The 227,646-nt window shown below is 62.9% G+C and carries 222 protein-coding genes, 1 tRNA gene and 1 pseudogene (2 of these 224 running past the window's edge); 110 read left to right on the forward strand and 114 right to left on the reverse strand.

Annotated elements, in window-relative coordinates; translation table 11 throughout:
• The 9 genes from ruvA to HELO_RS08590 form a co-directional block, all read left to right on the forward strand.
• Positions 1 to 437 carry the 3' portion of a Holliday junction branch migration protein RuvA gene (gene ruvA / locus HELO_RS08550; protein WP_013332317.1) on the forward strand. The gene continues 175 nt to the left of window position 1, outside the view, so the window shows 437 of its 612 coding nt (coding positions 176–612); its start codon lies beyond the left edge, outside the window; it ends in the stop codon at positions 435 to 437.
• A gap of 76 nt (positions 438 to 513) precedes the next feature.
• A complete protein-coding gene (gene ruvB, locus HELO_RS08555; RefSeq protein WP_013332318.1) occupies positions 514 to 1,536 on the forward strand; it encodes a Holliday junction branch migration DNA helicase RuvB in 1,023 nt (340 codons plus the stop codon).
• 25 nt (positions 1,537 to 1,561) lie between these two features.
• Positions 1,562 to 2,251 (forward strand): protein TolQ, encoded by a 690-nt coding sequence (gene tolQ, locus HELO_RS08560; RefSeq protein WP_041602021.1) that lies wholly within the window; start codon positions 1,562 to 1,564, stop codon positions 2,249 to 2,251.
• A 12-nt stretch (positions 2,252 to 2,263) separates the two neighbouring features.
• Entirely contained in the window at positions 2,264 to 2,704 is a 441-nt protein-coding gene (tolR, locus tag HELO_RS08565; protein ID WP_013332320.1) for a protein TolR, read from the forward strand.
• A 9-nt stretch (positions 2,705 to 2,713) separates the two neighbouring features.
• A complete protein-coding gene (gene tolA, locus HELO_RS08570; RefSeq protein ID WP_013332321.1) occupies positions 2,714 to 3,862 on the forward strand; it encodes a cell envelope integrity protein TolA in 1,149 nt (382 codons plus the stop codon).
• The gene (tolB, locus tag HELO_RS08575) at positions 3,862 to 5,151 is read left to right on the forward strand and encodes a Tol-Pal system beta propeller repeat protein TolB (RefSeq protein ID WP_013332322.1); all 1,290 of its coding nucleotides are present in this window, start codon (positions 3,862 to 3,864) and stop codon (positions 5,149 to 5,151) included. The genes tolA and tolB overlap by 1 nt, the downstream gene beginning before the upstream one ends.
• A 28-nt stretch (positions 5,152 to 5,179) precedes the next feature.
• Positions 5,180 to 5,719 (forward strand): peptidoglycan-associated lipoprotein Pal, encoded by a 540-nt coding sequence (gene pal, locus HELO_RS08580; RefSeq protein WP_041602490.1) that lies wholly within the window; start codon positions 5,180 to 5,182, stop codon positions 5,717 to 5,719.
• Positions 5,720 to 5,811: 92 nt separating this feature from the next.
• Positions 5,812 to 6,618, forward strand: coding sequence for a tol-pal system protein YbgF (gene ybgF, locus HELO_RS08585; protein WP_013332324.1), 807 nt, complete (start codon positions 5,812 to 5,814; stop codon positions 6,616 to 6,618).
• Between the two features lie 20 nt (positions 6,619 to 6,638).
• A complete protein-coding gene (locus HELO_RS08590; RefSeq protein ID WP_013332325.1) occupies positions 6,639 to 7,400 on the forward strand; it encodes a YciK family oxidoreductase in 762 nt (253 codons plus the stop codon).
• Between the two features lie 61 nt (positions 7,401 to 7,461).
• On the opposite strand, the gene HELO_RS08595 is transcribed toward HELO_RS08590, so the two are convergent.
• A complete protein-coding gene (locus HELO_RS08595; protein WP_013332326.1) occupies positions 7,462 to 8,133 on the reverse strand; it encodes an HAD-IA family hydrolase in 672 nt (223 codons plus the stop codon).
• The gene (gene ubiG / locus HELO_RS08600; protein ID WP_013332327.1) at positions 8,130 to 8,855 is read right to left on the reverse strand and encodes a bifunctional 2-polyprenyl-6-hydroxyphenol methylase/3-demethylubiquinol 3-O-methyltransferase UbiG; all 726 of its coding nucleotides are present in this window, start codon (positions 8,853 to 8,855) and stop codon (positions 8,130 to 8,132) included. The genes HELO_RS08595 and ubiG overlap by 4 nt, the downstream gene beginning before the upstream one ends.
• A 147-nt stretch (positions 8,856 to 9,002) precedes the next feature.
• On the opposite strand from ubiG, the gene galU reads away from it, so the two are divergent.
• Positions 9,003 to 9,896: a UTP--glucose-1-phosphate uridylyltransferase GalU gene (gene galU / locus HELO_RS08605; protein ID WP_013332328.1), complete on the forward strand. Its 894-nt coding sequence runs from the start codon at positions 9,003 to 9,005 to the stop codon at positions 9,894 to 9,896.
• Between the two features lie 3 nt (positions 9,897 to 9,899).
• Positions 9,900 to 11,195: a nucleotide sugar dehydrogenase gene (locus HELO_RS08610; protein WP_013332329.1), complete on the forward strand. Its 1,296-nt coding sequence runs from the start codon at positions 9,900 to 9,902 to the stop codon at positions 11,193 to 11,195.
• 117 nt (positions 11,196 to 11,312) lie between these two features.
• On the opposite strand, the gene HELO_RS08615 is transcribed toward HELO_RS08610, so the two are convergent.
• A complete protein-coding gene (locus HELO_RS08615) occupies positions 11,313 to 11,891 on the reverse strand; it encodes a superoxide dismutase (protein ID WP_013332330.1) in 579 nt (192 codons plus the stop codon).
• Positions 11,892 to 12,164: 273 nt separating this feature from the next.
• Here HELO_RS08615 and HELO_RS08620 point away from each other — a divergent pair, with 273 nt between their 5' ends.
• From HELO_RS08620 to msrA, 4 genes are read left to right on the forward strand one after another with little or no spacing between them, the layout of a single operon-like run.
• Positions 12,165 to 12,974 (forward strand): hypothetical protein, encoded by an 810-nt coding sequence (locus HELO_RS08620; protein ID WP_013332331.1) that lies wholly within the window; start codon positions 12,165 to 12,167, stop codon positions 12,972 to 12,974.
• Between the two features lie 29 nt (positions 12,975 to 13,003).
• Positions 13,004 to 14,860, forward strand: coding sequence for an autotransporter assembly complex protein TamA (gene tamA / locus HELO_RS08625; protein ID WP_013332332.1), 1,857 nt, complete (start codon positions 13,004 to 13,006; stop codon positions 14,858 to 14,860).
• Positions 14,861 to 14,871: 11 nt separating this feature from the next.
• Positions 14,872 to 18,888: an autotransporter assembly complex protein TamB gene (tamB, locus tag HELO_RS08630; RefSeq protein WP_013332333.1), complete on the forward strand. Its 4,017-nt coding sequence runs from the start codon at positions 14,872 to 14,874 to the stop codon at positions 18,886 to 18,888.
• Between the two features lie 28 nt (positions 18,889 to 18,916).
• Positions 18,917 to 19,531 carry a peptide-methionine (S)-S-oxide reductase MsrA gene (gene msrA, locus HELO_RS08635; RefSeq protein ID WP_013332334.1) on the forward strand — a complete coding sequence of 205 codons (615 nt, stop codon included), beginning with the start codon at positions 18,917 to 18,919 and terminating at the stop codon, positions 19,529 to 19,531.
• On the opposite strand, the gene HELO_RS08640 is transcribed toward msrA, so the two are convergent.
• From HELO_RS08640 to can, 8 genes are all read right to left on the reverse strand, one after another.
• A complete protein-coding gene (locus HELO_RS08640) occupies positions 19,512 to 20,531 on the reverse strand; it encodes a hydrolase (RefSeq protein ID WP_013332335.1) in 1,020 nt (339 codons plus the stop codon). The genes msrA and HELO_RS08640 overlap by 20 nt on opposite strands.
• Positions 20,528 to 21,457: a LysR family transcriptional regulator gene (locus HELO_RS08645; protein ID WP_013332336.1), complete on the reverse strand. Its 930-nt coding sequence runs from the start codon at positions 21,455 to 21,457 to the stop codon at positions 20,528 to 20,530. Before HELO_RS08645 ends, HELO_RS08640 begins: the two co-directional genes overlap by 4 nt.
• A gap of 186 nt (positions 21,458 to 21,643) precedes the next feature.
• Positions 21,644 to 22,687: an ABC transporter ATP-binding protein gene (locus HELO_RS08650; protein ID WP_013332337.1), complete on the reverse strand. Its 1,044-nt coding sequence runs from the start codon at positions 22,685 to 22,687 to the stop codon at positions 21,644 to 21,646.
• Positions 22,687 to 23,706 (reverse strand): ABC transporter ATP-binding protein, encoded by a 1,020-nt coding sequence (locus HELO_RS08655; protein WP_013332338.1) that lies wholly within the window; start codon positions 23,704 to 23,706, stop codon positions 22,687 to 22,689. Before HELO_RS08655 ends, HELO_RS08650 begins: the two co-directional genes overlap by 1 nt.
• Before the next feature lie 5 nt (positions 23,707 to 23,711).
• Positions 23,712 to 24,653, reverse strand: coding sequence for an ABC transporter permease (locus tag HELO_RS08660; protein WP_013332339.1), 942 nt, complete (start codon positions 24,651 to 24,653; stop codon positions 23,712 to 23,714).
• Complete coding sequence (locus HELO_RS08665) at positions 24,650 to 25,696, reverse strand: ABC transporter permease (RefSeq protein WP_013332340.1); 1,047 nt, start codon at positions 25,694 to 25,696, stop codon at positions 24,650 to 24,652. Before HELO_RS08665 ends, HELO_RS08660 begins: the two co-directional genes overlap by 4 nt.
• 147 nt (positions 25,697 to 25,843) lie before the next feature.
• Positions 25,844 to 27,421, reverse strand: coding sequence for an ABC transporter substrate-binding protein (locus HELO_RS08670; protein WP_013332341.1), 1,578 nt, complete (start codon positions 27,419 to 27,421; stop codon positions 25,844 to 25,846).
• A gap of 177 nt (positions 27,422 to 27,598) precedes the next feature.
• On the reverse strand, positions 27,599 to 28,252 hold the full coding sequence (gene can, locus HELO_RS08675) for a carbonate dehydratase (RefSeq protein ID WP_013332342.1): 654 nt from the start codon (positions 28,250 to 28,252) through the stop codon (positions 27,599 to 27,601).
• Between the two features lie 157 nt (positions 28,253 to 28,409).
• On the opposite strand from can, the gene gorA reads away from it, so the two are divergent.
• The 15 genes from gorA to yidD all read left to right on the forward strand — a co-directional run bounded on the left by gorA (position 28,410) and on the right by yidD (position 42,546).
• The gene (gene gorA / locus HELO_RS08680) at positions 28,410 to 29,771 is read left to right on the forward strand and encodes a glutathione-disulfide reductase (RefSeq protein WP_013332343.1); all 1,362 of its coding nucleotides are present in this window, start codon (positions 28,410 to 28,412) and stop codon (positions 29,769 to 29,771) included.
• A 342-nt stretch (positions 29,772 to 30,113) separates the two neighbouring features.
• The gene (gene ectA, locus HELO_RS08685; RefSeq protein WP_013332344.1) at positions 30,114 to 30,692 is read left to right on the forward strand and encodes a diaminobutyrate acetyltransferase; all 579 of its coding nucleotides are present in this window, start codon (positions 30,114 to 30,116) and stop codon (positions 30,690 to 30,692) included.
• 82 nt (positions 30,693 to 30,774) lie between these two features.
• Positions 30,775 to 32,040 (forward strand): diaminobutyrate--2-oxoglutarate transaminase, encoded by a 1,266-nt coding sequence (gene ectB / locus HELO_RS08690; protein WP_013332345.1) that lies wholly within the window; start codon positions 30,775 to 30,777, stop codon positions 32,038 to 32,040.
• Between the two features lie 92 nt (positions 32,041 to 32,132).
• Positions 32,133 to 32,546, forward strand: coding sequence for an ectoine synthase (locus tag HELO_RS08695; protein WP_013332346.1), 414 nt, complete (start codon positions 32,133 to 32,135; stop codon positions 32,544 to 32,546).
• A gap of 175 nt (positions 32,547 to 32,721) precedes the next feature.
• Positions 32,722 to 33,684, forward strand: coding sequence for an AraC family transcriptional regulator (locus HELO_RS08700; protein ID WP_041602022.1), 963 nt, complete (start codon positions 32,722 to 32,724; stop codon positions 33,682 to 33,684).
• 84 nt (positions 33,685 to 33,768) lie between these two features.
• Positions 33,769 to 34,407, forward strand: coding sequence for a YdcF family protein (locus HELO_RS08705; protein WP_041602023.1), 639 nt, complete (start codon positions 33,769 to 33,771; stop codon positions 34,405 to 34,407).
• A 60-nt stretch (positions 34,408 to 34,467) separates the two neighbouring features.
• Complete coding sequence (locus HELO_RS08710) at positions 34,468 to 35,679, forward strand: DNA glycosylase AlkZ-like family protein (RefSeq protein WP_013332349.1); 1,212 nt, start codon at positions 34,468 to 34,470, stop codon at positions 35,677 to 35,679.
• A 48-nt stretch (positions 35,680 to 35,727) separates the two neighbouring features.
• The gene (locus tag HELO_RS08715; RefSeq protein ID WP_013332350.1) at positions 35,728 to 36,147 is read left to right on the forward strand and encodes a DUF1090 domain-containing protein; all 420 of its coding nucleotides are present in this window, start codon (positions 35,728 to 35,730) and stop codon (positions 36,145 to 36,147) included.
• A gap of 274 nt (positions 36,148 to 36,421) precedes the next feature.
• On the forward strand, positions 36,422 to 37,600 hold the full coding sequence (locus HELO_RS08720; protein WP_013332351.1) for an MFS transporter: 1,179 nt from the start codon (positions 36,422 to 36,424) through the stop codon (positions 37,598 to 37,600).
• 248 nt (positions 37,601 to 37,848) lie between these two features.
• Positions 37,849 to 38,688 carry an ATP-dependent zinc protease family protein gene (locus HELO_RS08725; RefSeq protein WP_013332352.1) on the forward strand — a complete coding sequence of 280 codons (840 nt, stop codon included), beginning with the start codon at positions 37,849 to 37,851 and terminating at the stop codon, positions 38,686 to 38,688.
• 41 nt (positions 38,689 to 38,729) lie between these two features.
• Positions 38,730 to 40,241: an inactive transglutaminase family protein gene (locus tag HELO_RS08730; RefSeq protein WP_013332353.1), complete on the forward strand. Its 1,512-nt coding sequence runs from the start codon at positions 38,730 to 38,732 to the stop codon at positions 40,239 to 40,241.
• 4 nt (positions 40,242 to 40,245) lie between these two features.
• Positions 40,246 to 41,238: an alpha-L-glutamate ligase-like protein gene (locus tag HELO_RS08735; RefSeq protein ID WP_013332354.1), complete on the forward strand. Its 993-nt coding sequence runs from the start codon at positions 40,246 to 40,248 to the stop codon at positions 41,236 to 41,238.
• A 79-nt stretch (positions 41,239 to 41,317) separates the two neighbouring features.
• Positions 41,318 to 41,770 carry a transcriptional repressor gene (locus HELO_RS08740; RefSeq protein WP_041602493.1) on the forward strand — a complete coding sequence of 151 codons (453 nt, stop codon included), beginning with the start codon at positions 41,318 to 41,320 and terminating at the stop codon, positions 41,768 to 41,770.
• Positions 41,771 to 41,786: 16 nt separating this feature from the next.
• Entirely contained in the window at positions 41,787 to 42,236 is a 450-nt protein-coding gene (hisI, locus tag HELO_RS08745; protein ID WP_013332355.1) for a phosphoribosyl-AMP cyclohydrolase, read from the forward strand.
• The gene (gene yidD / locus HELO_RS08750; protein WP_013332356.1) at positions 42,214 to 42,546 is read left to right on the forward strand and encodes a membrane protein insertion efficiency factor YidD; all 333 of its coding nucleotides are present in this window, start codon (positions 42,214 to 42,216) and stop codon (positions 42,544 to 42,546) included. Before hisI ends, yidD begins: the two co-directional genes overlap by 23 nt.
• Positions 42,547 to 42,640: 94 nt before the next feature.
• On the opposite strand, the gene HELO_RS08755 is transcribed toward yidD, so the two are convergent.
• Entirely contained in the window at positions 42,641 to 43,066 is a 426-nt protein-coding gene (locus HELO_RS08755; protein ID WP_013332357.1) for a SufE family protein, read from the reverse strand.
• Between the two features lie 27 nt (positions 43,067 to 43,093).
• The gene (locus tag HELO_RS08760) at positions 43,094 to 44,308 is read right to left on the reverse strand and encodes a tyrosine-type recombinase/integrase (protein ID WP_013332358.1); all 1,215 of its coding nucleotides are present in this window, start codon (positions 44,306 to 44,308) and stop codon (positions 43,094 to 43,096) included.
• A gap of 237 nt (positions 44,309 to 44,545) precedes the next feature.
• Here HELO_RS08760 and HELO_RS08765 point away from each other — a divergent pair, with 237 nt between their 5' ends.
• Positions 44,546 to 45,589: a DNA-binding protein gene (locus HELO_RS08765; protein ID WP_041602025.1), complete on the forward strand. Its 1,044-nt coding sequence runs from the start codon at positions 44,546 to 44,548 to the stop codon at positions 45,587 to 45,589.
• A gap of 115 nt (positions 45,590 to 45,704) precedes the next feature.
• On the opposite strand, the gene nfuA is transcribed toward HELO_RS08765, so the two are convergent.
• On the reverse strand, positions 45,705 to 46,295 hold the full coding sequence (nfuA, locus tag HELO_RS08770) for a Fe-S biogenesis protein NfuA (RefSeq protein WP_041602026.1): 591 nt from the start codon (positions 46,293 to 46,295) through the stop codon (positions 45,705 to 45,707).
• Between the two features lie 274 nt (positions 46,296 to 46,569).
• Here nfuA and metH point away from each other — a divergent pair, with 274 nt between their 5' ends.
• The 4 genes from metH (at position 46,570) to HELO_RS08790 (ending at position 53,975) form a co-directional block, all read left to right on the forward strand.
• Entirely contained in the window at positions 46,570 to 50,280 is a 3,711-nt protein-coding gene (gene metH / locus HELO_RS08775; RefSeq protein WP_013332361.1) for a methionine synthase, read from the forward strand.
• Position 50,281: 1 nt separating this feature from the next.
• Positions 50,282 to 51,664, forward strand: coding sequence for an MATE family efflux transporter (locus HELO_RS08780; RefSeq protein WP_013332362.1), 1,383 nt, complete (start codon positions 50,282 to 50,284; stop codon positions 51,662 to 51,664).
• Between the two features lie 150 nt (positions 51,665 to 51,814).
• Positions 51,815 to 53,467 carry a nitrite/sulfite reductase gene (locus tag HELO_RS08785; protein ID WP_013332363.1) on the forward strand — a complete coding sequence of 551 codons (1,653 nt, stop codon included), beginning with the start codon at positions 51,815 to 51,817 and terminating at the stop codon, positions 53,465 to 53,467.
• On the forward strand, positions 53,460 to 53,975 hold the full coding sequence (locus tag HELO_RS08790) for a DUF934 domain-containing protein (RefSeq protein ID WP_013332364.1): 516 nt from the start codon (positions 53,460 to 53,462) through the stop codon (positions 53,973 to 53,975). Before HELO_RS08785 ends, HELO_RS08790 begins: the two co-directional genes overlap by 8 nt.
• Positions 53,976 to 54,056: 81 nt before the next feature.
• Here the strand turns inward: HELO_RS08790 and smrA are convergent, their stop codons facing one another.
• Entirely contained in the window at positions 54,057 to 54,650 is a 594-nt protein-coding gene (gene smrA, locus HELO_RS08795; RefSeq protein ID WP_013332365.1) for a DNA endonuclease SmrA, read from the reverse strand.
• Positions 54,651 to 54,866: 216 nt separating this feature from the next.
• On the opposite strand from smrA, the gene HELO_RS08805 reads away from it, so the two are divergent.
• The 6 genes from HELO_RS08805 to pdxH all read left to right on the forward strand — a co-directional run bounded on the left by HELO_RS08805 (position 54,867) and on the right by pdxH (position 58,097).
• Positions 54,867 to 55,289: a gamma-glutamylcyclotransferase family protein gene (locus tag HELO_RS08805; RefSeq protein ID WP_109637414.1), complete on the forward strand. Its 423-nt coding sequence runs from the start codon at positions 54,867 to 54,869 to the stop codon at positions 55,287 to 55,289.
• A gap of 142 nt (positions 55,290 to 55,431) precedes the next feature.
• Entirely contained in the window at positions 55,432 to 55,893 is a 462-nt protein-coding gene (locus HELO_RS08810; protein WP_013332367.1) for an MgtC/SapB family protein, read from the forward strand.
• An 85-nt stretch (positions 55,894 to 55,978) separates the two neighbouring features.
• Positions 55,979 to 56,320: an arsenate reductase family protein gene (locus HELO_RS08815; RefSeq protein WP_013332368.1), complete on the forward strand. Its 342-nt coding sequence runs from the start codon at positions 55,979 to 55,981 to the stop codon at positions 56,318 to 56,320.
• Between the two features lie 32 nt (positions 56,321 to 56,352).
• On the forward strand, positions 56,353 to 56,970 hold the full coding sequence (gene wrbA, locus HELO_RS08820) for an NAD(P)H:quinone oxidoreductase (RefSeq protein WP_013332369.1): 618 nt from the start codon (positions 56,353 to 56,355) through the stop codon (positions 56,968 to 56,970).
• Positions 56,967 to 57,362 (forward strand): DUF2069 domain-containing protein, encoded by a 396-nt coding sequence (locus HELO_RS08825; protein ID WP_013332370.1) that lies wholly within the window; start codon positions 56,967 to 56,969, stop codon positions 57,360 to 57,362. The genes wrbA and HELO_RS08825 overlap by 4 nt, the downstream gene beginning before the upstream one ends.
• A gap of 93 nt (positions 57,363 to 57,455) precedes the next feature.
• The gene (gene pdxH / locus HELO_RS08830; protein WP_013332371.1) at positions 57,456 to 58,097 is read left to right on the forward strand and encodes a pyridoxamine 5'-phosphate oxidase; all 642 of its coding nucleotides are present in this window, start codon (positions 57,456 to 57,458) and stop codon (positions 58,095 to 58,097) included.
• Positions 58,098 to 58,112: 15 nt separating this feature from the next.
• On the opposite strand, the gene HELO_RS08835 is transcribed toward pdxH, so the two are convergent.
• Positions 58,113 to 60,863: a bifunctional acetate--CoA ligase family protein/GNAT family N-acetyltransferase gene (locus tag HELO_RS08835; protein ID WP_013332372.1), complete on the reverse strand. Its 2,751-nt coding sequence runs from the start codon at positions 60,861 to 60,863 to the stop codon at positions 58,113 to 58,115.
• Positions 60,864 to 60,975: 112 nt separating this feature from the next.
• Here HELO_RS08835 and HELO_RS08840 point away from each other — a divergent pair, with 112 nt between their 5' ends.
• From HELO_RS08840 to HELO_RS08860, 5 genes are all read left to right on the forward strand, one after another.
• The gene (locus HELO_RS08840; RefSeq protein WP_013332373.1) at positions 60,976 to 61,908 is read left to right on the forward strand and encodes a histone deacetylase family protein; all 933 of its coding nucleotides are present in this window, start codon (positions 60,976 to 60,978) and stop codon (positions 61,906 to 61,908) included.
• A 154-nt stretch (positions 61,909 to 62,062) separates the two neighbouring features.
• The gene (locus HELO_RS08845; protein WP_013332374.1) at positions 62,063 to 62,695 is read left to right on the forward strand and encodes a helix-turn-helix domain-containing protein; all 633 of its coding nucleotides are present in this window, start codon (positions 62,063 to 62,065) and stop codon (positions 62,693 to 62,695) included.
• 56 nt (positions 62,696 to 62,751) lie between these two features.
• Positions 62,752 to 63,078, forward strand: coding sequence for a DUF1244 domain-containing protein (locus HELO_RS08850; protein WP_013332375.1), 327 nt, complete (start codon positions 62,752 to 62,754; stop codon positions 63,076 to 63,078).
• On the forward strand, positions 63,075 to 63,596 hold the full coding sequence (moaB, locus tag HELO_RS08855) for a molybdenum cofactor biosynthesis protein B (protein WP_013332376.1): 522 nt from the start codon (positions 63,075 to 63,077) through the stop codon (positions 63,594 to 63,596). The genes HELO_RS08850 and moaB overlap by 4 nt, the downstream gene beginning before the upstream one ends.
• Positions 63,589 to 64,806, forward strand: coding sequence for a molybdopterin molybdotransferase MoeA (locus HELO_RS08860; protein ID WP_109637416.1), 1,218 nt, complete (start codon positions 63,589 to 63,591; stop codon positions 64,804 to 64,806). The genes moaB and HELO_RS08860 overlap by 8 nt, the downstream gene beginning before the upstream one ends.
• A gap of 3 nt (positions 64,807 to 64,809) precedes the next feature.
• Here the strand turns inward: HELO_RS08860 and HELO_RS08865 are convergent, their stop codons facing one another.
• The 6 genes from HELO_RS08865 to HELO_RS08890 form a co-directional block, all read right to left on the reverse strand.
• Positions 64,810 to 65,373, reverse strand: coding sequence for an acyl carrier protein phosphodiesterase (locus HELO_RS08865; protein WP_013332378.1), 564 nt, complete (start codon positions 65,371 to 65,373; stop codon positions 64,810 to 64,812).
• 1 nt (position 65,374) lies between these two features.
• Complete coding sequence (locus HELO_RS08870; protein WP_013332379.1) at positions 65,375 to 65,731, reverse strand: TusE/DsrC/DsvC family sulfur relay protein; 357 nt, start codon at positions 65,729 to 65,731, stop codon at positions 65,375 to 65,377.
• Positions 65,731 to 66,021: a sulfurtransferase complex subunit TusB gene (gene tusB / locus HELO_RS08875; protein ID WP_013332380.1), complete on the reverse strand. Its 291-nt coding sequence runs from the start codon at positions 66,019 to 66,021 to the stop codon at positions 65,731 to 65,733. Before tusB ends, HELO_RS08870 begins: the two co-directional genes overlap by 1 nt.
• Positions 66,022 to 66,048: 27 nt before the next feature.
• On the reverse strand, positions 66,049 to 66,426 hold the full coding sequence (tusC, locus tag HELO_RS08880; RefSeq protein ID WP_013332381.1) for a sulfurtransferase complex subunit TusC: 378 nt from the start codon (positions 66,424 to 66,426) through the stop codon (positions 66,049 to 66,051).
• Between the two features lie 24 nt (positions 66,427 to 66,450).
• Positions 66,451 to 66,843 carry a sulfurtransferase complex subunit TusD gene (tusD, locus tag HELO_RS08885; RefSeq protein ID WP_013332382.1) on the reverse strand — a complete coding sequence of 131 codons (393 nt, stop codon included), beginning with the start codon at positions 66,841 to 66,843 and terminating at the stop codon, positions 66,451 to 66,453.
• A gap of 69 nt (positions 66,844 to 66,912) precedes the next feature.
• The gene (locus HELO_RS08890) at positions 66,913 to 67,581 is read right to left on the reverse strand and encodes a Bax inhibitor-1/YccA family protein (protein WP_013332383.1); all 669 of its coding nucleotides are present in this window, start codon (positions 67,579 to 67,581) and stop codon (positions 66,913 to 66,915) included.
• A 256-nt stretch (positions 67,582 to 67,837) separates the two neighbouring features.
• Between HELO_RS08890 and HELO_RS08895 the strand changes: the two genes are divergently transcribed.
• Positions 67,838 to 67,927, forward strand: a tRNA-Ser gene (locus HELO_RS08895).
• 689 nt (positions 67,928 to 68,616) lie between these two features.
• Entirely contained in the window at positions 68,617 to 69,669 is a 1,053-nt protein-coding gene (locus HELO_RS08900) for a linear amide C-N hydrolase (RefSeq protein ID WP_013332384.1), read from the forward strand.
• Positions 69,670 to 70,191: 522 nt separating this feature from the next.
• On the opposite strand, the gene HELO_RS19145 is transcribed toward HELO_RS08900, so the two are convergent.
• The 42 genes from HELO_RS19145 to HELO_RS19465 all read right to left on the reverse strand — a co-directional run bounded on the left by HELO_RS19145 (position 70,192) and on the right by HELO_RS19465 (position 112,762).
• Positions 70,192 to 79,266, reverse strand: a complete 9,075-nt coding sequence (locus HELO_RS19145; RefSeq protein WP_013332385.1) for an LPD38 domain-containing protein — start codon at positions 79,264 to 79,266, stop codon at positions 70,192 to 70,194.
• Positions 79,267 to 79,284: 18 nt separating this feature from the next.
• The gene (locus HELO_RS08950) at positions 79,285 to 80,598 is read right to left on the reverse strand and encodes a hypothetical protein (RefSeq protein ID WP_013332386.1); all 1,314 of its coding nucleotides are present in this window, start codon (positions 80,596 to 80,598) and stop codon (positions 79,285 to 79,287) included.
• Between the two features lie 9 nt (positions 80,599 to 80,607).
• Complete coding sequence (locus tag HELO_RS08955; RefSeq protein WP_041602035.1) at positions 80,608 to 80,874, reverse strand: hypothetical protein; 267 nt, start codon at positions 80,872 to 80,874, stop codon at positions 80,608 to 80,610.
• 25 nt (positions 80,875 to 80,899) lie between these two features.
• Positions 80,900 to 81,388, reverse strand: coding sequence for a hypothetical protein (locus HELO_RS08960; protein ID WP_013332387.1), 489 nt, complete (start codon positions 81,386 to 81,388; stop codon positions 80,900 to 80,902).
• An 11-nt stretch (positions 81,389 to 81,399) separates the two neighbouring features.
• The gene (locus HELO_RS08965; protein WP_013332388.1) at positions 81,400 to 82,053 is read right to left on the reverse strand and encodes a hypothetical protein; all 654 of its coding nucleotides are present in this window, start codon (positions 82,051 to 82,053) and stop codon (positions 81,400 to 81,402) included.
• A complete protein-coding gene (locus HELO_RS08970) occupies positions 82,050 to 82,592 on the reverse strand; it encodes a hypothetical protein (protein WP_041602036.1) in 543 nt (180 codons plus the stop codon). Before HELO_RS08970 ends, HELO_RS08965 begins: the two co-directional genes overlap by 4 nt.
• Positions 82,593 to 82,625: 33 nt before the next feature.
• Positions 82,626 to 83,003, reverse strand: coding sequence for a hypothetical protein (locus HELO_RS08975; RefSeq protein WP_041602037.1), 378 nt, complete (start codon positions 83,001 to 83,003; stop codon positions 82,626 to 82,628).
• Positions 82,996 to 83,364 (reverse strand): hypothetical protein, encoded by a 369-nt coding sequence (locus HELO_RS08980; RefSeq protein WP_041602038.1) that lies wholly within the window; start codon positions 83,362 to 83,364, stop codon positions 82,996 to 82,998. The genes HELO_RS08975 and HELO_RS08980 overlap by 8 nt, the downstream gene beginning before the upstream one ends.
• Positions 83,361 to 88,319: a phage tail tip fiber protein gene (locus HELO_RS08985; protein WP_013332389.1), complete on the reverse strand. Its 4,959-nt coding sequence runs from the start codon at positions 88,317 to 88,319 to the stop codon at positions 83,361 to 83,363. Before HELO_RS08985 ends, HELO_RS08980 begins: the two co-directional genes overlap by 4 nt.
• Positions 88,320 to 88,352: 33 nt before the next feature.
• Positions 88,353 to 89,996: a hypothetical protein gene (locus tag HELO_RS08990; RefSeq protein ID WP_013332390.1), complete on the reverse strand. Its 1,644-nt coding sequence runs from the start codon at positions 89,994 to 89,996 to the stop codon at positions 88,353 to 88,355.
• On the reverse strand, positions 89,993 to 90,547 hold the full coding sequence (locus HELO_RS08995) for a DUF4376 domain-containing protein (RefSeq protein WP_013332391.1): 555 nt from the start codon (positions 90,545 to 90,547) through the stop codon (positions 89,993 to 89,995). The genes HELO_RS08990 and HELO_RS08995 overlap by 4 nt, the downstream gene beginning before the upstream one ends.
• A complete protein-coding gene (locus tag HELO_RS09000) occupies positions 90,544 to 91,980 on the reverse strand; it encodes a WD40 repeat domain-containing protein (protein ID WP_013332392.1) in 1,437 nt (478 codons plus the stop codon). The genes HELO_RS08995 and HELO_RS09000 overlap by 4 nt, the downstream gene beginning before the upstream one ends.
• Before the next feature lie 3 nt (positions 91,981 to 91,983).
• On the reverse strand, positions 91,984 to 92,250 hold the full coding sequence (locus tag HELO_RS09005; protein WP_013332393.1) for a phage fiber-tail adaptor protein: 267 nt from the start codon (positions 92,248 to 92,250) through the stop codon (positions 91,984 to 91,986).
• On the reverse strand, positions 92,247 to 94,571 hold the full coding sequence (locus HELO_RS09010; protein ID WP_013332394.1) for a hypothetical protein: 2,325 nt from the start codon (positions 94,569 to 94,571) through the stop codon (positions 92,247 to 92,249). The genes HELO_RS09005 and HELO_RS09010 overlap by 4 nt, the downstream gene beginning before the upstream one ends.
• Positions 94,572 to 94,583: 12 nt before the next feature.
• Complete coding sequence (locus tag HELO_RS09015) at positions 94,584 to 95,006, reverse strand: phage tail fiber protein (RefSeq protein ID WP_013332395.1); 423 nt, start codon at positions 95,004 to 95,006, stop codon at positions 94,584 to 94,586.
• A gap of 35 nt (positions 95,007 to 95,041) precedes the next feature.
• Positions 95,042 to 95,599, reverse strand: coding sequence for a hypothetical protein (locus HELO_RS09020; protein WP_013332396.1), 558 nt, complete (start codon positions 95,597 to 95,599; stop codon positions 95,042 to 95,044).
• Between the two features lie 3 nt (positions 95,600 to 95,602).
• Positions 95,603 to 96,316, reverse strand: a complete 714-nt coding sequence (locus tag HELO_RS09025) for a phage adaptor protein (protein ID WP_013332397.1) — start codon at positions 96,314 to 96,316, stop codon at positions 95,603 to 95,605.
• A gap of 3 nt (positions 96,317 to 96,319) precedes the next feature.
• Positions 96,320 to 96,715 (reverse strand): hypothetical protein, encoded by a 396-nt coding sequence (locus HELO_RS09030; RefSeq protein WP_013332398.1) that lies wholly within the window; start codon positions 96,713 to 96,715, stop codon positions 96,320 to 96,322.
• Positions 96,716 to 96,793: 78 nt separating this feature from the next.
• Complete coding sequence (locus tag HELO_RS09035; RefSeq protein WP_013332399.1) at positions 96,794 to 97,561, reverse strand: phage major capsid protein; 768 nt, start codon at positions 97,559 to 97,561, stop codon at positions 96,794 to 96,796.
• A gap of 106 nt (positions 97,562 to 97,667) precedes the next feature.
• A complete protein-coding gene (locus tag HELO_RS09040) occupies positions 97,668 to 98,255 on the reverse strand; it encodes an HNH endonuclease signature motif containing protein (protein ID WP_049786209.1) in 588 nt (195 codons plus the stop codon).
• Positions 98,256 to 98,515: 260 nt separating this feature from the next.
• Positions 98,516 to 98,668: a hypothetical protein gene (locus HELO_RS19150; RefSeq protein WP_157953411.1), complete on the reverse strand. Its 153-nt coding sequence runs from the start codon at positions 98,666 to 98,668 to the stop codon at positions 98,516 to 98,518.
• Positions 98,669 to 98,727: 59 nt separating this feature from the next.
• Complete coding sequence (locus HELO_RS09045) at positions 98,728 to 99,702, reverse strand: hypothetical protein (RefSeq protein WP_013332400.1); 975 nt, start codon at positions 99,700 to 99,702, stop codon at positions 98,728 to 98,730.
• Between the two features lie 261 nt (positions 99,703 to 99,963).
• Complete coding sequence (locus tag HELO_RS09050; RefSeq protein WP_157953412.1) at positions 99,964 to 102,171, reverse strand: portal protein; 2,208 nt, start codon at positions 102,169 to 102,171, stop codon at positions 99,964 to 99,966.
• Between the two features lie 38 nt (positions 102,172 to 102,209).
• Complete coding sequence (locus tag HELO_RS09055) at positions 102,210 to 102,656, reverse strand: hypothetical protein (protein WP_041602039.1); 447 nt, start codon at positions 102,654 to 102,656, stop codon at positions 102,210 to 102,212.
• Between the two features lie 25 nt (positions 102,657 to 102,681).
• The gene (locus tag HELO_RS09060; protein ID WP_013332402.1) at positions 102,682 to 104,286 is read right to left on the reverse strand and encodes a hypothetical protein; all 1,605 of its coding nucleotides are present in this window, start codon (positions 104,284 to 104,286) and stop codon (positions 102,682 to 102,684) included.
• On the reverse strand, positions 104,273 to 104,830 hold the full coding sequence (locus tag HELO_RS09065) for a hypothetical protein (protein ID WP_013332403.1): 558 nt from the start codon (positions 104,828 to 104,830) through the stop codon (positions 104,273 to 104,275). Before HELO_RS09065 ends, HELO_RS09060 begins: the two co-directional genes overlap by 14 nt.
• A gap of 197 nt (positions 104,831 to 105,027) precedes the next feature.
• Positions 105,028 to 105,579 carry a hypothetical protein gene (locus HELO_RS09070; RefSeq protein WP_013332404.1) on the reverse strand — a complete coding sequence of 184 codons (552 nt, stop codon included), beginning with the start codon at positions 105,577 to 105,579 and terminating at the stop codon, positions 105,028 to 105,030.
• A complete protein-coding gene (locus HELO_RS09075) occupies positions 105,576 to 105,923 on the reverse strand; it encodes a hypothetical protein (RefSeq protein WP_013332405.1) in 348 nt (115 codons plus the stop codon). The genes HELO_RS09070 and HELO_RS09075 overlap by 4 nt, the downstream gene beginning before the upstream one ends.
• Complete coding sequence (locus HELO_RS09080; protein WP_013332406.1) at positions 105,920 to 106,474, reverse strand: glycoside hydrolase family 24 protein; 555 nt, start codon at positions 106,472 to 106,474, stop codon at positions 105,920 to 105,922. Before HELO_RS09080 ends, HELO_RS09075 begins: the two co-directional genes overlap by 4 nt.
• A gap of 109 nt (positions 106,475 to 106,583) precedes the next feature.
• Positions 106,584 to 107,162, reverse strand: a complete 579-nt coding sequence (locus HELO_RS09085; protein WP_041602040.1) for a hypothetical protein — start codon at positions 107,160 to 107,162, stop codon at positions 106,584 to 106,586.
• 376 nt (positions 107,163 to 107,538) lie between these two features.
• On the reverse strand, positions 107,539 to 108,153 hold the full coding sequence (locus tag HELO_RS09090) for a hypothetical protein (RefSeq protein WP_013332407.1): 615 nt from the start codon (positions 108,151 to 108,153) through the stop codon (positions 107,539 to 107,541).
• Positions 108,153 to 108,371 carry a hypothetical protein gene (locus HELO_RS09095; RefSeq protein ID WP_041602041.1) on the reverse strand — a complete coding sequence of 73 codons (219 nt, stop codon included), beginning with the start codon at positions 108,369 to 108,371 and terminating at the stop codon, positions 108,153 to 108,155. Before HELO_RS09095 ends, HELO_RS09090 begins: the two co-directional genes overlap by 1 nt.
• On the reverse strand, positions 108,368 to 108,730 hold the full coding sequence (locus HELO_RS09100) for a hypothetical protein (protein WP_049786210.1): 363 nt from the start codon (positions 108,728 to 108,730) through the stop codon (positions 108,368 to 108,370). The genes HELO_RS09095 and HELO_RS09100 overlap by 4 nt, the downstream gene beginning before the upstream one ends.
• On the reverse strand, positions 108,727 to 108,855 hold the full coding sequence (locus HELO_RS19395) for a hypothetical protein (RefSeq protein WP_269777401.1): 129 nt from the start codon (positions 108,853 to 108,855) through the stop codon (positions 108,727 to 108,729). The genes HELO_RS09100 and HELO_RS19395 overlap by 4 nt, the downstream gene beginning before the upstream one ends.
• A complete protein-coding gene (locus HELO_RS09105; protein ID WP_013332408.1) occupies positions 108,852 to 109,145 on the reverse strand; it encodes a hypothetical protein in 294 nt (97 codons plus the stop codon). The genes HELO_RS19395 and HELO_RS09105 overlap by 4 nt, the downstream gene beginning before the upstream one ends.
• Positions 109,145 to 109,648 (reverse strand): hypothetical protein, encoded by a 504-nt coding sequence (locus HELO_RS09110; RefSeq protein WP_013332409.1) that lies wholly within the window; start codon positions 109,646 to 109,648, stop codon positions 109,145 to 109,147. Before HELO_RS09110 ends, HELO_RS09105 begins: the two co-directional genes overlap by 1 nt.
• The gene (locus HELO_RS09115; protein ID WP_013332410.1) at positions 109,648 to 109,956 is read right to left on the reverse strand and encodes a hypothetical protein; all 309 of its coding nucleotides are present in this window, start codon (positions 109,954 to 109,956) and stop codon (positions 109,648 to 109,650) included. The genes HELO_RS09110 and HELO_RS09115 overlap by 1 nt, the downstream gene beginning before the upstream one ends.
• Positions 109,957 to 109,978: 22 nt before the next feature.
• Entirely contained in the window at positions 109,979 to 110,806 is an 828-nt protein-coding gene (locus tag HELO_RS09120; protein ID WP_013332411.1) for an ATP-binding protein, read from the reverse strand.
• A 2-nt stretch (positions 110,807 to 110,808) separates the two neighbouring features.
• Positions 110,809 to 111,714 (reverse strand): hypothetical protein, encoded by a 906-nt coding sequence (locus HELO_RS09125; protein ID WP_049786211.1) that lies wholly within the window; start codon positions 111,712 to 111,714, stop codon positions 110,809 to 110,811.
• 179 nt (positions 111,715 to 111,893) lie between these two features.
• Positions 111,894 to 112,097, reverse strand: coding sequence for a hypothetical protein (locus HELO_RS09130; protein WP_041602042.1), 204 nt, complete (start codon positions 112,095 to 112,097; stop codon positions 111,894 to 111,896).
• Positions 112,098 to 112,117: 20 nt separating this feature from the next.
• A complete protein-coding gene (locus tag HELO_RS09135) occupies positions 112,118 to 112,447 on the reverse strand; it encodes a hypothetical protein (protein ID WP_041602043.1) in 330 nt (109 codons plus the stop codon).
• A gap of 48 nt (positions 112,448 to 112,495) precedes the next feature.
• Complete coding sequence (locus tag HELO_RS19465) at positions 112,496 to 112,762, reverse strand: transcriptional regulator (RefSeq protein ID WP_109637423.1); 267 nt, start codon at positions 112,760 to 112,762, stop codon at positions 112,496 to 112,498.
• A gap of 74 nt (positions 112,763 to 112,836) precedes the next feature.
• On the opposite strand from HELO_RS19465, the gene HELO_RS09145 reads away from it, so the two are divergent.
• The 8 genes from HELO_RS09145 (at position 112,837) to HELO_RS09175 (ending at position 118,244) form a co-directional block, all read left to right on the forward strand.
• Complete coding sequence (locus HELO_RS09145; RefSeq protein WP_405514859.1) at positions 112,837 to 113,493, forward strand: LexA family protein; 657 nt, start codon at positions 112,837 to 112,839, stop codon at positions 113,491 to 113,493.
• 2 nt (positions 113,494 to 113,495) lie between these two features.
• Positions 113,496 to 113,816 (forward strand): hypothetical protein, encoded by a 321-nt coding sequence (locus HELO_RS09150; protein WP_041602045.1) that lies wholly within the window; start codon positions 113,496 to 113,498, stop codon positions 113,814 to 113,816.
• A gap of 510 nt (positions 113,817 to 114,326) precedes the next feature.
• Complete coding sequence (locus HELO_RS19155; protein ID WP_157953414.1) at positions 114,327 to 114,470, forward strand: hypothetical protein; 144 nt, start codon at positions 114,327 to 114,329, stop codon at positions 114,468 to 114,470.
• A 153-nt stretch (positions 114,471 to 114,623) separates the two neighbouring features.
• Positions 114,624 to 114,872, forward strand: a complete 249-nt coding sequence (locus tag HELO_RS09155) for a hypothetical protein (RefSeq protein ID WP_041602046.1) — start codon at positions 114,624 to 114,626, stop codon at positions 114,870 to 114,872.
• 83 nt (positions 114,873 to 114,955) lie between these two features.
• The gene (locus tag HELO_RS09160; RefSeq protein ID WP_013332413.1) at positions 114,956 to 116,056 is read left to right on the forward strand and encodes a YqaJ viral recombinase family nuclease; all 1,101 of its coding nucleotides are present in this window, start codon (positions 114,956 to 114,958) and stop codon (positions 116,054 to 116,056) included.
• Positions 116,053 to 117,033 (forward strand): hypothetical protein, encoded by a 981-nt coding sequence (locus HELO_RS09165; RefSeq protein WP_013332414.1) that lies wholly within the window; start codon positions 116,053 to 116,055, stop codon positions 117,031 to 117,033. The genes HELO_RS09160 and HELO_RS09165 overlap by 4 nt, the downstream gene beginning before the upstream one ends.
• A gap of 51 nt (positions 117,034 to 117,084) precedes the next feature.
• Positions 117,085 to 117,450: a hypothetical protein gene (locus tag HELO_RS09170; RefSeq protein WP_013332415.1), complete on the forward strand. Its 366-nt coding sequence runs from the start codon at positions 117,085 to 117,087 to the stop codon at positions 117,448 to 117,450.
• Entirely contained in the window at positions 117,447 to 118,244 is a 798-nt protein-coding gene (locus tag HELO_RS09175; protein ID WP_013332416.1) for a YfdQ family protein, read from the forward strand. Before HELO_RS09170 ends, HELO_RS09175 begins: the two co-directional genes overlap by 4 nt.
• 236 nt (positions 118,245 to 118,480) lie before the next feature.
• Here HELO_RS09175 and HELO_RS19160 read toward each other — a convergent pair whose 3' ends face one another.
• A complete protein-coding gene (locus HELO_RS19160; RefSeq protein WP_157953415.1) occupies positions 118,481 to 119,107 on the reverse strand; it encodes a hypothetical protein in 627 nt (208 codons plus the stop codon).
• 59 nt (positions 119,108 to 119,166) lie between these two features.
• On the opposite strand from HELO_RS19160, the gene HELO_RS09180 reads away from it, so the two are divergent.
• The 8 genes from HELO_RS09180 to HELO_RS09215 all read left to right on the forward strand — a co-directional run bounded on the left by HELO_RS09180 (position 119,167) and on the right by HELO_RS09215 (position 126,591).
• Positions 119,167 to 120,972 carry a DNA cytosine methyltransferase gene (locus HELO_RS09180; RefSeq protein ID WP_013332417.1) on the forward strand — a complete coding sequence of 602 codons (1,806 nt, stop codon included), beginning with the start codon at positions 119,167 to 119,169 and terminating at the stop codon, positions 120,970 to 120,972.
• A 29-nt stretch (positions 120,973 to 121,001) separates the two neighbouring features.
• On the forward strand, positions 121,002 to 121,859 hold the full coding sequence (locus tag HELO_RS09185) for a DNA adenine methylase (RefSeq protein ID WP_013332418.1): 858 nt from the start codon (positions 121,002 to 121,004) through the stop codon (positions 121,857 to 121,859).
• A gap of 16 nt (positions 121,860 to 121,875) precedes the next feature.
• Entirely contained in the window at positions 121,876 to 122,457 is a 582-nt protein-coding gene (locus HELO_RS09190; RefSeq protein ID WP_013332419.1) for a hypothetical protein, read from the forward strand.
• Positions 122,454 to 122,816, forward strand: a complete 363-nt coding sequence (locus tag HELO_RS09195; RefSeq protein ID WP_013332420.1) for a hypothetical protein — start codon at positions 122,454 to 122,456, stop codon at positions 122,814 to 122,816. The genes HELO_RS09190 and HELO_RS09195 overlap by 4 nt, the downstream gene beginning before the upstream one ends.
• Positions 122,813 to 123,115 carry a hypothetical protein gene (locus HELO_RS09200; protein WP_041602047.1) on the forward strand — a complete coding sequence of 101 codons (303 nt, stop codon included), beginning with the start codon at positions 122,813 to 122,815 and terminating at the stop codon, positions 123,113 to 123,115. Before HELO_RS09195 ends, HELO_RS09200 begins: the two co-directional genes overlap by 4 nt.
• A 116-nt stretch (positions 123,116 to 123,231) precedes the next feature.
• Positions 123,232 to 123,453 (forward strand): DUF4224 domain-containing protein, encoded by a 222-nt coding sequence (locus HELO_RS09205; protein WP_198410729.1) that lies wholly within the window; start codon positions 123,232 to 123,234, stop codon positions 123,451 to 123,453.
• Positions 123,450 to 124,478 carry a tyrosine-type recombinase/integrase gene (locus HELO_RS09210; RefSeq protein ID WP_013332421.1) on the forward strand — a complete coding sequence of 343 codons (1,029 nt, stop codon included), beginning with the start codon at positions 123,450 to 123,452 and terminating at the stop codon, positions 124,476 to 124,478. The genes HELO_RS09205 and HELO_RS09210 overlap by 4 nt, the downstream gene beginning before the upstream one ends.
• 1,222 nt (positions 124,479 to 125,700) lie before the next feature.
• Entirely contained in the window at positions 125,701 to 126,591 is an 891-nt protein-coding gene (locus HELO_RS09215; RefSeq protein WP_232519630.1) for a Hint domain-containing protein, read from the forward strand.
• Between the two features lie 412 nt (positions 126,592 to 127,003).
• Here the strand turns inward: HELO_RS09215 and HELO_RS09220 are convergent, their stop codons facing one another.
• The 11 genes from HELO_RS09220 to arcD all read right to left on the reverse strand — a co-directional run bounded on the left by HELO_RS09220 (position 127,004) and on the right by arcD (position 139,305).
• On the reverse strand, positions 127,004 to 128,872 hold the full coding sequence (locus HELO_RS09220) for a V-type ATP synthase subunit A (RefSeq protein ID WP_225884610.1): 1,869 nt from the start codon (positions 128,870 to 128,872) through the stop codon (positions 127,004 to 127,006).
• Entirely contained in the window at positions 128,869 to 129,570 is a 702-nt protein-coding gene (locus HELO_RS09225) for a hypothetical protein (RefSeq protein WP_146747522.1), read from the reverse strand. Before HELO_RS09225 ends, HELO_RS09220 begins: the two co-directional genes overlap by 4 nt.
• Entirely contained in the window at positions 129,567 to 130,241 is a 675-nt protein-coding gene (locus HELO_RS09230; RefSeq protein ID WP_013332425.1) for a hypothetical protein, read from the reverse strand. The genes HELO_RS09225 and HELO_RS09230 overlap by 4 nt, the downstream gene beginning before the upstream one ends.
• A gap of 25 nt (positions 130,242 to 130,266) precedes the next feature.
• Positions 130,267 to 130,713, reverse strand: a complete 447-nt coding sequence (locus HELO_RS09235; RefSeq protein ID WP_013332426.1) for an ATP synthase subunit C — start codon at positions 130,711 to 130,713, stop codon at positions 130,267 to 130,269.
• A complete protein-coding gene (locus tag HELO_RS09240; protein ID WP_013332427.1) occupies positions 130,701 to 132,506 on the reverse strand; it encodes a V-type ATP synthase subunit I in 1,806 nt (601 codons plus the stop codon). Before HELO_RS09240 ends, HELO_RS09235 begins: the two co-directional genes overlap by 13 nt.
• A complete protein-coding gene (locus HELO_RS09245) occupies positions 132,503 to 133,132 on the reverse strand; it encodes a V-type ATP synthase subunit D (RefSeq protein ID WP_013332428.1) in 630 nt (209 codons plus the stop codon). The genes HELO_RS09240 and HELO_RS09245 overlap by 4 nt, the downstream gene beginning before the upstream one ends.
• The gene (locus HELO_RS09250) at positions 133,083 to 134,465 is read right to left on the reverse strand and encodes a V-type ATP synthase subunit B (protein WP_013332429.1); all 1,383 of its coding nucleotides are present in this window, start codon (positions 134,463 to 134,465) and stop codon (positions 133,083 to 133,085) included. Before HELO_RS09250 ends, HELO_RS09245 begins: the two co-directional genes overlap by 50 nt.
• Positions 134,466 to 134,500: 35 nt before the next feature.
• Positions 134,501 to 135,442 (reverse strand): carbamate kinase, encoded by a 942-nt coding sequence (arcC, locus tag HELO_RS09255; RefSeq protein ID WP_013332430.1) that lies wholly within the window; start codon positions 135,440 to 135,442, stop codon positions 134,501 to 134,503.
• A gap of 102 nt (positions 135,443 to 135,544) precedes the next feature.
• A complete protein-coding gene (locus HELO_RS09260; RefSeq protein ID WP_013332431.1) occupies positions 135,545 to 136,549 on the reverse strand; it encodes an ornithine carbamoyltransferase in 1,005 nt (334 codons plus the stop codon).
• A gap of 16 nt (positions 136,550 to 136,565) precedes the next feature.
• Positions 136,566 to 137,822: an arginine deiminase gene (gene arcA, locus HELO_RS09265; protein WP_013332432.1), complete on the reverse strand. Its 1,257-nt coding sequence runs from the start codon at positions 137,820 to 137,822 to the stop codon at positions 136,566 to 136,568.
• 67 nt (positions 137,823 to 137,889) lie between these two features.
• Positions 137,890 to 139,305 (reverse strand): arginine-ornithine antiporter, encoded by a 1,416-nt coding sequence (arcD, locus tag HELO_RS09270; RefSeq protein ID WP_013332433.1) that lies wholly within the window; start codon positions 139,303 to 139,305, stop codon positions 137,890 to 137,892.
• Between the two features lie 154 nt (positions 139,306 to 139,459).
• Here arcD and HELO_RS19165 point away from each other — a divergent pair, with 154 nt between their 5' ends.
• The 3 genes from HELO_RS19165 (at position 139,460) to HELO_RS09280 (ending at position 140,769) form a co-directional block, all read left to right on the forward strand.
• On the forward strand, positions 139,460 to 139,777 hold the full coding sequence (locus tag HELO_RS19165; protein ID WP_157953416.1) for a hypothetical protein: 318 nt from the start codon (positions 139,460 to 139,462) through the stop codon (positions 139,775 to 139,777).
• A gap of 25 nt (positions 139,778 to 139,802) precedes the next feature.
• Positions 139,803 to 140,429: a hypothetical protein gene (locus HELO_RS09275; protein ID WP_013332434.1), complete on the forward strand. Its 627-nt coding sequence runs from the start codon at positions 139,803 to 139,805 to the stop codon at positions 140,427 to 140,429.
• Between the two features lie 181 nt (positions 140,430 to 140,610).
• A complete protein-coding gene (locus HELO_RS09280; protein ID WP_013332435.1) occupies positions 140,611 to 140,769 on the forward strand; it encodes a YqaE/Pmp3 family membrane protein in 159 nt (52 codons plus the stop codon).
• Positions 140,770 to 140,813: 44 nt separating this feature from the next.
• Here HELO_RS09280 and HELO_RS09285 read toward each other — a convergent pair whose 3' ends face one another.
• Positions 140,814 to 141,860 (reverse strand): CNNM domain-containing protein, encoded by a 1,047-nt coding sequence (locus HELO_RS09285; protein ID WP_013332436.1) that lies wholly within the window; start codon positions 141,858 to 141,860, stop codon positions 140,814 to 140,816.
• Positions 141,861 to 142,078: 218 nt separating this feature from the next.
• Here HELO_RS09285 and HELO_RS09290 point away from each other — a divergent pair, with 218 nt between their 5' ends.
• Positions 142,079 to 142,327 carry a GlsB/YeaQ/YmgE family stress response membrane protein gene (locus HELO_RS09290; RefSeq protein ID WP_013332437.1) on the forward strand — a complete coding sequence of 83 codons (249 nt, stop codon included), beginning with the start codon at positions 142,079 to 142,081 and terminating at the stop codon, positions 142,325 to 142,327.
• Between the two features lie 56 nt (positions 142,328 to 142,383).
• Here the strand turns inward: HELO_RS09290 and HELO_RS09295 are convergent, their stop codons facing one another.
• Positions 142,384 to 144,090, reverse strand: a complete 1,707-nt coding sequence (locus HELO_RS09295) for a potassium/proton antiporter (protein WP_013332438.1) — start codon at positions 144,088 to 144,090, stop codon at positions 142,384 to 142,386.
• Between the two features lie 239 nt (positions 144,091 to 144,329).
• Here HELO_RS09295 and HELO_RS09300 point away from each other — a divergent pair, with 239 nt between their 5' ends.
• Positions 144,330 to 145,502, forward strand: coding sequence for an ABC transporter substrate-binding protein (locus tag HELO_RS09300; protein ID WP_013332439.1), 1,173 nt, complete (start codon positions 144,330 to 144,332; stop codon positions 145,500 to 145,502).
• Here HELO_RS09300 and HELO_RS09305 read toward each other — a convergent pair whose 3' ends face one another.
• From HELO_RS09305 to HELO_RS09315, 3 genes and pseudogenes are all read right to left on the reverse strand, one after another.
• Positions 145,503 to 146,279 (reverse strand): alpha/beta fold hydrolase, encoded by a 777-nt coding sequence (locus HELO_RS09305; RefSeq protein WP_013332440.1) that lies wholly within the window; start codon positions 146,277 to 146,279, stop codon positions 145,503 to 145,505.
• A gap of 32 nt (positions 146,280 to 146,311) precedes the next feature.
• Positions 146,312 to 146,995: a 7-cyano-7-deazaguanine/7-aminomethyl-7-deazaguanine transporter gene (locus tag HELO_RS09310; RefSeq protein ID WP_013332441.1), complete on the reverse strand. Its 684-nt coding sequence runs from the start codon at positions 146,993 to 146,995 to the stop codon at positions 146,312 to 146,314.
• 136 nt (positions 146,996 to 147,131) lie between these two features.
• Positions 147,132 to 149,063 (reverse strand): annotated as a pseudogene (locus HELO_RS09315) (propionyl-CoA synthetase); the annotation flags it as partial.
• Between the two features lie 351 nt (positions 149,064 to 149,414).
• Between HELO_RS09315 and HELO_RS09320 the strand changes: the two are divergent.
• Positions 149,415 to 149,732: an ArsR/SmtB family transcription factor gene (locus HELO_RS09320; protein ID WP_013332443.1), complete on the forward strand. Its 318-nt coding sequence runs from the start codon at positions 149,415 to 149,417 to the stop codon at positions 149,730 to 149,732.
• Positions 149,733 to 149,747: 15 nt separating this feature from the next.
• On the opposite strand, the gene sohB is transcribed toward HELO_RS09320, so the two are convergent.
• Positions 149,748 to 150,779: a protease SohB gene (gene sohB / locus HELO_RS09325; RefSeq protein ID WP_013332444.1), complete on the reverse strand. Its 1,032-nt coding sequence runs from the start codon at positions 150,777 to 150,779 to the stop codon at positions 149,748 to 149,750.
• Between the two features lie 113 nt (positions 150,780 to 150,892).
• On the opposite strand from sohB, the gene HELO_RS09330 reads away from it, so the two are divergent.
• Positions 150,893 to 151,219 (forward strand): SCP2 sterol-binding domain-containing protein, encoded by a 327-nt coding sequence (locus tag HELO_RS09330; protein WP_041602050.1) that lies wholly within the window; start codon positions 150,893 to 150,895, stop codon positions 151,217 to 151,219.
• A 3-nt stretch (positions 151,220 to 151,222) separates the two neighbouring features.
• On the opposite strand, the gene nudC is transcribed toward HELO_RS09330, so the two are convergent.
• Genes nudC through HELO_RS09350 form a run of 4 tightly spaced genes read right to left on the reverse strand, consistent with a single transcriptional unit; the run spans position 151,223 to position 154,074 of the window.
• Entirely contained in the window at positions 151,223 to 152,023 is an 801-nt protein-coding gene (gene nudC / locus HELO_RS09335; RefSeq protein WP_013332446.1) for an NAD(+) diphosphatase, read from the reverse strand.
• Positions 152,023 to 152,790 carry a DNA polymerase III subunit epsilon gene (gene dnaQ, locus HELO_RS09340; RefSeq protein ID WP_013332447.1) on the reverse strand — a complete coding sequence of 256 codons (768 nt, stop codon included), beginning with the start codon at positions 152,788 to 152,790 and terminating at the stop codon, positions 152,023 to 152,025. Before dnaQ ends, nudC begins: the two co-directional genes overlap by 1 nt.
• A 44-nt stretch (positions 152,791 to 152,834) precedes the next feature.
• Positions 152,835 to 153,305 (reverse strand): ribonuclease HI, encoded by a 471-nt coding sequence (gene rnhA / locus HELO_RS09345; RefSeq protein WP_013332448.1) that lies wholly within the window; start codon positions 153,303 to 153,305, stop codon positions 152,835 to 152,837.
• On the reverse strand, positions 153,298 to 154,074 hold the full coding sequence (locus HELO_RS09350; protein WP_013332449.1) for a class I SAM-dependent methyltransferase: 777 nt from the start codon (positions 154,072 to 154,074) through the stop codon (positions 153,298 to 153,300). The genes rnhA and HELO_RS09350 overlap by 8 nt, the downstream gene beginning before the upstream one ends.
• 99 nt (positions 154,075 to 154,173) lie before the next feature.
• On the opposite strand from HELO_RS09350, the gene gloB reads away from it, so the two are divergent.
• From gloB to HELO_RS09380, 6 genes are all read left to right on the forward strand, one after another.
• Positions 154,174 to 154,941: a hydroxyacylglutathione hydrolase gene (gene gloB / locus HELO_RS09355; protein WP_013332450.1), complete on the forward strand. Its 768-nt coding sequence runs from the start codon at positions 154,174 to 154,176 to the stop codon at positions 154,939 to 154,941.
• A 79-nt stretch (positions 154,942 to 155,020) separates the two neighbouring features.
• Positions 155,021 to 156,235, forward strand: a complete 1,215-nt coding sequence (locus HELO_RS09360) for a transglycosylase SLT domain-containing protein (RefSeq protein WP_013332451.1) — start codon at positions 155,021 to 155,023, stop codon at positions 156,233 to 156,235.
• A gap of 55 nt (positions 156,236 to 156,290) precedes the next feature.
• Positions 156,291 to 158,108: an extracellular solute-binding protein gene (locus tag HELO_RS09365; protein ID WP_013332452.1), complete on the forward strand. Its 1,818-nt coding sequence runs from the start codon at positions 156,291 to 156,293 to the stop codon at positions 158,106 to 158,108.
• A 41-nt stretch (positions 158,109 to 158,149) separates the two neighbouring features.
• A complete protein-coding gene (locus tag HELO_RS09370; protein ID WP_013332453.1) occupies positions 158,150 to 159,223 on the forward strand; it encodes a microcin C ABC transporter permease YejB in 1,074 nt (357 codons plus the stop codon).
• A 2-nt stretch (positions 159,224 to 159,225) separates the two neighbouring features.
• Positions 159,226 to 160,302: an ABC transporter permease gene (locus HELO_RS09375; protein ID WP_013332454.1), complete on the forward strand. Its 1,077-nt coding sequence runs from the start codon at positions 159,226 to 159,228 to the stop codon at positions 160,300 to 160,302.
• On the forward strand, positions 160,295 to 161,884 hold the full coding sequence (locus HELO_RS09380) for an ABC transporter ATP-binding protein (protein WP_013332455.1): 1,590 nt from the start codon (positions 160,295 to 160,297) through the stop codon (positions 161,882 to 161,884). Before HELO_RS09375 ends, HELO_RS09380 begins: the two co-directional genes overlap by 8 nt.
• 9 nt (positions 161,885 to 161,893) lie before the next feature.
• On the opposite strand, the gene HELO_RS09385 is transcribed toward HELO_RS09380, so the two are convergent.
• On the reverse strand, positions 161,894 to 162,895 hold the full coding sequence (locus tag HELO_RS09385; protein WP_013332456.1) for a lipid A deacylase LpxR family protein: 1,002 nt from the start codon (positions 162,893 to 162,895) through the stop codon (positions 161,894 to 161,896).
• A gap of 248 nt (positions 162,896 to 163,143) precedes the next feature.
• On the opposite strand from HELO_RS09385, the gene HELO_RS09390 reads away from it, so the two are divergent.
• Positions 163,144 to 164,895 carry a GGDEF domain-containing protein gene (locus tag HELO_RS09390; protein WP_041602051.1) on the forward strand — a complete coding sequence of 584 codons (1,752 nt, stop codon included), beginning with the start codon at positions 163,144 to 163,146 and terminating at the stop codon, positions 164,893 to 164,895.
• A 55-nt stretch (positions 164,896 to 164,950) separates the two neighbouring features.
• Here HELO_RS09390 and HELO_RS09395 read toward each other — a convergent pair whose 3' ends face one another.
• On the reverse strand, positions 164,951 to 165,652 hold the full coding sequence (locus tag HELO_RS09395; RefSeq protein WP_013332458.1) for a pseudouridine synthase: 702 nt from the start codon (positions 165,650 to 165,652) through the stop codon (positions 164,951 to 164,953).
• The gene (locus tag HELO_RS09400) at positions 165,652 to 166,467 is read right to left on the reverse strand and encodes an amidohydrolase (RefSeq protein WP_013332459.1); all 816 of its coding nucleotides are present in this window, start codon (positions 166,465 to 166,467) and stop codon (positions 165,652 to 165,654) included. Before HELO_RS09400 ends, HELO_RS09395 begins: the two co-directional genes overlap by 1 nt.
• A gap of 122 nt (positions 166,468 to 166,589) precedes the next feature.
• Between HELO_RS09400 and rarD the strand changes: the two genes are divergently transcribed.
• From rarD to HELO_RS09420, 4 genes are all read left to right on the forward strand, one after another.
• Complete coding sequence (gene rarD, locus HELO_RS09405) at positions 166,590 to 167,498, forward strand: EamA family transporter RarD (protein ID WP_013332460.1); 909 nt, start codon at positions 166,590 to 166,592, stop codon at positions 167,496 to 167,498.
• Between the two features lie 121 nt (positions 167,499 to 167,619).
• A complete protein-coding gene (locus tag HELO_RS09410) occupies positions 167,620 to 169,332 on the forward strand; it encodes a SulP family inorganic anion transporter (RefSeq protein ID WP_013332461.1) in 1,713 nt (570 codons plus the stop codon).
• 121 nt (positions 169,333 to 169,453) lie between these two features.
• Positions 169,454 to 170,725: an ATP-binding protein gene (locus tag HELO_RS09415; RefSeq protein ID WP_013332462.1), complete on the forward strand. Its 1,272-nt coding sequence runs from the start codon at positions 169,454 to 169,456 to the stop codon at positions 170,723 to 170,725.
• Between the two features lie 24 nt (positions 170,726 to 170,749).
• On the forward strand, positions 170,750 to 171,289 hold the full coding sequence (locus HELO_RS09420) for a response regulator transcription factor (protein ID WP_013332463.1): 540 nt from the start codon (positions 170,750 to 170,752) through the stop codon (positions 171,287 to 171,289).
• A gap of 51 nt (positions 171,290 to 171,340) precedes the next feature.
• Here HELO_RS09420 and HELO_RS09425 read toward each other — a convergent pair whose 3' ends face one another.
• A complete protein-coding gene (locus HELO_RS09425) occupies positions 171,341 to 171,919 on the reverse strand; it encodes a hypoxanthine-guanine phosphoribosyltransferase (RefSeq protein WP_013332464.1) in 579 nt (192 codons plus the stop codon).
• Positions 171,920 to 171,951: 32 nt separating this feature from the next.
• Complete coding sequence (nagZ, locus tag HELO_RS09430) at positions 171,952 to 172,965, reverse strand: beta-N-acetylhexosaminidase (RefSeq protein WP_013332465.1); 1,014 nt, start codon at positions 172,963 to 172,965, stop codon at positions 171,952 to 171,954.
• A 146-nt stretch (positions 172,966 to 173,111) separates the two neighbouring features.
• On the opposite strand from nagZ, the gene HELO_RS09435 reads away from it, so the two are divergent.
• From HELO_RS09435 to HELO_RS09450, 4 genes are read left to right on the forward strand one after another with little or no spacing between them, the layout of a single operon-like run.
• A complete protein-coding gene (locus tag HELO_RS09435; RefSeq protein ID WP_013332466.1) occupies positions 173,112 to 173,963 on the forward strand; it encodes a prepilin peptidase in 852 nt (283 codons plus the stop codon).
• 1 nt (position 173,964) lies between these two features.
• Positions 173,965 to 174,597, forward strand: a complete 633-nt coding sequence (coaE, locus tag HELO_RS09440; RefSeq protein ID WP_013332467.1) for a dephospho-CoA kinase — start codon at positions 173,965 to 173,967, stop codon at positions 174,595 to 174,597.
• Between the two features lie 51 nt (positions 174,598 to 174,648).
• Complete coding sequence (yacG, locus tag HELO_RS09445; RefSeq protein ID WP_013332468.1) at positions 174,649 to 174,882, forward strand: DNA gyrase inhibitor YacG; 234 nt, start codon at positions 174,649 to 174,651, stop codon at positions 174,880 to 174,882.
• Between the two features lie 5 nt (positions 174,883 to 174,887).
• A complete protein-coding gene (locus HELO_RS09450; RefSeq protein ID WP_013332469.1) occupies positions 174,888 to 175,760 on the forward strand; it encodes a hypothetical protein in 873 nt (290 codons plus the stop codon).
• 2 nt (positions 175,761 to 175,762) lie between these two features.
• Here the strand turns inward: HELO_RS09450 and HELO_RS09455 are convergent, their stop codons facing one another.
• The 9 genes from HELO_RS09455 to HELO_RS09495 form a co-directional block, all read right to left on the reverse strand.
• Entirely contained in the window at positions 175,763 to 176,035 is a 273-nt protein-coding gene (locus tag HELO_RS09455; RefSeq protein WP_109637429.1) for a hypothetical protein, read from the reverse strand.
• 572 nt (positions 176,036 to 176,607) lie between these two features.
• Positions 176,608 to 176,991, reverse strand: a complete 384-nt coding sequence (locus tag HELO_RS09460) for a histone-like nucleoid-structuring protein, MvaT/MvaU family (protein ID WP_013332471.1) — start codon at positions 176,989 to 176,991, stop codon at positions 176,608 to 176,610.
• A gap of 316 nt (positions 176,992 to 177,307) precedes the next feature.
• Complete coding sequence (rpsA, locus tag HELO_RS09465; RefSeq protein ID WP_013332472.1) at positions 177,308 to 178,987, reverse strand: 30S ribosomal protein S1; 1,680 nt, start codon at positions 178,985 to 178,987, stop codon at positions 177,308 to 177,310.
• Between the two features lie 179 nt (positions 178,988 to 179,166).
• Complete coding sequence (cmk, locus tag HELO_RS09470) at positions 179,167 to 179,856, reverse strand: (d)CMP kinase (RefSeq protein ID WP_013332473.1); 690 nt, start codon at positions 179,854 to 179,856, stop codon at positions 179,167 to 179,169.
• Positions 179,853 to 182,123 carry a bifunctional prephenate dehydrogenase/3-phosphoshikimate 1-carboxyvinyltransferase gene (locus tag HELO_RS09475; RefSeq protein ID WP_013332474.1) on the reverse strand — a complete coding sequence of 757 codons (2,271 nt, stop codon included), beginning with the start codon at positions 182,121 to 182,123 and terminating at the stop codon, positions 179,853 to 179,855. The genes cmk and HELO_RS09475 overlap by 4 nt, the downstream gene beginning before the upstream one ends.
• A 2-nt stretch (positions 182,124 to 182,125) precedes the next feature.
• Positions 182,126 to 183,217 (reverse strand): prephenate dehydratase, encoded by a 1,092-nt coding sequence (gene pheA, locus HELO_RS09480; RefSeq protein WP_013332475.1) that lies wholly within the window; start codon positions 183,215 to 183,217, stop codon positions 182,126 to 182,128.
• A gap of 220 nt (positions 183,218 to 183,437) precedes the next feature.
• Positions 183,438 to 184,553 carry a 3-phosphoserine/phosphohydroxythreonine transaminase gene (gene serC, locus HELO_RS09485; protein WP_013332476.1) on the reverse strand — a complete coding sequence of 372 codons (1,116 nt, stop codon included), beginning with the start codon at positions 184,551 to 184,553 and terminating at the stop codon, positions 183,438 to 183,440.
• 17 nt (positions 184,554 to 184,570) lie between these two features.
• Entirely contained in the window at positions 184,571 to 187,270 is a 2,700-nt protein-coding gene (gyrA, locus tag HELO_RS09490) for a DNA gyrase subunit A (RefSeq protein WP_013332477.1), read from the reverse strand.
• Positions 187,271 to 187,486: 216 nt separating this feature from the next.
• Positions 187,487 to 187,909 (reverse strand): acyl-CoA thioesterase, encoded by a 423-nt coding sequence (locus HELO_RS09495; protein WP_013332478.1) that lies wholly within the window; start codon positions 187,907 to 187,909, stop codon positions 187,487 to 187,489.
• Positions 187,910 to 188,061: 152 nt separating this feature from the next.
• On the opposite strand from HELO_RS09495, the gene HELO_RS09500 reads away from it, so the two are divergent.
• The 8 genes from HELO_RS09500 to nth all read left to right on the forward strand — a co-directional run bounded on the left by HELO_RS09500 (position 188,062) and on the right by nth (position 197,213).
• Positions 188,062 to 188,994 (forward strand): recombination-associated protein RdgC, encoded by a 933-nt coding sequence (locus HELO_RS09500; RefSeq protein WP_013332479.1) that lies wholly within the window; start codon positions 188,062 to 188,064, stop codon positions 188,992 to 188,994.
• Between the two features lie 25 nt (positions 188,995 to 189,019).
• Positions 189,020 to 190,183: a 1-acyl-sn-glycerol-3-phosphate acyltransferase gene (locus HELO_RS09505; RefSeq protein WP_013332480.1), complete on the forward strand. Its 1,164-nt coding sequence runs from the start codon at positions 189,020 to 189,022 to the stop codon at positions 190,181 to 190,183.
• A gap of 7 nt (positions 190,184 to 190,190) precedes the next feature.
• Positions 190,191 to 191,354: a cation diffusion facilitator family transporter gene (locus HELO_RS09510; RefSeq protein ID WP_013332481.1), complete on the forward strand. Its 1,164-nt coding sequence runs from the start codon at positions 190,191 to 190,193 to the stop codon at positions 191,352 to 191,354.
• Between the two features lie 136 nt (positions 191,355 to 191,490).
• Positions 191,491 to 191,772, forward strand: a complete 282-nt coding sequence (locus HELO_RS09515; RefSeq protein ID WP_041602052.1) for a hypothetical protein — start codon at positions 191,491 to 191,493, stop codon at positions 191,770 to 191,772.
• A gap of 153 nt (positions 191,773 to 191,925) precedes the next feature.
• Positions 191,926 to 193,404: a tRNA uracil 4-sulfurtransferase ThiI gene (gene thiI, locus HELO_RS09520; protein WP_013332483.1), complete on the forward strand. Its 1,479-nt coding sequence runs from the start codon at positions 191,926 to 191,928 to the stop codon at positions 193,402 to 193,404.
• A gap of 128 nt (positions 193,405 to 193,532) precedes the next feature.
• Complete coding sequence (gene metG, locus HELO_RS09525) at positions 193,533 to 195,569, forward strand: methionine--tRNA ligase (RefSeq protein WP_013332484.1); 2,037 nt, start codon at positions 193,533 to 193,535, stop codon at positions 195,567 to 195,569.
• Between the two features lie 9 nt (positions 195,570 to 195,578).
• Positions 195,579 to 196,556 (forward strand): RnfABCDGE type electron transport complex subunit B, encoded by a 978-nt coding sequence (locus HELO_RS09530; protein ID WP_013332485.1) that lies wholly within the window; start codon positions 195,579 to 195,581, stop codon positions 196,554 to 196,556.
• Positions 196,557 to 196,577: 21 nt separating this feature from the next.
• Positions 196,578 to 197,213 (forward strand): endonuclease III, encoded by a 636-nt coding sequence (gene nth / locus HELO_RS09535; RefSeq protein WP_013332486.1) that lies wholly within the window; start codon positions 196,578 to 196,580, stop codon positions 197,211 to 197,213.
• A 34-nt stretch (positions 197,214 to 197,247) separates the two neighbouring features.
• Here the strand turns inward: nth and HELO_RS09540 are convergent, their stop codons facing one another.
• From HELO_RS09540 to HELO_RS09570, 7 genes are all read right to left on the reverse strand, one after another.
• Positions 197,248 to 197,442 (reverse strand): hypothetical protein, encoded by a 195-nt coding sequence (locus HELO_RS09540; RefSeq protein WP_013332487.1) that lies wholly within the window; start codon positions 197,440 to 197,442, stop codon positions 197,248 to 197,250.
• Between the two features lie 18 nt (positions 197,443 to 197,460).
• Positions 197,461 to 198,669, reverse strand: a complete 1,209-nt coding sequence (locus HELO_RS09545) for a YeeE/YedE family protein (RefSeq protein WP_013332488.1) — start codon at positions 198,667 to 198,669, stop codon at positions 197,461 to 197,463.
• Positions 198,670 to 198,740: 71 nt separating this feature from the next.
• The gene (locus tag HELO_RS09550) at positions 198,741 to 199,694 is read right to left on the reverse strand and encodes a sulfurtransferase (RefSeq protein WP_198410730.1); all 954 of its coding nucleotides are present in this window, start codon (positions 199,692 to 199,694) and stop codon (positions 198,741 to 198,743) included.
• Positions 199,695 to 199,845: 151 nt separating this feature from the next.
• Entirely contained in the window at positions 199,846 to 200,853 is a 1,008-nt protein-coding gene (locus HELO_RS09555) for an ArsA family ATPase (RefSeq protein ID WP_041602053.1), read from the reverse strand.
• Positions 200,854 to 200,877: 24 nt separating this feature from the next.
• On the reverse strand, positions 200,878 to 201,171 hold the full coding sequence (locus tag HELO_RS09560) for a cory-CC-star protein (protein WP_013332491.1): 294 nt from the start codon (positions 201,169 to 201,171) through the stop codon (positions 200,878 to 200,880).
• Between the two features lie 14 nt (positions 201,172 to 201,185).
• Positions 201,186 to 202,856, reverse strand: a complete 1,671-nt coding sequence (locus HELO_RS09565; RefSeq protein WP_109637431.1) for a carbon starvation CstA family protein — start codon at positions 202,854 to 202,856, stop codon at positions 201,186 to 201,188.
• A gap of 174 nt (positions 202,857 to 203,030) precedes the next feature.
• Positions 203,031 to 203,708: a glutathione S-transferase family protein gene (locus HELO_RS09570; RefSeq protein ID WP_013332494.1), complete on the reverse strand. Its 678-nt coding sequence runs from the start codon at positions 203,706 to 203,708 to the stop codon at positions 203,031 to 203,033.
• Between the two features lie 161 nt (positions 203,709 to 203,869).
• On the opposite strand from HELO_RS09570, the gene HELO_RS09575 reads away from it, so the two are divergent.
• From HELO_RS09575 to HELO_RS09590, 4 genes are read left to right on the forward strand one after another with little or no spacing between them, the layout of a single operon-like run.
• Positions 203,870 to 204,241 (forward strand): response regulator transcription factor, encoded by a 372-nt coding sequence (locus HELO_RS09575; protein ID WP_013332495.1) that lies wholly within the window; start codon positions 203,870 to 203,872, stop codon positions 204,239 to 204,241.
• Complete coding sequence (locus tag HELO_RS09580; RefSeq protein WP_013332496.1) at positions 204,241 to 206,289, forward strand: exonuclease domain-containing protein; 2,049 nt, start codon at positions 204,241 to 204,243, stop codon at positions 206,287 to 206,289. Before HELO_RS09575 ends, HELO_RS09580 begins: the two co-directional genes overlap by 1 nt.
• Positions 206,286 to 206,471 (forward strand): hypothetical protein, encoded by a 186-nt coding sequence (locus HELO_RS09585; RefSeq protein WP_041602054.1) that lies wholly within the window; start codon positions 206,286 to 206,288, stop codon positions 206,469 to 206,471. The genes HELO_RS09580 and HELO_RS09585 overlap by 4 nt, the downstream gene beginning before the upstream one ends.
• A 6-nt stretch (positions 206,472 to 206,477) precedes the next feature.
• Entirely contained in the window at positions 206,478 to 209,231 is a 2,754-nt protein-coding gene (locus HELO_RS09590; RefSeq protein ID WP_013332497.1) for a sensor histidine kinase, read from the forward strand.
• A gap of 102 nt (positions 209,232 to 209,333) precedes the next feature.
• Here HELO_RS09590 and HELO_RS09595 read toward each other — a convergent pair whose 3' ends face one another.
• On the reverse strand, positions 209,334 to 209,648 hold the full coding sequence (locus HELO_RS09595) for an HlyU family transcriptional regulator (RefSeq protein ID WP_013332498.1): 315 nt from the start codon (positions 209,646 to 209,648) through the stop codon (positions 209,334 to 209,336).
• Between the two features lie 105 nt (positions 209,649 to 209,753).
• Complete coding sequence (locus HELO_RS09600) at positions 209,754 to 210,974, reverse strand: argininosuccinate synthase (RefSeq protein ID WP_013332499.1); 1,221 nt, start codon at positions 210,972 to 210,974, stop codon at positions 209,754 to 209,756.
• 168 nt (positions 210,975 to 211,142) lie between these two features.
• Between HELO_RS09600 and rnt the strand changes: the two genes are divergently transcribed.
• Entirely contained in the window at positions 211,143 to 211,808 is a 666-nt protein-coding gene (rnt, locus tag HELO_RS09605) for a ribonuclease T (RefSeq protein ID WP_013332500.1), read from the forward strand.
• 166 nt (positions 211,809 to 211,974) lie between these two features.
• Here the strand turns inward: rnt and HELO_RS09610 are convergent, their stop codons facing one another.
• Positions 211,975 to 212,322 (reverse strand): Grx4 family monothiol glutaredoxin, encoded by a 348-nt coding sequence (locus HELO_RS09610; protein WP_013332501.1) that lies wholly within the window; start codon positions 212,320 to 212,322, stop codon positions 211,975 to 211,977.
• A gap of 158 nt (positions 212,323 to 212,480) precedes the next feature.
• Between HELO_RS09610 and argF the strand changes: the two genes are divergently transcribed.
• From argF to HELO_RS09640, 6 genes are all read left to right on the forward strand, one after another.
• Positions 212,481 to 213,401 (forward strand): ornithine carbamoyltransferase, encoded by a 921-nt coding sequence (argF, locus tag HELO_RS09615; protein WP_013332502.1) that lies wholly within the window; start codon positions 212,481 to 212,483, stop codon positions 213,399 to 213,401.
• A 192-nt stretch (positions 213,402 to 213,593) separates the two neighbouring features.
• On the forward strand, positions 213,594 to 214,502 hold the full coding sequence (locus tag HELO_RS09620; protein WP_013332503.1) for a BKACE family enzyme: 909 nt from the start codon (positions 213,594 to 213,596) through the stop codon (positions 214,500 to 214,502).
• The gene (locus HELO_RS09625) at positions 214,499 to 215,455 is read left to right on the forward strand and encodes an L-carnitine dehydrogenase (RefSeq protein ID WP_013332504.1); all 957 of its coding nucleotides are present in this window, start codon (positions 214,499 to 214,501) and stop codon (positions 215,453 to 215,455) included. The genes HELO_RS09620 and HELO_RS09625 overlap by 4 nt, the downstream gene beginning before the upstream one ends.
• Entirely contained in the window at positions 215,455 to 215,919 is a 465-nt protein-coding gene (locus tag HELO_RS09630) for a thioesterase family protein (protein WP_013332505.1), read from the forward strand. Before HELO_RS09625 ends, HELO_RS09630 begins: the two co-directional genes overlap by 1 nt.
• A 150-nt stretch (positions 215,920 to 216,069) precedes the next feature.
• On the forward strand, positions 216,070 to 217,689 hold the full coding sequence (locus HELO_RS09635) for a BCCT family transporter (RefSeq protein ID WP_013332506.1): 1,620 nt from the start codon (positions 216,070 to 216,072) through the stop codon (positions 217,687 to 217,689).
• Positions 217,689 to 218,507 (forward strand): alpha/beta hydrolase fold domain-containing protein, encoded by an 819-nt coding sequence (locus HELO_RS09640; RefSeq protein WP_013332507.1) that lies wholly within the window; start codon positions 217,689 to 217,691, stop codon positions 218,505 to 218,507. Before HELO_RS09635 ends, HELO_RS09640 begins: the two co-directional genes overlap by 1 nt.
• A gap of 62 nt (positions 218,508 to 218,569) precedes the next feature.
• On the opposite strand, the gene HELO_RS09645 is transcribed toward HELO_RS09640, so the two are convergent.
• Positions 218,570 to 219,664, reverse strand: coding sequence for a hypothetical protein (locus HELO_RS09645; RefSeq protein WP_013332508.1), 1,095 nt, complete (start codon positions 219,662 to 219,664; stop codon positions 218,570 to 218,572).
• A 151-nt stretch (positions 219,665 to 219,815) separates the two neighbouring features.
• On the opposite strand from HELO_RS09645, the gene HELO_RS09650 reads away from it, so the two are divergent.
• Complete coding sequence (locus HELO_RS09650) at positions 219,816 to 220,490, forward strand: Fe2+-dependent dioxygenase (protein ID WP_013332509.1); 675 nt, start codon at positions 219,816 to 219,818, stop codon at positions 220,488 to 220,490.
• A gap of 18 nt (positions 220,491 to 220,508) precedes the next feature.
• Here HELO_RS09650 and HELO_RS09655 read toward each other — a convergent pair whose 3' ends face one another.
• Positions 220,509 to 221,471 carry a GlxA family transcriptional regulator gene (locus HELO_RS09655; RefSeq protein ID WP_013332510.1) on the reverse strand — a complete coding sequence of 321 codons (963 nt, stop codon included), beginning with the start codon at positions 221,469 to 221,471 and terminating at the stop codon, positions 220,509 to 220,511.
• Between the two features lie 71 nt (positions 221,472 to 221,542).
• On the reverse strand, positions 221,543 to 222,481 hold the full coding sequence (locus tag HELO_RS09660) for an ABC transporter substrate-binding protein (protein ID WP_013332511.1): 939 nt from the start codon (positions 222,479 to 222,481) through the stop codon (positions 221,543 to 221,545).
• A 185-nt stretch (positions 222,482 to 222,666) separates the two neighbouring features.
• Between HELO_RS09660 and HELO_RS09665 the strand changes: the two genes are divergently transcribed.
• Positions 222,667 to 223,626, forward strand: a complete 960-nt coding sequence (locus HELO_RS09665) for a GlxA family transcriptional regulator (protein ID WP_013332512.1) — start codon at positions 222,667 to 222,669, stop codon at positions 223,624 to 223,626.
• A 112-nt stretch (positions 223,627 to 223,738) separates the two neighbouring features.
• A complete protein-coding gene (locus HELO_RS09670) occupies positions 223,739 to 224,971 on the forward strand; it encodes a TauD/TfdA family dioxygenase (protein WP_041602057.1) in 1,233 nt (410 codons plus the stop codon).
• A gap of 50 nt (positions 224,972 to 225,021) precedes the next feature.
• Here HELO_RS09670 and HELO_RS09675 read toward each other — a convergent pair whose 3' ends face one another.
• A complete protein-coding gene (locus HELO_RS09675) occupies positions 225,022 to 226,020 on the reverse strand; it encodes a GlxA family transcriptional regulator (protein ID WP_013332514.1) in 999 nt (332 codons plus the stop codon).
• 138 nt (positions 226,021 to 226,158) lie between these two features.
• Between HELO_RS09675 and tmpA the strand changes: the two genes are divergently transcribed.
• Together tmpA and HELO_RS09685 are read left to right on the forward strand one after the other, a co-directional pair.
• Positions 226,159 to 227,298 carry a 2-trimethylaminoethylphosphonate dioxygenase gene (tmpA, locus tag HELO_RS09680; protein ID WP_013332515.1) on the forward strand — a complete coding sequence of 380 codons (1,140 nt, stop codon included), beginning with the start codon at positions 226,159 to 226,161 and terminating at the stop codon, positions 227,296 to 227,298.
• A protein-coding gene (locus HELO_RS09685) for an HD domain-containing protein (protein ID WP_013332516.1) crosses the window boundary here: on the forward strand, positions 227,295 to 227,646 show its 5' portion. Its footprint extends 236 nt past the window's final position; the window shows 352 of its 588 coding nt (coding positions 1–352); the start codon lies at positions 227,295 to 227,297; its stop codon lies off the right edge, out of view. The genes tmpA and HELO_RS09685 overlap by 4 nt, the downstream gene beginning before the upstream one ends.

A 227,646-nucleotide genomic window follows, 5' to 3' on the forward strand; every position in this document is an offset into this window, starting at 1 on the left:
TATTGTACGGTTTCGCCCGTGAGCAGGAACGTTCCCTGTTCCGCGCCCTGATCAAGGTCAACGGCATCGGGCCCAAGCTGGCCCTGGCGATTCTGTCCGGCATGGATGAGGACGCTTTCATCCGCTGCGTGATGGATGACGATATCAAGGCCCTGACCCGCTTGCCGGGCGTCGGCAAGAAGACCGCCGAGCGGCTGGTCATCGAAATGCGGGATCGTTTCCCGCATTGGCAGGACAGTACGCAAGTGTCCGCCGGCGATGCCGGGATGGGAGCCACGACGCCGTCCCCCAAGGATCCGCTGGCCGATGCCGAGGCCGCGCTGGTCAGCCTTGGCTACAAGCCGTCGGAGGCCACGCGCATGCTGTCCGGCCTCGAGGATGAGGGCAGCACGGAGGCCATGATCAAGGCGGCGCTCGCGCGTCGCATGGCGGGCTGACCATGAGGGTTGCCGCTCGCCGGGGCCATGACGCCATATCGGCGCTCACGCCGTGTTCGCCCAAGGGAGGATTCGCATGCTGGAAACCGACCGACTGATCGGCGCCGAGACCCGGGACGGCGAAGGGCGGCTCGATCACGCCATCCGTCCTCGGCATCTGAGCGATTACATCGGTCAGACGCGGGTCCGCGAACAGCTCGATATCTTCATCAGCGCCGCCCGGGGGCGGGGCGAGAGCCTGGACCACACCCTGGTGTTCGGCCCGCCCGGGCTCGGCAAGACGACGCTTGCCAACATCATCGCCACCGAGATGGACGTGGGCCTCAAGGCCACCTCGGGACCGGTGCTGGAAAAGGCCGGCGACCTGGCGGCGATGCTCACCAACCTGCAGCCCGGCGACGTGCTGTTCATCGACGAGATTCATCGGCTCTCCGCGGTGGTGGAAGAGGTCCTGTATCCCGCCATGGAGGACTTCCAGCTCGACATCGTCATCGGTGAGGGACCGGCGGCCCGCTCGATCAAGCTTGATCTGCCGCCCTTCACCCTGGTCGGCGCCACGACCCGGGCAGGGCTTCTGACTTCACCGCTGCGCGATCGCTTCGGCATCGTCCAGCGCCTTGAGTTCTATTCCGTCGAGGAACTCACCGAGATCGTCACCCGTTCGGCGGGCCTGCTGGGCGTGGACAGCGATGCCGGCGGTGCCACCGAAGTGGCGAGGCGCGCACGTGGCACGCCGCGCATCGCCAACCGCTTGCTGCGGCGGGTGCGTGACTTCGCCGAGGTACGCGGCAGCGGACACATCGATGCCGAGATCGCCGACCAGGCATTGAACATGCTGCATGTGGACCATCATGGTCTGGACCACATGGATCGGCGCCTGCTGCTGGCGATGATCGAGAAGTTCGATGGCGGGCCGGTGGGCGTCGACTCGCTGGCCGCGGCCATCGGCGAGGAACGCGACACCATCGAAGACGTCATTGAACCTTACCTGATCCAACAGGGACTGATGATGCGTACCGCGCGTGGACGTGTGGTGACCCGGCAGGCCTGGCAGCACTTCGGCCTGGCTCCGGACGACCAGGCGCCGCGCCACGACTGATCAGCCAAGACCGACGAGGATTCCCGTGAACGACGCCATGTCCATTCCCCACCTGATCATGAACGCCAGCGGCGTGGTCCAGGCCGTGATGCTGTTGCTGCTGATCGGCTCTCTGCTGTCCTGGGTGGTGATCTTCCAGCGTACCTTCGTGATGCGCCGTGCACGCAAGGCGCATCGTGAATTCGAGGACCGCTTCTGGTCCGGGGTCGATCTCAACGAACTGTACCGGGAAACGCCGGCGGAGCAGGATACCCTGGGCACCGAGCACATCTTCCGGGCCGGTTTCCGCGAGTTCAATCGCCTGCTGCCCAAGACCCGCAGCCCCCAGGCGATTCTCGATGGTGTACAGCGCAGCATGCGCGTGGCCTGGTCGCGGGAGGAGGACCGCCTCAACCTGCACCTGGTGTTCCTGGCCACCGTGGCTTCGTCGAGCCCCTACATCGGCCTGTTCGGCACCGTCTGGGGCATCATGGGCTCCTTCCAGTCACTGTCCATGGCCCAGCAGGCCACCCTGGCCACGGTTGCGCCCTGGATCGCCGAGGCGCTGATCGCCACGGCCATGGGGCTGTTCGCGGCCATTCCTGCGGTGATCTTCTACAACCGCCTGTCCGCCGAGTCGTCCCGCCTGCTGGGCAAGTACGAGGATTTCGCCGAGGAATTCCATTCCATCCTGCACCGCAACCTGCAGGGTCGCGGCGAAACGACCGAAGGCTGAGGGAGAGACGTCATGCACGGACCCTTCAACCGCATGGGTCGGCGCAAGCCGATGAACGAGATCAACGTGGTGCCGTTCATCGACGTCATGCTGGTGCTGCTGGTGATCTTCATGATCACCGCGCCGATGCTGACCCAGGGCGTCGAGGTGGACTTGCCGCAGACCGCGTCGCAGCCCATCGAGGACGACGAGGACCGCGATCCGATCATCGTCTCGGTGGACCGCGAGGGGGAATACTTCGTCAGCCTGGGTGGCGACGAGACCCAAGTGAGCCTCGATGAACTCAGTGAAAGGGTGATCATCCTGCTGGAGCGTCATCCCACCACCCGAGTCCTGGTGCGCGGTGACCGAAATGTGTCCTACGGCCAGGTGGTGACCCTGATGAGCACCCTGCAGACCGCCGGCGTGTCCAATGTCGGGTTGATCTCCGAGCCACCCCCCGGGGAATCCTGAGGAACGATCATGGCCAGACAGCATCGACGCGTGGGCTATGGCCTGCCGACCCTGCTTGCCGTCGCCTTGCACCTCGGCATCCTGGTGATCAGCGTGATTCGCTTCCCGACGGCCGAGAGTGAACCGCCGAGCCAATCCATCGTGCAGGCCACTCTCGTCAGTACCGAGACGACCACGAATCAGGCTCAGCGAGCCACCGAGCCCCAGGCGTCGGCAGAGGCCGACGAGACCTCGGAAGACGAGGCGACTCGTCAGGCCGAGGAAGAAGAGGCGCGTCGCCAGCGCGAGGCCGAAGAACAGCGTCAACGTGAAGCGGAAGCCGAGCAGGAACGGGCCGAGGCACTCGAGGCTGCCCAGGCTGCTGCGGCGGAAGCCGAGCGTCGAGCCGAGGAAGCCAAGGCCGAGGCAGAACGTCGCGAACAACAGGAAGCCGAACGCCAGCGCCAGGCCGAGGAAGAGGCCAAGCGCAAGGCTGAGGAAGAAGCCAAACGCAAGGCCGAGGAAGAAGCCAAGCGCAAGGCTGAGGAAGAAGCCAAACGCAAGGCCGAGGAAGAAGCCAAACGCAAGGCCGAGGAAGAGGCCAAGCGCAAGGCTGAGGAAGAGGCCAAACGCAAGGCCGAGGAAGAAGCCAAGCGCAAGGCTGAGGAAGAGGCCAAACGCAAGGCCGAGGAAGAGGCCAAACGCAAGGCTGAGGAAGAGGCCAAACGCAAGGCTGAGGAAGAGGCCAAACGCAAGGCCGAGGAAGAAGCCAGGCGCAAGGCCGAGGAAGAGGCCAGGCGCAAGGCTGAAGCAGCCGCCCAGAACAGTCTCGATCGTGCCATCGCCGGCGAGGCGGAGGCGGCGGCCAACGCCGAGCAAGCCCAGCAAGCGGCCAACGGTTTCATTAACCTCGTGCGGCAGGCCGTCGAGCAGGCCTGGGTGATCCCGCCCAATGTGGGAAATAACGCCAATGCGCTGGTGGCGATTCGGCTGGGGCCTTCCGGGGAAGTCTTCTCCGCCAGCATTGCGCGCAGCAGTGGCAACAGTGCTTTTGATCGCGCGGCGATCCAGGCGGTGGAGTCCGCCGCACCATTTTCCGAGTTGCGTGAATTGCCCGCATCGGTTCAGCGGGACTATCGTGAGTTCAACCTCAACTTCCGTCCGGGGGACATTCGCTGATGAGAGCCTTGATGACCACCTGGCTGGCGGCCTTGCTGCTATTTTGCACGCCGCTTGCCCAGGCCGAACTGACCATCGACATCACCCGTGGCAACGAGCAGGCCACGCCCATCGCAGTGGTGCCGTTCGCCGACGAAGGGGCCAGCCTGCCCGTAGATCTGGCCCAGATCGTCGCCGACGACCTGGAACGCAGTGGCTATTTCGCGCCTCTCGAGCGTGGAGCGATGTTCGAGAAGCCCTCCAGCAGCGACGAGGTGCGTTTCGGCGATTGGAAGGCCCTGGATACACGCTACATGGTGGTGGGTCGCGTCTCCCGTGAAGGCGAGGGTGTACGCGTGCGCTACGAGCTGATGGATGTCAGTGGTGAGTCGCGCATGCTGGGCGAGACCGTCACGGCGAGTTCCGGCCAGCTGCGTGCCGCCGCGCACCGCATCAGCGACCAGGTCTTCGAGGCGATTACCGGCATTCGCGGCGCCTTTTCCACGCGTATCGCCTATGTCACTTCCGAAGGCGTCGGCGACAACATGTCGTTCAGGCTTTTCGTCGCCGATGCCGACGGCCACAACAGCCAGCAGGCGCTGAGCTCGGACGAGCCGATCATGTCGCCGTCCTGGTCACCGGACGGTCGCAAGCTGGCCTATGTCTCGTTCGAGGGCGAGCGCCCGGCCATCTATGTGCAGGAGGTCAGCAGCGGCCGGCGTGTGAAGCTGACTTCCTTCGAGGGCCTGAACAGCGCACCGAGCTGGTCGCCGGATGGCCGCAAGCTGGCCGTGGCGCTGTCCCGTGACGGACAGCCGGAAATCTACACCATCGATATCGGCTCGCGGGACCTGCAACGGATCACCAACAGCCCGAGCATCGAGACCGAGCCGGCCTGGTCGCCGGATGGCCGCAGCCTGATCTATACCTCGGATCGTAGCGGCGGGCCGCAGATCTATCGCCAGGCGCTGGGCGGCGGCGAGCCGGAGCGTCTGACCTACACCGGCAACTACAATGCCCGGGCGCGTTTCGCACCGGACGGCGAGGCGATATTCCTGATCCACAAGGGTAACAATGGCTATCAGGTTGCCCGGCAGGATCTGGACAACGGGCGACTGGTCGAGATCAGCGACGCTCAGCAGGCTGAGTCGCCCAGTGTCGCGCCGAATGGCACCATGGTAATCTTCGCCACCCAGCAGGGAAGTCGTGGTGTGCTGGGGGCCGTATCCGCGGACGGACGTGCCTCGTTCCGACTGCCCGCGGCCCAGGGTGACGTACGCGAACCGGCGTGGTCACCGTTTCTGAACTGATCGATCCAGTAGTGCAAGGAGTCCTATGATGCAATTCAAGCCCTATGCCCGGTCCCTGGCCGTTGCCTTCTCTCTGGCCCTGGTGGCCGGTTGCTCGAGCACCGGTGGCACCCAGGACGGCTCCATGTCCGGAAGTGGTACGACCAGCGGCTCCGGGGCGGGTGCCAGCGGCGCCGGAACCGGCCAGGTCAGCGGTAGTGGCCTGGGCGATGGTTCCGGCCAGATGGCCGATTCCCGCATTCCCGAGGTTCGCACCATCTATTTCGCCTTCGACAGCGATGCGATTCGTCCCGAGTTCCAGTCGGTGCTGAATGCGCATGCCCGCTTCCTGCGCAACAATCCCAATGCCAATGTGGTTCTGCAGGGGCATACCGACGAGCGTGGCACCCGTGAATACAACCTCGCCCTCGGCGAGCGTCGTGCCGGTGCCGTCGAGGAATTCCTGAGCGTGCAAGGGGTTTCCCCGTCGCAGGTGGAAGTCGTGAGCTACGGTGAAGAGCGTCCTGCCGCCCGTGGCAGCAACGAGGAAGCCTACGCCCAGAACCGTCGGGTCGTCTTCGCCTACTGAGTCGATTCTGAAAAAGCGCGGTGAGAAGCGCGCAAGCGCTTCCCCGCGTGGGCGCCGAGTCGGCGTCGACATCCGCGACGAGGGAATACGCGATGAGACAGGGTCTCAAACGACTGTGCACGCTGGGTCTCCTCGGATTGCCGCTGGCCGTGACATTGCCGGCCGTGGCCCAGCAACCGGTGGTCAGGGACCTGTCCGCCGGTGACAGTACTTTCTACGATCAGGCCGCCACGCGTGAGGAAGCGGGCGGCAGTCTGGTGCTCTTCAACCGCGTGCAGCGCAATCAGGAGGAGCTGCGCCGCCTGCGTGGCCAGGTCGAGGAATTGCGTTATCAGCTGGAGCAGCTGCGCAAGCAGACGCGTCAGCAGTACATGGACATCGAGGATCGCCTGTCTACGGCCGGGGGGAGCGCATCGGCTCCCTCCAGCCAGGCGCCGTCGTCGTCCAGTGCATCAAGCGAGGGAGATTCGGCAGCGTCCGGCCCCTCATCTGCACCAGACCAGGGTGCCTCGGGCGGAGACTCCGCGGGACGCGAGGCATATCAGGCAGCCTTCGCCAAGGTGCAGGCCCGGGATTTCGGAGCCGCCAAGCAAGCCTTCCAGTCCTTCATCGACGACTATCCGCAGAGCGGCCTGACCGCCAATGCCTATTATTGGCTCGGCGAGCTGCACTCCGCGGAGTCCGAACTGGATGCAGCAGCGGACGCCTTCAATCGGGTCATCGAGTCCTATCCTGATAGCAACAAGGTACCGGACGCCCTCTACAAGCTGGGACTGCTCAAGGCGCGTCAGGGTGATCCCGAGGCCAGTCGCGAGCTGCTCGAGCGGGTGCAGAATGACTACCCCGACAGCAGTGCCGCCAATCTCGCCGATGACTTCCTGAGGCAATCGGGCAACTGACCCGAGCGAGGTGAGCCATGATGCCCTGCAAGATCGACTATGAACCTGCTGATGACCTGCTCGCCGATCGCATCATTCTCGTGACCGGTGCCGGCGACGGAATCGGTCGTGCCGCTGCCCTGAGCTATGCCCGCCATGGCGCCACCGTGATCCTGCTCGGCCGGACCATCGCCAAGCTGGAGAAGGTCTACGACGAGATCGAGGCGGCGGGGTGTCCTCAGCCGGCGATCTTCCCGCTCAACTTCGAGGGGGCGACGCTCAAGGACTTCCATGACATGGCCGAGACGCTCGACGGGGAGTTCGGTCGCCTGGATGGCATCCTGCATAATGCGGGGCTGCTGGGTCGCATCACGCCCTTCGAGCAGTACGATCCCGCCCTGTGGGAGCAGGTCATGCAGGTCAATGTCAATGGCCCGCTATGGATGACCCAGGCGCTGCTGCCGCTGTTGCGGGCTTCGCAGGATGCCTCGGTGATCTTCACCTCATCGAGCGTGGGGCGGAAGGGCCGTGCCTATTGGGGAGCCTACTCGGTGTCGAAGTTTGCCACCGAAGGATTCGTGGAAGTGCTGGCCGAAGAGGTCGAGCATCTCGGCAGCCTGCGCATCAACAGCCTCAATCCGGGCGCGACCCGCACCGCCATGCGCAAGGCCGCCTATCCGGGGGAAGATCCCATGACCCTGAGGTCGCCCGAGGACATCATGCCCACCTATCTGTGGCTGATGGGGCCGGACAGTCGGGGCCACAACGGCGAAAAGTTCGACGCCCAGCCACCTCGCGCCTGATGGACCCGGGGACATGCCGCCATCGGGCAGGCCGCAGCATGGCGGCTGCCCGTGGTGGAGATCAGTCGCCGGAGAGCAGGGCCTGCGTCAGTTCCTCGGCGGTGTCGACGCATAGATCCGCCGACCAGTCGCGGTGATCGTTTTCCACTTCCATGTAGCCGTATCCCACCGCCACGGCGGTCATGCCGGCGGCGTGCGCGGCCTCGATGTCACGCCGATGGTCGCCGACATACCAGCAATGCTCGGGGGCGACGCCGAGGCGCCGCGCCGCTTCGAGCAGGGGGGTCGGATCCGGCTTCTTGACCGGCAGATCGTCGGCACACAGCAGGACATCGGGGCGCAGGCCGAGTTCGGCCACCAGGGGGGCTGCATAGGCCCTGGGCTTGTTGGTGACAATCCCCCAGGGACGCCTCGCTTCCTGCCAGCTTTCCAGCAGTCGATCCAGAGGCGGGAAGACGACACTCTCGACGGCCACCGCCTCGCCATAGCGGGCCAGCAGGAAGTCTCTGGCCGCCGCGTGGTCGGGATGGTCCTTGTCGAGGCCAAGCGCCAGAGCCACCAGGGCACTGCCGCCATTGGACACCTGGGTACGGATCGTCGGATAGGGCAGGGCCGGCATCCCGTGATGCGCCCGTAGGGCATTGGTGGCACGCGCCAGGTCCGGCGCGGTATCCACCAGGGTGCCGTCCAGGTCGAAGAGCAGTGCCTCGAGCGTCGGCAGGCTGGAAGTCAAGGCGCCTCCCGTCGGCAGTGCATGAGATAGTTGACCGAGACATCGTTGGCCGACAAGCGATAGCGGCGCGTCAGTGGCTGGTAGGTGAGCCCACTCTGCTCGCGGACCTCGAGTCCGGCATCCCGTGCCCAGGTGGCAAGTTCCGAAGGACGGATGAACCTGGCGTAGTCGTGGGTACCTCGCGGCAGCATGCGCAACAGGTACTCGGCGCCGATGACCGCCAGTGCATAGGCCTTGGGGTGACGGTTGAGTGTCGAGAAGACGAGATGACCGCCGGGCTTGGCCAGCCGGGCGCAAGCCCGTACGACGGACGCCGGGTCGGGAACGTGCTCGAGCATTTCCAGGCAGGTAACAACGTCGAATTCCCCGGGGTGCTGCTCGGCCATTTCCTCGACGCTGATGCAGCGATAATCGATATCGAGCCCGGACTGTTCGGCATGACGCCTGGCCACGGCCAGCGGCGCCTCGCCCAGATCAATACCGGTGACGATGCCGCCCCGATGGGCCATGGACTCGGAAAGGATGCCGCCGCCACAGCCCACGTCGATCACTCGTCGCTCGGCCAGTCCCGCCCGGGCATCGATGAAATCCAGGCGCAGCGGATTGATGTCATGCAGGGGCTTGAATTCGCCGCTGGGGTCCCACCAGCGGTCTGCCAGGGCCTCGAACTTGGCGATCTCCGCCGCGTCGACGTTGCCCATCTGGGACTGGCTTGCCGTCATCGTCCTCTCCGTTTGGGGTGTCGCCGGCTCGCCACGGTGGCGAACGCGGTCTCATTCGGTATCATGGTGCATGATACCCGTTCCGGGGAGCGCATTCCCATGCCGCTTCCCGATTTCATTCGCCCGTGACATGACAGGGACCGATTCATGATCCGCAAGGCTGTTCTACCCGTTGCCGGTTTTGGCACCCGCTGCCTGCCCGCCTCCAAGGCGATTCCCAAGGAAATGATCACCATCGTCGATCGCCCAGTGATCCAGTACGTGGTCCAGGAAGCAGTGGACGCGGGTATTCGCGACATCGTGCTGGTAACGCATGGCAGCAAGAGTGCCATCGAGAACCACTTCGACAAGCACTTCGAACTCGAGGCGAGCCTCGAGGCCAAGGGCAAATGGGAGCTGCTGGAAGAGCTGCGTGCCATCGTGCCTTCCGATGTCAACATCATCAGCGTACGCCAGTCCGAACCGCTGGGACTCGGCCATGCGGTGCTCTGTGCCCGTCCGGTGATCGGCGACGATGAGCCCTTTGCCGTGCTGCTGCCGGATGTTCTGGTCGATGACAGCGATTTGAACGGCAACAATGATCTGGCCGGGATGGTGGCATCCTTCGAGAGTCGTGGTCGTAGCCAGCTGATGGTCGAGGAAGTACCCCACGACATGGTGCACAAGTATGGCATCGTGGCGCCCGAGGGCGAAGCACCGGCGGCCGGAGAGGCCTGTTCTCTGGCCGGAGTTGTCGAGAAGCCGACACAGGACGAAGCACCTTCAGATCTGGCCGTGATCGGTCGTTATGTCCTGCCGGGGCGGATCTTTCCGCTGCTGGCCGAGACGCCGCCCGGCGCCGGCGACGAGATCCAGCTTACCGATGCCATCGAGACGCTGCGCCGCGAGGAGGGAGTGGATGCCTGGCGGATGCGCGGGCGTACCTATGACTGCGGCCACCAGCTCGGCTACCTGGAGGCCATCCTGGCCTACGGGCGTCGTCATCCCAGTTACGGTGAAGGCTTCCGTGACCTGCTCACTCGTTACACTGGCGAGGAGTAAGGGATGCGCGTCGTCGTCATCGGCAGTGAGCTGGCCGCCGCCACGGCGGCGGCCGCTCTTTCCTGGGTGGGGCATGACGTGGTGTGGCGCCCTCACTCTTCCTCGGATTGGAATGCGCTCGCGGCCAGTGCCTGGCTGGCCAGCGAGCCGGAACTGCGAGCCAGTCTCGAGGAAGGGCTCCGACACGGCAAGCTTCATATCCTTCAGCCCGAGGAGGCGATTCCGAACACGGAGCCGCGCGATGTGCTGTGGCTGGCCCTTTCTCCCGAGCAGCGTGGCGATGCCGGCGATCTGGTTGGTGCCGTCGCTCCCTGCCTGTCGGAATCGGCAGTACTGATCAACAACTCCACCTTCCCGGTGGGCGAAACCGAAGCGCTGGAAGACCGGCTCGGCGATGCACGACGCTCTGCCGTGGCCTTGGCTGACCTGCTCGAGGAAGGCCGTGCCTGGGAGGCGTTCACGCGACCTTCGCGTTGGTTGCTGGGCTGCGATGACGATCGCGCCGAGCATCAGGTGCGCGAGCTGTTGCGCGCCTTCAATCGGCGGCGCGATGTCTTCCAGCGCATGCCCCGGCGGGCCGCCGAACTGAGCAAGCTGGCCATCAACGGGATGCTTGCCACACGCATCAGCTACATGAACGAGATCGCCGGTCTGGCCGACAGCCTGGGTGTCGACGTCGAGTATGTACGGCAAGGCATGGGCGCCGATACGCGCATCGGTTATGAATATCTCTATCCGGGCTGCGGTTTCGGAGGCCCCAGCTTCTCCCGCGACCTGATGCGCCTTGCCGATGTGCAGTCGGCCAGTGGCCGCCACTCGCTATTGCTGGATCAAGTGCTCGACATCAATGAGCACAAGAAGGAGACGTTGTTCCGCAAACTGTGGGCTCACTACCATGGTTGCCTGGAAGGCAGGACCGTGGCCATCTGGGGGGCGGCCTTCAAGCCGGGCACGGCGCGTATCGACCATGCGCCGGTGCTGACGCTGTTGCGCGCACTCTGGGCGCAGGGCGTGCACGTTCGCCTGCACGATCCGGCGGCCATCGCGGCACTGCGCGACAAGGTCGGCGAACATCCGCTGTTGAGTTGCTTCGACGGGGATCCCGATGAGGCCACCGAAGGGGCCGATGCCTTGATGCTGGTCACCGAATGGAAGGCGTACTGGAACCCGGACTGGCAGCAACTGGCCTCCCAGCTTGCCGGACGTCTGTTGCTGGATGGCCGCAATATCTATGATCCCCGCTATGTGGCCTCCATGGGACTGCATTATCGGGGAATCGGGAGAAGCGCCGATCCATGAGTCAGCACGATTTGCTGCTGCGCTCGCGACGTAAATCGAAGCCGACTTTCTAGATGAAAGCCCCAAAACGGCCCCGCCATATGGCGGGGCCGTTGTCGTTCGCGAGGCCGCGTCGGATCAGGCGAAGTTCTGGGCCACGAACTCCCAGTTCAACACCTTCCAGATGTTTTCCAGGTACTTGCGACGCGCGTTGCGGTAGTCGATGTAGTAGGCATGTTCCCAGACATCGATGGTCAGCAGGGGAGTACGACCGTGGGCGATGGGGCAGTCGGCATCGTCGCTGTTGATGATCTCCACGCCGCCGTCATCGGTCTTGACCAGCCAGGTCCAGCCGGAGCCGAAGTTGTCCATGGCCTTGTCGTTGAAGGCTTCCTTGAACCTCTCGAAGGAACCGTATCCGGCCTCGATGGCCTTTCCCAGTGCGCCGCCGGGGGCGCCGCCACCTTTGGGAGACAGGCAGTGCCAGTAGAAGGTATGGTTCCAGACTTGGGCCGCCTGGTTGAACAAAGGGCCGGAGGATGAGGCGATGATCTCTTCCAGAGACTTGTCGGCGTCCGCCGTGCCTTCGATCATCTGGTTGAGCCTGGTGACGTAGGCCTGATGGTGCTTGCCGTAGTGGTATTCGAGGGTCTCGGCGGAGAGCTGCGGTTCCAGCGCATTCTTCTCGTAGGGCAGTGCCGGCAGTTCGAAGGCCATGGTCGGATGTCTCCTCGTCGTCGCGGTGATCGGGGCCGGGTCTCGGGAGCGGGGCGATGCCACCGGGAACGAGGTCATATCATCGTTTGTTGATGTTTTCCCGTTCGCTCCGCCGACAAAAAACTTTACACTATTCAGCGTGCTGTGCCTGTCCGTCCGGCGGCATCATATCACCCGCCTCCGAGCGGCCCAATTCCGGTGGCGGGGAACACAGGCCCCGGGTTCGTACCGGCACAGCCGCACTCATCCGTCTTACCGCCCAAGGAGATCGTCATGGCAGAGCGCCCGGAAGATAGCCGGTTCAACCGACCGATCGTTCCGGACCCGGATGCCAGCCTGGCCGGCCATCGTGCGCATTCCTACCGCAGGGTTCGCCTATGGCCGCTGTGGTGCCTGATCCTGCTGTTGGTGCTGATGCTGGCTGGCCTGGCCGCTGCCGGCTGGCTGTTTCATCAGGATGTCCAGCAGCGACTGACCCGCCTTGGCGGTGAGCTGTCCAATGTGCATGCGCGCTTCGATGCCGAGCAGGGGCGGGGTGAGGCGCTGGCCTCGCTCGAGGAACGCCTGGAGACGCTCGAGACGCGCCAGGCCTCGGTCGAGTCCAGTATCGAGGAACGGCTGACCCGTTGGGAGGACGAGATGCTGGCTCCCATCGACACCCGCCTGGAAGAACTTTCGGGGCACGTGGCGACCCTGTCGGAAGAGGCCGAAGTGCGCGACAAGACGCTGTCGGCGGTGCGCAACTCGCTCGATGCCCTCGAGCGTGCCGGTGAAGAGGGGCGCGGCACCCTGCAGGAGCATCTCGCCACGCTGGAGGACGCTCTCGAAGCCAACGAATCGCGCCTCACCGAGCAGGTCCAGCGTTCCGACGAACGCTTTTCGAGCCTGAATGCCGACCTGCAGGCATTGGACGAACGGCTGTCTGGCCTGGAAGGCGACATTGAAGCCTTGTCCGGTTCGCGAGAAGATGCGCGTAGCCAGGTGGCGACGCTATCGTCACGTCTGGAGGAAATGCAGACGGAGCTGCGTGATCTGCGTCAGACGCAACTGGCGTTGAGTGCCCAGCTGGAAGCCCTGCGGTAGTCACGAGACGTCAGGAAGACTTCGCTATCATGGATAATCGCGTGTTCATACGCCTCGGGGCCGGGGTCCTGAGCCTTGTCGTGGCAATGCCGGCCCTGGCGCTGGATGCCTCGATCAAAGGCGTCAAGGGAAAGCTGGCCGACAACATCGAAATCTATCTCGATGGTCTGGACGAGACCCAGTACCAGGCCGAACGCCTCGAGGCCGAGGTCCGTCGCCTCGTCTCCGAGGCGTTGCGCCCCTTCGGCTACTACGACCCCAGTCTGACCGTGCGTTTCGACGATCCCGAGTCGCCTTCCCATGTCGACCTGGAAATCGACAGGGGCGAGCCGGTGCGCATCGAACAACTGAATTTCGCGGTGGAAGGCGCGGCCGCCGAGGACCCTCCCTTTGCCAAGGCCATCGAGGCCTATCCGCAGAAGGAAGGGGACGTGCTGCGTCACGCGCCCTACGATGCCCTGCGCAGCGAACTCTCCGGACTGGCCCTGCAACGCGGTTATTTCGACTGGCGTTTCACCCAGCGGCGCCTGGAGGTGCGGCCCTGGGATCACAGCGCCCGCTTGTCATTGGGACTCGATAGCGGCCAGCGCTATCATTTCGGCAAGGTCTATTTCCGCGGGCAGCATATAGAACCCGAGCGGTTGCAGAACCTGGTGCCCTTCGAAGAGGGAGCCCCTTATCTCGCCGGACGGGTGGCGCGTCTCAACCAGAATCTTGGCCAGACGGCATGGTTCGGCTCGGTCAGTGTGCGGCCGCGGCTCGACCAGGGGCCGGAGGCACTGGCCCTACCACCTCATGAGGCCGGCTGGTGGCACTCGCTGGATGTGGCGGACATCCCTCCGGCGCCGCCGGCTCCGCCGCGTATCAGCCCGCAGGCTCTGGGCGCCGCCGCCGAGTTGCAGGCACCCGAGACGCCTCGAGTGCCCATCGATGTGCTGGTCACGCCGGCCGATCGCCACCAGTTCGAGACCGGTATCGGCTATGCCACCGACGTCGGCCCCCGGGCCCGGCTCACCTGGAACCAGCCCTGGGTCAATCGTTATGGCCACAGCTGGAATCACGACCTTTACGTCTCCGGCCCCGAGCAGAAATTCAGCGGCAGCTATACCATGCCGCTCGAGGATCCGCTGCGCGACAGCTACGAACTGCAGTACGGGATTCGCAACAAGGACAGCGATGATACCGAGTCCCTGGAAGCCAGCGTCGAGTTCGGGCGCCGCTGGAAGTTCGACAACGGCTGGGAACAGTACCTCTACGTGCGCAGTACCTATGAAGACTTCACCCAGGCGGGCGAGTCCAACCAGGTCCTGCTGCTGTATCCCGGGGTACGCTGGTCGCGGACGCGAACCCACAATCCGACCTTCCCGACCTGGGGCGATCGCCAGCAGCTCACCGTCCAGTACTCCAACGAAGCCTGGGGCTCGGATGCCGAGTTCCTGAGGATCAACGGCGACACCCAATGGATCCGCATGCTCGGCGATGCCAACCGCTTCGTCGGCCGCCTCGGCGCCGGCAGCATAAGCACCAGCGATTTCGCCGATGTGCCGCCGTCGCTGCGCTTCTTCACCGGTGGTGACAACAGCGTGCGTGGCTATTCCTACGAAAGCCTGTCCCCGGAAGACGACGAGGGGCGCCTGATCGGTGGCAAGCAGCGCTTCGTGGCCAGCGTCGAAGCGCAGCGCCGCATCGCCGACAAATGGTGGCTGGCTTCCTTCGTGGATACTGGTGATGCCTTCACCGACTGGTGGCCGGAGCAGCTCAAGACCGGGGCCGGACTGGGGGTTCGATGGATCTCGCCGGTGGGGCCGATTCGCTTCGATGTCGCCCATCCCTTCGATGACGATGATGCCTATCGCATCCACTTTTCCATCGGACCGGAATTCTGAGAGGCCCTCACGTGAGAGTACGTCGTCTGACCTGGGCTCTGGCCCGTCTAGTGATCCTGATACCGCTCTGGCTCATCGGCCTGTTGTCGCTGTTGCTGGGTCTGGCCCTTTCCCCCTGGGGCACCGGGTTGTTGCTCGAGCAGGGCAAGCGCATGGGCTTCTACGAATTTTCCCGTGCCGAAGGGGCCCCGCTGGATACCTTCATTCTCGAGGATCTGAGTCTCGACGCCGGTCCAGCCAGCGTGGCGATACAACGGCTGGAACTGGCCTGGGCCGATGATTGCCTGCTCGATGGTCGCCTGTGCCTGGATCGTTTCGTTGTCGAGGGGGCTCGCGTGCGGCTCGCCTCGAGCGAAGAACCGTCCCCGGCAGCGGACGAAGCGAGCGAGGGCGGTGGCCTGCCCGATCCGATCGAATTGCCGTTCCCCATCGAGCTGCGTGAGCTGGCCCTGAACGATGTGGAGGTGCGCCTGGCCGACGGCACCCAGTTGCGCTGGGACGAGTTCGAGACTGGCGCGACGGCCGAATCCGACACCCTGCGGTTGCTGCCGACCCGGCTGGAAGGCGCGCGCCTGACCCTGCCGCTTTCGGCGGGTAATCAACTGGCATTGAGCGAAAGCGAGCATGACGGGCCGATCCTGACGGCAGCGGCCATCGATGCCTCGATTGCCACCCATTCCCCCTTGCCTGCCAGTGCCGCCCCGGAGGCCGCCGGCATGGCCAGCCAGTCGCTGGAAGACAAACCGCGCATCGAGCTGCCGGAGATTCATCTGCCACTGGCCGTCGAGGTGCCGGAACTGACGATCACGGATGCCGCGGTAGAAGGCGCCTTTGCCTATCAGCTCGAAGAACTGGCGCTGAGCGTCACGGCACGCGACCAGGAGATCAGCATCGAGCCGTTGTCGGTGGCCAGCCCGGAAGCCGATGCCAGCCTCAAGGCCCGGATGACCCTGAGTGGCAACTATCCCCTTGAAGCGCAGTTGAACGCCGATCTCTATCTCCCCGAACGCATGCCGGCCCTGGAAGGCGAACGCATCGAGCTCGGTTTGAATGGCGATCTTGCCGACCTGCAGGTGGATCTGACCACCACGGGGCCGGTCGAGACGCGTCTTTCCGCCAGGCTCGACGCCCTGGCGCCGACATTGCCCTTTACCGCCAGCTTCCAGAGCCCCGCCCTGCAATGGCCGCTGCCGGGCGCCGAGAGCGCCAGCCAGCCAGCCACGCCAGAGGAGGGCCAGGATGCCGGAGAGGGTGATGGCGAACCGCCGGCTCCCTGGCGGGCCGAGGATCTGTCGCTCGAAGCCGAGGGCAAGCTGACCGATTACCGCGTCCAGCTTTCCCTGGCCGCCCAGGGGCCGCAGCTACCGCGTACCCAGCTCGATCTCAGCGGGCGCGGGGACCTGGCCCACTTCATCTGGGAGCCCCTGGCTCTCGAGATGGACGAGGCCAGCGTGACCACCCAGGGGCGGGTCGACTGGGCCGATGGCCTGGCCGTCGCGGCCAGCCTGGCCCTGCAAAACGTGAATCCCGAGCCCTTCGTCGAGGGGCTGGCGGGCCAGCTCGACGGCGATGCGGAAGTCTCCTTCACCCAGGATGCCGATGGCTGGCGGGTCGAGGTGCCGTCGTTGAGCGTGAATGGCACCCTGGCCGATTATCCGCTGAGGCTCGATGCACAACTGGCCGGCGACAGCCGCATGAACTGGGACATCCGGACCCTCGAATTCCGCCAGGGCGACAATCAGCTCAGCGCCAGCGGTCAGGTGTCCCCCGAGCAACTCGATGTGAGCGCGGATCTGGACATGCCGGCGCTGAAAAGCCTGTATCCGGCACTCGCCGGGGCTCTCTCGGGGAGCATCGATGCCTCGGGCAGCCTCGAGGCTCCGCAACTGGACCTGGACCTGAACGGCAATGGCCTGGCCTTCGCCGAGAATCGCGTGAACTCCCTGAACCTGACGGGCGAGGTCGCCGGCCTCGAGGATCCGAGTCTCGACCTCGCGCTGAATGCCAAGGGCGTCGAGGCCGGTGGTCAGGCCTTCGATGACATCGACCTGAACCTCGATGGGCGCCTCTCGGAGCACCGCTTGACGCTTGACGTTGCCGGGCCGGCGGATGGTCTGCTGTCGTCGTTGAGCCTGGCCCTGGATGGCGCCATGGATCGCGAGCGCCAACACTACAGCGGTCGCCTGACGCCGCTCGAGGCCGAGACCGAGTACGGTCGTCTGGCCCTCGACGACGCCCTGGTCTTCGATGCCGATCTCGCCTCGAGCGCGGTGGACGTGCAGCCGTTCTGCCTGCGACGCGAGGAGGGTGGCGGCCTGTGTCTCGAGGAAGCACTGTCGGCATCGCCCGATGCCGGCCGGGCGGTACTGGCCATCCGCGAACTGCCCATGGACCTGATCAACGATGCCATGCCGCCCGGTTGGCGCATCGACGGCAGTACCGAAGGCGGTCTGGTCGCCGAGTGGTCACGCGGTGGCGCGGCCTGGAAGGCCGATGCGCAACTCGCCAGCGAGGTCGAGATCGCCGGACAGGACGCCTACGGCAACCCCTGGACGGTCCCCGGTACGGGCCTCAATCTCGACCTGCAGGCCAACCAGGCGCGTGCCGATGTCAATCTGGCATTGACCCTGGGCGACAGCGGGGCGGTACGGCTGGACCTGGGCGTCGACGATCCGATGGGCGTCGGCCGCCTGGATGGCAGCCTGCGCGTCGATGACCTGCGCCTGAGTCCCTATCGTCCGCTGGTGACCGACGTGAAGAAACTGGAAGGCGGTTTCGGGGGCAATGTCGAGATCTCCGGCACTCGCGAACAGCCGCGCCTCGACGGGACTCTCGAGCTGGCCGGCCTGCAGGCGGCGGGGCTGGGACTGCCGCTGACGGTGCAGGATGGGCGCCTGACAGTGAACCTGCAAGGCGACAGGGCCGATCTCGATGGTTTCCTGGCGAGCGAACGCGGACGCCTGGAGATCGATGGCGATGCCAGTTGGCCCTCGACGAGTGACTGGCAGGTCGCCCTCAACCTGCAGGGGCAGGACGAACCCCTGCAGGCGTCCCTGTCGGGCTTCGGGCGTTTGCGTCTGGCGCCGGACCTGAACATCCGGGCCACCCCCGATCGGCTGCGAGTGCGTGGCGAGGTTCGCATCCCCTGGGCGCGGCTGGAAGTCGGCCAGGTACCGGCGTCCGCGCAGTCGGTGAGCCCGGATGAGGTGATCGTCACTCGCGAGGAAGCCGAGGCCCAGGAAGCCGCCCAGGCTGCGGGCGAATCCACCGCCGAGGCCATGGCCGAGGCCGGCATGGCCATGGACGTACGCGTCACCCTGGCGCTCGGCCCCGACATGCGGCTTTCGGCCTACGGCCTGGAGACCGGGCTGGCCGGCAACCTGGAGGTGCGCCAGGATGGCGGCCCCGTGCAGATCTTCGGGGACGTCAATCTCGAGGATGGACGCTTCCGCGCCTTCGCCCAGGACCTGGTCATCCGCGAAGGGATCCTGTATTTCAGCGGCCCGCCCGGCGAGCCTCTGCTGGACTTCGAAGCCATCCGCAATCCCGACAGTACCGAAGACGATGTCATTGCCGGCATCCAGGTCTCCGGACCGGCCTCGAGCCCGAGCCTGAAGATCTTCTCCGAGCCGGCCATGGACGAGTCCCGGGCGCTGTCCTACGTGCTGCGCGGCCGCGCACCGGATGCCAGCGGCGGCGCCGATGGCGCCCTGACCTCGGCGCTGATCGGCCTGAGCCTGGGGCAGGCCGGCGGTACCGTGGGGGCGCTGGGCGAGGCCTTCGGCATTCAGGACCTGCGGCTGGATTCCGCCGGCAGTGGCGAGGACAGCCAGGTGGTGGTGACCGGCAACCTGACCGACCGTTTGAGTGTCGGATATGGTGTCGGGGTCTTCTCGCCCATCGCCGAACTGACCCTGCGCTACAAGCTGTGGCGCAACCTCTACCTGGAAGCCGTCTCCGGCGCTTCCCAGGCAGTGGATCTGATCTATACCTTCAGCCTGCCGGGTGACCCACCGTCGCTCGAGTGACGACCCGGCAACCGATGAGGAATGCAATATGAGCGCACCAACCGCGGACGCACCAGTGGGACGCGACGCCCCGATGGAAATTACCGCCGTGCATACGGTCAACGGGCAGCGCATGACGCCGCCCTGGCCCGAGGGCATGCAGGAAATCGTGCTGGGTCTGGGTTGTTTCTGGGGCGCCGAACGGCTGTTCTGGCAATTGCCCGGCGTGCATGTCACCGCCGTGGGCTACGCTGGCGGTGTCACGCCCAACCCGACCTATAAGGAAACCTGTACCGGTCGCACCGGCCATGCCGAGGTGGTTCGGGTCGTCTTCGACCCGGCCGTGATCGAACTCGACAGCCTGTTGCGTCACTTCTGGGAAGCCCACGACCCCACCCAGGGGAATCGTCAGGGCAACGACATCGGCCCCCAGTACCGCTCGATCATCCTGACCGTCGACGATGAGCAGCGTGCGACGGCCGAGCGTAGCCGCGACGCCTACGGCAAGGCCCTGGAGGCACAGGGCAAGGGGCCGATCACCACCGAGATCATGCCGCTCGAGGCGTTCTACTACGCCGAGGAATATCACCAGCAGTATCTCGACAAGAATCCCGGCGGCTACTGTGGCCTCAAGGGCACCGGCGTCAGTTGCCCGATCGGCTGACGCCGGATGTCGATGCCCGGGAATGCCAGGCATCGAGCTGTCGACCGACCCGCCGGGCGAGCCAGCTGGCGGGTCGGCCTTCCTGCCATTCGACGTAGCCGACATGGCCACCATGGCGTGCGGTCTCCAGGCGAATGCCGGGACCGAGCGTCAGGCCGTCATACAGCCCCGGCGGCATGAAGGGATCGTCGTCGGCATGCAGGATCAGAGTCGGCAGGGCGATGGCCTCCAGCAGCGGACCGGCGGCGGCGCGGCGATAGTAGTCGGCCGCATCCCTGAAGCCGTGCAGCGGAGCGGTAATGGCATCGTCGTAGGCACGCAGCGTGGTAAAACGCGCCAGTTCATCGCGGCTCAGCGTCAATGGCAACTCCCGGCGCGCCAGGCGAGGCGCTACCTTGGCCTTGAGGGCACCGAGCAGGTGACGTTGATAGAGTCGCGCCATGCCTCGCTCCAGGGTGTCGGCACAGGCCGCCAGATCCACCGGGGGCGCCACGGCAATGGCACCGGTCAGTCCCAGCGCATTGCCGGTATCCTCGGCGACCAGCTTGAGCAGCATGTTGGCCCCCAGTGAAACGCCAAGGGCAACCCGCGGTGCCGCCGGATAGCGCCGGGCCAGGGTCTCCAGGCACCAGCGGGCATCGGCGGTGTCGCCGCTGTGATAGGCGCGAGGCAGGCGATTGGGAAGAGTGCCGCAACCGCGGAAGTGCATCAGTACCGCCCGCCATCCCCGATGCTCGGCGGCATCCAGCAGATGACGCGCATAGGGCGAATCCACCGATCCTTCCAGACCATGGAACAGCACCAGCAGGGGCGCCTCGTCGGCAAGGGCAGGGGCATCGACCCAGGCCAGCTCGACGAAATCGCCATCGGGCAACTCGAGCCGTTCCTCGATGAGTTGTGGAGCGGGTCGGGGCAGGGCCCGTGGCAGCAGGGTCTGCAGGTGGCGATTGGCAAGCCCGGGCGGCGGCTGGAAGTCGGCCGGGTGGCGTCCGCTGATCATGCTTTGTCTTCCGTGGCAACGGAATCACCGTCCAGCGCCTGCCAGAGCGCGTCCACGGCCTGGTGCTCGACATGGCGATGGCGGAACAGGCGAATCTCCAGTGGTACTTCCCAGCGCTCGCCACCCGCAGGCACCAATTGTCCGGCGGCCAGGGCCGTTGCCACGCTGCGCTGCGGCAGCCAGCCGAGTCCATAGCCGAGGCCGACCAGTTCGCGGATGTTGCCGCTCTGGATGCTCTCGTTGAGCACGCTGAAGGTCGGCGCATCGGACAAGGCTTCGAGGTGGTGGCGGATGGTTGTGTCGATCAAGCCCCGGGGATGGTAGGCGATCAGGGGCAACGAACGCCGGCCGGGACTTTCCAGATCGAAGCGGGGCCGTCCATCGGCCTCCGGCAGCGAGACGGGAATGAGGCGTTCCTGGCCGAGCCATCGATACTCGAAGGCCTCGGTCTCGCATTCCAGGGCACAGTCATTGGCCGGCCAGTAGCACAGCACCAGGTCGCATTCGTCACGCCCCAGCGCCTGGAAGTAGTCGTTCACCAGCCAGGCGGTGGCACGCAGGTAGGGCTTGACCGGCGGTGGCGTCGACCAGCTGGCGAGCCACTCCGGCAGGAAATTGGCCAGCAGGCTCTGCGGTGCGGCCAGGCGGATCTTGCCGGCCTGGCTTTCGGCGAGATGTCCCAGGCGCTGCCGGGTGTTGGCCACGCGCCGCGTTACATCCTGGCACAGTGTCAGAAACTCCTCGCCTTCGGGTGTCAACGACAATGGCAGTGTCTGCCGGTTGATCAGGGTTGCCCCCATTTCCTCCTCGAGCAGCTTGATGCGCCGCGAAAAGGTCGGCTGGGTGACATTCTGCTCGTCGGCCGCCCGAGAGAAATGTCGGGTACGCGCCAGGGCGATGAAATCTTCCAACCAGCGTATTTCCATATCAGCCCTCAAGCCGTCGACCGGTCGGCGGGATTGCCATCGACCGGTCACGGCGTTTAGGGAAATACTATGTAGTCAGTATTTCCTTAGACGTTTCAAATGCGTCTCGTAAAGCCGGGAGCGCCCGGATCATCGGGCCCTCGCCGGGATTCGAACGCTCGTATTATGCCAGAAACGCCAAGGACATCAGATACGCCCCTCTTCCACGGCATGACACGCCACCTGACCGCCATCGTCGGTGACGATCAGAGCAGGCACTTCCTCGCGGCAGCGGGTGTCGGCGTGGGGACAACGGCCATGGAAGACACATCCCGAGGGCAGATGGACCGGTGTCGGCACTTCGCCTTCCAGACGAATGTGCTGCGGACGATCGTCCTCGAGCCGCGGAATGGCCGACATCAGGGCCTGGGTGTAGGGATGGCGGGGACGGGCGAAGAGCGTGGCGGTGGGCGCCACTTCACAGACCCGGCCGAGATACATCACTGCCACGCGGGTACCGAAGTGCTCGACCACGGCGAGATCGTGGGTGATGAACAGGTAGGTGAGGTTGTGGCGCTGCTGGGCTTCCATCAGCAGGTTGAGCACCTGGGCCTGAATGGACACATCCAGCGCCGAGATCGGCTCGTCGGCGACGATGAATTCGGGGTCGACCGCCAGGGCACGGGCAATGGCGATGCGCTGGCGTTGGCCACCCGAGAATTCATGGCCGTAACGCGGGCCCCAGTCCGGATCGATGCCGACCGACTGCATGACCTCGTTGACCTTGTCCTTGACCCGTTGGGCCGTCCAGTCGGGGTGATGCAGGCGGATCGGCTCCTCCAGGGTCTGCTGAATCGTCATGCGCGGATTCAGCGACGCATACGGATTCTGGAAGATCATCTGCATGCGTCGACGATAGGGCAGCAACTGCTTGGTAGAGAGATCGTCGATACGCTGGCCGGCGTAGTGGACCTCGCCGGCAGACGGCGTGATCAGGCCCATCACGGTGCGTGCCACGGTGGACTTGCCGCAGCCCGACTCGCCGACCACGCACAGCGCCTCGCCGCGCTGGATTTCCAGGTCGACGCCGTTGATGGCGTGCACGTGTTCCTGATGGCGGACCAGCTTGCCGCCCTTGAATTTAAGTTGCTCGAGAAAGTCGCCGGACAGCGAGAAACGCTTTTCCAGGCCGCGTAGCGCCAGCAGGGGCTGCGTCGCTTCCGGAACGGGGGATGTGGCGGTCGAATTCATCAATCTTGCTCCTCGGCCGGAATGCGTTCGCTTGCGATCATTTCGGCGACCATGTGACAGGCAGCCTGGCAATTGCCGGACGTCACGAACTCGGGCACCTGATCATGGCAGGCCTGGCGACGGCTGCCGTCGGCGCGCTCGACGAAGCTGCAGCGCGGATGGAAGGCACAGCCGCTCGGCAGGTTGGACAGCGATGGCATGCTGCCGGGGATCTGATTGAGCCGCGAACCGGGCGTGGCCATCTGCGGCAGGGCATTGATCAGCCCCTGGGTGTAGGGATGCTGCGGATCATTGATGATCTCCCGGGTCGGGCCCTGTTCGATGACGCGACCGGCGTACATGACGAGCATGCGCTGGGTGACCTGACTGACCACGCCGAGATCGTGGGTGATCAGGATCAGGCCGACATTGTGCTTCTCGCACAGCTCGAGCAGCAGCGCCATGATCTCGGCCTGGATGGTCACATCGAGTGCCGTGGTGGGCTCGTCGGCGATGATGATGTCGGGGTCGAGCAGCAGGGCAATGGCGATGATCACGCGCTGCCGCATGCCGCCCGAGAGCTCGTGGGGATACTGATCGAGCCTGGCCTCGGGCGAGGGAATCTGCACCTGCTGCAACTTGTTCAGCGAGATGCCGCGCGCTTCCCGCGTGCTGATCCGGCGGTGGGCCTTGAGGCATTCGACCATCTGCTCGCCGATGGTCAGCACCGGATTGAGCGTCATCATCGGATCCTGGAAGATCATCGACATGCGATGGCCGCGCACCTTGCGCAGCGCCCGGTCGCTCAGGGTCGTGAGTTCCTGTCCGTCGAAACGGATACTGCCGCCGGCGATGTAGCCCGGTTTGGCGATCAGATTGAGCAGACTGAAGGCGGCCACCGACTTGCCGGCGCCGGATTCGCCCACGATACCCAGGCGCTCGCCGCGATCCAGGCTGAAGCAGACGTCGCGCAGAGCCCGGACATCGCCGCCACGCAGCGCAAAGCGCACGTCGAGGTGGTTAACGTCGAGTAGAGACATGAGATTCAGCCCTTGTAGAGTCGCGGGTTCAGCACGTCGCGCAGCCAGTCGCCGAGCAGGTTGATCACCAGCACCAGCACTACCAGCACCAGGCCGGGAATCAGGGTGATCCACCAGGAGCCGGACTGCAGGTAATCGAAGCCGGATTTGATCAGTGAGCCCAGCGAGGGCTGGGTCTCGGGCATGCCGAGGCCGAGGAAGGACAGTGCCGCCTCCGAGATGATGGCGTTGGCCACCTGAACGGTGGAAATGACGAAGATCGGCGACAGGGTGTTGGGCAGGATATGCCGGAACATGATGCGACGGCTGGGAAGACCCATCACCCGCGCGGCATCGACGTATTCCTTGCCTTTCTCGGCAAGCACCGAGGCGCGCACGGTTCGTGCATATTGCGGCCATTCGGCCAGGCCGATGATCAGCACCAGCAGCAGGACCGCATAGTCGCTGAAGGTGCTGCCGCCGAAGATGGCCTTGAACAGGGCACCGACCACGATGGCCACCATCAGGGTCGAGAAGGAGAGCTGGATATCGGCCAGGCGCATCAGGAAAGCATCGACGCGTCCCCCCAGATAGCCGGCCAGCAGGCCGAAGCACACCCCCAGGGTTGCCTGCATGGCCACGGCGCCGAAGCCGATGATCAGCGATACACGCGCACCATAGAGGATGGTCGAGAGCAGATCGCGCCCCTGGGCGTCGGTACCCATGAGGTAGGCTGGATCGCTGCCATCCACCCAGAAGGGCGGCAACTCGGAAGCCAGGATATCGATCTGCGCCAGATCGTAGGGATTCATCGGTGCCAGCCAGGGAGCCAGGACGGCGGCGGCGACCAGGGCGATGAATACCAGCAGGCTGATCTGGGCAATCAGATCGCGTTTGAAACTGTAGAGCAGGAAGGAATCGCGGAAGCGTTCCCAACGGCTCGTGGGTCGGGTCGTCAGCGTGGTCATGCGGGTTTCCCTGTCAGCTTGACGGTGGGATTGATCAGGCCATAGATCAGATCGACCAGGGTGTTGGTGATCACGAAGATCAGCCCCACGATCATCAGGTAGGTGACGATCAAGGGTATGTCGGAGCGCTCGATGGCATCGAGGAACATCAGTCCCATGCCGGGCCACTGGAACACTGTCTCGGTGAGGATGGTGTAGGCCACCAGGGTGCCGATCTGCACGCCGCCCACGGTGATCACCGGCAGCATGGTGTTCTTCAACGCATGCAGGAAGTAGATGCGACGCGGCGAGATGCCCTTGGCGCGGGCGAACTTCACGTAGTCGGACTGCAGCACCTCGAGCATTTCGGCGCGGATCAGGCGGATGAACAGCGGCAGCATGATCGAGGCCAGCGAAACGGCCGGCAGGACCAGATAGGTCAGCCCCTTGAGTGAGGCGAAGTTGGTCTCCCAGGTGCCGAAGACGGGCACCGGATCACCGCGTCCATAGGCCGGCATGCCACCCTCGGTGCTGACCAGGTCGTTGAGCCAGGCACCCCAGCCGGTGTCGGAAGGGAAGGGCGACCAACTGACGCCGATGGCGAACAACTGGATCAGTACGATGGCGGTGAGGAACACCGGAATCGAGATGCCGACGATCGACACCCCCATGAAGAAGCGCGACAGCCAGGCGCGAGGCTTGATGGCGCTATAGACGCCGATGGGCACCGACAGCGCGATGATCAGGAAAGTGGAGGCGGCCACCAGCTCCAGGGTCGCCGGCAGATGGCGCAGCACGACTTCAGTGGTCGGCTGGTTGAAGACGTAGGAATAGCCGAAGTCGAAATGCGCGGCGTTGACGGCGAAGCGCAGGTACTGCACCAGGAAGGGATCGTTGAGGCCGAGCTCCTCGCGCAGGGCCTCGCGCTCGCTTTCCGGCACCGACTGACCGACCATCTGCTGGATGGGGTCGCCCAGGTTATCTTGTATGGCGAAGGCGATCACGCTGATGACGAACATCACCAGCAGCGCATGAAAGAGGCGCTTGATCAGAAAAGCGATCATGAGTGGCGTTCCATTATCGAAAAGGCTCGGTCCGGCCGGGAGCCGAGCACGCCGTGACGCGTCCCCTCGGCGGGGGCGCGTCACGGCATCGGAGTGTCGAACCGCCGGCCCTGGCTCAATGCTGCCCAGGTACCGGCTGGAAGGTGGTTAGTCTTCTTCCTCGACGACGAGATCCCCGAGGTAGGGGAAGTTCATCACGTTGACGATCGGCTCGAGGTCGACGTTGGTATCGGCAGCCCAGGCCAGATCCTGCCAGTGCAACGGGATGAAGGCGGCCTCGTCATACAGCGTCTGTTCCATCTGCTGCAGCATCTCGGCCCGCTTCTGCTGATCGAGTTCGAGGTTGGCCTCGGAGACCAGCTTGTCGACCTCGGGATTGCAGTAGTTGCCGGCGTTGTACTGACCAGCACCGGAATCGAGATCCGGGCAGGCGGTAAGATACTCGTGGAAATTGGCCGAGTCCTCGGTGTCGGCATGCCAACCGATCATCATCATGTCGGCGACACGGTCATCGTACTCGCCCCAGTACTGGGCCTTGGGCAGGGTCTTGAGATCCACCTTGACGTTGATACGCGCCAGCATGGCGGCAACCGCCTGGGCAATCTTGGCATCGTTCACGTAGCGGTTGTTGGGCGCCATCATGGTGATCTCGAAGCCATCCTCATAACCGGCCTCGGCCATCAGTTGCTTGGCCTTCTCCAGGTCGTAGCGAGGCTCCAGACCATCATTGTGTCCTGCATAGCCCTCGGGCGAGAGCTGGGCCGCCGGGGTGGCGAAGCCCTTCATCAGGCGGTCGGCGATGCCTTCCTGGTTGATGGCATAGGCGAAGGCCTGACGAACGCGGGGATCCTGGAAAGCCTCGACACGTTCCTGGTTCATGTGGAAGAGGATGATCCGCGTACCGGACATGGTGACCAGCTTGGCATTGTCGTCCTCGCGGACGCGTTCCAGGTCGTTGGGCGGCACCGGCGCGATGAAGTCGACATCGCCGGAGAGCAGGGCGGCCACACGGGTGGCGTTCTCGCTGATCGGCTTCAGCACGATCTTGTCGACGTTACCCGGGGACTGCTCGTCCCAGTAGTCGTCGTTGCGCTCGAAAGCGACGCGCACGCCTTGCTGCCTGTCGGTGACCTCATACGGGCCGGTACCGGAAAGGTGACGTGAGGCGTAGGAGTTGCCGTTCTTGACGATCTCGTCCTTGGGATCCCCGTCGCTGTCCTCACCGGAGTAGAACTGGCTATCCATCGGGAAGATGTAGGTCGCCAGGTTGAGCAGCAGCGGGTAGGGCTTCTTGGTCTTGATCTCGACGGTATGCTCGTCGACCGCCGAGGCGCCTTCGATGGGCTCGAAGATAGCCTTGAAGTCGGGGCTGCGCTTGAGACGCTCGATGGTCCAGACCACGTCTTCGGCGGTGAAGGCATTGCCGCTGTGGAATTCGACGCCCTCGCGCAGGTTCATGCGCAGTGTGGTGTCGTCGACCCTTTCCCAGTCGGTCGCCAGGCGCGGCTCGATCTCGAGATCCTTGGTCCAGCGCACCAGCGGGTCGAAGGTCATGTGCGACAGTTGCAGGATGCCGCCGGAGAGTTGCTCGTGGATGTCCAGCGATACCGGGTCGGCGTCGTAGGCCATGCGCAGGGTGGTTTCGGCCTGGGCGGCCGGGGCTAGTGCAGCGGAAGTCATGGCGGCGCCGATGACGCTAGCCAGCAGAGTCTTCTTGATTGTCATGTGTCGTTCCATGCCGGATGGATTGTTATCGGTATCACGACCGGCGGTCGTGATGACCATTATGGTCCATTCATCAACATAGAGAGCTTTAGGGGAAGCACACAATCGAAATTGTGACAGGCTCCATGCGTCCGACGAATAACGATGGCCGGACGCATGGCGGGCAGGACAGGGCGATCAGTCCTCGCCGGCGGGCGTGACGCGGTCGATGCGATACAGCTGAGCGACCTGGTCAAGGCCGTGAACGCTGCATTCCAGGTCGGTGACGCGCCCGTCGCTCAGGCCATAGACCCAGCCATGCACCGAGAGCGACTGGCCACGCTGCCAGGCGCGTTGAATGATCTTGGTACGGCACAGATTCTTGACCTGGGCCTCGACGTTGAGTTCACACATGCGATCGACCTGCTCGTCCTGAGACAGTGAGGACAGCGAGGCACGATGCTGGCTGTAGAGGTCGCGTACCGAATGCAGCCAGTAATCGACGATGCCGCACTCGCCCCCGGTGACCGCCGCCCGAATACCGCCGCAACCATAGTGGCCGACGATCATGATGTGCTTGACCTTGAGCACATCCACGGCGAACTGCACCACCGAGAGGGCGTTCATGTCGTTGTGGTGCAGCAGGTTGGCGACGTTGCGGTGGACGAACACTTCGCCGGGAGGCAGGTCGATGATCTGATTGGCCGGCACGCGACTGTCGGAGCAGCCGATCCACAGGTACTCCGGGGTCTGCTGCCGTGCCAGGCGAGCGAAGAAGTCAGGGTCGTCACGACACATCTGCTCTGCCCAGGCGCGGTTATTTTCCAGCAGGGTATCGATATCGTTGCTCATGTCGGGCTCCGCAGAATGTTACAAAAGATGCAGGGAGCCTTCTTTTACCGTCACCCGGGGGGCGGGTCAACCGCTCTCCCGGCCTTGCTTCTTGGCTGGTATGATCGCGCCATTGTTCACCGGGCCCGACGCGGTCCGATCGTTACAGGAGAATCGCGTGTCAGATTTCGACTACGATCTGTTCGTCATCGGGGCAGGGTCCGGCGGAGTGCGTGCCGCTCGCACCGCTGCTGCCACGGGGGCCCGGGTCGCCGTGGCCGAGGACCGCTACCTTGGCGGCACCTGCGTCAATGTCGGCTGCGTGCCCAAGAAGCTGTATTCCTATGCGGCTCATTTCCATGAAGCCTTCGAGGACTCCGGTGGCTTCGGCTGGCAATTGGCCGAAGAACCGTCATTCGACTGGGCGACCCTGCGCGACAACAAGATCGGCGAGATCAAGCGCCTCAATGGCATCTATGGCCGGCTGCTGGACAACGCCGACGTACGCTTGATCAATGGTCGCGCCAGCGTGGTCGACGCGCATCACGTCGAGGTCGGCGGCGAGACGGTCAGCGCCGAGAAGATCCTGGTGGCCGTGGGCGGCTGGCCCTGGGTGCCGGATTTCCCGGGCAATGAGCTGACCCTGAACTCCAATCAGATCTTCGATCTCGATGACTTCCCGCAGCGCTTCCTGGTCCTTGGCGGCGGCTACATCGCCGTGGAGTTCGCCAGCATCTTCAATGGCTTGGGCAGCGAATCCCATCTCGTCTATCGCGGCGAGCTGTTCCTGCGCGGGTTCGACAACGAGGTGCGCGAATTCACCCGCGACGAGATGGCCAAGAAGGGCGTCAACCTGCACTTCAACACCAACATCGAAGCCATCGAGAAGGTGGAGACCGGGCTCAAGGTCACGCTCACCGACGGCCGCACGCTGGAGGTGGACGCAGTGCTCGCCGCCACCGGGCGTCGTCCCCACCTGGCCGGACTCGGCCTCGACCGGCTCGACGTTGCCACCAACGACGATGGCTCCCTCAAGGTCAACGAGCGTTTCGAGACCTCGATGCCCTCGATCCTGGCACTCGGCGATGTCACCGGCGGTCCCGAACTGACGCCAGTGGCGCTGGAAGAGGCCATGAAACTGGTCGAGCACCACTTCGGCGACACCGTGCCCGAACCGCTGGATTACGAGCGCGTGGCGACCGCCGTGTTCTGTCATCCGAACATCGGCACCGTTGGTCTATCGGAAGAGGCGGCCCGCGAGCGCTTCGAGGCGATCCGCGTCTACAGTGCCGACTTCCGCCCCATGAAGCACACGCTCTCCGGCAGCAGCGAACGCAGCCTGATGAAGCTGATCGTCGACGATGCCAGCGACGTGGTGGTCGGCGCTCACATGGTGGGCGAGGAGGCCGGCGAGATCATCCAGGGCATCGCCATTGCCGTACGGGCCGGGCTGACCAAGGCACAGTTCGACCAGACGGTGGGCATTCATCCCACCGGCGCCGAAGAATTCGTGACCATGCGTACTCCGACACGCCGCTGACGACCTTCGGGCAATCCTGTCACGGCGATGTCATTCGGACGGGCCACCCTCGAGGTGGCCCGTTGCGTTATGCGTATGGCCCGAATGAATGTGGACTAAACTGGGTCTGTGCGAACGTCCTGCATTCGATGCCTTTTCGTACAAGACCTGCCGGGGGACATCAGCCGGTACGAGCGCCGGTGGTCGATGTCGCAAGAATGGGGAGAGCCGCTACATACGCGGCCTGGGGAGTGGGCTATAATTTTCTATTATGGAATTCAGCAAGCAAGATAACCTGGTTTTTGAAATGACCATAAGCGGCTGTTATGATGCCGATCAAATTCGCTACAGCGAACCACGACAATGAACGCAACCACAGAGCCCTTTACACCCTCCGCCGACCTGGCCAAGCCCAGCGTGGCCGATGCCGTGGTCGGCCATGAGGCCTCACCGCTCTTCATCCGCAAGCCAAGCCCCGATGACGGCTGGGGCATCTACGAGCTGGTCAAGTCCTGTCCGCCTCTCGACGTCAATTCCGCCTACGCCTATCTGTTGCTGGCCACCCAGTTCCGCGATAGCTGCGCCGTGGCGACCAACGAAGAGGGCGAGATCGTCGGCTTCGTTTCCGGCTACGTGAAGAGCAACGCCCCCGATACCTATTTCCTCTGGCAGGTTGCCGTGGGCGAGAAGGCACGTGGCACCGGCCTGGCCCGTCGTCTGGTGGAAGCCGTGATGACACGCCCGGAAATGGCCGAGGTCCACCATCTCGAGACCACTATCACGCCCGACAACCAGGCGTCCTGGGGCTTGTTCCGCCGTCTCGCCGATCGCTGGCAGGCGCCGTTGAACAGCCGCGAATACTTCTCCACCGATCAACTCGGCGGTGAGCATGACCCGGAAAACCTCGTTCGCATCGGCCCGTTCCAGACCGACCAGATCTGAGCCGGGACGCCGCCTGGCCGGCCCGGTACGGGCCGGCAACCCGTCTTTTCGTTTTATCACTTTCCCCCCACAGGAGGTCGCAATGCAGACCCAGATTCTCGAACGCATGGAGTCCGACGTTCGGACCTACTCCCGCTCCTTCCCGGTCGTCTTCACCAAGGCGCGCAATGCCCGCCTGACCGACGAGGAAGGGCGCGAGTACATCGACTTCCTGGCCGGTGCCGGCACCCTGAACTACGGCCACAACAACCCGCACCTCAAGCAGGCGCTGCTCGACTATATCGACAGCGACGGCATCGTCCACGGCCTGGACTTCTGGACTGCGGCCAAGCGCGACTATCTGGAAACCCTGGAAGAGGTGATCCTCAAGCCGCGCGGTCTCGACTACAAGGTGCATCTGCCCGGACCGACTGGCACCAACGCCGTCGAGGCGGCCATTCGCCTGGCCCGGGTCGCCAAGGGGCGCCACAATATCGTCTCCTTCACCAACGGCTTTCATGGCGTCACCATGGGCGCGCTGGCGACCACCGGTAACCGCAAGTTCCGCGAGGCCACCGGTGGCGTGCCGACCCAGGCTGCTTCCTTCATGCCGTTCGATGGCTACCTCGGCAGCAGCACCGACACCCTCGACTACTTCGAGAAGCTGCTCGGCGACAAGTCCGGCGGCCTGGACGTGCCCGCGGCGGTGATCGTCGAGACAGTGCAGGGCGAGGGCGGTATCAATGTCGCCGGCCTGGAGTGGCTCAAGCGCCTCGAGAGCATCTGCCGCGCCAATGACATCCTGCTGATCATCGACGACATCCAGGCGGGCTGCGGCCGGACCGGCAAGTTCTTCAGCTTCGAGCATGCCGGCATCACGCCGGATATCGTGACCAACTCCAAGTCGCTGTCCGGTTACGGCCTGCCGTTCGCTCACGTCCTGATGCGCCCCGAGCTCGACAAGTGGAAGCCCGGTCAGTACAACGGCACCTTCCGCGGCTTCAACCTGGCTTTCGCCACTGCTGCTGCCGCCATGCGCAAGTACTGGAGCGACGACACCTTCGAGCGTGACGTGCAGCGCAAGGCTCGCATCGTCGAGGAACGCTTCGGCAAGATCGCCGCCTGGCTGAGCGAGAACGGCATCGAGGCCTCCGAGCGCGGCCGCGGGCTGATGCGGGGCATCGACGTGGGTTCCGGCGATATCGCCGACAAGATCACCCACCAAGCCTTCGAGAACGGGTTGATCATCGAAACCAGCGGTCAGGACGGCGAAGTGGTCAAGTGCCTGTGCCCGCTGACCATTCCCGACGAAGACCTGGTCGAGGGACTCGACATCCTCGAGACCAGCACCAAGCAGGCCTTTAGCTGATCGCCTGAGGTGCGCCATCGGGCCTGTCCATGGCATCCTGTATCGGTCGGCCGTGCGCGGCCGGCCAGTCATTGATTCACTGGAGAATCGACATGATCGTTCGCAATCTCGAAGAAGCGCGCCAGACCGACCGTCTGGTCACCGCCGAAAACGGCAACTGGGACAGCACCCGCCTGTCGCTGGCCGAAGATGGTGGCAACTGCTCCTTCCACATCACCCGCATCTTCGAGGGTACCGAGACCCACATCCACTATAAGCATCACTTCGAGGCTGTTTATTGCATCGAAGGCGAGGGCGAAGTGGAAACCCTGGCCGATGGCAAGATCTGGCCCATCAAGCCGGGTGACATCTACATCCTCGACCAGCACGACGAGCACCTGCTGCGCGCCAGCAAGACCATGCACCTGGCCTGCGTGTTCACGCCGGGCCTGACCGGCAACGAAGTGCACCGCGAAGACGGTTCCTACGCACCTGCCGACGAAGCCGACGACCAGAAGCCGCTGTAACCCGGCGCAGTATTCTGCCGTCTCGCACGAAGAGCCCCCGGTCACGATCGGGGGCTCTTTCGTTGTTCGCAGCGGCACGGGTGCCAGTAGCTGGACGCCTCGGACGTTTCATGCCTACTATTGCGTCATGATTGATTCATCGTCCAGAAACCGTCAGCCCGTCGAGGAAGGGGCATTGCCCAACGACCTGGTCAGCGAACTGCTGCTCGGCATGCGTCTAAGCGGCATCCAGTATCGCCGCATACAGGCGGTTCCTCCCTTCGGCATCGGGGGCTTCGGTGCCAGCCCGGGGTGGGCCCACTTTCACTTCATCGCGCGAGGGCCAGTATATCTGCGCAGTCCCGGCGGGGCCGTGCACCGGCTCGAGGTCGGTGACGCAGTGCTTCTGCCGCGCGGCGGACCGCATGAGCTGCTGTCGTCGCCGGAGCAATCCGCCAGTCGTGATATCGCCAGCTTCACGACCGCTCCGCTCTGCAAGGCCGTCAGTGCGGTGCGCAACGGTTCCCCAGAAGTTTGCCAGGAGAGTGGGGCCGTCATCTTCAGCGGCTGCATGGAGTTCGATCTCGGCGGCATGCATCCGCTCGTCGGCTTGATGCCCGAAGTGATGCGTGTCGATACGCTTCAGGATCGCCACCCGGAGATACTGCCGATCCTCCAGGCGATGGAACGCGAAGCGCAGGCCGAGCGGGCGGGCTTCGCCAGCATTCTGTCGCGACTCGCCGATGTCGTTTCCGCCTGCATCGTGCGTGGCTGGGTCGAGTGCGGCTGTGGCGACGCTTCCGGTTGGGTCGAGGCCTTGCGTGACCCACGGCTGGGACGTGTCATCGCCGCCATGCATCGGGAGCCCGGCCGTCATTGGACGGTCGCTGAACTGGCGAAACAGATGGGGAGCTCGCGCTCGGTCTTCGCCGAGCGCTTCCTGACAGTCACCGGACTGACTCCGCATCGTTACATGACCGAGTTGCGCATGCGGCTGGCCACCCAGTGGATCGGACGGGACAGGCAGCCCATCGATGCCGTCGCCCAACGCCTTGGTTATGGTTCCCAGGCCGCCTTCAGCCGTGCCTACAAGCGTGTGACCGGCCGTTCGCCCGGTGCGGTGCGTGCCGAAGCGAGTCGCGAGGGACTTCGGGCATGAGGACCTGAGCCCATTCAGCAGACGTGATATCCGCCCACAATGGAAAAAGGAGAGGTGCCGTTGCATGGAATAGCTCCCTCGACAATGCACCATGCCCAGATGCTCTGGGACTTCATGAGTCTCCGGCAGCCTTGCACAGCGGCGGACGCCATTCTTTGCCTGGGCAGCAACGACATTCAAGTGCCGCGAGTTGGGGCACGCCTATGGCGGGAGAAGTGGGCACCTTATCTGATCATGAGCGGAGGGTTGGCCCACCAGCATGACCTGGCAGCTACCGGCTGGTCGCAACCTGAGGCCGATGTATTTTCCCGAGAAGCCCGCCATGCGGGCGTTCCCCGGGATGCCATATTATGTGAGCGTGCCGCGCGTCATACCGGCGACAATTTCCGCCTGACACGATGTCTGGCGGAGGAGAGCGGTATCATGGTCTCAGGTCGACTCATCATCGTTGCCAAGCCTTATATGACACGTCGTGCTCAGGCTACGGCAGAGATGGCCTGGCCTGAAGTCGAAACCATCGTCCAATGCGAGGACGTCGAACTGATAAGCTATCTGCATCGTTGGCAGGACCCGCAGCGCATCCTGCACCTCATGGTCGGCGACATGCAGAGAATCATGGTCTATCCCGAACGTGGTTTTCAGCGTCGGCAGCCTATACCGGAAGACGTGCGTCTTGCCCAGGAGGCATTGATTGCACAGGGCTTCGACAGGCACTTGCCATGAAGCCGTTGCGGCAGGAAGGATTAGCCACGTTTAGGACACCCGTATTGCCAAGGACCGATGATGACTGCACAACAGCGTCTTACTCTGAGCCTCGCGGATGCCCGGCGCCTGCTGGTGCGCCATCATGGCCGTCCGGGGTCGCTGACGAGCGTGATTCGTCGCCTTGGCACCATCCAGTTCGATCCACTCGCGCCACTCGGCACCAATCCCGATCTGGTCCTGCAAGCGCGGGTGCCGGGTTATCGGCAGGGCGGCTGGCAGGATGCGGCCTATCGGCAGCGACTGCTGGTTGATGGGTGGGACAAGCAGGCCAGCCTGATTCCGCCCGAGCATTGGTGGGCTCAAGCCCCTTTTCATCACTGGTTCGCTCGGCGTTGGCAACAGCGGGGCATCGACATCGACTCGCCGGAAGCCCGGGACATTCTCGATCAGGTAGGGCAGCGGGGCCCCTCGACCAGTCTCGAACTGGGCGATCAGCGATCCGATCCGGCCTTGCGTGGTAGCTGGTATGGTCCCAAGCGTTCACGCCATCTGCTCAAGGCGCTGTGGGATTCGGGACGATTGATGACCCACCATCGCGTCAACGGTCGCCATGCCTATGATCTGCCGGAACGCGTCTTGCCGAATGGGGCGCGCGAAGCGGATGTCGATGAAGATGACGCGCTGCAGCATCTGGTCGTGCGTCGCGTCCAGGCTGCTGGCCTGTTGCGACCGGCAGCCGATGCCGCCGTCTGGCTACTGCCTTGCCGACGTGCCGAGCGCGATCGTATCGCGTCGCGAGCTCTCGACCAGGGGCGCCTGATCGAGCTGGTCGTGGACGGCGAACGCTACTGGGCCACGCCCGAAGCCGTTTCGCTCCTGGATGACAATTCAGCATCGTTCGGCGACGCGGAGCGCAGCATGCGCTTTCTCGCGCCTCTCGATCCGCTGATGTGGGACCGGCGCGGCATTTCCCGTGTCTTTGGTTTCGACTATGTGTGGGAGGTCTACAAGCCTCGTGAGCAGCGTCGCTGGGGCTATTATGTCCTGCCGGTCCTGTGGGGGGATCGCTTCATCGCGCGTTTCGACGCTCAATGCCGGGAAGGCACCCTGACCATTCACGCCTGGCACTGGGAAGCCGATATCATGCCGTCCCGGCTTCCCGAAGGCGCTCCCGAGGCACTGCAGCGGGCTGCCCGCGATTTTCTCGGCTATCTGGGCGCCGATCGGGTCGTGTTGCCCAGAGGGCTGGGTCGCGAAGCCCGATATGCATGGCAAAGGGCGGCCAAATGACATATCGTCCCTTATACTTTCGTAGGTAAATGGATAGGACACATGACCATGAAACGGACCTTCTTCCGCGTCATCCCCGCGATGGTGCTTGTTGCCATGCCAATCGTCTTCAGCCAGCCGGTTCTGGCCGCCGAGACGGTGGACTCGCTCTGTAAAACCAAGGCCGAGCACATCCAGAAGCAGCTTCGTATCGCCAAGGAGTACGGCAATGAGCATCGCGTGCGCGGTTTGGAAAAGTCCCTGGAAGGCGTGCGGCAGCATTGCAGCAACGAGCGCGTCATAGAAGACGCCGAGGAAGATGTCAGCGAGAGCATGGAAGAGGTTCGTGAGCGCCAGGCAGAACTGGCCGAAGCGCAGCAGGAAGGCGACATGGACGATATACGCAAGCGCAGCGAAAAGCTCGAAGAGGCCGTCATGGAGCTCAAAGAACACCAGAACGAACTGGAATCGCTTCAGAACAAGCAATAACGACTGAGACGGTAGAAAAATGGCAGGACAGGGGTGGTCATGACGCTGATCCAGCGGGATTGTCCATGCAGACGGCATGGCCACCTTCCCACCCACTATTTAACATAATATACATTCTGCGAAATAAAGGCTGGCCTGGATCCGAAGCAGACATTACATCGCTCATCCAGACTAACGATCAAAAATTCGATACATCCTGGTATATACCGTCCGGAAATGGCGCTCTATCCTTCCGAGCCAACGACGTCATTTCCCAAGGACACAGGAGCTATCGATGAACGACATCTCGCCACGGGCTGCGCCGGCATGGAGCGCGGTCTTCTCGATGACGCTGGGTGTTTTCGGATTGGTCACGGCGGAGTTTCTGCCGGTGAGCCTGTTGACGCCCATGGCATCGGATCTCGATATCAGCGAAGGCATGGCCGGCCAAACGGTAACGGCAACGGCCGCGATCGCTCTGGTAACCAGCCTGCTGATCACGGCGGCAACCCGGAGGATCGACCGCCGGTATGTTCTGCTGGGATTCTCGACGTTGCTGATAGTCTCGAATCTCCTGGTGGCACTGGCGCCGAACATGCCGCTTCTGTTGCTTGGTCGCGTGCTGCTGGGCATCGCCCTGGGCGGTTTCTGGACCATGTCGGCGGCCACGGTGATGCGGCTGGTGCCCGAGGAAAGCGTGCCACGCGCGCTCTCGATGATTTTCAGCGGTGTGTCGGTGGCCACTATCGTCGCTGCGCCCATGGGCAGCTTCTTCGGCGATATCATAGGCTGGCGAAATGTCTTTCTGATTGCCGCACTGTTTGGCGTGCTGGCCTTGCTGGTGCAATTTGCCACCTTGCCACGCATGGCTCCGAATGCCCAGACGCGCCTGAAAACCCTGGTCGAGGTGCTGCGGCGCCCGATGGTTGGGCTCGGCATTCTGGCCGCCGCCATGATCTTTGCGGGCCATTTCGCCTTCTTTACCTATATTCGTCCCTTCCTCGAAACCGTCACTCGCGTCGACGTGAATGGTATATCCAGTATTTTGCTGGGATTTGGCCTGGCCAACTTCCTGGGAACTTTCCTGGGAGGCTTCATGCTCGAACGCAATATGCGTTTCACGCAGATCGTCATGCCGGCGACGATGGGAATCCTTGGCCTGGGACTATCGGGCGTCGGCGGCATTCCCATGGCCGATGCACTGATGGTGGCGCTCTGGGGCATGGCATTCGGCACCGTTCCTGTCGCGTGGTCCACCTGGCTGACCCGCACGGTGCCTGATGAAGCTGAAAGCGCTGGCGGTCTGCTGGTGGCAGCGATCCAGTTCGCGATCGCCAGTGGCGCGGCCGTCGGCGGCCTGGTCTTCGATACCAGTGGTGCCATCGGAGTCTTTGCGGTGAGTGGCGTCGTGCTGCTGATGGCAGCACTGCTCATCCTGTTCGGTGTCAGGGCCCAGGCAGCCATTCCGACCTGATCGATACCATCAATGCGTGTCTGGGGGCGCCATCATGGCGCCCTTCTTTTGTTTGTCATCAAGTTCTTCTTGTTCACATTTTCTGATCGTCCAGCCCCTGGACATGCCTCGTCGGGCTGATCCTGTTCGGGGGATAGTTCCCTCTATCATGCTGGTTCGGGCCATCATCGTGGACAGCGGGAAGCCGGCTCCTTATCATCCCAGCAGCTCATCATCTCGTTCACGTCAGTTCAAAGGACACCCACGATATGCCGAATCGCCCAATGTTGATGTTATCGCTCTTCGGGTCAATGGCATTACTCGGGGGCTGCGCCCAACTGTCTTCACAGCAGCAGGAGCCGCCGCCGCCAGTGACGGCAGCACAGTTCGAGTCAGGGATCCAGCGTCTGGAGAGCAATCTTGCCGCCCGTTGCGAGAACCAGTCGCAGCTGCTGTCGATGCAGCGTATGGAACAGCGGACGCTGACTGCCGATGTGCGCGAGGTGGGCAGCTTGTTGCGAGGCCTGCGCGGCGATATCGCGGCCCTTGATGACAACGATGACAAGCAGGCGACCCAGGTCGTCACCGAGTGCCTGGCAGCCGATGACAGGCTGGCCAACAAGGAACTCCTGGGCCGCAGCGAATGGATCGGGCTGCCGAACGTCGGCACCTACTTGCAGGCACGGGTGGATTCCGGTGCGGATACCTCATCGCTCAGCGCCAGGGAAATCACCAGCTTCGAACGGGATGGCGAAGACTGGGTACGCTTCAAGCTTGGCCTCGATGACGATGACAGCGCCGTCGACACAATTCGCGACAGCTGGGTCGAGGCGCCGGTGGAGCGTCGTGTGCGAATCGAGCAGGCAACCGGGGAGGAATCCCGCCCGGTCATCAAGCTGCTGATGACCCTGGGCCCGATCCGTGAAACAGTTGAGTTCACGCTGACGGATCGCGCTCATCTCGATTATCCGGTTCTGCTCGGGCGTCATTTCCTGATGGACATTGCCATCATCGATGTTGCCGAAGACTTTCTCCATGGGCGGCCCGATTTCCCCCGTGGATCCGAGTCGTCGGACGACGCCGACCAGACAGAAGACGAAACACCCTGATATACGGATGTATTTCACCCTGATTCTCCAAGGAAGTTGAGATGTCCCGACTGCCCTTCTATCTGATCGTTGCCCTGTTGCTGGTCGCCGGCATCGGCTTGAGCATTCACCGCCATGTCCAGTTCGAGGTGCCCTGGACGCCGGGCGAGCAGCGGCAAGTCTGGGAAATCGAGGCTCAGGTCAACTTCCTTGCCGATGGTGGTCCCGCCAAGGTGGAAATGGCACTGCCCTCCACTCAGCAAGGCTTCCGTGTGCTGACCGAACACACGGCGTCACCGGGCTATGGTCTTTCCTTTCTCGAGGAGAACGGCAGCCGTCGCGCCCTCTGGTCTATCCGCGATGCTACCGGCAATCAGCAACTCTATTACAGCAGCCGCATCCAGGTAGCTCCCCAGGCTCGCGCATCCGAGACGCCGCCTCCTTCACCGAAACCCGATGTCGTCTGGGAGCGCCCCTACGATACGGCGGCCTCCCAGGTCATCGACCGTGCCTGGTCGCGCAGTGCCGACCCCTTCACCTTCACCCGCGAGCTGATTCGCGAGTTCAGCGAACAGCGTCAGGGCGAGAACGCCCGCTTGTTGCTGACCCAGTTCGATCGCGTGCCACTGGTGGTTCGGCTGCTCAATCAGGCCGGTATCGCAGCACGCGAGGTCAGCGGCTTGATGCTCGAGGATGGGCGACGCCGACAGAGCCTGACCCCCTGGATCCAGGTCTACGACGGAGATGAGCAGTCGCTCTTCAACCCGACCACCGGCGAACAGGGACGCCCCGAGAATCTTCTGCTATGGGAGAACGCCGGCAAGTCGGTGCTCGAGGTTCAGGGCGGCACCAACTCCCAGGTCTACTTTTCCATGCTGTCGCGCAACCAGCCCGCCGGGGCCGCCGTGCGCAGCCGCATGGCCGAGGCATCCGACACCATCCTCAACTTCTCGATCCACAGCCTGCCTCTCGAGGAACAGGCGCTGTTCCAGACGATTCTGCTGATTCCCATCGGCGCGCTGGTCGTGGTCCTGCTGCGAGTGCTGGTCGGCATCAAGACCTCGGGGACCTTCATGCCGGTGCTGATCGCCCTGGCCTTCATCCAGACCACCCTGGCCACCGGCCTGATCGGCTTTTTGCTGGTGGTGGCCGTGGGCCTGGTGATCCGCAATTACCTGTCCTACCTTAACTTGCTGCTGGTGGCGAGGGTCACGGCGGTCATCATCACGGTGATCGCCATCATCTCGCTGTTCTCGGTACTGTCCTATCGCATCGGTCTCAACGCTGGCCTGACCATCACCTTCTTCCCGATGATCATCCTCTCCTGGACCATCGAGCGCATGTCGATCCTCTGGGAAGAGGAAGGCCCCAAGGAGGTCCTGATCCAGGGCGGCGGCAGCCTGCTGACCGCGGTACTGGCCTATCTGGCCATGAACAATCCCTGGATTCGCCATATCACCTTCAACTTCCTCGGCGTGCAGCTGATCCTGATGGCGTTGATCCTGATGCTCGGCAACTACACCGGCTATCGTCTGCTGGAGCTGCGTCGTTTCAAGCCGGTCACGGAGGACTGAGTCGATGTGGACGACCCCCGGCAAGCTGCGCGCCAAGGGCATCATCGGCATGAACCGGCGCAACATTCGCTATATCGGCCGCTACAACGACCGGCGGCTCTATCCGCTGGTCGATGACAAGCTCCAGACCAAGCTGCTCGCCCAGCGCTACGACATCACCACCCCTGCCCTGATCGGCACGGTGTCGACCCAGTTCGGCGTCAAGCATATCCGCGACATGCTCGACGGCCACAGCGGGTTCGTCATCAAGCCGGCCAAGGGCAGTGGCGGCAAGGGCATCCTGGTCATCGAGCGCGTCGAGGGCCAGCATTACATCAAGCCCAGTGGCGCCCACCTGACGCTCAAGGATGTCGAGCGACATGTCTCCAACATCCTCTCCGGACTCTACTCGCTGGGTGGGTCCCCGGATGTGGCGATCATCGAAGGGCTGATCAACTTCGACGAGACCTTCAACGAGTACACTTACGAAGGTGTGCCGGATATTCGTGTCATCGTCTTCAAGGGCTATCCGGTCATGGCCATGATGCGGCTTTCCACTGCCGCCTCGGATGGCAAGGCCAACCTGCACCAGGGGGCGGTGGGCGTCGGCATCGACATCGCTTCAGGCCAGGCGATACGCGGCGTGCAATTCGACCGCTCGCGTCACGACCATCCCGATACCGGACATGAACTGGCCAGCCTGAGGATCGCCAACTGGCACACCTTGCTGAAGCTGGCGGCAAGTTGCTATGAAATGACGTCGCTGGGATATCTCGGTACCGACATGGTGCTGGATCGCGATCATGGCCCCATGTTGCTGGAGCTCAACGCGCGCCCCGGCCTGGCCATCCAGATGGCCAACGGTGAAGGCCTGCGCAACCGCTTGGATCTCATCGAGCAGCAGCCCGGCGGGCTCGACGTCGAACAACGGGTGGACTTTGCCCAGCAGCACTTTGCCCGACGCAGCGAGCTCGACGCCGTCCGCGCGGCGGCATCGGCACAAACGGCGTCGGCGTGACGCGGCTTCGCGGGATGCCTGGCGATGGCGGTGTGCGGCGCGTAGAATGGGCCATCCACCCCGAAACCGCATGGCCAGCATGACCGATTCACGAGCCTTGATGGACCAGGCAGAGCGACAATGCCGTCGCCGCGGCGTCCGCTTCACGCCCATTCGCCAGCGAGTGCTGCAGATGATCGCCGACACGCGTGGCGGGCTGAAGGCCTATGATCTTCTCGATCGCCTCGCCACCGAGCATGCCTCGGCCAGGCCGCCCACGGTATATCGCGCTCTGGAGTTCCTCATCGATCAGGGCCTGGTGCATCGCATCGAGTCGCTCAATGCCTATGTGGCCTGCCCGTGTCCCGAGCATGCCCACGGCTTCCAACTGCTGATCTGTCGCGACTGCGGCCGGGTCGAGGAACTGCACCTCGACGATATCAATGAGCAGTTGGGACAGCGCGCCCACGAACTGGGATTCACGGTACAGCGCCAGACCATCGAACTGCTGGGCCGTTGCGAGGCCTGCCACGCGGTCCCCCAGACGTCCTGAGCCAGCCGGAGCCCCCATGTCAGATGTCTTGAAAGCGCTGGAAGGCGCCGCCCTCGATACACGTCGCCCGCTCGACGAAATCCTCGATGCCGTCCGCTTCAACGAGGCCGGCCTGATACCCGCCATCGCCCAGCAGCATGATTCCGGCGAGGTGCTGATGATGGCCTGGATGAATCGCGAGACGCTGGAAGAAACCCTGCGGACTGGGCGCGTCTGCTACTGGTCGCGCTCACGGGGCAAACCCTGGCGCAAGGGGGAATCCTCCGGGCAACAGCAGCATCTGCAAGCGGCAAGCCTCGATTGCGACGGCGACACCCTGCTGCTGCAGGTCGACCAGACCGGGCCGGCCTGCCACACCGGGCGGCGTAGCTGCTTCTACGTGACGCTCGACGCAGACGAGGCCCGTATCACCAGCGAGCCGATGATCGACCCACGAACCCTGTATGGCGACAAGACGCCCCACTGAGGCCATGCGCGCCCTCGCCCGCGGCCTGCGTGCCGGCCTCGCCTTCATCATGATCGGCCTGGTGCGTCTCTATCAGTGGCTGATCAGCCCCCTGCTCGGCCCGCGTTGCCGTTACTGGCCAAGCTGCTCCCAGTACACCGTCGAGGCGCTGCGCGTCCATGGCCCACTGCGCGGCGGCTGGTTGGCGACTCGGCGCATTCTGCGTTGCCATCCGGGCGCTGCGGGCGGCATCGACCCGGTCCCCGGCGGCCCCAGCGAGCGGCTGTGTCAGGAAGATCCCGAGCTGGATGACGACTTCCACTGCCGATAGTGGAAGCCCTCTGCTGCCTGCGCTTGAGCCGCCAAATGATTATCGCGTCAAGAAAATGATGATAGGCGCAGGCTTTTCTTCAAAAACGCTTGAGTCACGCGACTTCCTGCTCGGCGACGCGATAGATGCGTTCGAGCATGGCATTCAGGCCGTTGCTGCGGGTCGGTGACAGATGCTTGTCGAGGCCGAGGTCCTTGAGGAAATGCGGGCTGGTGGCCCGGATGTCTGCCGGATGACGATCGTTGTAGATGCGCATCAGCACCGCGATCAGCCCCGAGACGATGGCGGCATCCGATACGGCATCGAAATGCAGCGCCTCGCCGTCGCGGCGATGGTGCATCCAGACATTCGACTGGCAGCCCTGGATCTTGAGCTCCTCGACCTTCCACTCTTCAGGAAAAGCCGGTAACTGCTTGCCCATGTCGATGATGTACTGGTAGCGATCCATCCAGTTGTCGAACATCTCGAACTCTTCCAGCAATTCCTGCTGGGCCTGTTCGGCGGTGATCTCTGTGCTCATGAGGACTCCTGATAGCTTCTGGGCGTATTATACCGGTTGCTCCCCTGCGTCGTCCGCCCCCTCTTCGTCTCGCGGCGTCAGACCGTGCAAGGCCTGCTGTCGATGCCATTCCTCGGCTTCGGCATGCAAGTAGCGGGCCGTGGTATCGAGCCGGGAGTGGCGCGCCGTCTCGGCGAGATAACGCAGCTCGATACCGGCCTGGGCCTGATGCGTCAGTGCCGTGTGCCGCAACCAGTGCGGCGTGGCGCGCCGCAACTGTGCCACCTCGCGCTCGGCTTCGCTGCCGAGTTGGCGTTCCAGGGCGATGGCCGCTTGCTCGAAGGTGGCCCGAATCAAGCGGTACAGGTGGTTGTCGCCCACACTGCGCCGTCCATCTAGCCCCCGCAGCAAAGGCGTCGGCTCCTCGGGTGACGGCTCCGGTGGAAGTCCCAGGGTGGCACGCCAATCGGCCAGTAATCGCATCATGTCCGGCGGCACGGGAATACGTGCGGTCTTGGCGCCCTTCCCCGTCACTCGCCACCACCAGCGGCCCTCGCGTCGTTCGAAGTCGTCCATCCGGGCGGCAGTCATCTCGCCGATTCGTGGTGCCAATAGATAGGCGAAGCCAAAGATCAGCCGCCGACGCGCCCAGATGAAACGCTCACGTTCGGAAGCCCGCTCCACCGGCGGCCGGTTCAGCCATTGCCAGAGCCAGTCCCACAGCGGTCGCTCCAGATAGCGCTCGATCGCGGTTTGCCGATTGTCCAGCCGTCGCCGCTTGTCACGCATCAGGCGAAACGGATTGTGGTCGAGCCATCCCGCCTCGACCAGCCAGGCACAGAGCCCCTGCAGAATAACCAGGCTCTGGCGCCGGCTCGCCGGTGACAAGGGGCCGCGGAATGGCCGCCAGCGCGGGTCCTGGCGCGATCGGGTCGGCCCGACCCAGCGTTCTCTCGGCATCGGGTCGCCGAGAAAGGCCTCGAAGGCATCGAGATGGTCGCGCCGCAACTCGGCCAGCGACATGCCCCGCTCGTCCAGCCACAGCAACAGGCGTTCGGCCTCGCGCCGATAGGCTCTCCGGGTATTCGGGCTGGCGCGATACTCCTCCAGCCACAGCGCCACCGCCTGAACATCGCTGGTAGCCGCGATGCGCCCTGCCCCGCTGGTCAGGCTGCCGGCCGAGGCCATGACACCAGATTCGTAAAGAACCGCCCCGATCTCCGAGGCCACGGGATAGGCCGCTTGCGGCCGTTCTTCTTCCATCTGGACTCCTTCGTGTCATCCGTGGCGCCTTGCTTGGCCACCGGGTCCCAGTGTCGCTCTGTAAGCCTATATAATCAAGATAAGCCGCGTAATCTTGATTATAGGGTGAATAAAATAAATAAAATTACATTATCCATAATACGTAATAAGCTTTATCTTCGCTCCGGAAGGCGCTACCCTGCGCTCATTGATCGGGCTGGCATGCCGCACCGATACCCCTGTGACGAGGAGAACCCCATGGCACGCACCGGTGTGCGATACGAAGATGTACAGCGCGCCATCGACTCCCTGATGGCCAAGGGCGAAGCCCCCAGCGTGCACAAGATCCGTGAGACGCTCGGTACGGGCAGTTTCACTACCATCAGTGAGCACTTGCGCGAATGGCGCCGCCTGCGCGAGGAAAATCGTGACGTCCCGCCACCCCAGGGCATGCCCGCCGAGCTGCAGGAGCTTGCCGAGGCGCTCTGGACGCAAGCGCAGGAAGCAGCCAATCAGGCACTGGCGCACTATCGTCAGGAAGCCGATTCGCGCGTCGACGATGCCCGCCAGCAGGCTGCCGAGGCTGAACGTCGCGCCGAAGATGCCGAACAGCGCGAAACCGCCCTGTCAGCACACCTGACCCAGATCGATCAGCGTCTCGAGCAGCGCACCTCGGAACTGGCTCAGTTGCGCACCGAGCACGAGGCCCTTCAGGAACGGGAAGCCCGATCGCGGGATCGTCTCGATGAGCTGGTGCGGCGCCTGGAAGCGGCCGAGGAGGAAGCACGACGCCGCGAACAGGCTCATCGACAGGCATTGGAGGAACAGGCCGAGACGCACCGTGAGCGTCTGGCGCAGGAGGAAGAACGCAATGAAACCGCCGAGGCGCGCCTGATGGGACTGCTCGATCAGGAGCGCCAGGAACGCCAGGCGGCCGAAAAGGCCCATGCCGGCCGGGAGCAGCGCCTGACGCAGCGCCTTGAAACCCTCCAGGAACAGCAGAGTGCCCTGCAGACAGATCTCGCTGCTGCCCGCCAGGCACAGCACGACGCCGAACAGGCCCGGGACAATGCCGAGCAACGCGAGGCTGCCTTGCGCGACCAGCACGAACAGCTCAATGCGCGTTTCGAGGAGCAGGAACGGCGCATAGCAGAACAGACGGAACAGTGGCGCGAACGTGAGCGCCACTTCGAGCAGCGACTATGGGCCTCGCTCGAAGCCATGCGCGAAGAGTGGCGAAGCGAAAGGACCGCCTCGCCCGGGGACGAAAACGACACCCCAGACGCAACGAACCCCGCTTGAGCGGGGTTCGAGGAGAAGAAGAGCCCCGGATAGCACCAGGGCATGGGGGCGCCGTGTTACACAGACTTAAAGGAGCGCTGATTTATGTCGAGCGCAGCAATAAATCAGTGTCTCCTTAGCGGTAATAGGCGTTGGTGGTATCGGTATGGTCGGTGACGTCGCGGATGCCGGAAAGCTCCGGGATGCGCTCCATCAGCGTCCGCTCGACCCCTTCCTTGAGCGTCAGGTCGACGGCGGCGCAGCCCTGGCAGCCGCCACCGAAGGCCAGCACGGCGACCTGTTCCTCGGTCAACTGCACCAGCTTGATCTCGCCGCCGTGGGCGGCCAGCCCGGGGTTGATCTCGCTGTAGAGCACGTAGTTCACGCGGTCCTCGAGGGGACTGTCGGCGTTGACCTTGGGCATCTTGGCGTTGGGCGCCTTGATGGTGAGCTGCCCGCCCATGCGGTCGGCATTGAAGTCGACCACGGCTTCCTCGAGGAAGGGTACGCTGTTCTTGTCCAGGTAGACGACGATCTTCTCCAGCTCGAGACGCTCGTCGCTGGGCTCTTCCTCGCCGGGCCGGCAGTAGGCCAGACAGGTCTCGGCGTAGGGCGTTCCCGGCTGGGTGATGAAGATACGCACGGCGATCCCCTCGACGTTCTGCTTGGCCAGCAGTTCGGCGAGGTAATCCTGGGCACTATCGGTGATCTGGATGCTGTCGCTCATGATGCTCTCACTGGTCTGGCCCGACCGGGGATGAGGATAACGGACGTGGCCGGAATAATCGGTGTTTTCCCTAATGGTAAGCGAGCGATGGCGTCGAGACAATCCCGAGTGATTTGCTGGGTCTTTGATGCCCTGCCGCCGGGTCGCACCATTTGCTACCATGGGCGCCTATCCGGCGCGGCGCGCCGAACAAGAAACGCCCACACATGCGACGCGGCATCGCGTGGGCCCCGAAAGCACGTCCAACTTCATACGCTGGAGATCACTCCGACCCATGGCCGACGTCCCCGTATCCTCGCTTGCGACACTCACCGACAGCCTTGCCGAACGCATCCTGATGCTGGATGGCGGCATGGGCACCATGCTGCAGAACGCCGGCCTCTCCGAAGAGGAGTTCCGTGGCGAGCGGTTCGTGGATTGGCCGACGGACCTCAAGGGCAACAACGACCTGCTGGCGCTGACCTGCCCGGATCTGGTGACGCGCATTCACCGTGACTATCTCGAGGCCGGCGCGGACATCGTCGAGACCAACACTTTCAACAGCACCCGGCTGTCCCAGGCCGACTACGGCATGGAAGCCCTGGTGCCGGAACTGAATCGCGAGTCTGCGCGTCTGGCCCGCGCCATCTGCGATGCCGTGGCCCGGGAAACCGGCGTTCCGCGTTACGTGGCGGGCGTGCTGGGGCCGACCTCGCGCACCGCCTCGCTGTCCCCGGACGTCAACGACCCGGCGATGCGTAACGTCACCTTCGACGAATTGCGCGACAACTATCGCGAGGCCGCCGAGGCGCTCATCGAGGGCGGCAGCGACCTGATCCTGATCGAGACGATCTTCGACACCTTGAACGCCAAGGCGGCCATCTATGCCCTCGAGGAATTGTTCGAGGCGCGCGGCGAGCGCCTGCCGGTGATGATTTCCGGGACCATCACCGATGCCTCCGGACGAACGCTGTCGGGCCAGACCACCGAGGCCTTCTGGAACTCGGTGCGCCATACCCGGCCGCTGTCGGTGGGCCTCAACTGTGCCCTGGGGGCCGAGGAACTGCGCCCCTACGTCGAGGAGCTCGCCAAAAAGGCCGATACCTTCGTCTCCGCCCACCCCAACGCCGGGTTGCCCAACGAATTCGGCGAGTACGACCAGACACCCGAGGAAATGGCGGCCATCGTCGCCGAGTTCGCCGAAAGCGGGCTGGTCAACATCATCGGTGGCTGCTGCGGCTCGACACCCGAACACATCGCCGCCATCCATCGAGCGATCCGCGATACGGCACCACGCCGGATTCCCGAACGCGCCCTGGCCTGCCGACTCTCCGGTCTCGAGCCCTTCAACATCGAGCACGACTCGCTGTTCGTCAACGTCGGCGAACGCACCAACGTCACCGGCTCGGCGCGCTTCAAGCGCCTGATCAAGGAAGAGGACTACACCACCGCCCTGGAGGTGGCCCTGGAGCAGGTCGAGAACGGCGCCCAGGTCATCGACATCAACATGGACGAGGGCATGCTGGAGTCTCAGGATGCCATGGTGCGCTTTCTCAACCTGATCGCCGGCGAACCCGACATCGCCCGGGTGCCGATCATGGTCGACTCCTCCAAGTGGGAGATCATCGAGGCCGGCCTGAAGTGCATCCAGGGCAAGGCGGTGGTCAACTCCATCTCGTTGAAGGAAGGCGAGGATGCCTTCCGCGAGCAGGCGACCAAGTGCCGCCGCTACGGTGCCGCGATCGTGGTCATGGCCTTCGACGAACAGGGCCAGGCCGACACCTTCGCCCGCAAGGCCGAGATCTGCCAGCGGGCCTACCGCTTGCTGGTCGACGAGATCGACTTCCCGGCCGAGGACATCATCTTCGACCCCAACATCTTCGCCATTGCCACCGGCATCGAGGAACACAATAACTACGCCGTGGACTTCATCGAGGCGACTCGCTGGATCCGCGAGCACCTGCCCCACGCCATGGTGTCCGGCGGCGTGTCCAACGTTTCCTTCTCGTTCCGTGGCAACAACGCGGTGCGCGAGGCGATCCACTCGGTGTTTCTCTACCATGCCATCCGTGCCGGCATGACCATGGGGATCGTCAATGCCGGCCAGTTGGCGGTCTACGACGATCTCCCCGAGGAATTGCGCGAAGGTGTCGAGGATGTGGTGCTCAACCGCCGCGACGATGCCACTGAACGGCTGCTTGACCTTGCTGACAAGTACAAGGACGACGGCAGCGGCGCCTCCCGCAAGGAGGACCTGGAATGGCGCAGTTGGGAGGTCGAGAAACGCATCGAGCACGCCCTGGTCAAGGGCATCACGGCCTATATCGAGGATGACACCGAACTGGCCCGACAGCGCGCCACGCGCCCCATCGAGGTCATCGAAGGCCCCCTGATGGATGGCATGAACGTGGTCGGCGACCTGTTCGGGGCCGGCAAGATGTTCCTGCCCCAGGTGGTCAAGTCGGCCCGTGTGATGAAACAGGCCGTGGCCTATCTGATTCCCTATATCGAGGCCGAGAAGAGCGAACTCTCTACAGAAGATCAGCAGGCCAAGGGCAAGATCGTCATGGCGACGGTCAAGGGCGACGTCCACGACATCGGCAAGAACATCGTCGGCGTGGTCCTGCAGTGCAACAACTACGAGGTCATCGATCTCGGCGTGATGGTGCCGGCGGAGAAGATTCTGCAGACCGCCCGCGAGGAGAATGCCGACATCATCGGCCTGTCGGGCCTGATCACCCCGTCGCTGGACGAAATGGTCCACGTCGCCAAGGAGATGCAGCGCCAGAACTTCGATATTCCGCTGTTGATCGGCGGTGCCACCACCTCCAAGGCGCACACCGCGGTCAAGATCGAGCCCGGCTACGAGCACCCGGTGATCTATGTCACCGATGCGTCCCGCGCTGTGGGCGTGGCCGGCAAGCTGCTCTCGCCCGGGCTCAAGGAAGCCTATGTCACCGAGATCCGCGAGGAATACGAGAAGGTTCGCGAGCGTAACGCCAAGCGTCGCCCCAAGGCCGCCGAGATCAGCTATGCCGAGGCCTGCCGGCACAAGCCTGCCATCGACTGGCAGGACTATACGCCGCCCCGCCCGGCACTGGCCGGCCTCGAGGTCTTCGAGAACCAGGACCTGGCGCCGCTGGTCGAACGCATCGACTGGACGCCCTTCTTCATGAGCTGGCAGCTGGCCGGCAAGTACCCGCGCATCCTCGATGACGAGAAGGTCGGCGAAGCCGCGCGTAATCTCTTCGACGATGCCCAGGCCATGCTCAAGCGGCTGATCGACGAGCGCCTGATTCAAGCCCGGGGCGTGATCGGCATGTGGCCGGCCAACACCGTCGACGACGACATCATCGAGGTCTATGCCGACGAGTCGCGCAGCGAGGTGATCGAGCGGCTGCATCATATTCGCCAGCAGACCACCAAGAATCGCGAAGGCGCGTGCTATAGCCTGGCCGATTTCGTCGCTCCCAAGGAAAGCGGCAAGCCTGACTGGATCGGCGGTTTCGCCGTGACCACCGGGCATGGTGTCGAAGCGTTGACCGAACGCTACAAGGCCGCCGGCGACGACTACAACGCCATCATGGTCCAGGCCCTGGCCGATCGCCTTGCCGAGGCCTTCGCCGAGTACATGCATGAGCGCGTGCGCAAGCAGTACTGGGGCTACGCGCCCGACGAGGCGCTGGACAACGAAGCGCTGATCGCCGAGAAGTATCGCGGCATCCGCCCGGCCCCCGGCTATCCGGCCTGCCCCGATCACACCGAGAAGGCCACCTTGTTCCGCCTGCTCGAGGCCGAGACGCATAGCGGCCTCTCGCTGACCGAGAGCTTCGCCATGTGGCCGGCGGCGGCAGTGGCCGGCTGGTACTTCGCGCATCCGCAGTCGAAGTACTTCTCCACCGGCAAGATCACTCGCGACCAGGTCGAGATGCTGGCCGAGCGTAAGGGCATGTCACTGGCCGAGCTGGAACGCTGGCTCATGCCGGTACTGTCCTACGACAGCTGACATGTCGGAGCGTACCAGCCGACCTGCATGCTCCGGTGCCGAGACCGCCGCATCGCTGTCCGGCGGCGGTGACAGGCGTCGCGTCATTTTGCGTCTCGCCCTGCCGATCATCGGCGGCATGCTCAGCCAGAGCCTGCTGAACCTGATCGACGCTGCGATGGTCGGCGCCCTGGGCGAGATCCCGCTGGCCGGTGTCGGCATCGGTGGCTATGCGATCTTTCTGATCACCGCCGTGGTGTTCGGACTTTCCTCCGGGGTGCAGGCGCAAACCGCTCGGCGGCACGGCGAGCAGGCATGGGACCAGCGAGCCCAGGCCCTGAACGCGGGGCTCGTCATTTCCCTGGCCGTTGCTGTGCCCTTGACCCTGCTCTGCCTGTGGCAGGCACCACGGCTGATGGCCTGGATCAACCAGGACCCGGCGGTGAATGCCGAAGCCGTGGTCTACTTCCGCTGGCGCGTGGTGTCGCTGGTTCCCGTGGCCATGATCTTCTGCTTTCGCGGTTACTGGAACGGCATCCAGCGCACCGGACTCTACCTGCGCATCATGCTGGCCATGCACCTGGTCAACGGCCTGGCCAGCGTCGGCCTGATCTTCGGCCTCGCCGGGCTGCCCGCCATGGGGGCCGCCGGCGCCGGCGCCGGCACCACACTCTCGCTTTATGTCGGACTGGCGATCTGGGCTTTCTATAGCCTGCGCCATGCCATGGCCAGTGGCTTTCTCGCTGCACGCCCGCGACTCGAGACACTGCTGACTACCCTGAGGCTGGCTATTCCCCACTCCTTCCAGCAGATCTGGTTTGCCGCCGGTTACGCCATGCTGTTCTGGATTCTCGGCCATATCGGTACCGCCAGCGTGGCGGTGGGCCATGTGCTGGTGAATCTCTCGCTGCTGCTGATACTGCCCGGCGTCGGGCTGGGCATGGCGGCGATGAGCCTGGTGGGACAGTCCCTGGGGCGCCAGGATCATCGCGATGCCCGCCGCTGGGGCTGGGATGTGGTATCCGTTGCCCTGCCATGCCTGCTGCTGCTGGCATTGCCCTTGCTGGCCTTCCCCGAGGCAGTATTGGGGCTATTCCTGCACGACGCCGAGCTCATTGCACTGGGACGCCAGCCCCTGCAACTCACAGCGCTGATGATCGTGATGGATGCTGCAGCCCTGGTATTTGCCCAGGCCCTGCTCGGCGCCGGCGCCAACCGCACCGTGATGACCACCACCCTGACCCTGCAATGGCTGGTCTTTCTGCCACTTGCCTGGTGGGTCGGCGTTCATCTGGCCTTCGGTCTGGTCGGCATCTGGTGGGTACAGCTCGGCTATCGCTGCCTGAATTCCGCCTGGTTCGCGGTCATCTGGCAACGCGGCCGTTGGGCGGCACTCAGCGTGTAATGGAACGGGGAACGTCGTCCTGGAGAGTGGACACGCTATCCCTCATTCCATTTCGAATATAAACTATGCACATTTATTCTTTTCTCGTATAAAGATCACCCGGTAAGCTATCCGCAACCGTGCCACTTCCCTATCGTAGGAAGGCGTCGAATGTATCGTTACGACAACCATGACCAGACCCTGGTGGACGAGCGCGTCGCCCAGTTTCGCGACCAGATGCGCCGTTACCTGGAGGGCAAGATCAGTGATGAGGAGTTTCTGCCGCTGCGCGTGCAGAATGGCCTCTATATCCAGCGCTACGCACCCATGCTGCGTATCGCCATCCCCTACGGCATGCTGGCCTCCTATCAGCTGCGCAAGCTCGGTGAGATCGCCGCGCGTTACGACCGTGGCTACGGCCACTTCACCACGCGCACCAATCTGCAGCTGAACTGGCCGAAGCTCGAGGACGTGCCGGACATCCTGGCCGATCTGGCCAGCGTGCAGATGCACGCCATCCAGACCAGCGGCAACGATATCCGCAACACCACCACCGACCAGTTCTCCGGCATCGCCGCCGATGAGGACGTCGATCCGCGCCCCTGGTGCGAGCTGGTCCGTCAGTGGTCGACCTTCCACCCGGAGTTCGCCTACCTGCCGCGCAAGTTCAAGATCGCCGTGACCGGTGCCGAGGAAGACCGCGCGGCTATCCAGGTTCACGACGTGGGCCTGCGGCTGTGGCGTGACGACGACGGCGAAGTGCGCGTCAAGGTGCTCGCCGGTGGCGGCCTGGGCCGCACGCCGATGATCGGCGGCGTCATGTGCGAGGACCTGCCCTGGCGTCACCTGCTCACCTATCTGGAAGCTCTGGTGCGGGTGTACAACCAGTTCGGGCGTCGCGACAACAAGTTCAAGGCGCGCATCAAGATCCTGGTCAAGGCACTGGGCATCGACGAATTCCGGCGTCGTGTCGAGGAAGAATGGGCCCACCTCAAGGATGGCCCCCAGACCCTGACCGAGGAAGCGGTGTCCAGCGTGGCCGAGCACTTCGTCGATCCGCCCCGCCGCGAGGTCGCCGAGGACGCCATCGAGGCCTACGAGCGTCTGCGCGAGGAAAACCGGGCTTTCGCACGCTTCGTGACCAACAACGTCACCGACCACAAGGTGTCCGGCTACAAGGCCGTGACCCTGTCGCTCAAGCGTCATGACCATTCGCCCGGCGACGTGACCTCCGAGGACATGGCCGCGGTGGCGGACCTGGCCGATGAATTCGGCTATGGCGAGCTGCGCGTCACCCACGAGCAGAACCTGGTGCTGACCGACGTGCCGGTGGATCGCATGGAGGAGCTCTGGCAGCGTCTCGATGCGCTCGGCATGGCCAATCCGACCGTGGGCACTCTCACCGACCTGATCTGCTGCCCCGGCGGCGATTATTGCTCGCTGGCCAACGCCAAGTCGATTCCGGTCGCCCAGTCGATCCAGGAGCGCTTCGAGGACCTGGACTTCCTCTACGACCTGGGTCCGCTGGAGCTCAACATCTCCGGCTGCATGAATGCCTGCGGCCACCACCACGTGGGCCATATCGGCATTCTCGGCGTCGACAAGAAAGGCGAGGAGTACTACCAGATCTCGCTCGGCGGCAGCCAGGGCAACGAGTCTTCACTGGGCAAGATCCTCGGCCCCTCCTTCTACCGCGAAGATGTGACGGATGTGATCGACAAGCTGCTGAAGGTCTACATCGGGGAACGCAACCCCGACGAAACCTTCCTCGATACCTATCGTCGCATCGGCCTGAAACCCTTCAAGGAGCAAGTCTATGCCTGAACAGCAGCGTACTCTGATCGCCGATCGTCGCGTCCAGGATGACGACTGGGTGCTCCTCGAGGAAGGCGCGGAGCGTCCCGCGGAGGCGCGTGTCATCGTGCCCGTGGCGGAGTGGCTGGATGCCCCGGGCGAGAACGCCGCCCCGCTGCTGGCCAGCGACACCGAGCTCACGCCCGAGCTCGCCGGGCAACTGCTCGAGGCCCCGCTGATCGCCATCGACTTTCCCAAGTTCACCGATGGCCGCGGCTACAGCATGGCCCGCCTGCTGCGCGAGCGTTACGGCTATACCGGCCAGATCCGTGCCGTGGGTGACGTGCTCATCGATCAGTTGTTCTACATGTCGCGGTGCGGCTTCAACGCCTTCCTGCTGCGTGAGGACCAGATCGTCGAGGATGCCCTGAACGCGCTGGACACCTTCAGCCTGAGCTATCAGCCCGGCACCGACACCGAGGAGCCGCTGTTCCGGCGCCGGATGCGCGAGGCGCGGCGCGAACAAGCCGTTGCCTGACACGCGCCAAGGCCGCCTGCCTGGCGGCAAGACCTGAAGAAAGCCGGCCATCGTGGCCGGCTTTTTCACGTTCGAGGCCTATCAGCCACGACGTTTCTGTTGTCGTTCACGATTGGCCGCACGGGTGCGCTCGCTCTTGCGCAGCATGACCCAGGTAGCGCCGATGCCACCATCGCCTTGCCCCGCCGAGACAAATGCCTGGACCTCATCCACCGCGGCAAGCCACTTGGCGAGGTAGGAACGCAGCACATTGGACGGACTGTCGATCTCGCGGCCGCGACCGTGCACGATCAACACCGACCGCAGGTCATGTTCACGGGCCTCGCGGAGAAAATCGGGCAAGGCGCGCCGGCACTCTTCCAGCGGACGGCGTAACAGATGCAGGCTGGCCTGGGCCGGATAACCGCCATGGCGCAGGCGCTCCACGACGCCCCGCTGAATGCCGTCACGGCGAAACTCGAGCGGATCGAAGGGAGGTACGAGGTCGACGAAATCGTCCGACAGCCCCAGGCTCGACCCGCTTTCGGCCACGGCACTTTCCCGTCGTGCCAATTGAGCGTCGCTGGGATTGCGGCGTGGACGCCCCGGGTCGGCGCGGCCTGTTCCGCCACGCAGGGGACGTACCTCTCCCACCAGTGCCCGGAAATCCATCTCGTCATGTTGGGATCGTGTCATGGGGCACCTCCAGCTCGAATGGGGGGAGTCTTCCATCCTAGCGTTCCGCCGCCGGCTAGCAAAGGTGACTCTGCCCCTTGGCCATCAAGCGGCTGCTGTCGTTTCCCAGAGTTTTCATGCCGATACGAGAAACCTCGTCGAGCGAATGTTATCGTCGCCCGTGCGCCGGGCGATCCAAGCCCCATGGGATGAGACATTCATGCAACGAGACCGATGATGATGACCCCACGTCGCCTGGGCCTGTTGGGCTTGTGCCTCGCCCCTTTTGCCATCGCCGGCTGGTTCTGGCTGACCTGGCTCAGCCCCTGGACCTACGAACGCCCCGACTCGCTCCCGGAGGTGGCCAGTGGCGAACACCATCTCTTCGTTTACGGTACCCTGCGCTATGCTCCGATCCGCTGGCTCGTCTACGGGCGAACCGGGGATCCGCAACCAGTGGAACTGCACGGTTACCAACGCAAGGGGCTCGATCTCGTGCCGTCCGCGGGCGACAGCGTCGAAGGGCTCATGCTGACGGTCGACGGAGAGGAACTGGCACATCTCGACCGCTATGAACGCCTGGGCATTCGCTATTTCCGCCAGCAAGTCACGCTGTCCAACGGACAGGAGGCCTGGGTCTATCGACGTATCGAAGGCTAAGATCCTTTCGTGGATGGAGTTTTATGAGGAAGATAACGGTATAAAGAAAGAAATCCTTCTCAAGAATTCCCTGCGTGAACCACCCTTCATAAAGGACGCGCGGATTTTCGCGCCATGAGAGGAACCCTGAAAGGAGGACGTCATGGACGCAGAATTGACATTACTGGAAATGCTCACTCGCCTGGGAGCTGCCGCGGGTCTGGCCCTGGTACTCGGCATCGAACGTGAATTCCGCGGCAAACCCGCCGGCCTGCGTTCCCACATGCTGGTCGCCCTGGGTGCGGCCGCTTTCCTGCTGGTCGGCCTGGAAATTCTCTTTTCCACCGCTGGCAATGGCCCGACGGCACGCATCGATCCGACCCGCATCGTCGAGGGCGTCATCGGCGGCATCGGCTTTCTGGGCGCCGGCAGCATCATCCGCAGCGGCACCAGCGTACAGGGCATCACCACCGGCGCTTCGATCTGGCTGGCCGGTGCCATCGGCATTGCCGCAGGCGTTGGAGACATGGCGCTGGCGACCATGGTCACGCTGCTGGCCCTGATCATCATGACGGTGCTCGGTGCCATCGAGCGTGCCCTGCCCTGGCACAAGCGAGAGGAATGAAGCGAGCGAAGACCGATGTTGTGGGGCTCAGTGGCGACAGCCTACAATGGCTCGGCGCCATTCGACCCGACCATGAGGCCCCGCCATGCTGACCCTGCTGCACAATCCGCGCTGCTCGAAATCCCGTCAGGCCCTGGCACTGCTCGAGGAGCGCGGCGCCGACGTTCAGGTACGCCGGTACCTGGACGATCCGCTCGACGAGAAGGAGCTGCGCTCCTTGATGTCACGCCTGGATGCCGATGGCACTGCCCTGGTACGCACCAATGAAGCGGAATGGAAGGCACTGGACGCCGACATCGACGATCCCGACCAGGTCGTACGCGCCATTGTCGCCCACCCCAAGATCCTGCAGCGCCCGATCGCCGACGATGGCCAGCGCGCCGTGATCGGACGTCCGCCGGAAGACGTGCTCGTTCTGCTCGACTGACCCGCCCCCTTCTTTTCGACTCAGGAAACCGCATGTCCACCCAGCCCTATATCCTGATTCTCTACTATTCGCGCCAGGGCGCGACCCGGGCCATGGCCGAACGCCTGGCCGCCGGCGTCGAGTCGGTGCGCGGCATCGAGGCCCGCCTGCGTACCGTCCCTCCCGTTTCACCGACCTGCGAGGCAGTGGACCCGGAGATTCCCGCCGAAGGGGCGATCTATGCCGATCTCGATGATCTGCGCCATTGCGCCGGCCTGGCTCTCGGCAGCCCGACTCGCTTTGGCAACATGGCCGCTCCCTTGAAATATTTCATCGACACCACCAGCGAGCTCTGGCTGGGAGGCGCCCTGGTCGACCGCCCGGCCACGGCCTTCACTTCCACTTCCAGCCTGCATGGCGGCCAGGAGACAACCCTGATTTCCATGCTGCTGCCCCTGCTGCACCACGGCATGGTCTATGCGGGACTGCCCTACAGCGAGGTGGAATTGATGGAGACCCAGGCCGGCGGGACGCCCTACGGCGCCAGTCATGTGGCCGGCAAGCGCAGCGATCTCCCGCTGGACGATCATGAGCGTCGCCTGGCCTTCGCCCAGGGCAAGCGCTTGGCAAGGCTGGCATTGGCACTGGAACGCCACGAGGAGGATACATGAAGCGCTGGCTGGAAAATCTCGAGGCGCGCGAGGGATTGAGCGTTCTGGTGGCCCGCTGCCGACGCCTGGTCATCGGCAGCTATGCGATACTGATCCTGATGATGATCTACCGAGGCGTGGCGGTGGAAAGTGAAGCCAGCAGTATCGGTCCCATGGTGGCCTTCGTGCTGCCGCTGGTGCTCTTCCTGCCCTCCATCCTGGCCAGGCGCGCGCGCGGGCATGCATGGCTCGCCTTCGTCAGCCTGCTCTACTTCGCCCAGGGTGTCATGGTCGCGGGCCTGCCCGGACAGTTCGCGCGAGGCAGTCTGGAAGCGCTGGTCTCGCTGGCCCTGTTCGTCGGGTGCACGGGATACGCTCGCTTTCGCAGCCGCCAGGTCAAGGCTGAGGCATGATCCGACCCGTACCGACCGATGACATCGCTCCAATCATGCCTTGAGCTTGGTACGCCGAGCGGCGACCATGACGAAAAATTCTAGGAGAACGCCATGACACGAGATATTGCCGATATACGGCGCGACTATGAAGGCGGTCGGCTCGAAGAAGGCCAGGTGCCCGACCAGCCCTTGTCCCTGTTCGATGAGTGGCTGGCCCTGGCCCTGGAGTCCGAGGGGGACGACGGCAATGTCATGACCCTGGCCACTGCCGACAGTCAGGGCATGCCCCATGCCCGCGTGGTGTTGCTCAAGGATTTCAACGAGCAGGGGCTGGTCTTCTATACCAATTACCAGAGCCACAAGGGCAGCGAGCTGGCCAATGTGCCGCATGCCGCCCTGGTCTTCTGGTGGCCCTCCCTGGGCCGGCAGGTGCGCGTCGAGGGCCCTGTGGAACAGGTCAGCGATGCGGAATCCGATGCCTACTTCGCCAGCCGTCCCCGGGCCAGCCAACTGGGCGCCTGGGTCGCCACCCAGAGCGTGGTGATTCCGGGCCGCAACTGGCTCGAGGAACGCGAACAGCGCTTCCAGCGAGCCTATGAAGGCCAGGAGATCGAGCGGCCCGGCCATTGGGGCGGCTATCGTGTGGTGCCGGAAATGATCGAATTCTGGCAAGGACAGCCGAGCCGCCTGCACGACCGCATTCGCTACGAGCGACGCGCCAACACCTGGAGCCATTTCCGCCTGGCCCCCTGACGGCGGAGGCGCCGGTCAATCCGGCAGCGCCGTCTCGAGACGATGGCGCTGCCATTCGCTCTGCGGTTCGTTGAGGCGCAGTACGGCATCCACGACCTGTTCTTCCATGTTGTAGCGCTGACGAAAGCCGAGCTGCTTCATCAGTGCACGCATCGGATGGTTGTCGGCCATGATCTGGCCGACCATCTCCAGGGTGCCGACCCCCTTGCTATAGCGGATCATCCTTTCCATCAGCAGCTTGCCGATGCCCAATCCCTGCAGGTCGTCGCGGATGATGATCGAGAATTCGGTGCGAATATTGTCCGGGTCGTTCCAGACACGCACCACGCCCAGCATCTCCTTGGCCCCATCGTCGAGCAGGTGCTCGGCGATGAAGGCCATCTGGCGGTCATAATTGATATGCGAGAGCATCGACAGGTCCCGCTGTGACAAGTCCGCCTTGTGGTGGAAATAGCGGAACCGGATGCTCTGCTCGGAAAGCTGGGTATGAAAGCGTGTGATCAAGGGCGCATCCTCGGCACGAATCGGTCGCACCTCGACGTCCCAGCCATTGCCGAGCGTCACCCATTCGCGCAGCTCCTCGGGATAGGGCATGATCGCGAAACGTGCCGGCTCGCCGAGATCCATGGCGAAATCCACGGCGACCAGACCATCGCGATTGAGCAGCACCGGGTTGAGTTCGAGCCCGCTGAGCGTCGGCAGGTCGCTGGCCATCTGCGAGAGCTTGACCAGCAGCTCGCAGATGCGCTCGATGTCCCGTTCGGGATCGCTCGAATGCTCGCGAATCAAGCGCGCCGCATGGGTTCGTCCGACCACATCCGCCGCCAGGGACATGTTCAAGGGCGGCAAGGCCACTTGCCGATCGGCCAGGATATTGACCTTGTAGCCACCGATGCCGAACACGATCAACGGCCCGAACACCGGGTCCCGGGTGATGCCCGCGCATAGCTGCATGGAATGCTTGCCACGCTGCATCGCCTGGAGGCAATACTCGCGAATGGCGAGATCGGGAAACTTCTCGCGCACCTTGTCACCCAGCCGGATCACCCCTTCGGCCACCTGCTCGGATGTGGCCAGATCCTGCAACAGCCCCGCCGAGAGCTTGTGCGGATGGCGTCGATAACGGAAGGGGCGACAATTGCCATCGTGCACCACCTTGAGCGCCATGGGCCCATCGAAGCCTTGCGTTGCTTCGTCGGCCTGTTCGGGCGTCTGCAGATAGCGGCTCGGGGCGGGAGGAATGCCATAGGTCTCGAGCACCCGCGACACCTCGGAATGATCGAGACTCTGCCGTCCCTCGGACCGGGCGCTGTCGATCAGTTCGCGGCAATGGGCGCGGATTGCCGGTGTGGTGTCGAAGGAAAGACTGGGCGGCGTTTCCTGGAGCAGCGACTGCACCCGCTGATAATCGACCATGTGCATGAAGGCCTTGATGGCCTTCTCCGGCGAGATATAGGTGGGAATCCCTGCCTGGTTGCACTCGTGTCGGGCCGACAGGGCCTCTTCCAGCCCCATCCAGCTGGTCAGAAGGTTGCGCTTGAAACGCTTGCGGGCCTCGATGACGGCACGTGCCGTGTCCAGCGAAGGCGCCAGTCGGGTCGGTGCGTGGACCACCAGAACGGCATCGACACCGGGGTCGGCGGCGACCAGCTCGAGGGTCTCGACGAAATGCTCCGGCGTGGCAAGGCCGCCGAGATCCACCGGATTTTCGCCCGGCTTGCTGCGATCCCGGTGTTCCTGCCGAAGCCTGCGCTGCGTCGCCTCCTCGAAGGTCGCCAGGCGACCGCCGGCACTGATCAGCTTGTCGATGGCCAGCATCGCCGGCCCCAGGCCATTGGACACCACTGCCAGGCGATCGCCGCGCAGCGGCTTCATGCGCGACAGCGTTTCCAGGGCATCGAACAGCTCATCGGAGTCATCGACGCGCACCACACCGGCGCGTGCGAAGGCGGCATCGAAGACCTGGTCGCGATTGGCGATGCCCGGTGTCGGCGGCAGGTTCGAGATATCCGATTCCGCGGTTCGACCACTCTTGATGGCCAGCACCAGTCGATGACGCGACGCATCGCGCATCGCAGTCATCAAGTGCTGGGCGTCTAGGATGCGTTCCAGATGCAGCAGAATGGCCTGGGTCGGCGCGTACTGGTTGATGTAGTCGATCAGGTCCGGCAGCATCACGTCGACGCTGTCGCCCAGCGTCAGCAGATGCGAAAAACCGATGCCACGCCCCGCTGCCCAATCGATCATGGCATTGCCCAGCATGCCCGACTGTCCCAGGTAGGCTACGCGACCGCGCTTGACCGGTTGGCTGGCGTAGGAGGCATTGAGCTTGCGACCGGGTACGATCAATCCCATGCATTCTGGCCCGAGCACCCGAATGCCGGAGGCCCGCGCCGCGCTCAGCATGCGCGAACGCACCGATTCCGTCTCGCCGCATGGATCATCGAGATGCGCGCCCCCCGACAGCACCAGCGCCGCCCGTATCCCGAAGCGCCCCAGCCGCTCGATCATGGCCGGCACCGTTTCCACCGGCGAGCAGATCACCGCCAGGTCCGGCACCTCCGGCAGGCGGGAGACACGACTCACGCAGGGTTCGCCGAACACCTGCTCGTACCCCTTGGGATTGAGCGCCCAGATCGCGCCGGAAAAGCCTCCCTCGCGCAGGTTGCGCAGCACCAGCCCTCCCATGGAGTGAGGTTTCTCCGATGCGCCGACCACCACGATGCTGCCCGGCTCGAAGAAATGGGAAAGAAAGCGGGTGCTCATCGGATGCTCCATCGGCTGGATGTTACAAGGTTTTTCCCTATGTACGACTTATTGCCAGTGTCATGCAAGGACTCGCCACCCCTATGGTAGACGCATCCAGCGGAGAGCACGCATGATCACGGCCTACATCACCCACCCCGACCATCCCCGGCACTACATGGGACCTGAGCATCCCGAATCGCCCCAACGACTGGATGCCATCCGTGCTCGCCTGCTGCGCTCGGGCATTCTCCAGCAGACCATGCAGTCCGATGCCGTCGAGGCCAGCATGGCACAACTGCGGCGCGTCCACCCCGAGGCGCACCTGCGCCTGCTCGAACATCGCTTGCCGGAACAAGGCTTCACGACGATCGATGGCGATACTCTCATGACGCCCGACAGCCTGCGCATCGCAAGACTCGCCGCCGGCGCGGCGATCAAGGGTGTCGACCGGGTCTACCGCCATCAGGCCGACAATGCCTTCTGCGCCATGCGCCCGCCCGGCCACCATGCCGAGGCCAGCAACGCCATGGGCTTTTGCCTCTACAACAATGTCGCGGTGGCCGCCGCCCACGCCCGGAACCAATATGGCGCGCGCCGGGTGGCGATTCTCGATTTCGATGTCCATCAGTGCAACGGCACCATCGATATTTTCCAGAACGACCCGAACGTGCTGATCTGCACCAGTTTTCAGTATCCCTTCTATCCCTGGCGCTATCTCGACTGCCGGGCATCCAACATCGTCAATACACCGCTGCCGGCCGGCACCGACGGCCCTGCCTTCCGTCGCGCCATCGAGGCAAGCTGGCTGCCGGCCCTGCACGATTTCCGGCCCGACTTGGTGCTGGTCTCGGCAGGCTTCGATGCCCATCGCGAGGATCCGCTGGCCGAGCTCTGCCTGGGCGACGAAGACTTCTACTGGGTGAGCCGTCTGGCCGTCGAGATCGCCGAACGCTATGCCCAGCGGCGCCTGGTCACGGTTCTCGAGGGCGGCTACGCGGGCGATGCCCTGGGGCGCAGCACCGAAGCCTATCTCAAGGCCTTGCTCGGCCTGCCCTTCGATTGAACCGCGCCGTTTCCCGGCATCGAGAAACACGACCGACCATATCAGCCGCTAGCGAACATGTCGCCATCGGCCAGGTACGGGTCGTCGGGACTACCCGACGCCCCGGGTGGTTATGGTAATCTGATGGAAACTCCGTTTCCGATAGTGAATTCCGATGACCGCCAGCAACGATCAGGACGCCGCCCTGCGCATTGCCTCCGGGCGCAAGCCATTCGTCGAGCCTCTGCGGCTCGGCGAACGGCTCAAGGAGATCCGCCTGGCCAATGAATGGACCCTGGGCGATGTCAGCGAACGCACGGGGCTGGCACGTTCCACGCTTTCCAAGATCGAGAACGACCAGATCTCGCCGACCTTCACCGCGGTACAGAAGCTGATCAGCGGCCTGGATATCGATCTCCCGCAACTACTCAGCCAGCCGCAGACCAAGACGCGCACCATGGGCCGCCGGGACCTGACGCGCCGAGGGGAAGGTCAACAGCACCCCACCCCGACCTACGAGCACGAACTGCTCAGTTGCGAACTGGCCCAGAAGCGCATGATCCCCTTCAAGACCATCGTGCGCGCTCGCCGCTTCGAGGAATTCAGCGAATGGGTCCGTCACGACGGCGAGGAGTTCCTGATGATTCTCGAAGGCGAGATTCAGCTGTTCTCCGAGTTCTACGAACCGCTTCAACTGGCCAAGGGCGACAGTATCTACTTCGATAGTGACATGGGTCATGCCCTGGTCTCGGTCAGTGAGGAGGATGCCGTGGTATTGTCGGTGTGCACGCCGCGGGATGGTCTTTGACGGACAGCGCACCTCCTCCGGCAAGATATCGAACCGCTACCCAACGGAGTGACACCATGCAGGACTTCGACGACGCCACCCGTACCGAACTCGAGGCCGCCGCCTTTCGCCGCTTGCTGCGCCATCTCGACGAGAACAAGGACGTTCAGAACATCGATCTGATGATCCTTGCCGACTTCTGCCGCAATTGCCTCTCCAAGTGGCTGGTGGCCGAGGCCGAAGCGCGCGGTGAGTCGCTGGATTACGAAGCCGCCCGCGAGTATGTCTACGGCATGCCCTACAGCGAATGGAAGTCACGCTATCAGGCCGACGCCACGCCGGAACAACTGGCCGCCCTCGAGGCCCGCCAGGCCGCGAAGCGCGAGCGGGGCGACGACGAATGAGCGAGGCGATGATTCCCCTGTCCGTGGCGGTACTCACCGTCTCCGACACGCGTACCGAAGAGACCGACCGTAGCGGCCGGACCCTGGTGGAACGCCTCGAGGCCGCCGGCCACCGGCTGTACGACAAGCGCATCGTCGTCGACGATGTCTACCGCATTCGCGCCCAGGTGGCGGCCTGGATCGCCGAGCCTGAAGTGCAGGTCATCCTGACCACCGGCGGTACCGGCTTCACCGGGCGCGACTCCACCCCTGAGGCCGTCTCGGTGCTGCTCGACAAGCGGATCGAAGGCTTCGGCGAGCTCTTCCGCCACCTCTCCTGGCAGGAGATCGGCAGTTCCACCGTGCAGAGCCGCTGCCTCGGCGGTCTGGCCAACGCGACCGTCGTCTTTTGCCTGCCCGGCTCTACCGGCGCTTGCCGCACCGCCTGGGACGGCATCCTCGCTGAACAGCTCGACAGCCGCCACCAGCCCTGCAACTTCGCCAACCTGGTGATTCCGGAACGAGGCCAGCATGTCTGACACTGCATCTCTCCAGTCGGTGGAAGCCGGCCTAGAGTCCCTGCTCGAGGGCGTCCCGGTACTGCCGACGGAAACCCTGCCCTGCGAACGAGCGGCACGCCGCGTGCTTCCGGCCGATGTCACCGCCCGTCTCGATGTGCCGCCCTTCGACAACAGCGCCATGGACGGTTATGCCCTGCGCCATACCGATGCCGGACGCGTCCTGCCGGTTTCGCAGCGCATCGTCGCCGGCGCGAGCGCCGAGCCCCTGGCACCGGGTAGTTGTGCCCGCATTTTCACCGGCGGTGCGATGCCTCAAGGCGCCGATTGCGTCGTTCGGCAGGAAAACGCCGAGGTCACCGCCGACGGTATCCGGGTGCCCGACGACATCCCCGTCCATGACAATGTGCGTCATCGCGGCAGTGACGTGCGCGCGGGCACGCCATTGCTGAGCGCCGGCATGCGTCTCGATGCCGCCGCCCTCGGCCACCTCGCCGGACAGGGCATCACCGAGGTCGAGGTACGCCGCCGTCCGCGCGTCGCCCTGCTCTCCACCGGTGACGAAATCGTCGAACCCGGCCAGCCGCTGAAAGCCGGCCAGATCTACAACAGCAACCGGCCCATGCTGATCCAGCTGCTCGAAACCTTCGGGGCCGAGGTCACACGCCTGACCAGCGTGCCGGACGAGGCCGAGGGCACCCGCGCACTGCTCAGCGAAGCGGCTCAGGATGCCGATGTGGTCATCACCACCGGCGGGGTCAGTGTCGGCGAGGAAGATCACGTCAAGACGGCGCTCGAGTCACTGGGGCGGCTCGACCTGTGGAAGCTGGCCATGCGTCCGGGCAAACCGCTCGCCCTGGGTCGCCTCCCCGACGGCAATGGTGGCGAGACACGCTTCGTCGGACTGCCGGGAAACCCGGTCTCCAGCTTCGTGGCGGCCTGGCTGTTCCTGCGGCCTCTCATGGGCGCCCTGCTCGATTGCCCCGAGCTTGGCCAACTGCCAAGGCTCACCGCCCGAGCCGACTTCTCGGCACGCACGGGGCCACGCCGCCACTACATGCGCGTGACGCTGACGTTTTCTGCAGAGGGAATCGTTGCCCAGGCCTTTCCCGACCAGAATTCCGGCGTGCTGTCGTCCTGTGTCGGTGCCGACGCCCTGGCGATCATCGAGCCCGACTCGAACATCACCGCCGGCGATAGCATCGACTGCCTGTGGCTGCGCGGGGATTGAAGCTCAGGGAGCCACGCCCAGCTCCGCCTCTAGATCGTTCCAGAGCGACTCGAACTCCCTGGCCAGATGCCCATAGTCGCGCTCCATCCAGGGCACCAGCCGCGCCAGTTGATTGGGGCCGTCGATACGGCGGCCCACGCCAGCCACCGCCCGGCAGGTGAAGGAGAAATCGGCGTATCCCCTCAGCCAGTCCTGGCGTATCAGGGCCGGCATCATCGCTTCCAGGCGACGCGGTGCGACACGGCCGTCCAGTACCCGATAGCAACGCCCCACCAGGGCATCGCGTTCGCCGACCTCCAGGTGGCGGGCCAGGAAATGGTCCCACAGCAGATCGAGGGCGATGCCCGCATAACGGCGCTGCGGCGATGGCGCCCTCGCCCGTGCATCACGCACGACCGGATGCGCATCCACATAGGCATCCACGCGGCGGTGATGACGGATACCACGGGCGATCTCCGTCCCCCAGGCGTCGAGATCCGCGCCCTTGACGCCATCGGCAATGAGGTTGCCGTACAGGAAATCGTCCGTTCCGCCTCTTGCCAGCCAACCATGCGCCAGGAAATTCATGTCACAGACAATGGCTGGGTTTGGGCAACCCCGCCAGGCGGGCCGCCACCTTGGCGGGACTACCGGGGAAGAGTCGCATCAGATGGATCGAACGCCCCTTTTCCGGCCCCAGGGCACGCCCCACGGCCTTGACCAGGGGGCGCATGGCAGGCGCCATCTCGTAGCGTGCATAGAAGTCGCGCAGCACCTCGATCACCTCCCAGTGCGCCTCATCCAGCGCGATGCCCTCTTCTGCGGCCAGCGCCCTGGCGACATCCGGGGTCCATTGCTCTAGCTCGACGAGATAGCCTTCGGGATCGAGGGCCACGCTCGTGGTGTCAGAAACTGGAAGATAACGGTATATTTCCGTAGTTGCCATCAGTACCAACTCAAGGTTCGTTCAGCCTGCTCGGTCAAGGTCACAAAACCATCGACATCCACCACCTTCACCCTTTCATCGTGGCGGCCCATGAGACCTCGGGCCTCGAGATCCTCGCGCAAGGCGTAGAGTCGTCCCCCGATATTCGCGAATCCATCGACCAGGGACGGCAGTGCGCCCTGTACGCCATCTTCGATGAGCAGCAACCGATCTTCGGCCGTCATGGCCGAGAGCGCCTGTTCGACCGCCCGGCCGGCATCCGGCGCACGGTTCACGATATGCAGTTTCATAGATTCCTCGTCGACAGCCCCGCCCCTCTAGAACGTCAGCACCAGGGCGTGGCGCTCCACCAGCTCCGCGATGCTCGCATCGTCCAGGCGGTGGGTCGCCAGCAACAGATCCTGCTGTTCGAGACCATAGCGCTCCATGACCTGCCCCTCGACATACAAGGCCTCGATATCATACATCTCGAGCATCTCGAGCGTCGGACCCGTGCCTTTCTGCCCCAGCGCGCCCGGTCCCTGCCCCTCCAGCAAGGCCAGAACGCCCTCGCCCATGAAAAGCAGCGACACCTCCCGGCCGAAAGCGGCGCCCACCAGGGCAGCATCGAGGCCTTCCCGCAGCCAGCTCGAACCATGAGGGCCATGGCGAAGGATCACCAGCAGATCGCCATCGGGCATTTGCGAATCACGCATCATCATTCCTCTGGACGGAGCACTCTAGGAGGAGAAAGTCACCAGGCGATCACAGTTCAGCCCCAAGTCGACGAGCTGGCCGAGCCCCGTCAATTCGAAGGGAGCCTCCACACTGTATCCCGACTTGCCATGCCGGCTCGCTTCACGTTCGTCCAGCAGGCCACGTCGCAATGCCGCCGCGATGCAGACCTGCAAAGCCACGCCGTGTTCAGCATTCAAGGCCGTCCAGCCATCCACCAGATGGGGTTCGTCCTGAGGAGGAGCGGCAAGCCGGGAAGCGTTGTAGACGCCGTCATGGTAGAAGAAAACGGTTTCCAGCTGATGCCCCCGCGCCAGCACGGCACGAGCGAAGCGCAATGCCGAATGGCTGGCCTGATGGCTATAGGGCGCGCCCATCAACAGGATCGCATAGCGCATGATACATCTCTCTGAACGCGCTGGCCCCGCCGTAGCGGGGCCAGCATGGCAGTGGACATCCGCGGTGGATCAGTCCTGACTCATGATACCCAGAATGGAAAGCAGGCTGACGAACAGGTTATAGATGGAAACGTACAGGGTGATGGTGGCGAGGATGTAGTTGGTCTCGCCGGCGCGATGCACGATCTCGCTGGTCTGATAGAGGATGGCCGCAGCGGAGAAGAGCACGAAACCGGCGGAAACCATCAGCGAGAGGCCGGGAATCTGCAGGAAGATGCTGGCCAGCATGGCAAGCACCAGCACGATGGCCCCGGCAAGCAGGAAGTTGCTCAGGAAGCTGAAGTCCTTGCGGGTCACCAGCGCCACGGCGGAAAGGCCGAGGAAGGTAAGACCGGTCATGCCCAGTGCGGTCATGATCAGTTGCGCCCCATTGGGCAAGGTCAGGTAGGCACTGAGGAGTGGCCCGAGGGTAAAGCCCATGAAGCCGGTGAAAGCGAAAGTCGCCAGTAGACCGAAGGCAGAGTTGGCGGTCTTGTGGACCAGGAACATCAACCCATAGGCACCGATGAAGAACACCAGGATGTTCATCTGCTGAACGCCCAGCGCCACGGCGGCGCCAGCCGTCACGGCCGAGAACAGCAGCGTCATCGCCAACAGCCCGTAGGTATTGCGTAGCGTCTTGTTGGCACTGACGCTTCGTGACTGCTGATGCGTCACGTGAGTGTCTTGGTAAGCCATTGATCTAGAGCTCCCTGTTTTATGATGATCCAGGCAATCGACACAGAATGCCCCCTGAAGGTTCCCGACGCAAGCGCCCATCGAGCAGCCCCGCCGTTCCTCTCCAGGAGGGTTGGCGTCCCGTCGTCCGGCAGACGATGCAGGAGACGCGGCCCATGTAGTATACGTCACGCGCCTTCATTGCCCAGGTAACATCTTGATCGGCCAGGGCTCTTGACTCAACGAAAAATCTTGGTAGGATACACCGCCGTGAGCCGGAGGGATGGCAGAGCGGTTGAATGCACCGGTCTTGAAAACCGGCGAAGGCGCGAGTCTTCCCAGGGTTCGAATCCCTGTCCCTCCGCCACCTTCTTCAAGGGAATCAGCTACTTAGCTGGTTCCCTTTTTCGTTTTTGGCGATTAAAAACTGATCAAAAGTGCAACGGTGCAACGCCTACCCGTTGCACCATCCCACCTAGACCGGCAAGGAATAGACGAAAGTCTTAAAGATTGGCCGGAAAGACAACGTTCGACCCGCAAACCCGCCTCAAGTAAAAGCCTGTGAGCTCCCGACCAGGAGAACCACGACTAGGGGACTGAGTCCCAGGCCACTGTACCAGGTCGGCCTCCTATTATTATGCAGCGTGACCCGTACTGCACCTCTCTCGTTGCGCTCGATCATAGCCATTCCTTGGTCATGTCGAGAGAGGTGGTATCTCCTGCTGGGGGGCGCCCGCCGTTCGGGTTTTTGCTCAATTCTGAACATAAGTCCTAGTGCGACCTGATGCCCATGCTCTGACGCACAACACCTATACTTAAGAAGTGGCGAGAGCCGGCGCCAGGCGACGAGACCTAGCCCGCCTTGCTACCCTCCCTATCGAGCACTAGGCTTCCTCATTAGGCCGTGCTGCTCGCGTACAAGGCCACCTCTGCAACATCGTTTAACATGAGTTACACAACAATATACGAGAAAATGTCGTTATGAAGCGGGGTGCTAGATACCCTGTATAGGGTTCAGCACCCATCACTTCAAATAGGCGAGGGAGTATTTCGATCATGCAGAATACGATGCACAGAGCCGTTACAAGCGCACTGGTCGTTGCCGTCGGACTTGTTTCATTTCAAACGGCCGATGCCTGTACGCGCATACTCTGGAACGATAATGAGCTAGCGACAGTTGTTGGACGCACTATGGACTGGCCTGAATCCACAGAACCGGCACTGACTGTCATGCCACGCGGGATAGAGCGCAATGGAGGCATGACAGGGTCTGTCGTAACAGTCAAGGAGAACCCGGCCAAGTGGACCTCCGAGTACGCCAGCATGGTCACGACAGTCTATGGAATTGGTTCGGTAGACGGGTTCAATGAAAAAGGCTTGGCTGGTCATCTGCTATATTTGAATGACACGGATTTCGGAACCCGAGATGCGAGCAAACCAGGTGTTCAGGCGGGGCTGTGGCTCCAATTTGTCCTTGATAACGCAGCGACCGTGGACGAAGCCCTTGAATTGCTGGACACAGTCCAAGTCGTAATGACTGAGGCAAATGGCCACAAGTCCAATGTCCATCTGGCCATTGAAGACGGCAGTGGCGACTCAGCTATTATTGAGTATATTGATGGTGCGCCGGTGGTGCATCATAATCCCGAACATCAGGTCATGACCAATGACCCAACATATGACAAACAACTCGAACTGTTGGCACAGCAGGATTTTTCCAACCCCAGCAGCGATACCCCCCTTCCCGGCAATGTAAAGGCTACCGATCGTTTCCAGCGTGCCGCTTACTACCTGGCGATGCTGCCGGAGCCCAAGAACGAGCGTGAAGCGATTGCCGGTATCTTGGCTATTGCACGCAATGTCTCTGTTCCGTTCGGGGCACCTTACAAAGATTTCGGAGTCTACAATACCGAATACCGTACTGCGATGAACCTTAATGACAGGCGATACTACTTCGAGCTGACCACTAGCCCCAACGTAATTTGGACGGATCTTACTGAATTTGATCTAACTGATGGCGCCCCTGTGATGACGCTTGACCCGGACAACGTTGATCTCGCAGGCAATGTTACGGCCAGCTTCAAAGAAGCTGATGAAGCACCATTCTAGCTTCCGGTAGTTTCATGGCTGCCTCTTATCACCAAACAGGAGGTAGCCATGAAAGCACGTAATAACCTGCTTTTGGTAGCCAATACTGGCAAATAATCAAAACACCCCACTCGCTAGGCCCTCGCATTTCCCAACGGGAAGCACTAGCCTCGCGGTATGCCCCATCGTATTGCTTACATGCTCCACTTCAGTGATGAGGAAAGGCGGAAGATTCGACGCCTCCAATCCTTAGAGCACTACCGCAAGCCATGGGCGATCGCGGCAGGTATCGGTGCCGGCTTCCTGGTATTCGCCTCACAAGGCGTACTGTATGCCCAACCGCACTTCTACCACTTCATTGCCACCTACGGCTGCGTGCCAGTCGGAGCAATGGCTGGCATAGCAACCTACCGCCTGATTGCCCGTCATGTCGGTCGGCAGTTCAAACAACGATGGGACCCTCTTTACTGCCAACGGTCCGGCAGGTCGCCGACGACCATCGCACTCCAGCATGAGGAGCTCGAGGCCACCGACGAGCCTTGATCACTCGATCTCGTGATAGCGACGGTTGAAGTCATCGACCCAACGCTGCATCTGCTTTTCAAGCATGTTGATACGCCGCTTCTTGGCTTCATCTGGCAACGCTTCTGTCGCCTCGACGCGATCTCTCTGCTTACGGAGATCCCTCAACCGCTTCTCGATATGGGTTGCACGGTTGAATAGGCGAAGCTTCTTCTGGTTACCACGCCTGTAGTTCACTCGCTCCATACCTCGCAAGGACTCGGCCTCATTGGCAATCTGTCCCAGCTCATCACGGCGCTCGTAGAAACGTTGCATGTCGCCATACTCGTTGATACTGCCCATGAAGCGGCCGGCAAAAGGCACTCGGTACCGATCCACTTCTTCACCGATGGCCATACGCTTGGCGTAGTCTGCTGTTTTCTCCACGAAGCCCCAAGCCCCGCCACCGTAATAGTTCACAAGGTGCTGCATCACGTCAGGGCTGACGTCGATTTCCCCGCTGATGTTGTCCGTGCCGCCGGAGAACTCGTTCAGGAAGCTCGCGAACCCCTTATAGGCCTCGGGGGTTGAGCGGAACGAACGAGAGCTGTCTGGCGTCGGGGTACCGAACGGGAAGTCCTCACGGTAGATCGGTCGGCCCGAGAAGTTCTCGTTGACGCCGATCTGCGTGATCGAGCGGAAGATGGTCGGCGTCAGGTTCTTGAGGAACAGCGACTGTGCCTCGTCGGAATCCTCGAAGCCAATGGGCGAGAAGCTGCCAGCTACGGCTAGCACCAGGTTCTTGGCTGCTTCGGTGACCTCCTCGGAGCCAGCCGCCACCGCCTCGGCGTGGGTGCCCACCACCGAGAAGACGTTATAGCCGTAGGGCAACGGAATCTTAATGTAATCCCCGTCATCACCGCCCATCCAGCCGGTCATCAGGATCAGGCTTCGTTCCTTCTCGTAGTCGGGGATCTTGTCATAGAACAACACGCCATCATCGTCTTCCTCGGACAGCCAGCGATTCAGCATCCCCAGCATGAAGGAGCCGGTGGCCATACCCAGCCCCAGCTTTTGCGCCAGGTTCATGCGCGACCAGACGTTCATGGGGCTTTTGCCGTCCGGCGTGTCCTTGACCGTCACCATGGTGCGAGCGAAGTTCATCGTGCCCTGGATGGAGGCGTTGGCAAACATATAAGCCGCATTGAGGGCCGTGCCCGCTTCCCCCCGGCGGTTGAAGTTGACCGTCATGTTCTTGGCTAGACTCGCAGCCTGCTTCCTCGAGATCCCGGCACGACGCGCATTGGCATAAGCCGACAGTCGCACGGCGTTCTCGACGGTACCGTTCATGTTCTCCACGAAATCCGTGGTCTTCTTCCGTGCCTTGAGCATATGGGATAGCGCGGTGCCGTCAGCCCGGCGGACCATCGACTGGATCTCCTTGGCCTGGCCCTCGATGTCCTTCATGTCGAAGTAGCCTGTCTTGCCGCCGTCTTCCTGGAATTCCTCGAACCACTGGTTCCATTCACGTTGTTTGGCGTCCTTGCCCTCCTTTCCTTGGAGCCCCCGCCATGCGGCTTTCATGGCGGGCCCGATGTCGCGTGCCGTTTGACGAACGATCTGCTTTCCCTTGATCTTGCCATCATCCCGGGTCTGCTCGGCGCTCAGGTTGAGCAATGCTGTCTGCACGTCGCGGGAGAAGTTGGTCAGCATGAACTCGGGGTTGTAACTGGTCACTAGTGATGACATGGCACGTGTCACCGCGCCGGCAGCACGAATCAGGGTGTTGTTGTTCTCGGGCCCCACATTCCGCATGGCGTTCATGAGGCGCTCATCGTGGAGCTTGATATAGTAGGTTCGCCCGGCCCGTTTGGCCCTGAAATAGCGGTCGTTGCCGGCCATGTTGACCGCTCGCTCCTGCACCTCGATACGCGTCTGCCCCGTCTCAGGGTCAGTCACCCGCACCGGTGTCCGCTGGGTATCGGGACTGTCATCCGTAAACACCTCCCACAGGGACGGGTTCGGATGGTCCGTGACCATGGAGAGCAGCGACTGAGCCACTTCATTCTTGCGCCGCCGGATCAACGACTCGTTGACGTCCACGATCACTTGGGAGGATGGGGAATCGGCCAGAGACTTCCGGCCCCCGGCAATGCGTGACTCTCGTCCGCTGATTTCGAAGCCCTTGCCGGTGCGAGGACGGCCGGGTTCATCCGCCGCATTCCCCTTGAGTGGCACATAGTGCTGCCAGTGAGATTCCCAAGCATCGACGACGGTATCGTCTTCGAGGCCCCCTTCACGGATCGCCTCGCGTCGTAGCCGGGTCATGTCATAGACGATCTGCGCCAAGCGATCATACTCGGCTTGTTGGCCGGAATTGGCCACGCGCTCGATGACTTCGGCAGCCTCGGCATTGGTCATGCCCGAGCCACCGTCCTGCATGTCAGGATCGTCCGGATTACGCTCGGCAATGGTGGCGTTACGCTCCGGCGCGTGCCGCGCATAGAGGTAATCGTCGAGTTCGGCCTGGCTGATCCCGGCCTTGGCCAGCCCCTCGGCCAGCGGCTCCACGTACTGCTCCCGTAGCTGACGCAGGTCGTACTCCACCTTGCCGTGGAACAACTCCTCCGCCAGGTAGACGTCAGCCTCTTCTTCGATGTCCTGACCGGTACGCCGGATGGCATCTTCCAGGATCTTGAGCGGGCGCATCTTGTCAGCCATCTTGCGCAACGCGGCATCACGAAGCCCCTCATCCGGCATGGCAAAGCCGGTACTGTCGGTACGGCTGAACCTTCCGCCCGCCGTACCCGGCTGTTTTGTGATACTGAAACGAAGCTCCCCAGCGCCGAAATCAGGCTCGCGATACATCGCCTCGCTGATCTCGTAGTCCTTGTGGCGCCCTTTGTTCTCCACGAAGCCGAAGCGCTGATAGAACTCGCGCAAGCGCTTCGTGTTACCTCCGAAGTCACTGGATGGCGTCAGCGCCAAGGTGCGGCCAGAAGCATCGGCCCAGTCCGTCAGGCGCTGCATGACGGCGGAGCCGATACCCTGTCCACGTTCTGGTGCCACGACACGCGATACCGTCACCCTTTGGCCGCGCCCCATCAAATCGAGTTTGAGGCCTGGGAACTCCTCGCGCAGTCGGGCTGCCATGTCCTCGGGCGAACGGACCACCTGCTGCTGGATGAGACTGTAGCGGTTGTCTTGATTGCCAATATCATCTGGCGTAAGTATCTTCGTATCAGGGCCTTGGGCGACTCCCTCCTCCGGCAATTGTAGCTGGACCGATTGGAGCCACTCGGGGCCTTTCTTCGTTTGTAGGTACCGTACCCGCCCTTCCCCGAGTTGCCTATCGATGAAGTCTTGCGGCTTGTTGTCGCCACGACGCTGGGTATAACGCGTAATGGTCGGCGCGGCCTGATCGGCGGCACGCTGCGTCTGCTGCCGGCGCAACCATCGCCGCGACTGCTCCCCCAGGGCCAGGATGTCGGAAGTCCGCCACTCGATACCCGGAAACAGCTTACGCAACTGACGGCGTATCGCCGACATGACCCGCTCACGCAATTTGGGCCGTGCATCACTCTCGATCGTATGGGCGATCAGTTCTTCGGCGAGCTCGAGCCGACCTTCCCGTGTATGCGCCTTGTTGGCGATATGCGGGTACGCTGCTTTGATCTCCGCGATGTTGTGACGTCCAGCCTCGGACCGGGTGTAGCTTCGGAAGACCTGCTCCAACACAGGCTCAAGCTCTTTCCCCAACACGCCGCGGATGCCATAGTGGCCTACCGCTTCATGCACCCCCGCACGCACCGCATCCGCCTCATCGATCAGGTTGTCGGCCACGAGCATCGGTGAACCGGTTTTCGGGTTATAGATCCCACCAACGTCGTTTGGTCGAACCCCCTGCTTCAACATGCCCCACAGTACCGATTCAGGCAGCTCAGAAGCAGATTGCACCACCTCCACGTTGGACAGTTCCGGGTATTCCGACAGGCGGTCACGAATGGCATCGACCCTGGGGGCAGAAGCTTCTGTGGATTGATGCTCACCAGAGGGTGAAAACAGCAAGTCACTGCTGTCTTCCCCTTCAGGGTCAAACGCTGCCTGGGTAGACCGCACCTTGGTCGGGTCTAGCATTGCGACTTCGTAAGCGTCGCCATACTGGGTCACTACGCCGTCATAGCCTTGGCTTCGAGCCCATGCCGCAAACGCCTCAGACTCCGCCGGCCCCGCCGTAGAAAGCCGACGCTTGAACGTGGGAGGAACGCGCAGTAACGACTCGGGCCGGATGTGGAGCGACATAACCGCCGCCCCTTCCTGGTTACCCTGCCGCTGTGCTTTACGCTGCGCGTAATGCTCGGCTAATCGCCGGTCGGTGGTGAGGTAGACTCCCTGTCCGAGCCATCCACTGTCGAGTCGGTCTGGGTGCCCGGGAATAAAAGACTCAACATCTCCTGCTGTTCCGTGGTAGAAAGCCCGCGGTCGGAGTCCTCGAGGAGGGTCTTCATTACTTTCCCCATCTCTTCCGGGGTTTTGGCGCTGGAAATCATCTTCGCTCCCTCTTCGTCCGATATGCGCTGTGCCTGCCTGGCTTTCTCCTTCAGCACCTCCAGTCGCCTCTCGTCCTCGGTCAACTCGGGTGATTTGTCCGTCAACGTACTCCCCTTTGATCGCATCCTCGATGGCGGAAATGTAGCCCATATCATGGGCACGCTGCATCCGCCCCTCTTGGCTCATATCCAGGCCCTTGGCTTCTGCACGCTCCCATGCCGTGCCATTGCCTTCATTTCGCAAGCTGAACAGAGGATCTTGGCCATGACTGGCCGCAATATCTGCATCGCTGTCGCTCCCTGAAAGCCTAAAGTCATCGACCTCGGCATCAGCTTGAGCACGCTGCTCGTCCTCGCGACGGCGGTCGGCATCGGCTTGCTCGGCCTGTTGAATCTCGCGGTCTCGGGCAGCCAGACTCTCCTCGGTCTGCGTCTCCAACAACGACGTGCCGCTCCCGCTTTCATCAGCGACAAGGCGCTCTGCCACGGGGCCACCAACCTGGCGCGAAGCGTTCAGCCATTCCCCTCGTTCCAGAATCGTTGAGCTTCCCCGCTCCGCATTAGTCACATGGACACGACCATCACGCTGAACTTGGTTGACCCGATAGGTGCCGGGACTGGCGTAGCCAACGTCGGTATTCAGGCGAATGGTGTCACCTTGTTGGGCGCCGCCAAGCGCTTCACTGGCCTGTTGCTGGAGACGGTTCGGTTCTTCCCTGGACGCGCTTTGCTGGCGAGGGCGTGGCTCGGAGTGATCGGGGAAGCCTGCATCACCTATAGGTGGCGAAACGGACGGCTCATCGTTACTTTCGCGCCCCGAATTCTGGTTGAGGCCCCCAGCACGAACGTCAGATACCTGGGCATCGTTGCGGGACTTTTCCCCGCTCACACCATCAGCCGATAACTCGGGGATTGTGAAGCCCCAGCCTCCCTCGACCTCGACAGGCTTGGCACCTGGCGTGCCTCGAAAACGCTTGGACGCTTGAACCGCACGCCGTGTGGGGAACGGATTGCCATCCGCCTTGAAGCTTACTTCTTGGGTGGCGCTTCGCCCGGTTTCGACGGTTTTTGGCCGTTGTTCGCCTTCGCGTACAGATGCTGAAAGATCTGTTCCTCCGAGTACCCCTGATCCCGGAGATGCTCCTTCTCCTCCGTCCAGGCGTGGTTGGCTTGCACCCGTTGCTCGTGCGTTGTTTGTTTCAGGTGCTCCGCTACCTGGTCGTTCGAGTAGCCCTGCTGTCGCATCCTGTTCGCTGTCAGGTTCTGATGAACCAGATTGTTGCCCTCTGCCTGGCTCATTGCCATTGAGTAATACCTCTTTCAGTTCGCGCGCCGCATCAGCAACCGATTCACCTTCGTGGACACGCCGCGCGGCATCGTTGATCTGCTGATTGACGTCAGGTGTGGTGGTAGCACGCTCGAGGAGATCGATCGCGCGGGCTGACGCATCTTGAAACGCCTCATTCTGGTCAGTGGCGATGCGGTTACCCGCTTTCTGCGCCTTATCGGCATTGTTGTTCAGGGTAGCGAACAGGCGGCGGTCACGCGCCAGATCCTGGCGCAGCCAGTCCATGACCTTGACCCGCTCACCAATCAACGCCTCCACCGGGTCGTCGCCGAACAGTCCTCCCTGCTCACCCTGAGAGTCGGCAAAGCCAGCCTGACGGACTTCATTGGCCAGAAGCTGACGCTGGTTATCGTTCTGTGGCTTGATATCCCTGAAAGCATCGATAGCGGCCAACTGTTGGTCAGGATCGTCAAACGACCGACCAATCACCGCGCCGTCTTTTTCCGAGACCACGTTGTTGAGAACGGCGCCAAAGGCCTCATCGCTCAGTTTGGCCAGATCGGCCCCATCGCGCACGACTTGAGATCGGCGCGGCAGGTTCCGCTCGGTGATGATGTCAGCGGGGTCGCCTTCACTATTGCGGAATACTTTCGCCGCATCCGATGCGGTGGCATTGCCGTCCGCAATGTTGCTTTCAGCCGCACGCCGACGGGCATCGGCAACGCTGACTCCATCGCGCTCGCGCAGGATTTGGGCATTGACGTCCGGTTGCTTGAGGCGTCGGGCCAGATCGACGCGATGATGGCCATCAGCAGCATACAGACTGCCATCCTCGCGCTCATGAAGCAGCAAGTTGCCCGCTCTGACATCATCCCATTGGCCAATTCCATCCAGACGATCATCGACACCGTCATCATTGACCTCGGAGCGGAACTGGTACTCGCTGGGATCAACCTTGATCTGGTCCACCGGGACGCGCTGCGGAGTCACCCGACCAGGATCATCATTGGTTTGTGATGAAGTTGCGACATCTCCATCGACCTGGTCAGCAGAGCCCTCTTGCCCGGTGTGGTTCTGCGACATACCGAAGGGGGCATGCGTATCACCGTCACGAATCCAGGACTTGAGATCGTCTGTGGATACCTCGGAGATTTCCCCCAGTCCCTGCCAACCTTCCTCATAGTTCGCCAGGTAGCCTTCTCGCGCCTCATCGATAGAATCAAAACCGAGCATCACCTTGTGCTCGTCGAAGGCACCATCGTCATCCACCTGGTCGATGACAAAGGCCTTTCCATTTTCGGGGCGGTCGCCGACGAATACATCGAGGTTGTCACCATCAGCGCCGACAGTGCCCTTGATGTCGCCGTAGTGGTGCGCCATCGTGCTTTCCCATTGGCGCCCCTGGTCGTCAGTGCCCCGTCGCGTCGAACCCTTGGGGTTCTCGATAGCGATGTCCAGACCCTCGAGCTGAACTTTCCCTTTCCGGTAGTTGCCCGCTTCGGCCTGTGCGGGCGTGGGATCGGTATCGGTGCGCTTGGCCGCGTTCTCCACTTTCTCGCTTGTGGAGCGGCCTGCCTGAATCCGGTTCCATGCCTCCTGTGGGCGGAACTTGCGAATTTCCTCGTCACTGTGGCCAAAATCTCGGAGCTGTTGCCGCATCTTGTTGGTCATCATCGTCGGGACGGATGCGGTCTTCTGGCCAGAGTCGGCATCCTCGGGCATATTGAGCCCTGCCGAGGGCGCAGAAGGTTCTTCCTGGCCTCCTTTGCCCTGACTATTCAGCCGCTCCATAATGCTGGAGAAGCGCCGCGCTGTTTGATCCAGATTCTGGCGCATGGCATCAGTCGGCCCGTCTTCGCCACGGCTTCGAGATAACGTTTCTTCCTCCAGCGCCGAGGATACCTCTTCATTGATGGCGTCCAGCTCCACCACGGCCTCGGTATCACCTTGCTCCTCAGCGGCAGCACGCAACGCCTTGAAGGCATCACCATCCGTAATAGAGTCACGCGCTTCTCGCTCGGCTGACGATAGAGCAGAACGCGGCTGGCGGATGAGATCCGCAGCAGCGCGAACAGCATCTTTATCCGAGGATGGTGCCGAGGTGCTTTCTTCAACGGCGGCGGTTGCTTGGGCCGGCTCTTGGGAAGAAACTTGCTCGGAACCGGGTAAGGCATCTTGGCTTCTGCCAGATCGGTTGCCCACGGCCTCCGCCGTTGCCGTACCAAGTCGTACCGCACCACCCGTCGGCCCGCCCACAATGGCGCCGCCTGCGGCACGGCGAGCAGCCGTTTCCGGCTTCCAGCCCTGCTCGGTACCAACAGATTCACCGGCATACTCGATACCGCCTTCCTGAACAGCTTCTGTGCCAGCCTCAGTTGCGGTCGCACGGCCTACGGCTCCCGGTACCTGCTGCGCCTTGCTAACAGCCCCTTTGCCTCCGGGCAGCAGCTTCCCCAAGGCGAAACGGTCGAGCAGAACAGAAGCCGCGGCAGTGGGGCCAGATACAGCATAATCCGCCCACTCAGGCATGCCGTCTCGGCCATCGTTCTGGACACGACCCTCGCCAATTTCCTGGGTCCGGGCCGCCAGATAGGCCGGTGGATTCACCACGAGACCCGCCATATCGGCCAAGGCCGCCGGCCCTTGCTCGGCGGCAGCGCCGGCTAGGGTCTCCAGGCCAGGATCTTCGAGGGCCCGCTCGATGGTATAGTTCGGTTGATACCCAAGTTTCGTATCTTCCACGGCCTGTCCGGCGGTATTCAGCCCGGTCTTGGTGTCTTCCGGCTTGACCCGAGTAGTGAAGTCAAGCCCGTAGCCGCCCACCTCCAGGTCGGGCTCGTAACCGCTCTCACGCATGGCGGAAACCTCACCACCGACAACCCCGGGGTTGAGTCCCCCCAGGTGTTCGGCGATGAGTTGCTCGCCCTTCTCAGCCATGTTCCCAACAAACTGCAGAGCATTGCCGGTCAGGTCGAGCCCGCGCTCCGCAGCGTTGCGCAGCGCGTTGCTGGCCAGGTTCGGGCCATCGCCTGATGCCCCGTCACCATTGTCGTCAATGACAGCTTCCGGCTTTTCCCCGAACACATCGGCTTCGGTCTGAGTGAAGAACTTGCTCTGCACTTCTTCCAGAATGCCTTCCGGGGTATCCGGGCGAATGACTCGATCGAAGAATTTTCCCCGGACCTCTTGTCGCGTTGCCTTATCAGCGTTTTGGAAGGCCGGATCGTTGGCGATGTCCGACCACTTCGGGGTCTTCTTGGGTTGGTCAGCGGCGTTCACACGCGGCTCCTTCGAGAACTAGAGATACTTGTTCAGGATGTCGTCAGCGCTGGGCTGGCCATTCTTCTGGCGTGATTGATCGGTTTCCCCCTCTTCGGCAGCCGGCCCTGGACGTACGCCACGCTCACGCCGGCGAGGCTCCTCGGCTCCCCCTTGCTCAGCGCGGACTTGCTTCTCGGTGCGGGACAGTTTCGGGTCCTCGTCCGCAGGCACGCGGATGTCATAGGTCTGGTTTTCCTCCTGGCGGATCTGCTGCCGCAAACGCTCCAACTCTGCGCGTGCTTCCGTGATGTCCGCTTCACTGGACACCGTCGCCGATTCCCCCCGGACAACCTTCTCCAGGTGGTCGGCACGATCTTTTAAGGCTTCAATTCGATCTTCCGCACGGGAATAGGAGTTATCGCCACTCCCCTGCTGCAGCTTTTCCCACGCTTGCTGACGATCCTTGGCCAGGCCATTCGCCACCATGTACTCAATGTCTTTCTGAGTGGCAGTCGGGCGATTCCAGTAGTTCGTCCCCCGGTCCTCATAGGCACTGCCAGCACCGGGCTTGACGGGCTGAATCTCGCCGGTGGTGGTGTTCCGCTGGACCCAGCCCAATCGAGGATGCTCCTCGAGCTCCCAGCTCTCGCTCTCACCGCCACGGAGCAGATTTAGCACCTTACTGGCCTGCTGTTGCGCTTGCGGCGTCTGGAAGGCCTTGCGCAGCGTCTGCATCCCCTTGGTCTGTTGCACCAGGCGTTCAACAGGCACCTGCATCACGGTGTCCTCATCACCTCCTGGGGCCCGGCCTTCCGTCATCGGCGCGTTGTAGCGCTTACCGTCTTCCCCCATCACCTCAAGTTCCAGAGTGACGCTCTCGCCATCCGGGCCGGGCACCATGCCGACAACACGCTTCTCTCCACCCGGCCCCTTGTTGATCTCCGAACCGAATAGCTGATTAAGTGCCGCCAGGCTTTCGGGGTCGTTCGCATCAACCGAGGCCTCGGGATCGACCACGGCCTCGGCTTGCTGGAGAGAGCTATCGGTCGCCGGGTCAAGCGCCGGCCAGAACTTCGGGTTACGTTTGAGAACCTCCAGTTCCTCATCGGATACGTCCATCCCGGATGCGATCTTGCCGAGCGTGAATTGGACGTTTTGAAGGTCTTCCTGGCGTTGAGCCGCCTTGCGCTGGCGGTCAGCCTGATTACGCTGCATATCCAAGCGCTCGCGCTGCATGTCCATGCGCTGATCAGCCCGTTCCTGCTGCGCTTGGCCTCTTTGGTAGCGATCCATCAAGCTGAAGCCTTGGGCGAAACCATCGGCAAGGCCACGAGTATCCAGTCCAGCCATCATCAGCTCCTACATCAATTCGCTGGCCAGCAGGCCAACGCCTGCGCCAATCGCCATGCCAATGGGGCCGCCGGCAGAACCAGAAGCCATCGCGCCACCGACCATGCCGCCCATGCTTGCGCCCATGCCGATGTTCTGCATCTTCTGCTGCTTCTCAGCTTGCTCCATGCGTTCTTCGGCGCGCTTGTCCTGACGCTGCTGCTGGGCCAGATCCCCCAGCCCTTGCATCGCGTCACCCTGAAGGTCGTCTTTCAGACCAATGAGCCCATATGCCATGTGTCACCTCCCGGTGAGTTGGCGATTACTGTGATTCGAGGATCTTGTCGGGAATGCTGGACAGCCCCATGCCACCAGCGAGGATCTTGCTCTGACGATCCTGGGCGGACATACGAGCCTGGTTACCTGCCGAGACCATGCTGGCGGTTTTCTGCAACGCACGGCGCCGTTGGTCGGCCCCTCGCTGCGCTTGGGACACCTGAAGCCCCATGCCCTGTCGCTGCATGTCTTGAGCCTGGGCGCTGTTGTCATACGCCGTGTCCATCGACTCCTGGGCCATCGTCGCAGCGTCCTGGGCCGCCTCGTTCCGGGTCGCCGCATTGGCCAGCGAGTCGATATAGGGGCGAAATCGCGTCTTCCAGTCTTCCCACTGTGCCCGGCTCAGGCGCCCGATCGTGTCAGAGGCGCCCTGATCCCCCCGAAAGGCCGCCTGGGGATCGACATAGGTCTCAGCAGTCTGCGAAGCCGAGGGGCCTGGAAGATTGATGCCAAGCGTATTCTGATAGCTCGCCATGGCCCGTCTCCTCAGCCGCGGTTCAGTGCGATCGATGCGTCGATGGCATCCTGGTTCACGCCGGTATCCAGCCCGAGACCGGCAGCGCTATTGCCACCGATCTGGTCGAGCCCATAGCGCGTACCGGCTCCCGCCACCTGGCCGAGCAACTGAAGATTGGCACTGCGGCGATTGAAGCTCTGCACGGCATCGCTACGGGCATCCGACTGCGCATAGCTGGCTACCGTCGATAGACCGGCTTGCGCTTGCCCCGACTCGCCTTGCCCCATTGCCACAATGTTCTGGAGCCCTTGGACCTGTTGGTTCTCCTGCTCGAACTGACCACGGCCCATTTGGGAGCCACCCGCTTCTGCAGCATCCAGCGACAGGCCAGTCATGACTGACTGAGCCCGTCCGCTACTGGGATCGATACCGGCCTGGTTCAACTTCCCGGACGCCTCGCCCATGAGGTCATGGGTCGCCTGCATCTGGCCCTGGCTGGCCTGTCCTTCGATGTATCCCATGCGACTGGGCGTGGTCATCTGCCCCACGTCCTGCATGTACTCGTTCTCGAGGGGGGCGAGCTGTTCCTGGGCGTAGTTCCACTTCTCGGCCGCGACTTCAGCCATGTGGCGCTGCTCCGGGGTATCTTCAATGTCAGTGCTGCCGCCACCACCGCCGCTCATGCTTTATCCTCCTGGAGGCTTTCGCTGACATCCTCCGGATAGACATGATCAGTCTCGGGGGCGGGGGCTTGGTCATCGTCACCGTCCACCGGCCTTTCAAATCCTGCGACGTAGTCACTCAGCAGCTCATCGTGGAAGAATCGACGAACCGTCGGGCCAACCTGTCGCATGAGCTCATAGCCCCCGACCAGCCGGACACATTGCACGACAACACCGGATAGTTGGTCGCGAAGCACAAAGGCTAGGTGACGATCATGCTCATCGCCGGAACGCTCCAGGGTGACGCTATCGGTCCAATCCTGGAGCGCTGTGGCTAGTTGTGGTCGCAAAAAGGGTTCGTGCTGGCGGTAAAAGGGGTTATCAGGAAGGTCGATGAGAGCGCGCCAAAACGCGCGAATGACGGTGCCTTGATCCAGTTGGGCATCACCGTCGATCAGGTCGTCCAGTACCTGCGAGATCTCGAAGACCGTCTCGCAGAACGCAACCGCGGACGGGTTGTTGGGAAGGACTTGCTGCAGGAATTCACGTTCGCGTGACATAGCGCACCTCACGGTGGGCATTGTGGGAAAGGATCAGGCCTGAAGGTCGGCAGACAGCTGATTGACGATTCGCTTCTGTTCTGCCGCCGAGGCGGCAGCACGAATATCCGCCCTCGCCTTGATCCTGGCTGACTCGATTTTAGCGCATTTGGCGTCGTACTTCTTCCGCTGGTCGGCCACACGCGCGACGATGACCTCTACCGACTCGCCTAGCGCAGCCGCTTCGGCATCCAGCAAAGGACGCGGGCCTTCTGTGCGGAGCGCTTCTTCGGCTTTCGCCGCATGCAGTCCTCGCTTCATCGGCGATGACAGACGGCGAAGGGCCCTTTCAGCCACTTGATCGGCCTCATCAAGATGCCGGGACGTCGCGTCTTCCAGATCGACGAATGTGGTAACAGCTAGCTTACTCAACGGTCACCTCCACCGTCTCATCGAGGTACTGGTGATGTTGTAGTTCAACGGCATAGGTCCCGGGCACATCGAACTCAATGCGATCGTCACCGTCCGAGAGCATTTCATGCTCCTGAACCCGCACGATTGTCCCTTGCGGTAGGTTGCTGAACGTTACCGTTAGACCGTCGATCGAGTGTGAGGTATCAAACGTGTGACGTCTGCAGGCGAAATATATGGCCTGGGACATGTCGATGTAGTGTGTTTCATCGGAGACATTTTCCCCGACTTCTATCAAGCGGGACGTATCGATTGCACCTGGTTCACCCTCCACGATACAGAATATCTCGCCATTGTCTTCGTAATCAGCATACCGACTCACCGCTTCACCCCCAGAGCCTGCATGTAACAGTTCGCAATGGTTGAATTAATCGTCACCACTTCAATTTTTATCGACCTCGATCCGCTATAGGGAGGAAACCGATAGCCGATGACAGCGGTCCCCGCTGCCGTCACATAGGCATAGGCGTAAGAGTCATCGTTGGGGCGTGCACTAGCGCTGTCCGTCTGCCTGACATCGATCTCCCGCTTCACTCTGCCATCAATTGTAATGCGGACTTTGACCCCTACGGTCGCGGTAGCACCGGTACCACCGCTCGATGAGTCCGATCCCGAATAGGGGACCAGTGCCATAATGAAGATATCGGCATCATCTTGGTGGAAGTTGTGAAGGGCCATCCAGGGGCGCCAGTTCCAGCCCCCTTCACTATTGGCGTAATGCCAGCTCCCCTTCCTTCCTTTGTAGGTTGCTGCCGGAACGGTGATGGCATTGCCTTTGATCTGCAGCGTATCGACATAGGCATCACCGGTATAGATTTTGTTGCCATCGATCAGGGTCGAATTGGGGCGGGTCCAGTTATCGACCGACCGGCTCGCTCGGTCACTCGACGGGGTGACAGTGATGCGTTTTATACCTAGCCGCTTCCCGCTGTTATCGGTGGATGGCCAGATATAGACCATGTGGTCTGACTCGTCTTCTAGCTCCGGCACATCATACTCGAACGAATGAGTGTGCCATGTGCTGTGAGTCGAAGTCTCGAAACGGTGCCAGCCGCTATTCCCTGCGTGCTTGGTCGAGTAGGAAACAGCAAATTCACGGGACCAGTGATCAGAGTATCGCTGTTCCATGACGGATACAGTAATGCGCCGACCACTGAAGGCCCCTGCTACTTCATACGGAATGCGGAAGTGGATGCCATCGGCCCATGGCCTCGGGTCACCACTTCGGTCCATCCTGTTCCAGTCATACGCGATCCAGACGCCACCGCCCTGGTGTATACCCTCGTCATACTCGATATACCCGTGCTGGCCGCCGTTATGACCCAGCGGCGCGGTACCCGCCTTTGAGACGTCACAGCCGAAGCCTGTAATGCCGTTGCGGACAACATCGGCCGGCAGTCCATTGACATTGCTGGTGTCACGGGACGTATTGTCGCCGGTCACGTCCGCATTATCGTGGGGCTTATTGCTCCCGCTGACCTCATCCCACCAGGCGAAGTCACGGGTCGCGAACTTGCCTTGGCCTGCGATACGCTTCGCCTCATTCTCGGACGTCTTGTCGGCACCAGCCTGACGCGGGCCGTTCTTCGTTTCCAAGGCATCGACGTCGGCAGATGAGAAGATTTCCCGGCGCGTCCATGGCGACCAGTTCGGATACCTCGAGTGGTGGACTTCGCGAACCCACTCCTTGCCCCCGCCGTTCCCATACAGGATCTGCACGGCACGCCGGTTACTGGACCAGTGCGTGATGACCCCGCCATTGCTGACAGGCCAGCCACCTTGCCCATTGCTCACCTCAAAGATCAGCGTGCCCTTCTTGTGAGCCTCACTGTACTGGTCGGCGCTCTGGCTCTCGGAGTAGGCATTGACCCTGGCCCGTACAAACGGGGCATTCTCCAGATCCTTCTCGTAGTCCGCCTTGTTCTTGGTAGCCAGCAGCCCCTGGTTGACGATGCTCTTGGCTTCGTTATTGCCAGTCACGTCGGCCCCGGCCTCCTTGGGACCGTTTTTCGTTTGCAGAGCATCGACGTCAGCCGATGAGAACACCTCCTTTTGAACGAACTTCGACCAATTCGGGTACGTGGCAGGATGGATCTCTCGCACCCACTCCTTGTCACCACCATTGCCATAAAAGACCTGGACGGCCCGATTGTGGTTGGTCCAGTAGGTGATGACGCCACCATTGTCCTGTGGCCAGCCGCCGAAGCCGTTACTGACCTCGAAGATCAATGTGCCTTTCTTGTGGGCCTCGCTGTATTGGCTGGCATCCTTCCACTCTGGATAGGCATTGATGCCCAGACGGATGAAAGGCGCATTCTGGACGTCCTCGATGTAATCCGCCTTGTCCTTGGTCGCCAGTTTCCCCTGGTTCTTTATGCCCTTCGCGGTGTTGTCCGCCGTCCGGTCGGCGTTATCGGAGGGCCTATTCCCACCAGTGACCTCGCTCCACCAGACCGTGTCACGCCCTGCCAGCGTCCCCGCACCGCGGATGTTCTTGAACTCAACCGTGCCGTTGAACACGCCCTGGTTGAACTCGACATTGCCGTTCTGGAGGATCGCCCAGCCCTGGCTGCCGCTGCGGTAGTTGCCCGAGTAGACGTCACCGTAGAACTTGCCGGCCTCAGCGACGCGCAGGTTATCGACGTCGATGGCATCGGCCACGATCTTCCCGGCGACGTTGGTCAGCGGATCGCCATTGTTCTGCGTCAGCTTGCCGATGGTGATGGGGCCAAGCTGCCCTTCCTGGATGTCGCCCTGGCGAATGCGAGCGGTATCCAGGTACACAATGTCATCGTCCATGATGAACGGCTTGACCTTGTTCTTGTTGGTCCGGCCCAGCCAGAACCGGTCAACATCAAAGCCGGCTTCCACTGTCTCGCCATCGTTATAGATCCCGAAGCCGCCAATGAGGCCGTTTGCCTGGAGCTTGGCAACGTACATGGTTTCAAGGACCGGCAGATCATTCTCATCGGCCACGACCTCGATCCGCATGTTATCGATGAGGATGCCGTTACCTCTGTTCGATGTGTCGCCCCATACGCCGATAAAGTCGCGGCCACCATGGTTGGCTTCAGGCACGTCATAGAGGAAGCTGAACGGCTTCCATGAGCCGGAAGGCTTAAAGCGATGCCATCCGCTGTTGCCCACGTCACTGGTGCTGTACGCCACCGCGAACTCGGATGCCGTGCCGCTTGAAGGCTGCTTGGCATCCAGCGTGACACGGACGCGGCGCCCGGCGAACTGGATGGCGGTGCGCTCGGGGATCGCTTTGGCCGTGCCAGGCCGGCCACCACTGGAAGGACTGCCTGCCGACCAGGTAAACAGCGCCGATTGAGACCCGGTACTTGAATCAGACGCGGGACTGACCGATCCACCGCCGGACCAGCCCATGGAGCCATCACCCTCGAACGAGGTGCTCCAGTGCGCGATTCCCTCGATCCGGGTCTCCATCCGGGTTTCAACAGCGGCGACCTTGCCGTTGAGGGTCGATTGCGTAGTATCGACCTTCTTCGACGTCGAGGTGATGCGGTCATCCAGCCGCGCGACCTCGGTGCTGACCGTTTCCTTCACCCCGGCGATATTCTCCCCGAGCTGGGAGACGTCTTTGCTGAAACGGTTGGTGATGGCCTTGTCTTCCTCGACCCGCGCTTCGGCCTCCTCATTGACGGCTGCCGTGATGGCGGGCAGATCTTCCTCGGTCGTGGCGGGTCGAATCGTGATCAGATCGACCTCGACCCCTTTGCCCGAGTTGCTGGTATCCCCCCAGATACCGATGTAATCCACGGCATTGGAGCTATCGAGCGGCATGTCCCACATGAACTCGTGGGGCGCCCAGTTATCGCCTGGCTCGAAGCGATGCCATCCGCTATTGCCATTCGCCGCGGTCGAATACGCCACCGCGAACTCGCTGGCCGGGTTGTCCTGGGCCTTGCGGGCATAGATCTCGACCCGGATGCGCTTGCCCACGAAGCTCTTGGCCAGGGTCTCCGTGACCTCGGCGAAGACACTGTGCGTCGTGCCAGTGGAAGATGGCGAAGACCCGTTATACCGGATTACCGCCGCCTGGTTGCCCGCGAAGGCAGTACTCACCGCCTCGATGGAGCCCCCGCTGGCAGTCTTCCAACGATCAAAGTCGGCACCGGGCTCAAAGTTCGATGACCAGACCGGCGTCGCATTGAGCCGTGCCGTCATGCTCTCGAGTGACCGGGTCAGCGCCGACGTCTTGGATGCCAGCGATTTCTTCGTCTCGGAGATGTCCGCCGCGTTGTCTGCCGCCTTCGCTTGCGTGGTATCGATCCGAACCCCAAGGGCATCCGTCTTGGTGGTCCATGCGGTTCGCTCACTACGGAGAGCGGCCTGGAAGTCTTTCTCCACCTCGGAAAAGGCGGTTTCGATCTTCTGGGCCAGCGCCTCATCCTCTTTCGTGAGGACTTCCGTTTTACTGGCCAGGTCCGCGATCGACTCATCATACTTCGCTGTGACAGCGTCAATCGCCGCATTCCAGTCCTTCCGCTCCCGCTGGATGCTCTCCGCTCGCTCCCTTGCCTCACTGGCAACCGCTTGGCGACGCGCATCGGCTTCAGCCGCAAGACGGGCGTTCACCGACCCTTCGACATCCTCGGGGGCCACCACCAGGTTGATCTTGGAACGCAGAGTCGAGGCCAGCACCCCATCATCGATCTGCCCTGTGATCCGCTGCATGATGAAGCGGACGTCGGGGATGACCTCTGCATAGGTTCCGCCAGGAGCGTTGGGCGGCCCTTCGACGCCACTACTGCTGGTGAAGGTGATCCAGTAGTAGTACCCAACGCCGTCCTCGGCCACATCGCGCACCTGGTCGGTGTACGACATGCCCGAGTCCTTACCGATAATCACCGCATTGGCGAAGTTGTCTTCCTTGGCCCGGTAAATGCTCGTGAAGCTATGGTTGCCATAGAGATCACCGGGGATGTCCCAGGAAAGTGCCACATAGCCGAAGCTGCCATAGGCTTGGAAGCCCGTCGGCCGGGGCGGTACTGCCATGTCCTCAGCCGGATCGTTGTCGATGGCGTCACCCGGCAGCAGAACGCCACTGCTGCCACGGCCGGCACCGTGCAAACGGCCAATGCCGGAGTCCACTAGGTCGCGAACCGTCAGCTTGCGATCGAGAGGATCACCCCGCACGCCATCGCCGGTTTCCGTGATTTCCTTTACAGCTTCCAGGAAGGGACGCAGACGCCGGTCCGTCTGCGGGTCAATCGGGGGAAGCGCCCTGCGTCGGCGCGTTTTCTGAGCCATGCGTACCTCACGGTAGGCAATTGGGGGCAAACGTCAGTGCAGCTCGCCAGGGCTGCCAGCCAGTTGAATCGACACGACCTCGTTGTTGCCGGCGACCTCGACCTCCCACTCACGTGCAAGCGTATAGCCAGCGGGCAGGCGGAACATATCGGGGCCCGTTATCGCTTGATCCATGACGGTCTCCCCATCGGCGTATATGCGGAGCTTGACCGGATAACCGTGCGCCACGATGCGCCCACACGTCAGAGTGGCCCGGCCCGACGGGTAGTTCGTGATGGGCGACCGCCAGAGGATCGAGAACGGATTGCCGGCACCCCAAGCGGTGACAGCGCCATTTTGGAGCAAGTACAGCGTGTCTCGCTCGCTGTCGTAGTAGCCGCCCTCGGCATTGACGTCATAGCGATCGATCCCCTCGCCGGGTGTGAACGACATACAGCCATTGGTGTGGAACGCCATGTAGCGGCCATCGTAGCGATAGGCATGGATCGAGGATGGGTCGAGGGCTTTCCACTGGTCGCGCGAGAACACCTCTTTCGTCACCACTTCCGCCTGTTGGCCTCCCACGGCTACCAGGCCATCGGGTGAGGCATACAGCGCATACCCGCCCATTTCCACGATGCTGCGCTTGGACACACAGGACTGGTATACGTCGAGCTTCATCTGCGATATGGCCGCCGGACTGGAACCTGTCACTAATGATGGCTGCCCCGTTGTGAGCACCACCAGGCCCGCGCTCGTGGAGGCCAACCCGACAACCGGATCATCGAATGCCAGTTGATAGCTCACCGGCCAAGCGTGCGGATAATAGGCCTCGCAGAACGCCACGGTATTGCCGAAGAAACCGGCCAGGATGCCATTGGGGAGCGTCGTCAGCCCTTTCATCTTGGGGTCTGGCATATCCCACTCGGCTGACGGCAAGGCGATTCCGAGCTCAGCCGAGGACACGTCATCCTCGAATGTCCCGGTTCCCGCGGCAACGTCGGCCACGTACTGATACATGCCGCCCGATTCAGTGCGGTAGATCCGCATGGCCTGGATGTTGTTGCTGCTGCTGGGCATCGGCGGCAGGGTCACGATCACATGTCCGCCCTCAGGGAGGTCACTGGCATCATCCCAGCGCTCGACCAGCGGCGACGGCATGCTCGGCGCACTTTCCTCGCCGTAGCTGGAGACGCACGTCACCACATAGGCCGTCTCGACCGTCGTGGCAGGTGGCCAATCTACCGATCCATCATCCGGCGGTGTGCGGTTGTTGGGCTCCCTGACCTCGGGGGCCTGTTCAGGGGCAGGAACACCCAACTGGTACCAGCTCGAGGGATAGGGACCATCACCTTGGGTGATGACATCGATGCCGCCCATCTTGGGTGGTCCATCCCCTGTCCAATAGACTCGCTCGTACTGGTCATTGGCGATGGGCGACCGAGCAACATCGACATCCAGGCCCCGGCGCCAGGACAGCCAGAAGCTCGCCGCCCCATCGCCGGGCGTATAGCGAAACAGATTCGCGGGCCGGAATACCTGGGGCACGTCACTGACATGGGCCGGCTTCCGCTCCGGCTTGAGCGTGCCGCGCCTGCGATAGATGTTGCGCGAAACCTGGGCCGACTTCTCTGGCAGCAGCCGTGGGTCCAATAGCGGGCGCTCGCCCAGAAACCCGCCGGGGTACATGATCGTCATTGCAGGCCTTCCAATGCAGATTCAACGTCATCCAGCGTGGTGGCCGTGACCAGTGCATCTTTCGCTGACCAACTCTGCTGGTAGATGTCCTCGATGTGGGTCAACGCGGCCATCGTCATGTCGCGCATCTCTGTCGGCGTGAGCTGGTAGGTCGTGTTGGAGAGCCCTCGGAACGGCATCGGGGTGGTATCACCAGCCTCGACCCGCGCCGTTGCCTTCGTGTTCAGGGCCATGAGATTCAGTCGGTCGTCGGGCCGGGTCTGGATGGTGTCCTCCCTGCCATCGGGCATGGTGTATGGCACACCGTCGTTGAGCGATCGATCTCGCCACTGATTCACCTTCGCCCGGGCCTCATGGGCCCGGCGCTGGACGTCAGAAAGCGGTACATCATCGATCAATACCCACATCTGCCCCCGGAGCTGGGCCATCTGCCCGTTCGGCACCTCGGGCGGCGCGATGGTCGTGCAGCAGGCCGGACGCCCTTCCCCGGGCGCAATCTCGTGCGTGCCCCCGGTCCAGATCGACTGTTCATCGAGTTCGTAAACGATCATTGGGCCTTGATCCTCCATTCCAGCGACGGGTGGGGGGAACTCAACTCAGGGAGGTAGAACCAATCCGGCGATCTCGCCGTGACCGTCAGGTTAGGGGCGTTTAAATAGCCTGCGGCCAGGTAGTCGCCATCCGGGTGCCAGGCGACCGTCTCCCCGTAGTTGGGTAACGATGGCGTACCACCGATCTCTGTCCAGGTGGCAATGTCGATGACTATCAGGTGGGAGCCGCCATAATACCCAATGGCCAGGAAAGCGCCATCCGAGCTGAACTTCACGTCCGCAATGCTCGATTGGATTACAGGCGCGTCACTGACCACAGACCAGTCATCGTTCGGGTTGATAACAGTGAAGCGGGACTCCTCACTATTAAAATCCACTGGGTTGTGCGCGACCGCGATGATTCCGCTGATCGGGCTGATATCAATGGCCCTTCCCATACCGGGCAATGTCGGTGCGACATTGGCCACTGACCAGTCGGCAGCCGCGACAATGGTCAGGTAGGGAGACTCCCGATGCGCCACCGCCAAGTAGGTGCCACCGGGTTCGAACACAACATCCTCACCTCCCCCGGGCAGAGACGGCGTGCCACTGACCACAGACCAATCCGACGTATCAATGATGGTCAGATAAGGAGCGCCGTCATGCACGACGGCCAGGAAGGTGCCATTGGCATTGGAACCAAACGCGACCGCGTTCCCGGTGCCGGGCAATGACGGCGTGCCGCTGACAACCGACCAATCGGCGGTGTCGATAACCGTCAGGTAGGGGCTTCCCTCATGGACGATGGCCAGATAGGCCCCATCGGGTCTAAAAGCCGCCCCCCACCCAGACCTGGGCAGTGACGGCGTTCCACTGACCACGGACCAGTCTGACGTATCGATAATGGTCAAGTACGGAGAACCATTGTGCGCCATCGCCAGATAGGCTCCATCGGGGCTGAAAGCCGCCCCGCGCCCCATGTCGGGCAGCGACGGCGTGCCGCTGACGACTTCCTGGGCAGGCAATGTCTCCGGGAACATGGCGGCCAGCTCTGGGTAGTCCACTTTTCGATAGGCCAGCCCATCCATTCGCAAACGGTCATCGAGAGAGGCATTGGCCTTCACCAGGGACGTCTCCCCGATCCGCGACCGAATACGGTCCATCGTTCGCGCGGTCGCCCGAGCCTCGATACTCTCACCCGCACCATGTGAGACAGCGGTGCCCTCGAACCCACGCTCTACCGTCAACGTATTGTTTGAGATGCCGGTCACGCGCACGATCTCGATGTTCTCGCCGTACCTTGTGGTGTCGGCGAAAATCGTGAGCAGGAACCATTCATTCGCCCCCAATGAGGTCGGCAGGTTCACCGGGGCCGATACCTCGATGGTGGTAGTCACATCATCGATGGCCGAAGCCAGTGTCGCCCGGGCGTTGTTGAAGAAAAGCTGTGGCATGGGTTACATCTCCACCACGATGATCATGAAATCGACCTCTTTGGTACGGCTCTCGGTATAAATCAGCGGTGACAGCTTGTAGCTCTCTCCATCCGTCCCGCCCTTGATCCACAACTTCACGCGAGTGGGCTCGATTCCCACCTGTGTCACCTCCAGACCATCCGGGGCCGTAACCTCGACGTGCTCGATCTCATCGCCCTCGGCCATCCACTCGGAGAGATCAATGTCATAATCCAAATGGTCTCGGGGCTGCTTCTTGAATGTCTTCATGCGACTTGGTACTCCCTCACGGACGCAGGCACCGACATGACACGGGCACCGGGCATCAGGGTGATGGTCCGGCGGTCAGGTGCCGGCGAGTCGGGATTGATCAGGTACGAGACACGGCCTGTTTCGGCCCAGGATTCAGCGACGCGGGCAGGCTCGATGAAGGTGATGCGCAGCATTTCACCGCCGCTATCAGCGTCACCTCGGAAACGTATCTCGAAGAACCGCCAGACGTAGATCGTCACCGGAACCTGAGCCGAGGCACGGGCCTGGCCACTCGCGGGGCGGTAGCGGGCGAAATAGGCAGTGGGTTCTGCCCGCGAGATGCTCGTGCCCCTCATACGGCGGGTGAGATGGGGCATCCCCGTCGTCACGGAACGATTGATCGCAGGCTGCGGCGTCAGGTAGGCGAAGCGAGTGTAGCCAGCATGGGGTGACGCCGAAGCCAAGGCCGCCTCGTCGATATACCTGGCGGTCTTGCGGGCATCACCAGCTCCCTCAGCTCGAGCCACAAACGAGGTCGGTTCGACCTTGCGCACAAAGGCATTGAGGTCGTAGCCACCACCTGCCGATGAAATGGCCCAAGCCGGGTCATCGACAAAACGTGCCGTCTTGCGGGCCACACCGGCACTCTGGACTCTGGCACGGGCGCTTCGCGTGGTAGTGAATCGATAGGGCTGGTTCTCCCCACTCGATTCAGCCACGGCCACCGCCGAAGCCCGCATATACCGAGTGATATCAGGATCGCTGGCTAGGAACACAGCCTCATTGGGCTCGGGGGCGAGCACCGGGACAGCGAGCCGAACGGCGGCGCCCAGCCCTGTCGCGGTTGCCGCCTCTTGCCCACCATCCATCCAGGCAGTCTTATGGGCGGAAGCCTGCCCAGATGCGGTGCCACCCAGTGGCCGGATGTCCGGCCGTCGCAATCCATAGACGTTGGCCTGAGCGATCACCGTGGATATGGCGATCTCTTTCGCACGCGCTTTGGCCAGGCGGTGTACATCCGAGACCACCGATGACATACCAGCCATCGAGTCCCAGGTAGGTACCTGACGGTAGCACCATGCGGTTTGCTGCGACTCGCACGCCAGAGCATCCAGGCCTATGTAGCGCCCACGGAGCGTGTAGGCCGATTGCTCCGCCACCGCTTCACTCTTGCCCGTAGCGCGGACCCACGGATTGATACTGGTCAGGTGAACGGGTGGGACATCGCCGCCCGCCGACGCGATACCCGTAAACGCATGGATCTGGAAATACCGCCCTGCGGACTCGCTGACCGATGCGGCTTTCCCGCTTGCCTCGGTGATGCACAGCCCCGCCGCCACTTGGCGGGATAGCGCCAACGCACGCCCACTGACATAGCAATAGGTCGTGTTGCCAAGCGTGAGATCTGGTGCGATATGGGTCGTGGCCAGCCCGGTCGAGATGCTGCTGGCATGCCTGATTCGTCCCGGTACCGCCGAACTGGCGGCACTACTGGACGCCACACCATAGTGGTTCCGATACAGGCGCAGGGAGCCCGGGACATGGCGGGATTCCGACTCCAGCCATAGCGAACCACGACCAATCTTAGAGTTCGGTAGAGCCCGAGACCTGGCTCTCACTACCGTGCGGGCCTCAGCGAACCGCTGGCGAACGCGCAGTCTGTCGAGCCTGGATTCCGCCAGCCAGGTCAACGATGCCGTGCGCAGTGGGCGCAATGACGCCTGCCAGAACGTCTTGTAGTCGATGCTTGACGCCGCCTCGGCTACAGACTGGCCACCCATGATGTGGGTGATATGAGCATCGCAGTACAACGCCGCCGGAGCTTCGACCGTGCTCGGCGTCATCCAGGCAGTACGGTCAGCACTGACATCGAGGACGGCCAGAGAATCATCCAGGTTGATGTCGGGTGCCGGGGTAATCCGGTGAGCGTCCCCAGTCGCTACGGCTTCTGAGTGGCTCTCAGCATGCGACATTCGGGCATGGCGCACGCCGGCACCATCCATGGCGGCTTCGACATCCGTGATGCCACTCATTGGGCGATGCGCCCAGGACGCGAACGTTGTGTCGGCGATCGTGGCGGACTTGCCCGCCACGAATACCAACTCATGGCCCTCAGCGTCGGCGAACGCCGCAGCCGCCGCCGTCCCCCAGCCAGTCGCCAGTCGCTTGGATGCCCCTACTGAATCGGCTGACGCGGATAGAGAGCCGGTAGCATGCTTGATGCGCAGCGGTGTCGCCGTCGAATCCGCCACCGGCTCGAGAGACAGCACGCCGCCGTACAGCCACAGGCCATTTGCCCCGCCGCCATTCAGCGGGGCCCCGTTGAGGGGCCCAAACATACCCTACCCCTCTTAGCGGAGGATGACCTGAATGCCGCCGATGTCTACAGACAGCACGTCATTGATTTCCAGGGTCTTCGCAACGGTGAACTCACCGTGATAGAGCATGTTGCCGCCGGATTGGGCGTCATAGAGTGCGTAGTGCGTGACGGTCACGCTGCCATCGGCGATGGGCGGGAACTGGATCACCTTGGCATTGGAGCTGACTTTGCCGTCACCGGAGTCGGTCGGCGAGGTCCAGCCGCTAGAGATGGAGTCGCCTTTCGCGGCGTCTTGCCGGACATAAGCCGAGTCGGTGACTTCATCGCCGGTGTCGGCGTCGGTGGGATCGCTGGTGAACAGCGCCACATAGATGGAGGACGGCGTCGGGAGCGTGGTCCCGCGAAGGGTGTGCTCCAGGATGCCGGATTCGAGATAGTCGGAGAATGCTGCCATTGGGAGTTACCTCACGGTAAGTCGCAGAGTTGCGGTCAGATGAAGCGGCGGGCTTTCACACGCGCACCGCCCCGGGCGTGGCCAAGTCGAGAGTTCTGCCTGGCCGTGGCCACATCGGCCAGGTATTGCTGATGGTAGTAATTGGCGAGCTCGGGATTTCGCCAAGGCTGGGGAAGCATGAGCAAACGCCAGCGCGCACCGTTGGCAATCGCCATATCCCAGCGATCCACCACCTCAGAAGGCGGCATGTCGCCCATAGCGGGCCGGCACGCCAGGCGTCCGTAGAGCATCGAGGCGTTGGGACGCTGGTATAGCTCGATCGAGGTGGGCGTGGGCTGGTCGAACCCCTGGCCCTGGACGCACTCGCGGCCATCGATCTTGAGCGAGACGATGCGCAGTGGCTCGCCGCTGGATGCCACGATCTGAGGGTTAGCGGTATTGGCGGCCACCACTACCGGCTCTCCCTCCTGCACCCACACGTCAGCTTCGGTGCACAGCTCACGCGCCATCCGGGTGATGGCATCACGAATCGTCATCAGCGGCGCCTCGGGAACGTCCTGCACCACCTGGTGAACAAGGTCATCCAGCGTCATGGATCAGCCCCTTGTCCGTCCCACCGAGCCAGTCGGGTTGGACGAATTGTCGGGAGCGTTCGGCGAGATCGAACGATCCACCTCGACCTTCTGCCCCAGCGCGTTCATGTAGGCTTCCATGTGGAGCTGGGCGCGATTCAGGTTCTTGGCGTGCTCGGCATCCTTGGAGTAGGCGCGATACAGGATGTAATCCGTGATGACTGGCCCATAGCTGTCGTTCAGCTTGATCGCCTCGTTCGCCAGCCCCTCGAGCCCCTGGGAGACATCGTGCGGCGCTGGTACGGCCGAGTAGATGATCTCCACCTCGGCTCCCGTCGCGGCCGGCGGATAGGTATAGAAGCGCGTGGGGTCTTGGTCATCGAAGATGTACTGTTCGATGTCAATGCTGGGTGGATCAGCGTGCCAACCACGCCGCGTGGTATCCAGCGACTGACGGGACGCCACCATGATGCCCATCTTCTTGCTGCCGGAGGCCGTGTTGCGAACAACGTCGATCAGTCGGAGTCCATCCGCCGGGATCTGTTGTCGCGTGCCTTCGGCCAGCTCATGTGACGCATTTTCGGTCGAGGCATCCGGCTTGATCTGGACAATCGCCTGGTAGCTCTCATTCAGCCAGCCGATGAGCTCCTCGTTGGTCCAGCGGGTACCGGCCGACGTGACTTCCTGCAGCACCAGCTTGGCGTTGTTGATGACGGTTCCCACCGTGGTCAAAGCCATGGCTTACACCTCCTCCATATCGCGCTTTGCAGCCAGGGCAGCGCTATAGGTGAACACACGGCCGTTGCCGCGATGGCGGAGCAACCGAGGTTTCTCCTGGGCCGGTGCTGACTCACCCTGATCCGGCGTTTTCTCGGCGTCAGCCATCTTCGATGCCGGGGTGCCCTCTTGAGACGTGTCGGCGCTCTCCGGCGCGTCTTTATCGGGCGACTCCGCGTCGTTCTGGGCTGGCGTCTTGCCCTGTCCCTCAGACACTTGGTCTTCGGCAAGACTTTGGAGGTCAACACGGATGGTCTCGAGCCCCTTCCGCTTATCGACATCCACGCCCAGCTCATCCTTGCCGATCTTCTCCAACTCGTCCTTGGTCTCGGCATTCTCGATGCGTTCGCTCAGTGACATGGGATTGCCCTCTTGTCTGGAAACAGAAACGCCACCCCGGAGGGTGGCGCTTGCCCGGTTCACCCGGGATCAGGCGTTTCAGCCGCGCTGGGCGTAGAGATGGCCAGCAGCGTTCGGGTCGATCATCTCGTACCCGAAAACGTTGAGGCCGCGGACCAGCTTGCCGAAGTCCTGCGGGTTGGGCAGGTTTTCCATGTTGGTCATCTGAGAGGCGAAGGTGAGCGCCTTTTTGTGACCGAACAGGACGTTGGTGGCCTTCTTGCTGGTGGTCGCGTCGGTGACCGTGGACAGGTTGTTGCTGACGTACACGTCGAACCGATCCAGCATGCCCACCTTGCCGTTGCGGTAGACCGACGTGCTGTCGCCCATGGCGCTGGCATCGCGCAGATCGGACTTCTTCAGCATGCCGTTCATCCAGGCCGGTAGGATGATGTAGCGGCCCGTATCCGGGGCATTCTGCTCATCCAGGACAGAACCACAGTCCACGATGGTGTCGAGGATGTTGCTCTTGGTGATGGATACCGGGGCACCAGACTCGCCCATGTTGTAGGAACCGGACTTCACACCGGCATCTGGGCCGGCGTTCTCCGGTGCGGCGTCAGCGTACACGTCACCGAGGATGACCGTGTCGATGGCGATCTTCATCTGCTGACCGGCATCGTCCGACCAGTCGTCCATCAGCTTGATGTCGGACTGATAGGCATCGATGTCATTGACCTCGAAGGCAAAATACTTGGCCTTATCGATGTGCAGCTCGACCTTGTCACTGGTGGGTTTCTCATAGTTGAGACCACCACCAACGACATAGTCCTTGATCGTGATGGACGGGGTGGTGCGGATCTCCACCGTGTCGCCCTTGTTCTTGATTTCCGTGCTGTTTCCACCCTTTCGGGCTTCGTCCCGGCTCTTTATCCGGGCTCCTCACGGTTTCCCATGAGACCAGACTATATCTTCACTGCTTGCGCTTACGCGGCCGCTTGTCGGGGCCACGACCAACCTTGCCCGTATGGTGGAAACTGGTGTGCTCTCCCAGTTCCATTAAGCCAAGGTTCTCTGGGCGATTGTCGAGCTTGTCTTCATTGATATGGTGAACAACTTCACCCGGCTCTAAGTACCTACCCAGTTTGCGTTCCATCACCAGCCGATGTTCTCGGACGTACCCCTTGCTGTCAGCGTGGGGGTGCCCGTCGGGAGCCCTGACCATCCGGTACCCGTTATGGGTGATGATCTCGCCCCGATGCAGCGTGTCATTAAGCGGAAGGCCGAAGCGTCGAGCCGCACGATGCACAATAGGCTGGCTGAAGCCGGACCGTCTCGATATGTCGCTAGTCGTCATACCAGCCTCAAGCATGGGACGGATTATCTCGTCAGTTTCTGCCGCCGTCCTGCGCTTGATCTTCGGAATCCCGAACCGCTTCATGTATGTCATGACCAGCTTCTTCGAGACGCCGTGCTTTTCAGCAACCTTGAGGGTTGACCGAAGCTCGAGATAGTCCGCTTCCAGCTGTTCCTTGGTGATGAAAAATTTCTTGTCTGCCATGGGCTACTCCTGTTTATTTAAACAGTATCACCCATGTTTTTAATTTCGCAAGCAGTGCCCCGCACTCGTGGGCCTTCATCGTCCCGTCAGGACTGTGTGACCTAGTCGTTGAACCTTCCACCCGTTACCGGGAGGCTTGGCTGCTGATTGCCCAATCCCTGCACTTTTTGGGCCGTCACGTTTGCCGTTGCCGGCTGCGTTGTGGCGCTCAGGGCTCTAAGGGCTTCCCAGCAATTCACGGGGTTTAGTGAGAGCTGACTTCAACCCTCGTAGTTGGTATTGGCGATCTCACCGAAGCAGGTGGAGGCATAGAGCTTCTCCACCAGCTTCCCGCTCCACACCTGGGGAATAAACCCAGAGGAGGACGTGCTGGAATAATCGGGATGGCTCCCGTCGCGAGTCGGACCTGCCATGATGTGTTACCTCGTGTTGTCGCCTCTCGGCGAGAAATCGGTAACCGCCGACCGGGTGGTTACTGCTTCACCCGGCCATCTCGTTGGGCGGCGAAGATGTCGGCTTCCAGGCGTTGAGCCTCCTCGGCGCCGTAGCGTCCCGCTGTCTTGTCCCGGTAGAACTGGCTGATCTCCTGCCCGGTCCAAATCCGCTGCCCCTGCGGGGCCTCGGTGGCTCGGGTGGTGCGGGGCTCAACCTGGTCATCGGGCACGGAGCGCTTGGCGCCCTGCTCGGCCTGGTTCATGTAGAGCTGGAAAATGTCAGCTACTGCCTTGGCGTCCAGGGCCTGCTGGGCCTGATTCAGCGCTTCCTGGCGCTGCACGCCGGTGCTGGGATCGAACTGGGCCAGGAATTGGTGGAACTTCGGATCGGCGTTGACCTCCCGGAAGGTCGGCACAGCCTGCTCCAGGTTCATCCAGAAGCGGGCTTCCGCGTCCTGGTGCTTCTCGCTCTCGAGTCGCTCCAAGCGTTCGGTCAGCTCCTGGGTGTTTCCGGTATCGGCTGGCTTCCCGGACGGGGCGCGTTGGTCAACCATCCGCGTCACGAAGTCCACGAGATCCTCGCCATACGTGGCTTTGAACTGCTCGAGCTGCTCATCGCTGACACCGCTATCGGCGCCACCGGTGGGCTGCTGTTGTTCAAGCTCGGCGATTCGGCGATCTCGCTCGGCGATGGTGTTCTTGAGCTCGCTGTTTTCCTGACGCAGCGCCGGAATCTCGCTGTTGTACTTGCCCTGGAGAACGTTGAACCGGTGCTGCCAATAAAGAGCACCCTGGTCTTGTTCATCCTTGGGCTGTGCTTCAGCGCTGTCGGCGGGTTGCGTCGGGCTGGGCTCGTCGGCCTTGGCGGGCGCCGAGAACTCGTCCTGCGGGTTTCGCTGCCCTTCCTCGGGAGCCGAGCCAGCGGGACGCTGATCATCGGGATTCTCGGGTTGGGGTTCGAAGTGCTGACGGGCGGCTTCGGCTTGGGCCTGAACGGACCTGGGTAGTGACATTGTTGCTCCTGTGACGCCTCACGGCGTGACGGGTGAGCCGGCATTTGCCGGGGTTCACGACTCGGGTAACGGGTTCTGGCTGCAGTCCAGAGCGCTCCCACGACAATGCCGCCCAGGGCGGACCATGAGCGGCATTGCGGTGAGGCCGGGCCGGAGCCCGGCGGCTACTGAGTAAAGCGCTGGTTTACCACGTCGCGGGCTTGCTCGAGCTTCTCTATCAACTCGGCCACCGTTGACGCACGTCCTTGCAGTCGGGCGACTTCAGCGGGTTCGCGGCACTTTTCCAGGCTGTCGCGGCATTCCTCTCGCTCCGCCTTGAGCAGTGCCACCAGACGCCTCCCCTCCGGGGACTCGGCCAGCCTGGCCAGCGCCTTCCAGTCCTGTCCCTCCATCGTTGCGTCCTCGCGTCTCGGTAATCAGCTTGGCGATCTCGGCCAACAGGTGTTGCGCCTCGAGGGGCGCCATCTGCTGCGATTGTTGGGTTTCGGCCTCGGTCTGTGCGGCGTCGGCATTGGCCTCGCGCGCCCGTGCCTGTTTCTCGGCGGCCTCGGCTTCGGCCTTGGCTTGTTCCATCTGTAGCTGGGCCTGTTGGTCCTGCCGTTGCTGTGCCAGGTTCTTCTGCATCTCCTCCTCGGAGGGGATGAGACCCGGCAAATCGAGCTTCTCTGCGATGCTCTCGAGCAGCTTGCGGCGTCCATCGTGGCCGAGGATGCCCATGTCGTAGTCGTTGGCGGTGAGCTGGAGGAACTGCTGGCGTAGCTGGTTGGTCTGCTCGCGAATGAGCATGGCGCTCGATCCTCTGGCCACCACGCTGGCATCCCCCTTGATGCTGTTGTCGTCGCTGAACTGCATGTTGTGGAGCCAGAGCGCCTCGATGACCCGGCGAAGCACACCGCGATCAATGTGCCGTATCGCGTCCTTGATGCCCTTGTTCGCGGATTCCATGAGCATCGACAGGCCTGACGCGGTTTGCCCGGCGCCGCCCGCCTCATCACTGCCGTACATGTAGCGCGGGATGTTGGTGGACTCATCGGCCCGGTATTCGAACTGCTCGTAGACAGCCAGCAATTCACTGGCATTGCTCTGCGGCTGGAAGAAGCGCAAGGCAGGATTGTTGCCGGTCTCTATGCTTGCCTTGGTTCGCCAGATCTTCCACGGGTAGATATCGGTTGGGTCTTCCTGCGGTTGCAGGCGATCTTCATAGACCTCGACCTGGGGCCCGGAGCTGATCGCCAGGTTGTTGACCAGGCCCCGCGCCGTGGCATTGCACACGTCCTGGACATCCGCCATGAGCTCGGGGATGCCCTGCCCCCAGAACGACCCCGGCACCGGCTGGAAGCTGGACTTGTGATAGGGGCGACGTTCAAGCGGATCACGATTGATGCGCACCCGGATGACATGCTGGCCGATCAGGATGGCCTCAACTTCATACTCGGCCAGCGGGTCTTCGATCTCGTCGGGGCTGATACCCCACTGCAATAGCGTCACGCCCTGGGCGCCGCCGGAGTAGATCAACCCATCGATGGTCTCACCCGGCGTCAGCCACTCGTGGCCACGCCCCTCGAGCTCGGCACGCTCACCGTCACTCCAGAGCCAGTCGCGGAGCCCGCCCTGGCCATACTGGTGCAGCACCTGGCGAATTGCGTCCTCGCTGTAACTCGGCACGCCGATCAGTTGGTTGAGCTGCGATCGAGTGAAGCGAGCCCGCTCAATGATGAAGGCACCGTCATCAATGCTGGTGGCATCCGGGCTGGGGTACATGTCGAATGGCGAAACACGCTCGAACTCGGGCCGGATGGTCTCGCCCTTCACGGGACGCCAGCCCTCCAGCCATTGCAGCTCTGGCACGCGCCGGAAAATCGGGGCGCGGATGAAGGCCGCCGGGTATGTCACGAAGTCGTCGATGAACGCCTCGAATGCCTCATCCCAGTACCCTTCCGCGAGCTGGTCGCTGATGAGCTCCTCATGCCGCTCCGTCGCCTCTCGCGCGGCATCCTCGGCAGCCTGTCGCAGTTGCTCGCGGGCCTGCTCGGCCAGGGCGGCCATGTCCACCTGCTGGCCCTGCTGCTGCATCTCTACGGCCTGCTGGCGGATTTGGGATGCCAGAGGAGCCAGATAGGCATCGGGCACTTCCGCCACTGGTGTCGGCTCGAGTCCCCAAGGGCGCTCATTCGCCGGCATCATGATGTCGCGAATCCATGCCGCTGCCGCCCGACACTTGGTCGCTGTCAGCATCATGTAGATCTCGGCCCCGCCTTCCTTGCGGATCGCCTGGAGCTTCTCGGGTGAGTATTCGCCCTTGCGGCGCCGCAGGCAGTCGAGCATCCGATTATCCACCGACTGCCGGGCCATCTTGGCGCTTTCCCAGCACCGGCGGATATGCGCCCCCAGGGACGACTCGACCAGTTCCCGGCGGCGCTGTTCTTCCTCGGCGATGCGCTGGGCCTCGGCTTCCTCCTCAGCCCGCATCTCCGCCGCCGACCGATGTTGTAGCAGCCCCATACTGCTCATTGGCTGCCCCCGGTTGCGCGATAGATGGCCCGGTTCGCATCTTGCTTGTTCCGGCGTAGCCGCATGACGTTACGTCGCATTGGTGCCAACTGGGCGAACAGGTCGCGGATATATCCCGCCGGGTCGGCGGCGAACTCGAGCAGCTTGATGTTCAGCGTCACGCCCATGTCGCCCGCGACCTCGAACTGGAGCCGCATCCCGGGCTCGGGCCGCGTGACACGTTCCTCGATGACGATCATGTCGATCTGAACCGGCCCGACATCCGGGCGAAATCGCTCAGAGGCCGTCGGGATGCCCGCCTCGATGAGCTGTTCCGCAATCGTGCGCGCCGCGTCGCGCATCAACTCCGTCACCTCGGCGCGGGTCATTCCGTTGAGACGATAGGCGGTATTGCCAGCCCGGCGACTGATGTCGCCGTCCGGTGTGGTGATGATCTCCGGCATGGTGTCCTCTGCCTCGCGGCGGTGGTCAGGTATGCGCGGCCCAGCCCGAGCGTTCGCGTTTCTGAGGGCGCGGTGTGGGTGTGTTGGTTTGCTGAAAGATGGACGACCGGGCCAGCGTCTCGAGCGCCTTGGCCCCGTGAGATGCCCAGTCATGGCGCGGTGTGTCCTTGTAGACGCCCCGCTTGTCGTCCCACTCTTTCCGGTAGTTGTCGAGACACTTCACGCCTTCATCGCAGGCGTCCTCGTCTATCCAGCACATCGGCAGGAAGTTGCGGACCGCCTGGACGCCCTCGGCGTGGTTGCTGATACGTGGCACGACCTCGAACTTGATCCCGTATTGCTGGGCCACGTCGGCGCGACTCTTGCCGGTGCCCAGCTCACGGACGGCCAGGTCATGCGGCCCAAAGTGGCCACCGTATCGATAGCCCTTCTTGTTGAGCTCGTCGGCGTAATATTCGATGCCCTCGCCTTCGCCCTCGAGGTAGTCCACCAGGTGGATCTCGCGACCGACGATCTGCGCGAACCAGATCGCCATGGTGTCGTTCATGCCCAGGTCCCAGGCGGTGAAGACCGGCAGCGACGGGTTTACCTGCACCTCGGCGGTGATGCGCTTGTTCTTGCGCAGGAACCGCATCTGGCTGGCGTAGTAGGCGCCCTCGATGCTCTGCTCGAATGCCTCGGCCGGCGTGCTCGGATACTCCCGCTTCATGTCGTCCTGGAGCACTTCGGCTTTCTTGGCGTACCACGCCTGCTGTGCCGCATCGGTCGCGATGCCGTGCTTGTGCTCCAGGTCTTCGAAGTATTCCCGCAGCCATTGCGGTACCAACACTCCCTCGGGATCGAGTCGGTAGGCCGGTTCCTGCCACCACGGGAAGAAGTGGAACTGGAAGTCCATCAACGTCGGTGCTCGCCCAAGCTCCTGCAGGTGCTGGGCTGACTGGCAGTAGTCGAAGAAGTACCCTTCGCGACCCTCGGCGGTAGATTCGAGCGTTATCTGGTTGCCCAGGCCGACCGCCTCGAACGCGCCGGTGACGATTTCCTGTGCCTTGTGCGGATACTGCCGGCAGATCTTACCGAACTCCGAGATGTGGAGCCGCTGGAGCGTGCCGCCACGATACGAGGTGCTGACCTTGATGCTGGAGCCATTGTCGAAGACGTAGGCGCCGGAGCCGCTCTTATCGCTCACTGGTTGCGGGATGCGGATGCCCAGCATCTTGAAGATGCGATGCCAGGTGTCATCGATACTCTGGTACGCAAACGACACCTTGTTACGAAAGATGTCCTGTGCGTCATCGAGCTTGTGGCATATGCAGCCGGCGGCGAAGTTGTCGCGGAACAGGCAGTCGTCCAGGGCGTCGATCATCTCGAACGTGGTGAAACCAAGCTGCCGCGCCTTGAGGATGATGTCGCGGACGTGGCCCTTGATATAACGACGCCGCTGGGCCCGGTTGGGCCGGAAACGTCGCACCTTGCCTTGCTTGTCCTTGATCTTGTACAGCGCGTTGAGCCGAAACCACTTGAGCGACAATGCCTCGAGCAGATCGGCCTTCTCGGTCAGTCGCCCCTTGGCATGCGCACGTAGAAAGGCCTCGGCACGCTTGACCTCACGTTCCCGGTCACTCCGGTTCATCCGGCGCGACCTCGGCCATCAGTTCTTCGAAGGTCTTTTCCTGGTCGTTGGCATCATCCTGGTCCAGCCCGTAGCTCTGGCGCTCGAGCCGGATGACACGATCAAAGGCCTGCGTGCCGGCCCCCATCGCCTTGGCAATATAGTCCAGCGGGAGGTCGATCGAGGCGAGTTCTCCGCTCTTGAGCTGAACAGTGATTTCACCGGCTTCGAGCTGCTGGTCGAGCCTGTCGGCGAACCGGTCGGCGATACGACGCCAGCGTGATAGAGCGGCACGGTGGCCACGCACGATGGCGGCATTCTCGTCCGATGCTTGTTCGATGATGTCCGACTCGGGGACATCCGGCGCAGAAGCCTCTGGGCGACTCAGCTTCTCGCGGGTCCGCTGCTGCACCGCGCCGGTGAGATCCTTTTCCCAGCCTTCGGCGGCGGCCTTCTTGCTGATCTGCGATTTACTCGGGCCGTGGCGGTCGGACAGTTGCTGCAGGCTGAACCGTCCCGTCCGGTAATCCCGTTCAACGGCCTCCCAGTCGTGTCGCTTTGCCATATGCTGCTATGCGGCACCCTCACGGGTGGCGCCTCCATCATGTAGGGCCCGGGCGTCTCACGACGAGCCAGGCGTAGGTGGGCGACGCCTCACGGCGTGGCCCTATCCCATGGTGGGGAATTCGCATTGATGAGCGCCCCGGTACTCAGGGCTGTATTGAGACCGTAGGTGGTACATGCGGGGCGCTCACCGGTGCGTCACTTGCCCGCCACCCGGGTTTTGAGTGCATCCATAAATGTGAACGAACGTGAATCGATACCTTTGGCCGCCAAGCGTTCTTTGCCCACACGGTTGATGTCGATGCCTAGGACGGCGCCGAACACACCGAACATCATCACGGCCTGGCGCAGCAGTTCGATTCGGTCGGTAGTGCCGGCGAACATTTCGAAGATGATCGATGCCATGACGCCGCCCAGGGACAGGCCAAACATCCAGCCAGTGAATCCACGCCAGCCCCCTTTGAGCGTGCTGTCGCTATCGACCTCAGCCCGCATCGTTTGGTTGACCTGGCCCAGCCGTTTGGTGCGCGCCTCGATGCGAGCCTGTTCCAGCTCAGCCTCAACCTTCTTGATCTTGGCCGCTGCCTCGGGATCATCATTCATCACCTGGTTCACGGCCTCCGGCGTCGTTTCTACGCCCAGGACCTCAGCAACCATGCTGCCGACAGCACCACCAGCACGACCGTACAGTGCAGAGCCGACCATCGGCGCGGCTTCGCCCACGGTTTCAGCTACATCGCTCCAGTTCATCGCGATTGCTCCTCGAGCGTCGAGAGACGCTCACCCAGCGCATCGAGTCGGCTATTGACCTCCTCGGCGCGTTGCTCAGCTTCGGACTTACGGACGTACAGGTTGCTCCACTCGCGTATGTCCCGGCGAAGCGAGACAATCTGTTCGCCCTGATACGTGATACGTTCCTGCAGCGCCGCGTTCTCCTCGCCCAGAGAGACCAGCTTCAACCCTGCCCACGCCAACAGCCCTACAAGAACAAGCTGAATCCCGGTCTGAAAGTGCCGCTCGAACTCGAATGGCCGGCGATGGCGGTATTCTTGCTGACTATTCCCCTGCGTATTGCCCTGTGCCTGTGTCGTCATTGGCCTCTCCGCACCTTCACGACCCGGTCAAACCAGTCACTATCTTCACCGGAGAGCAGGCCGCCAGCTTCGACATACACGCGGGCGAGAGTTTCGTGCTCATGCTCAGGCTGGCCGTAGCCTGCACCGGGCAGGCTGGCCCAGATGTTCGACGCGGCGGCAATAGCGCGCTTGAAGTAGCCATCCAGGATGAGGGTCAACGCCCCCTGCTCTCGCAATTGCTGAATCGCGTAGCGATCCTGGCTCTCCGGGCTGAAGTCAGGGAGCCCGAGCTGACGCTTATAGTGCGGCCAGTACGTATTGAGGATCTGGTAGCGCCCAGCGGCGGTGCTGTAGACGCCGTCGGCGTACTCGATCGCCAGGTCATCTGTGGGCAGCGGATGATCGGCATAGCTCGCGAACAGGTGGACGTCGCCTGGTACTGAGCCGACAAGCACGTCATAGCCGTCGTCGCTTGCAGCGAGCAAGTCCGGCCCGATCTCGGCATACGCGAGCGTATCGAGTAGCGCGCAGACGTTGCCGCCTCCGGTCTCGTGAGTAATGCGTGGCATAAGGGCTCCGGCGCCTCACGGCGTGGGAGAAAAGGAGAAAACAGAAGCGGCTTAGGCCGCCAGGATCGAAAAGACCCCACCAGATTGGCAGGGGCCTAGGGGATAGTGGTCACTTGACCTTGAGCAGCTTTCGAGCCTCTTTCAAAGCTACTTTCTGGATTGCCTGCTGGGATGACGTAACCTGAGACCTCATTTCCAATAGCTTCTTTTTCGTACTCTGAACATCATCTTCAGACATGTTCGGAGCTACGCCCCTCAAAGACATCTCGGTGAACAGGGCAACGAAGCTCTTTCCAAAACGCTGGCGCAATTCATCATGCTCAGGGAGGTGTGCTTGCATTAAAAAATCCACCCTATCCATGAGCATATTGAGATCATGCACAGCAGGTCCGCTTGATTCTTGCCGATGCACCTGCCCTTCGTCGTCTACATAGAGAGAGCCAGCGAAGGCATCAACATACTGCTTGCATTCCTTCTCAAGCTCTCCGCTGCTAACGACAATCTCCTCAAGCTTTTCCTGCTTCAGGCGCGCTCGTTCATTCTTTCTGAGCATGCAGTAGGACAAGCACGCACCGAGCACGACCCCTAAAAGCGACGCTACAGGACTGAGCCAATCGCCCCACGAGGACTGAGCAGCCTCAACAACGATCGAGAACTGACCAAACGCCGGATACAGCTTGTCAGACACAGTGTGCTCCATGCGAAAGCGCCCCGGCTCGGAAGCCAGGGCGCAGTGATCGATAGTGGTGTCAGGATAGCGCTTCGGGGCACATACGACAAGGTCTACCCGTATAAAGGCTTCAACTCCACTGCTGCATCAAAGTCCGACTCATCATGGTGGCGGTGTATCACCCTGATCACTTCAAACAAGGCGCTCTTGATTGCCACATGCTCCCCAACACATGGGACCCGTGACAATTCAGTCGTCCCTTTATCCAAGCTGTCAATCGCCGAACTGTGCTCTTGATCAAGCTCTGCATCGCAGTAAGGAAAGATCGTCGCCAATTTAACCCCCCTTTTCCCTAGCGGATATGAATGATCCTAGAGCCTACCATGCACGCTTCCTAAGCCGCATATAACCTTAGAGCCGCCACCGGACCCAACGCCCTACTCTCCCAGTCATCGAGCGTCGTCAGCATCTGGCGCCATATGTCCGACCAGCTAAGTCGAGCAGCAGCACTCCAGCGCCTGACATCGATGGTGGTCCCTCGTTCGTCCTCGAGCCAGCGCTTGATCGCTCTCGGCCCGACCAGGCCCTGCCGGTTGTATGGATACGTCACCTCTCCATGATGATAGATCGCCGCCCAGGCCAGGGCCGTCAGCGTTCGCCATGCTTTCGCCGGCGGATGCGGTTTGTCGCCCTGGCCGGGCAATGGCCGGCCCATCATCGCGCGTAACAGCGACAGGTGCAGCCACTCCATGTCCTCGGTGAGCTCATCCCGGGTGAACGGCCCCCAGCAATAGCGGCACATGGCCTGTAGGTGTTGCGGCTGGCTCTCGACAGCGCTGATCACCGCCCCGGATTCCAGGCCATCCACGATGCGCCAGTCGTTGTTCTGCTTCTGCGTCTTCTGGATCTTGGCCTTGAGCGCGGCAACCTCGGAGGCCCCGGCCATCACGCTCCCTTGTTGCGCCCGATAGGCGTCGAACACCATCTGCCTCGCACTCAGGTACCGCATCACTGCCCCCGTTTCCTGCCGTTTCCCTTTTCGTTTCCGTTTCGTTTCCCCGTTTCGTGGCTCTCGGCCAAAGCCATCGCCTCCTTCGCTGTGTGCCGGATACCGATCCGTTCATTGCCATACCAGACAGTGAAAAGCTTGGTGCCACTGTGGTGCGTCCGGCAGATCGTGTACTCGCCACACTGGATGTGATACTTGCCGACACGATCCCAGTTCATACCTCGATGATCTCCACCCAGGTACCTGTCTCGGCTCTGCGATCTATCTCAGGTGGTTCCAGGATGACACGACGCACATACTGGCCACGGTCATCAGGAAGCACGCCGGCGGCAACCAGACCATCCTCCAGGTGTTTCATGTTCAGCGAATAGTTGCTGGTATCGCGGCGCCGGACCCTCCGCCCTAGGCGCGGTGTGAACACCAGATCTACCCGATTGGCGACACGCCCCAAGCCCTCGCACCGGACAGCATTGCGGACCAGCAGGTGGCAGGCGTCCACTTCACGCTTCCGCGCCCCCCAGTGCTGCCGGGTGCCCACGTTGGTGCTGGTAGCAAGATACGGGATGAATAGCCTCATCGGTCGTCTCGCTCCTCGCCCTGGTCGTCCATGTCTTTCGTCACCCACCACAGGTTGCCGAGCACCACGCCGAATACCGATACAGCAAACAGGACGGCCCACCCGATCCATGCCAATACGCTCATACCGCCCTCACCAGACCGCGGCGGGCCAGTTGATCCAGGGTGCGCACGATAGCCTCATTCATGCGGGCGCGGCGCTCGTCTCGATTCATATCTCTACCGTTGTCGATCTCTCCATGGCATTCCGGGCATAAGGCAGCCGTGAGGCAGTCGCTGGCCTTTTGGCTCATCCCCCGCTCCTGGTTGCTGTGCGCCGCCTGGATGCCCGACTTGCCACACAACACGCAGTTCTCGATCTCATGGACGTTCGCCAACCAGGTGCGGGAACGGTACGGCTTCAGTCGCGGGAACATCAGGCAGCCTCCGTTGGCATCAGCTCGATCATTTCCTCGACCTGCTCAGGCTCGAGGTGCGGCCAATACTCACTGGCGATGAAGCGGCACAGCGCTCGCATCAGCTTGTAGAACTCGGCCTGGTCCATTTCATCGAAGGCGATCGAGTACGGTGCCCGGTGCTCGAGGACACCAAATCCTGGTACTTCGGTACGGGTGATCTCGCAGCCCTCGCCGCTTTTCTCCTGCAGGCGCTTGATGGCCTGGTGATGGTCCAGTCCTTCAAACCCTTCGATGTTCTCGGCCACCAGTCCGCCCAGGGCGTGGGCGAGGCGATGGAATTCCGGGTTCCGGGGAAGAAACAGATCGGCGCGTAACAGTTCGCCATCCTTATACCCACGCCCCCGGACGATGCTCGCGTCAGCGGCGCCGGCCGGCATAAAGGCTCCCACCATCTGCCCGGTGGCTGGGTCGATCAGCTTGCGGGCCCGCATGTAGACCCGTGGCCGTTTGCTCTTGCCCATCAGGCCGCCCCCTTACCGCCGTCATCGTGTGGCGGGAACCACTTGTAGACATGGGCCTTGCTGCGTCCGCCGGGCACCTCATAGCTGGCGATGTTCACCCCATCCTCGCGGCGTATCTCGCGAATGCGGGCACTGATAGCCGGTTCGCTGTCCATCGTGCCGAAGCGCTCCAGGATGGCTTGGCGGATCTCGTGCAGGTGCAGCCAGGCATCGGAGTCCCGCAGGACCATGTAGGTCCTACCATGCTGGCAATTCGGGTTGGTCAGGCGGTTGCCGCGACGGTCGGCGATGCTGGTCACGTTGCTCATGGTCATGGCCTCCTCTATGTCCTCACGCGGCGTCCCGGTAGCTGGGCCAATCCAGCACCAGCGTCATGCCGCCGCCTTCCCGCATCCGGTCCACGATTCGCTCGCCCAGGTAGTCGGCCAGCCCACTGGCATCGATGTTGCTGACGATGATGGTGGGGAGCTGGGCCTTGTACCGCTCGTTGACGATCTTGAAGAGCATCAGGCGCTCCCATTCGGTCCCGAGCTGGGCGCCGACCTCATCCAGAATCAGCAGATCCAAGGGAGCGACGAACGCCTTGATGGCTTCTCGCTCGCTGGTGCCATCCTTGCGGTCGAAGGCCCGTTCTTTGATGAGATCGACCAGCTCGTAGACGTCGATGCCCATGACCCGGTAGCCCTGGTCCAGCAGTGCGTTGCCGATCCCATACGCCAGGTGGCTCTTGCCAGTGCCCACCGACCCGGTCAGCACCATGCCACCGCCCTGCTCAAGCCGATCACCGAAGCGCTCGACGTACTTCTGGCATGCGGCCAAAGCGAACGTCTTACGGTCATGGCCATCAGTCAGGAAGCCGGCCAGCGTGCGTCCCTGGAAACGCTTGGGGATCATCGAGCCCTCGCGCAGCTTCTCGAGCTGGGCATTGCGAGCATGAGCAGCCCGATTCTGGTGCTCGGTCTGACGCTGACGTTCGATGTCGTTATTGACGCATCCAGGGCAGTCCGACCACTTCCCGTTGGGCATCAGCGTTGCGGTAAAGTCGCCATGCACCAGGCAGCGCATCTCCCGGGTTTGGGCCTGGTTGGCCAGTGTCTGGCGAAGGTGCTGGCTCATGCGCTCATAGGCGCCGATGTCAGTCTGCTGTGCGCTGTCCATGATCAATCCCTCATCCAGTCCGGCAGGTTATCCATGTCGGTCGGCGTGTAGCTGCCCTGTGGCTGCGGTTGGGCCATGCCCAGGCGTCCGTCCTGGCGTGTCGCCGGCTTGCGCTGCCCGCGAACTTGCTTGGCCAGTTGGTCCCATTTGTCGCGGAGTTTCTTGGGCGAGAGCACCACGCTGGACCAGAAGTGATGCTCTGCGGTCCAGGTGATCAGGTATCGAATCTGCTCGACGGTGCGACCGTCGCGTTGCCGCATCAGACGAAACTCATTGGCCCAGCTGTCAGGGTTGTGTTTCACCGGCGCTTCCAGGTCAGCGCTCACAGCAGCAACCATCTCGTTCGTCAGCTCGTGGTCCACGGGCTCACCCCACTGTCGTCGCTGTCGCTTCGGCCTAGCCTGCTGTGCATCGACGCTCTCTCCGTCAGGAGAGAGAGGGGTTACCGGACTACCGGAAGTGGACCGCTCCTCCCGGCTCGCTCCTTGCTCGGTGTTTGCCTCGCCAGAGGCTCTAGAATGCGGGTTCTTTTGGCTCGCTCCTGTCGGCTCGCTCTCGGCTCGGTGTTCATCGAGGTCTGAACAGGCCAGTGGAAGCCGGAATTCCATGGCGGCTTTGACGCCCTTTCCCCGATGCAGACGCTCAATCAATCCGGCAGCCTCGAGCTTGTCGAGCATCCGGGTGATCTGTTGCCGCGAGTGAATTCGTGCCTTCTCGCGCGATCCGGCCGGGGGGTGGTAGTCCACGACCTCTCGGAACATGTCCATCGACACGCGACGCTTCCGCCCTGTAATGCCCGTGGCATAGTTCATGTGCTTGCGGATGCCATGCTGATAGAGGCGCTCCACTTCAGGCGGTAACTCGATCAGGGCTTCTTCTTCGATCTCGTTGATACGCCAGGACCTCACACGGGGCTGCCTCCTGGTCGATGCTGGAAATTGAAAAATCTCTGCTGTATCAGCCATAATCACTCCCGTGGCCTGTTCCTAGTGCTGCGTCCCTAGTCCCTGAAGCCCGGTATCGCCCTACACGATCCGGGCTTCATTCGTTTCGAGGCCTACCAGGGCCTTGCATCGAAAAGCCGGACTCACGCCCGGCCCCCTTCCACTACCCGCAGCTCTGGCCGACGACGACGCAGCGCATAAAGCTGGCCCTCGACATCTGCCAGGCACTTCTCGAGCACTACGTCCTCGACGCTCATGCCTCGAGCTGCCGACTCGCGGCGAGCAGCGCTCTGTGACTCAGGCGACATGCGTTCCAGCACCCGCCCCAGCGATTCGCGACTCAACATCGCGTCACCCCTTGGCCCTTTCAGGCCGTTTCAGATTGATCGATGCTGTTCCCAGCAAACTGGCGCTCAGCCATCTCAGCGAGCAGGTTTTCCAGCTCGTTCTGTTGGTCTGCTGCTGGCTCCTCACCATTGGCGAGCTTGGCGAGCAGCTCCCGTCGGCGCTTCTGTATGACCTCGATGCCGATCAGCGTCGCTTCATGGACCAACGGAGCCAGCCTGCCGCCATGGCGACGTGCCGCCTCGGCCTGGATGAGTTCGAATTCGGCGTCCGTGAATCGAGGCTTCACCAAATGCTCCAGGTGCTCGCCATCCGGCTTGCAGCGCCTGTCGGTCTCAAGGTGTGAAAGCATGGGCAAGATCCTTCTGGTAACCGCGGCCTTCACAGGCTGGCGATGGGTTTATGCAACCGCTGGTTGCTCGAAGAAATCAGGACGCAACTCGTACTCGGGACACTGGCCTTCAGTGGCCGTATGAATGGCCCGAGCCATGGGAATCGAAACGCTCGACCGGCCATGCAGCAGCTTCCAGACCATTGTCTGGGAGCAGCCGATAGCCGCAGCGAGAGCCGACTGGCTATTTCCATGCAGCTCTACGGCTTTTCGCAGAAGACGTTTCTGCGTCCGCATACTGGGATTAACAACACAAGTGGTCATGAAAAACCTCATAACAACGCAAGTTGTAATGTAAATACTCGCTAAGTGGTTTGTCAATCTACAACTACGGTTGTAACTTCATGCTTATGGATACGTTACGGAATCGACTCATAGAGACACGCCGCCGCATTGGCCTAACTCAGGCCCAGGTGGCGCGCCGATCAGGGATGTCTCAGGCGGCATATCAGAAGCTGGAAAGCGGCCGATCGCTCAGCTCTCGGAAATTGCCAAGTATCGCACGCACACTGAACGTGACAGCCGAGTGGCTCGAGGCAGGTGGCGATAACCCATCACAATCACAGGTGGATCGTACTGACGCCGGCAACGTTTCCCCCATCACCTCGGGGGGCCGATCCGTGCCAGAGATCAGTTGGGTCCAGGCTGGCGAATGGACGGAGGTAGAAAATGTCGAGGACATAAACCTCAGCGAGGTGCGCCATTGGCCCTGCCCAGTGAGCTGTAGTGCGCGAACGTTCGCCTTACGAGTGGAAGGCGACTCAATGGCCCCAACCTTCCCTCCCGGCAGCATCATCTTCGTTGATCCAGAGGTTCCTCCCATCAGCGGCAAGAAGGTGGTCGCCAAGCTGGTAGATGAGAGCAAGGCAACGTTCAAGCAATACATCGAGGACGGCGATAGCAAGCTCCTCAAGGCGATGAACCCTAACTGGCCGGAGCCCTACGTGCCGATCAACGGGAATTGCGTGATCATCGGTACCGTCGTTTTTGCAGGAACTGAAGTATAGTCATGTCATTGTTTTTAAAGTGGTTTGTTTTCCGGTGCTGTATCAGCCTAGTTAGTGCGCATGCCCAGGACTTCCGCGGAGCCTGGGAGTGGGTCCGTACTGTTCTTGGGCTAGCCGTCTATGCGGGGTTTGCCTTCACCGTCGCCTTCCTGGGGCGCATGGCCTGGGATGCTCACTGGGCCCGGCTCTTATCTGCCCTGGCTGTCATGTTCATGTCTTTCCTCGTCGCAGATCTCATTGTGAAAACCCTTCGAGACAACGCCGCCCTGCTCTCCCTACCTGCCGTGGCCATCGCCACCTGGATGGCGTTCCTCCTCTGGTAGCCATCTACCGAATTCCCTCCGCCCGCACCATGCCGCCCACCTGGGCGGCATTTTTTTGATCCCAACAAATCGCTTACAACCTATGTATTGACACAAAACAACTTGAGTTATACCTTTAATTACAACTTAGGTTGTTTTCAGCCTAACAGGACCCTTCCAGGGCCGTGCTCTTTAACAAGGTGATGAGCCCAGCCGCCTGTAGTGGTAACGCACGAGAGGTCGCTGGGAGTACGCCGCCCGGGGCTGTCGAAGTACCGGGACGCCATCCCACCAGGGCGTTATCTGGTGGGCATCGAGAAGCGTCTTGGCGCTGCAGGTCTCTGACCCTCCCGCCGTTGTGGCGTCAGGACGTTTCTCGATGTGGTGACCGCCAGGTCAGGTCGCTACATCACTCCCTCAGTTCCCCTGCGTATTGCCCGCCTCCCCGGCGGGCCTTTTTTCGAGTCTCTAGCAAATGCCTGGCCGTCGCTCAGGTATCCGCTAGGTACCTCGACCAGAGGAGATAACGACATGGAGCCGAAGACCAAACAGGACCGGCGCGACGAGATCGACCGCGCCGCATCGGAGCACAGCCGGATCATCGAGATTGACCGTTGGCACGAACGACAGCGGCTCAAGCGAGAGCTGCAGGAGGTATGGGATGAACCCGCTTAGAGACGCCGCTATCTGGGCAGTCGGGTTGCTGCCCACCTCCGCGCCGGAGTGGCTGGTCGGAACAACGGTATTCGTTGCCCTGATTGCCGCGTTGGCGGCCATCACCGTGCCGCCCTGTCTTGTCGTCGTCTATTGGATCAGCAGGAGGTCACGGTGACGTTTCATACCCACATTGCCGGCATCCCCTGCCTGTGTGAGGTCACGCACTACAGTGCCGCACGCCCGATGCGCATCACTGGTACAGGATTCGGAGACGCCGAGCCACCAGAGCCGGTGGAATTCGAGTTCCGCATCCTCGACCGCCGAGGGCGTTTGGCCGAATGGCTAGAAAGAAAAGTGACGCAGTCCGACGAGGCTCGCTTACTCGCCGAATACCGCGCCGAGGAAAGCGGAGCTGCATAAAGAGGCCCCGCCAGTTCGCACCTGACGGGGCCTGTTGCTGTGACCGAAAGCCGAAAATCAAATCACGAAAGGAGAATAGCACCATGACGATGACATTCGAAACCGCACGCCGGGAGCTGGAAGCCAATGGCCGAGTCGCCACGATCGATATGTCGGAGGACGTTTGGCTCGAGCTGCGCACACTAGGCATCGGCGCCAGTGAAGCCGCCGCGGCCGTCGGGGCCAGCGAACACCGCACCCCGTATGAGATCGCCGAACGGAAGCTTGGCATGGTGGACGACGAGCCGGAAGCTCGGTACCGGCGCCGGCAAAAAATGGAGATGGGCCACGTGATGGAGCCTGTCACCGCTGCGCGGTTTGCCGAGTTCACTGGCCTCAATGTCCAGAATCACAACTGGATGCAGGCTCATCCTGACCACCCATACATGCTGGCCAACATTGATCGCCGCATTGTCGGCGTTACCGATGCCCAAGCCGATTGGCTCGAGCTGCTCATGGGGCGCGCCGTTTCAGGGCCGGGCGTAGCGGAGCTCAAGAACGTGGAGTTCGCGAAAGGCTGGGGCAAGCCGGACAACGTGAACACCACGGGCGGACTCTGCACGTCTGGCGAGGTGCCGGAGGACTACTACATCCAGATCCAGCACCAACTGGCAGTCACCGGTTATGAATGGGCCTTTCTGGTCGTGACCATCGCCGGATGGGAAACCCGCTGGTACCCGATCCCGCGAGACGAGGAGCTAATCGACGACCTGATCGCTTTGGAGGGCGACCTGTGGGCCACCATCCAGCGCGGCGAGTTGCCCGAGATCGACGTCGGGCATCCCAAGGCCATCGACATTCTCAAACGTCGGTACCCAGGCACTGACGGCAGCATGGTCAATCTTGCCGAGCTCGATCACTGGCGCAAGGTGGAGCAAGAAGCCAAGGCCGAGATCAAGAAGCTGGAAACCACTGCCCGAGTAGCCCGTGCCCACCTCCTAGCAGGCATGGGCAACGCCGCCGTGGCCACCTTCGGCGACAACGAGGTCATGCGCCGCAAGGTCATCAAGCGAGATGCCTACACCGCCGAGGTGGCTGCCAGCGAATACGTGGATATTCGCTACGGGAAGATGAACAAGGCCGAAAAGGACCAGTTAGCCGCCCAGGACACGGAATCCATTTACCAGCAAGGAGAAGCCGCATGACTGCCGACACTCAAACCGCCGAAGCTGTGCAGCAGAACCTTCAAGAGCCTGACTTCCATGCTCCTGCCGAAGCTAGCTCCGATAATGGCGTCGAGTTGGCCACCAACGAAGTGCGCAACCAGTTCATGAAAGCCATGACACCGCGCAACTTCGATGATGTCTGGCGAATGTCCGACATGATCGCCCAGAGCGACCTGGCGCCGAAGGATTACAAGGGCAAGCCCGGTAACGTGATGATTGCCTGGCAGACCGGCGTTGAGCTGGGGATTACCAGCCCATTGCAGGCCATCCAGAACATCGCGGTCATCAATGGTCGTCCCACTATTTGGGGCGACATGATGCTCGCCATCTGCCGGGCGGCACCGGCCTGGTCCGAGGCCGACTTCAAGGAGTGGATTGAAGGCGAAGGCGCTCATGCTGTCGCGCATTGCACCGTACGGCGCCGCCCGAACGGCAATGTCGCCCACTACACCTTCAGCATGAAGGACGCTCAGGACGCCAGCCTCGTCGGTAAGCAAGGGCCCTGGCAGCAGTACCCGAAACGGATGATGCAGATGCGAGCCCGGGCCTTCGCGCTGCGCGACACCTTCACCCCGGAGCTGAAGGGCATTCGTATGGCTGAAGAGGAGCGCGACATCACCCCCGAGACCAACGCCCCCTCCGAGTCAGCTTCAAGCGGTGGCCAGCAGCAGCGTGCCCGTACCGCCAGCCGCGTTGGGAGCAAGCTGGCTCAGCGCCGCCAGAAGACTCAGCAACGCCAGCAAGCTCAAGAGGTCTACGAGGCACAACAGGAATCCGAGGCCCCAGCTCAGCCCCTCAACTGCGCCCAGGTCTGCGAGCAGATCAAGCAAGCGACCACCATGGCTGAGCTCAACGAAGCGGCAGACTTGGCGCAACAGCTCCCCGAAGACGACAAGGGCGTCGCACGCGATGCCTATGAGGTTCGCCGGTCCGAGATCCGTCAAGCCGCCCAGTAACCCAACCCGGGCCCGTTCGGGCCCTTCGCACCACCTGAAAGAGGTACCCGCATGTCACAACATCCAACTGACGTGACCAGGTTCTTCGAGGACCTGGACGGGGGCGTTTTGGCCGAACGATTGGGGGTCATCCTCAGCCATGCGGCATCCGCTGCTACGGACAACCCCAAGAAGAAAGCAAAGGTCACCGTTGACCTCGAAATATCCAACATCGGCAGCGGTAGTCAGGTGGGAATTGCGCACAAGCTCGCGTTCAAGATCCCGCACGCCCACGGCACCCAGGCCGAAGACCACACCACCGAGACCGTCATGTACGTCAACACCGGTGGCGAAATGACGCTCGAGCCCAAGAATCAGCTCGACATGATCGGCCATAGCCATCGCCAATCCACTCCCCAAAAGGAAGATGATCAATGAGCCTGACCAAAGAAGCCCTGCAACATATCGAAGAATCCCACAAGACCGGTACTGAAGCTGCCAACGGGGACGCGCTTCTTGTCGGTAGCGGGTTCGAGCTGATCGATCTGGAAAAATACCGAGACCTCCGCCGCCGGTTCCGGGGCACATTCAAAACCCAGGGACTGGAGGCGTTCACCGGGTACCTTGCCGAACGCGCCGCCGCCAACACTCCGGTGTTCATTGATCGCGAGCGCATGGCCGCAAAGTGCTACCTCGACATCGGCATTCAGGACGCTCCTGGGCACTGTGAGCACAGCGCAATCTTGAACTTGCCCGAGACACCTGAGTTCGAGGCCTTCCACCGGGCAAACGGCAGTACATTCGACCAGGACGGCATCGTCGAGCTGCTCGAGGACTGGGGCCACCTGATGGAATTCGCGAACAGCAAGGGGGAAAGTCTGGAGTACCGCACCGTGCTGCACGCCTTCCGTAATGTGTCGATCGACGACCTGACCAGCATCGACAGCGAGAAACAGGAACACAGCTCACAAGTCGGCGTCATGAACAAAGTTACGGTGAAGCACTCCGAGCGACTTCCGGCCACCATCACGTGGCGCTTTTCCCCCTACGAAGGGCTGATGAAGCGCGAGCTTTCGATGCGCGTGGCGACCATCACCAAGGGCGGACCGAGCTTTCGGCTGCGTGCCATGGCGCTGGAGGCTGTCGAAAAGGACATCGCCGAGGAATTCTCTAACGAGATCGTCGCCGACCTCGACAACTGCGAATGCCTGCTGGGCATCTTCAATCCCTGAACACTGCTAGGCCCTACAAGGCCTCACGAAGAATCCCTCCCCCTGACTGAACCGAGGCTGCTCGCCAGGACGGGCCAGTCAGAACAGTAGTATCCAATATCCACGAGCAGCGACGACGCGCCGAACTCCCCTGCACTACCCCGCTACCCGTCTGGCAATCCGGCCAGAGTGGTGGGATGGCGGTACCGCATGCGCGGTAGGCGCGGGCAATGCCGGCCGCCCCTCCGAGATGGGGATTAAATTTTCCTAGTTATATCGCTAATATCCCCCACATTTACAACAACAGGCTTCAAGTTGGTAAGTAACTCAGGAACCCACAACATCCTAAACTCTACTTGGTCTGCATAGCCATCTGGTTCCTTTACAAAAGCAATATGGCATGGGTCTTCCTCCAGAGAATATTGCACTCTTCTACGGTAAGAAACCGCCCCCATCATGGCATTGCGCAATTTAAATCGTTGGTTCAGCTCATGCCCAATAAGGTTCATAAGTTTTCTCGGACTCGAAAGCTTAACCCCGTAACCTCCAAGCTCGCCATCAGCAAAACCATCGCCACTATATAGGGTCCAGCACAACACGAAGGCGTCCGGAATTCTTGTATAAGACTGACACTCTGAAATGGTAATATCTCGACAACTTCTATCCACCGAAATCGATGATCTTTGGGCGACATACTGCAAAGCAGGGTCATCTCCATCACCTTGAACATGACCACTAAAGTATGTCCACGACCCCTCACCTTTATCTCCTCTCTTCGGGTTCTCATAGCCTCGACATGCTTCTAAAGTACTAATTCTTACTCGCCCAGATAAAAGCTCGGCCCGATAATAATCGGTATCTAAAAAGCGGTATACGCTTAGCATTAATAAGACTCCTGCGTGCCTGTAGGTTTTTATTCTGTATTTTTTATTTTGAGGTTTTTATGCCGTGCACTCAAGAGGTACGACACTTCCACCTATTTTGCGGTCTAGGCGGCGGTGCAGCTGGCTTCAACTGTGGTCACGCCCGAGTGGGCGCCATGGACGCGCAATTCCGTTGCATCGGCGGCGTTGATTCTGACCCGGCGGCTATCGCCGACTTCGGCCGGCTGGCCGGCACCCCTGGCACGGTGCTCGATATGTTCGACCGGGACCAGTACATCGCCTTTCATGATGCCGAACCGCCCGGTGACTGGCGGGAAGCCATGCCGGCCGACATCCAGGCTGCCGCCGGCGGCGAGCGGCCGCACATCGTGTTCCTGTCGGCACCGTGCAAGGGATTCAGTGGCCTGCTGTCTCAGAAGCGCAGCACGACCGACCGATACCAGGCATTGAACCGCCTCACCGTGCGCGGCATGTGGCTGGCCCTGGAAGCCTGGGCCGATGATCCACCCGAACTGTTTATCTTCGAGAACGTCCCACGGATCGCGAACCGTGGGCGACCACTACTCGACAGCATCACCGCGATGCTAGAGCGGTACGGCTACCACGTCGCGGAGACGACGCACGACTGCGGTGAAATCGGCGGTCTGGCTCAGTCCCGCAAGCGCTTCCTCCTGGTCGCCCGGCACGCCGAGAAAGTACCGCCTTTCTTGTATGAACCGGTGAAACGTCCGCTGCGCGCCGTCGGCCAGGTACTGGGCAACATGCCGCTGCCCGGCGACGAGTTGGCCGGACCGATGCACCGTGTACCGCGCCTGCAGTGGAAAACGTGGGTGAGGCTGGCATTCGTGGAGGCTGGCAGTGACTGGCGCAGCCTCAACCGGCTGGCGGTCGAGGATGGCCATCTGCGCGACTACCTCATCATGCCCGAGGGCCGAAATGGCTTCTTGGGGGTGAACGACTGGGAGGAGACGGTCGGCACTGTAGCTGGAGCTAGTCGCCCGGGGAACGGCAAGTTCTCCGTGGCGGACCCTCGTTTCAACCAGTCGGCCAAGTGGAAGGATGGTCAGGCCTACGGTGTCCGGCACTGGCACGGCACTGCCGGCGCTATCACCAGCCAGAAATCGCCAGGCCAGGGATCATTCGCTGTCGCGGACCCCCGCATAGATGGCGTTCGCCACAACAATGTCTTCCGCATCATGCCCTGGGCGGCGACCAGCCAGGCGGTCACCGCCGGAGGCGGACCTACTGCGGGTGGACTGGCAGTGGCCGACCCACGGGGCGCCACTGCCTTCGCCGGCAAGTACCAAGTGACAGGTTTCGACGAATCCGCCGGCACGGTCATCTCGGGCAGCACCACTGGCCAGGGCGCATTCGCTGTTGCCGATCCGCGGCCCGGACTCGTCCGCGGCAAGGGCAGCCACTACCTCACCGCCGGCCACTATGGCGTCGTGCCCTGGTCCTCAAGCTGCGGCGCCGTCTCGGCCTCGGCCCGGCAGGACAACGGTTCTTGGTCGGTGGCCGACCCGCGTCTTCCGGCAGCGACCGACAAGATGGTGGCCGTGATCCGGGCCCTGGACGGCACCTGGCATCGGCCGTTCACCACTCTGGAGCTGGCCGCCCTGCAGGGCCTGGTCGATCCCGCCGAACAGCTCGAACTCGACGGACTGAACGACAGCGCCTGGCGGGAACGCATCGGCAATGCCGTGCCCGCCCCGGCCGCCGAGGCCATCGCCGGCGTGATGGGCACCACACTGCTGCTGGCTTGGGCCGGCGAGACATTCGCCTTGGGTAGCACGCCGATATGGGTTCGCCAGGTCGCCGCCGGCCTGTCGCTCAATCAACCCGACACCCGGGCCGCCCACTAAGGCGGCCTCTTTATGCCAGGGAGAGACACATGATTCCACCAGTCCTGCGCTATCACGGCGGAAAGTGGAGGATGGCCGACTGGCTTCTATCGTACTTTCCTCCGAGCAGCGCCTACGACACCTACATTGAGGCATTCGCCGGTAGCGCCAGTGTCCTGATGCGAAAGGCGCCCAGCACATTCGAGATCTACAACGATCTGGATGGTGAGGTCGTCAACGTATTCCGCGTCTTGCGTGATCCTGAGCAGCGCGATCACCTGGCCGAACTACTGGCTCTCACACCGTATGCTCGCGACGAGTTCGAACTGGCCTATCAGGCCCATGACGATCCCGTTGAGCGGGCCCGCCGGACCATCTTCCGGGCTTTCGCGGGGTTCGGGTCTGCAGCCGTTACCAAGGGGCGAACAGGATTCCGCGGCTTCTCAGGTTCAAGTGGTCGTGGCGTCAACCCCGCCAATTATTGGAGCAGGTACCCGGCCAATCTGGCGGCGTTCGGTGAGCGCCTGAGTGGGGTTGTGATCGAGAACCGTCCGGCGCTGGACGTGATGCTCGAGCGAGACCATCCCCGCTCGCTTCACTACCTTGATCCGCCTTATCTGCACGCGACTCGAGCGATGGGACAGGACAAGTCCACCTACCGCCACGAACTAACCACATCCGAGCACGAGCACCTACTGCAGGAATGTCGTCAGCTCGAGGGTTTCGTCGTGTTGTCCGGCTATCCCTCAGATCTCTACCGAGACGTGCTGGCCGACTGGACGATGATCACCCGAGATTTCGCAGCCAGCGGCCAGAAAGGGACCGTGATCAGAACCGAGTGCATTTGGCTCTCCCCCCTCGTCGTGGAGCACCAACACCAAGGCGACATGTTCGCCATGGCCAACTGATCGATGGAGTTGCCCCATGCCCAAGCGAAACCGCAACCGCAAGCTCACTCAGCGCCAGAAGAACACCATGGCCGCTCGGTCGCAGCGGGCAGTGAGCGCCGTCTACATCTACCGACGCGGAAGCTGGGAACAAGGTGGCGATGACGACCCGGGTGACCGATACGGCTTCCTGGCCCCGGTCCACCCAAGTAAGCGCCCGACGGTATTGCGGATGGCCCACCTGGCCCCGCAGCACTGGGAAATTACCTGCATCGTCTACTGCCGAGCACAAGACGGTAGCGAGTATCGCGAGTTTGCCTCGACGCGGACCAGCCAGAGATTCGCCGCTTGGCTCGAGCGACGGGACGAGAACGGCAAAATCATTCATGACGATGATGGCCAGCCCATCTTCGACGACCAACTGACCCCCATCATTCGCGACACCTTGGAAGCCGCCGAAGCTGGCTGTAACCCGAACCACATCGTTGATCGGGGCGTCATCTTGCGACCCTGGTCGCGCAACTGGCCCAGCGTCATCCCGGTGCTCAAGCGCCTGCGTGATGAGCTGGATCTGACGGATAGCGAGATAGAGGAATTTCAGGAATGGGAAGCTGCATGAAAGATGACGCATACGAACAGCTCGCCCAGCGCTATGCCGAGCTCGAACAGGAAAAGGCCGAGTTGGCCGAGATCCTGGATCGAACTGAAACAGAGCGCGACGCGCTGGCGGCCAGATTGGATCGCGTGGGCAACCTCGTGACACAAGACTCCGAGAGCAAAGGCGATTTCATCAACCGCGTGAGGATGGCTTTAGAATACGCCACCGACACCAGCCTCGCCCGCCGAGATGCCGAGGTGATCGGCTCATTGCGGTTCCCGACCATGCTGCGTCGGATATGGTCCGGTGGTGATGTGCAGCGCTGGCTCAATGAACAGGCCGAAGAAAAGCTCCGCCAGGCCGAGAGAGGTGAATCATGATCAAGACCGCCATCGCCCATGCCGCCATCGCGGCTGTTATTCAGCTCGCGCTGGGGCAGCTCATTGGATATACCGCCGCCGGTGCCGTGGCGGTCGCGTTCTACGCCTCCAGAGAAATCACGCAGCACGAGTACAAATTGGGCATCCGCCGCGGCTGGGTGTGGGGTGACAAGCTACCCATCCAGCCCTGGGAGCCCTTGGTGAAAGGTTGGTCCCGTGACTCTGTCCTGGATGTCGTGGCGCCGGCAGTAGCCTGTGCCGTTATCGCGGCCATGCCAATCCCCACATTGATCGGCTGACCACCGAGGGCGGCGCTCCCGCCCCCTCACCACGTACTTCAACCGCCCACCCGAGGCGGTTTTCGCGTTTCTGGGGCCCTGTTCGGCCCTCGCAGGCTGTATCTGGAGGTATGACGATGAGGTTGTTCCTGACCAGCGAGGAACTAGAAGAACTGACCGGTCGCAAACGCCGGAAGGAACAAAGCGAAACCCTCACCGCTATGGGCATTCGCTGGAAGACGAACGCTGCAGGAGAGTTGATCGTCGGACGAAGCCACGTTGAGAAGGTTTTATGTGGCGACGAGCACTCTCAGCAGCGAGAACGGACACGTCCAAACCTGGAGGCACTCGGACAATGAAGGAGAGGATCGGCATCCCGCGAGTCTACTGGCGCAAAGGGGCCTGGCGCTATATGTGCAATGCCCGCCAGAAGTCACTCGTAGGCCGGAGTTGGATACGCCTTGGCACAACAAAGGCCGAGGCACTGGCCGAGTTCGAGGCGTGGGAGCCGAGACTTTTCCCCCAGGCTGGCATGGGCCGGCTGTTCGATCGCTATGAGGCAGAGATCATCCCAGCAAAACCGTCGCCCGAAACCCAGCGTGCGAACCGGCAGGAGTTGAAACGGCTACGAGCCGTTTTCAGCAATTGCGAGCCGGAAGATCTGACCGTACATGATATCTACTCGTTCATGGACAAGCGCGGCGCCCAATCAAAGACCCAGGCCAACCACGAGCTGGCCTTGCTCAAGCACGTATTCCGGTATGGCCAACGCTGGGGTGTCATCGAGCACAACCCCGCAGACCCGGTTACCAAGTTCAAGCTGCGGCCACGTGACCGATACGTCACCGACAACGAGTTCCGACGATTCCTTCGCCAGACCTCCCCCTGGGTCAGGCGCTATGCCCTGCTGAAGTACAAGACGGGCCTACGGCAGAAGGACATGCTGGGACTGCGCCTCGACCAGCTACAGTCTGACGGCATCCTGCTGAGAACCAGCAAGGCGAGCAAGCAGGCTGTCATCCCCTGGGATGATGAACTGAGACAACTGATAAGAGAGATTCAAGCCGATAACCTGGCACGAGGAAAGCAGGGCCCCACCCTGTTCTGCAAACGCAACGGCGAGCCCTACAACAAGGACCAGTTCCACAGCCGCTGGCAGTACGGTATGCGTCTTGCCATCCAAGAGGGTGGTGTCGAGCGATTCACTGAGCATGATCTTCGTGCCAAACACGCCACGGACGCACAAAGCCAAGGGCTCGACGTGCAAGCAAACCTACAGCACAGTGATAAGCGCACCACAGAAGTTTACCTACGCGCCAAGGAGGTGCTTCGGGTGTCCGCGCTAGGTCTGGATGAGTTCGTTGACGCCCCCGATGAGGGGTAACGCGAAACAGTCCAAACCGCTAGGGTAATGCGCAAAAACGAGCCGGGTGCAACGCATCACTGTTGCACCGCCCTGTAATAAAGGGCTGAATCTAAAGGAAAAACTGACCTTATCTAGCAGGTCTTGAAAACCGGCGAAGGTGCGAGCCTTCCCAGGGTTCGAATCCCTGTCCCTCCGCCACCTTCTTCAAGGGAATCAGCTAAATGGCTGGTTCCCTTTTTCGTTTCCGGCCCCCACAGAAGCAAGATTCTATAACGATGCCCGTTATAGAGAAGACGCTGGCCCGGTGCATAAACGACTGTTTTTCGACGAAAGTTTGAAAGATTGGCCGACAAGACAACATTCGGCCCGCACACTTAACCCGCCTCAAGCACAAGCCTGTGAACACCCGACCTGGTGAACCACGACATAGCCGGCAGGTCACATACATGTCGAGCAGATCGTCGGGTAGTAGTTCGTCTATATCCTCGTAAGGGACGATGCTCGCAAGATCATCTCGATGGCCGCAGCGTAGCGCGTCAGCATACCGAATGGCCTCAATCCTCAGCCCGAGCCCTGCACGCACATGTCCAGTATCGCCCGGTGCTCAGGATCCAGCTCTGTTGGAGGTATTGCAGGAAACGCGCGGCCGCATCGATATGATCTGCGATAGTGAGAAGGTCGCTCATGCCACGCCCCCTCTCCTGATTCCACATCCGCTGCAGTTTCGCCAGTCCCTCCCCGGTCGCCAGTGCCGTAATGTTTTCCTGGAGACCTGTTTCCAGGTGCTCCCACCAGCAGGCCAGCTTCGATTTTCGCCTGACTAATAGGGGCGTTGCGACTATCTATCCGACCATGGCGACGCAGGAATGAAAAAGCCAGTTCCGACCGATACCAATAGTCTTTGTCACCTGGCCGATGGTACTTACGTCTGGATTCACTTCTACTTGGTCGACGGAAGAAATGCTCGATACTGACATTTGAGGTGCATGCTGTGACCTCAACTAAAATGAAACAAAAAAAGAACCACGCCTTATGTATATAGAAAAATACCAACACAACTTGTAAGAAATTAGCGACAACCACTTATTATATAAATAATAAAAATAAAAACCAAGAAGACCATTCTTTATCAATATAAAATACTTGCCATCACTTACTTGACCATCTCTCTTTATAAAAACACCCTTTCTCATGACTGAAAACATGAGCCTAGGCGCACAACTTAACTGAGGATGGCAAAGTGATAAGCATTGACGACTTGAACCCCAGCAAACCTGGTAGCAAAAAAGCCTGGACAAACAAGATAAAAGAATTTGATGACGGAATTGATGGTCAAGACTACCAATCAGATTATAACAATACCATGCAACTATCACGACTCTACAGCAAATCTGGCGACATTAAAAATGCGAAGCGGGCCGCTAAAACTCAAGGAGAGATTGAAGAAACAGCCAGCAATCTTGCCGAACGCTCTAAAAACTGGAATTACGACAACCAAGAAGAGCAGTCTACTATTCAAGAAATGCTGGAAAAAATTTCGAGTGGCAAAATAGTCCACTGTTTTGCCGCCGGCACATTAGTTGCCACCCTTGAAGGTGAAGTCGCCGTTGAGACACTTCAGATCGGCGATAGTATTCTAACAGCCAACGGCGAAACCGCTTCTGTCAGGTGGGTGGGTCGCCATACGGTAAGTAATGCTTCTTCTGACCCCAATCGCCAGCCGGTACGTGTCCGTGCCGGTGCATTAGGTGATGGCAAGCCTTACCAAGACCTGGTGGTCACCGCTGGTCATGGCTTGGTCATCGATGGACTGGTGATTAACGCCGCTGTATTGGTTAACGGCAGCACCATCGACTATATGCCATGGGATGAGCTTAACGAACTCGTTACCTACTACCACATTGAGACGAAAAACCATGAAGTAATCTTGGCCAACGGCGTCGAAGCCGAGACTTATATCGACTATGTCGATCGCCAGACATTCGATAATTATACCGAGTATGTGGCGCTCTACGGTCACGAGACTCGCGTAGTTGAAATGCCACACCATCGAGTCTCTGCTCGTCGCCTGCTACCGCAGGCTATTTGCAAACGTCTGGGAATAGAAGAGAAGACCTTCAAGGTCGCGTAACTTGACTTCAAGACTAGAAAAGCCCGGCCTTCGTCAGGTCAACATCCAAGGGAATCAGCTACTTGACTGATTCCCTTCTTCGTTTCCGCCCTTTCGATGCTCCACCCTTCTCTCTGTGTCTGCTCAAGGACGCCGACGCAACCGGATATGCGATAGCCTGGTCGTGACCTTGCGCAGAAGGCGCCATACCCCGCTAAACAGCTTGGCAAACAGCGCGGCGCGTGACTGGGCGTTGCGTTGCTCTATCGCCCGCATCCTTGGATCCGGATTATGAAAGGCCATAAGCGATCCCCCTTCTCGTCTGCTCAGGCTACCACCCGCCAATCATCTACGTCAGCCAGGGCTCATCTCGATACCGCCAGTCACCAGCCCGTACACGCCGCCACTTGATCCCGCGCCTTGGCAGAAAGCGTCATGGAGTTGACGCGGGATAAGCTGCCGTACGGGATGCTTCCCTGGCATATTGCTTGAGCAGCTCATCGATGGAGTGACGGATTTTCCAATAGTTGTCACTCTCGAACTCGGCATAGTTGAGATTACGGAACAGGTCGGTAAGCCGGGTGAAGACATCTCGAATGTCTTGCTTGCCGCCGAAGGACAGCGGCGCATCGACGATCCGGGTCAACAATGCCATGGCAGCCTTCTGTCGGTTCAAGGAGGTTGAGGCATCCACCTTGTCGAAGGCGTCCTGCTGCAGATACACCATGTCCACCAGGGTGGCCTTCTGCTGAGAGAGGAAGTCGGCGTCGCTGATGCCTTCTTCCCCGGTCACCTGCATCATGCGTTCGATTTCGTCGCCCTCGTGAAGCAGGGCCTTGAGTCGGTCGACATCGGCTTGCCAATGCTCGCCCATGGTGCGTCGAAACCAGCCGGAGAGCTGTTCGGGGTAGCGCGACCAGGAGATCAGGGGGTCCACCGCCGGATAGAAGCGTTTGTAGGCACGGTCATAACTCAACCCCAGGAATGTCTTGACCGTGTTCAGGGTCCCCTGGGTCACCGGTTCCTCGAAGTTGCCACCCGCGGGCGATACCGTGCCGATCAGGGTCAGGCTGCCGCACTGCCCGCCGTGCATGTCGAGGATTCCCGCACGTTCGTAGAGCTTGCGAATCGACGATTCGAGATAGGCGGGAAAGGCTTCTTCACCGGGGATTTCCTCGAGTCGCCCCGAGGTTTCCCGCATGGCCTGCGCCCAGCGCGAGGTGGAGTCGGCGATCAGCAGCACATCGTAGCCCATCTGCCGATAGTACTCGCCCAGGGTGGTGCCGGTATGGATCGAGGCCTCCCGTGCCGCTACCGGCATCGAAGAGGTATTGCACACGATGATGGTGCGATCCATGAGCGAGCCGCCCGTGTGCGGATCGGCCAGTTGGGGAAATTCGGTGATGGTTTCCACCACCTCGCCGGCTCGCTCGCCACAGGCCACGATGATCACGATATCCACGTCGGAATACCGCGAGATCAGGTTCTGCAGCACGGTCTTGCCCGCCCCGAACGGCCCCGGGATGCAGGCCGTACCTCCCTTGGCAATAGGGAAGAAGGTATCGATCAGCCGAAGGGTGGTGGTCAACGGCGCCTCGGGATAGCGCCGCTCGGCACGTCCCAGGCTGACCAGCTCCTGACTGAGCGGATGGCGTACCGGCCAGCGCTGGGTCATGGTGATCGGATGCTCATTGCCGGCTTCATCGGTCAGGCGAGCCACCACGGTGTCGATGGTGAAGCTGCCGGCCTGAATCCACGCCACGCTGAACGTGCCCTGCAACGCAAACGGCACGAAGATGCGGTGGCTAAAGCGCCCTTCCTGGACGACACCGAGAGTGTCGCCGGGCATCACCTCATCGCCGCTGCGCACCCTGGCCTCGAATGACCACTCATGTCGGTCATCGAGGGCACGGACCTCGAGGCCCCGCTGCAGAAAGGTCCCCCCCGTCTCCAGCAGGCGGGGCAAGGGATTCTGCAAGCCGTCATAGACCTGCCCTAACAGTCCCGGCCCCAGCTCCACCGTCAGTTGCTGGCCGCTCTGGATGACCGGATCCCCTACGCCGACATTGCGCGTGTCCTCGTAGACCTGGGCCTCGGCCTCGTTACCTTTCACGCTGAGCACCTCGGCCTTGAGCAAGGTACGCGGCCGATCGACACTCGATGGCGGACAGATGTACACCACCTCGTTCTTGATCAGACAGCCCGTAGCGTCATCATCGAGCTCGATGGTGACCACATCCTCGTTGATCGCGACGACGCGCGCCGTCGCGGCCGGCATGGAGGCAACGGTATCCTGGGTCATGATTCTCTCGTCCATGGAACAAAGTCGGTCGACTGGGCGGGAATGGCGTCCACCCACTGCGTGAAGCGCTCGCGCGCCTCCCCGGCATTGCGGGGCATCGCACGCTCGAGAAGCCACCAGCGGTAGAGATAGAGCATGACATCCTCCAGGCCATAGGGATGTTCGGCCCGCTGACGGCTGAAATAGGCCCAGGCAATGTCGATCAAGGCGTGTTCCAGCACCTCGGCACGCTCCCTGCCGACCTGGGTGGCCAGAGTCTCCAGCCAGGGCAGACGACTCTCCAGGCGGAACAGCGGATGGGACCACTGGCGAATCAACTGGCGCCCCACTGCCGGCAGCTCGGCCAAGGTGCCCGGTGCGATTCCGCCACGCTGGCGCAGGCGCAGTGCCGCCGTCATGCCATTGAGCGTCATCCACCACTCCAGCCAGCGATGAGGTCGTCCGGAAGCATCGAGCCGGGCAAGCAGGCGTTGCGACTCTCTGAGCAGCGCGACATCGTCGCCGAACTGGCCCAGTCGATATGGCACGACGAGCCGCTCGAGCCGTTCGATCCAGCCCCGATCTTCTTCCGTGAGCAACCCGAGGCGCTGCTCGAGCCGAACCCGCGAGATCGGCAACCGCTGGTGCTGGAACGGTGCCGGCAGATGCGGCAGCGACGTCAGCAAGGTGGTATAGCGATAGGCCTTGAAGGTCATCAACTGACGACCCCTTCCAGCAGGGCACGAAAACGGGGCTGCAAGTGACGAAGCAGCATGTCGGCGATCGCCTCGTCGGTCAGATCCACCTCGACCTTGCCGTTCTCCAGCCGGAAGCGCACGCCGGCCTCGACGGACCTGTCGGCCTTGAGGCTGATGCCACGCTCGAGCATGCTCCTGGCGACTTCTCCCAACAGAGATGGCAAGGCGCCTTCATGCAGCGCCCTCGGGTCGGCCCGCAGCTCCTCCAGCCCGACCACCTTCTCGGGCAACAGCGCCTCGCCCTTGAGCCCCTCTTCGAGTCGCTCGCGGCCGGCCACCTCGAGAACCAGCCGCGAGAGCATGTCCGGGGATTCCAGCGACCGCTGCACAAGGGCGTTCAGCTCGCTGGCAAACTGCCTGGCAAAGGTGTCCTTGGCTCCGAGGCACAGGTCGCGATAGGCCAGTTCCAGTGCCTGGCGGCCAGACGAACGGATCGTCTCGGCCTCCGCCTGCGCCTCGGCACGTATCCGAGCCGCTTCATCTTCGGCCTGGCTGACCAACCAATCGGCCCGCTTCCGAGCGTCGTCGACGATCTGGGTGGCCTCTTGTCGCCCTGCCTCGACTCCTTGCTCGCGCAGATCATCGATCAATGACTGGATGCCGTGACGGTTGGTTTCCTCGAGAGAACTCATGGCAGCACCTCAGTTGAGCAGAGAATCAGTTGGGCAGAGAACCGGCCAGCACCAGGGCGAACACGAAGGTGAACACGGCAAAGCCCTCGACGATCGCTGCGGGCGCCAGCGAGAGGCCGAAGACTTCCGGCTTGTGCTTGGAGGCATCGATGGCGCTGACCAGACAGCGGCCCTGATAGAGGCCATTGAGCAGCATGGCGATGCCGGCCAGCAGCCCGATGGCCGCCAGGCCGGCAGCGTTTTCCGGCGTCACGTCGCGATTGAGGGTGAACATGATGACGATGCCCAGAATCGCCTGGGTCGACGGCATGGCGGCAATACCGATGTACTTGCCGTATCCGCTCTCGATATCGAGCATGGCCCCCGCGGCGGCCTGCCCCGCCAGGGTACAGCCGATCGAACTGCCGATCGTGCCCAATGCCACCGGGGCATAGATTCCCATCCATCCGAGCAACAGAATCACTTGATCCACGTGGACTCCTCCTTGTTGGCGAACGCACGATAGGGTCGGCCTTCGCCATGTACCCCCCAGCGCAGAAACTCGATCAGGTTCAGGCGCAGGCCATGCACCACACCGCCCATCAGGGCCAGTGCGAAGTTGAGCCCGTGCCCCAGCAACAGAATCAGCAGGAAGGCCAGCGTGCCGCCTCCATCCAGGCCGTCACGCGCCTGCACCGCCAGATGATTGAAGGTGACAGCCATGGAGGCGCTCGACAGCCCCAGGGCGAACAGGCGCATGTAGCTCAGCGCATTGCCGAAGGCCTGTGCCAGCTCGCCCAGCGACGTCAGTCCCCGCATGAAGTGCATCAGGCGATGGCGCCAGCTATCGAAGGGTCCATCGCCCGAGAACCCCAGCACCAACAGCACGCCCAGTATCAGCCCATAGGTCCAGGGGATGCCGGGCAGCGGCGCGGGAACGGGCTGTTGTGTCGCACGCCAGGTTAGGAAACCACTGGCCAGAATGAGCACCCAGCCGATATAACCCAGTGCGCGCCAGCGCGTCCTGACATTCCAGGCCGCCAGACCATTGGCCAGCATCAGATGCAGCACCCCGACACCGATCGATAACGTCATCATGTTCTGGAAATCTTCCATGTCGAGCAGGTGCAAGCTGCCCAACCATGAACCCGGCGGTGGCGTAACGCCAAAATAGCTGCCGACGACCACGCCGTAGACCAGCGCCGCACCGCTCATGGCCAGCCCCAGGCCAGTCAGCCGTCGGCCAACGCGAGAGGCACCCCAGCGGCGGCGCGCCAGCCAACAGGCCAGCCCGACCACCAGGGCATAACCGGCGTCGGCCAGGATGACCGCGAAGAACAGCACGAACGAGAAGAACACCATCAGCGAGGGGTCCCAACTGCGATAGCCCGGCAACTGAAAGAACTTCAACGCTTCCTCGCCTCCAGCCCCCCACTCGGGATTCTCGAGCAATACCGGCGGTTCTTCCCGTGGTGCCGGCGGGCCATGGACCACCGCGAGGCGACTTTCATCGCACAGCGCCTCCAACTGCGCCACAGCCGCCTCGGGCACCCAGACATCCAGCAGGAACAAGGCATCGTCATCCCGCGTCACCATCTCCACGCGCCCCAGCTCATCGGCATTGCTGGCCGCCGCGACACGGCTGGCCAGGAAGTGGATCCACTGGGTCAGCAGATAACGCTCGGCCTCGAGCTGTTCCAGCGACGTCTCGAGAGCCGCTTCTTCCTCGCGTATGGACTTGAGCGACAAGCCTCCGGTATGGGAACGCTCGAAGGGCACCTGCTCGGCCGGAGGCTCAGTGGGCGAGATCACCACCAGATAGAGATGGCGATGGTCACGATTGACCACCATCCTGGGAAGCTCGATGGCCTCGATGGCATGGCGCTGGCTCAACGGCACCAGATAGAACCACAGCCGCTGCCCGCCAATCTCCTCGAGCGGCGTGAACTCGAATTCGCCCCAGGGCGCCAGCTCGGCACGGTGGCGATGAAGCAGGGTGCGGCGATCATGAAGCCGTTCCCGTCGGCTGCGGTTGTGTTCGATCTCATCGAGCAGAGCCCCGAGCTCCGGTCGCTCCTCCAGCCGATGAAGGCGTCGACGCAGCGGACAGTCCAGAAGGTACTCCAGCGCCTCCAGCAGTCGTACATGATCGCGGTGGGGCTCGCCACTGCTGACCTGGCCGGTATCGACATGCACGAGACCGAGCTCCTGCAGTCGCGACAGAACCCGGTGCTTGTCCTCGCGCCTGCCGATCAGGGTGGCCCGGCGCATGGCGACGATGGTCATTCTGCGGATCCCCCTGAGGCTGGACCGGCTGGGGCGTGTTTCTGCTTGGCCAGCTTCGAGCGCACCACGGCCGCCCGTTCCTGATCGGCCAGATATAGATCGATGCGAGCGATCTGCTTGTCCACGGTGGGAATCATCACCTTGGAGAACAGGTTCACCCGCTGTGTCACCGTGCGGCTGGCTTCTTCGAGCAACGCCAGCCGGCGCGACACCACCTGACGTTCGATCCGCAATCGCAGCATGGCTTCGCTGCGCTCGATCAACTGTGTCATCCAATGTGCCTCGCTCAACAGCCCATACGCCTGACGCTCGATCTCGATACCCTCGAGTCGAGGCAGTACGACACCGACGAGGTTCTCCTCGACGACCCGGATCTCGCTGACCTCGAGCGGAACCTCGGGCAGCGGCCCCTCATCGGCCAGCATCGACAACTCCACACCCACTTCCTCGAGCAGGTCCGCCATCCGGCGCTCGATCTCGCCCAGGCTGGCCCTGGCCCGCTTGCGCAGCATCAGGAGCATGCGCTGTTTCATTTCCAGCGCCGGCAGATAGCGCTGGTAGAGCTTGCGCTGCTGCTTAAGACGGCTTAGCGAGCTCTTGTTCAGCGTCGGCGTTCGTGTCCACATGATCGGGCCAGTAGGTCTCCTTCATTGATTGCTTGATGACGATCTCGTCGCGCGAGAAGCATTCGGCAAGCAGTGCCCAGCAGGCATCCAGCGCCGCCTCCAGCGGCATACGGACGTTCAGGTCCATGAATCTCTCGCGGAAGCGGCGCGCAAAGCGCAGCAGCTTGTGATCGAAGGGAGAGAGTTCGAAGGCCATGGCCTGCTTCTGTTCGGCTTCGATACCTTCGGCGTAGTAACGGATCATGGTGTTCATGATCTGGCCATGATCCTCGCGCGTCTGCTTGCCGATCACATGCTGCTTGAGTCGCGACAGGGAGCCGAAGGGATCCAGAACCCCATCGTGGAGGTAGAACTGCCCCTCGGTGATGTAGCCGGTGTTGTCGGGAACCGGGTGGGTGACGTCGCCGCCGGGCATGGTGGTCACGGCGAGAATGGTGACCGACCCCGCTCCCTTGAAGTCGCAGGCCTTTTCGTAACGACGCGCGAGCTGCGAGTACAGATCGCCCATGTAGCCCCGGTTGGACGGTATGTGCTCCATGGCAATGCCGAGTTCCTTGAGAGCATCGGCAAAGGCGGTCATGTCGGAGAGCAGCACCAGGACCCGTTTGCCCTCTTCCACCGCCAGGCGCTCGGCCACCGCCAGCGCCAGATCGGGAATCATGGTGCGCTCGACCACCGGATCGGAGGCCAGGTTGGCAAACATCACGCTGCGCGACAGTATCCCGGCATCCTCGAAGGCCTTGCGAAAGGTATGGAAGTCGTCATAGATCAAGCCGATACCCCCGAAGACCACGACATCGGCATCGGCCTGGACGGCGATTCTCGAGAGCAGCGCATTGTGCGGCTCCCCCGCCACCGAAAAGATCGGGATCTTCTGGCTCTCCACCAGACAGTTGAAGACATCGATCATCGGAATATCGGTACGAATCATGCGGGAGGCCAGGATGCGGGCCATCGGATTGACGGTGGGTCCGCTGATCTCGACCCTGGGATCCTCTTCCAGAGCAGGACCGAAATCCATCGCCTGCCCGGAGCCGTTGAAGACCCGACCGAAGATATTGGTCGAATAGATCGCCTGCATCATCTCGCCGAGAAAGCGCACCTGCGCCCGGTTGGACAGCCCCTGGGTCCCGGTAAAGACCTTCAACGAAACCCTCTCGCGATCGATACGCGCCACCTGCGCCAGCGAAAAGGGCCGACCATCCTGCTCGACCATCGCCAGTTCCTGATTCCGCGGCACGATCCCCAACCGCCGGGCGATACTGGCATCAACCTCGACGATATCCCCCACGATGGAGAGAATGCCGCGAAAGGATGTCGATGCTCGTGTCATGTAGAAGGTCCCTCCCTGATACCGCTGTCGCCTGTCTAGTTTCCCTGACGGTAGCCGATCTCGCGTATCGAGGTGGAAATTCGGGTACCGGCGTCCTCCCCGGCGACGATCGCCCCAATATCTTCCAGCGAGCCGATGACGGCCGTCTTGCCGGCATGACGCGCAAAGCGGCAAGCCGCCTCGACCTTGGGCCCCATGGAGCCGGCGGCAAACTCGAATTCGTCCATCATGTCCGGCGATGCGGTGGCGATGGCGCGTTGAGTCGGCTGTCCCCAATCGAGATAGACGGCATCCACGTCCGTGGCAATCACCAGCAGGTCGGCATCGAGCTGCTGAGCCAACAGCGCGGAACACAGATCCTTGTCGATAACGGCTTCCACGCCCACCAGACGCCCGCTCTCGTCATGCACCGTGGGGATGCCGCCACCGCCGGCACAGATGACGATGGTGCCCTGCTCGAGCAACCACTTGACCGGTCGAATCTCGAAGATGTGCTTGGGCTCGGGGCTCGGAACCACACGACGGAACTTGTCGCCATCCGGGCGGATGCTCCACCCTTTCTCGCTCGCCAGGCGCTCGGCCTCTTCCCGGCTATATACGGGACCGATCGGTTTGGTGGGCGACTGAAACGCCGGATCCTCGGCATCCACCTCCACCTGCGTCAACAAAGTGGCGAAGGGCTGTTCGAACGGCAGCAGGTTGCCCAGTTCCTGCTCGATCACGTAGCCGATCATGCCTTCGGTCTGGGCACCCAGCACATCCAGCGGATAAGGGCTGACATCCGTGTAGGCGGCACTCTGCAGGGCCAACAGGCCGACCTGGGGGCCATTGCCATGTGCAATGACCAACTCATTGCCTTCCACGACGCGAGCGATCTGCTCACAGGCGGCTCGGACATTCCCTCGCTGAGCCTCGGCCGTCATGGCCTCGCCGCGTCGCAACAGGGCATTGCCCCCTAGAGCGATGACAATTCGCACTTGTTATCTCCTTGAAGGAACCACGTTTTCCTTCCCTCGAGCCCATCCCCCATTACCTCGAAGAGACAGGCTCACCTCGGCCGCGGACACGCGCTTCCACAGTCAGCCCAGCGAAGAGACCAGCACCGCCTTGATGCTATGCATGCGATTCTCGGCCTGCTCGAAGGCAATGCAGGCGGGAGATTCGAAGACGTCCTCGGTGACTTCAATGCCATTGGCCAGATCCGGATACTGCTCGGCAATCTGCTTGCCGACCTTGGTCTCGGTATTGTGAAAGGCCGGCAGGCAATGCATGAACTTCACGCGGGGATTGCCGCTCTGTTCCAGCAGGGCGCTGTTGACCTGGTAGGGCAATAGCTGTGAGATCCGCTCGCCCCAGGCTTCCACCGGCTCGCCCATGGAGACCCAGACATCGGTATGAATGAAGTCGACGCCCTTCACGGCTTCGCTCGCATCCTCGGTCAGGGTGATACGTGCGCCACTTTCGGCGGCGAAGCGCTGGCAAAGATCGACATGCTCCTGGTGCGGCCAGAGCGCCTTGGGGGCGGCGATTCGCACGTCCATGCCCAGCTTGGCTCCCACCAGGAGCAATGAGTTGCCCATGTTGTTACGCGCATCGCCCAGGTAGGCGTAGGCAATTTCATGCAGCGGCTTGTCGCTGTATTCGATCATGGTCATCACGTCGGCCAGCATCTGGGTCGGGTGGTACTCGTCGGTCAGGCCGTTGTAGACCGGAACCCCGGCATACTCGGCCAGCTCTTCGACGATCTGCTGGCTGAAGCCACGATACTCGATGGCGTCATAGAAGCGCCCCAATACCCGGGCCGTGTCCTTCATGCTCTCCTTGTGACCGATCTGCGACGAATTCGGGTCGATGTAGGTCACATTGGCGCCCTGATCATAGGCCGCCACCTCAAAGGCACAGCGGGTTCGAGTCGACGTCTTCTCGAAGATCAAGGCGATGTTCTTGCCTGTCAGCCGACGCTGCTCCGTACCCGAATATTTGGCCCGCTTGAGATCGCGTGACAGATCGAGCAGATAGCGAAGCTCCCGTTCGGAGTGACTCGCCAGGCTCAGCAGGTGGCGATTGTGCAGGTTGAAAGCCATGTCAGGATTTCCTCGTTCAGTAGTCGATGGGATCGCGCACGATCGGACAGGTCATGCAGTGGCCTCCGCCGCGCCCTCGGCCCAGCTCGCTGGCACTGATCGTGATGACTTCCACCCCTGCCTTGCGCAGCAAGGTATTGGTCGAGACGTTACGGTCGTAGCCGATCACCACACCGGGCTTCAACGCCACCACATTGTTGCCGTCATCCCACTGCTCGCGCTCCGAGGCATAGACATCGCCGCCCGTTTCGACGACCCGCAACTCCTCGAGCCCCAGTGCCTCGGCAACGACCTTGAGGAAACCGCCCGGCTCGTGCCGCAGATCGATGCCGCCAGGCTTGGACTCGTCCGGCCGCAGGCTGAAAGGCACGATGCTCTGCACCACTTCGGGATAGATGGTGACCAGGTCGTAGTCGCAGAAGCTGAAGACCGTATCCAGATGCATGGCAGCACGGGACTTGGGCAATCCGGCGACGATGATGCGCTCGACCTCGCCACTCTCGAACAGGTTCTGGGCCAGTTGGCCGATGGCCTGCCGGGACGAACGTTCTCCCATGCCGATCAGCACCACACCATTACCGATGGGCATGACATCGCCCCCTTCCAGTGTGGCGGCGCCATGATCCTTGTCCGGATCGCCGTACCAGATCCGGAAGTCGGCCTTGGTGAACTCGGGATGGAAACGATAGATGGCGGCCGTGAGCAGGGTTTCCTGACGTCGTGCCGGCCAGAACATGGGGTTCAGGGAAACGCCACCGTAAATCCAGCAGGAGGTGTCGCGAGTGAACAGGGTGTTGGGCAGGGGCGGCAGGATGAAGCTGGAATGCCCCAGGTACTCGCGGAACATCCGGCTTATTTCGCCACCATGGGTGCCGGCCAGATCATTGCCGGAAACGCCACCGATCAGAAACTCGGCGATCTGTCTGGGAGGCAGGGATTCGAGCCAGGCGCGCACTTCCCGCTGCATGCCCACTCCCACGAGATCGGGAGTCAACTTGCGATCCAGAATCCAGGCCAGCGCCTCGGGGTTCTGGGCCACCTCGGCCAGCATGTTGTGCATTTCCAGCACTTCCACGCCATGCTCCCGCATCTTGGTGACGAAATCGAAATGATCGCGCTTGGCCTGGTTGACCCACATCACATCATCGAACAACAGATCGTCGCAGTTGCTTGGCGTCAGACGTTGATGTGCCAGGCCGGGCGAACAGACCATGACCTTGCGCAGCTTTCCTGCTTCCGAATGGACGCCATACTTGGGTTTTTCCGCCGACATGACACTCTCCCATTATCGGTTTGCTTCTCTAACTCGAAGGATTTTCGAGAACTTGGCCGGCAACGCCTCAAAGCGTCAGCATGCCGCTGTACAGGCCATATATCGCCGCGGCGGCACCAATCAGCACGGCCAGGAAAATCAGCTTTTCGATGCCGGTGAAGATCGTGGCACCGACCTCCCGCTTGGCCTTGGCGAAGAGCAACGCCCCCGGCGCATACAGCAGTGCCGAAAGCAATATGTATTGGATGCCGCTGGCATAGACCAGCCAGATGGCATACAGCGTGGCGATCAGCGCGATGATCAGGTCACTGCGGCGTTTTCCGGGCTGCGTTTCATAGCTCTCTCCCTTGCCCGCCAGCAGCAGTCCATAAGCCGCCGACCAGAAATAAGGCACCAGAATCATCGAGGTGGCGAGGTAGAACAGGCTCAGGTAGGTCGACTCATTGAACAGTGTGATGATCAGGAACAACTGAATCAGACCGTTGGACAACCAGAGCGCATTGACAGGGACCCCGTTGCCGTTCTGCTTGCGCAGGAAGGCCGGCATGGTGTGATCCGAAGCAGTGGTGTAGAGAATCTCGGCGCACAGCAGCGTCCATGACAGCAATGCCCCCGCCAGCGATACGACAAGCCCGACGCCGATGAGGATGGCCCCCCAGCGGCCGACGACATGCTCCAGCACACCTGCCATCGAGGGATTGCTGAGACTGGCCAGCTGGGGCTGCGACATGACGCCCATCGACAGCACATTGACCAGCACCAGCATCAGCAGCACGAACAAAAAGCCCGTCACGGTGGCCCGTCCGACATCCCGACGCTTCTCGGCTCGGGCCGAGAAGACACTGGCCCCCTCGATGCCGATGAAGACCCAGACGGTGACCAGCATCATGTTACGCACCTGGTCCGCCACACTGCCCATGTCCAGCTCAGCGTGGCCCCAGAAATCCTGCGTGAAGAGACCGACGTCGAATGAAATGGCGGTGATCACGATGAACAGCACCAGCGGTACCAGCTTGGCTATCGTCGTGATCAGGTTGATGAAGGCCGCTTCCTTGATGCCCCTCAGTACCAGGAAGTGCACGCCCCAGAGCAATAGCGAGGCGCACACGATGGCGGTCAAGGTGTTTCCTTCTCCGAATATCGGGAAGAATATTCCCAAGGTACTGAACAGCAGCACGAAATAACTGACGTTGCCCAACCAGGCACTCATCCAGTACCCCCAGGCCGAGGAAAAGCCCATGTAGTCGCCAAACCCCGCCTTGGCATAGGCATAAATACCGCCATCCAGCTCCGGCTTACGGTTGGCCAGAGTTTGGAACACGAAGGCAAGCGTCAACATGCCGACAGCCGTAATGGCCCAGCCGATCAATACGGCGCCGGCTCCCGCACTGACCGCCATGTTTTGAGGCAATGAAAAAATCCCGCCACCAATCATGGAACCGACGACCAACGCCGTCAAAGCACTGAATCCCAACTTCGCCATGACCCCTTCTCCTGTCCTGGTATCTCTTCTTCAATACCACTTAATGGATACGGCCAATACCACTTAATGGATACCAATAGCCAATACAAACCGAGCCTGCCGACGGAATGGCTACAGGATGATTAAACGTTAGTATTAGAGGATATTTCCAGATATGTCAAATGATGAACATAAAAATAAAATTGCAACAAAATCATCACGATATAAAAACAACAAACCTTACCTTGTTTCTATCCTCGCGGCATCGCTGCCAGAAAAATCATTTGTCCATTACCTGACAGAAACTCTCAAGATACGACATGGTCAGATTTTCATACTGCAGCCCAATTCAAGACTTCAACGCCCCAAAATTGCACTGCCATTGATCAAAATCATGCACCGCATTGGTTCAAGAAATGACTTCGATTCGCTATGGTCATGGGAAATGTCTATGGAGGCATACGCTGACAAAATGCCAAGTAATTTATCGTGAGAACGAATGAAAAGGAGCTCTCAGCATGATCGAATGGATTAGCCAGCACAGCAGTTTTCTGCAGGTTGTCACGAGTGTCGCGACACTTATGGTGTGGATTTTCTATGCGCAAATGTTGATGGCGGGATACATCCGGCAACGCCGGCCCAAGGTCGTCATCAACCAGGTCATGGGGCTGTCGATGAAGGGGCGTTGCCTGATCAGCAACATGAGCGCCGAGCACATCCATATCGAGTCGGCCCATGCCCGCTTGCATAGCCGCGAGGGAGTCAGATGCTGCACGGTGTCGGAAATGGAGCGAGAGGAAGACGAAGCAACTCCCGCATCGTTGCAGGGCGGCACCCTGCAAGGTCCGTTGTCATCGGGAGGTTATATCGATGCCGGCGAGATCCGGCACCTGGTGAACCGTGCGCGACAGGCCCCCATAGAGGACCGCTCGACGCTGTGCCGCGACGGGGATGCCCCTTATGTGCTCGAGCTTCTCGTGCTGTATATCTACAGCTCGGCCCCCGGCATCATGGGCGCCAGCCGCCAGTTCGTGTTCGATGACGATGGCCAGGCGACACCGGCCCACCTGGAGACACGGCAGCATCGCAACTGGTTCGATCGCAGGAGGATGTCGGCGCTCTATCGCACCTATCTGGACCGCTAGGGTCTGTATGAAAAGTGCCTCGTCGACTTTGCGTACAAGACCTGATGCCGAGGTGGAGTCGACATGACGCTTCTACTGCATTGACGCCGCCGGGTTCAAACATAATGATGGTGGCGGGCGACAATGTCGGGTGTCGGAGGACACTCCCCCACCAGCTCAGCTTCATCACCGAGGGATAGAAATGGACATCATCCGCATCATTCTTGCCATCATCCTGCCGCCCGTGGGCGTCTTTCTCCAGGTCGGCTTCGGCCTGCACTTCTGGGTGAACATCCTGTTGACGATCCTGGGCTATATCCCGGGCATCGTGCATGCGGTCTGGATCATCGCCAAGCGATAGCAGAAAACGACCGCGGCCCCTTCCAAGGGGCCGCGGTCGTTTCATCAAGACGGGGGTTCCGGCGAACCTTCTCGCTCCGGTTGCCGACGCAAGTTCTTGGTCCAGCGTTGCTTGGCATACTTGCGCAGATTGGCCACATTGTCGGTTTCATCGACGATGTCCTGCCCGATGATCGTCTCGATCACATCCTCCAGACTGATCAGCCCTAACCAGGTGCCTCGGTCATCGTAGACGACACAAAGATGATGCTTGTCGGCCACCATCATCGTGAACACTCGCTCGACACTATCCTCGGCGGCCACCGACTTGATCGGGTGCATCAGCGACTTCAGGGTCGCCTCGGCGTCGGCCTGACAGGTATCCGCCTTGTGTACATAGCCCATGGCTCGTTCACCGCCATCCATGACGGGAAAGCGCGTGAAGGCGGCATCTCCCAGGGTCTCGTTGAACTCGGCCACGGTCATCTGCGGCTTGACGGCCATGCATACAGTACGTGGCGTCATCACGCTGCGCACGTCGATCTCATGGAGGTTGAGGATATTGGTGATCACCCGGGCCTCATCGGCATCCAGCGCCTGCGCCTCATGTCCGATCTGCGCCAGCGCCTTGATTTCGCCGCGCATGTCGGTGTCATCGACTTCCCGGGAAATGCGTCGCGTGATGAGCTCGGAGAGCCAGACGAAGGGTTTGAGCAGCCAGACCATTCCCTCCAGCACCGGCGCGGTGAACCCCGTCAGCGGACGCCAGTAGGTGGCACCGATGGTCTTGGGAATGATCTCGGACAGCACCAGAATGAGCAGCGTCATCATCGCCGAGGCCACGCCCAGCCAGGCCTCACCGAACACCACTGTGACCTGCGCCCCCACCCCCGTGGCCCCGACGGTGTGAGCCACGGTATTGAGCGTCAGGATCGCCGACAACGGCTGGTCGATGTTCTGTTTCAAGCGTGACAACCGTCGATGCAACCTGGGCCGGGAGTCGCGCAGTTGCGCCACATAGCTTGGCGTCATGGATAAAAGTGCTGCCTCGAGCAGCGAACAGAGAAAGGAAATGCCGATGGCAACAAGGGCAAAGAGAGTCAGCAGTATCATGAGGCCTCGAAGGAAATGTCACCGCAACACCACCGGATGGGGCCGATCAATCATCTCCCATCCCTCATGGCCAGGCAATGGACCAAGAGCCCCGGAAATGTGACATTCGTTGACGGGAGACACGCAATACCGACATGGACAGTGCCACCTCGGTCGGCCAGACTAATCTCGCCAATCGCTGATATGGCAAGCCTACGTCAACGGATCAGGAGGATCGTATGGGCATCATTTCTTGGATCATCTTTGGCCTCATCGCCGGTATCGCGGCCAAATTCCTCATGCCAGGCAAGGATGGCGGGGGCATCATCCTGACGTGCATCCTGGGCATCGTCGGCGCCGTGGTGGGTGGCTGGGTCAGCACTCTGCTGGGCATGGGCCAGGTGGATGGCTTCAATATCGGCAGCTTCGTGATCGCCATCATCGGTGCACTGGTAGTGCTCTTCATCTACAACAAGGTCGTCAAGTAGGACCACCCGAGGCCGGCCAATGCCGGCCTCTTCTTTCAGCTTCCAGCGAACGTTCTTCAGTAGAGTCTCAGCCCCACCTGGGTCACCCGATTGCCCTCCATCTCACTGACCACCCAGTGAATACCGTGCCAGTCGACATCGTCGCCCACCACCGGATGCCCACCCACGCGTAGCGAGAGGAAGTCCGCCAGCGTCATGTCCTGTTCTCCAGGGCTGAGCGTCAACCCGTAGGCATCGGCGATATCGCCCATGAGCACCTCGCCGGAGAAGGTGAAGGTGCCGAAGAAGGCCTTCTCGCGGCGCAGCCTGGCGTCACCATTGAACAGCTTGTTGAGCGCCGGCAAGTCATCGGTACGCCCGATCACGCAGAGCACATCGCCCCGACGCAATTGGGTAGAGCCCTTGGGGTGCAACATCACGCCATCACGGAACAACGAGGCGATCAAGGCGCCGGAAGGAAAACGCAGCAACCGAATCGGCACGTCCTCGAGATCACTGTTCTCCACTTCATAGACGAACATCTCGAAATCGTTTTCGGCCTGAATGCCCAAGGGCCCACGCCGGTTGGGCGTGACCATGGGCGGCAGCAGCACCCGCATGCGCCGGGCCATCCATGGCAGGGTTCCTCCCTGGATGAGCAGCGACAGCAACACCACCGCGAAAGCGACATTGAAGTACAAAGAGGCATTCTCGACCCCGCCGATCACCGGGAAGATCGCCAGCACGATCGGCACCGCTCCTCGCAGCCCCACCCAGGCGATGAAGACGACTTCACGCCAGCGGAAACGAAAGAATGGCTTGATGGAAATCAGCACGGCCAGCGGCCGCGCCACGAAGATCAACGCCAGCGCCACCAGGGTGGCGGGAAAGGCGTATTCGAGCATCTCGCTGGGCGTGACCAACAGCCCAAGCACCAGGAACAGGCCAATCTGGCTCAACCAGGCCAAGCCATCGTGCACCGGCAGAATGAAGTTGAGATGCCGCCCCGGTCGATTGCCGATCATCAAGCCGGTGAGATAGATCGCCAGGAAACCGCTCCCGCCCAGGGCACTGGTGACACCGAAGACACAGAAGCCAAGCGCCAGCGCCAGCAACGAATAGAGACCGGGCTCCAGGTCCAGCCAGCTCAACAGGCGTCCGGCGACCCAACCGGCCCCGATGCCGATGACGATGCCCAGGCCGAACTGCTGAACGAAGAACAGCCCGGTCTCCCAGACGCCACCGATATCGCCGGCCAATGTCTCCACCAGCATCAGTGTCAGGAAGATGGCCATCGGGTCGTTGGTGCCCGACTCGATTTCCAGCGTCGCGCCAACCCGCTCATTGAGGTTGATGCCTCGCCCGCCGAGCATCGAGAACACTGCCGCCGCATCGGTGGAGCCGACGATGGCCCCGACCAGCAATCCCTGCAGCGGCGTCAGATCGAAGACCAGCATGGCGATGCCGCCTACCAGGCCGCTGGTCAGCAAGACCCCCAGAGTCGCCAGGCTCAAGGCCGGCTTGAAACCGACGCGGAACGTCTTCAGTCGAGTACGCAGGCCGCCATCCAGAAGAATCATCGCCAGGGCGAGATGGCCAATCACAAAGGCCAGTGCATAGTCATCGAACTGGATCCCCAGGACGCCTTCTTCGCCGGCCAGCATGCCAAGGCCGAGAAAGATCAGCAGCAATGGCACTCCTACCAGCGTCGACAGCCGGCTGGCGAGAATACTCAAGGCAATGAGAAAACCACTGAGCAGAAAAAGGGTATTGATCGAATCCATGCGCCCTACCCTGGGAGATGAAAATTGATTGTCTCATGACCATCTATCATGCCGCGATGCCGGCCCAACCGATACTGGCCAGGCACCGGCCGGCGCCGATAGACTAGCGTGGATCGCTCGCGCTCAGGGGAATCGAGCACGAAGGCTTCTCGGCTCGATGCCGTCATTCCCCGACTGCCTGGTCGAACCACTGACCAGAACGGCAAAGCCGAGCCGCCTATTACGCTGGAGTCACTGCCATGTCCTCACTTCGCCGGTCGCTACTGGCGCTGGGCCCCCTGCTGCTTGCCGGTATGAGCCTGCTCGCCCCTTCATTCGCCATGGGGAACGAAGAAGGTGATACCACCGAGCCACGCTACCCGCCACTGAATACCGAGGTCATGGTGCCCGATCTCCCGCCGGCACCGGTCGATCCGCTGGTACGCTACCAAGGCTTGCCCAGTGGCCCGGCAGTGGACACGCCGTCGCAGCCCATTGCACCAGCCATTGCCATGGGGCCGCCGGAGCCCATCGCACCGCCGCCGGTCGATCACCTGGAGGTTGCGCTGGATTGGTACCCCAGCCCGCGACACGCAGCGCTATACATCGCAAAGGCCCTCGACATGTTCGAGCATCGGGGTCTCGACGTTCGCCTCTCGACCCCTGCCGACCCGGAAGTGCCGACCAAGCTGCTGGCCGACTCCCGGGTCGACCTGGCGCTGACCCGTCAGCCCCTGCTGCATCTGCAAGTCGACCAAGGCATGCCGCTGGTGCGCGTCGCCACACTGGTGGGAGTTCCGCTGACCGCCCTGGTCGTCAGGCGCGACACGGGCATCGAGTCACCCGCACAACTGGAAGGAGCCCGTGTCGGTCACGCCGATCAGGACGCGGAACGGATCCTGCTGCCCGCCATGCTCGCCGATCACGACGTTTCCATGGACAGTATCGATACCCCGAACGTTCACTACCGGATGGAACAGGCCATGCTCGAAGGACGCGTGGATGCCATCATCGGCGGCATGCGCCACCTGCTGCCCCGGGCGCTGGCCAACGATGGCCTGCCCACACGCAGCTTCGCGGTGGAGCAGCACGGCATGCCGCGACACGACGGCCTGATCCTGGTGGCCAATCGCAACGAGCTGAAACGGCAACGCTCGGCCATTCGGCGCTTCGTATCGGCCCTGGAGGAAGCCACGGCATGGATCCTCGAGCATCCCGACGAAAGCTGGCGGCGGCTCGTCGTCACCGAACCCACCCTGGACACTCCCCTCAACCGCGACGCCTGGCCGGAGATACGGGCCCGCCTGACCCAGACCCCCAGTGCCTTGAGCCAGGGACGCTATCGGGATGTCGAGCGATTTCTCTTCGAGGCCGGCCTGGTGACGGAGCGCCATCCCGTCTCGCGGCTCGCCGTGGACATCAGCGAGCCTTGATCAACTCACTTCATCGAGAAAGCGATTGACCGCCTCCTGAAACGCCTCGGGCTGTTCGGCATGCAGCCAATGGCCGGCCTCCAGGGTCACCAGTTCGGCATCGGGCAAGACACGGCGCAACGCCGGCAGCATCTCGTCGGTGACATACTGCGAGCGCGAGCCACGCACCACCAGTGTCGGCCCTTCGAAGGCCCCCTCGCCGGCCGGCGCTGCCATGATGGCGTCGTAATCGCCCTCGATCTCGTCGAGGCCGATTCGCAGGCGTAGCCCACCTTGCTCGCCACGCTCCAGGTTGGTGGCCAGAAACAGCCGAGTGGAGCGCTCATCGACATGCTCGGCAAGCAGGGCATCGGCCTCGCCGCGGGTCGTCGGCGCCCCGCTCTCGAGATGTCGCAGGCCGGCGAAGATGGCGTCGTGATCATGGCCATAAGCCTGAGGGGCGATATCGGCAACGATCAGCGACGCCACTCGTGACGGCGCGAGTCGCGCCACGCTGATCACTACCTTGCCGCCCATCGAATGGCCCAGCAGATGGGCCTTTTGCACATCGAGCCGATCCAGCAGCGCCATCAGATCCTCGGCCATCGCCTCGTAACCCATGCCCTCGACATGGGGCGAGCGACCATGATTGCGCAGATCGACAGCAATCACCCGCCGGGAGTCACGCCACTTCTTGATATGCGAGCGCCAGTTGTCGGCACTGCCCAGCAGGCCATGGACCACCACCAACGGCACCCCCTCGCCACCGGTATCGATATGATTGAGCTCGACGGGCATCGTGGTCTCTCCTTATGCACAAACGGGTGAATTCAAGAGCGGGCGCGGGCCTGTTCGGGAGTCAGATCCTGGCCTCCGGTCATGGTCACCAGGCGACGCGTCAACCAGCCGAGCAGCACACCGTACAGCGGCAGGAACAGCGCCAGGCTGATGCCGAGCTTGATGGCGTAGTCCACCCAGGCGATCTCGGGCCAGTTGGCGGCCATGAACGGGTCTGGACTGCGATGGAAGGCGATCGAGAAGAACGCAAAGGTATCAGCCAGGTTACCGAACAGCGTGGACATCGCCGGCGCCACCCACCAGGTGCCCAGGCGACGCAGCCGATCGAACACCGTGACATCCAGCAACTGCCCGACGACATAGGCCATGAAGCTGGCCAGCGCAATGCGTGCCACGAACAGATCCCATTGCGCCAGGGCCTCGAAACCGGCGAAACCGCCGCGGGGAAATACCACCGACACGCCATAGGACACCAGCAGGGCCGGGAACATCACCCGGAAGATGATGGCACGGGCCGGTTCCTTGCCGAAAAGCCGTACCGTCAGGTCGGTGGCAAGGAAGATGAAGGGAAAGCTGAAAGCGCCCCAGGTGGTATGCAGGCCGAACAGGCTGAACGGCAACTGGACGAGATAGTTGCTGGCCGCGATGACCAGGATATGGAAGGCGACCAGCAGGGTCAGGCAACGACGGGTCTGGGCGGCGGATAAAACGAACATCGGGACAGCCTTTTTGGCAGGAGGGGTGAGGGAACCCTCATGGTGATGAGTGAACCGGGCGTGACGGCGTGGACGCGCGCATTATACGCACCCGCCGCCACCCGGCCAAATGCCCGATAACCCGCCACCTTCAGCATCATTCCATGCGCGCCCGTGCCGAATCACCGACATCGTGCTGTCGCATCGCATCCACAACCGATTCGAGGCCCGCCGGATCATCGATGGTCGATGGCACCCCGCAGGCCTGACCATCGGCGATATTGCGCAACAGCTTGCGCAGGATCTTGCCGGATCGTGTCTTCGGCAGCCGATCGACCACCAGCACCTGCCGGAAACAGGCGATCGGCCCGATCCATTCGCGTACCCGCTCGACCAGTTCGGCCTCGAGCGACGCCGTATCCCCCGTGAATCCATCCTTGAGGATGACCAGGCCCACCGGCACCTGCCCCTTGAGCGCGTCCTGAATACCGATGACCGCACATTCGGCTACGGCGGGGTGCCCACCGACCACCTCTTCCATCTCGCCCGTGGACAGGCGGTGTCCCGCCACATTGATCACGTCATCGGTGCGGCCCATGATGAACAGATAACCGTCTTCATCGACATAGCCCCCGTCGCCGGTCAGATAGTAGCCCGGAAAAGCCGCCATGTAGGCCGAGTGGAAGCGCCCGGCATCCCGCCAGATTCCGGTCAGGCAGCCAGGCGGCATGGGCTCCTTGATCACCACGGCCCCCTGCTCCTGCGCCATGGCGCGTCTTCCTTCGTGGTCCAGCACCTGAACATTGAAGCCCGGCACGGGCACCGTCGCCGATCCCGCCTTGACCGGCATCGGCTCCAGCCCCAGAAGATTCGCGGCCACGGGCCAACCCGTCTCGGTCTGCCACCAGTGATCGATCACCGGCACATCGAGCCTTTCCTGGAGCCAGTAGAAGGTCGGTGGATCCAGGCGCTCCCCGGCCAGGAACAGCGACTCGAGACACGACAGGTCATGATGGGCAAGCCACTTGCCCTCCGGGTCCTCCTTCTTGATGGCCCGGAAGGCGGTCGGCGCGGTGAAGAAGCTCTTTACCCGATATTCGGCGATCAACCGCCAGAAAGCGCCCGCATCCGGCGTTCGCACCGGCTTGCCCTCGTACACCAGCGTGGTGCAGCCACGCAGCAATGGCGCATAGACAATATAGGAGTGACCGACCACCCAGCCGACATCCGAGGCCGAGAAGAACACCTCGCCCGGCGCCATGTCGTAGACCCGCTCCATCGAATAGTGCAGCGCCACGCCGTATCCCCCGGTGTCGCGGACCACGCCCTTGGGCCTGCCGGTGGTTCCCGAGGTATACAGGATATAAAGCGGATCGGTGGCCTTGACCGGCACGCACTCCGTCGGCTCGGCTGCCGCCTCGAGGGTCTCCCAGTCGTGGTCACCTTCACCGAGTTCGGCGACATGCGAGTCGCGCTGCAGCAGCACGCAGGCGGCCGGCTTGTGAGCGCTGCGAGCCAGCGCCTCGTCGACGATGGGCTTGTAGGGCACGACTCGCTCGATCTCGACCCCACAGGAGGCCGTCACGATGACTCGCGGTTCGGCATCCTCGATACGAACCGCCAGCTCATGGGGCGCGAAACCGCCGAACACCACCGAATGCACGGCCCCGAGACGAGCGCAGGCAAGCATGGCGATCAATGCCTCGGGCACCATCGGCATGTAGATCACCACCCGATCCCCATATGCCACGCCCTGCCCGCGCAGCGCTCCGGCGAAACGCGCCACTCGGTCCTGCAACTGACGATAGGTCAGGGTCCGTTTGTGGCCGGTGACCGGCGAATCCCAATGAACCGCCGCCTGTTCTCCCCGCCCCTGCTCGACGTGATGATCCAGCGCGGCATGACACAGGTTGAGCTCCCCGTCCTCGTACCAGCGTGCATGTCCCTGATCGTCGTATCGCAGGATGGTCCGCGGCGGCGTGAACCAGGGCAACCGAGCAGCCTGCTCGGCCCAGAAGGCTTCAGGATCATCAATGGAGCGGCGAAACTCGTCTTGATAACGCTGCATGCGGCACCACCTCTCGTTTCGTGCGCGGCTATCGTTGTTCTGTCGATTGTTGACACCCTAGAACAACATTGCCCCGAAAGTCCTCAGACCATCGGCTAGGATTCGACAAAAGAACGAAACTTGCCGAGAAGATTGTCGACAAAAACCGTAGAGGGGGAGCTTCCAGCCGCCGAACCAGACATTAAGTCAGCGTTGAATCGCGACTGTTCCAGCCCGTGGACTATAGTGAAAGCAAACTAGTTGAGTAATGCCTGAATCAGAAAATCGAGGTGACAATGGCATCCGGTGGAGGGTTGCCTGACGACCCATGAAGACCCGGTGACCGGCGAGGGAGACTGCGGCATTGGGCTCGCTAGCTCAAGGGGATACATCATGACCAACGCTCAGCGCCAGGCGAAGCGCCTGCTGGATGGGGGCGATACGGCAGTCGAGCAGGCAAGCTCGCTACTCAAGGCAATGGCCAACGACAATCGCCTGCGGATCCTCTGTCTGCTGGTCGGCGCGGAATTTTCCGTCACCGAACTCAACCAGCGGCTCGCCCTCAGTCAGTCCGCTCTGTCCCAGCATCTCGCGATACTGCGCCGGGAGGAACTGGTCGCTACCCGGCGCGCCTCGCAGACGATCTACTATTCGCTCCACGGGGAGCGTGCCGGCACCATCATCGAAGCGCTCGGCAAGCTGGGCCTATGACGCCCAGCCCGCCCCTCAGCGTTTCTGCCAGAGACTGGCATCGAGCGCTTCCACGCCCCGCTCGACACTGCGCTCGATGCCCTGCGATACCGACAGGCCGAGACGCTCGGCAAGCCCGCGCCGCGCCTGGATGCTCAGGGCGATGACCCTGGCATCATTCATGCGCTCGGCAAGATAGGCCTCGCTGGTCCCGATTTCGTCGATCAGCCCCCGGGGCAGTGCCTCGGTACCGTGCCAGGCCTCGCCGGTGGCTACCGCTTCGATATCCAGCCCCGGCCGACGCTCGGCGACATAACGCTTGAACAGGTCATGCACGGTATCCAGCTCGGCCAGAAACTTCTGCCGTCCTTCCTCGGTATTTTCGCCGAACACCGTCAGGGTCCGCTTGTAGTGCCCTGCGGTGAGAACCTCCACGTCGATGTCATGGCGCTTGAGCAGACGATGGACATTCGGCAACTGCGCGACCACCCCGATCGACCCCAGGACGGCAAAGGGCGCGGCGCGCAACCGATCGGCGCAGCACGCCATCAGATAGCCTCCGCTGGCCGCTACCTTGTCGACGCACACCGTGGTCGACAGCCCCGCCTGTCGCAACCGATCCATCTCGGCGGCGGCATGGCCATAGGCATGCACCAGACCGCCCGCCGATTCCAGGCGCACGACCACTTCATCACCCTGCTCCGCGGCGTCCAGCACAGCGGAGACTTCCTCGGCCAGCTTGCCGGTGGCGCTGGCCTTGAGGTCGCCATGAAAGTCCAGGACCCAGACCGTGGGGCGAGGCGCATCGCCTTGCTTGCCCCGCGACTTGTCGTCGCGACGAAACGACTTCGCCAATCGCTTGCGCACCGACGGCTCGCTGGACGCCAGGCGCAGACGCCGCGAACGCCGTCGACGCCGGGCATTGAGCTCTTCCAGCCTGATCTGGCTGCGCTCCTCGCCGCCACCGGAACGAGCCCTCACGACCATTACCAGCGCCAGGGCAACGACCACGGCCACGATCAGCAACTGGGCCAGGAACATACCGAGTTCACTCAACCATTCATTCACGATGCGACTCCTATGTATATTTCGCCCACATGCTGACGTCAGTCGTCATGATGGCTCAAGCCGGCTTGATTAAAACAAGCGTTTTAAATACGCTGACATCACTTTTCGACACCATGACCCAAGGGATCCCCACGATGTCCACCTTCGACAAGCTGCACGCCCGTTTCGACGCCCAGGCCGCCCAGGGCATGGACGACATCTTCCAGTTCCACTTCAGCGACGCCGAGGATCACTACCTCAAGATCCAGGACGGCGAACTCGAGATCTGCGCCGGCGAGCACGAGGATCCTTCGGTCAGCCTGAGCCTGAGCACCGAGACCCTGAAGGGCATCATGTCCGGAGAGGTCAACGGCATGACCGCCTTCATGACCGGCAAGCTGAAGGCCTCCGGCAATGTCATGCTGGCCACCAAACTGACCAGCCTGTTTCCCGCCGGCTGAGACTCAGGCGCCCCAATCGTTGCCCGAGGTCTCGTCCCGGACACCCACCTCGGCGAGGTGGGTGTCGATCAAGGCGCGAGAGATGGAATACGACGGTGGCAGCTTGGGCAAATGTCTGGGCGAGAACCAGGCGGCATCGCTGATTTCCACGCCATCGATGCGAATCCGCCGGCTCGCCGCTTCGGCAAAATAGCCCAGCATCAGCGAGTGTGGAAACGGCCAGGCCTGGCTCTGGAAATAGCGTAGCCGCCCCAGTGCCACACCCACTTCTTCCTCGACCTCGCGACGCACCGCCTCCTCGGCGGACTCGCCCGGCTCGATGAACCCAGCCAGGGTCGAATACCGACCAGCGGGGAAGCGCGGACTCCGCGCCAGCAACATCGACTCCCCATGAGTCACCAGAGTGATGATGCACGGCGAGATGCGCGGGTAGTTGCGCTGACCGCACTGTGCGCACTGCATGGCAAATTCGCTGCCGAGGCGCGATGACGGCGCTCCACAGCGGCCGCAAAACCGATGATTGCGCAACCAGGCACCCACTTGCAGCGCCGTGGATACCAGGGAAAACCAGTCACCGGGCAGTCGGTCCAGCCAATCGCGGCCTTCCAGCCAGTCCTCACCGGCCCGCTGTTCCAGGGACAGCCCCACCGGCTCGCCCCGCCACCAGCACAGCGGTTGCACATCCGGGTGCCAATTGGTCGGCGGCTGCAAGGGCCCGCCATCCGGGCCGGGCGCGATACGCCCCTCGGCAAGCCGGATCAGACGCCCCGCCGACGCATCATGGGGCAGCTCGCGCCTGAGCATCAGCGACTCTCTCCCGGCGCTCCGGGCCACCCTTCCAGACCATCCCAGCGGCACTCTCCAGAGGCCTCACGGATGCCGGCCAGCTTGTCGCGATGCGCCTGCCATTCCGCCTCGTCCGGCTGGCGCACGCGAAGCTGGCCCGGTGACAACGACAGCCGTCGAATACGCAGACCGCCACCGTTGTCGGCCTGCTCGGTGTCGTCACCGGCGGATGCATCCAACGACAGCGCGGTCTGTCCCCCGGTCATCGCCAGATAGACATCGGCGAGGATCTCGGCGTCCAGCAGGGCGCCGTGGAGCACGCGGTGGCCGTTCTGGATCTCGTAACGCTTGCAGAGCGCATCCAGGTTGTTGCGCTGGCCGGGATGCTTGTCCCGGGCCAACTGGAGCGTATCCAGGATGCGGCAATGCTCGGCCACCGGGCCCAGCACCGGCCCGCCTCGCGCCTCGTTGAGCCTGGCGAACTCGTGATCGATGAAGCCCACATCGAAGGGCGCGTTGTGAATGACCAACTCGGCGCCTTTGATGAAGGCCCAGAAGGCGTCGGCCACCTCGGCGAATACCGGCTCGTCGGCCACCTTCTCGTTGGTGATGCCGTGGACTTCCACGGCCTCGGCCTCGATATCGCGCTCGGGATTGATGTACTGGTGGTAGGTGTTACCGGTCAATCGACGATTGACCATTTCCACCGCCCCGATCTCGATCAGGCGATGGCCCTCGCGGGGATCGATGCCGGTGGTCTCGGTATCCAGAATGATCTGACGCATGTCGTGTCTCGTGCTCGCTGCTCGGCGTTGGGAAAAGCGGCGCCTCAGGCGCCGGCCTGCATCTCGTCGATCGCCTCGTTGGCCAGGGCATCGGCTCGTTCATTGCCCGGGTGGCCGCTATGTCCCTTGACCCAGTGCCACTCGACGCTATGACGCTTTGATTGCTCGTGCAGGTCGCGCCACAACTCGGCATTCTTGACGGGCTTGCGCGAGGCGGTCTTCCAGTCACGCTTGATCCAGCCGTGTATCCATTCCGTGATGCCCCGCCGCAGGTATTCGGAATCGGTCCACAGCGCGACCCGACAGGGCCGCTTGAGGGCCCGCAACGCCATGATGGCGGCCATCAGCTCCATGCGGTTGTTGGTGGTCTTGGCCTCGGCGCCCTTGAGGGCCTTCTCGTGCTCGCCGCTGACCAGCAAGGCTCCCCAGCCACCCGGCCCCGGGTTGCCTCGACAGGCCCCGTCGGTGTAGATCGTCACATCGCTCAATGCCACCTGGGGCGGTTCGTCATTCACCCTCTTTCACCTTCTTGTCCGATTGTCGCCCGATCCGCGTAGCGCCGCCCAGGGCGGAACCGGGCAGCGGCGGTGCAAAGGACACCTTCCCGCGCCGGGGCTGGGCCAGTTGAGAACGGCGCCGGGCATGGATCATGTAGCAGTCGCCCAGCGGCAGGTTATGCCGCCGCCCGACGGTCTCCAGCACGGCATTGCGCGCCAGTCCGCCGGGCAGGCGAAAGCCGCAGTAGTCTACCCGGTGCGTCTCGAAGTCGACAAACGTCAACCAGTCGCGCAAGCGGGCCGGACTGCGCCAACGGCCTCGACCGGGAAAATGGCGGCGCCGTTCGGGCCACAGCCGCGCCCCACCCGCGATACCGAACGGCGACCAGGCGAACAGCACCAGGTGGCCTTCATCCGCCGTGACCCTGGCCGCCTCCTGCAGCACATGATGAGGGTTCGGCAATACCTCGAGAAGATGATGCACGACCACCAGGCTCAGGCAGCCATCGGGCAATGGCAGGGCATCGGGCGGACACACCAGGGTCGATGGCACCTCGACGAGTTCCTCCGTCGGCGACCAGCGTATCGAATGGTGTACCGGACACATGTCCGTCAGCGCAGGACCGAAACCGAGTTCCAGGGCATGAGGGCCGAACCAGCGTTCGCACAGCGGCCCGATGCAGGCTCGCTCGGCACGCCAGATGGCCTGCCCCGAGGCACTGGCCCAGTAACGGCGCCCTTCGTCGGCCAATCGCGCCAGTGCCATCGCCTCCCGCGAATTTGACATGATCCGCTCTTCTCTCCACAGTTTGCACTTTTTACGACTTGCCTCGGATCAGGCACCATCGAGCCCGGTCAACGGTCAAGGCGCGAGGATAACGAGTTCATGTTGAGCGTGACACCCATTCCAGCCTTCAGCGACAACTATATCTGGCTACTGCGCCAGGATACGAGCGACAGTGTCTGTGTGGTCGACCCCGGCGATGCTGCCCCCGTGATCGAATGGTTGGAACGCGAGGGTCTGACGCTCGGCACCATCCTGATCACCCACCATCACCCCGATCATACCGGTGGGCTGGCGGAATTGATCCAGCGTTATTCCCCCCGTGTCATCGGCCCTCACAACCCGTCGATCACCGGCATCGATGAGCGCGTCGGTGATGGTGACGAAATCCGGGTCATGGGGCGCCTGTTCGAGGTGCTGGAACTGCCCGGCCACACCCTCGACCATATCGCCTTCTTCACCGCCGGCATACCGCCCCTGCTGTTCAGTGGCGACGTGCTGTTCAGTGCCGGTTGCGGCCGCCTTTTCGAAGGCTCGCCGGAGCAGATGCATCAATCCCTTTCACGTCTCGACAACTTGCCCGAGGAAGCCCTGGTATTCGCCGCCCATGAGTACACGCTGGCCAACCTGCGCTTCGCCAAGGCCGCCGACCCGGGCAACAAGGACGTGATCGAAGCCGAAAACGAATGCCTGCGCGCCAGGGAGCTCGAGCGCCCCACGCTGCCCAGCACCCTCGGCCGGGAACGCCGCATCAACCCCTTTTTGCGCTGCGGCGAGGAAGGGGTACGCCGCGCTGCCGCAGAGCACGGCGCCACCGACACCGAGCTGGCAACCTTCACCACCCTGCGCGCCTGGAAAGATTCCTTCTGAGATCCCTTTTTGAAAAGGGCCGCTGGACGACCGGCTCGGCACCATGCATGCCGAGCCCCCGCGCCCCGGAGACCCTTGCATGACCTATCATACGATGCGACGACGCCTGTTCGGGTTCGCCAGCTCCCTGAGCCTGCTCGGCGCCCTGTTGGCGACGGCTCCCTACAGCCTCGACACTCAGGCCGCCACCCTGCCCGCCGAACGTACATCTCTCGGCGGCACTACCATGCCGAACGATGCCACCCGCCCCCACGCCCGCTCACACCCGCTGGCCACCTTCTGGGGCGCTCTCGACCTCCAGCCCAAGGATGCCTGGGAGCGCCTGCGCGCCAGCTTCGAATGGAATGATCAATGGCGTGCCGATGCCGGTCACGCCAGGGTCCAGCACTGGATCGACGAATACCGCTCGAACCCGGGCAATATCGCCGAGATCACCGAGCGTGCCCGTCCCTGGCTGACCTGGATCGTCCAGCAGGTCGAGGCTCGCGGGCTGCCCGGCGAGATTGCCCTGGTGCCCTTCATCGAGAGCTCCTTCGACCCCGAGGCTCGCAGCCACTTCGGCGCCGCCGGCCTGTGGCAGATCATGCCACGCACCGGAGAAGCCCTCGGCCTCAGGCGCAACAACGTCTGGGATGGCCGCCTCGATGTCGTGCGCTCGACGGAAGCCGCGCTGGATTACATCGAGACCCAGGCCGACCAGTGGTACGAAGGCGACATCGAGCTTTCCCTGGCCGCCTACAACGCCGGCGCCGGCACAGTAAACCAGGCCCGCCGCGTCGCCCAGTCACAAGGCAAGACCGGTGAGTACTGGGACCTGAGCCTGCCGTCGGAAACCATGGACTACGTTCCCAAGCTGCTGGCCATCGCCGCGATCATCGCCGAACCCGAGCACTATGGCGTCGAACTTCCCGACATCGAAGGCGGACCGGCCTTCGCCCAGGTGCCGGTGACCCGCCGGGTCACTCTGGATGAGGCCGCACGCCTGGCCGGCGTATCCGAACAGCGCCTGGCCGAGCTCAACCCGGGACTCCGCGCCAAGGTCGCACACCCCGGCCAGGTCGACGAGCTCCTGGTACCGATGGGGCACGCCCAGCGCCTCGTCGCCGCCCTCGGCAATTCACCGATGGACGATGCCAATGGCACCACCGATATCCATGTGGTCCAGCGCGGCGACACCTTGTCTTCCATCGCCTCCAGGCATGCCGTAGCGGCCGCGGATCTCGCGCGCTGGAACGGACTGGATCAACCCGACGCTTTACAACCAGGACAGCAACTGACACTTTCCGGTAGATAACACTGAAGCGCGCCCTGTCGAGCGCGCTCTTGACGCAGGGAATGGAACTTCACCGATGTTGCGATTGCTCCTGCTGCTGACGACCCTGGCCAGCCTCCCCGTGCTGGCCGCCGATCCCGGCGACGTCCCCACTCGACACGCTCTCGCTCTCTACGGCGAGCCGGCACTGGACGAGGGTTTCGACCACTTTCCCCATGCCGATCCAGACGCCCCCATCGGCGGGACCCTGGCCCGCGCCGCCATCGGCAGCAGCTTCGACTCGACCAATCCCTACATTGTCCAGGGCACGCCGGCCGCCGGACTCGGCAATGTCTACGACACCCTGCTGACCAGCAACCCGAACGAGCCGTTCACCATGTACGGCCTGCTGGCTTCCGGCATCCGTCTCGATCCGCAAAGGCACTGGGTGGAGTTCGACCTCAACCCCAAGGCACGCTTCCACGACGGCACACCGGTCACCGCCGAGGACGTAGTATTCAGCTTCGAGACGCTCACCGAGCATGGCCAACCTCTCTATGGCGCCTACTACGCCGGCGTGAAAGATGTCCACGCCGTGGACGAGGACACCGTGCATTTCGACCTGACTGATAGCGAGTCCCGCGAGCTGCCGCTGATTCTCGGCCAGTTGCCGGTACTGCCCGCTCACTACTGGCGGGAGCGCGACTTCACCCAGCCCACCCAGGATGCTCTGCTCGGCTCGGGCCCTTATCGAATCGCTGAAGTCGACCCCGGCCACCGCATCGTCTACGAGCGCGTCGACGATTACTGGGGCCGGGATCTCCCCGTCAATCGCGGCCGCCACAATATCGGCCGGCTCGTCTTCGACTACTACCGCGACGCTTCCGTGGCCATGGAAGCCTTCAAGGCCGGCAACCTCGACATGCGGACCGGTTCCTCGGCCCGCAACTGGGCGACCGGCTATGACTTCCCTGCCGTCAAGGCCGGCTTCGTCAAGCGCCTGGAGATCCCCGACGGCCAGCCCGCGGGCATGCAGGCCTATGTCATGAACCTCCGGCGAGACAAGTTCCAGGACGTGCGCCTGCGCGAAGCCCTGAACCTCGCCTTCGACTTCGAGTGGCTGAACAAGAACCTCTTCTACGGCGCCTATCAGCGTACCCACAGTTACTTCGACAATTCCGAAATGGCCGCTGAGGGGCTGCCCAGTGACGCGGAGCTGGCACTGCTCGAGCCGCATCGCGACGCCCTGCCCGAGCGCGTCTTCGACTCCCCCCTGCCCATCGACATGCCCGAGGAGCCCCGCGCTCGCCTCCAGCGCGCCCATGAGCTGCTGACCGAGGCCGGCTATACCTATCGAGACGGCCAGTTGATCACGCCGGAAGGCGAGCCCTTGCGACTCGAGGTACTCCTGCACGACAGCCGCTTCGAGCGCGTCGTGCATCCCCTGCTGCGCAACCTGAAACGACTGGGCATCCAGGGCAAGATCCGTGTCGTCGATGTCAGCCAGTACCTCAACCGCCGGGGCAATTTCGATTTCGACATCATCGTCGGCAGCTTTCCCCAGTCGGCGAATCCCGGCAACGAACAACGCGAATTCTGGGGCAGCAAGTACGCCAATGCCCCCCAGAGCAGCAACCTCATCGGGCTGGAAAGTCCGGTCATCGACGATCTGGTGGAACGCTTGATCGCCGCCGATACGCGCGCCGAGCTGGACACCGCCGCCCAGGCACTGGATCGCGTGCTCCGCTGGGGGTTCTACGTGATTCCCCAATGGCACCTGCCGGCGACGCGGGTGGCCTTCTGGGACAAGTTCGGCTGGAAGGAACCCTTCCCGGAGTACGGACTGGACCTCGACGCCTGGTGGATCGACCCTCAGCGTGCCGCCGAAGTCGAAGCCCGGCAGAGCGGCGGTTAGACTGCCAGCCAGATTCGTCCATCACGCCTTGAGGAGTTGTCGTGGCCGCCTATACCCTGCGCCGCCTGTTGCTGATGATCCCCACCCTGCTGGGGATCCTGCTGCTCAACTTCATCATCGTCCAGGCTGCTCCGGGTGGCCCCATCGACCAGATGCTGGCACGTTTCGAGGGGCTGTCCTCGCAGTCCAGCACCCGCCTGGAAGGCGATGGCGGCGAAGTCGCCTCGAGCGACGGCTCCCGGAGCAGCCGTGGCATACCGCCGCAATTCATCGAACGCCTGGAGACCCAGTTCGGTTTCGACAAGCCGGCGCCGGAGCGATTTCTCGACATGCTCGTCGACTACGCCACCTTCGACCTCGGCGAGAGCTTCTTTCGCGGCAAGGCCGTCACCACCCTGATCCTCGAACGCCTGCCGGTCTCGATCTCGCTGGGCCTGTGGACCACCCTGCTGGTCTATCTGATCTCGATACCGCTGGGCGTCCGCAAGGCCCTGGTACATGGCTCGCGCTTCGATGTGTGGACCTCGGGGCTGGTCATCATCGGCTACGCCATTCCCGGTTTCCTGTTCGCCATCCTGCTGATCGTACTGTTCGCCGGTGGCAGCTACTGGGATATCTTCCCGCTGCGCGGCCTGACCTCGCCGGATTTTTCCGAGCTCTCGGTCTGGGGCAAGGTGAAGGATTATTTCTGGCACATCAGCCTGCCGGTCGCCGCCTCGGCCATCGGCAGCTTCGCCACCCTGACCATGCTGACCAAGAACAGCTTTCTCGACGAGATCCACAAGCAATACGTGCTCACCGCCCGTGCCAAGGGCGCCAGTGATCGTCGCGTGCTCTATGGTCATGTCTTCCGCAACGCCATGTTGATCATCATCGCCGGCCTGCCTTCGGCATTGATCGGCATCTTCTTCACCGGCGCACTGCTGATCGAGGTCATCTTCTCCCTGAACGGCCTTGGCCTGCTCGGCTTCGAGGCCGTCATGCAACGCGACTATCCGGTGATCTTCGGCACCCTCTATCTCTACACCCTGATCGGCCTGATCCTGAAATTGATATCGGATCTGACCTATGTCTGGGTCGATCCCCGCATCGATTTCGAGACCCGGGAGTCCTGACCATGATGAATGCCGCCAAGACTCGCCTGTCTCCCATCACTCGCCGCCGGCTCGAGGTCTTCCGGCAGAACCGCCGCGCCCGGATCTCGCTGTGGGTATTCGCGGTGCTGTTCGCGATCAGTCTCGGCGCCGAGCTGGTGGCCAACGACAAGCCTTTGTTGATGCAGTATCAAGGCGACTGGTACCTGCCGTTGCTGGTCGATTATCCCGATACCGAATTCGGCGGTTTCCTGCCCACGCCGGCGGACTATCGCGATCCATATACCCGCGATGCCATCGAGGCCGACGGCTGGATGCTCTGGGCCCCCATCCCCTATTCCTACGACACCCTGGACATGACGCTGCGTCATCCCGCGCCGTCGCCACCGGACGGCGAGCACTGGCTGGGCACCGACGACCAGGGTCGCGACGTTCTGGCGCGGGTGATCTACGGTTTCCGGCTGTCGGTGATCTTCGCTCTGGTGCTGACCATCGGCTCCATGGCGCTCGGCGTTCTGATCGGCGGCGTTCAGGGCTATTTCGGCGGCAAGATCGACCTGATCGGACAACGCCTGACCGAGATATGGTCGGGCCTGCCGGTGCTGTTTTTGTTGATCATCCTGGCCAGCATGGTCGAACCCAACCTGTGGTGGCTGCTCGGCATCATGCTGCTGTTCTCCTGGCTGGGGCTGGTCGACGTGGTGCGAGCCGAGTTCCTGCGCGCCCGCAATCTCGAATACGTCCGTGCTGCCCGCGCCATGGGACTGCCCTCGCGGCTGATCATGTGGCGTCATGTGCTGCCCAATGCCATGGTCGCCACCCTGACCTTCATTCCCTTCCTGTTCACCGGCGGGATCACCACCCTGACCGCTCTGGACTTCCTCGGCTTCGGCCTGCCGCCGGGCTCGCCTTCACTGGGTGAACTCGTCGCCCAGGGCAAGAACAATCTCCAGGCCCCCTGGCTCGGCATCGCGGCCTTCATGACCCTGTCGATCATGCTCTCGTTGCTGGTGTTCATCGGCGAAGGGCTGCGGGACGCCTTCGACCCTCGCCACATCCAGCATGCCGGCACCGCCCCGAGGATTCCGCACCATGCCTGATCAGCCCCTGTTCCAGCTCGACGCGCTGACCATCGCCTTCGATGGCATGCCAGTGGTCGATGCGCTGTCCCTGGAGGTGAACCATGGCGAGACGCTCGCCCTGGTCGGCGAATCCGGCTCGGGCAAGTCCGTCTCGGCACTCGGTGCACTGGGATTGCTGCCCGCCAATGCCTCGCTTACCGGAGGACGCCGACTCGACGGTCTCGACCTGAGCGACCTGTCGCCACGTGACTGGCGCCGAATACGTGGCGGCCAGGTCGGGTTCATCTTCCAGGAACCCATGACCTCGCTCAATCCGCTGCACAATGTCGGCAAGCAGCTTGGCGAAACACTGCGCCTGCATCAGGGGCTCACCGGACAAGCCGCCCGACGCCGCAGCCATGAACTGCTGGAGCGCGTGCGCCTGCCGCGCACCACGGAACTGCTCGACGCCTGGCCCCATCAGCTTTCCGGAGGCCAGCGCCAGCGCGTGATGATCGCCATGGCCATCGCCAACAACCCTCGACTGCTGGTTGCCGACGAGCCCACCACGGCGCTGGACGTCACGGTACAGCGCGAAATTCTCGCCCTGCTGGCCGAGCTGCGCGATGAGCGGGAAATGGGCATGCTGTTCATCACCCACGACCTCAACCTGGTTCGCCATCACGCCGATCGTGTGTGCGTCATGCACCAGGGACGCGCCCAGGAAACCGGCACGGTCAGCGACGTCTTCAGCGCGCCGCAAAGCCCCTACACGCGCGCACTGCTGGACGCCGAACCAAGCGGTCGCCCGGCCCCCGTCACCACCAGATCAGCCCTGCTCGAGGCGCGCGGCGTCGGCGTGAGCTTCCAGCGCCCGAAGCGCCTCTTCCAGCGCCGTCCCGCCGCCTTCGAGGCGGTCAAGCCGCTGGATCTGCATGTGGCACCCGGTGAAACCCTGGGGATCGTCGGTGAATCGGGGTCCGGCAAGAGCACGCTCGCCCAGGCATTGCTGCGCCTGGTACCGAGTCGCGGCCGCCTCGATTTCGACGGCACCCGGCTGGATCAACTGCGTGGCGGAGCACTGCGTCGCCAGCGTCGCCGCTTCCAGGTCGTCTTCCAGGATCCCTTCGGGTCGCTCTCGCCCCGCATGCCGGTGTCGGACATCATCAGCGAAGGGCTACGCTTCCACCACCCCGAACTCGGGGCCGAGGAGGTGGAAAGGCGCATTCGCGACACTTTGCAGGAGGTCGGCCTGCCCGAAGGCTGCGCGTCACGATATCCGCACGAATTCTCCGGCGGCCAGCGCCAGCGTATCGCCGTCGCACGGGCCATCATCATGGCGCCCGACCTGGTGGTACTGGACGAGCCGACCTCGGCGCTGGATCGCAGCGTCCAGGCACAGCTCGTCAACCTGTTGCGCGAACTGCAACGCCGACGTGGCATCAGCTACCTGTTCATCAGCCACGACCTGGCGGTCGTCCGCGCCATGGCGCATCGAATCCTGGTGCTCAAGGATGGTGAGGTGGTGGAAAGCGGCGACTGTCTCGATGTGCTGGAACGGCCGACCACCGCCTATACCAGGGCTCTGGTCGAGGCCGCGGGCCTGCGGGAACGCTCCTAAGAAAGGTTCCTAGTACCAGAAGGCCAGCGACAGCGACCCAAAACTGTCGGATTTCGGCTGGGCGTGAAACTCCTTGGTCCGCCATGCATGGGTGACGGAAAGCTGCCAGCGGTCCCAGTTGAAGGCCACGCCAACCAGGGCGTCGCCGACCCATTCCTCGCGATCGACGGAATGACTGTTCTCGAAGGTATTGCCGTCCAGCAGCAGGTTATGGGCCATGTAGCGCCCCTCCAGGGCCGCAAAGGCATACCAGCCGAAGCCTCGATCGGGAAGAAAGAACGACCGCCCTCCCTCGGCCGGCGCGATCGATGGGATACCGAAGCTGCGGCTCAGGTTCTCGCCAATGCGCACCCCGCCGCCGGTCGCGCCATAGGTGTAGAGGTTCCCCAGGGCGAATCCCAGGCTCGGTCCATACTCCACCTCCAGGCCATTCAGCGCGCTGCGGCCGATCCATGATGTCTTGTAGGACATGTTGACGACCGGCTCATTGTGCAACTGATATTGCCAACCTTCGGGCTTCTCGGAATCAAGCACATGGTGCAGCTCGCGCTGGATGGTCTCGCCACCGGCGGCCGGGCCGACGATTCCCGCATCGAAGTTCAGGCTACGCAGTTGCCGCCAGTCGTCATGGGGCTCACTGTCGAAGAGCGACACCCCGGCCGTGAATAGTCCCGCATAGGGTCGGTCCGATACATCGAGCGACTTCTCGCCGATATCGATAGGCGTATAGAGCTGGTGCGAGAGTCGGTAGGCGCCCCCGTCGAGGCTGTTCCTGGACCACCCCGGCAGCCAATCGGCCAGATCGTTCAGCCAATGCTGTGGCGATGTCCGGAACGCCCAGGTGGCCTCCAGTCCATTGGTGTAATGCCCATCCGAACCGCCGGAGTAGATATCGTTCTCGCTCTTGAGCGTGAAGAGCCCATCGGCCCAGGCGGGACTGGCCACGACCGCAAACATCATCGAAAGCCAGGGCAATGCACCGAGGCGAGCGGAAACAGGAAGGAATGACATGCATGAACTCCGGCCGGACATATACATACACCAGTGAATGCAAAACAAGTTTGAATGCTAACGAATCTTTCCATCATGGTCCATGACATCTTTCATCAGGCCCATGATCATATGGTTTCGGCAATGATAGATAACGGTATAAGAGATCGCTAGAAGCCATGATTTGATCGTTAAATCCTCCCGACCAGGCCAATATCCGAGCTGGCCTATACTGGCTTGCAGGGAGCCAAGGGGTCGAAGAACGCCATATGCGCCGATTCATCTTATCGTCGGGGCGGATCATGCTGTCGCTGATCCTGCTCGGCTCTATCGCTGCTCCGGCGCAAGCGTCGGCGACCGCGCTGACGGATGGGTGGGAGTACCGTTGGGGCGATTCTCCCATCGCCGATGACGGAACGCCGATTTGGATCAGGGGCGAATCCAACGACACCGACTGGCAAGCCATCGACTTCCCATCCAATCCTCCCGAACGCAACGGAAGTCACCATGCCTGGTTCCGCATCACTCTACCGATGACCAGGGAATGGCGGGATCCCGTAGTCTATATATACAGTGTTGACCTGATCGTCGAGGCCTATCTGGAAGGTCGGCGAATCTATCACTACGGCAACTTCGATGCCCATGGCGAAGGACGTTTCGCGGGCTGGCCATGGCACATGATCGAACTTCCCCGGGATTTCGCCGGCAAGACGCTCTACTTCCGCGTCTATTCGGATTACACGGATATCGGCCTATGGGGTGAAGTGAAGCTCATGGAGCACGCCGAGTTGCTCGGCTACCTGCTGCGACATTCGACCGTCGATCTGGTCATCAGCATCATCTGTCTGCTCCTCGCCCTGCTGGCCGGCGTCTTCACACTGATCCAGGCCGGCACACGCCACTATTTCGCCCCCATTGCCCTGTTCGCCTTCGCCTCCGGCATCATGATTCTGGCGAACACCCAGGCAAGTCAGTTACTGGTCAGTCGCCCTCTGATGTGGAGTTATCTCGCCGCGGGAAGCTATTACACACTGCCGATCGCCATCGGCCTGCTACTGGAACACTGGTATACCGACACTCGGACACGATTGATTCATCGCATCTGGCAATTCCATCTCCTCTATCTGGTCGCGGCCCTGGGCGCAGCACTGGCGGGATGGGTCAACCTCTCCACCACTTTTCCGGTCTTCGACCTGCTGCTTGTCACGAGCCTTTGCCTGCTGATGGCCGCCATCGTGCCACGCCTGCCAGAGCTCGATGGAAAGCAACAGGCTATCCTGGGCAGTTTTGCTTTCTTCAGCCTGCTCCTGGTCACGGACATGGCCGTCGCCCATGGCTTGCTGCCCTGGTTCCGCGTACCGGTCAGCAGCGGAGCCCTGATCTTCGTCCTGGCCCTCGTGACGATCTCGTTGCTCGAATACAACCGCACCCACCAGGAGCTCAAGCGCCTCAATCTGCGCCTGGAGCAGGAAGTCGCCCAGCGTACCGGCGAACTGCAGACGTTGGTGAAACGGCTCGAGAGTTTCTCCTACACCGACCCGCTCACCGGACTGCACAATCGTCGCTACTTCACCAAGCTGCTGGAACAATCCACCGCCCAGGCACAGCGCCAGGGTTATCCCTTGACCCTGCTGATGATCGACATCGACCACTTCAAGCAGATCAACGACCGTTACGGTCACGAGGCCGGCGACAGCGTCCTGGCAGCCATCGCTCATTGCCTGAGCCAGTATTTCCGTGAAGCCGACGTGGTCTGCCGGCTGGGCGGCGAAGAGTTTGCCGTGCTGATGCATAACACCGAGACCAGCGCGGTCAAGGAACGGGCCGAGGCCCTGCTCAAGACACTGGCCTGCACCGTTCAGCATCATCAACAGATACCATTGGGGCCCGTCACCATATCCTGCGGCATTGCTTCCTATCCCCTGCATGCCGTCAACCCCCAGGCCCTGGTGGGTCTCGCCGACAAGGCGCTCTATAACGCCAAGCATGCCGGCAGGGCACGAATCCATGTCTACGCCTGATGCGAGAGCCCCCTGAACGATCGCCATCCGGAGTCACTCGTGGTGTCGAGGCCTCTCAGAACAATGCGACTTCCTCGGGCGTCAGCTCGCGCCACTCCCCTGGTTCCAGAGTGTCATCGAGCACCAGGGCGCCCACCGACTCGCGATGCAGCGTTTCGACATGGTTGCCGATAGCGGCCAACATCCGCCTTACCTGATGATAGCGCCCCTCGTCGATGACCAACCTGACACGGTGATCGTCCAGGCATGTCAATTCAGCCGGGCGGGTCGGTGCATCCTCGCCCTCCAGCACGATCCCTTCGGCAAAGGCTTGCATTGCGCGTCTTGCCTCATCGCCTTCCAGGGGACGGGCCAGACGGGCCACATAGGCCTTGGGACAACGCCGGCGCGGCGAGGTGATGCGGTGCGACCACTGGCCGTCATCGGTGATCAGCAGAAGCCCCGTGGTCTCGACATCGAGACGCCCGACCGGCTGCAGGCGTTCGACCTTGGGCACATCGAGCAGGTCCACCGCTCGGGGATAGAGCCCGCGTCTCGCCGTGCATTCCACGCCCTCGGGCTTGTGGAGCATGATATAGCGCGTCCCCACCAGGGAGAGGCGCTCGCCCAGCCAGGTGATTCGGTCGGTTTCTTGCACATGGCGGGCCGCCTTCTTTTCCAGCTCGCCATTGACGCTGACCTCGCCGCGGATCAAGGCCCGCTTGGCCAGCCCACGAGTCAGCTCGGTACTCTCCGCCAGGAAACGATCCAATCGCATCAGTCACCGACTCCGTCCGACAGGGTGAAGTGATCGGCATCACGCCAGGCGGGAAACTTCTCGCGGAAGGCCTGCAGGTCTGCCAGCGACAGTGTTCCTGTCTTCACGAAAGGCAGATCCCTGGGCTCGTCGATCAACGCTTCGCCCTTGGCATCGACCAGCATGGAGTCGCCGGCATAGCCGAGCCCCTTGGCATCCTCGCCGACGCGATTGACGCCGATCACCGGGCACAGGTTCTCCACCGCACGCGCCTGCAGCAGCACGCGCCACGGATGCCGACGCGGTGCCGGCCAGTTGGCGATGCACAGCAGGGCATCGTACTCGAAGTGTTCGCCGGGGGCAGGCTGCTGACGCAGCCATACCGGAAAGCGCAGGTCGTAACAGACGCTGAGCAGGATCCGGAATCCCTTGAGTTCGACGATCACTCGCTCGTGGCCCATGGCATAACGTTCGTGTTCGCCGGCCATGCGAAACAGGTGACGCTTGTCGTAGGTGACCAGGCTCCCGTCCGGTCGCGCCCAGACCAGACGATTGAAACAATCGCCTCCCTCGACCACCGCCACGCTACCGGTGACCACGCAGCCACGCTGCACGGCCTGGTTGCGCAGCCAGGCGACGGTCGGGCTCTCGTCCATGGGTTCGGCCATTTCCCGCGAATTCATGGTGAACCCCGTGGCGAACATCTCCGGCAACACGATCAGATCGGTCTGATCGCCATCGAGCTCGCCCAGCGTCTCCTCGAGCATCCGGCAGTTGGCATCGGGATCCTCCCAGCGCAGATCGCACTGCACCAGGGTCGTTCGCAGCTCGCTCATAAAGGGACTCCATCGTCGCACCGGGGTTGTCTTCAGCCTAACCGAGACACCGGCATCGCGCAGCCATGGCATCGAAGCGATACCGGCCCTATGATAGGTTGGACATTCTTAGGAAGCTTAACATGCCAAGGACACAGACCGTCTCTCCCGACGTCACCAAGGGAGTCGGCTTCGGCCTCGCCGCTTACCTGATGTGGGGGTGTTTCCCGCTCTTCTTCGCCTTGTTCGAAGGCATCCCCGCCTATGAGGTGCTCATCCACCGTGTCCTCTGGTCCTGCGTGTTCCTGGTGGGACTGGTCACACTGCTGCGTCGCTGGTCACCGGTGACCGAGGCCCTGCGCCATCCACGTCGTCTGGGACGGGTGCTGGCCTGCGCGGTGCTGATCGGGCTCAACTGGGGGCTCTATATCTATGCCGTGGAAAGTCGCCAGGTCCTCCAGGCAAGCCTCGGCTACTTCCTGACGCCACTGGTCAACGTGACGCTCGGCCTGCTGGTACTGCGCGAGCGCATGCTCCGCCTGCAGGGCGTCGCCGTGGCGCTGGCCGGCATCGCCATCACCATCCAGCTGGTAATGCTCGGCGAGGTACCCTGGATCAGCCTGGCCCTGGCACTGACCTTCGGCACCTATGGCCTGCTGCGCAAGCAGGTGCCGCTGGACGGCCTCTCCGGGCTGTTCGTCGAGACTCTGCTGCTGATGCCGCTCGGCCTGCTGGCACTCGCCTGGCTCAGCGAAGCCGGCCTGTCCCATTTCCTGGCCGATCACCGCAGTACTCTGCTGCTGATCGCCAGCGGCGTGATCACCGCCCTGCCCTTGCTGGCCTTCGCCGGCGCGGCACGACGCCTGCGTCTGGCGACCCTGGGCTTTCTGATGTATCTCAACCCGACGATTCAGTTCCTGATCGCCCTGCTGGTCTTCAACGAGCCCCTGACACCGGCGCAACTGGCAACCTTCATCCTGATCTGGTGCGGCCTGGCCCTTTACTCCTGGACGGCCTGGCAAGGCCGCCCGAGGGAGGTACAAGACGCCTGACACGGTTCCACGAAGACAGACGCGCAACGAGTCCATGGCACGTCATCGCTGACCGCCACCGCCGGATCGTTTAGGCTGTTAGGCGTTTTCGTTTCCGTCCTCCCACCTGCGACTGGCCCGGATGCTCAAGAAATATCTCCCGATACTGACCTGGCTCCCTCACTATACCCGCCGCCTGTTCGGCGCGGACCTGCTGGCGGGTGTGATCGTCACCATCATGGTGATTCCCCAGTCGCTGGCCTATGCCATCCTTGCCGGTCTCCCGGCGGTCGTCGGCCTCTACGCCAGCATTCTGCCGCTGCTTGCCTATACCCTGCTCGGCACCAGTCGCACCCTGGCCGTCGGGCCGGTGGCAATCATTGCCCTGATGACCGGCGCGGCGCTCTCCGGTGTGGCCCCGCCGGGCTCGCCGGCCTATCTCGAGGCTGCCCTCACGCTGTCACTGCTGTCCGGGGCGATGCTGACGGTGATGGGCATTCTGCGCCTGGGCTTCTTCGCCAACTTTCTCAGCCACCCGGTGATCGGCGGCTTCCTCTCCGCTTCGGGTCTGCTGATCGCCATCAGTCAGCTCAGCCACCTGCTGGGCATCGATGTCACCGGCTACACGGCTCTCTCGCTGCTGACCGGGCTGGCCACACACCTCGATGCCCTGCATTGGCCGACGCTCGCTCTTGGCACCGGTTGCCTGGCGTTTCTCATCGTCATGCGGCGTTACGGCAGGAACGCCCTGACGGCGATCGGCATGCCCAAGGGGCTGGCCGCGCTCTGTGCGAGGGCCGGCCCGGTGTTCGCCGTCATCATCACCACCCTGCTCAGTTGGTGGCTGGAGCTGGGGACCCGCGGTGTGGATGTGGTCGGTGACGTACCGGGAGGCCTGCCTCCCCTGACCTTTCCGGCCATCGACCTGCCGCTCTGGCGAGAGCTGCTGGTACCGGCTCTGCTGATCAGCGTGGTCGGCTTCGTCGAATCGATCTCCATGGCGCAGATGCTGGCCGCCAAACGCCGCGAGCGCATCTCGCCCAACCAGGAACTGCTCGGCCTGGGCGGCGCCAACATCGCCGCCGCCCTCTCGGCCGGCATGCCGGTCACCGGCGGCCTGTCGCGCACCGTGATCAACTTCGAGTCGGGTGCTCGCACCCCCATGGCCGGCGCCTTCGCCGCCCTCGGCATCGGCCTGGTGACCCTGGCCCTGACCCCACTGCTCCATCACCTGCCCGTTGCCACCCTCGCCGCCACCATCATCGTGGCCGTGCTGACCCTGGTCGATGTCCCCTTGATCCGGCAGACCTGGCACTACTCGCGCAGCGATTTCTCGGCCATGGCCCTGACCATGCTGCTGACGCTGACCGAAGGCGTCGAGGCCGGCATCATCAGCGGCGTCGCACTTTCCATCGCGCTCTTCCTGTATCGCACGAGCCGTCCGCACAGTGCCCTGGTGGGCCGCATTCCGGGCACCGAGCACTTCCGCAGCGTCACGCGGCACAGCGCCGAAACCCTGAGCCACCTGGCGCTACTGCGGGTCGACGAAAGCCTCTACTTCGCCAATGCCCGCTACCTGGAGGACACCGTCTATACCCTGGTGGCCAGCCGCCCGGAACTGGAACACGTGGTGCTGATCTGTTCGGCGGTGAACCTGATCGACGCCTCGGCATTGGAAAGCCTCGACGCCATCAACGCGCGCCTCAAGGATTCCCGCGTCACCCTGCACCTGGCCGAGGTCAAGGGGCCGGTGATGGACCGACTCAAGAAGAGCCACTTCCTCGACGACCTGTCCGGTCGTGTCTTCCTGAGTACCTATGCCGCCTGGAGCGAGTTGAAACGGCGCGAAGAGTGACACCGACTCGATGATCATCAAGCACTGGCCTGAAGCAGCGACATAGGGTCGCGCCTTCGGGCGACGCCAAGACAAGGCGTCATCGGTTATCATCTTGAGTTGTCTTGATCGCGGAGCCACCATGCAAGCCCCCCTGCCACTGCCGCTGTCCACTCCGAACCGCAACCTGGTGCGTCTGACCATCGTCCGCGGCATCACCTGGACCGGCTTTCTGATCGGTGTCGTCATCGGCATCGCCGGACTCGGCTTCGCGCTGGACATACCGGCCGTGATCGCCGTGATGGCCTTGATGAGCCTGATCAACATCGGCACCTGGTGGCGTCTCGGCCGTCCCTGGGCGGTGACGCACGGTGAGTACCTCGCCCATCTGCTCGCCGACATGGTCGGCCTGACACTGCTGTTCTATCTGATCGGCGGCTCCACCAACCCCTTCATCGGCTACTACCTGGTGCCAGTGACCATTGCCGCCGCGACCCTGCCCTGGCGCCATGCCTGGGCGGTCGCCGCCGCCGGCATGGCCGGTTACAGCTTTTTGATGTTCTTCTACCATCCGGTGCCGCAGCTCGGCATGCCCCACGCCGAAAGCTGGATCAACCTGCACACTCTGGGCATGTGGCTCAATTTCGCGCTCTCGGCCGGGCTGGTGACCTTCTTCATCTACAAGATGGCGCGCGCACTGCGCAATCGTGAACAGTCGCTGTCACGCACCAGGGAGTCGGCACTGCGCAACGAGCAGGTTCTCGCCGTGGCGACCCAGGCCGCCGGCACTGCCCACGAACTGGGCACACCGTTATCGACCATGGCGGTGCTGCTGAGCGAAATGCGCGAGGATGCCAGCGACAATGCGCAATTGAGAAAGGACATCGACCTGCTCCGCGAACAGGTCGATATCTGCAAGGCGCGCCTCCGCCACCTGGTCGACAATGCCGACCGCCGCCGCATGGCCAACGCCGAGGTGCGCGATGCCAAGGAATGGCTGAACAGCGTGGTACAACGCTGGCTGGTACTGCGTCCCGATGTCGACCATCGCCTCGAGATCTCCGAACGGCGTGGTCAACCCAAGCTCGCGGTGGATGCCACCCTCGACCAGGCGCTGACCAACCTGCTCAACAACGCCGCCGACGCCAATCCCAACGATATCGCCATCCACATGGAATGGAACACCGAGGAAGTGGTCATCGACATCCGCGACCACGGCCCCGGGGTTGCCCTGTCGATCGCCGATCAGCTCGGCGACACCTTCGTCTCCACCAAGAGCAAGGGACTCGGCATCGGCCTGTTTCTGACTCACGCCACCATCAATCGCTTCGGCGGCGGCGTGAGCCTGTACAATCACCCGCAAGGCGGCACCCTGACCGAGGTCAGCCTGCCTCGTAGCGACACCTCGGCCTGACCGACGCCCGAACGAGGATCGACCATGCAAGAGACACCCCAACGCCTGCTGATCGTCGACGACGACGAGATGTTTCGCCATGTGCTGCAACGTGCCATGACGCGTCGCGATTTCGAGGTCCTGGTCGCCCATGACGGCAGCGAGGCCCTGGATCTGGCACGCCGCTACCAGCCCGAGTTCGCGACCCTGGACCTCAAGCTGGAACACGAATCGGGGCTCAAGCTGTTGCCGGAATTGCTGGAACTGGTGCCGGATTGTCGCGTGGTGGTATTGACGGGATACTCGAGCATCGCCACCGCCGTCGAAGCCATCAAGCTCGGCGCCGTCAACTACCTGTGCAAGCCGGTCGACGCCGATGAGGTGCTGACCGCCCTGTCCCGGGAAGATGGCAACCCGGAAGCCGAAGTGGCGGATACGCCGCCCTCGATCAATCGCCTGACCTGGGAGCACATCCAGAAGGTGCTGCAGGAGCACGACGGCAACATCTCCGCCACCGCCCGGGCGCTCGGCATGCACCGTCGAACCCTGCAACGCAAGCTGCAGAAGCGCCCCGTCAGGCGTTAAAGCACAGGACCACGAAGCGGCGCCAGGACGAGCCCCCGGCGCCGCCTCGCCTTACATGCCCTTCGGCGCGAAAATGCCCGGCGCGTTGCGCCAGTATCCCTTGTAGTCCATGCCATAGCCGAACACATAGCGGTCGGCGACCTCGAGGCCGCAATAGTCGGCCTTGAGTCCGGGCACCGCCTTGCGATCGTGACGCTTGTCCACGAGCACCGCCGTGGCGACACTCGCCGCACCGGCCTCGGCGCAATAATCGAGAATGGCGGCCAGGGTCGCGCCTTCATCGAGGATATCGTCGACGATCACCACGTGCCGTCCGGCCATGGGAATCTCCGGCGATACGCGCCAGAACAGTTCGCCGCCGCGAGTACCGCCGCGATAGCGGGTGGCATGCAGATAATCGACCTCGAGGGGGAAGCCCAGGCGGGTCAGCAGGTGTCCGGTGGTGATCAAGCCACCGTTCATCACGCAATAGAAGACCGGCAGGCTGTCACCCAGATCACGGGTCAGTTCTTCGGCCATGCGGTCCAGGGCACGCTCGACCTCCTGCTGGGAAATCAGACAGTCGGCACTGTCCATGACCGCACGCATGTCGGCCAGAGACGGAAGGGCATCGGCATCGAGTTTAGGCATCGAAGGCTCGTTGTTGCAGTATCGAAGGAATGTCAGTCGGCGGCCATGGCTTCAAGGCGCGCATGCACCCGACGCCAGCGGGCCAGCGCGCCCATGGCATCGAGGTCGGGGCGGGAGCGGGCATAACGCAGCCTGGCGGTCCGCTTGGAGACCTGACCATGGCAGGCTTCCAGCACGTCGAGGGCAGCTTGGCGATCATTGCATACCAGCAGGGTGTCGCAGCCCGCCTCCAGGGCCAGCCGAGCCCGCTCGGCCGGTGTGCCAGCAGTGCTGGCCCCGGCCATGCTCAGATCGTCCGAGAAGATGGTGCCCTTGAACCCCAGGCTTTCACGCAGCATGCCCAGCCAGGCCGGGGAAAATCCTGCCGGCCGATGGTCGAAATCGGGATAGACCACATGCGCCGGCATCATGCCATCCAGTTGCGATGCCAGGGCGCTGAACGGCACCAGGTCGCGGGCACGCAGCGATGCCAGGGAGCGCTCGTCCACGGGCAGCTCATGGTGAGAATCGGCAGCGACACCGCCATGGCCGGGGAAATGCTTGCCCACCGCGGCCATTCCGGCTTCGTGAAGCCCGGCGACGAAGGCACCGGCCAGCTCGCTCACCACTTCCGGCGAACCACCGAAGCTACGGTCGCCGATGACCGATGAGACACCACTGTCGACATCGAGCACCGGAGCGAAGCTCAAGTCCAGGCCACAGCCGGCCATTTCCATGCCGAGCAACCAGCCGGCATCCTGGCACAAGCGTCGAGCGACTTCCGGGGCGGCCTCATATTCACGCCCCAGGCGCGCCATCGACGGCAGGCGTGTCACGCCCTGGCGCAGGCGCTGTACCCGGCCACCTTCCTGATCGATGGTCAGCAGCAACTCGGGGCGCACCCGTCGAATCGACTGACACAATTCGCGTACCTGAACGGCATCCTCGACATTGCGGCCGAACAGGATGACGCCTCCCACCGAAGGATGGCGGAGAAGCGCCTGTTCCTCGCGGTTCAGCCGGGGGCCCTCGAGGTCCAGCATCACCGGTCCGAGCGTCTGGGTCATGGTCGCGTTCCTGACGTAAAGAGGGGCAGATTCTAGACCATCCCGCCCCTGCACGACAGCCCGGGCCCGTTCCACTCCAGCGAGGCGGACAACACCTCGACATGCCCCGTACAATAGCGGGCCGGAACCTCACGGAAGGAGATAGCATGCCCGCCACGATTCCCACGCTCCTGCTATGGTTACTCGCCGCTCTGCTGGGCCTGAGCCTGGGCAGCTTTCTGAACGTGGTCATCACCCGCCTGCCGGTGATGTTGATGCGTGGCTGGCGTGCCGAGGCCCGGGCCGCCCTGTCACTCGAACCCGAAGCATCACCACGCTTCGATCTGCTGCGTCCGTCATCGATGTGTCCACGCTGCGAGGCGCCGATTGCCTGGCGACACAACCTGCCCCTGCTCGGCTGGCTCTGGCTGCGTGGCCGCTGTGCCCATTGTCACAAGCCGATCAGCGTCCAGTATCCGTTGGTGGAGCTCGCCGGCGGCCTCTTCACGCTGGCGGTTCTGGCGCTACAAGGGCCGACGCTGGAAGCCGCCTTCATCCTCGGCGCCTGCCTGACCCTGCTCGCGCTGGCGGTGATCGATCTGCGCCTGCAGATCCTCCCGGACATCCTGACCCTGCCGCTGCTCTGGGCCGGCCTGCTCTATCACCTGCTCTTCCAGCCCCTGGGCTTGCCGGATGCCGTGCTCGGCGCCATGCTCGGCTACCTGGCCCTCTGGGGCTTTCACGGACTCTTCCAGCGCTTGACCGGCAAGCGCGGCATGGGCCACGGCGACTTCAAGCTGCTGGCGGCGCTGGGCGCCTGGTTCGGCTGGCCCTACCTGCCCTTGCTGCTGGTGTTGTCCGCCGCGGGCGGCGCCCTGTTCGGCCTGGTGGCCCAGGCTCTCGACCCCAGGCGACGAGGCCAGCCCATGCCGTTCGGCCCCTGGCTCGCGCTGGCCGGCTGGATAATGCTGCTGGCCGGGGAGCCGCTGATGGCCCTGTACCTCCAATGGATCGCATGACATGACCGCAAGACAACCTCTGATCATCGGCGTCACCGGCGGCATCGCCTCGGGCAAGTCTACGGTGGCGCGTGCCTTCGCCCAGCACGGCATTCCCTGGGTGGATGCCGACGACGTCGCCCGGGAAGTGGTCGCGCCGGGCGAGCCGGCGCTGGCCGAGATCCGCCGGCGCTACGGCCCCCGGGTACTGCTCGAGGATGGCCACCTAGATCGCCGCGCCCTGCGCGACATCGTCTTTGCCGACACGGCCGAACGCCGCTGGCTGGAATCCGTCACCCATCCTCGTATCCGACAAAGACTCGGCGAACACCTGGAGGACTTTCGTCGGCGCGACGTGCCCTATGTGCTGCTGGTTTCCCCGCTGCTGTTCGAATCCGGTCAGTACGAGCTGGTCGATCGCGCCCTGGTCATCGATGTCCCCGAATCGCTGCAGATCGAGCGCACCGCACGCCGCGACGGAGTCGACGAAGCCCAGGCACGTGCTATCGTCGCGGCCCAGATGCCCCGCGACGAGCGGCTGTCCCGAGCCGACGACGTCCTGGTCAACGAAGGTGACGAACGACGCCTGGCCGACCAGGTTGCCGAACTCGATCGGCAATATCGCGCCCTTGGTGGATTGCCCCCGGCACGCTGATTCGTCATCCTTGTCATCAAGCCGTCACTGCAACCCGCGACGAGACCCCTTATGTCCGAGCCCCATGCTGATCGACCTCTGGAAGTCGCCTGCCCTCAATGCCGCAAGAAAGTCCTGTGGTCGGAGGACAATCCCTATCGCCCCTTCTGCAGCAAGCGCTGCCGACTGCTGGACCTGGGCGCCTGGGCCGATGAATCCCATCGTATCGCCGGTGAGCCATCCATGGATGAAGCCGATATCGACGCCATGCTGGCCCGCGCCGACCGCGATGACTCGATGACGTGACGCTGATGACGCAAGCTCAGGAGTACCGGCTGCTGGCAAGACTGGAGGCCGCTTTCGACTGCCTGATCGAGCACACCGAAGCGCTGGTCGAGACCTGGCGCCTTTCCAACGCCGAAAGCTGGTCTCTCGATACGCCCCAGGCGGATGCCGCCTGGCTGCACCGTGCACTGCTCGATTTCTGGTATCAGGACGGGCAGGACGGCCGCAGCACGCGCAGCTACATCGGCCTGGTCGCCGCCAACGAGGCGGTCATGGAAAAGCTGGGAAGGGTCAACGCCGCCAAACGGGATTTCGCCGATCTGCTTGCCGAGATACGCCGGGAGGTGCCGAACCTGGTCCCCGAGATCAAGGCGGTGCTGCCCTTCCGCCATCCGGCCCTGCACGATCATCTGCGGGGTGTCGGCCTGGCGCGGCTCCACCTCAAGCAATGCTGGCGGGCCATCCCTGCGGCCCGGGCGGAAGTCGCGCGCATCCGACTGGCCTGGTACACCAGCGGGCGTTCGATCAAGCGGCTGAGTGTTCGGGATGCCGAGCGCATGTTGCTGGCGCTGGATAACGAGGCGGATCATATCCGGATCCAGTTGCGCACCCTTGCCGGACTGCCCGACGGCGAGCCTCTCGCCCAGGTTCAGCCCCAGGCGCCTCTGATGCGCGCCAACCTGTTCTATCGAGAGCCACTCGCTGACGGCCATTCACGGCAGGCGATGAACGTCGCCCTGCCCCTGTTCGTGCCGACGACCAATGGCCGACTCCCGGATATCAATCAGCCACCATCCCATCCTCCCGAGCGCCGCACCAGAGCGAAACGCAGCGACACACGCCTCGAGGAGACCCCGCTACTGCCCAGCCTGCGGGTTTATCGATATCGAGACGAATAGGATCAGGCGATCTTGCCCAGGGACTTCAAGGTCGCCAGAAGGTGGCTGACGCTTTCCGCAGGCTGGGCATAGTCCTGCATCAGCGCCTGGAGCCGCTGCTCGAACAAGGCTTCACGCTCGCGTTGGCGCTCTTCTTCGTCCAACGTCTCTAGGGAACGCACCGGAGGACCGGTGGGGATGTCCAGGGCATTGTCGGGCTGCTCGAGCTCACGCAATGCCTCAGCAAAAGCATCATCAAGTTCACGGAACTTGCGCAACTTCTCGCGCTCATCCATGGGTTTTCGTGAATTCTGGTATTTCATTCGCTACCGGTCGGTTTCTGGTAACACGGCGAAAGGAAGACAGCACGGACCACTGCCCGGCCTGGCAAGGCATGAGGCGCCAGTATACCCACTCGGACAACAACTATCATCTATTGTTGCCTGGCACCGCCATCCGAAAATGCCGAGTCACTATCGGCGAGAAAGGCGACCCGATCCCACCTCCAACGGCAAGGCCAGCTTCGCCCGTCGTATCGTCTCGACGGCTCCACGACGCGCACCGGCCCCTGAAGACTCGGAACGATATCTCGCGGCCGCTCGTTCAGCAGCCTCGGAGCAACTTCCATGGTTTATACTGCAAGTCGCTGCTATCGGGCAATATACCCTGGGTTCGATAACGCCACGGCTCGAAGACGAAAATATACAATCCGGCGTTTCAACCGCCCTTTCGGCACATGCCGCATCATCGAGAAGCTTTAAACTTATAACGAAAACAGCACTGTCACACATTGGCGACAGTGCTGCCAAAAGATCAATCTGCGCGACTCGCCCGATACCCAAAGGCAACACAGGCAAGCCGAGCACGATCACTCTTCTACGCGAACCAGCCAGGACTCGACGGTGTCGGCACCAAACTCATCCTTCCAGCTCTTGAGCGTCTTCTGGTTGCCGCCGCGAGTCTCGACGACTTCACCGGTATTGGGGTTCTTGTAGATCTTCAGCTTGCGCTTGCGCCGTCCGCCGCTGGCCGCGCTGCTCTTGGAAGCAGTACCGGCGCTACTTGTCTTGGGGCTGAGCAGATCGATCACGTCTGCGGCACTCTTGCCGAATTCATCCATGAGTTCCTGCAGCTTGTTCTTGAACTCGAGCTCCGCCTTGAGGCGTTCGTCGTTCTCGAGTTTTTCCAGCTCGGCCTGGAGCTGCTTGAGCTGTTCTTCCTTCTGCATGTAATTGCTGAGCAGTGAGGACATCTAGATATTCCTTGATTTTACGGGATGGGACACTTTGGAACGGTTGTTATTATCGCGTTTAACAACTCGACAAGCAACGCCTGTCATCGAGTTGTCATTCAACACTATATAGGCTTTTGGCCAATTTATCAGTTCCCGATCGTCAACATAAGTAAAGCTTGAGATATAGAAGCCTTTTGAACCACGGAAAATCACCAGTCTTCATTGGAGATAACTATCGACCTTATCATTCCTGCCCTTTCGTGAAACACAAAAAAACACCGCCCTTTCGGGCGGTGTTTTCGAGATGGGACTCGTCGACGCTAGCGTCGAAGGATCAGTCCTGACCCATCTGCTGCTTGATCAGATCACCGATGGTGGTCGGACCATCACCAGTTTCGGCATCCTGGTCGCGCAGCTTGCTCATGTTGCGACGCGTATCTTCCTGATCCTTGGCCTTGACGGACAGGTTGATCTGACGGTTCTTGCGATCGACACCGACGATGCGGGCCTCGACGCTGTCACCCTCGTTGAGCACGTTGCGAGCATCCTCGACGCGATCGGCGCTGATCTCGGAAGCCTTCAGCACGGCGACGACATCGGTAGCGAGCTCGACATGAGCTTCCTTGGCGTCCACCTCGACCACACGGCCGGTAACGATGGAACCCTTGTCATTGACGGCCAGGAACTCGGCAACCGGATCGGTATCGAGCTGCTTGATGCCCAGCGAGATGCGCTCACGCTCGGGATCGATGGACAGAATGACGGCTTCGGCCTCGTCGCCCTTCTTGAACTGGCGAACGGCTTCCTCGCCACCTTCGGTCCAGGAGATGTCGGACAGGTGCACCAGACCGTCGATACCGCCTTCCAGGCCGATGAAGATACCGAAATCGGTGATCGACTTGATGGTGCCGGAGACACGGTCGCCCTTGTTGTACTGGGCGTTGAAGGTCTCCCAGGGATTCGCGGTGCACTGCTTGATGCCCAGCGAGATACGACGACGCTCTTCGTCGATGTCCAGCACCATGACGTCCACATCGTCGCCGACCTGAACGACCTTGGACGGATGGATGTTCTTGTTGGTCCAGTCCATTTCGGAGACGTGGACCAGACCCTCGACACCCTCTTCCAGCTCGGCGAAGCAGCCGTAGTCGGTGAGGTTGGTGACGGTGGCATGCACCTTGGTGCCTTCCGGGTAACGATCCTTGATGTTGACCCACGGATCTTCGCCCAGCTGCTTCAGGCCCAGAGACACGCGGTTACGCTCGCGGTCGAATTTGAGGACCTTGACGTTGACTTCGTCGCCGACGGCCACGATCTCGCTGGGATGCTTGATGCGCTTCCAGGCCATGTCGGTGATGTGCAGCAGGCCATCGACCCCGCCCAGATCAACGAAGGCACCGTAGTCGGTGAGGTTCTTGACGATACCGATGATCTGCTGGCCTTCCTGCAGCGTGGCGAGCAGAGCTTCGCGCTCGGCGCTGTTCTCGGCCTCGAGCACGGCGCGGCGGGAAACCACCACGTTGTTGCGCTTCGGATCGAGCTTGATGACCTTGAAGTCGAGTTCCTTGTTCTCGAGATGCGTGGTGTCACGCACCGGACGCACATCGACCAGAGAACCCGGCAGGAAGGCGCGGATGGAATCCACGTCGACGGTGAAGCCACCTTTGACCTTGCCGTTGATCACGCCCTTGACGATCTCTTCCTTCTCGAAGGCAGCTTCCAGAACCTTCCATGCCTCGGCGCGCTTGGCTTTTTCGCGAGACAGACGGGTCTCGCCGAAACCGTCTTCAACGGCTTCCAGAGCGACGTGCACTTCGTCGCCGACGGCGATGGTCAGCTCGCCGTTGTCGTCGCGGAACTGGGCCGCGGGAATCTGACCTTCGGACTTCAGGCCGGCATTGACGGTGACCCAGTCACCTTCGATGTCGACGACGGTAGCCGCGACGATGGCGCCCGGCTCCATGTTGATGTCTTGGAGAGACTGTTCAAACAGTTCAGCAAAGCTTTCGCTCATGATGTTCCTACGTGATCAACGTGAGTGCGACCGAAGTCGCTTTCCTCCGCACCACCAGCAAGTGCGGGCCATTTCAGACTACCCTCGGGGATGTTGGCGCTGGTTCGACCTGGACAGGCTCACGGAAATCAAATGCCCATCCACGTCATCACATCTTGCCGAAGGCGCCGCAAGGGAGCTCAGGCATCCGGTATCAGGCCCTCCCGGGCCAGCAATGCCGTCAGCCGATCCACCACTTCCGGTATCGTCAGGCTCGTGGTATCCAGTGTGACGGCATCATCGGCCGGCACGAGTGGTGCCACGCTGCGCTGCATATCCCGTGCATCGCGTGCCTGAATCTCCTTTAGAAGACTCGATAGACTAGCATCCACCCCCGCCTCTCGCAACTGCAAGTGGCGTCGTCTGGCGCGCTCCTCCGCCGAAGCGGTGAGAAATATCTTGAGCGGGGCATCCCGGAAGACCACCGTTCCCATGTCACGCCCATCGGCCACCAGGCCGGGGGCCTGGCGAAAATCCCGCTGGCGCTGCAGCAAGGCGGCACGCACCTCGGGCAACGAGGCCACCCGTGACGCGGCATCACCGACGTGCTCGGTGCGGATCTCCCCGGTCGCCTCCTGCCCTTCGAGCAACACCCGGCCTTCCCCGCCCTCGGCGAGGAAGACCACGTCGAGCTCGCCGGCAAGCCGCGCCAGGGCCGACTCGTCATCCAGGGCGACGCCATGGCGGATGGCAGCCAGGGCAGTGAGCCGATAGAGCGCACCGCTATCCAGCAAATGCCAGCCCAGGCGCTCGGCGACGAGCCGGCTGATCGTGCCCTTGCCGGCACCGCCCGGCCCGTCGATGGTCAGCACCGCTGCCTGTTCTGTCATGCGTCCTCCTGTTGCGCCTCGATGCTCAGCCCGACACGGCGCGCCAGCTCGATGAACCCCGGGAAGGACGTCGCCACATTGGCACAGTCATCGACGACGACCGCCTCGCTGGCCCGCAATGCCGCCACGGCGAAGGCCATGGCGATACGGTGATCGCCCAGGCTGTCGACCCGACCGCCCCCGTAACTCGGCCCTTCGTCGCTCTGCCCTTCGTGACGGCCGACGATATCGATGCCGTCTTCATAAAGCCGGTGCTCGATGCCCAGTACCGCGAAACCGTCGGCCATCGCCTGGAGCCGATCGGACTCCTTGACCCGCAGCTCGGCGGCATCACGCAAGCGGGTCACGCCTTCGGCGTTGGCCGCGGCGACGAACAGTGCCGGGAATTCGTCGATGGCCAACGGCACCTGATCGACCGGGATGTCGATGCCCTTGAGCGGCGCATGACGGATGTGCAGATCGGCCACCGGCTCGCCGCCCACTTCGCGTTCGTTCTCCAGGCGCAGATCGGCGCCCATCAGCTTCAGGATATTGATCACTCCGATGCGCGTCGGATTGACGCCGACATGCTCGAGCACCAGATCGGCGCCCGGCGTGATCGCTGCCGCCACCAGAAAGAAGGTCGCCGAGGAAATATCGGACGGCACATCGATGGGCGCCGCGGTGAGCTTGCCGCCGCCTTCGAGCCAGCAGGTATCGCCCTCGCGCTCCACCCGGTAACCGAAGCCACCGAGCATGCGCTCGGTATGATCGCGCGTCGGCGCCGGCTCACGCACCCGCGTCTCGCCCTCGGCATAAAGGCCGGCCAGCAACAGGCAGGACTTGACCTGGGCACTGGCCATCGGCATGTCGTAGGTGATGCCCTTGAGCGCCTGTCCGCCCCGCAGCTTGAGTGGCGGACGCCCGCCCTCGGCAGTCTCGATCACCGCTCCCATCTCGCGCAGCGGATCGGCGACCCGCCCCATGGGCCGCTTGGTCAGGGACACATCGCCGGTCAGTTCGGTATCGAATGCCTGGCCGGCCAGCAGACCGGCGAAGAGCCGCATGGCGGTCCCCGCATTGCCGACATACAGCGGCCCGGCTGGCGCCTTCAGGCCATGCAGGCCGACCCCGTGGATCGTCACCCGCCCCTGATGCGGCCCCTCGATGGCGACCCCCATCTCGCGAAACGCCTGCAGGGTAGCCAGACTGTCCTCGCCCTCGAGAAAGCCCGACACCTCGGTGATGCCTTCCGCCAGGGCACCGAGCATGATGGCACGGTGGGAGACCGACTTGTCGCCGGGCACGCGGATACGCCCCCGCACCTCGCCGCCGGGACCGGCCCGGTAGCGCAATGTCGCTTGTTCTTGCATCTGGTACTCCGCCTGATAACTGCTCTGGTTCAGTAGAGAATCGAAGTAGCGCCGGGCATGGCTGGCGCGATCGAAGGTCGACAGCATGGCGTCGGCATCGCCGTCGGCGACGGCTTTCCGCAAGCGGGCGAGCCCCGCCTCGAAATCGTCGAGGGCGGCCAATACCGCTTGCTGATTGGCAGCAAAGATATCGCGCCACATCACGGGATCGCTGCCGGCGATACGGGTGAAGTCGCGAAAGCCGCCGGCGGCGTAACGGAATATCTCGAGCCGATCGTCCTGGCGCGCCAGGGTATCCACCAGCGAGAAGGCCAGCAGGTGCGGCAGATGACTGGTACGGGCCAGTACCTGGTCGTGGCGCTCCACCTCCATCTCCAGTACCTCGGCGCCGGTCGCCTGCCACAGGGCCCTTACCCGGTCCACGGCACTCTGGGCGGTGGTTGCCGCCGGCGTCAGGATCACCTTGTGCTGCGCATAGAGGTGCGGGTCGGACGACGCCACTCCGCTCTTCTCGGAGCCCGCAATGGGATGCCCCAGCACCAGGTTGGACGGCAGGCGACCGAAGGCAGCCTCGGCCGCCTCGCGGATAGCCCCCTTGGTACTGCCGACATCGGTGATCACCAGCGACGGATCCTCGGCCACGCCCTGCTCCGCCAGCGTCTCGAGCACCTCGCGCATGGCCAGGACCGGCACCGCCAGCACGATCATGCTGACCCCATCGAGCAGCCTTTCCAGGTGCGTATCGCCCCGCTCGATCAATCCCATCTCGACGCCCCGGGCGATCTCGTCGGCATCCGGATCGCAGGCCAGGATTTCCCCTTCGAAGCCAGCGTTACGCAAGGCGGCCGCCAGGGAGCCGCCGATCAAGCCAAGACCGACAATCAGCAGTCGGGACTCGTGAACCTCGTGCGCCATGTCTAGAGCACGCCCATCGGGAAGGAACCGAGCACCTTGAGCTCGGCGGCCCGTACCTGGACTTCCTCGAGCACCGCGGCGACACGCGGCTCATCGCGATGCCCCCTGAAGTCGATGAAGAAGACATAATTCCAGACACCGCTGCGCGACGGCCGGGTTTCCAGGCGCGTCAGATCGATCTGGTGGCGATGGAAGGGCTCCAGCAGATCATGCAGCGCCCCCGGCTGGTTGCGCATGGCCACCACGATCGAGGTCTTGTCGTCGCCGGACATCGGCACGTCCTGATTGCCGATGATCAGGAAGCGCGTGGAGTTGTCGGGGCGATCCTCGATCTTCTCGGCGACACGCGTCAGGCCGTAAAGCTTGGCGGCCATATCGCCGGCGATGGCGGCACTGTGCCACTCGGTCTTGACCAGCCTGGCTGCTTCGGCGTTGGACGACACCGGCACGCGCTCGGCCTGCGGATAGTGGGCATCCAGCCACTTGCGGCACTGCGCGAAGGACTGGGGATGCGAATAGATCCGCGAGACCTTGTCGCGCCGCGTATTGTCGGACACCAGCAGGTGATGATGGATGCGCAGCACGACTTCGCCGCAGATGCGCATGCTCGAGTCCATGAAGGAATCCAGGGTGTGGTTGATCACCCCTTCGGTGGAATTCTCCACCGGCACCACGCCGTAATTGACGGCACCGGCCTCCACCTCGCGGAAGACCTCGTCGATGGCCGCCATCGGCAGGCTGATTGCGCTTTCGCCGAAGTGCTTGAGTGCTGCCTGCTGGGTGAAGGTGCCCTCCGGGCCCAGATAGGCCACCTTGACCGGCTGCTCCAGCGCCAGGCAGGCCGACATGATCTCACGGAACAGCCGTGCCATTTCCTCGCTGTCCAGCGGACCGTCGTTGAGCTCCATGATGCGACGCAGCACCTGAGCCTCTCGCTCGGGACGATAGAACACCGCCTGGGGATCGTCCTTCGTCTTGGTCTCGGCCACGCTACGGGCACATTCGGCACGCTCGCTGATCAAGCGCATGATGTCGGAGTCGAGCTGGTCGATGCGCTGACGCAGCCCCTCAAGGTCCTTGGGGGTATCGCTCATCGGTTTCCCCTGATTATCGAATTCTTGCCTATACCGGCCTTATAGCCGTAAGCCGTAAGCCGTAAGCCGTAAGCCGACCAGAAAATACTCCCGAAACTCCCGGGAACAAGACTTTTTGTTTTTTCTTACAGCTTATAGCTTACAGCTCCCGAACGAAGTTCGGACACTTACAGCTCCGGGCGGAGCCCGGTTATGGCTCCCGGTGCGGCCGGCTCGGGTTTCAGCCCCGACGTTTCTCGAAGTCGGCCATGAAGTCCACCAGGGCGTCCACGGCCGCTTCCGGCACTGCATTGTAGAGACTCGCGCGCATGCCACCGACGCTGCGATGCCCCTTGAGATTGAGCAGCCCCGCTTCCTCGCTCTCGGCCAGGAAGGCCTCGTCCAGGCGCGAGTCGGCCAGCACGAAGGGCACGTTCATGCGCGAACGATTGCCAGGCGCGATCGGATTGGAATAGAACCCGCTGGCGTCGATAGCCGCATAGAGCTTGGCCGCCTTGCGATCGTTGATCGCGCCCATGGCGTCCAGACCGCCGATGTCATTCTTCAGCCACTCAAACACCAGCCCCGCCAGGTACCAGCTGTAGGTGGCCGGCGTATTGATCATCGAGCCCGCCTCGGCCAGGGCCCGGTAACTGAACAGGCTGGGCATGTCGGCGCGCGCCCGGTCGAGCAGGTCATCGCGCACGATGGCCACCACCAGACCGGCCGGCCCGATGTTCTTCTGGGCGCCGGCATAGATGACTCCGAAGCGGGACACATCCAGCGGCCCGGAAAGGATGCTGGACGACATGTCACAGGCCAGCGGCACCTCGGCGCCATCGCGGCGGCGCAACCCTTCCGCAGCCCCGGGAATGTAATCGAACTCGAGGCCCCCGATAGTCTCGTTGGCGGTGTAATGGAGGTAGGCAGCATCCTCGGACAGCTCGATGTCCGACTGCCGGGGCACGGCCGTATGACCATTGGCTTCGCTGGAAGCGGCCACCACCGCATGGCCGAACAGGTGGCGCGCCTCCTTGATGGCCTTGGCACCCCAGATGCCCGTCTGCACGAAGTTGGCGGTACCGCCGGCGCCCAGCAGGTTATAGGGCAAGGCGGCGAACTGCTGGGTCGCCCCGCCCTGGGTGAACAGCACCCGATAGTTGTCGGGGATGGCCAGCAGCTCTCGCAGGTCGCGCTCGGCCCGCTCGGCGATGGCCTCATAGTCGCTGGAGCGATGGCTCATCTCCATGACCGAGAGACCGAGCCCCCGGTAGTCCAGCAGTTCGTCGCGGGCTCGTGCCAGCACCGCTTCGGGCAGCGCCGCCGGTCCGGCGCAGAAATTGAAATGGCGTGTCATCAGCGTCGTGTGTCCTCTCACTCATCCGAGGGCTGGGTCGTATCGCCCTCGCCTTCCTCGCTCTGGCCTGACTCGACCGCTGCGTCTTCCGGGTCGACCTCCGCGGCGTCCACTTCCTCCGGCTCGTCGATGCGCACCGTCTTGACCAGCGACTCGCTCTCGCCCAGGCGAATCAGCATCACGCCCTGGGTGTTGCGCGAGGAGATGGAAACTTCATCGACCCGGGTACGCACCAGGGTGCCCTTGTCGGTGATCAGCATCATCTCGTCGGAGGCGTAGACCTGCATGGCAGCCACCAGGGAGCCGTTACGCTCGCTGGTCTGCATGGCGATCACGCCCTGGCCGCCACGACCGCGCAGCGGGAATTCCTCGAGTCGGGTCCGCTTGCCATAGCCATTCTCCGAGGCCGTGAGGATATAGATCTGACCGGCATCGAGCGGCTCGGCGCTGTCCGCCGCCGCATCGTCCTGATCCTCGGCGTCGATGAGCTGACTGCGCGGGATGATCAGGCTGATCACCTCGGCACCATCGAGCAGGCGCATGCCACGCACGCCGCGCGCCGTACGGCCCATGGCGCGAACGTTGGATTCATCGAAGCGGATGGCCTTGCCATTGGAAGAGAGCAGCATGGCGTGATCCGAGCCACTGGTGATGGCCGCCCCTACCAGGCGGTCGCCCTCTTCCAGGTCGATGGCGATCAGGCCCACGCTGCGCGGACGCGAGAACTGCGCCAGGCTGGTGCGCTTGACCGTGCCCTTGGCGGTGGCGAAGAAGATGTAGCTGTCCGGATCGTAATCGTGCACCGGCAGGATGGCGTTGATCGCCTCGTCCTCTTCCAGCGGCAGCAGGTTGACCAGCGGCTTGCCACGCGAGCCGCGGCTCGCCGCCGGCATCTCGTAGACCTTCAGCCAGTAGACCTTGCCGCGATTGGAGAACAACAGCACGGTATCGTGGGTCGAGGCCACCAGCAGGTGCTCGATGACGTCTTCGTCCTTCATGGACGTGGCCGACTTGCCCCGACCGCCGCGCCGCTGGGCCTGGTAATCGGAAAGCGGCTGGGTCTTGGCATAGCCCGAGCGCGACACCGTGACCACCATGTCCTCCTCGGCGATCAGGTCCTCGATGGACAGATCGAGATGACTGGCCTGGATCTCGGTACGGCGCGTCTCGCCGAACTGGTCGCGCACGGCCGTCAATTCCTCGCGGATCACTTCCAGCAGGCGGTCGGCGGAGGCCAGGATCGCGGTGAGCTCGGCGATCTTCTCCAGGATGCCGAGGTACTCGTCGAGCAGCTTCTCGGTTTCCAGGCCGGTCAGGCGATGCAGGCGCAACTCGAGGATCGCCTGGGCCTGGGCCGGCGAAAGCCGGTACTCCTTGCCCGCCGTGTCCAGGCCGAAACCTTCCTCCAGGTCCTCGGGCTTGCAGGAGGTGGCACCGGCGCGCTCCAGCATGCCGGTCACCTGACCGGGCGCCCAGTTCCTCTCGAGCAGCTTCTCCTTGGCCTCGTTGGCCGAGGGTGAAGCCTTGATCAGCTCGATCACCTCGTCGATGTTGGAGATCGCGACCGTCAGGCCCTCGAGGATATGGCCACGCTCGCGGGCCTTCTTGAGCTCGAACAGGGTCCGGCGGGTCACCACCTCGCGACGGTGGCGAATGAAGGCCTCTAGCACCTCCTTGATGTTGAGCGTGCGCGGCTCACCGCCGTCCAGGGCCACCATGTTGATGCCGAAGACGTTCTGCAGTTGCGTCTGGGCGAACAGGTTGTTGACCACGACTTCGCCGGACTCGCCTCGCTTGACCTCGATGACGACCCGCAGCCCTTCCTTGTCGGACTCGTCACGCAGCTCGGCGATGCCCTCGATGCGCTTATCCTTGACCAGCTCGGCGATCTTCTCGATCAGGCGAGCCTTGTTCACCTGATAAGGCAGCTCGGTGACGATGATGTGGTCGCGGCCGGTCTTCTCGTCATGCTCGATGGTGTGGCGGGCACGTACATAGATGCGGCCACGCCCGGTACGGTAGGCCTCGAGAATCCCGGCCCGACCGTTGATGATGCCTCCGGTGGGGAAATCCGGCCCGGGGATGTATTCCATGAGGTCATCGACGGAGAGCGTGTAGTCGTCGATCAGGGCCAGGCAACCGTCGATCACCTCCACCATGTTGTGGGGCGGAATGTTGGTCGCCATGCCCACGGCGATGCCCGAGGAGCCATTGACCAGCAGGTTGGGCAGCTTGGTCGGCAGCACATCCGGGATGCGCTCGGTGCCATCGTAGTTGTCGACCCAGTCGACGGTATCCTTTTCCAGATCCGCCAGCAGCTCGTGGGCCAGGCGCGCCATGCGCACCTCGGTATAACGCATGGCGGCCGCATTGTCGCCGTCGATGGAGCCGAAGTTGCCCTGGCCGTCGACCAGCACGTGGCGCATCGAGAAGTCCTGGGCCATGCGTACGATGGTGTCGTAGACGGCGCTGTCACCGTGGGGGTGATACTTACCGATCACATCGCCGACGACACGCGCCGACTTCTTGTAGGCCTTGTTCCAGTCATTGCCGAGCTCGTGCATGGCGTAAAGCACGCGCCGGTGCACGGGCTTCAGGCCATCGCGCACGTCGGGCAGCGCACGGCCGATGATCACACTCATCGCGTAATCGAGGTACGACTGTTTGAGCTCGTCCTCGATGTTGACTGGCAGAATCTCTCTGGCGATGTCACCCATGGGTCGTCGAATCCTTTGCACTGCGACAGGTAAACGCGTCACGAGGCCGTGACACAGGGAGCGCTACCGTCGAACGACGACATGGAACAAGACAAGGCGACCGCGGGCTAACCCATCGACGTCCTCTGCCTCACCCTTCCGTCAGGTCTTCGGCGACTCCCTGGCGCGTCATATCAGCGCCACAGCATACCATTCCGGGCGAGGCAAAGCAGCGGGCTATTGCGTGATTACCAGCGGCGCCATGAGATCGCGCAACTCGCCCTCGATGGCGACGGCCTTGTTGCTCTTCACATCGAGCAGCACGAAGGTCAGATCGGCACTAGCGACCAGCTTGTCATCCCGCTCGCGACGCACCTCCTGATGCATACGCGCGCTGCGCGTGCCGAGTTCGGCCAGCCCCGTGACCACCTTCAGGTCATCGCCGGCCAGCGCCGCACGCCGATAGTCGATGTTCAGATTGACGGCCACGAACGCCACGTCGCCGCGCCCGATGATGCCGGCCAGGTCGGTGCGCTCGTCGAAATAGGCCCAGCGCCCCTCTTCCAGGAACTCCAGATAGCGGGCATTGTTGACGTGGCCATAGCCATCCAGGTGATAGCCCCGAACACGCAAGCGGGTGGTGGAGAAACGCGAATCCATGGATGACACCTCCTGTCGGGAAAGGCCCGATTCTAGCCATGGCCTCGCCACATATTCAAACTCTCGTTTGAATCAGCAATCCCTCGAGCGCCGCTGGCACCGTCGCCTCCCTTTCGCCATAATGTGCGTCCTTTGCATGCAGGAAAGGCTCCATGTGGTTCAAGCACTTGCATCTCTATCGCCTGCACGGCGCCCCCGAACTCGACCCGACCGATCTGGAGTCGGCCCTGGAAGCGCAGGCCTTCCGCCCGCTGGGGGGCAGCGAAGCGCGCCGCCTCGGCTGGACCATGCCTGCCGGACGTGCCGGCACCCAGCGGCTCCACGAACTCCAGGGCCAGCGACTGCTGACGGCACTGCGCCAGGAACGCCTGCTGCCGGCCGCCGTGGTGCGCGAGGAACTCGAGGAGCGCGTCGATGCCCTCGAGACCGCCGAGGGCCGCAAGCTGCGTCGCCAGGAAAAGCTCACCCTCAAGGAGCAGATCTACGAGGAATTGCTGCCGCGCGCCTTCGTGCGCAGCCAAAAGGTCGATCTCTGGTGGGACACTCGCCGCAACCTGATCGCCGTCAACACCAGCAGCCGCAAGCGGGCCGAGGAAATTCTCGACCTGCTGCGCGAGACGCTGGGCTCGCTCAAGGTCACGCCGCTGGCCACCCAGACATTGCCGATGCGCGCCATGACCACCTGGCTCGGCGACCCGGCCTCGCGCCCCGCCGATCTGCAACTCGGCGACCAGGTGGAGCTCAAGGCCAAGGGCGATGACGGCGTGCTCCGGGCCCGTCAGGTGGACCTGGACAGCGACGAGATCCAGCAACTGCTGGAGAACGGCCGACAGGCCAGCAAGCTGGCACTGGCCATCGAGGGTCGCCTGAGCTTCGTGCTGCACGACGATCTGGCCGTGAAGAGCCTGAATTTCGACGACGCCTTGATCGACGAAGCCTCCCAGGCGGATGACGGCGACGACGCCGTGGTTCGTCTGGAGACCGACTTCCTGCTGATGACTCAGGCACTGGCCGAGAGCATCGAGCGACTGATCGTCTGGCTGGGTGGCGAATCCAGCCCGGCGGACGACGCCCCATCCGCATGACCGATACCGACCACGGCCGCATCCAATGAACAACACGCAAGCGACACTCTCCGACGACCCCTGGGCCGAGATTCGCCCCTATCAGGACGAGGAGGTGGCCGATGTCCTCGCGCGACTGGCCCGGGATCCGGAACTGCTGGACGCACTCACCCGCTTCCGGCTGCCGCGCCTGGCCCGGCTGATGCCACGCCTCTCCCGCACCATCGCCAGCTTCGCCATTCGCCGCGAGGTACGCGGCGTCAGCGACATCAGCGCCTTTCAGGATCGCATCGCCGAGTACATGCAGCGCATGATCCGCAACTCGACCACCGACTTCCGAGTCGATGGCCTCGATCAACTGGATCCCAATACCGCCTATCTGTTCATCGGCAACCATCGCGATATCTCGCTCGACCCGGCCTTCGTCAATTACGCCCTCTATCTCGCCGGGCGTAACACGGTGCGCATCGCCATTGGCGACAACCTGCTCCAGAAGCCGTACGTCAATGACCTGATGCGCCTCAACAAGAGCTTCATCGTGCCGCGCAGCGCGCGCGGCAAGCGCGCCATGCTGGCCGCCTACCAGAAGCTCTCCGCCTATATTCGCCACTCCATCACCGAGGACAACCACTCGATCTGGATGGCCCAGCGCGAGGGGCGCGCCAAGGACGGCATCGACCGTACCGACCCGGCCATCATCAAGATGCTGACCATGGCGCGGCGCGGCGCCGAACGCCAGGCGGGCACCGGCGATGCCATCGCCGAGCTGCGCCTGGTACCGGTGTCGATCAGCTACGAGTACGATCCCTGCGACATCCAGAAGGCGCGGGAACTGCATGCCATCAAGACCTGCGGCAACTACGAGAAGAGCGAGTTCGAAGACATCCGCTCCATCGTCGCCGGCATCACTGGCCAGAAGGGGCGCGTCCATCTGCGTTTCGGCACGCCGCTGAGTGCCGACTTCGACAGCCCCGAAGCTGTCGCCGAGGAGATCGACCGTCAGGTACTCGCGGGCTATCATCTGTTCCCCAGCCACTATCTGGCACTCGAGGCGCTGGGCGATGCGCCGCACCTGCTCGATCTGAGCGAGGTCACCGATGCCGATCGCGCCCGCTTCCAGAGTCGCCTGGCCGAAGTCCCCGAAGAACTGCGCGACTGGTGGCTGACCCAATACGCCAACCCGGTCCGCAACTGCGCCACCAGGGAGTGACCACCCCATGAGCACCGTCCAGCAGCGTTCGGCACAGGCGCGTGAAGCCCACAAGGTCACACTGGTCGGCGCCGCTGTCGACCTGGTGGTAGGACTGGCCAAGCTGATCGCCGGCTGGCTGGTCGGCTCGGCCGCCCTGATCGCCGACGGCATCCACTCCTTCTCGGATATCGTCACCGACATCTTCGTGATCGCGGCCACCCACTTCGGCCGCCAGGCACCGGACCACGATCACCCCTATGGCCATGGCCGCATCGAGACCCTGGCCACCCTCTGGCTCGGCGGCATGCTGATCTTCGTCGCCGGCGGCATCGCCTGGGCCAGCCTGACCCGCCTGCTGGCCGGCGATGTCGCCACGGCCCCGGGGCTATGGGCCATCGGTGTTGCGGTCATCGCACTGCTGGCCAAGGAATGGATATTTCGTTACACCCTGCGCATCGCCCAGCGCATCGATTCCCGCTTGCTCGAAGCCAATGCCTGGCATTCGCGCTCCGACGCGCTCTCGACACTGGTCGTGTTGATCGGCCTGCTGGCAGCACAGATCGGCATCGGCTGGATGGATGCCGCGGCGGCCATCGTGGTCGGCGTGATGGTCGGCCAGGTCGGCGGACGCCTGCTGTGGGAATCCGGCCAGGAACTGGTCGACACCGCCCTGCCCGAGCAGGACCAGGCCACCCTCTACGATGCCGCCATGGCCGTTCCCGGCGTCGAAGGGGTGCATGACCTGCGTACCCGGCGAATCGGCGGCGAGGTACTGCTCGACCTGCACATCGTGGTCTTCCCCAGGGTGACGGTCTCGGAGGCCCACGAGATCGGCAACGAAGTCAGCCGTCGGCTGCGTGACGTCTATCCCAACCTGTTCGACGTCACCTTCCACATCGATCCCCAGGACGATGCCGGCGAAACCGAACACAGCCTGCGACCCGGCCTGCCCCTGCGCGCCGACATCGAAGGCATCCTCAACGAGGCCTGGCACGGCCTGTCGGTCTGGCACGACCGAGTGGCACTGGACCTGCACTACATCGACGATCACGTCGATGTCTCGATCTATGTCCACTCCCTGCCCGAAGGCCAGGACCTCGACGATGCCGCCCAGAGCCTGCGCGAGGCCTCGCACTCACTGGCCTGGGTGGGCCGCCTGCGGGTCTGGCAGGGGCCGGGCAAGAGCTGACCACGGTACAGAGCCGTGCCGCCACATCAGAACATCCGGGAACGGCGAACAGCCTTGCCATCCCGGATGTCCCATGCCGAGAAACATCATGCTATCGTACCGGCAGCCAATGACCGTCGCGTACAAGGAGAACGCCATGTCCTCATCGGAGATTCAAAAGACCCGTGTCATCAATGAGCTACGCGGCTTCATCAAGAAACTGCTGCAGGATCCACGGATCATGGAGCAGTCCCTGGAGATCACCCGCCAGGAGCTCTCCGGCGACGACCAGAGCGACGCCATGGTGCGTATCGCCAACCGGATCTCGGACACCACCAGCGTGCACATTCCGGACGATCCCGCCGAACACTCCGAAGCGGACAAGCTGTTTCTGGAACTGCTCAAGGAAGTCGTGAACGAGGAACAGGCCCTGTATTAGGCAGATGCCAGCAACATGCCACGCTGCACCATAGCCGCCATCACTTGGCGGCTATGGTGCGGACCTATCCAGGGACCTTCACCCAGCGAAGGACCTGCGCTGCGGCGGCTCGGCTGGTAGAATGCTGCGACACTTCTCTTCCTGCATCGCCGCATGACCTACCTGATCAAGCTCTATCCCGAGATCACCATCAAGTCCCGTTCCGTTCGTCAGCAGATGACCCGCTGCCTGACGTCCAACATCCGCAATACGCTGAAACGCCATGACGAGGGCGTGCGCGTCCGTGGTCGCTGGGATGCCATTCAGGTACACCTCTCGCCCGATCTGGATCCCGCACGGGCACGGGACGCCGAAAGCGCGCTGACGCGGATCTCCGGCATCCACGAGATACTGGCCGCCGAGGAAATCCAGGTCGACGACCTGGCCAGCATCGCCGAGCATGTCGTGCCGCTCTGGAGTCCGGAGATCGCCGGCCGCCACTTTCGCGTCAAGGCCAAGCGGCGTGGCCAGCACGACTTCAGCTCGATGGATCTCGAGCGCTACCTGGGCGCGCGCCTGCTCGAGGCAGCGCCGGACGCCCAGGTGGACCTGACCGCCCCAAACGTCGTCGTGCCGGTCGAGATCACCCACAATCGCCTGCAGTTGATCCGTGCCAAGTGGCCAGGGCTCGGCGGCTTTCCCATGGGCATCCAGGGCCAGGTCCTGAGCCTGATTTCCGGCGGCTTCGACTCTCCGGTGGCGGCCTGGCGCATGATGCGCCGCGGCGTCAAATCGCACTTTGTCTTCTTCAATCTCGGCGGCCCCGCCCACGAGGCCGGCGTTCGCGAAGTGACGCATCATCTCTGGCAGCGTTACAGCGCCTCGCATAACGTTCACTTCATCTCGGTGCCTTTCGAAGGCGTGATCGGCGAGATTCTCAAGACCATTCCCGACGGCCTGATGGGTGTGGTGCTCAAGCGCATGATGGTCCGCGCCGCCAGCCGGATCGCCGAACGCGCCGGCATCCCCGCGCTGGTCACCGGCGACGCCATCGCTCAGGTCTCCAGCCAGACGCTATCCAACCTGGCGCTGATCGACGACGCCAGCCCGATGCCGATACTTCGCCCGCTGCTCACCGAAGACAAGCAGGCGATCATCGATCAGGCGCGACAGATCGATACCGCCCGTCACGCCGAAGTGATGCCGGAATACTGCGGCGTGATCTCCAAGCGCCCGCACGTCAAGGCTGACCCGGCCAAGGTCGCCGAGGCCGAGGCAGACTTCGATTTCGGCGTTCTCGATGCCGCCATCGAAGAAGCCGTCACCACGCGCAGTAACCGCCTGCTGGAGCGCCCGGCCCCGGTGTCCGACGACGCCCTGCTGGTCATCGACTCCCCGGAAGCGCTGGGTAGCGTCGAGGCCCCCTGCGTGATCGACATCCGCGCGCCGCACGAACGCGAGGACGCCCCGCTGGAACTCGACCGGATACCGCAACTGCAGATCCCGTTCTACGAGCTTCAGGAACGCGCCCCGGCGCTCGACACGGACCACCACTACCTGCTGTTCTGCGACCAGGGCGTGATGAGCCGCATGCAGGCCCTGCATCTCATGGACCGGGGATTGAGGCACTTCGGCATCTACCGCCACCCCTGAAACGTCTCGGGTGCAGCACCCCCGCAAGATGCTACAATCCCTGATTTCACGGACATTTCTCGTGGCGACTCCGGCTCCTGGAGACATCGAGTCGCCACGTCACGCTTCACGGGAAACCCAACGTCGCCATGTCGAATACCGCTCCGCGCAAGATTCTGGTCACCAGCGCCCTGCCCTACGCCAACGGCGCCATTCACCTGGGCCATCTCCTGGAATACATCCAGACCGACATCTGGGTGCGCTTCCAGAAGAGTCGTGGTCACGACTGCCACTATGTGTGCGCCGACGATGCCCATGGCACCGCCATCATGTTGCGCGCCGAGCAGGAAGGCATCACCTCCGAGGCACTGATCGACCGGGTCTCCCGCGAGCATCAGGCGGATTTCGCCCGTTTCGGCGTGGGCTTCGACAACTATCACTCGACCCACTCCGAGGAAAACCGCTATTTCAGCGAGTTGATCTACACCCGGCTGCGTGAAAAAGGGCATATCGCCACCCGCGATATCGAGCAGATGTACGATCCGGCAAAGGGACTCTTCCTCGCCGACCGCTTCATCAAGGGCACCTGCCCCAAGTGCCGGACCGAGGATCAGTACGGCGACAACTGCGAGGCCTGCGGCGCCACCTACACGCCGGCAGAGCTGATCGATCCCGTCTCGGCGATCTCCGGGGCCACGCCCGAAGTACGCAGCTCGACCCACTACTTCTTCAAGCTGCCCGACTTCGCCGACTTCATGCATGAGTGGATCAATGACGGCCACGTACAGCCCCAGATCCGCAACAAGCTGCTGGAGTGGTTCGAATCCGGCTTCAACGAATGGGACATCTCCCGGGATGCGCCCTACTTCGGCTTCGAGATTCCCGACGCGCCGGGCAAGTACTTCTATGTCTGGCTCGACGCGCCGATCGGCTACCTGGCGAGCTTCAAGAACCTCTGCGACCGCGAAGGCATCGACTTCGACGCCTACTGGAACAGCGATTCCGAGGCCGAGGTCTACCACTTCATCGGCAAGGACATCGTCTACTTCCACGCCCTGTTCTGGCCGGCCATGCTGCACGGTGCCGGAATGCGCACGCCCACCGCGGTGAACTGCCATGGTTTCGTGACCGTCAACGGCGCCAAGATGTCCAAGTCGCGCGGCACCTTCATCAAGGCCGCCACCTACGCCGAACACCTGAACCCGGAGTACCTGCGCTACTACTTCGCCGCCAAGCTCACCGCCGGCGTCGACGACCTGGACCTCAACCTCGAGGACTTCGCCCAGCGCGTCAATTCGGACCTGGTCGGCAAGGTCGTCAACATCGCCAGCCGCTGTGCCGGCTTCATCAAGAAACTCGGCGGCGGCAAGCTCTCCGCCCATTGTGCCGAGCCCCAGCGCCTGGCGCGCTTCATCGCCGCCGGCGACGAGATCGCCGAGCACTACGAGGCCCGGGAATTCGGCCGCGCCATGCGCCGTATCATGGAGCTCGCCGACGAGGCCAACACCTACATCGCCGAGGCTGAGCCCTGGGTGCTGGCCAAGCAGGAAGGACGCGAGCAGGAAGTGCTGGACATCTGCTCGGTGGGCATCAACCTGTTCCGACAGTTGATGGTCTACCTGGCACCCGTGGTGCCGAGCATGGCCGAGGACGCCCGGCAATTCATGAAACTCGAGACCCTGGACTGGGACAGCCGCCAGGATCTGCTGCTGGATCACGAGATCGCCAAGTTCAAGCCCCTGATGACGCGTGTCGAGACCGACCGCATCGACGCCATGATCGAGGCGTCGAAGGAGGATCTGGTGGAAGAACAGAAACTCAAGGAAACCCCCAAGGGCCCGCTGGCCGACGAGCCCATCGCCCCGCAGATCGCCTTCGACGACTTCGCCAAGGTCGACCTCCGCATCGCGCGGATCGCCAAGGCCGAGTACGTCGAGGGTGCCGACAAGCTGCTGCGCCTGACCCTGGATATCGGCGGCGAGACCCGCAACGTCTTCGCCGGCATCCGCTCCGCCTACGCACCCGAGGCGCTGGAAGGCCGGCTGACCGTGATGGTCGCCAACCTGGCGCCCCGCAAGATGCGTTTCGGTGTGTCCGAGGGCATGGTGCTGGCCGCCGGCGACGACGACGGCATCTACCTGCTCGAGCCCCACTCCGGCGCGCAACCCGGCCAGCGGGTGAGGTAAGCGAACACGGTGACCGACCAGCCGACCCTGATCGAGGCCATCGACGCCACACTGCCGCAGACTCAATGCGGCAAGTGTGGCCATGATGGCTGTCGTCCCTACGCCGAAGCCATCGCCGAAGGCGAGCCGATCAACCGCTGCCCGCCCGGCGGCGACGAGACCGTCGTGCGCCTCGCCGAGTTGACCGGCCGCTCGACTCTGCCTCTCGAACAGCCCGCCCAGTCGCCGCTGGTCGCCCGGATTCGCGAGGACGAATGCATCGGCTGCACCAAGTGCATCCAGGCCTGTCCGGTGGACGCCATCCTGGGCGCCGCCAAACAGATGCACACGGTGATCGAGAGCGAATGCACCGGCTGCGAACTCTGCGTGGCGCCCTGCCCGGTCGACTGCATCGACCTGCTGCCGCATCCCGAATGGCAGGCGGCCAGCGACGAACGAGCGCAGCGCGACTACCTGGCCAAGCGCGCCACGCTGGGCCGGCAACGCCACGACGCCCGCAATCGGCGACTCGCTCGCCAGGCCGAGGAAAAGCGACGCCGCCGCGCCGAACGCCAGGCACAACGCGCCGCCCCCGCCAATAAACCGGCCGAGGCGGCGACGACATCTTCGGCCAGCCTGCGTACCACCCGGGTCAGCCTGCTCGCCAGCCTCAAGCGCGTCGATCGGCAACGCCAGGATGCCAGTCTCGCCGATGCCGATCGCCGTGATCTGGAACGCCGCGCCGAAGAACTGCGCTCACGCCTTGCCGATATCGACCGTCAGTTGGCAGAAGGCACGGAACACACGGCGCGGCCCGCGTCGTCCGATCGCCAGCGGCGCTTCGCGGTCAACGCCGCCGAACAGGCCCGGCGCCGCGCCCGCCAGCAACTGGCCCACGCCCAGCGGCAGGGAGACGACAAGACCATCGAGGCCGCCCGTGACCAGCTCGCACGCGCCGAACGCATGCTCGAACAGGCCCGCGAGGCCCTGGCCCCTCCTTCTCACTGATCACCCCGGAACCGATCTGTCATGAACGCTCAGAAACGCCACGAGATCTTCGTCAGATTGCGCGAGCACAACCCCGAGCCGACCACCGAGCTCAACTGGGACACGCCTTTCGAGCTGCTCACCGCCGTGCTGCTGTCCGCCCAGGCCACCGATGTGGGCGTCAACAAGGCCACCGCACGGCTGTTTCCGGTCGCCAACACGCCCGCCGACATCCTCGAGCTGGGCCTGGATGGCCTGAAAGAGCACATCAAGACCATCGGCCTCTACAACACCAAGGCCGAGAACCTGATGAAGACCTGCCGCATCCTGGAAGACAAGCACGGCGGCGAAGTGCCCCGCTCGCGCGCCGCCCTCGAGGCCCTGCCCGGCGTGGGTCGCAAGACCGCCAACGTGATTCTCAACACCGCCTTCGGCGAACCCACCATTGCCGTGGATACCCACATCTTCCGGGTTTCCAACCGCACCGGCCTGGCCAAGGGCAAGAACGTCAACGAAGTGGAGCAGAAATTACTGCGTTACGTGCCCAAGGATTTCCGCAAGGACGCGCACCACTGGCTGATTCTGCATGGCCGCTATACCTGCGTGGCACGCAAGCCGCGCTGCGGGAGCTGCGTGATCGAGGACCTGTGCGAGTACCCGGACAAGGTCGACATCTAGGCAAGCGCATCAATACCCGCGCGAGCAGGGCCAACTACTCGCGCGTCGACGGACAGGGCGCACCGCAGGGAGCACAGGCACTGGCGTCCCGCTGCATCAACGTGGTCTTGGCACGCCCATCGCCCATGTTGAAGGCGAAGGTGGGACTGTTCAGGTGATCGACGAGGATCAGCACCAGAATGGCCAACAGGATCCCGACGATACGGTGACGCTTATAGGCATCCGACATGGTCGTCTCTCCTCGCGATCAATTGGCCAGACGGAACCAGGGCCGCAGGCGGATGCCCACCAACGAACCGGCGAAAGCACAGGCAAACCACACCCAGGCGTGTACGCTGGCCGAGGCCAGCCCGGAGAACAGCGCACCGATATTGCAACCGAAGCCCAGGCGAGCGCCATAGCCGAGCAGCAGACCTCCCACCACCGCAGCGAGGAAGGGGCGCCCCTGTGGCTTCTGTCGGCTGGCCTCGTTGAAGCGGCTCGCCATCCCGGCCGCCAGCATCGCTCCCAGCAGCAGGCCGAAATTCATGACCGACGGAATATTGACGAGCACCGAGTCGGACAGCGCCTGGGCAGGATAGGCCCAGCTCCAGAACTCGAACTGGCCCATGTCGACACCGACCGCCTGCAGCGCCTTGGCGCCCCACAGGTTGAAAGCAAAGGTAATCCCCCAGGGCGAGCCGCCGATGACCAGCGTCAGGGCATTGCCGACGGCCAGCACCAGGATGGCCCAGAGAAAGGGCCAGCGCCCCGTGAACAGGGCGCGCCACGCCCGTCCCTCGGTCGGGAGAAGGCGTAGCTCGCCGTGCTCGATTTCACCATGGGCGCGGCGTTCGATGCGGTTGACCCAGAGCGCCACCGCGCCCAGCCCCAGCCATTGAATGGCGATGGCGCCGGTCACGCCGACACTGTCGATAAGGCTGATCGGGTCCACCGCCGGCAGGTCGAGCCACCAGGGCAGATGAAGAGAGCCGACCACCGCCCCGATGATGAAGAACAGCAACGTGACCAGCATCCGCAGATTGCCGGCCCCCACCGTGAACAGGGTCCCCGAGCCGCAGCCACCACCGAGCTGCATGCCGATGCCGAACAAGAAGGAGCCGACGACCAGCGAGGTGCCCACCGGGGCCACGGCACCGACCATGCCTTCGCGACCACTCCCCAGAAGAGGCACCATGATCAGGGCTGTCAGGGCGAACAGCAGTAGCTGAGCCCGCATGCCTGCCCCACGCTTCTTGGTCACCAGGTTGCGCCAGCCCGCCGTGAAACCGAAGGCGCCATGGTAGAGCGCCACTCCCAGCAACCCGCCGATGGCGAACAACGCCAGCAGAAAAGGCGCGGTCTCCAGGTAGATCAGGCCTCCCAGGACCACCATGCCGATCAGCGCCAGGCCCACCACGAAACGATCCACGCCCGCCTCACGCACCGGCGGCGCAGCACTTGCCACTTGACTCATGCGCTTCTCACCTTGATGAACTCCATTGCGATGACACAGGCGAAAGGGATTGAAGGACTTCTGGCCATCGCTCAGCTACCCAGCCCGAAGAACTCGAGCACCTTGCCGAGGCCACGCTTGGCAACGGCCAGGGGACGCTCCTCGTCCTGCGTCCACTCGGCCATCGAGCCATCGTAGAGGGATACATCGTCGAACCCGGCGATCTCACTCAGCACGAACCAGTCCGTCGCCGCCCAGTGCCCGGTATTGCAAAAGGATACCGTGGGCCTGTCGCCCTGAAGCCCGGCCTCACGAATGCGCGACTGGATCACGTCCTGACCCAGGTACCAGGCCTGCTGGTTTTCCCCCAGCAGGGTCTGGTGCGGCAAATTGCGCGAACCGGGAATGGTGCCCGGCGCCGTAGCGGCCGGTGACTGGTTTTCACCGCGGAAGTAATCGGCCGGCCGGGCATCCACCAATTGGGAGCCCCGTTCACGCGCCGACGTCACTTCATCGGCCGTGGCCAGCAAGTCCTCGCGCAGTTGCCCCTGGAAGTCCGCGAATTCCGGACGCTCTGAGGTGCCGCTCGCCACCTCGTGTCCTTGCGCCTTCCAGCCGGCGAAGCCGCCATCGAGAATGGCCACCTCATCATGGCTCAGCACCTTGAACGTCCAGTAGACACGCGCCGCGCTGCCGAAATCCGTCGGTCCGGTACCTGCCGGCACGATGACGACGGTATCGTCGTTGCCGATGCCCAGGCCGCCAATCAGCCGTTCCAGGCTGGAGATCGGCGGCAGGAGGCCGGACACGCCATCCCGGGTCTCCCGCCAGCCATCATCGGTATAACTGCTGTAGAGACTGCCGGGAATATGAGCCGCCTCGAAGCTGCCGCGATCGCCACCCTCATCGATACCGGACCGTACGTCCAGCACCACCAGGTTATCGTCGCCGAGCCGCTGAGCCAGCCAGTCGGCCGTCACCAGAGGCGGAACATCGGCCGCCAGGGCCGGTGACATGCCGAGCATCAGCAATGCCGTCGTCAACATGGACCGCCACATAATACTTGACTCCACTACTGGGGTTTAGGAGCGTCCATTATCCGACTCATGATCTCGACTTCAATATGTTTCAAGAGAATAAATTGTCAGACTCTCGGAAGGCATCGGCATAAGGAAAAGGTGGGATACTTCGCCGAGATCACAACCCCTCGGCTTCCAGATGGTCGGCCAGGGTCTCGAGTATCGGCAGTCCCTGCACATCCGAGGGCAGCCAGGGTAGGTGCGGCCGCGGCAGGTGGGAGAATTCCTCGTCGATGCGCGCCAGGTAGCTCGCCTCCTGACGGCGCCGGGCGGCCAGAAATTCGCCATCGGCGTCCGCCGGCAACACCCGATTGACCAGCGCCGCCGCCACCGGAATGCCCGCCTGCTCGAGCGAACTCACCGCACGAGCGGTCTCGAGAATCGGCAAGCGTTCCGGGGTCAGCACGAACAGGAAGGCATTGGCCTCGGCATCCTCGATCTGCCGTCGCGCCCGATGAAAAAGACGACGACGCGCCAGCAGCGTCTCGGCGATGTCCCGGGTGCGCGTATCCAGGCTGTCGCGCTTGCCTTCGGCGCCCTCGTCGAATGGCGAATCCAGGTCTCTGCCGGAGCCGGGCGTCAGGTGATCGAGCACCTTGCCCAACTGCTCGGACTTGCGATTGTGGGCCAGCAGGCCATCGGTCCAGGCCGCCATGGCCTCAGGCAGGCTCAGCAGACGCAGGGTGTGTCCGGTGGGTGCGGTATCGAAGATGATCAGGTCGTAGGGAGCTTCATCGTCGGTCATCAACCGTGAAAGACGCTCCAGCAAGGCCGCTTCCTGGGTGCCCGGCGATTGCCGCGACAGCCGCATCTGGCGCTCCAGTTCGTCCATCATGCCCGGCGCGGCATACCGGCGCATCTGCGCGGTCACCCGGGAGAGATGGGCCTCGACCTCGACATCCGGGTCGATCTCCATGGCGTCCAGACCCGGTCGAACACGGCGCGGCGTATCGCCCAGCGCGATATCGAAGACATCACCCAGGCTGTGAGCGGGATCCGTCGATGCCACCAGAACGCGACGACCACGACGCGCCGCCAGCACGCCAAGCGCGGCGGCGACCGACGTCTTGCCGACGCCGCCCTTGCCGCCCACCCACAGCAGGCGACGTTCGAGCAGTTCCCTCATCGACTCTTCAGGCATGATCGGCTCTCAGCAACAGCGGAAATCGTCCAGCGGCGAGCGCTCCATACCCATCCGCTGGTGCCAGTCGTGGAAGCGCTCCATCAGCAATGGCTGCAGCTCCAGGGTGTAGTAGCCAACCGGATTCGGCATGCCCATCAATTCCGAGAAGACCAGCAGCATGAACAGGTCGTCTTCATCGCGACGTGCCCGGGCGATGGCGCCCCGATATGGCGCCGAATAGGCTTCCTCGGCGAAGTGACGGGCCCGCCCCAGCCAGCGCCGCCAGCGCTGGGCCAAGGCATCATCCCGAGCATCGCGCATCGTCTCCTCCCGCCTTATTTGGCTGCCTGGGCTTCGCCGCGCAGACGCTTGAGTGCCGCGGCGCATTCCATGGCCACCAGCACCGAGGCAATCAGCACCACGATATCCAGCCCCAGCAGGAAATAGTTGCCTGCCTCGTAGAAGCTTCTCAACTGGGCCAGCAGCGCCAGCACCGTCACGATGACCAAAAAGACCAGAGGCACCAGGGTATAGCCGACGGGGCGCCCCTTGCGCACCAGCATCACCGAGACGACCAGCAGCGTAAGCCCCGCCAGCAGCTGGTTGGTGGTGCCGAACAGCGGCCAGATGATCAGCCCGCCCGAACCATCGGCGCCGGCCCCGAAGGCCAGGATCAGGCAGGAGCCCACCGCCAGCAGCGTCGCGACCGCCGGTTTCTTCATCCAGGCCAGGTCATAGATCTCGCCCCACTCCTGGAAGATATAGCGCTGCAGCCGCAGGCCGGTGTCCATGGTGGTACCGGCGAACAGCGCCGCCATCACCGTCAGCAGCGTGGCCGCCGTGGCTTCCGGAATGCCGATGCCATTGTGGATGATGAAGGCGCCACCCTCGACGAAGGCATTCACGCCGCCCTGGCCGAAGGCATCGTACATCGCCTGCCAGTCACCGAGGCTGGCGAAACCGGCGGTCGCCGCCAGGATCGCGCCCAGCGCCAGCATGCCCTCGCCCACGGCACCGAAGTAGCCGACGAAGCGCACATCCTTCTCGCTGTTGAGCTGCTTGGAGGTGGTGCCCGAGGCGACCAGGCCATGGAACCCCGAAATGGCGCCGCAGGCGATGGTCACGAACAACAGCGGGAACAGCGAGGGCGTCCCGGCCGGCACATTGCTGTTGATGCCGGGTGCGACGATCTCGGGGTTGAGCACCGCAATGGCGCCGTAAAGGATGATCAGGCCGATGAACAACTGCAGGCCATTGATGTAGTCGCGAGGCTGCAAAAGCATCCAGACCGGCAGCAGCGAAGCGATGGCGGCATAGCCGAACAGGATCAGAATCCATATCGCATTGCCCGGCATGAACCCAACCTCGGCAGGCATCTGCACGGGCACCGACGGCCCGATGCCGATCAGCGCATAGAGCGCCAGCACACCCAGCAGCGAGACCAGGCCAAGCCCGATGATGCGCCGGTAGATCAACTGGCCGATGATCAGCGCCACGACAATGGCCCCCCACACGGGTACCACGGCCGAGGGAAAGTCCATCATCAAGCCGGCGATCACCACCGCGAAGACCGCGTTGACCATCAGCAGCAGCAGAAAGATGACGATCATGAAGATGCTTCGCGCCCGCGCGCCGACCACCTCACCGGTGAGCGCCCCCACGGAACGCGCCCGATTGCGCACACTGGCCCAGACCGCACCGGCATCGTGAATCCCGGCGAAGAAGATGGTCCCCAGTACGACCCAGAGAAAGGCCGGCAGCCAGCCCCAGATCACCGCGATGGCCGGCCCCACGATGGGCGCCGCCCCGGCGACCGAGGTGAAATGGTGTCCCCAGAGCACATAGCGATTGGTGGGGACAAAATCGACGCCGTCCTCGAACTCGTGGGCAGGCGTCTGGAAATCAGCGGTCAGGCGGAAGACCTTCTCGGCGATGAACTTCGAGTAGACGAGATACCCGAGTCCCATCGCGCCAAGGCCCACGACCAGAAGCAGCACGGCACTCATGCGCTGTTGTCTCCTTGGAGCAGGGGGCGAGGATGTGAAGAGGACTTAATTAGCAAGCTTTGCATTATGCGACGAATTGGCGCGCAAATCCATTGCGCCGACTCCCCGGAATGGAGCCAACGCACGGATTTTCGCGGCATATTAGACCAAAGTTGCAGAAATTGATGATACCGCTCACACCACCGAGAACTCGCCTCCCCGCTCCATGGCCCGACGATACGCCTCGCGCTCCCGGCAGCGCGACAGGAAATCCGCCAGGTTCGGTGAACTGGCGAGACCGCCCCGGCTCTCCAGCGCCAGGATCGGAAAGCTCATCTGGATATCGGCCGCCGAGAAGTCCTCACCCGCGAACCAGGGCGACTCGGCCAGGGCGCCGTCCCAGAAGCTCGCCAGCTCGCGCAGCCGTGGCCCCAGGAAACGTTGCTCGACGCCCTTGGCGAATTGCCGCCCCAGCGGGCGCATCAGGGCCGGTACCGGCGGCTTGCCCAGTCGCGAGAAGACCAGGCGCATCACCAGCGGAGGCATCGCCGAGCCCTCGGCGTGATGCAGCCAGAAACGATAACGCTCGCGTTCGTCACTGCCCGCAGGCGGCGCCAGTTGCCCCGCCTCGTCGTAACGCTCCAGCAGGTACTCGAGGATGGCCCCCGACTCGGCCACCGCCCGGCCATCACGCCCCTCATCGGTGATCACCGGCGCCTTGCCCAATGGATGCACCGACTTGAGCGATTCCGGGGCCAGCATAGTCACGGGGTCGCGTCGATAGGTCACGAGCTCGTAGTCGATGCCGAGCTCCTCGAGGCACCAGATCACCCGCTGCGAACGCGAATTTTCCAGATGATGAACATGAATCATGCAATTTCTCCCTGTCGAATGACAGCCGCCAGTCTAGGCGTTGTCGGCAATGTCGACGAGCACCGGGCTTGGCCCAAGGTCGTCTTTGCCGCCCATGACAAGGCCACTAGACTGGCCGGAAAAGGCCCCGCCAATCACAACGAACGCAAGAGGGAACGCGCATGGCCCGTGTGCTGGTGGTCGACGATGAGCCCAACATAGTGTTGTCGCTGGAATTTCTGATGGAACAGGCCGGCTTCGAGGTTACCACCGCCGAGGACGGCGAGACCGCACTGCGTCTCATCGACGAAGGCGCTCCCGACCTGGTGCTGCTCGACATCAGCCTGCCCGGCATCGGAGGCTTCGAGGTACTCGAACGTCTGCGCAGCGATCCCGCTCACCGGCATCTTTCGATCATCATGCTCACCGCCCACGGCCGTGAAGTGGAACGCGAAAAGGGGCTGGCACTGGGCGCTGACGACTATATCACCAAGCCCTTCTCGACCCGGACTCTGGTCGAAAAGGTCCGAGCCCTGCTCGATGGGGGCACCTGATGTCCTGGCGCGCGTCAGGACTCCCCCGCCGCCAGCGCCTGGTGGGCCTATGGCTGCTGTTGAGCGGCATCGGCCTGCTCGGCGGCGCACTGTTCGCCGCCTGGCTGGACAACCTCTACCAGCCCCAGGGCCTGGCCCGGCTGATCCTGTGGCTCGGCTGCTTCTCGGGTGGCATCACCCTGTTCGCCGCCGGCCTGGTCCTCGAGCGCTGGCTGTTCACCCCCTTGCGCCACCTGCAAGGCCAACTGGCCCGACTGGCCGCCAATCCCGATGTCCCGGATGTCTCGCCACCGGAAGGCTGGCTGCGGGGCCTGGGCCCCGACCTGGAGCGTGTTCACGCCGCCTGGCGAGATGACCGGCAACGGCTGGCACATGCCCACGCCGATGGCGCACGAGAAGCGACGCGGGTTCGCCAGCGGCTCGAGGTCCTGCTGCAGACCCTGGATACGCCGCTGCTGCTCTGCGATCGCCATCACCGCCTGCTGCTCTACAACCAGGCTGCCGAGCGACTCTTCGCCGCCCATCCCGGCCTGGGACTGGGCAAGGAACTCGGCAACCTGCTGCCGGCGAAGGGGCTGGTCGATGTCATGGCCTGCCTGCCCGACGACGGCAGCGGTCGCGAGGTGCTGATTCCCCACGATGACCACTGGCTGCACGTCGGACTGCGTCGGGTCTCCGGCGATGAGACGCTGCTGACGTTGAGCGACGCCACCCTGACCTGGGCCCGCGAAGTCGGCCCGCAGGCCGAACTCGACAACCTTCTGCCGGCATTGCGCCGCCATGGCGCCGGCCTGATCAGCTCCGCCGACGCCCTGGCCCATCTCCGCGGCGACGATTCGCCTGAGCTGCGCCGGCGCCTGGAAGCCGTCATCGACGAAGAAGGCGATGCCCTGGGCTCCAGCCTGGAACGGCTGGGGACAACGCATGATGCCTTGCGACGCCAGGGCGAGCGTCTGGTGCCGCTCTGGTCCAACGATCTCTGGGCGGCGCTCGGCGAGCGACTGGCCACGCCGAGCGTCACGCCCGTGGGCATGCCCGCCTGGCTCAAGGGCGACGCCCCGGTACTGCTCGAAGTCCTCGCCAGCCTGCTCGAGACGCTCGCCGAGCATACCGGCCTAGACGCCTTCGACGGCGAGCTGTGCCTCGGCAACCGCCGGGTCTATCTGGATCTCTGCTGGCACGGCGAAGCGCTTGCCCAGCGTCACCTCGACACCTGGCGGCATCGCCGCCTCGAGCGCCTTCCCCACTCGCCCAGCGCCGAGGACGTGCTGCGCCAGCACGCCAGCGATGTCTGGAGCCTCAGTGACGGCGACTGGGCCAGGCTGCGCCTGCCCTTGCCGGCCTTGTCCCGCACTGCCGCCCCGCGTCCCGAGAACCCGCCACGCCCGGAATTTCATGACTTCGATATCGCCAAGCTGCCGGCTCCGGACACCGACCTTGCCAGCCGTGCCCTGCACGACCTGGAAATCGTCGCCTTCGACACCGAGACCACCGGCCTGGCCCTGCGTGAGGGAGACCGACTGATCAGCCTGGGCGCCTGCCGTATCGTCAATGGGCGCCTCCTGGCCGACGAAACCTTCGAGCAGCACGTCAATCCGCAACGACCGATTCCCTCGGCCAGCACCGCCATCCACGGCCTTGGCGATCAGGATGTCGAAAACGCGCCGACGGCCGAACAGGTCCTGCCGCGTTTTCGCGACTATGTCGGCAGCGCCGTGCTGCTGGCCCACAACGCCGCCTTTGACATGCTGGCCATCCGGCCCGGCCCCGGGACCGATGCCTTCGACATGCCGGTGCTCGATACGCTCTTGCTGTCACGCGCCCTCGACCCGGGCCTGGAGGGTCACGACCTCGACAGCCTGGCAAAGCGTTACGGCCTGCGCTTTCCTCCCGGTACCCGTCACACGGCGCTGGGCGATGCCAGGGTCACCGCCCGACTGTGGCTGGCCCTGCGGCGGCGACTCGAGGCCAGGGGTATCGAGCGCCTGTCGGATGCCCTGGTCTTCCAGGCCGGCGCCCTCGACCGGGAGGATGCCTGCGCCCCATGAATGCCCCGCACCGCAAGGAGCGCCTCGTCGCCCTGATCGCCCTGGCCACGGCACTGTTCACGCCGCCGCTGCTGCTGATCGCCGACCGGCTCGACGGTGGCCTGCCGCTCTACCTGTTCCTGGCCTGGGGTGTCGTCATCGCCCTGATGGCCTGGCTGATGGAAGACCGTCGCGGGGAGTGAAGGCCCATGAGAGACGATGTCGTGGTCCTGGCGATCGCCTTCGGTTACCTGGCGCTGCTCTTCGTCATCGCTGCCTGGGGGGATCGCCGCGCCGAGCAGGGACGCTCGGTGATCGGTTCCCCTACCGTCTATGCCCTGTCCATTGCCGTCTACTGCACCGCCTGGACCTTTTATGGCAGTGTCGGCCGCGCCGCCGAGGCCGGACCGGGTTTCCTGCTGATCTACCTGGGGCCGACCCTGGCGATGCTCATGGCGCCGCTGGTGATCCGCAAGATGGTGCGCATCGCCGCCACTCACCGCATCACCTCCATCGCCGACTTCATCAGCGCCCGCTATGGCAAGAGTGCCGGACTCGGCGCTCTGGTCGCCGTGATCGCCCTGATCGGCACCACGCCCTATATCGCCCTGCAGCTCAAGGCCATCACCCTGAGCCACGCCGTGCTGGTCGACTACGCGCCCGAAAGCCCCATGGCCACCGCCGAAGCGAGCTTCTGGGCCGACCGCTCCTTCTGGGTGGCGCTGGTGCTGGCCGTGTTCATCATTCTCTTCGGCACCCGCCACCTGGACGCCAGCGAGCGCCATGAGGGCATGGTGGCCGCCATCGCCTTCGAATCGCTGGTCAAGCTCGCCGCCTTCCTGGCGGTGGGCATCTTCACCGTTTTCGTGCTCTATCAGGGGCCCGGCGATCTTTTCCGGCAGGTCGCCGCCACCCCGGCACTCACCGATGCCCTGAGTCTTGAGTCGGTTCCCGGTGGCGCCCTTGGCTGGGTCGGCATGCTGGTACTGGCCTTCCTGGCCTTTCTCGGCCTGCCCCGCCAGTTCCAGGTGCTGGTGGTGGAAAATGTCGACGAGCGGCACATCCAGCGCGCCGCCTGGCTGTTCCCGCTCTACCTGCTGGTCATCAACCTCTTCGTGATTCCCATCGCCATGGCCGGGCTGCTCGGGGGCACCGGCGAGGACCCGGACAGCTTCGTGCTGACCCTGCCCATGGCGGCAGGCGTCGATGGCCTGCCGGTACTGGTCTTCATCGGTGGCCTATCGGCCGCCACCGGCATGATGATCGTCGAGACCATCGCCCTGTCGACCATGGTCAGCAACCAGCTGGTGATGCCCCTGCTGCTGCGTTCGCGTCATCTGCACCGAGGCCAGTCGGGCTCCCTGGCCAGCCGCATCTTGGGCATCCGGCGCATCGCCATCCTCGGCATCCTGCTGCTGGGCTATAGCTATCACGCCCTGATCGGCGACGCCTACAGCCTGGTCACCATCGGCCTGGTGTCCTTCGCCGCTGTCGCCCAGTTCACTCCCGCCCTGCTGATCGGGCTCTACTGGCGCAGCGCCAACCGGCTCGGCGCAGGACTGGGCATGACCACCGGCATTCTCATCTGGGCCTGGACCCTGTTGATCCCCGGCTTCGCCCAATCGGGCTGGCTGAACGCCGACCTGCTCACCCAAGGCCCCTTCGGCATCGACTGGCTGCGTCCCTACGCACTGTTCGGCCTGGAAGGCTGGGATATCTACACTCACTCGCTGTTCTGGAGTCTCAGCGCCAACATCGGCCTGCTGGTCGGCGCGTCGCTGTTCAGCCGAGCCTCACCGCTGGAACAGACCCAGGCGGCACTGTTCACCGAAGCCCTGCATCCTCGCCTCGACCAGAGCTCGCTATGGCGCGGCCATACCCTGCGGGGCGAATTGCGTGCCCTGCTCGATCGTTACCTCGGCACCGCCGCCACCCAGCGCGTCTTCGCCGACCACTCCCCCGACGACGCCGACGATCAGTCGGCCTCCACGGCCCTGGTCGCCCGGGCAGAACAGGCCCTGGCCGGCGCCCTGGGCAACGCCTCGGCCCGGGTGCTGATCGATTCGGTGGTTCGCGGCGAGGCACTGGATCTGGACTCGATCCTGCGCATCCTCGACACCACCTCAGAGACGCTGGAAATGAACCGGCGCCTCGAACAGAAATCCCGTGAACTGGCGCGTATCGGACAGGAGCTGCGCGAGGCCAATGACCGACTGCGCGAACTCGATCGCCTCAAGGACGAGTTCGTGGCCATGGTCAGCCATGAGCTGCGCACGCCCCTGACCTCGATCCGCGCCTTCGCCGAGATTCTGCGCGACAACCGCGAACTGCCCGAACAGCGACGCGAACACTTCCTGGATGTGGTGGTGAGAGAGAGCCAGCGACTCTCGCGCTTGATCGAGGAAATCCTCGATCTGGCACGCCTGGAAAGCGGTCGCCTGACGCTGGAACCACAGCGTCTCGACCTGGTGCCCCTGACCCATCAGGCCCTGGAAGCCATACATCGCCTTCAGGAGGAACGCGGCATCGCCCTGGAAACCGCCTTCGAGGTCGATACCGCCGAAGTGATCGGCGACCCGGACCGCTTGGAGCAGGTCATCATCAATCTGATCGACAATGCCGGCAAGTTCGCCGATGCCGAGACTCCCCGGATCTCGCTGCACCTGACACGCCACAAGCACGGTTTCCGTCTCGCCGTGGCCGACAACGGCCCGGGCATCGACGAAGCGGAGCGTGAACGGGTCTTCGAGAAATTCCACCAGCTTCCCCACGCCGACGTCGGCACCATGCGAAGCCGACCGCGCGGCAGCGGACTCGGCCTGCCCATCAGCCGGGGCATCGTCGCCCATCTCGGCGGCCGGCTATGGATCGAGGATGCCGCCGAACTCGGCGGCGCCTGCCTGGTGATGGAACTGCCCGAGGCACCGAGCGAGGACCGGAATAAGAACGAGACGGAGGCGTGACCGGCCCCGCTTGATTTCGCCAGCGACCGGCAGAACGACGAACGGCGCCGCTGTGGGCGCCGTTCGCATCATGGCGAGAAGCGAAGAAGAGGTGGCAGCAGGCTAGCGCGCATCCTCGAACAGGGCATCACCCAGCTCGTCGATCAAGCGTTCCGCCTTGCTGACCATCAGCGCATCGCAGGCTTCCCGGCCGGGGACCACGTCGGAGCGCTCGAAGCGATGCTCCAGTGGTTCGCCGCCCTCCGGGTCAGGCTTGCGAATCCAGCCGCTGACGCGGAACTGACCGCCCATGTCCTCGGCCTGGGGAACGATCACGTAGCCCTGATATTCCACCGGCTCGCCCTCGACGGACTTCGAGCCGGAGCGGGACTCGCCCGCCCCCTGGCCGAACAGGCCGGATAACAGTTTCTTCAACATTGAAGCCTCCCGGGACGATGGCGCCGATCAAACTGACACCAACTCTTCCAGATGTCAGGGAACAACTGATTGATGTTGCGAGCGCAGCAATAAATCAGCGTTTCCTTAGTCCTGCTGGCGCCCCTTGCCCGCTGCAATCCGCAAGCGCAGAGCGTTGAGCTTGATGAAACCTTCGGCATCCTTCTGGTCATAGGCACCGGCATCGTCCTCGAAGGTCGCGATGGACTCATCGAACAGCGAGGCGTCGGAACGACGACCGGCCACAGTGGCATTGCCCTTGTAGAGCTTCATGCGCACCACCCCGGACACGTGCTTCTGGGTCTCGTCGATGGCGGCCTGCAGGGCGCGACGCTCCGGGCTCCACCAGTAGCCGTTGTAGATCACCTTGGCGTACTTGGGCATCAGCTCATCCTTGAGGTGCGCTTCCTCGCGGTCGAGGGTGAGCGACTCGATGGCGCGATGCGCCTTGAGCATGATGGTGCCACCCGGAGTCTCGTAGCAGCCGCGCGACTTCATGCCGACATAACGGTTCTCGACGATATCGAGACGGCCGATGCCGTTGTCGCCGCCCAGTTGATTGAGCTTGGAGAGCACATCGTGCGGGCGCATCGGCACGCCGTCGATGGCCACGATGTCGCCACGCTCGTAGGTCAGCTCCACATAGGTCGGCTCGTCCGGCGCGGCCTCGGGAGAAACGCTCCAGCGCCACATGTCTTCCTCGGCCTCGACCCAGGGATCCTCGAGGTTGCCGCCCTCATAGGAAATGTGCAGCAGGTTGGCATCCATCGAGTACGGCGACTTCTTCTTCTGGCTGGAGAAGTCCACCGGGATGTCGTGCTGCTGGCAGTAGGCCATCAGTTTCTCGCGGGAATTGAGATCCCACTCTCGCCACGGCGCGATCACCTTGACGCCGGGCTTGAGCGCATAGGCCCCGAGCTCGAAGCGCACCTGGTCATTGCCCTTGCCGGTGGCGCCGTGGGAAATGGCATCGGCGCCGGTCTGGTTGGCGATCTCGACCAGTCGCTTGGTGATCAGCGGACGGGCGATGGAAGTCCCCAGCAGATATTCGCCTTCATAGATGGTGTTGGCGCGGAACATCGGGTAGACATAGTCACGCACGAATTCCTCGCGCAGATCCTCGATGTAGATTTCCTTGACGCCCAGCGCCTCGGCCTTGGCACGCGCCGGTTCGACTTCCTCGCCCTGGCCGATGTCGGCAGTGAAGGTCACCACCTCGCAGTCGTAGGTCTCCTGCAACCACTTGACGATGACGGATGTGTCCAGGCCGCCGGAATAGGCGAGCACGACCTTCTTGACATCGGACATGCTGGGGGCTCCTCTAGGTGAACGGTACATATCGTGAAAGCTCGATTATAGCGCGCCACACCACCTGCGAATACCGGCGACGGGACGACGCGCCACCGAAATGCTAGACTCTCGCGTTTCGGGACTTTCGTCCCCGGCTTTTCTCGTGCCCAGGACAAGGAGAGGTGCATGACCGAGGCGGTCACCCGCGAACTCATGGCGCAGCGCTTTCGCAGCTTCCTGCCCGTGGTGGTGGACCTGGAAACCGGCGGTTTCAACGCGAAGGGCGACGCGATCCTGGAGATCGCTGCCGTCACCCTGACGATGGACCCCGAGGGCAACCTGATGCCCGACGCCACCTACGCCTACCATGTCACCCCTTTCGAGGGCGCCAATGTCGAGCAATCGGCACTGGATTTCACCGGCATCCGCCTCGACGACCCCCTGCGCCGGCAGGTGGCGGTCAGCGAGGCCGAGGCGCTGGGCGAAATCTTCCGGCCGGTGCGCAAGGCCATCAAGGCCCATGGCTGTACCCGTGCCATCCTGGTCGGGCACAATGCCGCCTTCGATCACGGCTTCCTCAACGCCGCCGTGGAGCGTTGCGCCATCAAGCGCAACCCCTTCCACCCCTTTTCCAGCTTCGACACGGCCTCACTGGCCGGCCTGATATACGGCCAGACCGTGCTCGCCCGCGCCTGCCGCGCCGCCGGCATCGAGTTCGACAACGGCGCCGCCCACTCGGCCCGCTACGACACCGAGCGTACCGCCGAACTCTTCTGCGCCATGATCAACCGCTACAAGGATCTCGGCGGCTGGCGACTGGCGCAACGCGAGCAAGGGGTCGAGGAGCCGTAAGCTTCAAGCTGTAAGCCGCGAGCATCGAGTCACGAGATGCGAAGAACAACCCCGAAGCTCAGTATGCCGAACCTCGCGCCTAAAACGTCAAACCCTCCGCGGCATCGCCACGGAGGGTTTTCTTAAAGCTTGGCGCTTACGGCTTACAGCTTCGGACGAAGTCCGATCAGCCTTCAGGCTGCTCGTCGTCCTGATGCTTGGCGGCGGTTTCCTTGATCAAGGTCTCGAGCTCGCCGTTCTCATACATCTCGACGACGATGTCGCAGCCGCCGACCAGCTCGCCTTCCACCCACAGTTGCGGGAAGGTCGGCCAGTTGGCCACCTTGGGCAGCTCGGCGCGGATGTCCGGGTTGTCCAGCACGTTGACGAAGGCGAAGCGCTCGCCGCAGGCCATCAGGGCCTGAACGGTCTGGGCGGAGAAACCGCATTGTGGCAACTGGGGCGTGCCCTTCATGTAGATCAGGATCGGGTTTTCGCTGATCTGCCGCTGGATGTTCTCGACAGTGGTGCTCATTTGCTTTCCCTCTGGATCACGGTGTTGACCAATGGCGCCAGGGCAATACCCGAGCACGCCGGTCGGCCTTATGATGAAGCCATTCTACTGATGCAAGGCGCATTGCGCATCCCCCGAGGGCTGGCTAGGATGGTCGTTTTTTCCCGCGGAGCGATGCCATGGCCACTCGCCATTTCCTGACCCTGCTCGATCTGAGTCCGGAGGAATCTCGTTACCTGGTCCAGCGTGCCATCTCGATCAAGAACGGCCTGAAGACTCATGGTCCGACCTACACGCCGTTCGCCAATCGAACCCTGGCGATGATCTTCGAGAAGTCCTCGACCCGCACCCGGGTCTCCTTCGAGACGGCCATGGCCCAGTTCGGCGGCCACGCGCTCTTCCTGTCCCCGCGCGATACCCAGCTCGGGCGCGGCGAACCCATCGGCGACACCGCCAGGGTACTCGCCGAAATGGTCGACATCGTGATGATTCGTACCTTTTCCCACCAGGGACTCGAGGAATACGCCGCGGCCAGTGACGTCCCGGTGATCAATGCCCTCACCGACGACTACCATCCCTGCCAGTTGCTCGCCGATGTCATGACCTGGACCGAGCTGCGCGGCAGTGTCCGGGGCCGTACCGCCGTGTGGATCGGCGATGGCAACAACATGTGCCATTCCTGGATCAACGCGGCACGACAGTTCGACTTCCAGCTGCGCATCTGCTGCCCGGAAGGCTACGAACCGCACCAGGACATCCTCGACGCCGCCGGCGACCGCGTGACCATCCATCGCGATCCGATGTCTGCCGTGGAAGGCGCCGACCTGGTGACGACCGACGTCTGGGCCTCCATGGGCCAGGAAGAGGAACAGGCCAAGCGCGAGGCCGATTTCGCCGGCTTCCAGGTCAGCGAGGCGATGCTGGACCGCGCCGCCAGCGACGTGCTCTTCCTGCACTGCCTGCCCGCCCACCGCGGCGAGGAAATCAGCGAAACCCTGCTCGACGACCCGCGTGCCGTGGTATGGCAGGAAGCCGGCAACCGCCTGCATGCCCAGAAGGCGTTGATCGAGTTCCTGCTGCTGGGGCGTGTCGAGTCCTGAGCACCTGCCTGGCAATGACGACCAGATAACTCTCCCTCTCCTCCATCGCCCCGGCTTCAGACCGGGGCGATGCGTTTCTTCCCGCAAGCTATCGACATTTCGACGTGTGGCATCAAGTCGATGTCGCCTTTTGCATATTCGGTGCCGCCATCTTCGCGGACACTCCTCTCAGGCTCACAGAGGAGGTCCATCATGAACCGCAACGTCATCCTGACCTGCGCCGTCACCGGCGCCGGCGACACCACCGGCAAGAACCCCAACGTGCCGGTGACCCCCAAGCAGATCGCCGACAACTGCATCGAGGCCGCACGCGCCGGGGCCAGTGTGGCGCACATCCATGTTCGCGATCCGGAAACCGGTGGCATCAGCCACTCCCTGGATCACTTCCGCGAAGTGATGGAACGCGTCCGCGAGGCGGACACCGATATCGTCATGAACATCACCGCCGGTGGCGGCGGCGACTGGATTCCCGACGCCGAGGACCCGACACGCGGCGGTCCAGGCACCGACATCCAGACACCGGCCCAGCGTCACGAGCCGGTGGGTGAACTGCTGCCGGAACTCTGCACCCTGGACTGCGGCAGCCTGAACTTCGGCGACATGGTCTACATCAACACTGCCGACTGGCTGCGCGAACACGCTCGTCTGGTACAGGCCGCCGGCGTCAAACCCGAGCTCGAGTGCTTCGATCTCGGCCATGTCTGGTTCGCCCGCCAGCTCCAGCAGGAAGGGCTGCTCGACGGCGACCCGCTGTACCAGCTCTGCCTGGGCATTCCCTGGGGCGCCGAGGCCGATACCGAAACCATGCTGGCCATGCGCAACAAGCTGCCGGAAAACGCCAACTGGGCGGCCTTCGGCATCGGGCGCCATCAGATGCCGATGGTCGCCCAGGCAGCACTGCTCGGCGGCCACGCCCGGGTCGGTCTGGAGGACAACCTCATGCTGGAGAAAGGCGTGCTGGCCACCAACGGCCAACTCGTCGAGAAGGCCTCCGGCATCATCGAGAATCTCGGTGGTCGCATCATGACACCGGCCGAAACCCGTGCTCACCTGGCGCTGCGCGATCCCGGCACCGGCCAGATCGTCGGAGGTGCAGCATGAGCTACCAACTGAGCGTCATCGGTACCGGCGTCATCGGCAATGGCTGGATCGCCCGGGCTCTCGCCCAGGGCTGGGATGTGGTGGCCTTCGACCCGGCTCCCGAGGCCGCTGAACGTACCCACGCCTTCGTCGCCAATGCCTGGCCCTCGCTTGAGGCACTGGGTCTCGCCGAAGGGTCGAGCCCTTCCCGGCTGCGCTTCGTCGACAGCCTGGAGGCCGCCATCGAGGGCGCTGACTTGATCCAGGAGAACGTGCCGGAACGGCTCGAACTCAAGCGCGAGATCCTCGCCGCCCTGGACGCCGCCGCCGCACCGGGCGCGATCATCGGCTCCTCTACATCCGGCTTCAAGCCCAGCGACCTGCAACGCGACTGCACCAGGGCACCGGGACGCGTGATCGTCGCCCACCCCTTCAACCCGGTCTATCTGCTGCCGCTGGTGGAGTTGGTGGGCGGCGAGGCGACGGTGCCCGCACAGCTCGACACCGCCCGTACGCTCTATCAGGCACTGGACATGCGCCCGCTGGTGGTTCGCCGCGAGATCGAGGGCCACATCGCCGACCGGCTGATGGAAGCGCTGTGGCGCGAGGCGTTGCACCTGGTCAACGACGGCGTGGCAACCACCGAGGAAATCGACGCCGCCGTGGTCTATGGCTGCGGCCTGCGCTGGTCGCTGATGGGCACCTTCCTGACCTTCCATCTGGCGGGAGGCGACCAGGGCATGCGCCACATGCTCGAACAGTTCGGCCCCGCCCTGAAACTGCCGTGGACCAAGCTCGAGGCGCCGGAGTTGACCGGTGAGCTGATCGACAAGGTCGTCGAGGGCTGCGAGCACCAGGCAGCGGGCCGTCCGGTGGACGAACTCGACCGTCGCCGCGACGACTTCCTCGTCGAGCTGCTCGGCCTGGTGAAGAAGTACTGGCCCGAAGCGGAAGGCCTGGAGGGCAGGATCTGATGGCTCTGCTCGAGACCCGTGTCGACCCGCAGTGGGTCGACTACAACGGCCACATGAACGATGCCGAGTACGCCCGAGCCTTTTCCCTGGCGGTGGAAGCGCTGATGGACCGGCTCGGCCTCGACGAGAGCGGCCGGGCACGCCATGGCTACACCCTCTACACCCTGGAGACGCATCTGTGCTATCGCCGCGAGGCTCACGAGGGCCAGGCACTGCACCTCGAGGTGACACTGCTCGAGCGTGACGCCAAGCGCCTGCATGTCTTCTTCGAAATGCGGGACGACGAGCACAACCTGCTGGCCACCAGCGAGCAGATGCTGATGGGGATCGACAGCCAGGCCGGGCGGCCAGCCCCCTTCCCGGCCGAGGTGGACGCGGCCGTCGAGATACTGCCCCGGGCCGAGCCCGATGCCTGGCCGGAGCTTGCCGGCCGACGCATCGGCCTGCCCCCGGCCAAGCGCTGAACGACACCTTCATCGAGATGCCGCCCGGTCGAGGCCGGGCGGAAACGGGATTCCCGGCCCGAGGTCCGGACCAAGAGGATATCGCTTATCGCTACTTCAACGCCTCCCACTCCGCCCGATGCACCGCAAGGCGACACCGCCTCGAGCAGCATGACATCGACGGACTACATGGTGACCGAACTGTCGCAGAAAGGTCTTTTCCAGGGAATGCACAAGGGAATGACCCTGACCTCCGCCGCCCTGGTCCTGGCCTTCGTGCTGTTCACCGGCCTCGGTCCTCAACTGGCTGGCGAGATATTCGGCACAGCACGCACCTGGATCGAAAGCACCTTCAGCGGCTACTACCTGGTGACCGTCATGCTGTTGATGGCGGTCTGCGCTTTCATCGTTGTCAGCCGCTTCGGCAGTATCCGACTGGGCAGCGACGACAGCCGCCCCGAGTTCAGTAATTTCGCCTGGTTCTCGATGCTGTTCTCCGCCGGCATCGGGATCGGCATTCTCTTCTTCGGTGTCGCCGAACCGGTCTTCTACCTGGACGACAGCGGCGCCTTCGGCTATCCCAACAATCCCCACGCCGACATGGCCGGCGCCACCGCCATCGGCCACGAGCGCGCCATCGACGCCCTGCGCGTCTCGGTGTTTCACTGGGGACTGCACGGCTGGGCCATCTACGTCATCGTCGGCATGTCACTGGCCTATTTCGCCTATCGGCGTGGCCTGCCCCTTGCCTTGCGATCGGCCCTGTACCCCTTCATCGGCGAGCGCATCTACGGTCCCATCGGCCACCTGGTCGACATTCTCGGCGTGCTCGGCTGCGTATTCGGCGTCGCCACCTCCCTGGGGCTCGGCGTCAGCCAGATGGCCGTCGGCCTGCAGCGCCTGGTGGGAATCAGCGACGGTCTGGATACTCAGCTCATCCTGATCGCCGGCATCTCACTCATCTCCATCCTCTCAGCAGTGTCCGGCGTGCAGAAGGGCATCAAGATCATCTCCGAACTCAACATCTGGGTCTCGGTGCTGGTGGTCGGCGCCTTCCTGCTGGGCGGCCCCACCCTGTGGCTGGTCCAGGCTTTCGGCGCGACCCTGCTCGACTACGCCGCCAACTTCATCCCCATGGGCCTTTGGTATGCCGACGAGCCCGGGCCGGCCGCCTGGCAGCAGGCCTGGACCATCTTCTACTGGGGCTGGTGGCTGGCCTGGGCCCCCTTCGTCGGCCTGTTCATCGCGCGCATCTCGCGAGGCCGCACCCTGCGCGAATTCGTGCTCGGCGTGCTGCTGGTGCCGACCCTGATCATCTTCGTCTGGCTGGTGATCTTCGGCGGCAACGCACTCTATCAGGAACTTCATGCCGCAGGCGGACCCGGCAGCGCCGGCATCATCGAGCTGGTCAATGCCTGGAACCTGCCGGCCGCACTCTTCGCCAGCGCCGACGGCATCGCCGGCACCGGCACTTTGGGCTGGACTCTGTCGGCACTGATGGTGTTTCTGCTGATGAGCTGGTTCGTCACCTCGTCGGATTCCGGCACCCTGGTACTGACCACCATCCTGTCGCTCGGCAACGACCATCCTCCGCGGCGCTTTCGGGTCTTCTGGGGCGTGGTGATCGGCCTGGTGGCCGCCGTACTGCTGGTTGCCGGCGGCCTCAAGGCACTGCAGACGGCCCTGATCGCTGCCGCTCTGCCGTTGAGCGTGGTCATTCTGGTCATGACCGCCGGCGTGCTGGTTTCGTTGCTGCAGGAATCTCGCCGGCCGCGCGTGGTGAGAGAGTGATGCAGATCGATGCCTTTCGTCGCCGCTTCGAGCGCGGCCTCGACGCCCTCGCCGGACTGCCCATCGAGGCGGCCCGGCGGCGGTACGACACGCTTTGCACCGGCTTCGCTCCCGCCGACCCCGCCGGCATGGCCATCACCGACGAGCGCATCGCCGGCATTGAGGTACGACGCTTCCAGCCAGCCGCCGCCGGCAGAGGTCCGGTTCTCTATGCCCACGGCGGTGGCTGGAACCTCGGCTCGGTGCGCAGTCATCACGGCATCGCCGCCGACCTTGCCGAACGACTGGGCTGCGACGTGATCAGCGTCGACTATCGACTGCTCCCGGAGGCCTCCTACGCCGAGGCCCTCGACGACTGTCGACGGGTGACCGAGGCCTGTGCCCCCACGGCCCTGGTCGGCGACAGTGCCGGCGGACGGCTGGTCATGGATGTCGCTCGGCTGTCGCCCTGGCGCGGCGTACTGGGGCTGATCTACCCACCGGTGGGCCGGCCGACTCTGCAGACTTTAGGACCGGACGCACCGCTGCTCTCGCGGGACGACATCCTGACCCTGTGGCGCGCCATCGTCGACGACGTGCCGATGCCGGACGACGACTCACCACCGGCCGCGTCCCTCGAAGTGCTGACGGTGGAACACGACCCGCTCACACGACCGCTCGAGTCGGCCATCTCCGCCTGGCGTCGCACCGGCACCGACATCGGTTATCGGTGTGCCCCAGGCATGCTGCATGGAGCCCTGCACGCCCATGCAAGCCTCGACGCCATGCATGCAGCCTGGCATGACTTCTGCCTGGCGCTGGGTCGACGAGTGGAATGAAAAAGGCCGCCCCGTCACGCGGGCCGGCCTGAGGCGACGGATGGAAAATCGTCGTGACCTCTTCAGTATTCGCCGAGCAGCGCTTCCAGCTTGAAGGTGCTGGCCGACAGTTCTCCCGAGCTCATGGCCGGCGTTTCCGGCACCTCGACGGTAGGCCATGCTTCCATGGCCGTATCATAGGCCGCCATCAATTCATCGTAGCTTTCATCGCCTGACGCCCGGTACAAGTCAGCATGCTGCTCGAGCAGTCCGCGGGCGGCACGCATATGGCCGAGTCCCGATCGATACTCGGCCGTATCCACGAAAGCACCGTCTTCGACGGCCTCATCGTACTCGCCCACCGCCTGGCGCAGCAGGGCGAGCTGGACCCGGCTCTGGAAAGCCACGTCGTCGCGCAATGACGCATCCACTCCCTGCATGGCCGACTGGATAGCGCCTTGTGCCTCGTCATGAGATGACTGTAGCTCACCCCATTCATCTCCATTCCGAGCCTTGGTGGACAAGGATCCCAGGGAGTCCTCGAAGGGCTCTACACCACGGTTCTCGAAGGCCGGTTCCAATGTTTCGTAACGCTGCGTCGAGCGAGCGAAGAGAGAACGGGAATCCTCGGCTTCTCCATCGCGATATAACTCGCTGGCTACCGAAAGCTGACCCTGCATCATGGCGAGGCTGGTGTAGTAGACGCCGGGATTGCTGGCATCAGTGTGGAAGCCGCCTTCACCGCCTTCGCCACCTTCACCGCCTTCGCCACCTTCGCCACCTTCGCCACCGGCAGAAGTATCCAGATAAGCGAAAACCGCGAAGGGAGACGGTCCTTCGGCGTGGTGACCGGCTTCGCCGCCCTCGCCACCTTCACCGCCTTCTCCTCCTTCAGCGTGGTGACCGGCTTCGCCGCCCTCGCCACCTTCACCGCCTTCTGCTCCTTCAGCATGGTGACCGACTTCGCCGCCCTCGCCACCTTCACCGCCTTCGCCTCCTTCGGCATGGTGACCGGCTTCGCCGCCCTCGTGGCTTGCGGCATCCGCAGGCTTCTGATGCTCAATCCGTGAATCTGCCCCGTCGATGGCCTGGTCGTCTGCCCAGGCGGCCGTGCTGGCACCCAGCAGCATGGAAGCCCCGACCCCTACCCAGATTCTTGTTCGTGTATTGTTTGACATACGGTCTCCTGATTTCACGGTGTCACCATGCCGCGGACCTGCCCATGATGGCGAGTCCACGGGTTCCTAGTGTAGATTGCCGGGACCACCCAGGTAACACAAATCATTCACATTCATTGCCAGTCAACGGTTTCAGCGAGGAGACGGCCCCATGATCCTGTGCATCGATCAAGTCATCCCGACGGAGCTGCTCCGGCAGACACGTGCCGCCCTGGCCGATACCGATTTTCACGATGGACGCGAAACCGCCGGCTGGCATGCCAGAACCGTCAAGAACAACCAGCAGGCCAATGGCCATCATCCCGAGATCGCCAGGCTACGACAGGCCATCACCGAGGAACTGAACCGCCATCTCCTCTTCCGGATGGCGGCCCGTCCCAAGCGCATGAAACCGCTGATGTTCAGCCGCTATGAACCCGGCATGGACTATGGCAACCATGTCGACGATGCCATCATGCCGACCCCCGAGGGCGCCATGCGCACCGACCTGTCCTTCACGCTCTTCCTCGAAGAACCGGAACACTACGAAGGCGGCGAATTGCTGATCGACAACACGGCCGGCGAGCAGACCTACAAGCTGCCTGCCGGTGCACTGGTTCTCTATCCTTCCTCGACCCTGCATCGAGTCGAGCCCGTCACTGAAGGACGCCGTCTCGCGGCGGTGGGTTGGGTCCAGAGCCAGGTACGCGATCCGCAACAGCGCGAGATCCTGTTCGACCTGGACACCACACGGCGCCAGATATTCGAGCAGAGCGGCAAGACCCGGCATTTCGACCTGATCTCGAAGAGCCTGACCAACCTGCTGCGCATGTGGGCGGACATCTAATCGCGAGGCGCCGGCGTTTCAGCCTTTCCGGGTCTCCCGGGGAGACCGGCCATACTGGCTGCGAAACGCCCGGGCAAAACTCGAACTCGAGCTGAAGCCGCAAGCCAGCCCCACGGCCAGGACATCCAGGTCGGTCTCCTCGAGCAGATAACGGGCCCGCTCCAGTCTCAGGCCCAGATACCAGTCGCGTGGCGACTGCCCGAGTTCACGTTCGAAGAGTCGCTGCAAATGGCGCAGCGAGATGCCGCTGCGCCGTGCCACTTCCGCCAGGGGCAATGGAACCTCCAGATGCTGCTCCATCAGGTCGACGGCTTCCACCAGACGGCGGCGATGCGTTCCCAGGCGGCGCGCCAGCGTCATGCGCTGCTGGTCGCGGCGTGTACGGATGCGCTCGTGCACCAGTTGCTCCGAGACATCGATGGCCAGCTGGTTGCCATGGCGCCGGGCAATCACGTCCAGCGCCATGTCCATGGCCGCCGCGCCCCCGGCGCAGGAAAAACGCCTGCGGCCAAGTTCGAACAGTTCGTCGGAGGTCGCAATGGCCGGAAAGCGTTCCTGAAAGGCCGGCAGGCTCTCCCAGTGGAGGGTGACTCGCTCGCCTTCCAGCAGGCCGGCGGCGGCGAGCAGGAAGCAACCGGTATCGAGACCGCCCAGCACGCACCCCGCCTCATCGAGGCGATGCAACCAGCGCATCAGGGCACGACTCAGATAGGCTTCCGGATCGAAACCGCTACAGACGGCGAGCGACGGGAGGTGATGCACCTCCTCGATGGACTGGTCGGCGAGCAGCGTCATGCCGTTGGAGGCGGTCACCGGCTCGCCGTCCTGGCTGAGCAGCGTCCAGTCGAACAGCGGTCGGCCGCTGATGCGGTTGGCGATGCGCAGCGGCTCGACGGCCGAGAAGAAGGCCATCATCGAGAAGCGCGGCAATAGCAGAAAGCCGACAAGCTCCGGCGTGGGTCCAGTGTAATCGAGGCGCATGACGGCAGGCCAAGAGATAAAAAAACGGGCCGGTCATGATGACCGGCCCATGCCTGTCGAGCAAGCTGACCTCAGTCGAAGTGCGCCTTGACCGCCTCGATGGCGGGTCGGCCATCACGCGCCTCGACACCCTCGAGCCAGGTCGCCACGGTATCGTAGTGCGCCGGGATCCATTCGCTGGCCACCTCGTCGGCGGGCCGCTCCTCGTAGCTATAGGCATGCACCCAGTCGTTCTGGTCGGCAGTATCCACCACGTACTGGGTCATGAAGCGATGGACATCGCCATCCCGCTCCTTCAGATCGCTCGGCACCACGGTCCAGACCGTGCTCTCGATCTGGGCCACGCCAGCATCATCGGCGTCTTCGAGATAGACGAGATCGAAGCTGACATTCATCCAGTGCGGCTCCCAGCCGACGAAGGTCACCCATTGGCCATCGCGCATCTTCTGCTCGGCCTGGGCGAGCATCGCCGCCGTGGAACTCTCGCGCAGCTTCCAGTCGCCGAGATCGGCCAGATTCTCATCGATGGCCGCATTGAGTGCGGTATTGATGCCAGTGCCCGCCTCGATGCCCAGGATGGTAGCGTCGAAGCGCTCGCGATAGGCATTCAAGTCCGCCACCGACTCGACACCGGCTTCGTAGACATAGCGCGGCACCACCAGCCCGGAAACCGCCCCCTGGATATTGGCGACGGCCTTTTCCACCTTGCCGTCGGCCACCAGGGGTTCGACCATGTCGGTCTGCACTGGATACCAGCCGCCCAGGTAGGCGTCCAGGTCGCCCTCGGCAACGCCATTGAGGATCACGCTCACCGCCAGTTCTTCCTGGCGGGTCTCATAGCCCATGGCCTCCAGTAGCTGGGCGGCGACTTCGGACTTGACGGTCACTCCCGGCCAGGGCGGCACACCGAAGCGCACTTCCTCGAGGTCGGCCTGGGCCAGGGGGGCGGCCAGGGACGTCAGCGCCAGGGTGGCGCCCAGCAGGTGGCGACGACAGTGCGAAATCGGCATGGAGAACTCCTGTTGCATGGGGAATGTCTCCAGTCTGACGCCTTTCGTCGGGGTAACTTTGCAAAAGTCGACCCATAAGCGACACCATGCGACATTCTCGGTGCATCTCGCTTCCATTGCAACGGCTCCGAAGCCCTCTACAATCGTCTTCCCGATTCAACGCCCAACGGCCAGGTCCGACTGCCATGCGTCTACAGCCCCAGGTTCCCGAACCGGAATCCATCGGCTTTCTGCTGCTGCCGCGTTTCGCCATGGTGGCCTTCTTCTCGGCCATCGAGCCGCTGCGCATCGCCAACCGCATCAGCGGTCGCACGCTGTTCCACTGGGATGTCATCAGTCGTGACGGCGGCCCCGTCACCGCCTCCAACGGCATGCCCCTCGCCGCCACCTGGTCGTTGCAGGATGCCCCCGAAACGCCGAGCCTGGCGGTCTGCGCGAGCTTCGCCCCGGAACAGGCCCTCGATGGCGAGCTGCTGGAATGGCTGCGCTCGCGTGCCCGGGCCGGCTGCGTGCTGGGCGGCATGGATACCGGCTGTTTTGCGCTCGCCGCCGCCGGCCTGCTCGACGACCAGACCGTGACCCTGCACTGGGAGTCGCTGCCCGAATTCCGCGCGCGATTTCCCGGGATCGAGGCGGTCGAATCGCTCTACGAAGTCTCGGCCGAAGGCTTCTCCTGCGCCGGCGGTAGTTCGGCCATCGACATGAGCCTGGACCTGATCGCCCGTCGACACGGCAACGAGCTGGCCGCTCTGGTGCGCGAACAGCTCGTCCACGACCAGGGGCGTCTGCCCGCCAGCCGGCAGCGCCACATCGCACGGCCGACCGGAGATGCCGACCCGATGCTCGACCGGGCCATCGCGCTGATGGAGACTCACCTGGAAGCCCCCCTGGGTATCCAGGCGCTGGCCGATGAACTCGGCCTCTCCTGGCGCCGCCTCGAGCGCCTCTTCGAGCGTCACCTGGGCCAGACACCGCGGCATTTCTACCTGGAGCGCCGCCTGGCCCATGCCCACCAGCTATTGATCGACACCCGCCACAGCGTCATGGACATCGCCCTGGCCAGCGGTTTTGCCTCGGCCTCCAGCTTCACGCGGGCCTTCCGTCGTCGCTACGGGCTGACGCCCAGCCAACTGCGGCAGCGTTGACCAAACGCCTCGACTGTCGAGTCGTGCACAGTCGATGTCGAATCGGGTCGCTTTCGATCGCACGGCGGCTGGCACTCTGGGCGCCACTCGACACCGCAGCCCAGGAGGTTCCATGACGACCGACACCGCCCTTCCGCCGACGCCGGATTACGATGCCTGGCCGATCGAGGCCCGTCTCCAGGCCGTGGAAAGCTCCCCGCGCCAGGTCTCGGTGCGCTGGAGCGACGGCCGTGTCAGCCGTTATCACAGCATCTGGCTGCGCGAGAATGCCGCCGACGACACCACCGTCAATCCGGCGACCCGCGAGCGCATCCTCGACCTCTCCACCCTGCCTGCCTGGCCGGAGATCGCGAATGCCGAAATCGACGGCAGCGGCGCACTGTGCATCGACTTCGTGCCCGAAGAGCGTCGCCTGCGCTTTCACCCCGGCTGGTTGCGTGCCCACGACTATGACAATGCCGCCGACGATGAGGCGCCGCTGGTCCCGGTGACCACCTGGCGTGGCGGCCCCGGCGAGCGGCCCGACAGCCTGGACGCCAGCGGCCTGCTCGACAGCGAACCCGGCGACGACGCCGAGGAAGCGATCCTCGCTCCGGCGCTGGAGGCCATTCTCGGCAAGGGGCTGGCCCGCCTGCGCAACCTGCCCACCGAGCCCGGCTCGCTGGAAGCCATTGCCCGGCGCATCGGCCCCGTGCGTCCCACCAATTTCGGGCAGTTGTTCGACGTCCGCGCCAAGCCGGAACCGGACTCCAACGCCTATACCTCCATCGCCCTGCCGCCTCACGTGGACCTGCCGACCCGCGAGTATCATCCCGGGCTCCAGTGCCTGCACTGCCTCGAGAACAGCGTGGCCGGCGGCGAAGCGGTGATGCTCGACGGCTTCGCCGTGGCCGAGGCCCTGCGCGAACGCGACCCGCAGGCCTACGCCACCCTGACCCGCGTGCGCTGGCGCTTCGCCAATACGGCCCGCACCACCGATCATGTCTGGCACGCGCCGATGATTCGCCTGGATGCCCGGGGCGAACTGCTCGAAGTGCGCATCGCCGATTTCCTGCGCGGCCCCCTGCAGACCGATTTCGCGGAGGTCGAGCCGGCCTACGAAGCCCTGATGGCCCTGCAACGCCTGCTGCGCGAACCCGAGTTCGCCATTCGCTTCACCTACCAGCCCGGCGATCTGGTGATCTTCGACAACCGGCGTCTGCTCCATGCCCGGGATGCCTTCGAAGGCGACAGCGGACACCGCTGGCTGCAGGGATGCTACCTGGAACGCGACGAGATCCGCTCGCGCTATCGCATGATCCAGCGCGCCCGGCGTCAGCGACGGATCGGCGCCGAGGAGCGCTGAGCTGATGTCCAGCGCCGCATGGTCGAACCTGGACAGCTTTCAGAGGATGCCTAGCCCCGTTCGGCGGTCACGCTGGGCGCCTCCCCGAAGCGCGCCCGGTAGGCCCGGGAAAAGTGCGCCAGGTGCGCGAAGCCGGTGGCCAGCGCCGCCTCGGTGACCCGGCAGCGGCTGGCGGCGAGCAGACGTTGGGCCTGGTCCAACCGCATGCCCAGATAGCACTGTTTGGGCGTCTCGCCGAAATGCGCCATGAAACGGCGCGTCAATTGGCGCTGCGACTGTCCCACCAGCCGACAGATCTCGGGAATGGGCAGCGCCTGGGCCAGGTTCGCCTCCATCACCGCCAGGGCCCGCAGCACGCTGCGCGGCAAGTGCGCATAGCGCTCGTCCCGGCTCGGCGAGGGATCGTCATTGCCGCGCTGGTGTACCAGTTGACGACCCACGGCATTGGCCAGCGCCGGGCCATAGAGCCGCTCCATCCAGGCCAGCATCATGTCGATGCTCGCCGAACCGCCCGACCCGGTCAGCCGCGACGCATCCAGCTCGAAACGCGCCGGGCTGATCCTGAGATGCGGGAACTCGCGGCGAAACGCCGGCACGCTTTCCCAGTGCATCGCCACCCGATGCCCTTCCAGCACCCCCGCCCGCGCGAGGATGAAGGGTGCCGTGTCCAGCCCGCCCAACCAGCCACCGTGCGCCGCCACCCGCCTCAGCACGGCGAGATCCTGCCCCCGGATGGTGGCCTCTGCCTCATAGGAAGACACCACCATCAGGTGCGCGGCATCGGCCACGTCATCGAGCTCGCCGTCCACATCGATCCGCACGCCGTTGCTGGCCACCAGTCCTTCCCCATCGGCGGACAAGAGTCGCCAGGCGAACAGGTCCCGACCGAAGCGGTTGGCCACGCGCAGTGGCTCCAGCAGGCAGAACAGGCTCAGCATCGAGAACTTGGGAACCAGCCAGACATCGAGGGTGTACTCGGCCTGTTCGGGCGCCAGCAAGGGCGGTGAATCCGGCCGCGGATAGGGCCAGGTATCGGCAAACTCACTCATGATGGCCAAAAAAATCAAATAAAGGGCGAATTTATGCAAATACTAGCGGCAAGGTAGCGTTAGGGTAAAGCCAGTCGCGCATCGGCGCCGGTGGCGACACTTCGTCACGGTCCACGCAATACCCGGAGATAGATCGTCATGACCGCAAGCGGCAAGCTGTGGCTGTCCTCGGCCGGACAGCGCCTGAACCTCGAAACCCAGGGCCTGACCCGCGAATTCGCCGCCCTCTGGCTGCGCGAGCGAGCGCCCGATCCCGAAACTCTGGACCCTCGCACCGGCCAGCGCCTGATCGAGGCCGCCGAGCTGCCACTCGACCTGGCCCTGGAAAGCGCCAAACTGAACGGCGAGCGGGTAGCGCTGCGTTTCAGCGACGGCCACGTCACCGACTTTCCACTCGCCGAGCTGATCGAGGCCGGCGCCGAAATCGACTCCAGCGTGCCCGGCCGCAGCCTCTGGGATGCCAGCCTGGCCGAGCCACCCCGGGCGGATTTCGCGGCCGCCCGTCAGGACGATGCCGCCCTGCTCGACATGCTCGAGAACCTGCATCGCTTCGGCTTCGTGCTGGTCTCTGGCGTGCCCACCGAGGAAGACGGCATGCAGGCGTTGATCGACCGCATCGGCCCCCTGCGTCGCACCAACTGGGGTGGCATCGCCGACGTCAAGTCGGTGGCCAATGCCTATGACCTGACCATGACCCAGCGGGGGCTCGAGCCGCACACCGACAACCCCTATCGCGACCCCATCCCCGGCTACATCTGGCTGCACTGCCTGACCAATGCCGCCGATGGCGGCGACAACACCCTGGTCGACGGCTACCAGGCCGCGCTGACCCTCAAGGCCCGCGACCCCGAGGCCTTCGAATGCCTGACCCGCGTCGCCCCGGGCTTTCGCTACCACGACGACACCACTCGGCTGGAGGGCGAAGGCCCCCTGATCGAGCTCGACAGCCACGGTCGCCTGGCACGCGTGCGCTTTTCCAATCGCACCGAACGCGTCGACGCCCTGCCCGCCGATGAGCTCGAGCGCTACTATGCCGCGCGACGCGCCTTCTATCGCCTGATCACCTCGGACGAGCTGACCGTTCACCTCAAGCTCGATCCCGGCCAGATGCTGATCATGGACAACTATCGCCTGTTGCACGGACGTCGCGCCTACCAACTCGCCGGCGGCGTGCGCCATCTGCGCCAGGGCTATGTCGACCGCGACAGCACCGCCAGCCGCCGCCTGGTGCTGCGTCGCCAGCTATCCAGCCAACCGTCCCAGGAGGCCAGCGCATGAACCAGGCCAGTTTCCGCCGTTTCGACGAAAGCCGGCTCGACGAGTGGCAATTGATCGATGCCCGCTTCCGCGACTACCAGGCCGACGCCCCGCGCCGCGTGCTCGAACACCTCCACCGCCTGGCCGGCGACCATCACGGCTATCCCGTGGATCGCTTCGAGCACTGCCTGCAGACCGCCACCCGAGCGCTGCGCGACGGTGCCGACGAGGAAATGGTCGTGTGCGCCCTGCTGCATGACATCGGCGACGACCTGGCACCGGCCAATCATGCCGAGATCGCCGCGGGCATTCTCGAGCCGTTCATCGACCCCTTGAACGCCTGGATGATCCGCCATCACGAGCTCTTCC

The organism is Halomonas elongata DSM 2581 (genome assembly GCF_000196875.2).
Lineage (GTDB): Bacteria > Pseudomonadota > Gammaproteobacteria > Pseudomonadales > Halomonadaceae > Halomonas > Halomonas elongata.

Excerpts from the sequence above, each read along its gene's own strand:
- ruvB (WP_013332318.1), top strand. The coding sequence starts at position 514 with ATGCTGGAAACCGACCGACTGATCGGCGCCGAGACCCGGGACGGCGAA.
- tolR (WP_013332320.1), top strand. The coding sequence starts at position 2,264 with ATGCACGGACCCTTCAACCGCATGGGTCGGCGCAAGCCGATGAACGAG.
- tolA (WP_013332321.1), top strand. The coding sequence starts at position 2,714 with ATGGCCAGACAGCATCGACGCGTGGGCTATGGCCTGCCGACCCTGCTT.
- tolB (WP_013332322.1), top strand. The coding sequence starts at position 3,862 with ATGAGAGCCTTGATGACCACCTGGCTGGCGGCCTTGCTGCTATTTTGC.
- pal (WP_041602490.1), top strand. The coding sequence starts at position 5,180 with ATGCAATTCAAGCCCTATGCCCGGTCCCTGGCCGTTGCCTTCTCTCTG.
- ybgF (WP_013332324.1), top strand. The coding sequence starts at position 5,812 with ATGAGACAGGGTCTCAAACGACTGTGCACGCTGGGTCTCCTCGGATTG.
- HELO_RS08590 (WP_013332325.1), top strand. The coding sequence starts at position 6,639 with ATGCCCTGCAAGATCGACTATGAACCTGCTGATGACCTGCTCGCCGAT.
- ubiG (WP_013332327.1), bottom strand. The coding sequence starts at position 8,855 with ATGACGGCAAGCCAGTCCCAGATGGGCAACGTCGACGCGGCGGAGATC.
- galU (WP_013332328.1), top strand. The coding sequence starts at position 9,003 with ATGATCCGCAAGGCTGTTCTACCCGTTGCCGGTTTTGGCACCCGCTGC.
- HELO_RS08610 (WP_013332329.1), top strand. The coding sequence starts at position 9,900 with ATGCGCGTCGTCGTCATCGGCAGTGAGCTGGCCGCCGCCACGGCGGCG.
- HELO_RS08615 (WP_013332330.1), bottom strand. The coding sequence starts at position 11,891 with ATGGCCTTCGAACTGCCGGCACTGCCCTACGAGAAGAATGCGCTGGAA.
- HELO_RS08620 (WP_013332331.1), top strand. The coding sequence starts at position 12,165 with ATGGCAGAGCGCCCGGAAGATAGCCGGTTCAACCGACCGATCGTTCCG.
- tamA (WP_013332332.1), top strand. The coding sequence starts at position 13,004 with ATGGATAATCGCGTGTTCATACGCCTCGGGGCCGGGGTCCTGAGCCTT.
- msrA (WP_013332334.1), top strand. The coding sequence starts at position 18,917 with ATGAGCGCACCAACCGCGGACGCACCAGTGGGACGCGACGCCCCGATG.
- HELO_RS08640 (WP_013332335.1), bottom strand. The coding sequence starts at position 20,531 with ATGATCAGCGGACGCCACCCGGCCGACTTCCAGCCGCCGCCCGGGCTT.
- HELO_RS08645 (WP_013332336.1), bottom strand. The coding sequence starts at position 21,457 with ATGGAAATACGCTGGTTGGAAGATTTCATCGCCCTGGCGCGTACCCGA.
- HELO_RS08650 (WP_013332337.1), bottom strand. The coding sequence starts at position 22,687 with ATGAATTCGACCGCCACATCCCCCGTTCCGGAAGCGACGCAGCCCCTG.
- HELO_RS08655 (WP_013332338.1), bottom strand. The coding sequence starts at position 23,706 with ATGTCTCTACTCGACGTTAACCACCTCGACGTGCGCTTTGCGCTGCGT.
- HELO_RS08660 (WP_013332339.1), bottom strand. The coding sequence starts at position 24,653 with ATGACCACGCTGACGACCCGACCCACGAGCCGTTGGGAACGCTTCCGC.
- HELO_RS08665 (WP_013332340.1), bottom strand. The coding sequence starts at position 25,696 with ATGATCGCTTTTCTGATCAAGCGCCTCTTTCATGCGCTGCTGGTGATG.
- HELO_RS08670 (WP_013332341.1), bottom strand. The coding sequence starts at position 27,421 with ATGACAATCAAGAAGACTCTGCTGGCTAGCGTCATCGGCGCCGCCATG.
- can (WP_013332342.1), bottom strand. The coding sequence starts at position 28,252 with ATGAGCAACGATATCGATACCCTGCTGGAAAATAACCGCGCCTGGGCA.
- ectA (WP_013332344.1), top strand. The coding sequence starts at position 30,114 with ATGAACGCAACCACAGAGCCCTTTACACCCTCCGCCGACCTGGCCAAG.
- ectB (WP_013332345.1), top strand. The coding sequence starts at position 30,775 with ATGCAGACCCAGATTCTCGAACGCATGGAGTCCGACGTTCGGACCTAC.
- HELO_RS08695 (WP_013332346.1), top strand. The coding sequence starts at position 32,133 with ATGATCGTTCGCAATCTCGAAGAAGCGCGCCAGACCGACCGTCTGGTC.
- HELO_RS08705 (WP_041602023.1), top strand. The coding sequence starts at position 33,769 with ATGCACCATGCCCAGATGCTCTGGGACTTCATGAGTCTCCGGCAGCCT.
- HELO_RS08710 (WP_013332349.1), top strand. The coding sequence starts at position 34,468 with ATGACTGCACAACAGCGTCTTACTCTGAGCCTCGCGGATGCCCGGCGC.
- HELO_RS08715 (WP_013332350.1), top strand. The coding sequence starts at position 35,728 with ATGAAACGGACCTTCTTCCGCGTCATCCCCGCGATGGTGCTTGTTGCC.
- HELO_RS08720 (WP_013332351.1), top strand. The coding sequence starts at position 36,422 with ATGAACGACATCTCGCCACGGGCTGCGCCGGCATGGAGCGCGGTCTTC.
- HELO_RS08725 (WP_013332352.1), top strand. The coding sequence starts at position 37,849 with ATGCCGAATCGCCCAATGTTGATGTTATCGCTCTTCGGGTCAATGGCA.
- HELO_RS08730 (WP_013332353.1), top strand. The coding sequence starts at position 38,730 with ATGTCCCGACTGCCCTTCTATCTGATCGTTGCCCTGTTGCTGGTCGCC.
- HELO_RS08735 (WP_013332354.1), top strand. The coding sequence starts at position 40,246 with ATGTGGACGACCCCCGGCAAGCTGCGCGCCAAGGGCATCATCGGCATG.
- HELO_RS08740 (WP_041602493.1), top strand. The coding sequence starts at position 41,318 with ATGACCGATTCACGAGCCTTGATGGACCAGGCAGAGCGACAATGCCGT.
- hisI (WP_013332355.1), top strand. The coding sequence starts at position 41,787 with ATGTCAGATGTCTTGAAAGCGCTGGAAGGCGCCGCCCTCGATACACGT.
- yidD (WP_013332356.1), top strand. The coding sequence starts at position 42,214 with ATGGCGACAAGACGCCCCACTGAGGCCATGCGCGCCCTCGCCCGCGGC.
- HELO_RS08755 (WP_013332357.1), bottom strand. The coding sequence starts at position 43,066 with ATGAGCACAGAGATCACCGCCGAACAGGCCCAGCAGGAATTGCTGGAA.
- HELO_RS08760 (WP_013332358.1), bottom strand. The coding sequence starts at position 44,308 with ATGGAAGAAGAACGGCCGCAAGCGGCCTATCCCGTGGCCTCGGAGATC.
- HELO_RS08765 (WP_041602025.1), top strand. The coding sequence starts at position 44,546 with ATGGCACGCACCGGTGTGCGATACGAAGATGTACAGCGCGCCATCGAC.
- nfuA (WP_041602026.1), bottom strand. The coding sequence starts at position 46,295 with ATGAGCGACAGCATCCAGATCACCGATAGTGCCCAGGATTACCTCGCC.
- metH (WP_013332361.1), top strand. The coding sequence starts at position 46,570 with ATGGCCGACGTCCCCGTATCCTCGCTTGCGACACTCACCGACAGCCTT.
- HELO_RS08780 (WP_013332362.1), top strand. The coding sequence starts at position 50,282 with ATGTCGGAGCGTACCAGCCGACCTGCATGCTCCGGTGCCGAGACCGCC.
- HELO_RS08785 (WP_013332363.1), top strand. The coding sequence starts at position 51,815 with ATGTATCGTTACGACAACCATGACCAGACCCTGGTGGACGAGCGCGTC.
- HELO_RS08790 (WP_013332364.1), top strand. The coding sequence starts at position 53,460 with ATGCCTGAACAGCAGCGTACTCTGATCGCCGATCGTCGCGTCCAGGAT.
- smrA (WP_013332365.1), bottom strand. The coding sequence starts at position 54,650 with ATGACACGATCCCAACATGACGAGATGGATTTCCGGGCACTGGTGGGA.
- HELO_RS08805 (WP_109637414.1), top strand. The coding sequence starts at position 54,867 with ATGATGACCCCACGTCGCCTGGGCCTGTTGGGCTTGTGCCTCGCCCCT.
- HELO_RS08810 (WP_013332367.1), top strand. The coding sequence starts at position 55,432 with ATGGACGCAGAATTGACATTACTGGAAATGCTCACTCGCCTGGGAGCT.
- HELO_RS08815 (WP_013332368.1), top strand. The coding sequence starts at position 55,979 with ATGCTGACCCTGCTGCACAATCCGCGCTGCTCGAAATCCCGTCAGGCC.
- wrbA (WP_013332369.1), top strand. The coding sequence starts at position 56,353 with ATGTCCACCCAGCCCTATATCCTGATTCTCTACTATTCGCGCCAGGGC.
- HELO_RS08825 (WP_013332370.1), top strand. The coding sequence starts at position 56,967 with ATGAAGCGCTGGCTGGAAAATCTCGAGGCGCGCGAGGGATTGAGCGTT.
- pdxH (WP_013332371.1), top strand. The coding sequence starts at position 57,456 with ATGACACGAGATATTGCCGATATACGGCGCGACTATGAAGGCGGTCGG.
- HELO_RS08835 (WP_013332372.1), bottom strand. The coding sequence starts at position 60,863 with ATGAGCACCCGCTTTCTTTCCCATTTCTTCGAGCCGGGCAGCATCGTG.
- HELO_RS08840 (WP_013332373.1), top strand. The coding sequence starts at position 60,976 with ATGATCACGGCCTACATCACCCACCCCGACCATCCCCGGCACTACATG.
- HELO_RS08845 (WP_013332374.1), top strand. The coding sequence starts at position 62,063 with ATGACCGCCAGCAACGATCAGGACGCCGCCCTGCGCATTGCCTCCGGG.
- HELO_RS08850 (WP_013332375.1), top strand. The coding sequence starts at position 62,752 with ATGCAGGACTTCGACGACGCCACCCGTACCGAACTCGAGGCCGCCGCC.
- moaB (WP_013332376.1), top strand. The coding sequence starts at position 63,075 with ATGAGCGAGGCGATGATTCCCCTGTCCGTGGCGGTACTCACCGTCTCC.
- HELO_RS08860 (WP_109637416.1), top strand. The coding sequence starts at position 63,589 with ATGTCTGACACTGCATCTCTCCAGTCGGTGGAAGCCGGCCTAGAGTCC.
- HELO_RS08865 (WP_013332378.1), bottom strand. The coding sequence starts at position 65,373 with ATGAATTTCCTGGCGCATGGTTGGCTGGCAAGAGGCGGAACGGACGAT.
- HELO_RS08870 (WP_013332379.1), bottom strand. The coding sequence starts at position 65,731 with ATGGCAACTACGGAAATATACCGTTATCTTCCAGTTTCTGACACCACG.
- tusB (WP_013332380.1), bottom strand. The coding sequence starts at position 66,021 with ATGAAACTGCATATCGTGAACCGTGCGCCGGATGCCGGCCGGGCGGTC.
- tusC (WP_013332381.1), bottom strand. The coding sequence starts at position 66,426 with ATGCGTGATTCGCAAATGCCCGATGGCGATCTGCTGGTGATCCTTCGC.
- tusD (WP_013332382.1), bottom strand. The coding sequence starts at position 66,843 with ATGCGCTATGCGATCCTGTTGATGGGCGCGCCCTATAGCCATCAGGCC.
- HELO_RS08890 (WP_013332383.1), bottom strand. The coding sequence starts at position 67,581 with ATGGCTTACCAAGACACTCACGTGACGCATCAGCAGTCACGAAGCGTC.
- HELO_RS08900 (WP_013332384.1), top strand. The coding sequence starts at position 68,617 with ATGCAGAATACGATGCACAGAGCCGTTACAAGCGCACTGGTCGTTGCC.
- HELO_RS08950 (WP_013332386.1), bottom strand. The coding sequence starts at position 80,598 with ATGGCTGGACTGGATACTCGTGGCCTTGCCGATGGTTTCGCCCAAGGC.
- HELO_RS08955 (WP_041602035.1), bottom strand. The coding sequence starts at position 80,874 with ATGGCATATGGGCTCATTGGTCTGAAAGACGACCTTCAGGGTGACGCG.
- HELO_RS08960 (WP_013332387.1), bottom strand. The coding sequence starts at position 81,388 with ATGGCGAGCTATCAGAATACGCTTGGCATCAATCTTCCAGGCCCCTCG.
- HELO_RS08965 (WP_013332388.1), bottom strand. The coding sequence starts at position 82,053 with ATGAGCGGCGGTGGTGGCGGCAGCACTGACATTGAAGATACCCCGGAG.
- HELO_RS08970 (WP_041602036.1), bottom strand. The coding sequence starts at position 82,592 with ATGTCACGCGAACGTGAATTCCTGCAGCAAGTCCTTCCCAACAACCCG.
- HELO_RS08985 (WP_013332389.1), bottom strand. The coding sequence starts at position 88,319 with ATGGCTCAGAAAACGCGCCGACGCAGGGCGCTTCCCCCGATTGACCCG.
- HELO_RS08990 (WP_013332390.1), bottom strand. The coding sequence starts at position 89,996 with ATGACGATCATGTACCCCGGCGGGTTTCTGGGCGAGCGCCCGCTATTG.
- HELO_RS08995 (WP_013332391.1), bottom strand. The coding sequence starts at position 90,547 with ATGATCGTTTACGAACTCGATGAACAGTCGATCTGGACCGGGGGCACG.
- HELO_RS09000 (WP_013332392.1), bottom strand. The coding sequence starts at position 91,980 with ATGCCACAGCTTTTCTTCAACAACGCCCGGGCGACACTGGCTTCGGCC.
- HELO_RS09005 (WP_013332393.1), bottom strand. The coding sequence starts at position 92,250 with ATGAAGACATTCAAGAAGCAGCCCCGAGACCATTTGGATTATGACATT.
- HELO_RS09010 (WP_013332394.1), bottom strand. The coding sequence starts at position 94,571 with ATGTTTGGGCCCCTCAACGGGGCCCCGCTGAATGGCGGCGGGGCAAAT.
- HELO_RS09015 (WP_013332395.1), bottom strand. The coding sequence starts at position 95,006 with ATGGCAGCATTCTCCGACTATCTCGAATCCGGCATCCTGGAGCACACC.
- HELO_RS09020 (WP_013332396.1), bottom strand. The coding sequence starts at position 95,599 with ATGACGCTGGATGACCTTGTTCACCAGGTGGTGCAGGACGTTCCCGAG.
- HELO_RS09025 (WP_013332397.1), bottom strand. The coding sequence starts at position 96,316 with ATGGCTTTGACCACGGTGGGAACCGTCATCAACAACGCCAAGCTGGTG.
- HELO_RS09030 (WP_013332398.1), bottom strand. The coding sequence starts at position 96,715 with ATGTCACTGAGCGAACGCATCGAGAATGCCGAGACCAAGGACGAGTTG.
- HELO_RS09040 (WP_049786209.1), bottom strand. The coding sequence starts at position 98,255 with ATGGCAGACAAGAAATTTTTCATCACCAAGGAACAGCTGGAAGCGGAC.
- HELO_RS19150 (WP_157953411.1), bottom strand. The coding sequence starts at position 98,668 with ATGGCAGGTCCGACTCGCGACGGGAGCCATCCCGATTATTCCAGCACG.
- HELO_RS09045 (WP_013332400.1), bottom strand. The coding sequence starts at position 99,702 with ATGTCACTACCCAGGTCCGTTCAGGCCCAAGCCGAAGCCGCCCGTCAG.
- HELO_RS09050 (WP_157953412.1), bottom strand. The coding sequence starts at position 102,171 with ATGCGGGCTGAGGAGGAAGCCGAGGCCCAGCGCATCGCCGAGGAAGAA.
- HELO_RS09055 (WP_041602039.1), bottom strand. The coding sequence starts at position 102,656 with ATGCCGGAGATCATCACCACACCGGACGGCGACATCAGTCGCCGGGCT.
- HELO_RS09060 (WP_013332402.1), bottom strand. The coding sequence starts at position 104,286 with ATGAACCGGAGTGACCGGGAACGTGAGGTCAAGCGTGCCGAGGCCTTT.
- HELO_RS09065 (WP_013332403.1), bottom strand. The coding sequence starts at position 104,830 with ATGGCAAAGCGACACGACTGGGAGGCCGTTGAACGGGATTACCGGACG.
- HELO_RS09070 (WP_013332404.1), bottom strand. The coding sequence starts at position 105,579 with ATGAACTGGAGCGATGTAGCTGAAACCGTGGGCGAAGCCGCGCCGATG.
- HELO_RS09075 (WP_013332405.1), bottom strand. The coding sequence starts at position 105,923 with ATGACGACACAGGCACAGGGCAATACGCAGGGGAATAGTCAGCAAGAA.
- HELO_RS09080 (WP_013332406.1), bottom strand. The coding sequence starts at position 106,474 with ATGCCACGCATTACTCACGAGACCGGAGGCGGCAACGTCTGCGCGCTA.
- HELO_RS09090 (WP_013332407.1), bottom strand. The coding sequence starts at position 108,153 with ATGCGGTACCTGAGTGCGAGGCAGATGGTGTTCGACGCCTATCGGGCG.
- HELO_RS09095 (WP_041602041.1), bottom strand. The coding sequence starts at position 108,371 with ATGAACTGGGATCGTGTCGGCAAGTATCACATCCAGTGTGGCGAGTAC.
- HELO_RS09100 (WP_049786210.1), bottom strand. The coding sequence starts at position 108,730 with ATGAGGCTATTCATCCCGTATCTTGCTACCAGCACCAACGTGGGCACC.
- HELO_RS19395 (WP_269777401.1), bottom strand. The coding sequence starts at position 108,855 with ATGAGCGTATTGGCATGGATCGGGTGGGCCGTCCTGTTTGCTGTATCG.
- HELO_RS09105 (WP_013332408.1), bottom strand. The coding sequence starts at position 109,145 with ATGTTCCCGCGACTGAAGCCGTACCGTTCCCGCACCTGGTTGGCGAAC.
- HELO_RS09110 (WP_013332409.1), bottom strand. The coding sequence starts at position 109,648 with ATGGGCAAGAGCAAACGGCCACGGGTCTACATGCGGGCCCGCAAGCTG.
- HELO_RS09115 (WP_013332410.1), bottom strand. The coding sequence starts at position 109,956 with ATGAGCAACGTGACCAGCATCGCCGACCGTCGCGGCAACCGCCTGACC.
- HELO_RS09120 (WP_013332411.1), bottom strand. The coding sequence starts at position 110,806 with ATGGACAGCGCACAGCAGACTGACATCGGCGCCTATGAGCGCATGAGC.
- HELO_RS09130 (WP_041602042.1), bottom strand. The coding sequence starts at position 112,097 with ATGTTGAGTCGCGAATCGCTGGGGCGGGTGCTGGAACGCATGTCGCCT.
- HELO_RS09135 (WP_041602043.1), bottom strand. The coding sequence starts at position 112,447 with ATGCTTTCACACCTTGAGACCGACAGGCGCTGCAAGCCGGATGGCGAG.
- HELO_RS19465 (WP_109637423.1), bottom strand. The coding sequence starts at position 112,762 with ATGAGGTTTTTCATGACCACTTGTGTTGTTAATCCCAGTATGCGGACG.
- HELO_RS09145 (WP_405514859.1), top strand. The coding sequence starts at position 112,837 with ATGGATACGTTACGGAATCGACTCATAGAGACACGCCGCCGCATTGGC.
- HELO_RS09150 (WP_041602045.1), top strand. The coding sequence starts at position 113,496 with ATGTCATTGTTTTTAAAGTGGTTTGTTTTCCGGTGCTGTATCAGCCTA.
- HELO_RS19155 (WP_157953414.1), top strand. The coding sequence starts at position 114,327 with ATGGAGCCGAAGACCAAACAGGACCGGCGCGACGAGATCGACCGCGCC.
- HELO_RS09160 (WP_013332413.1), top strand. The coding sequence starts at position 114,956 with ATGACGATGACATTCGAAACCGCACGCCGGGAGCTGGAAGCCAATGGC.
- HELO_RS09165 (WP_013332414.1), top strand. The coding sequence starts at position 116,053 with ATGACTGCCGACACTCAAACCGCCGAAGCTGTGCAGCAGAACCTTCAA.
- HELO_RS09170 (WP_013332415.1), top strand. The coding sequence starts at position 117,085 with ATGTCACAACATCCAACTGACGTGACCAGGTTCTTCGAGGACCTGGAC.
- HELO_RS09175 (WP_013332416.1), top strand. The coding sequence starts at position 117,447 with ATGAGCCTGACCAAAGAAGCCCTGCAACATATCGAAGAATCCCACAAG.
- HELO_RS19160 (WP_157953415.1), bottom strand. The coding sequence starts at position 119,107 with ATGCTAAGCGTATACCGCTTTTTAGATACCGATTATTATCGGGCCGAG.
- HELO_RS09180 (WP_013332417.1), top strand. The coding sequence starts at position 119,167 with ATGCCGTGCACTCAAGAGGTACGACACTTCCACCTATTTTGCGGTCTA.
- HELO_RS09185 (WP_013332418.1), top strand. The coding sequence starts at position 121,002 with ATGATTCCACCAGTCCTGCGCTATCACGGCGGAAAGTGGAGGATGGCC.
- HELO_RS09190 (WP_013332419.1), top strand. The coding sequence starts at position 121,876 with ATGCCCAAGCGAAACCGCAACCGCAAGCTCACTCAGCGCCAGAAGAAC.
- HELO_RS09195 (WP_013332420.1), top strand. The coding sequence starts at position 122,454 with ATGAAAGATGACGCATACGAACAGCTCGCCCAGCGCTATGCCGAGCTC.
- HELO_RS09200 (WP_041602047.1), top strand. The coding sequence starts at position 122,813 with ATGATCAAGACCGCCATCGCCCATGCCGCCATCGCGGCTGTTATTCAG.
- HELO_RS09205 (WP_198410729.1), top strand. The coding sequence starts at position 123,232 with ATGAGGTTGTTCCTGACCAGCGAGGAACTAGAAGAACTGACCGGTCGC.
- HELO_RS09210 (WP_013332421.1), top strand. The coding sequence starts at position 123,450 with ATGAAGGAGAGGATCGGCATCCCGCGAGTCTACTGGCGCAAAGGGGCC.
- HELO_RS09220 (WP_225884610.1), bottom strand. The coding sequence starts at position 128,872 with ATGACCCAGGATACCGTTGCCTCCATGCCGGCCGCGACGGCGCGCGTC.
- HELO_RS09230 (WP_013332425.1), bottom strand. The coding sequence starts at position 130,241 with ATGAGTTCTCTCGAGGAAACCAACCGTCACGGCATCCAGTCATTGATC.
- HELO_RS09240 (WP_013332427.1), bottom strand. The coding sequence starts at position 132,506 with ATGACCATCGTCGCCATGCGCCGGGCCACCCTGATCGGCAGGCGCGAG.
- HELO_RS09245 (WP_013332428.1), bottom strand. The coding sequence starts at position 133,132 with ATGTGGACACGAACGCCGACGCTGAACAAGAGCTCGCTAAGCCGTCTT.
- HELO_RS09250 (WP_013332429.1), bottom strand. The coding sequence starts at position 134,465 with ATGACACGAGCATCGACATCCTTTCGCGGCATTCTCTCCATCGTGGGG.
- HELO_RS09260 (WP_013332431.1), bottom strand. The coding sequence starts at position 136,549 with ATGGCTTTCAACCTGCACAATCGCCACCTGCTGAGCCTGGCGAGTCAC.
- arcA (WP_013332432.1), bottom strand. The coding sequence starts at position 137,822 with ATGTCGGCGGAAAAACCCAAGTATGGCGTCCATTCGGAAGCAGGAAAG.
- arcD (WP_013332433.1), bottom strand. The coding sequence starts at position 139,305 with ATGGCGAAGTTGGGATTCAGTGCTTTGACGGCGTTGGTCGTCGGTTCC.
- HELO_RS19165 (WP_157953416.1), top strand. The coding sequence starts at position 139,460 with ATGTCAAATGATGAACATAAAAATAAAATTGCAACAAAATCATCACGA.
- HELO_RS09275 (WP_013332434.1), top strand. The coding sequence starts at position 139,803 with ATGATCGAATGGATTAGCCAGCACAGCAGTTTTCTGCAGGTTGTCACG.
- HELO_RS09280 (WP_013332435.1), top strand. The coding sequence starts at position 140,611 with ATGGACATCATCCGCATCATTCTTGCCATCATCCTGCCGCCCGTGGGC.
- HELO_RS09285 (WP_013332436.1), bottom strand. The coding sequence starts at position 141,860 with ATGATACTGCTGACTCTCTTTGCCCTTGTTGCCATCGGCATTTCCTTT.
- HELO_RS09290 (WP_013332437.1), top strand. The coding sequence starts at position 142,079 with ATGGGCATCATTTCTTGGATCATCTTTGGCCTCATCGCCGGTATCGCG.
- HELO_RS09295 (WP_013332438.1), bottom strand. The coding sequence starts at position 144,090 with ATGGATTCGATCAATACCCTTTTTCTGCTCAGTGGTTTTCTCATTGCC.
- HELO_RS09300 (WP_013332439.1), top strand. The coding sequence starts at position 144,330 with ATGTCCTCACTTCGCCGGTCGCTACTGGCGCTGGGCCCCCTGCTGCTT.
- HELO_RS09305 (WP_013332440.1), bottom strand. The coding sequence starts at position 146,279 with ATGCCCGTCGAGCTCAATCATATCGATACCGGTGGCGAGGGGGTGCCG.
- HELO_RS09310 (WP_013332441.1), bottom strand. The coding sequence starts at position 146,995 with ATGTTCGTTTTATCCGCCGCCCAGACCCGTCGTTGCCTGACCCTGCTG.
- HELO_RS09320 (WP_013332443.1), top strand. The coding sequence starts at position 149,415 with ATGACCAACGCTCAGCGCCAGGCGAAGCGCCTGCTGGATGGGGGCGAT.
- HELO_RS09330 (WP_041602050.1), top strand. The coding sequence starts at position 150,893 with ATGACCCAAGGGATCCCCACGATGTCCACCTTCGACAAGCTGCACGCC.
- nudC (WP_013332446.1), bottom strand. The coding sequence starts at position 152,023 with ATGCTCAGGCGCGAGCTGCCCCATGATGCGTCGGCGGGGCGTCTGATC.
- dnaQ (WP_013332447.1), bottom strand. The coding sequence starts at position 152,790 with ATGCGTCAGATCATTCTGGATACCGAGACCACCGGCATCGATCCCCGC.
- HELO_RS09350 (WP_013332449.1), bottom strand. The coding sequence starts at position 154,074 with ATGTCAAATTCGCGGGAGGCGATGGCACTGGCGCGATTGGCCGACGAA.
- gloB (WP_013332450.1), top strand. The coding sequence starts at position 154,174 with ATGTTGAGCGTGACACCCATTCCAGCCTTCAGCGACAACTATATCTGG.
- HELO_RS09360 (WP_013332451.1), top strand. The coding sequence starts at position 155,021 with ATGACCTATCATACGATGCGACGACGCCTGTTCGGGTTCGCCAGCTCC.
- HELO_RS09365 (WP_013332452.1), top strand. The coding sequence starts at position 156,291 with ATGTTGCGATTGCTCCTGCTGCTGACGACCCTGGCCAGCCTCCCCGTG.
- HELO_RS09375 (WP_013332454.1), top strand. The coding sequence starts at position 159,226 with ATGATGAATGCCGCCAAGACTCGCCTGTCTCCCATCACTCGCCGCCGG.
- HELO_RS09380 (WP_013332455.1), top strand. The coding sequence starts at position 160,295 with ATGCCTGATCAGCCCCTGTTCCAGCTCGACGCGCTGACCATCGCCTTC.
- HELO_RS09385 (WP_013332456.1), bottom strand. The coding sequence starts at position 162,895 with ATGTCATTCCTTCCTGTTTCCGCTCGCCTCGGTGCATTGCCCTGGCTT.
- HELO_RS09390 (WP_041602051.1), top strand. The coding sequence starts at position 163,144 with ATGCGCCGATTCATCTTATCGTCGGGGCGGATCATGCTGTCGCTGATC.
- HELO_RS09395 (WP_013332458.1), bottom strand. The coding sequence starts at position 165,652 with ATGCGATTGGATCGTTTCCTGGCGGAGAGTACCGAGCTGACTCGTGGG.
- HELO_RS09400 (WP_013332459.1), bottom strand. The coding sequence starts at position 166,467 with ATGAGCGAGCTGCGAACGACCCTGGTGCAGTGCGATCTGCGCTGGGAG.
- rarD (WP_013332460.1), top strand. The coding sequence starts at position 166,590 with ATGCCAAGGACACAGACCGTCTCTCCCGACGTCACCAAGGGAGTCGGC.
- HELO_RS09410 (WP_013332461.1), top strand. The coding sequence starts at position 167,620 with ATGCTCAAGAAATATCTCCCGATACTGACCTGGCTCCCTCACTATACC.
- HELO_RS09415 (WP_013332462.1), top strand. The coding sequence starts at position 169,454 with ATGCAAGCCCCCCTGCCACTGCCGCTGTCCACTCCGAACCGCAACCTG.
- HELO_RS09420 (WP_013332463.1), top strand. The coding sequence starts at position 170,750 with ATGCAAGAGACACCCCAACGCCTGCTGATCGTCGACGACGACGAGATG.
- HELO_RS09425 (WP_013332464.1), bottom strand. The coding sequence starts at position 171,919 with ATGCCTAAACTCGATGCCGATGCCCTTCCGTCTCTGGCCGACATGCGT.
- nagZ (WP_013332465.1), bottom strand. The coding sequence starts at position 172,965 with ATGACCCAGACGCTCGGACCGGTGATGCTGGACCTCGAGGGCCCCCGG.
- HELO_RS09435 (WP_013332466.1), top strand. The coding sequence starts at position 173,112 with ATGCCCGCCACGATTCCCACGCTCCTGCTATGGTTACTCGCCGCTCTG.
- coaE (WP_013332467.1), top strand. The coding sequence starts at position 173,965 with ATGACCGCAAGACAACCTCTGATCATCGGCGTCACCGGCGGCATCGCC.
- yacG (WP_013332468.1), top strand. The coding sequence starts at position 174,649 with ATGTCCGAGCCCCATGCTGATCGACCTCTGGAAGTCGCCTGCCCTCAA.
- HELO_RS09450 (WP_013332469.1), top strand. The coding sequence starts at position 174,888 with ATGACGCAAGCTCAGGAGTACCGGCTGCTGGCAAGACTGGAGGCCGCT.
- HELO_RS09455 (WP_109637429.1), bottom strand. The coding sequence starts at position 176,035 with ATGGATGAGCGCGAGAAGTTGCGCAAGTTCCGTGAACTTGATGATGCT.
- HELO_RS09460 (WP_013332471.1), bottom strand. The coding sequence starts at position 176,991 with ATGTCCTCACTGCTCAGCAATTACATGCAGAAGGAAGAACAGCTCAAG.
- rpsA (WP_013332472.1), bottom strand. The coding sequence starts at position 178,987 with ATGAGCGAAAGCTTTGCTGAACTGTTTGAACAGTCTCTCCAAGACATC.
- cmk (WP_013332473.1), bottom strand. The coding sequence starts at position 179,856 with ATGACAGAACAGGCAGCGGTGCTGACCATCGACGGGCCGGGCGGTGCC.
- HELO_RS09475 (WP_013332474.1), bottom strand. The coding sequence starts at position 182,123 with ATGGCGCACGAGGTTCACGAGTCCCGACTGCTGATTGTCGGTCTTGGC.
- pheA (WP_013332475.1), bottom strand. The coding sequence starts at position 183,217 with ATGAGCGATACCCCCAAGGACCTTGAGGGGCTGCGTCAGCGCATCGAC.
- serC (WP_013332476.1), bottom strand. The coding sequence starts at position 184,553 with ATGACACGCCATTTCAATTTCTGCGCCGGACCGGCGGCGCTGCCCGAA.
- gyrA (WP_013332477.1), bottom strand. The coding sequence starts at position 187,270 with ATGGGTGACATCGCCAGAGAGATTCTGCCAGTCAACATCGAGGACGAG.
- HELO_RS09495 (WP_013332478.1), bottom strand. The coding sequence starts at position 187,909 with ATGGATTCGCGTTTCTCCACCACCCGCTTGCGTGTTCGGGGCTATCAC.
- HELO_RS09500 (WP_013332479.1), top strand. The coding sequence starts at position 188,062 with ATGTGGTTCAAGCACTTGCATCTCTATCGCCTGCACGGCGCCCCCGAA.
- HELO_RS09505 (WP_013332480.1), top strand. The coding sequence starts at position 189,020 with ATGAACAACACGCAAGCGACACTCTCCGACGACCCCTGGGCCGAGATT.
- HELO_RS09510 (WP_013332481.1), top strand. The coding sequence starts at position 190,191 with ATGAGCACCGTCCAGCAGCGTTCGGCACAGGCGCGTGAAGCCCACAAG.
- HELO_RS09515 (WP_041602052.1), top strand. The coding sequence starts at position 191,491 with ATGTCCTCATCGGAGATTCAAAAGACCCGTGTCATCAATGAGCTACGC.
- thiI (WP_013332483.1), top strand. The coding sequence starts at position 191,926 with ATGACCTACCTGATCAAGCTCTATCCCGAGATCACCATCAAGTCCCGT.
- metG (WP_013332484.1), top strand. The coding sequence starts at position 193,533 with ATGTCGAATACCGCTCCGCGCAAGATTCTGGTCACCAGCGCCCTGCCC.
- nth (WP_013332486.1), top strand. The coding sequence starts at position 196,578 with ATGAACGCTCAGAAACGCCACGAGATCTTCGTCAGATTGCGCGAGCAC.
- HELO_RS09540 (WP_013332487.1), bottom strand. The coding sequence starts at position 197,442 with ATGTCGGATGCCTATAAGCGTCACCGTATCGTCGGGATCCTGTTGGCC.
- HELO_RS09545 (WP_013332488.1), bottom strand. The coding sequence starts at position 198,669 with ATGAGTCAAGTGGCAAGTGCTGCGCCGCCGGTGCGTGAGGCGGGCGTG.
- HELO_RS09550 (WP_198410730.1), bottom strand. The coding sequence starts at position 199,694 with ATGTTGACGACGGCATTGCTGATGCTCGGCATGTCACCGGCCCTGGCG.
- HELO_RS09555 (WP_041602053.1), bottom strand. The coding sequence starts at position 200,853 with ATGAGGGAACTGCTCGAACGTCGCCTGCTGTGGGTGGGCGGCAAGGGC.
- HELO_RS09560 (WP_013332491.1), bottom strand. The coding sequence starts at position 201,171 with ATGCGCGATGCTCGGGATGATGCCTTGGCCCAGCGCTGGCGGCGCTGG.
- HELO_RS09565 (WP_109637431.1), bottom strand. The coding sequence starts at position 202,856 with ATGAGTGCCGTGCTGCTTCTGGTCGTGGGCCTTGGCGCGATGGGACTC.
- HELO_RS09570 (WP_013332494.1), bottom strand. The coding sequence starts at position 203,708 with ATGATTCATGTTCATCATCTGGAAAATTCGCGTTCGCAGCGGGTGATC.
- HELO_RS09575 (WP_013332495.1), top strand. The coding sequence starts at position 203,870 with ATGGCCCGTGTGCTGGTGGTCGACGATGAGCCCAACATAGTGTTGTCG.
- HELO_RS09580 (WP_013332496.1), top strand. The coding sequence starts at position 204,241 with ATGTCCTGGCGCGCGTCAGGACTCCCCCGCCGCCAGCGCCTGGTGGGC.
- HELO_RS09585 (WP_041602054.1), top strand. The coding sequence starts at position 206,286 with ATGAATGCCCCGCACCGCAAGGAGCGCCTCGTCGCCCTGATCGCCCTG.
- HELO_RS09590 (WP_013332497.1), top strand. The coding sequence starts at position 206,478 with ATGAGAGACGATGTCGTGGTCCTGGCGATCGCCTTCGGTTACCTGGCG.
- HELO_RS09595 (WP_013332498.1), bottom strand. The coding sequence starts at position 209,648 with ATGTTGAAGAAACTGTTATCCGGCCTGTTCGGCCAGGGGGCGGGCGAG.
- HELO_RS09600 (WP_013332499.1), bottom strand. The coding sequence starts at position 210,974 with ATGTCCGATGTCAAGAAGGTCGTGCTCGCCTATTCCGGCGGCCTGGAC.
- rnt (WP_013332500.1), top strand. The coding sequence starts at position 211,143 with ATGACCGAGGCGGTCACCCGCGAACTCATGGCGCAGCGCTTTCGCAGC.
- HELO_RS09610 (WP_013332501.1), bottom strand. The coding sequence starts at position 212,322 with ATGAGCACCACTGTCGAGAACATCCAGCGGCAGATCAGCGAAAACCCG.
- argF (WP_013332502.1), top strand. The coding sequence starts at position 212,481 with ATGGCCACTCGCCATTTCCTGACCCTGCTCGATCTGAGTCCGGAGGAA.
- HELO_RS09620 (WP_013332503.1), top strand. The coding sequence starts at position 213,594 with ATGAACCGCAACGTCATCCTGACCTGCGCCGTCACCGGCGCCGGCGAC.
- HELO_RS09625 (WP_013332504.1), top strand. The coding sequence starts at position 214,499 with ATGAGCTACCAACTGAGCGTCATCGGTACCGGCGTCATCGGCAATGGC.
- HELO_RS09630 (WP_013332505.1), top strand. The coding sequence starts at position 215,455 with ATGGCTCTGCTCGAGACCCGTGTCGACCCGCAGTGGGTCGACTACAAC.
- HELO_RS09635 (WP_013332506.1), top strand. The coding sequence starts at position 216,070 with ATGACATCGACGGACTACATGGTGACCGAACTGTCGCAGAAAGGTCTT.
- HELO_RS09640 (WP_013332507.1), top strand. The coding sequence starts at position 217,689 with ATGCAGATCGATGCCTTTCGTCGCCGCTTCGAGCGCGGCCTCGACGCC.
- HELO_RS09645 (WP_013332508.1), bottom strand. The coding sequence starts at position 219,664 with ATGTCAAACAATACACGAACAAGAATCTGGGTAGGGGTCGGGGCTTCC.
- HELO_RS09650 (WP_013332509.1), top strand. The coding sequence starts at position 219,816 with ATGATCCTGTGCATCGATCAAGTCATCCCGACGGAGCTGCTCCGGCAG.
- HELO_RS09655 (WP_013332510.1), bottom strand. The coding sequence starts at position 221,471 with ATGCGCCTCGATTACACTGGACCCACGCCGGAGCTTGTCGGCTTTCTG.
- HELO_RS09660 (WP_013332511.1), bottom strand. The coding sequence starts at position 222,481 with ATGCCGATTTCGCACTGTCGTCGCCACCTGCTGGGCGCCACCCTGGCG.
- HELO_RS09665 (WP_013332512.1), top strand. The coding sequence starts at position 222,667 with ATGCGTCTACAGCCCCAGGTTCCCGAACCGGAATCCATCGGCTTTCTG.
- HELO_RS09670 (WP_041602057.1), top strand. The coding sequence starts at position 223,739 with ATGACGACCGACACCGCCCTTCCGCCGACGCCGGATTACGATGCCTGG.
- HELO_RS09675 (WP_013332514.1), bottom strand. The coding sequence starts at position 226,020 with ATGAGTGAGTTTGCCGATACCTGGCCCTATCCGCGGCCGGATTCACCG.
- tmpA (WP_013332515.1), top strand. The coding sequence starts at position 226,159 with ATGACCGCAAGCGGCAAGCTGTGGCTGTCCTCGGCCGGACAGCGCCTG.